177 protein-coding genes, 2 tRNA genes and 12 pseudogenes (1 of these 191 only partly in view) are annotated in these 185,818 nt (G+C 58.0%); 125 read left to right on the top strand and 66 right to left on the bottom strand.

The annotated features are described in order from the left end of the window. From rpsB to ispD, 23 genes are all read left to right on the top strand, one after another. A protein-coding gene (rpsB, locus tag C2846_RS06765; protein ID WP_080048130.1) for a 30S ribosomal protein S2 crosses the window boundary here: on the top strand, positions 1-563 show its 3' portion. The gene continues 181 nt to the left of window position 1, outside the view; only the last 563 of its 744 coding nucleotides appear in the window; the start codon falls outside the window, past its left edge; its stop codon occupies positions 561-563. A 137-nt stretch (positions 564-700) separates the two neighbouring features. Next, a complete protein-coding gene (gene tsf / locus C2846_RS06770; RefSeq protein ID WP_080048129.1) occupies positions 701-1,570 on the top strand; it encodes a translation elongation factor Ts in 870 nt (289 codons plus the stop codon). Between the two features lie 181 nt (positions 1,571-1,751). After that, positions 1,752-2,486: a UMP kinase gene (gene pyrH / locus C2846_RS06775; protein WP_080048128.1), complete on the top strand. Its 735-nt coding sequence runs from the start codon at positions 1,752-1,754 to the stop codon at positions 2,484-2,486. A gap of 2 nt (positions 2,487-2,488) precedes the next feature. Beyond that, positions 2,489-3,046, top strand: a complete 558-nt coding sequence (gene frr / locus C2846_RS06780; protein ID WP_080048127.1) for a ribosome recycling factor — start codon at positions 2,489-2,491, stop codon at positions 3,044-3,046. A 26-nt stretch (positions 3,047-3,072) separates the two neighbouring features. Beyond that, the gene (uppS, locus tag C2846_RS06785; protein ID WP_165443790.1) at positions 3,073-3,816 is read left to right on the top strand and encodes a polyprenyl diphosphate synthase; all 744 of its coding nucleotides are present in this window, start codon (positions 3,073-3,075) and stop codon (positions 3,814-3,816) included. Then, complete coding sequence (locus tag C2846_RS06790) at positions 3,816-4,631, top strand: phosphatidate cytidylyltransferase (RefSeq protein ID WP_119701036.1); 816 nt, start codon at positions 3,816-3,818, stop codon at positions 4,629-4,631. The genes uppS and C2846_RS06790 overlap by 1 nt, the downstream gene beginning before the upstream one ends. After that, positions 4,598-5,812, top strand: coding sequence for a 1-deoxy-D-xylulose-5-phosphate reductoisomerase (gene ispC, locus C2846_RS06795; RefSeq protein WP_240638159.1), 1,215 nt, complete (start codon positions 4,598-4,600; stop codon positions 5,810-5,812). The genes C2846_RS06790 and ispC overlap by 34 nt, the downstream gene beginning before the upstream one ends. A gap of 42 nt (positions 5,813-5,854) precedes the next feature. Further along, positions 5,855-7,216 (top strand): sigma E protease regulator RseP, encoded by a 1,362-nt coding sequence (gene rseP / locus C2846_RS06800; protein WP_080048123.1) that lies wholly within the window; start codon positions 5,855-5,857, stop codon positions 7,214-7,216. Between the two features lie 69 nt (positions 7,217-7,285). After that, positions 7,286-9,658: an outer membrane protein assembly factor BamA gene (gene bamA, locus C2846_RS06805; protein ID WP_080048122.1), complete on the top strand. Its 2,373-nt coding sequence runs from the start codon at positions 7,286-7,288 to the stop codon at positions 9,656-9,658. 65 nt (positions 9,659-9,723) lie between these two features. Further along, complete coding sequence (locus C2846_RS06810) at positions 9,724-10,203, top strand: OmpH/Skp family outer membrane protein (RefSeq protein WP_373279499.1); 480 nt, start codon at positions 9,724-9,726, stop codon at positions 10,201-10,203. Positions 10,204-10,208: 5 nt separating this feature from the next. Continuing rightward, positions 10,209-11,270, top strand: coding sequence for a UDP-3-O-(3-hydroxymyristoyl)glucosamine N-acyltransferase (gene lpxD / locus C2846_RS06815; RefSeq protein WP_119701038.1), 1,062 nt, complete (start codon positions 10,209-10,211; stop codon positions 11,268-11,270). A 51-nt stretch (positions 11,271-11,321) separates the two neighbouring features. Then, positions 11,322-11,759 (top strand): 3-hydroxyacyl-ACP dehydratase FabZ, encoded by a 438-nt coding sequence (gene fabZ / locus C2846_RS06820; protein ID WP_080048119.1) that lies wholly within the window; start codon positions 11,322-11,324, stop codon positions 11,757-11,759. Continuing rightward, positions 11,756-12,532, top strand: a complete 777-nt coding sequence (gene lpxA / locus C2846_RS06825) for an acyl-ACP--UDP-N-acetylglucosamine O-acyltransferase (RefSeq protein ID WP_080048118.1) — start codon at positions 11,756-11,758, stop codon at positions 12,530-12,532. Before fabZ ends, lpxA begins: the two co-directional genes overlap by 4 nt. After that, positions 12,532-13,695 (top strand): lipid-A-disaccharide synthase, encoded by a 1,164-nt coding sequence (lpxB, locus tag C2846_RS06830; protein WP_080048117.1) that lies wholly within the window; start codon positions 12,532-12,534, stop codon positions 13,693-13,695. Before lpxA ends, lpxB begins: the two co-directional genes overlap by 1 nt. An 11-nt stretch (positions 13,696-13,706) precedes the next feature. Next, complete coding sequence (gene rnhB, locus C2846_RS06835) at positions 13,707-14,297, top strand: ribonuclease HII (protein WP_373279498.1); 591 nt, start codon at positions 13,707-13,709, stop codon at positions 14,295-14,297. A gap of 158 nt (positions 14,298-14,455) precedes the next feature. Beyond that, on the top strand, positions 14,456-17,980 hold the full coding sequence (gene dnaE / locus C2846_RS06840) for a DNA polymerase III subunit alpha (protein WP_119701039.1): 3,525 nt from the start codon (positions 14,456-14,458) through the stop codon (positions 17,978-17,980). Between the two features lie 133 nt (positions 17,981-18,113). Then, positions 18,114-19,070 (top strand): acetyl-CoA carboxylase carboxyl transferase subunit alpha, encoded by a 957-nt coding sequence (gene accA, locus C2846_RS06845; RefSeq protein WP_080048114.1) that lies wholly within the window; start codon positions 18,114-18,116, stop codon positions 19,068-19,070. 1 nt (position 19,071) lies between these two features. Further along, positions 19,072-20,415, top strand: coding sequence for a tRNA lysidine(34) synthetase TilS (tilS, locus tag C2846_RS06850; protein ID WP_119701040.1), 1,344 nt, complete (start codon positions 19,072-19,074; stop codon positions 20,413-20,415). 124 nt (positions 20,416-20,539) lie between these two features. After that, positions 20,540-22,171 carry a CTP synthase gene (locus tag C2846_RS06855; protein WP_080048112.1) on the top strand — a complete coding sequence of 544 codons (1,632 nt, stop codon included), beginning with the start codon at positions 20,540-20,542 and terminating at the stop codon, positions 22,169-22,171. 9 nt (positions 22,172-22,180) lie between these two features. Beyond that, the gene (gene kdsA, locus C2846_RS06860; protein ID WP_119701041.1) at positions 22,181-23,026 is read left to right on the top strand and encodes a 3-deoxy-8-phosphooctulonate synthase; all 846 of its coding nucleotides are present in this window, start codon (positions 22,181-22,183) and stop codon (positions 23,024-23,026) included. Positions 23,027-23,071: 45 nt separating this feature from the next. Continuing rightward, positions 23,072-24,361: a phosphopyruvate hydratase gene (gene eno, locus C2846_RS06865; protein WP_080048110.1), complete on the top strand. Its 1,290-nt coding sequence runs from the start codon at positions 23,072-23,074 to the stop codon at positions 24,359-24,361. Positions 24,362-24,439: 78 nt separating this feature from the next. Further along, positions 24,440-24,712 (top strand): cell division protein FtsB, encoded by a 273-nt coding sequence (gene ftsB, locus C2846_RS06870; protein ID WP_080048109.1) that lies wholly within the window; start codon positions 24,440-24,442, stop codon positions 24,710-24,712. Further along, complete coding sequence (ispD, locus tag C2846_RS06875) at positions 24,709-25,386, top strand: 2-C-methyl-D-erythritol 4-phosphate cytidylyltransferase (protein WP_080048108.1); 678 nt, start codon at positions 24,709-24,711, stop codon at positions 25,384-25,386. Before ftsB ends, ispD begins: the two co-directional genes overlap by 4 nt. On the opposite strand, the gene umuC is transcribed toward ispD, so the two are convergent. The 11 genes from umuC to C2846_RS06930 form a co-directional block, all read right to left on the bottom strand. Then, positions 25,346-26,680 carry a translesion error-prone DNA polymerase V subunit UmuC gene (gene umuC / locus C2846_RS06880; protein WP_080048107.1) on the bottom strand — a complete coding sequence of 445 codons (1,335 nt, stop codon included), beginning with the start codon at positions 26,678-26,680 and terminating at the stop codon, positions 25,346-25,348. The genes ispD and umuC overlap by 41 nt on opposite strands. 12 nt (positions 26,681-26,692) lie before the next feature. Next, positions 26,693-27,124 (bottom strand): LexA family protein, encoded by a 432-nt coding sequence (locus tag C2846_RS06885; protein ID WP_119701042.1) that lies wholly within the window; start codon positions 27,122-27,124, stop codon positions 26,693-26,695. Positions 27,125-27,498: 374 nt separating this feature from the next. Continuing rightward, a complete protein-coding gene (locus C2846_RS06890; protein ID WP_119701043.1) occupies positions 27,499-28,650 on the bottom strand; it encodes an acyl-CoA dehydrogenase family protein in 1,152 nt (383 codons plus the stop codon). After that, entirely contained in the window at positions 28,651-29,700 is a 1,050-nt protein-coding gene (locus C2846_RS06895) for an enoyl-CoA hydratase/isomerase family protein (protein ID WP_119701044.1), read from the bottom strand. Further along, positions 29,697-30,590: a 3-hydroxyisobutyrate dehydrogenase gene (gene mmsB / locus C2846_RS06900; protein ID WP_080048103.1), complete on the bottom strand. Its 894-nt coding sequence runs from the start codon at positions 30,588-30,590 to the stop codon at positions 29,697-29,699. Before mmsB ends, C2846_RS06895 begins: the two co-directional genes overlap by 4 nt. Before the next feature lie 26 nt (positions 30,591-30,616). Further along, positions 30,617-32,125 carry a CoA-acylating methylmalonate-semialdehyde dehydrogenase gene (locus C2846_RS06905; protein ID WP_080048102.1) on the bottom strand — a complete coding sequence of 503 codons (1,509 nt, stop codon included), beginning with the start codon at positions 32,123-32,125 and terminating at the stop codon, positions 30,617-30,619. A 113-nt stretch (positions 32,126-32,238) separates the two neighbouring features. Next, the gene (locus C2846_RS06910; RefSeq protein ID WP_080048101.1) at positions 32,239-32,988 is read right to left on the bottom strand and encodes a substrate-binding periplasmic protein; all 750 of its coding nucleotides are present in this window, start codon (positions 32,986-32,988) and stop codon (positions 32,239-32,241) included. A gap of 74 nt (positions 32,989-33,062) precedes the next feature. Next, positions 33,063-33,932 (bottom strand): MBL fold metallo-hydrolase, encoded by an 870-nt coding sequence (locus tag C2846_RS06915; RefSeq protein WP_119701045.1) that lies wholly within the window; start codon positions 33,930-33,932, stop codon positions 33,063-33,065. A 277-nt stretch (positions 33,933-34,209) separates the two neighbouring features. Beyond that, positions 34,210-35,448: an OprD family porin gene (locus C2846_RS06920; protein ID WP_240638160.1), complete on the bottom strand. Its 1,239-nt coding sequence runs from the start codon at positions 35,446-35,448 to the stop codon at positions 34,210-34,212. A gap of 24 nt (positions 35,449-35,472) precedes the next feature. Continuing rightward, a complete protein-coding gene (locus C2846_RS06925; protein WP_080048098.1) occupies positions 35,473-36,849 on the bottom strand; it encodes a solute carrier family 23 protein in 1,377 nt (458 codons plus the stop codon). 81 nt (positions 36,850-36,930) lie between these two features. Beyond that, positions 36,931-38,550 carry an acyl-CoA synthetase gene (locus C2846_RS06930; RefSeq protein WP_119701047.1) on the bottom strand — a complete coding sequence of 540 codons (1,620 nt, stop codon included), beginning with the start codon at positions 38,548-38,550 and terminating at the stop codon, positions 36,931-36,933. Positions 38,551-38,720: 170 nt separating this feature from the next. Between C2846_RS06930 and C2846_RS06935 the strand changes: the two genes are divergently transcribed. The 3 genes from C2846_RS06935 to C2846_RS06945 all read left to right on the top strand — a co-directional run bounded on the left by C2846_RS06935 (position 38,721) and on the right by C2846_RS06945 (position 42,311). Continuing rightward, positions 38,721-40,151 (top strand): PAS domain-containing sensor histidine kinase, encoded by a 1,431-nt coding sequence (locus C2846_RS06935; RefSeq protein ID WP_080051564.1) that lies wholly within the window; start codon positions 38,721-38,723, stop codon positions 40,149-40,151. A gap of 40 nt (positions 40,152-40,191) precedes the next feature. Next, positions 40,192-40,833, top strand: a complete 642-nt coding sequence (locus C2846_RS06940) for a response regulator transcription factor (RefSeq protein ID WP_119701048.1) — start codon at positions 40,192-40,194, stop codon at positions 40,831-40,833. Between the two features lie 851 nt (positions 40,834-41,684). Further along, positions 41,685-42,311, top strand: coding sequence for a hypothetical protein (locus tag C2846_RS06945; RefSeq protein WP_119701049.1), 627 nt, complete (start codon positions 41,685-41,687; stop codon positions 42,309-42,311). Between the two features lie 38 nt (positions 42,312-42,349). Here C2846_RS06945 and C2846_RS06950 read toward each other — a convergent pair whose 3' ends face one another. After that, positions 42,350-43,378, bottom strand: coding sequence for a phage portal protein (locus C2846_RS06950; protein ID WP_119701050.1), 1,029 nt, complete (start codon positions 43,376-43,378; stop codon positions 42,350-42,352). A gap of 14 nt (positions 43,379-43,392) precedes the next feature. Then, on the bottom strand, positions 43,393-45,156 hold the full coding sequence (locus C2846_RS06955; RefSeq protein WP_119701051.1) for a terminase ATPase subunit family protein: 1,764 nt from the start codon (positions 45,154-45,156) through the stop codon (positions 43,393-43,395). A gap of 158 nt (positions 45,157-45,314) precedes the next feature. Here C2846_RS06955 and C2846_RS06960 point away from each other — a divergent pair, with 158 nt between their 5' ends. The 26 genes from C2846_RS06960 to C2846_RS07080 all read left to right on the top strand — a co-directional run bounded on the left by C2846_RS06960 (position 45,315) and on the right by C2846_RS07080 (position 63,392). Next, the gene (locus C2846_RS06960; RefSeq protein ID WP_119701052.1) at positions 45,315-46,163 is read left to right on the top strand and encodes a GPO family capsid scaffolding protein; all 849 of its coding nucleotides are present in this window, start codon (positions 45,315-45,317) and stop codon (positions 46,161-46,163) included. Positions 46,164-46,196: 33 nt separating this feature from the next. Next, positions 46,197-47,216, top strand: coding sequence for a phage major capsid protein, P2 family (locus C2846_RS06965; RefSeq protein ID WP_119701053.1), 1,020 nt, complete (start codon positions 46,197-46,199; stop codon positions 47,214-47,216). Between the two features lie 65 nt (positions 47,217-47,281). Further along, positions 47,282-47,992 carry a phage terminase small subunit gene (gene gpM / locus C2846_RS06970; RefSeq protein ID WP_119701054.1) on the top strand — a complete coding sequence of 237 codons (711 nt, stop codon included), beginning with the start codon at positions 47,282-47,284 and terminating at the stop codon, positions 47,990-47,992. 100 nt (positions 47,993-48,092) lie between these two features. Next, entirely contained in the window at positions 48,093-48,551 is a 459-nt protein-coding gene (locus C2846_RS06975; protein ID WP_119701055.1) for a head completion/stabilization protein, read from the top strand. Further along, positions 48,551-48,757 carry a tail protein X gene (locus C2846_RS06980; protein ID WP_119701056.1) on the top strand — a complete coding sequence of 69 codons (207 nt, stop codon included), beginning with the start codon at positions 48,551-48,553 and terminating at the stop codon, positions 48,755-48,757. The genes C2846_RS06975 and C2846_RS06980 overlap by 1 nt, the downstream gene beginning before the upstream one ends. Positions 48,758-48,766: 9 nt before the next feature. Continuing rightward, positions 48,767-49,132, top strand: coding sequence for a putative holin (locus C2846_RS06985; protein WP_165443782.1), 366 nt, complete (start codon positions 48,767-48,769; stop codon positions 49,130-49,132). A gap of 1 nt (position 49,133) precedes the next feature. After that, on the top strand, positions 49,134-49,412 hold the full coding sequence (locus tag C2846_RS06990) for a phage holin family protein (RefSeq protein WP_119701058.1): 279 nt from the start codon (positions 49,134-49,136) through the stop codon (positions 49,410-49,412). Continuing rightward, entirely contained in the window at positions 49,409-50,242 is an 834-nt protein-coding gene (locus C2846_RS06995; protein ID WP_119701059.1) for an N-acetylmuramidase domain-containing protein, read from the top strand. The genes C2846_RS06990 and C2846_RS06995 overlap by 4 nt, the downstream gene beginning before the upstream one ends. Next, complete coding sequence (gene lysB / locus C2846_RS07000) at positions 50,239-50,688, top strand: Rz-like lysis system protein LysB (RefSeq protein WP_119701060.1); 450 nt, start codon at positions 50,239-50,241, stop codon at positions 50,686-50,688. The genes C2846_RS06995 and lysB overlap by 4 nt, the downstream gene beginning before the upstream one ends. Continuing rightward, positions 50,573-50,842, top strand: coding sequence for an Rz1-like lysis system protein LysC (gene lysC / locus C2846_RS18815; protein WP_240638168.1), 270 nt, complete (start codon positions 50,573-50,575; stop codon positions 50,840-50,842). Before lysB ends, lysC begins: the two co-directional genes overlap by 116 nt. Beyond that, entirely contained in the window at positions 50,775-51,257 is a 483-nt protein-coding gene (locus tag C2846_RS07005; protein WP_119701061.1) for a phage tail protein, read from the top strand. Before lysC ends, C2846_RS07005 begins: the two co-directional genes overlap by 68 nt. Beyond that, the gene (locus C2846_RS07010; protein WP_119701062.1) at positions 51,254-51,712 is read left to right on the top strand and encodes a phage virion morphogenesis protein; all 459 of its coding nucleotides are present in this window, start codon (positions 51,254-51,256) and stop codon (positions 51,710-51,712) included. Before C2846_RS07005 ends, C2846_RS07010 begins: the two co-directional genes overlap by 4 nt. A 60-nt stretch (positions 51,713-51,772) precedes the next feature. Beyond that, positions 51,773-52,309: a phage baseplate assembly protein V gene (locus C2846_RS07015; RefSeq protein WP_119701063.1), complete on the top strand. Its 537-nt coding sequence runs from the start codon at positions 51,773-51,775 to the stop codon at positions 52,307-52,309. Then, entirely contained in the window at positions 52,306-52,653 is a 348-nt protein-coding gene (locus C2846_RS07020; RefSeq protein ID WP_119701064.1) for a GPW/gp25 family protein, read from the top strand. Before C2846_RS07015 ends, C2846_RS07020 begins: the two co-directional genes overlap by 4 nt. Then, entirely contained in the window at positions 52,650-53,561 is a 912-nt protein-coding gene (locus C2846_RS07025; RefSeq protein ID WP_119701065.1) for a baseplate J/gp47 family protein, read from the top strand. Before C2846_RS07020 ends, C2846_RS07025 begins: the two co-directional genes overlap by 4 nt. Beyond that, positions 53,561-54,175, top strand: coding sequence for a phage tail protein I (locus C2846_RS07030; RefSeq protein ID WP_119701066.1), 615 nt, complete (start codon positions 53,561-53,563; stop codon positions 54,173-54,175). Before C2846_RS07025 ends, C2846_RS07030 begins: the two co-directional genes overlap by 1 nt. After that, a complete protein-coding gene (locus C2846_RS07035) occupies positions 54,172-55,650 on the top strand; it encodes a phage tail protein (RefSeq protein ID WP_119701067.1) in 1,479 nt (492 codons plus the stop codon). The genes C2846_RS07030 and C2846_RS07035 overlap by 4 nt, the downstream gene beginning before the upstream one ends. Before the next feature lie 5 nt (positions 55,651-55,655). Further along, positions 55,656-56,210 (top strand): hypothetical protein, encoded by a 555-nt coding sequence (locus C2846_RS07040; protein WP_119701068.1) that lies wholly within the window; start codon positions 55,656-55,658, stop codon positions 56,208-56,210. A gap of 160 nt (positions 56,211-56,370) precedes the next feature. Next, positions 56,371-56,709, top strand: coding sequence for a C40 family peptidase (locus C2846_RS07045; RefSeq protein WP_240638161.1), 339 nt, complete (start codon positions 56,371-56,373; stop codon positions 56,707-56,709). A 92-nt stretch (positions 56,710-56,801) separates the two neighbouring features. After that, the gene (locus C2846_RS07050) at positions 56,802-57,971 is read left to right on the top strand and encodes a phage tail sheath protein (protein ID WP_119701070.1); all 1,170 of its coding nucleotides are present in this window, start codon (positions 56,802-56,804) and stop codon (positions 57,969-57,971) included. A 15-nt stretch (positions 57,972-57,986) separates the two neighbouring features. Beyond that, positions 57,987-58,502 carry a phage major tail tube protein gene (locus tag C2846_RS07055; RefSeq protein WP_119701071.1) on the top strand — a complete coding sequence of 172 codons (516 nt, stop codon included), beginning with the start codon at positions 57,987-57,989 and terminating at the stop codon, positions 58,500-58,502. A 45-nt stretch (positions 58,503-58,547) separates the two neighbouring features. Next, complete coding sequence (locus C2846_RS07060; protein ID WP_119701072.1) at positions 58,548-58,856, top strand: phage tail assembly protein; 309 nt, start codon at positions 58,548-58,550, stop codon at positions 58,854-58,856. Positions 58,857-58,864: 8 nt separating this feature from the next. After that, complete coding sequence (locus C2846_RS07065) at positions 58,865-58,999, top strand: GpE family phage tail protein (RefSeq protein ID WP_119701073.1); 135 nt, start codon at positions 58,865-58,867, stop codon at positions 58,997-58,999. Next, positions 58,983-61,754 carry a phage tail tape measure protein gene (locus tag C2846_RS07070; protein ID WP_119701074.1) on the top strand — a complete coding sequence of 924 codons (2,772 nt, stop codon included), beginning with the start codon at positions 58,983-58,985 and terminating at the stop codon, positions 61,752-61,754. Before C2846_RS07065 ends, C2846_RS07070 begins: the two co-directional genes overlap by 17 nt. Before the next feature lie 10 nt (positions 61,755-61,764). Beyond that, entirely contained in the window at positions 61,765-62,196 is a 432-nt protein-coding gene (locus tag C2846_RS07075; RefSeq protein WP_119701075.1) for a phage tail protein, read from the top strand. After that, entirely contained in the window at positions 62,193-63,392 is a 1,200-nt protein-coding gene (locus tag C2846_RS07080; protein WP_119701076.1) for a phage late control D family protein, read from the top strand. The genes C2846_RS07075 and C2846_RS07080 overlap by 4 nt, the downstream gene beginning before the upstream one ends. A gap of 20 nt (positions 63,393-63,412) precedes the next feature. On the opposite strand, the gene C2846_RS18630 is transcribed toward C2846_RS07080, so the two are convergent. From C2846_RS18630 to C2846_RS07110, 6 genes are all read right to left on the bottom strand, one after another. Continuing rightward, positions 63,413-63,574: a hypothetical protein gene (locus C2846_RS18630; protein WP_165443784.1), complete on the bottom strand. Its 162-nt coding sequence runs from the start codon at positions 63,572-63,574 to the stop codon at positions 63,413-63,415. A gap of 242 nt (positions 63,575-63,816) precedes the next feature. Further along, a complete protein-coding gene (locus C2846_RS07085) occupies positions 63,817-64,650 on the bottom strand; it encodes a hypothetical protein (RefSeq protein WP_119701077.1) in 834 nt (277 codons plus the stop codon). Positions 64,651-64,670: 20 nt separating this feature from the next. Continuing rightward, positions 64,671-65,060 carry a DUF2511 domain-containing protein gene (locus C2846_RS07090; RefSeq protein ID WP_119701078.1) on the bottom strand — a complete coding sequence of 130 codons (390 nt, stop codon included), beginning with the start codon at positions 65,058-65,060 and terminating at the stop codon, positions 64,671-64,673. 46 nt (positions 65,061-65,106) lie between these two features. Then, positions 65,107-65,637, bottom strand: coding sequence for a hypothetical protein (locus C2846_RS07095; RefSeq protein WP_119701079.1), 531 nt, complete (start codon positions 65,635-65,637; stop codon positions 65,107-65,109). Positions 65,638-65,843: 206 nt separating this feature from the next. Beyond that, complete coding sequence (locus C2846_RS18555; RefSeq protein ID WP_131038209.1) at positions 65,844-66,575, bottom strand: WYL domain-containing transcriptional regulator; 732 nt, start codon at positions 66,573-66,575, stop codon at positions 65,844-65,846. A gap of 39 nt (positions 66,576-66,614) precedes the next feature. Next, positions 66,615-67,016 carry a transcriptional regulator gene (locus tag C2846_RS07110; protein WP_240638162.1) on the bottom strand — a complete coding sequence of 134 codons (402 nt, stop codon included), beginning with the start codon at positions 67,014-67,016 and terminating at the stop codon, positions 66,615-66,617. A 17-nt stretch (positions 67,017-67,033) separates the two neighbouring features. On the opposite strand from C2846_RS07110, the gene C2846_RS07115 reads away from it, so the two are divergent. The 11 genes from C2846_RS07115 (at position 67,034) to C2846_RS07165 (ending at position 74,066) form a co-directional block, all read left to right on the top strand. Beyond that, positions 67,034-67,270 carry a DNA-binding protein gene (locus C2846_RS07115; protein WP_119701083.1) on the top strand — a complete coding sequence of 79 codons (237 nt, stop codon included), beginning with the start codon at positions 67,034-67,036 and terminating at the stop codon, positions 67,268-67,270. Between the two features lie 9 nt (positions 67,271-67,279). After that, positions 67,280-67,471: a hypothetical protein gene (locus C2846_RS07120; RefSeq protein ID WP_119701084.1), complete on the top strand. Its 192-nt coding sequence runs from the start codon at positions 67,280-67,282 to the stop codon at positions 67,469-67,471. Positions 67,472-67,510: 39 nt separating this feature from the next. After that, positions 67,511-67,702, top strand: a complete 192-nt coding sequence (locus C2846_RS07125) for a hypothetical protein (protein ID WP_119701085.1) — start codon at positions 67,511-67,513, stop codon at positions 67,700-67,702. Next, entirely contained in the window at positions 67,695-67,988 is a 294-nt protein-coding gene (locus tag C2846_RS07130) for an Ogr/Delta-like zinc finger protein (RefSeq protein WP_119701086.1), read from the top strand. The genes C2846_RS07125 and C2846_RS07130 overlap by 8 nt, the downstream gene beginning before the upstream one ends. Continuing rightward, positions 67,969-68,502, top strand: coding sequence for a hypothetical protein (locus C2846_RS07135; protein WP_165443780.1), 534 nt, complete (start codon positions 67,969-67,971; stop codon positions 68,500-68,502). Before C2846_RS07130 ends, C2846_RS07135 begins: the two co-directional genes overlap by 20 nt. An 8-nt stretch (positions 68,503-68,510) precedes the next feature. Further along, positions 68,511-68,762 (top strand): hypothetical protein, encoded by a 252-nt coding sequence (locus C2846_RS07140; protein ID WP_119701088.1) that lies wholly within the window; start codon positions 68,511-68,513, stop codon positions 68,760-68,762. Next, complete coding sequence (locus tag C2846_RS07145) at positions 68,755-71,448, top strand: toprim domain-containing protein (protein WP_205890123.1); 2,694 nt, start codon at positions 68,755-68,757, stop codon at positions 71,446-71,448. The genes C2846_RS07140 and C2846_RS07145 overlap by 8 nt, the downstream gene beginning before the upstream one ends. Positions 71,449-71,486: 38 nt before the next feature. Beyond that, entirely contained in the window at positions 71,487-71,876 is a 390-nt protein-coding gene (locus C2846_RS07150; RefSeq protein ID WP_240638163.1) for a DUF7673 family protein, read from the top strand. Further along, on the top strand, positions 71,869-72,066 hold the full coding sequence (locus tag C2846_RS07155; protein ID WP_119701089.1) for a hypothetical protein: 198 nt from the start codon (positions 71,869-71,871) through the stop codon (positions 72,064-72,066). Before C2846_RS07150 ends, C2846_RS07155 begins: the two co-directional genes overlap by 8 nt. Positions 72,067-72,125: 59 nt before the next feature. Further along, positions 72,126-72,389: a DUF7696 family protein gene (locus C2846_RS07160; RefSeq protein WP_240638164.1), complete on the top strand. Its 264-nt coding sequence runs from the start codon at positions 72,126-72,128 to the stop codon at positions 72,387-72,389. 117 nt (positions 72,390-72,506) lie between these two features. Next, entirely contained in the window at positions 72,507-74,066 is a 1,560-nt protein-coding gene (locus tag C2846_RS07165) for a recombinase family protein (protein ID WP_119701090.1), read from the top strand. On the opposite strand, the gene C2846_RS07170 is transcribed toward C2846_RS07165, so the two are convergent. After that, a tRNA-Met gene (locus C2846_RS07170) sits at positions 74,045-74,121 on the bottom strand. The genes C2846_RS07165 and C2846_RS07170 overlap by 22 nt on opposite strands. Before the next feature lie 209 nt (positions 74,122-74,330). Here C2846_RS07170 and C2846_RS07175 point away from each other — a divergent pair. Further along, a complete protein-coding gene (locus C2846_RS07175) occupies positions 74,331-75,521 on the top strand; it encodes a GGDEF domain-containing protein (RefSeq protein WP_165443785.1) in 1,191 nt (396 codons plus the stop codon). 47 nt (positions 75,522-75,568) lie between these two features. Then, a complete protein-coding gene (gene dinB, locus C2846_RS07180) occupies positions 75,569-76,621 on the top strand; it encodes a DNA polymerase IV (protein ID WP_119701092.1) in 1,053 nt (350 codons plus the stop codon). A gap of 4 nt (positions 76,622-76,625) precedes the next feature. Here dinB and C2846_RS07185 read toward each other — a convergent pair whose 3' ends face one another. Then, positions 76,626-77,057: a hypothetical protein gene (locus C2846_RS07185; RefSeq protein ID WP_095623933.1), complete on the bottom strand. Its 432-nt coding sequence runs from the start codon at positions 77,055-77,057 to the stop codon at positions 76,626-76,628. Positions 77,058-77,202: 145 nt separating this feature from the next. On the opposite strand from C2846_RS07185, the gene C2846_RS07190 reads away from it, so the two are divergent. After that, complete coding sequence (locus tag C2846_RS07190; protein WP_119701153.1) at positions 77,203-77,985, top strand: SDR family oxidoreductase; 783 nt, start codon at positions 77,203-77,205, stop codon at positions 77,983-77,985. Positions 77,986-78,128: 143 nt separating this feature from the next. On the opposite strand, the gene C2846_RS07195 is transcribed toward C2846_RS07190, so the two are convergent. Further along, the gene (locus C2846_RS07195; RefSeq protein WP_165443786.1) at positions 78,129-78,560 is read right to left on the bottom strand and encodes a DUF2489 domain-containing protein; all 432 of its coding nucleotides are present in this window, start codon (positions 78,558-78,560) and stop codon (positions 78,129-78,131) included. A 10-nt stretch (positions 78,561-78,570) separates the two neighbouring features. Continuing rightward, positions 78,571-79,044: an LEA/WHy family protein gene (locus C2846_RS07200; protein ID WP_165443787.1), complete on the bottom strand. Its 474-nt coding sequence runs from the start codon at positions 79,042-79,044 to the stop codon at positions 78,571-78,573. Between the two features lie 97 nt (positions 79,045-79,141). Between C2846_RS07200 and C2846_RS07205 the strand changes: the two genes are divergently transcribed. Continuing rightward, positions 79,142-79,675 (top strand): hypothetical protein, encoded by a 534-nt coding sequence (locus tag C2846_RS07205; RefSeq protein WP_119701094.1) that lies wholly within the window; start codon positions 79,142-79,144, stop codon positions 79,673-79,675. Positions 79,676-79,772: 97 nt separating this feature from the next. On the opposite strand, the gene C2846_RS07210 is transcribed toward C2846_RS07205, so the two are convergent. Further along, entirely contained in the window at positions 79,773-80,237 is a 465-nt protein-coding gene (locus C2846_RS07210; protein ID WP_338067859.1) for a YchJ family protein, read from the bottom strand. Further along, a complete protein-coding gene (locus tag C2846_RS07215; protein WP_119701096.1) occupies positions 80,237-80,719 on the bottom strand; it encodes a DUF6231 family protein in 483 nt (160 codons plus the stop codon). Before C2846_RS07215 ends, C2846_RS07210 begins: the two co-directional genes overlap by 1 nt. Positions 80,720-80,838: 119 nt before the next feature. Between C2846_RS07215 and dinG the strand changes: the two genes are divergently transcribed. From dinG to C2846_RS07250, 7 genes are all read left to right on the top strand, one after another. Continuing rightward, positions 80,839-82,971: an ATP-dependent DNA helicase DinG gene (gene dinG / locus C2846_RS07220; protein ID WP_119701097.1), complete on the top strand. Its 2,133-nt coding sequence runs from the start codon at positions 80,839-80,841 to the stop codon at positions 82,969-82,971. 99 nt (positions 82,972-83,070) lie between these two features. Then, a complete protein-coding gene (locus C2846_RS07225) occupies positions 83,071-84,243 on the top strand; it encodes a serine hydrolase domain-containing protein (protein ID WP_119701098.1) in 1,173 nt (390 codons plus the stop codon). Positions 84,244-84,322: 79 nt separating this feature from the next. Continuing rightward, positions 84,323-84,964 (top strand): pyridoxamine 5'-phosphate oxidase, encoded by a 642-nt coding sequence (gene pdxH, locus C2846_RS07230; RefSeq protein WP_119701099.1) that lies wholly within the window; start codon positions 84,323-84,325, stop codon positions 84,962-84,964. A 120-nt stretch (positions 84,965-85,084) separates the two neighbouring features. After that, the gene (locus C2846_RS07235) at positions 85,085-87,199 is read left to right on the top strand and encodes a hypothetical protein (RefSeq protein WP_119701100.1); all 2,115 of its coding nucleotides are present in this window, start codon (positions 85,085-85,087) and stop codon (positions 87,197-87,199) included. Positions 87,200-87,338: 139 nt separating this feature from the next. Beyond that, positions 87,339-89,501, top strand: a complete 2,163-nt coding sequence (locus C2846_RS07240) for an ATP-binding protein (RefSeq protein ID WP_119701101.1) — start codon at positions 87,339-87,341, stop codon at positions 89,499-89,501. A 4-nt stretch (positions 89,502-89,505) separates the two neighbouring features. Beyond that, positions 89,506-90,168 (top strand): response regulator transcription factor, encoded by a 663-nt coding sequence (locus tag C2846_RS07245; protein ID WP_119701102.1) that lies wholly within the window; start codon positions 89,506-89,508, stop codon positions 90,166-90,168. Positions 90,169-90,212: 44 nt separating this feature from the next. Beyond that, complete coding sequence (locus tag C2846_RS07250; protein ID WP_080051517.1) at positions 90,213-91,031, top strand: SDR family oxidoreductase; 819 nt, start codon at positions 90,213-90,215, stop codon at positions 91,029-91,031. A gap of 262 nt (positions 91,032-91,293) precedes the next feature. Here C2846_RS07250 and C2846_RS07255 read toward each other — a convergent pair whose 3' ends face one another. Further along, positions 91,294-92,529: a TIGR03862 family flavoprotein gene (locus C2846_RS07255; protein ID WP_080051516.1), complete on the bottom strand. Its 1,236-nt coding sequence runs from the start codon at positions 92,527-92,529 to the stop codon at positions 91,294-91,296. Between the two features lie 75 nt (positions 92,530-92,604). Continuing rightward, a complete protein-coding gene (locus C2846_RS07260; RefSeq protein WP_119701103.1) occupies positions 92,605-93,528 on the bottom strand; it encodes a histone deacetylase family protein in 924 nt (307 codons plus the stop codon). Between the two features lie 142 nt (positions 93,529-93,670). Here C2846_RS07260 and tesB point away from each other — a divergent pair, with 142 nt between their 5' ends. From tesB to C2846_RS07275, 3 genes are read left to right on the top strand one after another with little or no spacing between them, the layout of a single operon-like run. Continuing rightward, a complete protein-coding gene (gene tesB, locus C2846_RS07265) occupies positions 93,671-94,534 on the top strand; it encodes an acyl-CoA thioesterase II (protein ID WP_119701104.1) in 864 nt (287 codons plus the stop codon). Continuing rightward, positions 94,531-95,121, top strand: coding sequence for an HAD family hydrolase (locus C2846_RS07270; protein WP_080051513.1), 591 nt, complete (start codon positions 94,531-94,533; stop codon positions 95,119-95,121). The genes tesB and C2846_RS07270 overlap by 4 nt, the downstream gene beginning before the upstream one ends. A 37-nt stretch (positions 95,122-95,158) precedes the next feature. Beyond that, positions 95,159-96,181 (top strand): HDOD domain-containing protein, encoded by a 1,023-nt coding sequence (locus C2846_RS07275; RefSeq protein WP_165443788.1) that lies wholly within the window; start codon positions 95,159-95,161, stop codon positions 96,179-96,181. A gap of 9 nt (positions 96,182-96,190) precedes the next feature. On the opposite strand, the gene nadC is transcribed toward C2846_RS07275, so the two are convergent. Together nadC and C2846_RS07285 are read right to left on the bottom strand one after the other, a co-directional pair. Beyond that, entirely contained in the window at positions 96,191-97,042 is an 852-nt protein-coding gene (nadC, locus tag C2846_RS07280) for a carboxylating nicotinate-nucleotide diphosphorylase (RefSeq protein ID WP_119701105.1), read from the bottom strand. Positions 97,043-97,124: 82 nt separating this feature from the next. Continuing rightward, entirely contained in the window at positions 97,125-98,495 is a 1,371-nt protein-coding gene (locus C2846_RS07285; protein WP_080051510.1) for an alanine/glycine:cation symporter family protein, read from the bottom strand. Positions 98,496-98,925: 430 nt separating this feature from the next. Between C2846_RS07285 and C2846_RS07290 the strand changes: the two genes are divergently transcribed. From C2846_RS07290 to C2846_RS19080, 5 genes and pseudogenes are all read left to right on the top strand, one after another. Further along, positions 98,926-101,175: a DUF1631 domain-containing protein gene (locus C2846_RS07290; protein ID WP_119701106.1), complete on the top strand. Its 2,250-nt coding sequence runs from the start codon at positions 98,926-98,928 to the stop codon at positions 101,173-101,175. A gap of 108 nt (positions 101,176-101,283) precedes the next feature. Further along, complete coding sequence (gene ampD, locus C2846_RS07295) at positions 101,284-101,835, top strand: 1,6-anhydro-N-acetylmuramyl-L-alanine amidase AmpD (RefSeq protein WP_119701107.1); 552 nt, start codon at positions 101,284-101,286, stop codon at positions 101,833-101,835. A 24-nt stretch (positions 101,836-101,859) separates the two neighbouring features. Then, positions 101,860-102,669 carry a regulatory signaling modulator protein AmpE gene (gene ampE / locus C2846_RS07300; protein ID WP_119701108.1) on the top strand — a complete coding sequence of 270 codons (810 nt, stop codon included), beginning with the start codon at positions 101,860-101,862 and terminating at the stop codon, positions 102,667-102,669. A gap of 1,231 nt (positions 102,670-103,900) precedes the next feature. Further along, positions 103,901-104,038, top strand: a pseudogene (locus C2846_RS19075) (HAMP domain-containing protein); the annotation flags it as partial. Between the two features lie 150 nt (positions 104,039-104,188). Then, the gene (locus C2846_RS19080) at positions 104,189-104,893 is read left to right on the top strand and encodes a methyl-accepting chemotaxis protein (RefSeq protein WP_420849027.1); all 705 of its coding nucleotides are present in this window, start codon (positions 104,189-104,191) and stop codon (positions 104,891-104,893) included. Between the two features lie 58 nt (positions 104,894-104,951). Here the strand turns inward: C2846_RS19080 and C2846_RS07310 are convergent, their stop codons facing one another. From C2846_RS07310 to C2846_RS07320, 3 genes are all read right to left on the bottom strand, one after another. Further along, positions 104,952-105,515: a cob(I)yrinic acid a,c-diamide adenosyltransferase gene (locus C2846_RS07310; protein ID WP_119701110.1), complete on the bottom strand. Its 564-nt coding sequence runs from the start codon at positions 105,513-105,515 to the stop codon at positions 104,952-104,954. Between the two features lie 62 nt (positions 105,516-105,577). Beyond that, positions 105,578-106,495 (bottom strand): 2-dehydropantoate 2-reductase, encoded by a 918-nt coding sequence (locus C2846_RS07315; RefSeq protein WP_119701111.1) that lies wholly within the window; start codon positions 106,493-106,495, stop codon positions 105,578-105,580. 10 nt (positions 106,496-106,505) lie between these two features. Next, positions 106,506-107,456, bottom strand: a complete 951-nt coding sequence (locus C2846_RS07320; protein WP_119701112.1) for a GGDEF domain-containing response regulator — start codon at positions 107,454-107,456, stop codon at positions 106,506-106,508. 108 nt (positions 107,457-107,564) lie between these two features. Here C2846_RS07320 and C2846_RS07325 point away from each other — a divergent pair, with 108 nt between their 5' ends. Then, the gene (locus C2846_RS07325) at positions 107,565-108,050 is read left to right on the top strand and encodes a YajQ family cyclic di-GMP-binding protein (protein ID WP_080051502.1); all 486 of its coding nucleotides are present in this window, start codon (positions 107,565-107,567) and stop codon (positions 108,048-108,050) included. 84 nt (positions 108,051-108,134) lie between these two features. Continuing rightward, complete coding sequence (locus C2846_RS07330) at positions 108,135-108,974, top strand: mechanosensitive ion channel family protein (RefSeq protein ID WP_119701113.1); 840 nt, start codon at positions 108,135-108,137, stop codon at positions 108,972-108,974. Between the two features lie 37 nt (positions 108,975-109,011). On the opposite strand, the gene C2846_RS07335 is transcribed toward C2846_RS07330, so the two are convergent. Both C2846_RS07335 and C2846_RS07340 read right to left on the bottom strand, forming a co-directional pair. Next, on the bottom strand, positions 109,012-110,523 hold the full coding sequence (locus tag C2846_RS07335) for an AmpG family muropeptide MFS transporter (RefSeq protein ID WP_119701114.1): 1,512 nt from the start codon (positions 110,521-110,523) through the stop codon (positions 109,012-109,014). A 24-nt stretch (positions 110,524-110,547) separates the two neighbouring features. Next, positions 110,548-110,895: an MGMT family protein gene (locus C2846_RS07340; protein ID WP_119701115.1), complete on the bottom strand. Its 348-nt coding sequence runs from the start codon at positions 110,893-110,895 to the stop codon at positions 110,548-110,550. A gap of 42 nt (positions 110,896-110,937) precedes the next feature. On the opposite strand from C2846_RS07340, the gene C2846_RS07345 reads away from it, so the two are divergent. Next, on the top strand, positions 110,938-111,948 hold the full coding sequence (locus C2846_RS07345) for a DUF481 domain-containing protein (RefSeq protein ID WP_119701116.1): 1,011 nt from the start codon (positions 110,938-110,940) through the stop codon (positions 111,946-111,948). A 39-nt stretch (positions 111,949-111,987) separates the two neighbouring features. Here the strand turns inward: C2846_RS07345 and C2846_RS07350 are convergent, their stop codons facing one another. Next, entirely contained in the window at positions 111,988-112,746 is a 759-nt protein-coding gene (locus tag C2846_RS07350) for an SDR family oxidoreductase (protein WP_119701117.1), read from the bottom strand. Between the two features lie 216 nt (positions 112,747-112,962). On the opposite strand from C2846_RS07350, the gene C2846_RS07355 reads away from it, so the two are divergent. The 4 genes from C2846_RS07355 to C2846_RS07370 all read left to right on the top strand — a co-directional run bounded on the left by C2846_RS07355 (position 112,963) and on the right by C2846_RS07370 (position 116,833). After that, a complete protein-coding gene (locus C2846_RS07355) occupies positions 112,963-113,412 on the top strand; it encodes an FxsA family protein (RefSeq protein ID WP_080051496.1) in 450 nt (149 codons plus the stop codon). Positions 113,413-113,615: 203 nt separating this feature from the next. Next, positions 113,616-113,909, top strand: a complete 294-nt coding sequence (locus C2846_RS07360) for a co-chaperone GroES (protein WP_095623903.1) — start codon at positions 113,616-113,618, stop codon at positions 113,907-113,909. A 46-nt stretch (positions 113,910-113,955) separates the two neighbouring features. Next, entirely contained in the window at positions 113,956-115,599 is a 1,644-nt protein-coding gene (gene groL, locus C2846_RS07365; RefSeq protein WP_119701118.1) for a chaperonin GroEL, read from the top strand. Positions 115,600-115,789: 190 nt separating this feature from the next. Beyond that, positions 115,790-116,833, top strand: a complete 1,044-nt coding sequence (locus C2846_RS07370; protein WP_080051493.1) for a GGDEF domain-containing protein — start codon at positions 115,790-115,792, stop codon at positions 116,831-116,833. A gap of 412 nt (positions 116,834-117,245) precedes the next feature. Here C2846_RS07370 and fdxA read toward each other — a convergent pair whose 3' ends face one another. Next, complete coding sequence (fdxA, locus tag C2846_RS07375) at positions 117,246-117,569, bottom strand: ferredoxin FdxA (RefSeq protein ID WP_080051492.1); 324 nt, start codon at positions 117,567-117,569, stop codon at positions 117,246-117,248. A 149-nt stretch (positions 117,570-117,718) separates the two neighbouring features. Continuing rightward, positions 117,719-120,295, bottom strand: coding sequence for a DNA mismatch repair protein MutS (gene mutS, locus C2846_RS07380; RefSeq protein ID WP_240638165.1), 2,577 nt, complete (start codon positions 120,293-120,295; stop codon positions 117,719-117,721). A gap of 66 nt (positions 120,296-120,361) precedes the next feature. Here mutS and C2846_RS07385 point away from each other — a divergent pair, with 66 nt between their 5' ends. The 3 genes and pseudogenes from C2846_RS07385 (at position 120,362) to recA (ending at position 122,643) form a co-directional block, all read left to right on the top strand. Continuing rightward, positions 120,362-120,871 carry a CinA family protein gene (locus C2846_RS07385; RefSeq protein WP_095623900.1) on the top strand — a complete coding sequence of 170 codons (510 nt, stop codon included), beginning with the start codon at positions 120,362-120,364 and terminating at the stop codon, positions 120,869-120,871. A 103-nt stretch (positions 120,872-120,974) separates the two neighbouring features. Beyond that, positions 120,975-121,493: pseudogene (locus C2846_RS07390) on the top strand (ATPase domain-containing protein); the annotation flags it as partial. Positions 121,494-121,596: 103 nt separating this feature from the next. After that, the gene (recA, locus tag C2846_RS07395) at positions 121,597-122,643 is read left to right on the top strand and encodes a recombinase RecA (protein ID WP_019395734.1); all 1,047 of its coding nucleotides are present in this window, start codon (positions 121,597-121,599) and stop codon (positions 122,641-122,643) included. 53 nt (positions 122,644-122,696) lie between these two features. On the opposite strand, the pseudogene C2846_RS07400 reads toward recA, so the two are convergent. Next, positions 122,697-122,836 (bottom strand): annotated as a pseudogene (locus tag C2846_RS07400) (IS5/IS1182 family transposase); the annotation flags it as partial. Positions 122,837-123,012: 176 nt separating this feature from the next. Between C2846_RS07400 and C2846_RS07405 the strand changes: the two are divergent. From C2846_RS07405 to C2846_RS07430, 6 genes and pseudogenes are all read left to right on the top strand, one after another. Then, a pseudogene (locus C2846_RS07405) lies at positions 123,013-123,609 on the top strand (IS1182 family transposase); the annotation flags it as partial. A gap of 383 nt (positions 123,610-123,992) precedes the next feature. Further along, positions 123,993-124,451 (top strand): annotated as a pseudogene (locus C2846_RS07410) (transposase); the annotation flags it as partial. A gap of 484 nt (positions 124,452-124,935) precedes the next feature. Next, a complete protein-coding gene (locus C2846_RS07415; protein WP_224429309.1) occupies positions 124,936-127,359 on the top strand; it encodes a helix-turn-helix transcriptional regulator in 2,424 nt (807 codons plus the stop codon). A 49-nt stretch (positions 127,360-127,408) separates the two neighbouring features. Further along, positions 127,409-128,566, top strand: coding sequence for an NAD(P)/FAD-dependent oxidoreductase (locus tag C2846_RS07420; protein WP_033864462.1), 1,158 nt, complete (start codon positions 127,409-127,411; stop codon positions 128,564-128,566). Between the two features lie 348 nt (positions 128,567-128,914). Then, entirely contained in the window at positions 128,915-129,253 is a 339-nt protein-coding gene (gene tnpB / locus C2846_RS07425; protein ID WP_011920682.1) for an IS66 family insertion sequence element accessory protein TnpB, read from the top strand. A gap of 112 nt (positions 129,254-129,365) precedes the next feature. After that, positions 129,366-129,629: pseudogene (locus C2846_RS07430) on the top strand (ATP-binding protein); the annotation flags it as partial. A 241-nt stretch (positions 129,630-129,870) separates the two neighbouring features. Here C2846_RS07430 and C2846_RS19085 read toward each other — a convergent pair. The 10 genes and pseudogenes from C2846_RS19085 to C2846_RS07480 all read right to left on the bottom strand — a co-directional run bounded on the left by C2846_RS19085 (position 129,871) and on the right by C2846_RS07480 (position 140,424). Next, entirely contained in the window at positions 129,871-130,758 is an 888-nt protein-coding gene (locus tag C2846_RS19085) for a methyl-accepting chemotaxis protein (protein ID WP_373558191.1), read from the bottom strand. Beyond that, positions 130,744-131,475: pseudogene (locus tag C2846_RS19090) on the bottom strand (methyl-accepting chemotaxis protein); the annotation flags it as partial. The gene C2846_RS19085 and the pseudogene C2846_RS19090, both read right to left, overlap by 15 nt. Before the next feature lie 586 nt (positions 131,476-132,061). Then, positions 132,062-132,325, bottom strand: a pseudogene (locus C2846_RS18820) (hypothetical protein); the annotation flags it as partial. A gap of 3 nt (positions 132,326-132,328) precedes the next feature. Beyond that, positions 132,329-133,021 (bottom strand): OmpW family protein AlkL, encoded by a 693-nt coding sequence (gene alkL, locus C2846_RS07450; RefSeq protein WP_032489564.1) that lies wholly within the window; start codon positions 133,019-133,021, stop codon positions 132,329-132,331. A 101-nt stretch (positions 133,022-133,122) separates the two neighbouring features. Further along, positions 133,123-134,763 (bottom strand): long-chain fatty acid--CoA ligase, encoded by a 1,641-nt coding sequence (locus tag C2846_RS07455; protein WP_058134802.1) that lies wholly within the window; start codon positions 134,761-134,763, stop codon positions 133,123-133,125. A 76-nt stretch (positions 134,764-134,839) separates the two neighbouring features. Beyond that, positions 134,840-136,498, bottom strand: coding sequence for a GMC family oxidoreductase (locus C2846_RS07460; RefSeq protein WP_058134801.1), 1,659 nt, complete (start codon positions 136,496-136,498; stop codon positions 134,840-134,842). Between the two features lie 38 nt (positions 136,499-136,536). Then, positions 136,537-137,988, bottom strand: coding sequence for an aldehyde dehydrogenase family protein (locus tag C2846_RS07465; RefSeq protein WP_011920685.1), 1,452 nt, complete (start codon positions 137,986-137,988; stop codon positions 136,537-136,539). 46 nt (positions 137,989-138,034) lie between these two features. Next, complete coding sequence (locus tag C2846_RS19095) at positions 138,035-138,556, bottom strand: rubredoxin (RefSeq protein ID WP_032489561.1); 522 nt, start codon at positions 138,554-138,556, stop codon at positions 138,035-138,037. A gap of 47 nt (positions 138,557-138,603) precedes the next feature. Beyond that, positions 138,604-139,002, bottom strand: a complete 399-nt coding sequence (locus C2846_RS19100) for a rubredoxin (RefSeq protein WP_011920687.1) — start codon at positions 139,000-139,002, stop codon at positions 138,604-138,606. A gap of 216 nt (positions 139,003-139,218) precedes the next feature. Then, positions 139,219-140,424, bottom strand: a complete 1,206-nt coding sequence (locus C2846_RS07480; protein WP_011920688.1) for an alkane 1-monooxygenase — start codon at positions 140,422-140,424, stop codon at positions 139,219-139,221. Between the two features lie 159 nt (positions 140,425-140,583). Here C2846_RS07480 and C2846_RS07485 point away from each other — a divergent pair. Next, positions 140,584-140,682, top strand: a pseudogene (locus C2846_RS07485) (IS5/IS1182 family transposase); the annotation flags it as partial. A gap of 162 nt (positions 140,683-140,844) precedes the next feature. Continuing rightward, positions 140,845-141,423 (top strand): annotated as a pseudogene (gene istA / locus C2846_RS07495) (IS21 family transposase); the annotation flags it as partial. Positions 141,424-141,532: 109 nt separating this feature from the next. On the opposite strand, the gene C2846_RS19105 reads toward istA, so the two are convergent. Beyond that, complete coding sequence (locus C2846_RS19105; protein WP_071533810.1) at positions 141,533-141,751, bottom strand: site-specific integrase; 219 nt, start codon at positions 141,749-141,751, stop codon at positions 141,533-141,535. A gap of 52 nt (positions 141,752-141,803) precedes the next feature. Here C2846_RS19105 and C2846_RS07505 point away from each other — a divergent pair, with 52 nt between their 5' ends. The 3 genes and pseudogenes from C2846_RS07505 to C2846_RS07515 all read left to right on the top strand — a co-directional run bounded on the left by C2846_RS07505 (position 141,804) and on the right by C2846_RS07515 (position 142,911). Further along, positions 141,804-142,004 (top strand): site-specific integrase, encoded by a 201-nt coding sequence (locus C2846_RS07505; protein WP_025986894.1) that lies wholly within the window; start codon positions 141,804-141,806, stop codon positions 142,002-142,004. 109 nt (positions 142,005-142,113) lie between these two features. Beyond that, positions 142,114-142,329 (top strand): annotated as a pseudogene (locus C2846_RS07510) (transposase domain-containing protein); the annotation flags it as partial. A 3-nt stretch (positions 142,330-142,332) separates the two neighbouring features. Then, a complete protein-coding gene (locus C2846_RS07515; protein WP_019396669.1) occupies positions 142,333-142,911 on the top strand; it encodes a plasmid pRiA4b ORF-3 family protein in 579 nt (192 codons plus the stop codon). Between the two features lie 84 nt (positions 142,912-142,995). On the opposite strand, the gene C2846_RS07520 is transcribed toward C2846_RS07515, so the two are convergent. From C2846_RS07520 to C2846_RS07545, 6 genes are all read right to left on the bottom strand, one after another. After that, a complete protein-coding gene (locus C2846_RS07520; RefSeq protein ID WP_019396668.1) occupies positions 142,996-143,292 on the bottom strand; it encodes a hypothetical protein in 297 nt (98 codons plus the stop codon). Next, on the bottom strand, positions 143,293-143,652 hold the full coding sequence (locus tag C2846_RS07525; RefSeq protein WP_019396667.1) for a hypothetical protein: 360 nt from the start codon (positions 143,650-143,652) through the stop codon (positions 143,293-143,295). Positions 143,653-143,828: 176 nt separating this feature from the next. Beyond that, a complete protein-coding gene (locus tag C2846_RS07530) occupies positions 143,829-145,115 on the bottom strand; it encodes a site-specific integrase (RefSeq protein WP_108193586.1) in 1,287 nt (428 codons plus the stop codon). Next, on the bottom strand, positions 145,112-145,651 hold the full coding sequence (locus C2846_RS07535) for a hypothetical protein (protein WP_032489556.1): 540 nt from the start codon (positions 145,649-145,651) through the stop codon (positions 145,112-145,114). Before C2846_RS07535 ends, C2846_RS07530 begins: the two co-directional genes overlap by 4 nt. A 1-nt stretch (position 145,652) precedes the next feature. Continuing rightward, the gene (locus C2846_RS07540) at positions 145,653-147,533 is read right to left on the bottom strand and encodes a hypothetical protein (protein ID WP_124082590.1); all 1,881 of its coding nucleotides are present in this window, start codon (positions 147,531-147,533) and stop codon (positions 145,653-145,655) included. After that, on the bottom strand, positions 147,526-149,154 hold the full coding sequence (locus tag C2846_RS07545) for a hypothetical protein (RefSeq protein WP_169715795.1): 1,629 nt from the start codon (positions 149,152-149,154) through the stop codon (positions 147,526-147,528). The genes C2846_RS07540 and C2846_RS07545 overlap by 8 nt, the downstream gene beginning before the upstream one ends. A gap of 266 nt (positions 149,155-149,420) precedes the next feature. On the opposite strand from C2846_RS07545, the pseudogene C2846_RS07550 reads away from it, so the two are divergent. Both C2846_RS07550 and C2846_RS07555 read left to right on the top strand, forming a co-directional pair. Next, a pseudogene (locus C2846_RS07550) lies at positions 149,421-149,966 on the top strand (recombinase RecA family protein); the annotation flags it as partial. 188 nt (positions 149,967-150,154) lie between these two features. Next, positions 150,155-150,592 carry a regulatory protein RecX gene (locus C2846_RS07555; RefSeq protein WP_080051445.1) on the top strand — a complete coding sequence of 146 codons (438 nt, stop codon included), beginning with the start codon at positions 150,155-150,157 and terminating at the stop codon, positions 150,590-150,592. Positions 150,593-150,609: 17 nt separating this feature from the next. Here C2846_RS07555 and C2846_RS07560 read toward each other — a convergent pair whose 3' ends face one another. The 3 genes from C2846_RS07560 to C2846_RS07570 all read right to left on the bottom strand — a co-directional run bounded on the left by C2846_RS07560 (position 150,610) and on the right by C2846_RS07570 (position 153,626). After that, a complete protein-coding gene (locus C2846_RS07560; RefSeq protein WP_119701122.1) occupies positions 150,610-151,686 on the bottom strand; it encodes an LOG family protein in 1,077 nt (358 codons plus the stop codon). Between the two features lie 27 nt (positions 151,687-151,713). Then, positions 151,714-153,117: an MBL fold metallo-hydrolase RNA specificity domain-containing protein gene (locus C2846_RS07565; RefSeq protein WP_119701123.1), complete on the bottom strand. Its 1,404-nt coding sequence runs from the start codon at positions 153,115-153,117 to the stop codon at positions 151,714-151,716. Between the two features lie 110 nt (positions 153,118-153,227). Further along, positions 153,228-153,626 (bottom strand): PA3611 family quorum-sensing-regulated virulence factor, encoded by a 399-nt coding sequence (locus C2846_RS07570; protein WP_080051442.1) that lies wholly within the window; start codon positions 153,624-153,626, stop codon positions 153,228-153,230. A gap of 182 nt (positions 153,627-153,808) precedes the next feature. Between C2846_RS07570 and C2846_RS07575 the strand changes: the two genes are divergently transcribed. After that, positions 153,809-154,525, top strand: coding sequence for a tRNA-uridine aminocarboxypropyltransferase (locus C2846_RS07575; RefSeq protein ID WP_119701154.1), 717 nt, complete (start codon positions 153,809-153,811; stop codon positions 154,523-154,525). Positions 154,526-154,531: 6 nt separating this feature from the next. On the opposite strand, the gene C2846_RS07580 is transcribed toward C2846_RS07575, so the two are convergent. After that, positions 154,532-155,461, bottom strand: a complete 930-nt coding sequence (locus C2846_RS07580; RefSeq protein ID WP_119701125.1) for a DMT family transporter — start codon at positions 155,459-155,461, stop codon at positions 154,532-154,534. A gap of 184 nt (positions 155,462-155,645) precedes the next feature. Here C2846_RS07580 and erdR point away from each other — a divergent pair, with 184 nt between their 5' ends. The 5 genes from erdR (at position 155,646) to C2846_RS07605 (ending at position 161,429) form a co-directional block, all read left to right on the top strand. Beyond that, on the top strand, positions 155,646-156,302 hold the full coding sequence (gene erdR / locus C2846_RS07585; RefSeq protein ID WP_119701126.1) for a response regulator transcription factor ErdR: 657 nt from the start codon (positions 155,646-155,648) through the stop codon (positions 156,300-156,302). A 2-nt stretch (positions 156,303-156,304) separates the two neighbouring features. Continuing rightward, positions 156,305-156,676: a diacylglycerol kinase gene (locus C2846_RS07590; RefSeq protein WP_080051439.1), complete on the top strand. Its 372-nt coding sequence runs from the start codon at positions 156,305-156,307 to the stop codon at positions 156,674-156,676. A gap of 104 nt (positions 156,677-156,780) precedes the next feature. Beyond that, on the top strand, positions 156,781-160,272 hold the full coding sequence (locus tag C2846_RS07595) for a hybrid sensor histidine kinase/response regulator (RefSeq protein ID WP_119701127.1): 3,492 nt from the start codon (positions 156,781-156,783) through the stop codon (positions 160,270-160,272). Between the two features lie 106 nt (positions 160,273-160,378). Next, on the top strand, positions 160,379-161,107 hold the full coding sequence (locus tag C2846_RS07600; RefSeq protein ID WP_119701128.1) for an AzlC family ABC transporter permease: 729 nt from the start codon (positions 160,379-160,381) through the stop codon (positions 161,105-161,107). Further along, complete coding sequence (locus tag C2846_RS07605; RefSeq protein ID WP_119701129.1) at positions 161,094-161,429, top strand: AzlD domain-containing protein; 336 nt, start codon at positions 161,094-161,096, stop codon at positions 161,427-161,429. The genes C2846_RS07600 and C2846_RS07605 overlap by 14 nt, the downstream gene beginning before the upstream one ends. Here the strand turns inward: C2846_RS07605 and C2846_RS07610 are convergent, their stop codons facing one another. The 3 genes from C2846_RS07610 to C2846_RS07620 all read right to left on the bottom strand — a co-directional run bounded on the left by C2846_RS07610 (position 161,430) and on the right by C2846_RS07620 (position 164,557). Then, positions 161,430-162,656: an MFS transporter gene (locus C2846_RS07610; protein ID WP_080051435.1), complete on the bottom strand. Its 1,227-nt coding sequence runs from the start codon at positions 162,654-162,656 to the stop codon at positions 161,430-161,432. It abuts the gene before it with no gap. Between the two features lie 57 nt (positions 162,657-162,713). Continuing rightward, a complete protein-coding gene (locus C2846_RS07615; protein ID WP_080051434.1) occupies positions 162,714-163,778 on the bottom strand; it encodes a metal-dependent hydrolase in 1,065 nt (354 codons plus the stop codon). A gap of 89 nt (positions 163,779-163,867) precedes the next feature. Beyond that, positions 163,868-164,557 carry a crotonase/enoyl-CoA hydratase family protein gene (locus tag C2846_RS07620; protein ID WP_119701130.1) on the bottom strand — a complete coding sequence of 230 codons (690 nt, stop codon included), beginning with the start codon at positions 164,555-164,557 and terminating at the stop codon, positions 163,868-163,870. Positions 164,558-164,744: 187 nt separating this feature from the next. On the opposite strand from C2846_RS07620, the gene C2846_RS07625 reads away from it, so the two are divergent. Continuing rightward, positions 164,745-164,835, top strand: a tRNA-Ser gene (locus C2846_RS07625). Between the two features lie 169 nt (positions 164,836-165,004). Here the strand turns inward: C2846_RS07625 and C2846_RS07630 are convergent. After that, positions 165,005-165,922, bottom strand: coding sequence for a response regulator transcription factor (locus tag C2846_RS07630; protein ID WP_119701131.1), 918 nt, complete (start codon positions 165,920-165,922; stop codon positions 165,005-165,007). Beyond that, positions 165,909-169,283 carry a hybrid sensor histidine kinase/response regulator gene (locus C2846_RS07635; RefSeq protein ID WP_119701132.1) on the bottom strand — a complete coding sequence of 1,125 codons (3,375 nt, stop codon included), beginning with the start codon at positions 169,281-169,283 and terminating at the stop codon, positions 165,909-165,911. The genes C2846_RS07630 and C2846_RS07635 overlap by 14 nt, the downstream gene beginning before the upstream one ends. 1,225 nt (positions 169,284-170,508) lie before the next feature. On the opposite strand from C2846_RS07635, the gene urtA reads away from it, so the two are divergent. The 11 genes from urtA (at position 170,509) to C2846_RS07690 (ending at position 180,894) form a co-directional block, all read left to right on the top strand. Then, entirely contained in the window at positions 170,509-171,711 is a 1,203-nt protein-coding gene (urtA, locus tag C2846_RS07640) for an urea ABC transporter substrate-binding protein (RefSeq protein ID WP_205890129.1), read from the top strand. A 78-nt stretch (positions 171,712-171,789) separates the two neighbouring features. Next, positions 171,790-172,716, top strand: a complete 927-nt coding sequence (gene urtB / locus C2846_RS07645) for an urea ABC transporter permease subunit UrtB (protein ID WP_095623877.1) — start codon at positions 171,790-171,792, stop codon at positions 172,714-172,716. A gap of 12 nt (positions 172,717-172,728) precedes the next feature. Further along, positions 172,729-173,886, top strand: coding sequence for an urea ABC transporter permease subunit UrtC (urtC, locus tag C2846_RS07650; protein ID WP_119701134.1), 1,158 nt, complete (start codon positions 172,729-172,731; stop codon positions 173,884-173,886). Further along, a complete protein-coding gene (gene urtD / locus C2846_RS07655; protein ID WP_095623875.1) occupies positions 173,883-174,635 on the top strand; it encodes an urea ABC transporter ATP-binding protein UrtD in 753 nt (250 codons plus the stop codon). Before urtC ends, urtD begins: the two co-directional genes overlap by 4 nt. Before the next feature lie 13 nt (positions 174,636-174,648). Continuing rightward, the gene (urtE, locus tag C2846_RS07660) at positions 174,649-175,338 is read left to right on the top strand and encodes an urea ABC transporter ATP-binding subunit UrtE (protein WP_119701135.1); all 690 of its coding nucleotides are present in this window, start codon (positions 174,649-174,651) and stop codon (positions 175,336-175,338) included. A gap of 27 nt (positions 175,339-175,365) precedes the next feature. Continuing rightward, the gene (locus C2846_RS07665) at positions 175,366-176,412 is read left to right on the top strand and encodes an aliphatic amidase (RefSeq protein ID WP_119701136.1); all 1,047 of its coding nucleotides are present in this window, start codon (positions 175,366-175,368) and stop codon (positions 176,410-176,412) included. Between the two features lie 159 nt (positions 176,413-176,571). Further along, positions 176,572-177,609: an AAA family ATPase gene (locus C2846_RS07670; protein ID WP_119701137.1), complete on the top strand. Its 1,038-nt coding sequence runs from the start codon at positions 176,572-176,574 to the stop codon at positions 177,607-177,609. Positions 177,610-178,009: 400 nt separating this feature from the next. Next, complete coding sequence (gene fmdA / locus C2846_RS07675; RefSeq protein WP_080051348.1) at positions 178,010-179,242, top strand: formamidase; 1,233 nt, start codon at positions 178,010-178,012, stop codon at positions 179,240-179,242. Between the two features lie 6 nt (positions 179,243-179,248). Beyond that, positions 179,249-179,617: an FmdB family zinc ribbon protein gene (locus tag C2846_RS07680; protein WP_119701138.1), complete on the top strand. Its 369-nt coding sequence runs from the start codon at positions 179,249-179,251 to the stop codon at positions 179,615-179,617. Positions 179,618-179,903: 286 nt separating this feature from the next. Continuing rightward, positions 179,904-180,164: a helix-turn-helix domain-containing protein gene (locus tag C2846_RS07685; protein WP_119701139.1), complete on the top strand. Its 261-nt coding sequence runs from the start codon at positions 179,904-179,906 to the stop codon at positions 180,162-180,164. Positions 180,165-180,243: 79 nt separating this feature from the next. Next, a complete protein-coding gene (locus C2846_RS07690) occupies positions 180,244-180,894 on the top strand; it encodes a HipA domain-containing protein (RefSeq protein WP_276310922.1) in 651 nt (216 codons plus the stop codon). Between the two features lie 30 nt (positions 180,895-180,924). On the opposite strand, the gene C2846_RS07695 is transcribed toward C2846_RS07690, so the two are convergent. Next, on the bottom strand, positions 180,925-181,149 hold the full coding sequence (locus C2846_RS07695; RefSeq protein ID WP_119701140.1) for a hypothetical protein: 225 nt from the start codon (positions 181,147-181,149) through the stop codon (positions 180,925-180,927). A 61-nt stretch (positions 181,150-181,210) separates the two neighbouring features. Beyond that, positions 181,211-182,212: a helix-turn-helix transcriptional regulator gene (locus tag C2846_RS07700; RefSeq protein ID WP_119701141.1), complete on the bottom strand. Its 1,002-nt coding sequence runs from the start codon at positions 182,210-182,212 to the stop codon at positions 181,211-181,213. 223 nt (positions 182,213-182,435) lie between these two features. On the opposite strand from C2846_RS07700, the gene C2846_RS07705 reads away from it, so the two are divergent. After that, positions 182,436-184,919 (top strand): hypothetical protein, encoded by a 2,484-nt coding sequence (locus tag C2846_RS07705; RefSeq protein WP_119701142.1) that lies wholly within the window; start codon positions 182,436-182,438, stop codon positions 184,917-184,919. Positions 184,920-185,194: 275 nt separating this feature from the next. Continuing rightward, positions 185,195-185,818, top strand: a 624-nt coding sequence (locus C2846_RS18560; RefSeq protein WP_165443789.1) for a sensor domain-containing diguanylate cyclase, incomplete at its 3' end; no start/stop codon positions are given.

The following is a 185,818-nucleotide window of genomic DNA, read 5'->3' on the forward strand; positions in this document are numbered from 1 at the left end:
CTTCCGGCAAGAACAAGCTGCTGTTTGTCGGCACCAAGCGCGCCGCCAGCAAGATCATCGCTGAAGAAGCTACCCGCGCCGGCATGCCCTATGTTGATCACCGTTGGCTGGGCGGCATGCTCACCAACTACAAGACCATCCGTCAGTCGATCAAGCGTCTGCGTGACCTGGAAGCTCAGGCTCAGGACGGCACCTTCGCCAAGCTGACCAAGAAAGAAGCGCTGATGCGTTCGCGCGATCTGGAAAAGCTGAATCGCAGCCTGGGTGGTATCAAGGATATGGGCGGTCTGCCGGACGCCATCTTCGTTATCGATGTTGAGCATGAGCGCATCGCCATTACCGAAGCCAACAAGCTGGGTATTCCGGTTATCGGCATCGTCGATACCAACAGCAGCCCTGAGGGTGTTGATTTCGTAATTCCGGGCAACGACGACGCCATTCGCGCCATCAAGCTGTATGCCGCCGCCATGGCTGACGCCGTGCTGCATGGCAAGAGCAATGCTGGTGCTGGCGACGAGTTCGTCGAAGAAGAAGCTCCGGCTGCCGAGGCCTCTGAAGGCTGAGGAGCTGACGGCTTGTAGTCTTGCCGTATCGAAAAGGGGGCTATGCCCCCTTTTTGCAATATCCTGAACGCACCATGAGATGTCTGCCCCGCTTGAACTGGGCAGTACAGAATCAAGCCATCTTAGAGGAATCATTCATGACACAGATCACCGCAGCCCTGGTCAAAGAACTTCGCGAGCGTACCGGCCAAGGCATGATGGAGTGCAAGAAGGCCCTGGTTGCCGCCAACGGCGACATCGAGAAGGCCATCGACGATATGCGCGCTTCCGGCGCCATCAAGGCCGCCAAGAAGGCTGGCAACATTGCTGCCGAAGGCTCCATCGCTGTCAAAGTTGCCGCAGACAACAAGGCCGCTGTTATCGTTGAAGTCAACTCGCAGACCGACTTCCTGGCCCTGCAGGACGATTTCAAGGCGTTCGTTGCCGCCAGTCTGGACAAGGCTTTCGAGGCTGGTTATACCGATGCTGCACCGCTGATCGCTGACCAGGAATCTGCCCGTGAAGCTCTGGTTGCCAAGACCGGCGAGAACGTCAACATCCGTCGCCTGACCCGCGTTGAGGGTGATGTGGTTGGTGCCTATCTGCACGGTCACCGCATCGGTGTGCTGGTTGTGCTCGAGGGTGGCAATGAAGAGCTGGCGCGTGATGTCGCCATGCACGTCGCCGCTAGCAACCCGCAATTCCTTGACCCGACCCAGGTATCTGAAGAAGCCGTGGCCAAGGAAAAGGAAATCTTCCTGGCGCTGAATGCCGACAAGATCGCCGGCAAGCCGGAAAATATTGTTGAGAACATGGTCAAGGGCCGTATCAACAAGTTCCTGGCCGAAGCCAGTCTGGTTGAGCAGCCGTTCATCAAGGATCCGGAAGTCAAGGTTGGCGATCTGGCCAAGAAAGCAGGCGCCAAGATCGTTTCCTTCGTTCGCTTTGAGGTGGGTGAGGGTATCGAGAAGGCCGAGTCTGACTTCGCTGCCGAGGTGGCCGCTCAGGTTGCCGCTGCCAAGCAGTAAGTGTGCGAGCTGACCGCCGCAGGACGCGTCTTCGGAGCGGAGGCGCGTTTCAAGGTTGAACGGAGGCTCCCCGTGTAGACGGGGGGCCTCTTTTTTAAGGAAATATTGAACAAGTGCTCTCCAATTGTTGTCTGGGTGACTTGTTGAGTGTTTCCTCCAATGTCGCGAGAGAGAGTCGAACATGGCACAAGTTCCCAGTAGTCGTCAGCCCAAGTACAAGCGCATTCTTCTCAAGCTCAGCGGTGAGGCTCTGATGGGCACCGAGGATTTCGGTATTGATCCCAAGGTGCTCGATCGCATGGCCCTGGAAATTGGCCAACTGATTGGTATTGGTGTCCAGGTGGGGTTGGTGATAGGTGGTGGCAACCTGTTCCGTGGAGCAGCGTTGAGTGCTGCTGGGATGGATCGGGTGACCGGTGATCACATGGGCATGCTTGCCACGGTGATGAATGCACTGGCCATGCGCGATTCGCTGGAACGTTCGAATATCCAGACCCGGGTGATGTCGGCTATCACCATGGAGGGCGTGACCGAGCATTACGACCGGCGCAAGGCAATGCGCTACCTTGGTAGCGGTGACGTGGTAATATTCTCCGCCGGTACCGGCAACCCCTTCTTTACTACGGACACGGCAGCCTGTTTGCGCGCCATCGAGGTCGATGCTGACCTTGTGCTCAAGGCTACCAAGGTAGACGGGGTGTACAATGCCGACCCGATGAAAGACCCGAATGCCGAGCGTTTCGATAGCCTGAGCTATGACCAGGTGCTCGACCTCAAGCTGGGAGTGATGGATCTGACAGCGATCTGCCTGATCCGCGACCATCACATGCCGCTGCGGGTATTCAATATGAACAAACCTGGCGCGCTGCTCAATGCGGTTGTCGGTAGCGCCGAAGGAACACTGATCGAGGGCTGAGAATGATCAACGAAATCAAGCAGGATGCGCAGGAGCGCATGAAAAAATCGGTCGAATCGCTGGGCCATGCGTTTGCCAAGATCCGTACTGGTCGTGCGCACCCGAGTATCCTCGATAGCGTCATGGTGTCTTACTATGGTTCCGACACTCCGTTGCGTCAGGTCGCCAACGTGATCGTCGAGGACTCGCGTACTTTGGCACTGACGGTTTTCGACAAGGGAATGATTCAGGCGGTTGAAAAGGCCATCATGACCTCTGATCTGGGTCTCAACCCCGCTACCGCTGGAACTACCATCCGGGTGCCGATGCCAGCGCTGACCGAGGAAACCCGCAAGGGCTTTACCAAGCAGGCCAAGGCTGAAGCCGAGAATGCCCGGGTCGCGGTGCGCAATATCCGTCGTGACGCCCTGAGCCAGCTCAAGGATCTGCAGAAGGAAAAGGAAATCAGCGAAGACGAGGAGCGTCGTGCCGCTGATGATGTGCAAAAGCTGACTGACAAGTTCATCGCTGAAATTGACAAGGCCCTGGAAGTCAAGGAAGCGGACCTGATGGCCGTTTAAGGCTGTCGGCTCAAGTCAGCATGAATATGCCTGTCGAGGGGCGCAAGGCGTCCACGCCGCGCCATGTGGCGATCATCATGGACGGCAACAACCGGTGGGCGCGTCGGCGCCTGATGCCGGGCGTGGCTGGCCACAAGGCTGGAGTTGAGGCGGTCAAAGCAGTCATCGAGGTGTGCGCCGAAGCCGAGGTTGAGGTGCTCACGCTGTTTGCCTTCTCCAGCGAGAACTGGCAGCGCCCGGCCGATGAGGTCGGGGCGTTGATGGAGCTGTTTCTGGGTGCCTTGCGCCGTGAAGTTCGCAAGCTGCATGAGAACGGTATTCGTCTACGGATCATTGGTGATCGTAGCCGCTTTGCCCCCGAGTTGCAGCTTGCCATGCGTGATGCCGAGGCGTTGACCGCTGACGGGCAACGCATGACGCTAGTGGTGGCGGCCAACTACGGCGGGCAGTGGGATATTGCCCAGGCCGCCAGGCAGTTGGCCCGCCGGGTAGCCGCCGGCGAGCTCAATCCCGAAATGATTGATGAGCGAGCAGTGGAGCAAGGGTTGAGCACTGCCGATTGGCCACTGCCTGACCTGTGCATCCGCACCGGTGGTGAGCGGCGGATCAGCAACTTTCTACTGTGGCAGTTGGCCTACGCTGAACTGTACTTTTCTGATCTGTACTGGCCCGACTTCAAGCATGAGGCGATGCGTGAGGCGCTGGCCGATTTCGCTTGCCGTCAGCGGCGCTTTGGTAAAACCAGCGAACAGATAGCTGCGGAGGGCTGATGCTCAAGCAACGGGTAATAACCGGGGTAATCCTGGCGCCGATCGCAATTGCCGGCTTCATTTTCCTGCAGGGTGGTCTGTTTGCCCTGTTCATCGGTGCGGTGGTCACCCTTGGTGCCTGGGAGTGGGCTCGTCTGGCTGGTGAAACCGCACAGACCCATCGGGTGGTCTATGCCGCGGTTGTGGCGGTGATTCTCTGGGCCTTGTATCAGTTTGGCTGGACACCTGGCCCGGTGCTGGTGCCGGCGCTGTTGTGGTGGCTGCTGGCCTGTGTCCTGATCGTACGTTATCCCGAAGCCAAGGGGTTGCGCAGTGGTATGCCGCTAGCCTGGTTGTTCGGGCTGCTGATTTTGGTTCCGGCTTGGTATGGCCTGGTCTGGCTCAGAGGTCAGGCGCATGGCCTGTGGCTGATTCTGGCCTTGGTAGTGCTGGTCTGGGCGGCGGATATTGGCGCCTATTTCGCCGGCAAGACCTGGGGCAAACGCAAGCTGTTGCCCAATGTCAGTCCTGGCAAGACCCTGGAAGGTTTGCTGGGTGGTGTGCTGCTGACCCAGGCGCTGGCACTGGCAGCGCTGCTTTATCTGAGCTGGACCTTGCCGGCGCTGCTGCTGGGGCTGCTGGGTGCCTTGCTGGTGGTGTTGTTTTCGGTGGTCGGCGATCTGACTGAAAGTCTGTTCAAGCGCGAACAAGGCCTCAAGGACAGTAGCAAGCTGTTGCCTGGACATGGCGGGGTGCTTGATCGGATTGATAGCCTGACGGCGGCCATTCCGGTGTTTTCGCTGTGCTGGTGGTTGATTGGGAGTCAGCTCGGGTGAGGCGCCAGCAACTTTGTGTGCTGGGCGCCACCGGCTCGATTGGGGTCAGCACCCTGGATGTGGCCGGGCGGCATCCGGAGCGTTATCAGGTTTGGGCGCTGACGGGCTTCAGTCGCGTTGATGTTCTGCTTGAGCAGTGCCTGGCTCACCGCCCGCAGGTGGCGGTTGTCGCTCATGCCGAGCAGGCGGTGGTGCTGCAGCAGCAATTACGTAAGGCAGGTCTGGCAACCGAGGTGCTGCACGGTCCCGAGGCGTTGTGTCAGGTTGCTTCCAGCGGTCAGGTCGATGTGGTGATGGCGGCGATTGTTGGTGCTGCTGGTCTGGAACCGACCCTGGCAGCAGTGCGCGCCGGCAAGCGGGTACTGCTGGCCAACAAGGAAGCGCTGGTGATGTCCGGGGCGCTGTTCATGCAGGCCGTGGCTGAGTCCGGCGCTCAGTTGCTGCCCATCGATAGTGAGCACAATGCGATTTTTCAGTGTATGCCAGCCGATTACACCCGTGGTCTGGCACCGGTCGGGGTGCGTCGGATTCTATTGACGGCCTCCGGTGGTCCGTTCCGGGAGTGGCCGCTGGAGGCGCTGGCAAGCGCGACTCCCGAGCAGGCCTGTGCTCATCCCAACTGGTCAATGGGGCAGAAAATTTCAGTCGACTCGGCCAGCATGATGAACAAGGGGTTGGAGTTGATCGAAGCCTGCTGGCTGTTCGACGCCCGGCCGCAGCAGGTTGAGGTAGTGATTCATCCGCAAAGTGTGGTGCATTCGCTGGTTGATTATGTCGATGGCTCGGTACTGGCTCAGATGGGTAATCCCGATATGCGCACCCCGATTGCCCATGCACTGGCCTGGCCGGAGCGTATCGATTCGGGCGTCAGTGCGCTGGATTTGCTGTTGACTGCCCGGCTGGACTTCCAGGCTCCTGATCCGCAGCGGTTCCCTTGCCTGGGGCTTGCACGTCAGGCTGCTGAAGCCGGTGGGACTGCCTGCGCCATGCTCAATGCTGCCAATGAGGTCGCCGTGGCCGCCTTTCTTGAGCGGCGGATTGGTTTTACCGATATCCCTGTTATCATCGAAGACACACTGAACCGTATCACGGTGGAGTCGGTCAAAGATTTGCAGCACATAATGTGGGCCGATCAGGTTGCGCGTGAGCAGGCCGCGCACTGGGTTGCCCAGCGCAGTTGAGGCTGCCGGCTTGAGTTGAAGCCTTCACCAACGAGGCGTTGAATGGATCTGCTGTTTACAATTGTGGCGACCATTGTGGCTTTGGGCCTACTGGTCACCATCCACGAATACGGGCACTTCTGGGTCGCACGCCGCTGTGGGGTCAAGGTTCTGCGTTTTTCGGTCGGCTTCGGCTCGCCGCTGTATCGCTGGTATGACCGTCAGGGCACCGAATTCGTGATTGCCGCCATTCCCCTGGGTGGCTACGTCAAGATGCTGGATGAGCGTGAGGCACCGGTCGATGAGGCGGAGCTGGAGCGCGCGTTCAATCGCAAGGACGTCAAACAGCGCATCGCTATCGTTGCCGCAGGGCCTTTGGCCAACTTTCTGCTGGCCATTGTCGCTTTCTGGATTATCGCCGTAGTTGGTATTACCACGTTGGCGCCCGTGCTTGGTCCAGTACAGCCGGGCAGTGTGGCGGCGCGTGCAGGTTTGAGCGAAGGGCTGGAAATTCTTGAGGTCGATGGCCGGACAACCCGCAGTTGGCATGAGGTTAATCTGCAATTGATCCGCCGGCTTGGCGAAACCGGACAGATGCAGGTCACGGCCCGGAGCCTGGAAGGCGGCGAGCCGCAAACCTACACCCTGGAGTTGCGCGACTGGTTGCGCGGCGCCGATCAGCCTGATCCGATTGCCGCGTTGGGGTTGACCAGTTGGCAGCCGGTGGTGGCGCCACGGATCGGTCAGCTCAATGCCGACGGTGCGGCGGCAGCGGCGGGATTGCAAGAGGGTGATCTGATTGTCGAGGTCAATGGCGAGCCGGTTGATGACTGGGTACGCCAGGTGGTACCGGCGATTCAGAACAGTGCGGGACAGACGCTGAACCTGGGGGTTGAACGCAATGGTCGGTTCCTGAGTGTGGAACTGGTGCCGGCGGTCCGGGAGCAGGGCGAGCGTCAGGTCGGCTTCATCGGTGCAGGGGTCGAAGCATTCGACTGGCCCGAGCACATGATCCGCTCAATTGACTACAACCCGTTGGTGGCGATCCCGGTGGCGGTCGGCAAAACCTGGGACATGACCGTACTAACCCTGGAATCGCTGAAGAAAATGCTGACCGGGCTGGTCTCGGCAAAAAACTTGAGTGGCCCGATAACCATTGCTAAAGTGGCGGGCGCTTCGGCCAAGTCGGGGCTGGAGAGTTTTCTCACATTTATTGCTTATCTGAGCATAAGTCTGGGGGTACTCAACCTGCTGCCGATTCCGGTGCTTGATGGGGGGCATCTGGTCTATTACACCGCTGAATGGATCCGCGGCAAGCCGCTGTCCGAGCGGATTCAGGCCTGGGGGTTGCAAATTGGCCTGACGCTGATTGTCGGGATCATGCTGTTCGCCATCTATAACGATATCAGCCGGTTGGGTGGCTAATTACTAATTACCAATAAGTGGCTGTCATGCAGATGGCCAAAAATCAACCAGTCAGTCAGAACGGATTTCATGAAACGTTACCTATTGCCTGCGCTATTGCTGACACTCCTGGCGCCTGGGATTGCTCTTGCCGACGCCTTCCGGATCACCGACATTCGCGTCAATGGGTTGCAGCGTGTATCCGCTGGCAGCGTATTCAGCGCGCTGCCACTCAATATTGGTGAGCAGGTCGACAATCAGCAACTGGTTGAGGCTTCTCGGGCGCTGTTTCGCACCGGGTTCTTCCAGGATATTCAACTCGGCCGCGAAGGCGATGTACTGGTGATCACTGTGGTCGAGCGGCCATCGATTGCCTCGATTGAGCTGGAAGGCAACAAGGCGATCAAGAGTGAAGATCTGCTTAATGGTCTGCGTATGGCCGGCCTGGCGGAGGGTGAGATTTTCCAGCAGGCGACCCTTGAAGGGGTGCGCAACGAACTACTACGCCAGTACGTGTCCCAGGGGCGCTACTCGGCCGATATCGAAACCCAGGTAATTGCTGAGCCGCGCAACCGGGTTTCGCTGAAAATCGTCATCGATGAGGGCTCGGTGGCATCGATCAGTCATGTCAATGTGGTCGGCAATACGGTTTTTTCCAACGAAGACCTGACCGACCTGTTCGAGCTCAAGACCAGCCGCTGGTACCGCTTCTTCAGCAGTGCCGACAAGTATTCGCGGGAGAAACTCTCCGGTGACCTGGAGCGTCTGCGTTCCTACTATCTGGACCGTGGCTATATCAATATGGATATTGTCTCAACCCAGGTATCCATTACGCCGGACAAGAAACACGTCTACATCACGGTCAATATCGACGAAGGCGAGCAGTACAGCGTACGTGATGTGCGTTTGTCCGGTGACCTGGTCGTGGCTGAGGACGAAGTACGCAAGTTGCTGTTGATTGAGCCGGGCCAGGTTTTTTCCCGTCAGGTGCTGACGGCGACCTCTGACCTGATCAGCCGGCGCCTGGGCAACGAGGGGTATACCTTCGCTAACGTCAACGGTATTCCCGAGATCCATGAGGAAGATCGCAGCGTCACCGTGACCTTCGTGGTTGACCCGGGGCAGCGGGCCTATGTCAACCGGATCAATTTCCGTGGCAATACCAAGACTGATGACGAAGTACTGCGCCGGGAAATGCGCCAGATGGAAGGCGGCTGGGCTTCGACCCACCTGATCGACCAGTCCAAGGTCCGACTTGAACGGCTGGGCTTCTTCAAGGAAGTCAACGTCGAAACCGTGCCGGTGCCCGGTGCTGACGACCTGATCGATGTCAACTACACGGTGGAAGAGCAGCCGTCCGGCTCTATCACGGCCAGCCTGGGCTTTGCTCAGGGTACCGGTCTGATTCTTGGTGGTTCGATCAGCCAGAACAACTTCTTCGGCACCGGTAACCGGGTCAGTTTCAGTGCTACCCGTTCCGAGTACCAGACGGCGTTGTCGTTTGGCTTTCTCAACCCGTATTTCACGGTTGACGGCGTGAGCATGGGCTACAACGCCTTCTATCGCACCACCGACTATGACCGTTTGAACGTCGATATCTCCAGCTACGCGGTTGACTCCTACGGTGCCGGCTTCAACTTCGGTTACCCGATCAGCGACAACTCGCGATTGAATTTCGGTCTGTCGGTGCAGAATGACGAGGTCAAGACCGGGCGTTATACCGTACTGGAAATCCACGAGTTCCTGCGTCAGGAAGGTGATAAGTTCACCAACTTCAAGTTCAACGCCGGCTGGTCGCAGTCGACCCTCAACCGCGGGGTCTTCCCTGACCGCGGGCACTCGCAGTCGCTAGGCGCTGAGGTTACGGTGCCGGGTAGTGACCTAAGCTTCTATTCGCTCGATTACCGGGCCCAGAAGTTTTTCCCGATGACTGAAGATCTGACTCTGCGTCTGCATACTGACCTGGGCTATGTGGATCGCTTCGGCAGTACCAAATCGGTGCCGTTCTATGAGCACTACTTTGCCGGCGGTATCGGCTCGGTACGAGGTTTCCGTGACAGTACCCTGGGGCCGCGTAGTACGCCGAGCATGAGTAACGAGGATGATCCGCGGTTCCCCGAGGGATCGTTGACCGATCCGGATCAGGATCCGTTGCCCTTCGGTGGTAACGTCAAGGTCACCGGCGGTGCTGAAGTGCTGTTCCCGCTGCCTTTCATCAAGGACCAGCGCTCGCTGCGCACGGTGCTGTTCGTTGATGTCGGCAACGTGTTCGACACCAATTGTCTGAACGAGAACCGCAACTGCGGGGATGTCGATCTTGGGGATTTGCGTTACAGTGCCGGTGTCGGTCTGAACTGGCTGACGGCGCTGGGGCCGTTGGGCTTCAGCCTGGCTGTACCGCTGAACAAGCAGTCGGGCGACAAGACCCAGGTCTTCCAGTTCACCCTGGGTCAGACCTTCTAATTTCGGCTAATAACGAAACGTTATCAGGAGTCCTTTAAGTGGGTAAGTTTATTCGCGTTGCTTTGATGTCGGTGCTGGTCATGGCCAGTTTCCCGGCTGCCGCCCAGATGAAAATTGCTGTGCTGGACTACCAGATGGCGCTGCTTGAGTCGGATGCGGCCAAACGCTACTCCGTAGATGCCGAGAAGAAATTTGGCAGCCAGTTGCAGCGGCTGCGCAACCTCGAGTCAGAAGCCAAACGACTGCAGGAGCGTATGCAGCGCGACGGCGACAAGCTGGCCCAGGCCGAGCTGGAACGCCTGGAGCTGGAGTTCCGTCAGAAAGCCCGCGAATTTCAGAGCGAGTCGCGCGAACTGAACGAAGCCAAGGCCGCTTCGGATCGGGAGATGCTGGAGCAGCTCAAGCCCAAGCTGGATCAGGCGGTCGAAGCCGTTCTGCAAGCCGGCTCCTATGATCTGGTGATCGATCGCAGCGCGGTGGTGGATGTCAAGCCGGAGTTCGATATCACCCGTCAGGTGATTGAACGCCTGAACAGCATGCGCTGAGCATCATGAGTACTACTGTCTCTCTGACCCTGTCCGAGCTGGCCCAGCTTTTGGATGCGCGGCTACTTGGTGAGGGGGGCGGGCGCATTACCGGTCTGGCTACCCTGCAGGAAGCCGGACCGGGTCAACTGAGTTTTCTTGCCAATCCGCAGTATCGTAAGTATCTGGCAACTAGCCAGGCCGAGGCGGTGTTGCTGACCGAGGCCGATGCCGAAGGTTTTACCGGCAATGCGCTGATCGTCGCCAACCCTTATCTGGCTTATGCCCGTCTGTCCCATCAGTTTGATCCGAAACCACGTCCAGCGCCCGGGATTCATCCAACGGCGGTGGTGGCCGAGGATGCCGAGGTCGACGCCAGTGCGGCAATCGGTCCGCACGTGGTCATCGAGTCCGGCGCGGTCATCGGTCCGGGTGTTACGCTGGGCGCGGGCTGCTTTGTCGGGGCTCGAAGCCGGATCGGAGAAGGTGGTTGGTTGTCTGCCCGGGTAACCCTGTATCACGACGTGATTATCGGGGCCCGGGTCGTGATTCAATCCGGTGCGGTCATCGGTGCTGAAGGGTTCGGCTTTGCCAACAACAAGGGTCGCTGGGAGAAGATTGCCCAGATTGGTGGTGTGCGTATTGGTGATGATGTCGAAATTGGCTCCAATACCTGTATCGACCGTGGCGCTCTGGCCGATACCCTGATTGGTGATGGGGTCAAACTCGACAACCAAATTCAGATTGCCCACAACGTGCAGATTGGCGATCACACTGCCATGGCCGCCTGTGTCGGTATCTCCGGCAGCACCCGTATCGGTCGGCACTGTACCATTGCCGGCGGGGTCGGCATGGTTGGGCATATCGAAGTCTGCGACAACGTCTTTGTCAGCGGTATGACCATGGTCACCCGCTCGATCACCGAACCAGGCGCCTATTCTTCGGGAACGGCCATGCAACCTGCGGCGGAATGGAAAAAGAGCGCGGCGCGGATCAGGCAACTGGACTCGCTGGTCAAGCGGGTGCAACAACTGGAAAAACAGTTGTCGGCGGTGACTCCAGGGACGCAGGGTTCATCTGAATCCTGAGCTTGCGCCACGCTGGCGCATCACAATTTTCACTGCAAGGCCTTGCCATACATGGATATCAACGAAATCAAAGAGTATCTGCCACACCGCTATCCTTTCCTGCTGGTAGATCGGGTGTTGGAGCTGGATCTGGAAGGCCGCAAGATTCGCGCCTACAAGAATGTGTCGGTCAACGAACCGTTTTTCAACGGCCACTTCCCTGGCCATCCGATCATGCCGGGTGTGCTGATCATCGAGGCCATGGCTCAAGCCGCTGGTCTGCTGGGCTTCAAGATGATGAACACCAAGGCCGAAGATGGCACTCTGTATTACTTCGTCGGCTCCGACAAACTGCGTTTTCGTCAGCCGGTGGTGCCGGGTGATCAGTTGCAGTTGGAAGCCGAGTACCTGAGCAACAAGCGGGGCATCTGGAAGTTTGCCTGTCGGGCGCTGGTGGATGGCAAGGAGGCTTGTTCCGGCGAAATCATCTGTGCGGAACATAAGGTATGAGTCGGATTCACCCTCAGGCGATCGTCGATCCATCCGCCCGTCTGGCGGATGATGTCGAGGTGGGCCCCTGGACTCTGATTGGGCCAGAGGTCGAGATCGGTGCCGGTAGTGTCATCGGTTCGCATGTGGTGATCAAAGGGCCGACCCGAATCGGTCGCAACAACCGTATCTTTCAGTTTGCCTCGGTCGGTGAGGACTGTCAGGACAAGAAGTACAACGGTGAACCAACCCGGCTGGAAATCGGTGACAACAACGTCATCCGTGAGGGGTGTACTATTCATCGTGGCACCGTGCAGGATCAGGGCGTGACTCGGATCGGAAGCAACAACCTGCTGATGGCCTATGTGCATGTGGCTCACGACTGCGTGGTTGGCGACAACATCATCATGGCCAACAACGCCACCATCGCTGGTCATGTGCAGATCGGCAATGGCGCGATTCTGGGTGGTTACACCACGGTGCACCAGTTCTGTCATATCGGCGCTTTTGCCATGAGCGCGGCCAATAGCGCGGTATTCAAGGACATTCCGGCCTTTGTCATGGTCGGTGGCAATCCGGCTGGTGCACACGGCATGAACTTTGAGGGCATGCGCCGGCGCGGCTACAGTGCAGAACTGGTCAGCGCCCTGCGCCGTGCCTACAAGGTTGTCTATCGTCAGGGCTTGACCCTGCAGGAGGCGCTGGCCCAGCTTGAAGGCAGTGCCGAGCAATATCCCGAAGTTGCGCTCTACCGCGACTCCATTCTGGCCTCGACCCGCGGTATTACCCGGTAGTGGCAACTCAGCAACCTCTATGTATTGCGCTGGTCGCCGGAGAAGCCTCCGGCGATACCTTGGGTGCCGGCCTGATCCGGGAGCTTAGGCAGCGTTTCCCTGATGCGCGTTTTATCGGTATCGGGGGCCCGAAAATGCTTGCCGAGGGCATGCAGACCCGGGTCCCGATGGAGCGTCTGTCGGTAATGGGGTTGGTCGAAGTACTCGGGCGGCTGCGCGAATTGCTGCGGATTCGTCGTGAGCTGGTCGATTATCTCAAGGCCGAGCGGCCCGATGTGTTCATCGGCATCGATGCCCCGGATTTCACCCTGGGGGTCGAGCGGCGGTTGCGCGAGGCCGGTATTGCCACTGTGCATTATGTCAGCCCTTCAGTCTGGGCCTGGCGTGAGAAGCGGGTGCTGGGCATTCGCGAATCCACTGACTTGATGCTGACCCTGTTCCCGTTCGAGGAGGAAGTTTATCAGCGTCATGGGGTGCGCGTGCGTTGCGTCGGCCACACTCTGGCCGATCGTATTGCCCTGGAGCCTGATCGTCTGGCGGCGCGTGAGACGCTGGATCTGGCCGCTGGAGCCCGGGTGGTGGCGCTGATGCCTGGCAGCCGCAATGGCGAACTGCGCAAACTCGGGCGCCTGTTCCTGGATACTGCCAGTTGGTGCCTGGAGCGCGACCCTTCTTTGCAGTTCATCCTGCCGTGCGCCAACCCACAGCGTCGTGAGCAGATGGAAGCAATCATTGCCGAATCCGGGATGGTTTTGCCGCTGACCCTGCTCGATGGTCAGGCCCACGAAGCACTGGCTGCCTGTGATGCTGTACTGATCGCTTCGGGTACTGCGACGTTGGAAGCGATGCTGTTCAAACGGCCTATGGTCGTGGCCTATCGGATGGCCGGTCTGACCTTTAAGATTCTCAAGCGGCTGGTCAAGGTCGGCCATGTTGCTCTTCCCAATCTGCTCGCCGGGCGTGAAGTGGCGCCTGAGTTCCTTCAGGATGCGGCGACCCCTGAAGCGCTGGGAGGAGCACTGCTCGCCCGTCTGCAGCCCAGTCCCGAACGTGACGACGCCCAGGCCACCTTTCTTGAGCTGCACCAGCTCTTGCGCCGTGACGCGGACAATGCCGCTGCCGAGGCGATTCTGGAGTTGCTGCGCGATAAGGGCCGGCTATGACCCAGCTGAGTATGGACTGGGCCTTGCCGGCAGGTGACGAGTTGATAGCAGGGGTGGATGAGGTTGGCCGTGGTCCGCTCTGTGGTGCGGTAGTGACAGCTGCGGTGATTCTTGATCCAACCAGACCTATTGAGGGTCTGAACGACTCGAAGAAGCTTACCGAGGCCCGCCGCGAAGCACTGTTTCCGCTGATTCAGGAGCGGGCGCTGGCCTGGTGCATTGCCCGGGCTGAGGTCGAGGAGATCGATCAGTTGAATATTCTCCATGCCACCATGCTGGCGATGCAGCGGGCGGTGGCTGGTTTGGCTGTGATCCCGGACCGGGTGCTGATTGACGGTAATCGCTGTCCGCCACTACCCATGCCGGCCGAACCTGTGGTCAAGGGTGACAGCCGGGTGCCGGCGATTGCTGCCGCCTCAATTCTGGCCAAGGTGGCTCGGGATCGGGAAATGTGCGAGCTGGACCGTCAGTACCCTGGCTACGGCCTGGCCGGGCATAAGGGCTATCCGACCCCGGTGCATCTGCAGGCTTTGCGCGAGCTGGGGGCTACACCCATCCATCGGCGCTCGTTCGCACCGGTGCGGGCAGTTTTGGAATCTTGATTGGCGCTTTAACCAAATGTTGGGGCAGGTCAGCGCCAACCGGGCTCCTGACTTTAGGTGCGATAGGCTAGCGTTTCCTGAGCGTCAGACTGGCCGCAGTCTACCCCCGCCGCTACAATCCATGCTTTGAACATCCCTCCAGCGTCCACAGGATTCGCATGAACCACAGCTTCATCCATTTGCGCGTACACACCGAATTTTCCCTGGTCGACGGCCTGGTCAAAGTCAAGCCGCTGATCAAGGCGGTGGGCGAGGCGGGCATGCCGGCGGTGGCGGTGACCGACCAGAGCAACATGTGCAGTCTGGTGAAGTTTTACAAGACCGCCATGGGGGCGGGCATCAAGCCGATTTCCGGGGTGGATGTCTGGTTGGTCGGGCGCGATGACGGTGACCAGCTTACTCGCATGACCCTGTTGGCGATGGATGCCAAGGGCTACCGCAACCTGACCGAGCTGGTATCGCGCGGTTTTACCGAAGGTCAGAGCAATGGCCTGTCGACCGTACGCCGGGAGTGGATCGCCGAGGCCAGTGAAGGGGTGATCGCGCTGTCGGGGGCAAAAGAAGGTGAAATCGGCCAGGCCTTGCTATCGAGTAATCCGCAGGTGGCCGACGAGTTGCTGGATTTCTGGATGACGGTGTTCCCTGAGCGCTTTTATCTGGAGCTGCAGCGGACCGACCGGGCCAACGATGAAGAGCACGTACATGCTGCCGTGGCTCTGGCGGTGCGCAGTGGTTGCCCGGTAGTGGCAACCAACGATGTGCGGTTTCTCAAGCGCGAGGATTTCGAAGCCCATGAAACCCGTGTCTGCATTGGTGAGGGCCGGGCGCTGGACGATCCGCGCCGGGTGCGTCAGTACAGCGAAGAGCAGTATCTCAAGACTCCTGCGGAAATGGCCGAGCTGTTTGCCGATATCCCCGAGGCACTGGAAAACTCGGTCGAAATTGCCCGCCGCTGTAATATCGAGGTGCAGTTGGGCACCTACTTCCTGCCGGATTTCCCGATTCCCGAAGGCATGACCATCGAGGAATACTTCAAGCAGGTTTCATTCGAGGGGCTGGAAGAACGACTCAAGGTCATTCTGCCGCCCGATACCCCGGATTATGAGGCTAAGCGTCAGGTCTATATCGACCGGCTTAACTTCGAGCTGGATATCATCAACCAGATGGGTTTCCCGGGCTACTTCCTGATCGTGATGGACTTCATCAAGTGGGCCAAGGGCAACGGGGTGCCGGTAGGTCCTGGTCGGGGCTCGGGTGCCGGTTCGCTGGTGGCCTACTCGCTGTTGATCACTGATCTTGATCCGCTGCAGTATGACCTGCTGTTCGAGCGTTTCCTCAACCCCGAGCGGGTCTCGATGCCCGACTTCGACGTTGACTTTTGCATGGAAGGCCGCGACCGGGTGATCGACTATGTGGCCGACATGTACGGTCGCAACGCGGTGTCGCAGATCATCACCTTCGGAACCATGGCGGCCAAGGCGGTAGTGCGTGATGTGGCGCGGGTGCAGGGCAAGTCCTATGGCCTGGCCGACAAGCTGTCGAAGATGATTCCGTTCGAAGTCGGCATGACCCTGGCCAAGGCCTATGAACAGGAAGAGATGCTCCGCGACTTCCTCGCCAACGACGAGGAAGCCCAGGAAATCTGGGACATGGCGCTCAAGCTCGAAGGCATCACCCGTAACGTCGGCAAGCACGCTGGTGGGGTGGTGATCGCGCCGACCAAACTGACCGATTTTGCTCCACTTTATTGTGATGAGTCCGGTGGTGGCCTGGTAACCCAGTTCGACAAGGATGATGTGGAGTCGGCCGGCCTGGTCAAGTTCGACTTCCTCGGGCTACGAACCCTGACCATCATCAAGTGGGCGATGGAGACCATCAACCGCGAGCAGGCCAAGAAGGGTCTTGAGCCGATCAATATCGATTTCATCCCGCTGGATGACAAGCCGACCTATGCCATGTTGCAGAAGGCCGAGACCACGGCGGTGTTCCAGCTTGAATCGCGTGGTATGAAGGAGCTGATCAAAAAGCTCAAGCCGGACTGTCTGGAAGACCTGATCGCACTGGTGGCACTGTTCCGTCCGGGACCGCTGCAATCGGGCATGGTTGACGACTTCATCAACCGTAAACACGGGCGCGAGGAAATTTCCTACCCGCACCCGAACTACCAGTACCCCGGGCTGGAGCCAGTGCTCAAGCCGACCTACGGTATCATTCTGTATCAGGAACAGGTGATGCAGATTGCCCAGGTAATGGCCGGCTACACCCTCGGTGGCGCCGATATGCTGCGCCGGGCGATGGGTAAGAAAAAACCAGAAGAGATGGCCAAGCAGCGTGCCGTCTTCCTGGAGGGCTGCCAGAACAACGGCATCGATGCCGACCTGGCGGGCAACATCTTCGACCTGGTGGAAAAGTTCGCCGGTTACGGGTTCAACAAGTCGCACTCGGCGGCCTATGGTCTGGTCTCCTACCAGACCGCCTGGCTCAAGGCGCACCATCCGGCGCCGTTCATGGCTGCTGTACTCTCGGCCGATATGCACAACACCGACAAGGTGGTGACCCTGATCGAGGAATGCCGCAGCATGAAGCTGCGGATCAAGGCGCCTGACGTCAATGTTTCCGAGTTCAAGTTCACCGTCGATGAAGCCGGCGATGTGGTTTATGGTCTGGGCGCCATCAAGGGTGTGGGCGAGGGACCGGTGGAAACCATCGTCGAGACCCGCCAGGCCGGCGGGCCGTTCAATGATTTGTTCGATTTCTGTGCCCGGGTCGATCTCAAGCGTATCAACAAGCGGGTCATGGAAGCGCTGATCCGTAGCGGTGCGCTGGACCGGCTGGGACCGTTCTTTGCCGAGGAGCCACAGGCCTACCAGAAGCAGATCGACCGGAACCGCGCAGCTCTGATGGCAGCCATGGAAGAGGCCATTGCCTCGGCCGAGCAGAGCGCCAAGAGCGCTGACAGCGGTCATGATGATCTGTTTGGCGACCTGCTGGGACCGTCAACCGAGCGTGATGTCTACGAACCCTATCGAAGGGTGCGCGAATGGAGTTTCAAGGAACGGCTGCGTGGTGAGAAGGAAACCCTCGGCCTGTATCTGACCGGTCACCCAATCGATGAGTATGAACAGGAAGTACGACGCTTTGCCCGGCAGCGGATTCTCGATCTGAAACCCTCGCGTGATAGCCAAACGGTAGCCGGGTTGGTTTTCGATCTGCGGGTGATGAAGAACAAGCGTGGTGATAAGGTGGCGTTCGTGACCCTGGATGACCGTTCGGCACGGATCGAGGCTTCGCTGTTCTCCGAAGCCTATGCTGCCGCCCAGGCTCTATTGCAGAAAGATGCGCTGTTGGTCATCGAGGGCGAGGTGGCGCTGGATGATTTCTCCGGCGGCATGCGCTTGCGGGCCAAGCGGGTGATGAGTCTGGAAGAGGCGCGTACCGCCTTGCTCGACAGTGTTCGCATTCGCCTGGATACTCAATGTCATGGGCCGGATAGCTTGGGCAAGGTTGCGGCACTGCTGCAGCAGCATCGTGGCGAATGTGCGGTCAGTGTTGAGTTGCAGCGCCCGGACGCCGAGGTACTTTTGCGTCTGGGTGATGACTGGTGCGTTGAACCGGCCGATGATCTGGTGCAGAGCCTGCGTGACCAGTTGGGCAAAGACAGCGTCTCTTTGCACTACAGATAGGCTCTGCGTGTTGCCCGCCAGACTTGTGGCGCAGGTAACGGCAGTGATCCTCGACGAATCTGCGGCAATCCCGTAAGGTATTGCCGAACAATTTCTGACGCCCGACGGGCCGCCACGCGGATAATGGATGCTTATGAGCAAGAGTCAGCAATACCTGGAATTCGAACAGCCCATCGCTGATTTGCAGGCCAAGATTGAGGAGCTACGTCTGGTCGGCAATGACAACTCTCTCAATATCACCGAAGAAATTGCCAAGCTGCAGGACAAGAGCAAGTCGCTCACTGAAAGCATTTTCGGCAACCTCAGCAGTTGGCAAATCGCGCAAATGGCGCGGCATCCGCAGCGTCCCTATACCCTGGATTACATCAGTCATATCTTTACCGACTTTGAAGAGCTGCACGGTGATCGGCACTTTGCTGACGATGCAGCGATTGTTGGCGGGATGGCGCGCCTGGATGGTCGCCCGGTGATGGTTATCGGTCACCAGAAGGGGCGCGATGTTCGGGAGAAGGTCCGGCGCAACTTCGGCATGCCCAAGCCTGAAGGCTACCGCAAGGCCTGCCGGCTGATGCAGATGGCCGAGCGCTTCAAGATGCCGATCCTCACCTTTATCGATACCCCAGGCGCTTATCCGGGTATCGACGCCGAGGAGCGTGGCCAGAGCGAGGCGATTGCCTGGAACCTGCAAGTGATGGCGCGGCTGAAGACCCCGATTATCGCCACCGTGATTGGTGAGGGTGGTTCCGGTGGCGCATTGGCCATCGGTGTCTGCGATCATCTGATGATGTTGCAATACTCCACCTACTCGGTGATTTCGCCGGAAGGCTGTGCCTCTATTCTGTGGCGTAGCGCCGAGAAGGCTGCTGATGCCGCTCAGGCCATGGGCGTGACCGCTGAGCGGCTCAAGGAGCTGGGGCTGGTCGATAACCTGATCCCCGAACCGCTGGGCGGCGCGCACCGCAACCCGGCTGAAACCGCTGCGCGGATCAAGGCCCGCTTGATTGCCGAACTCGACAAGCTCGGCGGCCTGGCTGATGACGCACTACTGGAGCAGCGTTACCAGCGGCTGATGAGTTACGGCCTGCAGTAACATGCTGTCTTCGCAGGCGCTGCTCGAGCAGTTGGCGCCCTGCGCCCATGCCCCGGCCTGGTGGTTGGGGCTGTCCGGCGGCCTGGATTCTCTGCTGTTGCTGGACTTGTTGGCCGAGTTGGCGACAACCCATCAAATTCCCCCTCTGCGCGTTATCCATATCCACCATGGCCTGCATCCCGATGCCGATGCCTGGGCCGAGCATTGCCGCGAGGCTTGTGAACAACGGGGTTTGCCGTTGCACTGCGAACGGGTGACGCTGGCGCCTGGCGGCAGCGTTGAAGAGGCTGCCCGTCAGGCGCGCTATGCTGCCTTCGAACGGCAGATTGGGTCTGGCGAGGTGCTGCTGCTGGCCCATCATCGGGATGATCAGTTGGAAACCTTGTTGTTTCGAGTGCTGCGTGGCACCGGTGTGCGCGGGCTGGCCGGCATGCCGCGTGAGCGTGCTCTGGGGCAGGGGCGGTTGTATCGGCCACTACTGGGGTTTTCCCGGGCCGAGCTGGAGCGCGAGGCGCGCCGGCGTGGGCTGAGCTGGATCGACGACCCGGCCAATACCGACCCGCGCTTTGCCCGCACCGCTCTGCGTCACCAATGGCTGCCGAACCTGCGTCAGGCCTGGCCACATCTGGATGACAACCTGCTGCGCCTGGCTGCCCATGCCGAGGAAGCCAACAATCTGCTTGATGAGCGAGCGGCCGAGGATCTGGAGTACTGTACTGACGCTTTAGCCGATGCCTGGCTGAGTGCCTGGCCCAGCTTGCTGGTGAGGCGTCTGCTGGAGCTGAGTCCAGCCCGGCAGCGCAATCTGCTGCGGTTCTGGCTACACGGTTTGGGCCATGTGGCGCCGGAGCAGCGCCAGTTGCTGCAGTGGCAGCAGCAGTTGACTGCTGCGGCTGATCGTCAGCCGCTGCTGAGTCTGGCTGGCTACCGCTTGTGCCGTTCGTCGGATCGTCTGTGGTGCTTGCCCGCAGCGGGCGTGCCAGCAGGGAAGGGGGAGGCGTTGCACAAGCTGGCCGATATCCGGCTGCGTGCGGGTAATGGCTGGTTGTGCTGGCGTCACCGCCAGGGTGGACTGCTGCCGGGGGCTGGGCCATGGCAGATTGGTTATCGCCAGGGCGGGGAGCGCATTCGTCTGCCGGGCAGACCCAGCCAGTCACTCAAACAGTTGTTCCAGGAGGCTGGCATTCCTATGTGGCTGCGTCCATCAATCCCATTGCTATACTGCCAAGGGCATCTGGTATCGGTGGCCGGTCGTTGGAATGCCGAGGCCTTCATGGCCGCGCCGGACCAGGATGGCTGGGAGTTGAGCTGGTTTCCGTGTGCGGAAAGGCCAGCTACGGATTGAGCAAGACGGGGCGCTCTGGTATCCTGATATCCCATCTTGACGAGACTTTGGGAAAGACCTTTTTCCCGGCTCCCTTTCGATTCCTTGCGGCCCTGCCGCCTAACAGTTCAATCACGGGTTTTTCATGACGCGCTACATTTTCGTCACGGGTGGTGTTGTATCTTCTTTGGGTAAGGGCATCGCCTCGGCATCCCTGGCGGCAATTCTCGAAGCGCGTGGCCTCAAGGTCACCATGCTCAAGCTGGATCCCTATATCAACGTTGATCCCGGCACCATGAGCCCGTTCCAGCATGGCGAAGTATTCGTCACCCATGACGGCGCCGAGACCGACCTTGACCTGGGGCACTACGAGCGCTTCGTGCGCACCACCATGACCCAGAACAACAACTTCACCACTGGCCGGGTATATGCCGACGTGCTGCGCAAGGAGCGACGCGGCGATTATCTGGGCGCCACCATTCAGGTGATTCCGCATATCACCGACGAGATCAAGAGCCGGATCATCAAGGGTGCCGCTGGTGCCGATGTGGCGCTGGTCGAAATCGGTGGCACGGTCGGCGACATCGAGTCGCAGCCGTTCCTTGAAGCGATCCGTCAGTTGCGGGTTGAAGTTGGCGCCAAGCGCGCGATGCTGATGCACCTGACCCTGGTGCCCTATATCGCCACCGCCGGCGAGACCAAGACCAAGCCGACCCAGCACTCGGTCAAGGAACTGCGTTCGATCGGTCTGCAGCCTGATGTGCTGATCTGCCGCTCCGACCACCCGATCGATCTGTCGTCGCGGCGCAAGATCGCTCTGTTTACCAACGTTGAAGAACGCGCAGTCATCGCGCTGGAAGATGTCGATACCATCTACCGGATTCCCTCGGTGTTACATGCACAGGGCCTGGACGATTTCGTGGTCGAGCGCTTCGGTCTGGAGTGTGGTGGCGCGGACCTGTCCGAATGGGAACGGGTGGTTGATGCCAAGCTCAATCCTGAGCACGAAGTCACCATCGCCATGGTCGGCAAGTACATGGAGCTGCTGGATGCCTACAAATCGCTGATCGAGGCGCTCAGCCATGCCGGCATTCAGAGCCGGACCAAGGTCAATGTGCGTTATATCGACTCCGAAGACATCGAAACCAAGGGTACAACCCTGCTGGAAGGGGTCGATGCCATCCTGGTGCCGGGCGGCTTTGGGCTGCGCGGCGTGGAAGGCAAGATCAAGACCGTACAGTATGCCCGCGAGAACAAGATCCCTTACCTGGGGATCTGTCTGGGCATGCAGGTGGCGGTGATCGAATACGCCCGTAACGTACTGGGCTGGCAGGATGCAAACTCTACTGAGTTCGACAAGACTTCTGCCCATCCGGTAGTAGGTCTGATCACCGAGTGGCAGACCGCCAGCGGCGAGAAGCAGCAGCGCAGCGAGGAGTCCGATCTGGGTGGCACCATGCGCCTTGGCGGCCAGGAGTGTGCTTTGGTGCCGGGCTCGCTGGCCTATGACTGCTACGGCAAGGACGTGATTGTCGAGCGTCATCGCCATCGTTACGAGGTCAACAACAACCTGTTGCCTGAACTCGAGGCGGGTGGTTTGAAGATTACCGGTCGTTCGGTCGATGGCGCACTGGTTGAAATGGTTGAAGCTCCGAATCATCCCTGGTTCGTTGCCTGCCAGTTCCACCCTGAATTCACTTCGACGCCGCGTTATGGCCATCCGCTGTTCAGTGGTTTTGTCAATGCAGCGCTGAACCAACATTCGGCCAAGGCCTGAGGAACAAGCATGTCGCAGAAAACCGTGACCGTTGGCGATATCCAGATCGCCAACGACAAGCCCTTCGTGCTGTTTGGTGGCATGAACGTTCTGGAATCCCGCGACCTGGCCATGCAGATCTGCGAAACCTATGTCGAGGTGACCGGCAAGCTGGGGATTCCCTACGTGTTCAAGGCCAGTTTCGATAAGGCCAACCGTTCGTCGATCAACTCCTTCCGTGGTCCGGGCATGGAGGAAGGGCTGAAGATCTTCGAAGAGATCAAGCAGACCTTCAAGGTGCCGGTCATTACCGATGTGCACGAACCCTATCAGGCGGCGCCGGTAGCCGAGGTCTGCGACATCATTCAACTACCGGCCTTCCTGTCACGCCAGACCGACCTGGTAGTGGCGATGGCGAAAACCAATGCGGTGATCAACATCAAGAAGGCCCAGTTCCTCGCGCCGCAGGAAATGAAGCATATCCTCAGCAAGTGCGAGGAAGCCGGCAATGAGCGGTTGATCCTGTGCGAACGCGGCTCCAGCTTTGGCTACAACAATCTGGTCGTCGACATGCTTGGCTTCGGCATCATGAAGCAGTTCGAGTACCCGGTGTTCTTCGATGTCACCCATGCCTTGCAGATGCCGGGCGGGCGTAGCGATTCGGCCGGTGGCCGTCGGGCCCAGGTCACCGATCTGGCCAAGGCCGGCATGAGCCAGGGCTTGGCTGGGCTGTTCCTGGAGGCCCACCCGGATCCGGACAATGCCAAGTGCGACGGTCCCTGTGCTTTGCGTCTGAACAAGCTGGGGCCTTTCCTGTCCCAGCTCAAGGCGCTGGATGAACTGGTCAAGAGTTTCCCCGTGCTGGAAACCGCCTGACAATTTACCGATTGATTTCTGTATACGATGGAGCAAGCAGCAACCATGGCTAAGATCATTGACATCAAGGGTCGTGAAGTTCTCGATTCCCGTGGCAACCCGACCGTTGAAGCCGACGTGATTCTCGAAGGCGGCATTGTGGGCAGCGCCTGTGCGCCGTCTGGAGCCTCCACCGGTTCGCGTGAAGCACTGGAACTGCGTGATGGCGACAAGGGTCGTTATCTGGGCAAGGGGGTGCTCAAGGCTGTGGCCAACGTCAATGGCCCGATCCGTGAGCTGTTGGTGGGGCGTGATGCCAGTGATCAGCGCGGCCTGGATATGGCCATGATCGAGCTGGACGGCACCGAAAACAAGGCCAAGCTGGGTGCCAACGCGATCCTTGCAGTCTCTCTGGCTGCGGCCAAGGCTGCGGCTCAGGCCAAGGGCATGCCGCTGTACGCCCACATTGCCGAGCTGAACGGCACGCCGGGTGTCTACTCCATGCCGGTACCGATGATGAACATCATCAACGGTGGTGAGCATGCCGACAACAACGTCGACATTCAGGAGTTCATGGTCCAGCCAGTAGGCGCCAAGACCTTCGCTGATGCCCTGCGTATGGGCGCCGAGATTTTCCATCACCTCAAGGCCGTACTCAAGGCCCGTGGTCTGAACACTGCGGTTGGCGACGAAGGCGGCTTCGCCCCCAACCTGAGCTCCAACGAGGATGCCCTGGGCGCCATCGCCGAAGCCGTGGCCAACGCCGGTTACAAGCTGGGTGACGATGTGACCCTGGCGCTGGACTGCGCTTCCAGCGAATTCTACAAAGATGGCAAGTACGATCTGGCTGGCGAAGGCAAGGTGTTTGATGCTGCCGGCTTCGCCGACTATCTGGCGGGTCTGAGTCAGCGTTACCCGATCATCTCCATCGAAGATGGTATGGACGAGTCCGACTGGGCCGGCTGGAAGGTGCTGACCGACAAGATCGGTGAGCAAGTCCAACTGGTGGGTGATGACCTGTTCGTAACCAACACCAAGATCCTCAAGCGCGGCATCGACGAGCAGATCGGCAACTCGATCCTGATCAAGTTCAACCAGATCGGCTCGCTGACCGAAACCCTGGAAGCCATCCAGATGGCCAAGGCTGCCGGCTTTACCGCAGTGATCTCGCACCGCTCGGGCGAGACCGAAGACAGCACCATCGCCGACCTGGCCGTAGGCACCGCCGCAGGTCAAATCAAGACCGGCTCGCTGTGCCGCTCGGATCGCGTGTCCAAGTACAACCAGTTGCTGCGCATCGAAGAGCAACTGGGTGCCAAGGCGCCGTACAAGGGCCGTGCCGAGTTCCGTGGCTAATAGTCTGGTTATATCCCCTCTCCGCCCTGTCGGAGAGGGGGTAGACTACCTTCAGTCGCCCTCTCAAGGCCTGCCTCTATGAAATGGCTCTGGCTTATCACTCTGACACTGCTGGCCGGTCTGCAATACCGGTTGTGGGTGGGTGACGGCAGCTTTGCCCATGTCGCCCAGCTCAAGCAGCAGATCGCCGCGCAGCAACGCGAGAACGAGCAGTTGCAGGAGCGTAATCGGGTGCTGACCGCTGAGGTCATTGAGCTCAAACAGGGCCTGGAAACCATCGAGGAACGTGCCCGTCACGAACTCGGCATGGTCAAGGAAGGCGAAATCCTGTTTCAACTGAGCAGCGAATGAGTCAGCACTACTGGGTGGTGATTCCGGCTGCTGGTGTCGGCACCCGCATGCAGGCCGATCGGCCCAAGCAGTATCTGCCTCTCAGGGGCCGTACCCTGATCGAACATACCCTTGACTGTTTTCTTGGCCAGCCTGAGCTTTTGGGGCTGGTGGTCTGCCTGTCGGCTGATGATGACTGGTGGCCGCAACTGGCCTGTGCGCTGGATACCCGCATCAGTCGTGCTGCGGGCGGGCGGGAGCGGGCCGACTCGGTGCTGTCCGGTCTAAAACGGCTCAGTGAACTGGGTGCTGATGAACAGGACTGGGTGCTGGTCCATGATGCGGCCCGTCCCAACCTGGCTGAAACCGATCTGCACAAGCTGGTGCGCGAGCTGGCTGATGACCCGGTTGGTGGGCTGCTGGCAGTGCCAGTGCGCGATACTCTGAAGCTGGCCGGCCCGGACGGGCGGGTACAGTCAACCCCGGATCGTGCGTTGTACTGGCAAGCCTATACGCCGCAGATGTTTCGTCTTGGTGCCTTGCGCAAGGCATTGGCGGCGGCCTTGGCCGCTGGTGTGGCGATTACCGATGAGTCCTCGGCGATGGAATGGGCCGGCCACTCCCCCAGGCTGATCGAGGGGCGGGCCGACAATATCAAGATAACCCGGCCAGAAGATCTGCACTGGCTGGGCTGATGCCTTCCTTGGGCGTGTAGCTATCCAGGCTGTGTGCTCCTACCTTGGGTAGTTCTTCCCAACGAGTGGTATAGCCCGGGCTCTTGTGGTCCCGGCGCATGGCCCATATCGGGTTGGCCGGCAAGCGGCCGAGACGGATGCAGCCACGGCCCTGGCGCTGGTTGATCGCATCCAGGGTCTGCATCAGAGCCTCGCTGCCGCGTCGTGGTGGCGGGCTGAACAGGTCCGGGGTGAATTGCTCACGTTTGACCAGATCCATCAATACCACGCCGGCTTTGGCATAACCCGGCCCTTCCCGGTAATGCTTACGCAACACTTGCTGGGCAGCGGCCTGCAGATCTCGGGTGTCATCACTGGGTGAGAGCAGGGCAAGGGTACCGGCGCAGCGGGCGCTATGCCCGTCGCTGGCGTAGGCGCCCGGTCGGATATAGACATGCACGGCGCCACACAGGCTCCGCTGGGCGCGGAGCTTTTCAGCAGCCTGAGAGACATGCAGGGTGACAGCCTGGGCCAGTGAGTCAAGATCATGAACCCTGTGTCTGAACGAGCGGGTGCTGGCGATCATTTTCTTCGGCTCGGGGCTGTCGTCGAAACCGAAGCAAGGTTCGCCGCAGAGTTCGCGTGCGGTGCGCTCCAGTACCACACTGAAGTTTTTGCGCAGCAGCTTGTGATCGGCCTGGGCCAGGTCGATGGCCTTGCGAATGCCCAGGCTGTTCAAGCGCATGGCCAGACGCCGGCCAACGCCCCAGACTTCGTGTACATCGGTATAGGCCAATAGCTTGTCGCGGCGCTGTGGGTCGCTGAGTTCGACTACGCCCTGGGTCTTGCCGGGCCAGCGCTTGGCTGCCCAGTTGGCCAGCTTGGCCAAGGTCTTGCTCGGTGCGATGCCGACGCCGACCGGCATGCCGATATCACGCTGGATACGCTGGCGAAGGTGCTGACCAAAGGGTTCGAGTTCAAGCCCCTGGCCGGTCAGATCGAGAAAGGCCTCGTCGATCGAGTAGCGTTCCACGCGTGGTGCCAGACATTCCAGGGTACGCATGACCCGTTCGGAGATGTCGCCGTACAGGGCGTAATTGGAGCTGAAGACGGTGATGTCATGCTGGCTGACCAAGTCCTGAATCTGAAAAAACGGCACCGCCATTTTTACCCCGAGCCGCTTGGCTTCAAGGCTGCGGCTGACCACGCAGCCGTCATTGTTGCTCAGTACCAGCACGGGCCGCTTATGCAGATCGGGGCGGAACAGCCGCTCACAACTGACATAAAAGTTGTTGCAGTCAACCAGTGCGTACATTGTCTGTGGGCCTTAGCGGAATCGGTGTCGATGCAGGCTGTGAGTGACCACGCCCCAGACTTCCAGCTCATCGGCGGACTTCAGGCGAATCGGCCGGTAGTTGGCGTTGGCTGGCATCAACACCGGCAGGCCGGCTTCCCAGGTCAGCAGCTTGACCGTGAATTCACCGCTGATGCAGGCAATCACCACGTCTCCAGGCAGTGGCTGCACGGCCCGATCAACGACCAGAATATCGTTTTCGTAGATTCCGGCCTCGATCATGCTGTCACCCTGGACCCGCAACAGGAAGGTATGTGGGGCATGAATACCGGCCAACTCGTCGAGTGACAGGCTGGCTTCACGGTATTCGTCAGCCGGACTGGGAAAACCGGCAGCCACTCGGCTGCCGAACAATGGAAGGCGTTGGCCGCCAGTGGCGGCCGGGCCGATCAGAAGGGCGGGCATGAGGCATACCTTTATGCTGTATTTATATACAGTATATTGGTTGATTCATGTCGAGAAAAGCTGTTCTTGTCTCAGGACTCACTGGAGGTAGCGCCAACTGATCTGTGGTTGAGAACAGGTAGATTGGGCGCAAGAGACCGAATGATCAGGCTTCAGGGCCGAGAAGCTGGCGAAGATGGCCAGGAACAGAATGGCAAGTACTGTGAAAAACTTGAGAGCCATAGGGCGCACCCTTTGTCTTGTTGTTCTTGTAGCGTCATCGAAGGAGACGGGTGTTATGCAATCAAGACTAGATAGCGCAGGTTGATCCGACAAGCCCTTGCGGATGGACGGCCGGGTTTGTAGCGGGCAGGGTGGCTACTGCCCGCTACGTCTTATAGCGGGTAATCGCGCAGCTCCCGGGCAATCAATAGCCGCTGGATTTCGCTGGTACCCTCATAGATCTGGGTAATCCGCGCGTCGCGGTACAGGCGTTCGACCGGGTAGTCTTCCAGATAGCCGTAACCGCCGTGGATTTGAATGGCCTTGGAGCAGACCTGTTCGGCTATTTCACTGGCGAACAGCTTGGCCTGTGAGGCTTCCGACAGGCAGGGCAGCCCTGCACTGCGCAGGCGTGCGGCGTGCAGAATCAAGAGGCGAGCGGCGTTGATGCGGGTATGCATGTCGGACAGCATATTGGCGACGCTCTGGTGTTCGGTCAGCGCCACTCCGAACTGGGTGCGCTCGCGCGCGTAGCCCAGTGCGGCTTCGAAGGCGGCGCGGGCAATGCCCAGTGCCTGGGCGCCAATGCCGATCCGGCCACCTTCCAGGTTCGATAAGGCGATCGCCAGTCCCTTGCCGCGCGCGCCTAACAGGTTGGCTTCTGGAATCCGGCAGTTGTCCAGGCTGACCGCGCAGGTATCCGAGCCACGGATCCCGAGCTTGTGTTCCATGCGCTCGATGCGAAAGCCTGGGTTGTCGGTTGGCACCAGAAACGCCGACAGGCCTTTCTTGCCCAAGTCGGGATCGGTGACGGCAAAGACGATGGCCAGGCCGGCGCGTTTGCCGTTGGTGACAAATTGCTTGGCGCCGTTAATAACCCATTCGCCGTCCTGCAGCTGCGCACGGGTGCGCAGGTTGTGTGCTTCCGAGCCGGCCTGGGGTTCGGTCAGGCAGAAACAACCGATGACCTCACCACGGGCCAGCCGCGTCAGCCACTCGGCCTTCTGCTGATCGCTGCCGAAGTTGAGCACCGGAGCGCAGCCGACCGAGTTGTGAACGCTCATCAGCGCCCCGGTGGCGCTGCAGCCGGCGGAAATTTCTTCCACGGCCAGGGCGTAGGCGACGTAGTCGACATAGCTGCCGCCAAACTCCTCGGGTACCACCATACCGAGCAGGCCAAGCTCACCCATCTGCTGGATCACCGCTGAGTCGATCCAGCCGCTCTTGTCCCATTCGGCGGCCCGCGGGGCCAGCTCACCCTGGGCGAACTGGCGGGCCATGTCGCGGATCATTCGCTGGTCTTCGGTCAGTTCGATGTCGTGCATTCAGACCCCCTCGAAAAAGGCGGACACCCGGGCCGGGTCCAACTGGTCGATGTGGGCCGGGTTCCAGCGTGGTTGCTTGTCCTTGTCGACCAGCAGAGCCCGTACCCCTTCGACGATATCGCCATGCTCGAACCATTGGCGATCCAGATGCAGTTCCAGGGCGAAGCAGTCGACCAGCTCAAGCTGGCGTCCGCGGCGCAGCAGTTCCAGGGTTACGGCCATGGCGATGGGAGAGCGCGCCTGCAGGGTGCTCAGGGTGTTCTGGGCCCAGTCGCGATAGGCCGGACGCTGTTCCTGGCTCAGGGAGTGCTGAATTGCGGGCAGGTCGGGTTGGGCGAAGTGCTGATCGATGGCTGGTTGCAGGCTGGCCAGTTCGGCGGCCGGCAAGTCGCTGACAGCCAAGCTGCGGGCCAGTTGTTCAGGTGTTTGGCTGGCCCAGTTCAACTGGTCCAGACGCTGATCGAGTTGATCCAGACATTCACTCGGCAGGCAGATATCGGCCAGCCCGGCATAGAGTGCGTCGGCGCTGCGGATATGGTTGCCGGTCAGTCCCAGGTAGATACCCAGTGCACCCGGCAGGCGTGGGAGAAAGTAGCTGCCGCCGACATCGGGAAAGTAGCCGATCCCGGTTTCCGGCATACCCAGCCGCGAGCGTTCAGTGACGATGCGCAGGCTGGCGCCCTGGGACAGACCCATGCCGCCGCCGAGTACAAAACCATCCATCAAGGCCAGAAGTGGTTTGGGGTAGGCGTGGATGCATTGATCCAGGGCGTACTCTTCAGTGAAGAAGGTTTCGATCGCCGCACTGTTTCCGGCCAGATATTGGTCATAGAGCCCGCGAATGTCGCCGCCGGCACAGAATGCCCGCTCCCCGGCGCCGCGCAGCACCACGGCCCGGACCTGATCGTCGCGGGCCCAGCGGTCGAGCTGGTGCTGCAACAGACGGACCATCTCAAGGGTCAGTGCGTTGAGGCCGGCCGGGCGGTTCAGGGTCAGATGGCCGATGTGGTTGCGCACTTGGGCCAGTACGGGGAGTTGGGATTCACTCATTCGGACACTCCGGTATACAGCTTGATGATCGCGGAAAAGTCCAGATTACCATGCCCCTGATTGCTGAAGGTCTGATACAGCTGCTGGGCCAGGGCGCCGAGCAGCACCGGCTGGCCGGTCTGCCTGGCTGCTTCGCTGGCCAGTCCCAGATCCTTGAGCATCAGGTCACTGCCGAATCCGCCACTGTAGCCGCGTGCCGACGGAACATTGTCCATGACTCCGGGATAGGGGTTGTAGGTATCCGAGCTCCAGCAGCGGCCACTGGAGGTGTTGATCACCCCGGCCAGCAGCTTCGGGTCCATGCCCAGAGCCACCCCCAGGTTCATGGCTTCGGCAGTAGCGATCATGCTGATCGCCAACAGCAGGTTGTTGGCGACCTTGGCGACCTGGCCATTGCCAGCCGGGCCGCAATGGACAATGTTCTTGCCCATGCATTGCAGCACTGGCAGGGCGTTATCGAAGTCGGACTGTTCTCCTCCGACCATGAAGGTCAGAGTGCCGGCTGCGGCTCCAGTGGTGCCGCCGGAGACCGGGGCGTCGAGCATCGGGTTGCCCTGGGCTCTGGCCAGCGCTTCTACTTCGCGCGCAGTCAAAGGATCGATGGTGGAGCTGTCGATCAACCGTACTCCGGGCTGAACATGGGCCAGCAGACCCTGCTCGCCAAGGTAAACCGTTTTCACGTGGGCCGAGGCGGGCAGCATGGTGATGATCAGCTCAGCCGGACTGCGGGCGATGTCGACAACACTGCCGGGCGCATTGGCGCCAGCCTCGACCAAAGCCTCGACCGCAGGCTGTGACAGGTCGAACACGCTGAGCTGATGTCCGGCCTTGAGCAGGTTGTGGGCCATGGGGCTGCCCATGTTGCCCAAGCCGATGAAGCCGATATGCATGGTGACTACCTCCGTAGTTTGGCCGTTCACTTGAGGGTGATGGTGGTGTTGACGGCTCCGCTTTGATCGTCCTCGTCGAACCAGCGCTCGGTGACCGTCTTGGTCTGGGTATAGAACAGAATGACCTGCTTGCCGTAAGGGCCCAGGTCACCCAGCCTGGAGCCGCGTGAGCCACTGAAGGAGAACATCGCGGCTGGCACCGGAATGGGTACATTGATACCGACCTGGCCAACCTCGATCAGCTCCTTGAACCGCCGGGCGCTGGCGCCGGAGCTGGTGAAAATTGCCGTGCCGTTGCCGTAGGGGTTGGCATTGATGATCGCCATGGCCTGCTCGAGACTGTCGGCCTGCATGACGCACAGTACCGGGCCGAAGATTTCCTCGCGGTAGATGCTCATCTGCGGGGTGACGCCGGCAAAGATGCTGGGGCCGACGAAGTTTCCGCTTTCATAGCCACTAACCGCCGGATTGCGTCCGTCGAGCAGCAACTCGGCTCCTTCGGCCAACCCCTGGGCAATCAGTCGCTCGACCCGGGTCCGGGCGTCACGTGAGACCAGTGGCCCCAGGTCGGTATCGGGTTCGCAGCCGGCATTGACCTTCAGCTTCCTGGCTTTGTCGACCAGCTCTGGCAACCACTGACTGGCCTCGCCGACCAGAATCAGCACCGACAGGGCCATGCAACGCTGCCCGGCGGCGCCGAATACCGCGCCGATCAGGCTGTTGAGCGTCTGCTCGCGGTTGGCATCGGGCATAACCACCGCATGGTTCTTGGCCCCCAGCATGCACTGCGCACGCTTGCCGGCCTGCGTGGCGCGCTGGTAGACATGGGTGCCGACCGCAGTCGAGCCGACAAAGGAAACAGCCTTGATGGCCGGATGGTCACAAAGCGCATTGACCACCTCGGCTCCGCCATGGATGACATTGAGTACTCCGGGAGGAATGCCAGCCTGCATGGCCAGCTCGGCCAGCCGCATGGTTACCAGCGGGTCCTGCTCAGAAGGCTTAAGTACGAAGCTGTTGCCGGTGGCAATGGCCATTGGAAACATCCACAACGGAATCATTGCCGGGAAGTTGAACGGGGTGATGCCGGCGCATACACCCAGAGGCTGGCGCAGGGTATAGGTGTCGACCCCGCCGGCGACCTGATGGGCCAGTTCGCCAAGCTGCAGGTTGCCGATCGAGGCAGCATGCTCGACCACCTCCAGGCCGCGCAGCACATCACCCTCGGCATCGGCCAGGGTTTTGCCCTGATCGGCGCTGAGCAGCGTGGCCAACTCCTTGAGATGCTCGCGGATCAATTGCTGGTAGCGTAGAAATACCCGGGCACGGCTGCTGATCGGGGTGCTTCGCCAGTTTTTGAAAGCTTCTTGGGCGCTGGCTACGGCTGCATCAACCTCGGTAGTCGTGGCGAATGGAACCCGGGCCAGCACCTGCTGGGTGGCCGGGTTGATGACCTCGCGCCACTGATCGGTTTGCGAGTCGACAAATTCGCCGTTGATCAGCAGTTTGACGGTGGGGGGAAGTATTGAGGACATGATGGCGGCCTCCGGTTTGGGGCACTGCATAATCTGAGGGTACTACAGATTAAATAGCACAGGTGTTTACCACCGTGATCGCACCCCAAGACCTGCCTCTGGACAAATGCGGTCTACTCGTTGACCAGTAATGAACGGTCGAACAGCTCACGCAGCTCACCGCTGGCCCGCAACTGCTCCAGTGCGCTCTGCATGGCTTGAGCCTGTTCTGGGTAACTGGGCTGATCGGACATGTACAGATGGCCCGGGTGACCTGGCGCGTGCACGGCGATGCGGAACTGCCCGGTTGTCATGCCCAAGGCTTCCAGAGTGTGATGCAGCACCAGATCGCTGCTGATCAGTGCGTCAATCCGACCCATGAGCAGCATTTCCACTGCCTGATCGAGATTGTGGACCGGTACTTTGATGATGTGCTGATCGGCGGTAAAGCTTTCGCCGTAATAGGTGCCGCGGATATAAGCCACCTTGCGGCCAGACAGACCCTCCAGGTTCAGTTTCAGACTGTTGGATGGGCGGGTAACCAGCAGGATATCGGCCTGAATGACTACGCCAAGACTACTGGCAAAGCTATCCAGGGTCGGGTTCTCGAACAGCACGGCAAAATCCGCCCGATGAAGGCGCAGTTCGTGTACCAGACGCTGGTGTGGCAGCACGCGATTGTCCAGTGGCAGATCACTCAGCTCACTCAGGCGATTGGCCAGGCGGCTGAGCAAGCCTGCCGGTTGCCCGTATTCATCGATATAACCCCAGGGCCAGACATCGGCGGTCATGAACCTGAGCGGCGGTTTTGCTTCATCGGCGCTCAGGACACCTATGGGCAGTAACCAGCACAACAGCAGCAGGCAGTAGCGAATCGGGTACATAGAGCATCATTATAATTGGGCCATACCTGCAGTATAGGGCTCCTGCTCACTACTGTGCTGTGTCTTGTTTCCGCTTATCGGTTGAGCATCTCTACATTGCCGCACGGATTGGTTGCCTGGTAGCGACCGCTGTGTTCGTCACGTTCAACGCCAGCAACCGCGACTTGTGGGTCATGGGTGAATACCAGCCGCCCATGGCGGGCTACCATTGAGTCAAGCAGCTCTTCCTTTTCTTCGATCAATGCTTCAGGGAAGCGGTCATAGCCCATGGTGATCGGCAGGTGAACCCAGGGTGCCCCGGGAATCAGATCGCCGGGGAACACTACCGGACCGTCCGGCATGTCGAACTCGGGAATCATCAGGCCGGGGGTATGGCCATCGCTGAAGCGGAAACGCCAGCCTTTGCCAAGGGTGGCGGACTGCTGGCCGTCGGCGATCAGCTCCAGCCGGCCGCTGGCTTCCAGCAGTCTGAGCAGTTCGGGAATAAATGAGGCCTGGTCGCGCGGGTGCGGACGCTTGGCGCGATGCCAGTGACGCTGGCCGGTGATAAAGGCAGCGTTGGGAAACAGCAGTTGCGCTGGCTGGCCGTCCTGCCAGGCGCTGAGCAGGCCTCCGGCATGGTCGAAGTGCAAATGGGTCAGGACCACGGCATCAATGTCCTCATGGCTGAGACCAATGTCGGCCAGACTGTCGAGCAGTACATGACGGTCTTCGATGACGCCGTAGCGTTCTTTCAGGCGTGGCTCGAAGAAGGCACCAATGCCGGTTTCGACCAGAATGTTGCGGCCATCTTCCTGTACAAGCAGGGCGCGGCAGCTCAGAGTGATGCGGTTGTGCTCGTCGGTTTCGACCCAGCGTGACCACAGGGCCTTGGGCGCATTGCCGAACATGGCGCCGCCATCGAGTCGCTGACTGTTGCCTTCCAGGGTGGTGAATGTGCGCATGGTGGGCTCTCGTTACGTGAGGTTATGAGTTCTGCGCTCTTGTCGAGCGCCGGTTCTGGACACGCTGTGAACCCATCCCTGGGCGCTCGACGATGCCCGTCCAGGGCATCGACGGTCCAGAACCGGCGCCCGACAAGACCGCGTGCCAGTCTTGTGCGGGTGGCTGAGCAAAATCTGGGCCGGCATTCTGGTCATACACAGAAATACCCTGACGCCCTTGGCTGGCCTGTCGAGCGGCATTACACAAAAGCGTCGATCAGAATGTCTGAGGCACGGCCTACCAGGCGAAGGTGTAACCAACAATCAGCCGATTTTCATCCAGGTCATTGGCAAAACTGCTGCGGTAGGTTGCGTTGCGCCAGCGTACGGACAGGTTTTTCAACGGGCCGTTCTGGACCGTATAGGCCAGGTCGGTGTTGCGTTCCCACTCGCTGCCGCGACCGCTGACCAGCTTGATGTTGTCACCATGGGTATAGCGGTTCATCAGACTCAGGCCCGGTAGGCCAAGGTTGGCGAAGCTGTAGTCGTGGCGCAGCTGCCAGCTGCGCTCGTCACGGTTGGCGAAGTCGTTGATCTGTACCAGATGGACCAGAAACGGGTCGGTGCCGTTGAGATAGGCGAAGCCGGTACGGCCGTTCATCTGCTGGTAGCTGGCGCCAAAGCGCTGCATACCGGTTTGCCAGGCCAGTGCCAGACTGGTCATGCGGTTGTTGATGTTGCTGCGCCCGGCGTTGCTGGCGTCGGCGTAGCGCAGATCGGCGCTGAGTCGGCCGGTGCCCAGCGTGCGGCTGTGGTTCAGGGTCAGATAGTGCTGGCGGTAGATGCCGTCAAGCTCGCCGTAGTGGTAGCTGACGCGGGTATCCGGGTTGAACCGATAGCTGGCGCCAGCGAAGTCAAAGGCATTGCTGTCAGGCTTGCCGCGTACGCTGACGTTGCGTGCGCCGCCCTGCACTGGACGCATGCGCTGGTGATCGGAGGAGTCGCGCAGGTTGATGGCGTCGAAGCGGCCCAGGTCGAAGCTCAGGGCGTCGCTGCCCTTGGCTTGCAGCCAACCGCCGCGGAAGGTTTGTGGCAGCAGGCGGCTGTCGTTGTGCATGGCCAGCGGCAGTTGTGGCAGCAGGGTGCCCAGGCGCAGCACATGCTCATCCAGTCGCAGCTTGGCGGTCAGGCCGAGCTGGGCGTATTCGTCCATCGCACGACCTTCGCTGCGGTCGGCCTTGAGCAGGCCGGTACCGGTGCGGTCGGGGCTGGAATCGAGCTTGATGCCGACCAGGCCGATGGCGTCCAGGCCAACGCCGAAGCGGCCAGGCGTGTAGCCGGACTGCCAGTCGAGGCGAATGCCCTGGGCCCACTCGTCAGCCTTGCTTTGCGCGGCACCGGACTGACGGAAGTCGCGGTTGAAATAGAAGTTGCGCAGTTCCAGGCGAGTCTGGCTGTCCTCAAGGAAAGCCGCATTGACCGGCAGGGTCAGCAGGCCGCTGAGGCCGAGCAGGGCAGTGGTTTGCAGTAATTTCATGGTCATCCTCTTTTATTGTTGTGTTCAGTCGCGGGCCGGGGCTTTGGTCTCGGCATGGTCCTTGACGCTGCGAAAGCGCAGGATGTGGGTGCGCTCGACCAGCAGGTACAGCACGGCGCCGGCGGCCAGGCCCCAGCCTGCGCCGTAGACTGCCAGGACCACACCCATGGTGCCGGCTACGCCGCGCTCGGTGTTGTTGTTGAGCTGCTCGAAGCCGACCATCAGACAGATGTAGCCGGTCAGAATCAGGGTCAGTGACAGGGCGATTGGCAGTACCGGCTGGAAGAAGCTAACCAACGGCAACATGAACAGAGCGATGAAGCCGGTAATCCAGAAGGTGCCGGCACCGCTGTAGATTGAGTCCATGGCCTTGCGGCCGTATTTGTAGCGCTCGGCCATGGTCGCGGCGACGGCGGTCCAGATCGGTCCGGCCAGGCCCGGGTAGGGAGCGAAGAAAGCGTGCAGGGCGTTACGGATGGCAGTGACCAGGTGGACGCGGTCGATGTTGTTCTCGATCACTTCGTCCGGGCGCAGTTCATCGGCCCGCTGCATCAGTGACTGGCCGACGATGATGTCGCCGAAGGCGATGATGTAGGCGATCACTGCGGTTGGCACCGCCAGCAGAAATACCTTGAACTCCGGAAAACCGAGCATGAACGGCAGGTAGTTCCACATCTCGCCGAACGCCGGTGTGGTGATGCCCCAGCGCACATCGGGCATTTTGTACTCGCCAACCGCAATGCCGACGATGATGGCGATCAGCATCCCTGGCACCATGCCGTAGTTAACGATCTTGCGCATGAACGGCAGACGCTCGGTCAGGCCCTTGAACGATACCGAGAACATCAGGTACAGGCAGATCAGGCTGCCGAGAACCAGCGAGATCGGCGTGTTGGCCAGACGCCCGCCGCTGGAGATTTCGCCCATCAGTGCGGCGATACCGGCGCCGATGATGATCCCGCCCTTCATCGAGTTGGGCACAATGCGCACCATCACGCTGCCGAGCCGGGTGATGCCGAGAATCAGGAAGATCAGAAAGACCAGAAACTGCAACGCGAACAGCGCCTGGATCGCTTCCGGGCCGGGCTCGAAATCACCGAGAAACAGCAGTACCACCGGGATCGCCGGGGTAATCCAGCCTGGCACCATGGGCACCCCAAGCAGAGCTGGCAGCATGAAACCTATGCCGCACACCACCACATAGGCCAGCGCCACGTCGTAGGGCAGGCCGAGGAATTTTTCCAGCAGCGGAATCATGCCCAGGCTGACCACGAACATGATCAGCGCCTGGAGCATTTCGGCGGTTTCCCAGCGGTAATGAATGAAGGGCAGACGGATCTTGAACGGACCGCAGGGCCAATAGGGTTGCTCGGCGCCGTCGGCGCGCTTGAACATTTGCATGATAAGCCTCCGTCGGCCGGAACGGGTCCGGCCGCTTGTTGTTGTTGTGAAACGGGTTGTGCGCTGTGATTGGCGTCGGGCTCAGAGCTGTTTGGCCCAGTCGCGCAGCACGAATTTCTGGATCTTGCCGGTCGAGGTCTTGGGCAGTTCTGTAAACACTACGGTCTTGGGCACCTTGAAGCCGGCCAGGTGTTCGCGGCAGAACTGCATGATGTCCTCGGCACTGGCCTGCTGACTGCCCTTGAGGGCGATAAAGGCGCAGGGTGTTTCGCCCCATTTCTCGTCCGGGCGAGCGACTACTGCGGCTTCGAGTATTGCCGGGTGCTTGTACAGGGTGTCTTCAACTTCGATGGTGGAGATGTTCTCGCCACCGGAGATGATGATGTCCTTGAGCCGGTCGCGAATTTCCACATAGCCGTTGGGGTGGCAGACCGCCAGATCACCGGTGTGGAACCAGCCGCCTTCAAAGGCTTCGGCGGTGGCTTCGGGGTTTTTCAGATAGCCTTTCATCACGGTATTGCCGCGCATGAAAATCTCGCCGATGGTTTCGCCGTCGCGCGGCACCGGCTGCAGGGTCTGGGGATCGGCCACCATCACCCCTTCCAGGGTCGGGTAGCGCACGCCCTGACGCGACTTGAGTCGGGCCCGCTCGTCCAGTGGCAGCTCGTTCCACTCTTCATGCCAGGCGCAAACGGTGACCGGGCCATAGACCTCAGTCAGGCCGTATACGTGGGTCACTTCGATACCCATGGCCTCGACTGAGCCGATCACCTTGGCCGGCGGCGCGGCGCCGGCGACCATCGCCTTGACCTGATGGTCGATGGCGGCCTTGGCCGATTCCGGCATGTTGGCCAGGGCATTGAGGACGATGGGCGCGCCGCACAGGTGCGTGACCTGATGCTCATCTATCAGGTTGAGAATCTTCTGGGGGTCGACCCGGCGCAGACAGACATGTACGCCGGCCAGGGCGGTGACGGTCCAGGGGTAGCACCAGCCGTTGCAGTGGAACATCGGCAGGGTCCACAGGTATACCGGGTGCTGGCCCATGCCCCAGGTCATCTGGTTGCCCAGCGCATTGAGGTAGGCGCCGCGGTGGTGGTAGACCACGCCCTTGGGGTTGCCGGTGGTGCCGGAGGTGTAGTTCAGCGAGATCGCCTGCCATTCGTCACTGGGCCAGTGCCAGGCGAACTCGGGATCGCCCTCGGCAAGAAAGGCTTCATAATCAAGGTCGCTGACCGCTTCGCCTTCACCGTATTCCGGATCATCGACGTCAATGACCAGAATCGGTCGGTTGATGAGCTGCAGGGCTTCACGGATGACCACATGGAATTCTCGGTCGGTGATCAGTGCCCTGGCTTCGCCATGGTTGAGCATGAAGGCGATGGCTTCGGCATCCAGGCGCACGTTGAGGGTATTGAGGACCGCACCGATCATGGGGATGCCGAAATGGGCTTCAAGCATGGCCGGAATGTTCGGCAGCATGACGGCTACGGTGTCGCCGGCACCAATGCCACGACCCTGTAGCGCCGAAGCCAGCCGTCGGCAGCGCTGATAGGTTTCCTCCCAATCGCGGCGGATTGCGCCATGGATCACGGCAGGGTAATGCGGGTAGACGCTGGCGGTCCGCTCGATGAAACTCAGTGGGCTCAGAGCGATATGGTTGACCGGGGCCTGGGACAGACCTTCCTGAAAAATCGACATGGCAACACCTGGGCTGGTTATTTGTTGGCTCTTGTAGTGACAGGTCCGGATCTGGCTACCAGACTTTCACGATGGGATTTATAGTTTATTTCTGTGATATATGGAAGATAATCTAAAGTATTATAGTATTTTTACTATAAGGAATTTGAGTGAAGACACAGCTCAGCACATTGCGCCGGGCGGCCAGGCAGCTGCTCGACAGTGACCCGCAGCCCAGTCTGCTGATTACCGATGCGTGCACCGACGAGGGCAATCCGGCGTTGCAGCAGTTGTTGGCTAGTGGACCCGGGTTGTCGGACTGGTTACCGGCCAATCATGAGGCCCTGGTCGGAGCCTGTCGCCGCCAGCAGCGCTGCATCGACGAGGTGGAAGCCCATGTTGGGGAGCGTTATCTGCTCTGGAGCTATATCCCCCAGCCGGCGCTGGCGGCCGTGCTGGTACGTGGCCGGGATGCGACCGAGAGCCTGCGCCTGCAGCATGAAGCTACCGTAGCTCATCGGCTATATCGATTGATTGTCGAGAACACCACCGATCTGATTTCCCGCCATACCCCGGATGGAGTGTTTCTCGACGCCTCGCCAGCTGCTCGTACGTTGCTCGGTTACTCGCCCGAGCAACTGCGTGGCAGTTCGATTCAAAACCTCTACCATCCGCAAGACAGTGCCCAATTGGGTGAGCGTTACCGGCGTGCTCTGGAGCAGGACGGCTACCTGACAGTGACTTACCGGATCCGGCATAACGATGGTCACTATCTCTGGTTCGAGACTGCCAGCCGGGCCATCCGTGAAACCTACACCGGCAGCGTGGTCGAGGTCATCAGCGTATCGCGGGATATCACTGCGCGAATCCATAGCGAGGAAAGCAACCGTCGGCTGCAGGATGAGCTGGCCCACGCCGCCCGGCTGGCGACCCTGGGCGAGCTGGCCTCGGGAATTGCCCATGAGCTGAACCAGCCACTGGCAGCGATTCTCAACTATGCCAGTGCCAGTCAGCGTTACCTGAGCGGCGCGCACCAAGGGCAGGTAGGGCTGGAGAAGGTCGAACAGGGGCTGGCCCGGATCAGTGAGCAGGCCGAGCATGCGGCGGCGGTAATTCGCCGGCTGCGCGGCTTTCTGCGCAAGGGCCAGCGCCGATTGCAACGGCTCGCGCCGGCACAGTTGTTGCGTGAGGCGGTCAATCTCTGTGCCTGGGAGGCCGTCCAGCATCAGATCAGCGTGGTCGAGCAGTTCGCTGCTGAGGTGCCACTGGTTCAGGTCGATCCAATCCTGTTGCAGCAGGTGCTGCTGAATCTGCTGCGCAACGCTATCGAGGCCAATCGTGAACGCCATCCGCAAGCGTCCTCACAGATCACCCTGCAACTCGACAGTGCTGCCGGGCTGGTACATATACGGGTGATCGATCAGGGGCCGGGCTTGTCCGAGGACGAGCGCAGCAAGATGTTCACCCCGTTCTATACCAGCAAGCCGGATGGTTTGGGCTTGGGCCTGTCGATGAGTCAGGGTATCGTTGAAGGCTTTGGTGGTGGGCTTGAAGCACTGCCGGTTGACGATGGTGGGTTATGCCTGCATTGCTGGTTGCCGGTTGGCGCCAGTGTCGATTAGGCTGCCAGCCCTGATTTTGCGAACAACAAAAGGAGCGCGCATGCCCGAGATGTCCCAGCAACTGGTTTATGTTGTCGATGATGACCAGGGCATGCTCGACTCCACCGTCTGGCTGTTTGACTCGGTCGGACTTAAGGCGCTGCCGTTCACCAATGGTCAGGCCTTTCTTGATGCCTGTGATCCAATGGCATCGGCCTGTGTTCTGCTGGATATCCGCATGCCGGGCATGGGTGGGCTGGCGGTGCAGGAGGCGATGCGTGAGCGTGGCCTCGAGTTGCCGGTCATTTTCGTTAGCGCTCACGCCGATGTGCCGATTGTGGTCCGGGCCTTTCGCGGTGGTGCGGTCGACTTTATCGAAAAGCCCTACAACGAACAGTTGCTGCTCGACAGCGTCCAGCGAGCGCTCAACCGTCAACCGGTAATCGCCACCAACCAGCGGGCCCGGCATGAGGTCCAGGCCCGGCTCGATAGCCTGACCCCGCGTGAAAGAGACATTTTGCTGCCGTTGGTGCAGGGTTACAGCAATCGGGAAATCGCTGAGCAGCTGCATGTCAGCGTCAAGACCGTGGATCTGTATCGTGCGCGGGTGATGAAGCGCATGCAGGCCGACAGTCTGCCGGCGCTGGTAGGTATGGCGATCGGCGCCGGGCTGGTCGAACCATTCAGTTTGCAGCCGCGCTGAAGGCGCGGTTGAGCCTTTGATAGCGTTCTTCTGAGCATAAAAAAAACCGCTGATTGGCTTGCGCCGATCAGCGGTTTTGTAAACTGGTTGCGGGGGCGTGATTTGTCCGTTGGAGATCCGGATCCTGTAAGTAGCACCACTGAGGGTGAAAAAGGCCGCGAGATGCGGCCTTTTTTGTGTGTGCGAGGGAGTGAAGAAGAACATGGCTTTGTGCATGGAGAGAGCCAAAATCCGCCCGCCGGGGCTGGGTTTCCGTTTTTTCAGGGCGCGATCGGAAAACGGTAATATTGGTGCAAGGTGAAAAAAAACTTCATCTGAAAGGCTCTGGAATGCAGGTTTCAGAGGTATTAATAGATGGTAATTTTTAGGTGCAAAAACGGTAATCTACTTACCCTTGAGCATGGTGATATCTCATAAACATCAATTCCTTTAAAAACAACAACATAACCTCTCGGGATACTTTCTCTAACCTAAAAATACCCTACAAGGGTTAGTGTTTTTATTTTTTAAAATCAATGGGTTACTGTTTTTTGATGCGGAGGGTGAACCAATATAACCCCGTTCCGATGGCGTCCTGAAAATTAGCGGGCGATGCTTCGAGGTTCTGTGAATGCCTGGCTGAGTTTTCAGCGCATGATTCTGCATAAAGCGACACTGTGGCTGGTCTGTAATGGGTGCCAGTGCTGCTGGCGTTTTCGTACAGAGCATGCCTGCATATTTTTCGACACATTTAGACCGGAGGCGGGGAGGGGGGAAGACGGCGCGCGCCTGGGTGTGCTCCGCTTGGATGACTTGGTTGTTGGTTGGCGATAGGCTCTATGGTTCGGGACGGTAAAGAAGGGAGAGGCAGGATGTTGAAACGTTTGATCAGGTGGCTATGGGAGCCGAAGCTTGTTTATCTGACACTGTTATGGGTCATTATCGTTCTTTTCGGGCTTTTCATGATGAATTATCAGGAGCCTATAATTAGGGTTGGAGGCTTGTTGTTCCAGCTGTCTGGGCTGGCAACAGTTATTTGGGGGATCAAAAAAACACGTGATCAGTTTGGTCATCCTGCTGTTCTTGCTGGTATCCGCAGTTGGTTCAAAAGGTGTCCGCTTTGCAACCGACCTAATATGGGTAGGGCTGAAGGGCTCATGTCTTCCGGTTTAGTTGGTAATGGATCAATGTACTCCCCATTCATTCCTACAGATCGCGAAAATTTAGACGAATGGATGGCCAGCGTTGAAAAAGGTCTAGAAAACATTCACAGCAGAATAAGCAGTGTTGAATCTGACTATCACTCGACCACTTCAAAGCTAGAGGCTGGGATTAAGGCGGAAGCTGGTGCGCGTGATAATCTGCGTAGTGAAATGAAGCACATTATCGAGGAGTCTAGTACTGGCGGCCTGCACATTACGTTTATCGGGACTGTTTGGCTTTTCTTCGGTGTCGTTCTTGCTACTCTTGCGCCAGAGATATCGGCTTTATTGGGATAGCTATTTTGAGGGCTGCATTTGCAGCCCTGTGTTAGATGTCAAGGTTTGCTTATCGGTAACGCATAGCTATCGAACCTGACCACCTCTTCCCCCATCCACTCATTGAGCTGCTGGAACATACGCTGCAGCGGGGCCAATTCGTTGATGGCGTAGACCTCGGCGGCCTGGGTGATGGAACCGAAACCGCCAGCGTTGCTGGGGACGATACCCATCAGCTGTGGCGGGATCCGGTGGGCGGCCAACAGGTCGTCGCGGCTGACGTTTTTGATGTTGAAGAAGTCGTCTTTGGCGGCGACCTCGCTGACCGGTATCAACTGCAGGCCATCCTTCTTGCCGCCGGGCGCATAGATGAACAGGTTGCGGAAATTGCCCGGACCCTTGGCGTTCTTCATGGCCTCCTGCAGGGCGTCGATGTCTTCCTCATTCTGACCGGGATCGGTCATATACAGGATGAAACCGGCGTGGCTGCCATTGTTGTAGTACTTGCGCCGGAACAGGGTCGCTGACTCGTTGAGCCAGGCGCTCTGCAAGGCGCCCAGGTACTGGGGCAGACCATAGACTTCCTGGTTGATGTCCGGCTCCAGCAAGTGGAACACAGTGCCGGGGTCAAATGCGTGTTCCTCCTTCCAGTTCAGCACCTGAAAATAACTGTCCAGGTCGGCACCTCGCCGCACGTACTTTGCCAATACCGGTTTGAGCTGGAGCGACCGGCGCAGCATGGAGTCGTGGCGCTCCAGATAGCCGTTGCCGAAGGTGAGAAAGTCCAGGGCCCAACGACCAAAGGCTTCACGTGATAGCAACCGGTGTGGCACAAAGGTGGAGACCAGCAGATTGCGCTTGAAGAAGATGGCCGAGGCATGGTGCGTACCTGCGCGGAAGGACTTGGCCAGCCCAGGGAAGCTGATCGGTGGTTCATACCAGCGGCCATTCATCCAGCATTCCAGATAGTCGAGCAGGTCACGGCCCTGCAGCACAGGTTCAGGTGCACCGAAGGTGAAGTGCAGGCGATCCCCCTGGGTTTGGCTGGCAGTGTGCTGGGTGGACGGTGGTTGGCGGCGTTTCTTCATTGGGTGGGTCTCCGTCAGTCAGGCAGGACGATACGGCCGGTGTTGCGGCCGGTCTGTCCTTCCAGAGGTTCGTTGTGGATCGCGTGGAACAGTGCCCAGGCAAGATCAGCATGGCCGGTTTCATCATTGCGGCCTGCGGTGTAGGTGTACTGGCGCCCGCTAGCCGTTGTGGTCTTGCGAATCGCCATCAATGCCTGGGCGAGATCGGTCCAGCCAGCATCGAACTCGAGCCGGCCCTTGTTGATCACGTCATAGGCTTTCAGCACTAACCGGGTCTTTACTTCCGGTGAGTAGCTGAAGGTGGTGAGGCTGGGGAAGAACTGCTTGACCAACTGTGCCACGCCGCTGCCCATACCGGTCATGTCGATACCGATGTATGTCACCCAGTAGCGTTTGGTGACCGCCCGGATCGCCTCGGCCTGGGCGGCAAAGTCCATGCCGCGGAACTGATGGCGCTCCAGGACTCGGAATTTGCCTCCAGGCAATGCCGGTGGTGCAACGACGATGAGGCCGGCGCTGTCTCCCGTTTCTGCCGGGTCATATCCGACCCATACCTGCTTGTCACCGAAGGGGCGAGCGGCGTGAGGTCGATAGTCCTCGGCCCAGACATCCCAGGTGTCGACCATGCATGGTTGCAGCATGGCCAGCGGGAAGATGCTTGCGCCATCGTCTACGAACTGGCACATGAGCAGGTTCTCGAAGGCCTCGGCGCTGTATTCCATGCGCAGCTCTTCGATATCGAACAGGTTGCAGCCACCGGCCTCGGCATCAAGGATGGTGACGATTTGTCGCCAGATCCGGTCTTCACAGAGCCTGCCACCCTGCAGTGATCCATGGCTGACATCGATCTGCACCCTGTCTTTTTTGGCGCGCCGACGATTGAAGCGTTCACCGGTCCAGAAGGTGTAGGCCTCATGAGCCATTGAGCTGGGTGTCGAAAAATATGTCTTGCGGTATTGCTTCTGCATCGCCATGCCCGAGGCGACTTTGTTCAGCTCTTCAAACCGGAATGTCCAGAAAAATTCATCGAAGTAGAAGTTACCGTGGTAGCCCTGGGCAGTACGGGCGTTGGTGCCCAGGAAATAGATATGCGCCCCGTTGGGCAGCACGATTGGGTCACCACTCAGTTCCAGGCCGCAGGCCTCCCTGGCGAACTGCACGATGTACTGCTTGAACAGATGCGCCTGACTCTTCGAGGCTGACAGGAAGATCTGGTTGCGCCCGGTCTCAATCGCGTCAACAAGGGCCTCACGTGCAAAGTAAAAGGTCGCGCCGATCTGTCTGCTTTTGAGGATTGCCCGGGTTCGCTGGTTGCGAGCCATGAACCAGTCGTGCTGATACTGAAACAGCGAGTCCCGGAAGGCCTCAAGCAACTGCTCGGCTTGCTCGTCGCTGTATTCGTTGCGCGGTTTTCGCTTGCGATCGGCCGTATTGCGATTGGCGATTTTCGGGTTCAGGTCGGTTTCGCTGCCGCCACCCTGGTAACGCTGGATCCGCGCCTGGCGCTCGAGTTGGCGGTGCAGCAAGTCAATCTCTTTGAAGTCGCCCCCGGACTTGCCCTCCTTGAGAATCAGTTGTACAAGTCGGGCCTCGAGGGCGCCGCCGATCCGCTCGATTGTATCGGCGCGGTCCCAGTCATCGCGCTTTTTCCAGCTGTGCACCGTGGGCTCCTTCTCCCCAAGGTATTCAGCAATTTGCGTGATGCGCCAACCCTGCCAATAGAGAAATTTCCCCAGGCGGCGGTTGTCCATGCTCATGTCGGCCAATGCAGTGTTCATGCCGGCAATGTTGCGGTTCGTCGCTGCTCCTGACCTGCCGCTGCCCCTGTATTCGCTTGCCCTACAAATCCCCCGCGTTGCTGCACGCGCGCCCGCTGCCGACCATGGCCCTCATCACGTGCAGAGCTGCACAGCATTGTCATCAAGGGAAGCCGAACATGCCGAAGTTCAAATCGAAGTGGGTCCGCGTAGCGGTTGAAGGGATGACCACCGACGGTCGCCAGATTGAGCGCAGCTGGATCGAGGAGATGGCCGAAACCTACGACCGCAGCAAATACGGCGCGCGGGTCTGGCTTGAGCACTATCGTGGCGTGCTGCCTGACAGCCCGTTCAAAGCCTATGGCGACGTGCTCGCTGCCAAGGCTGAAGAGATCGACATGGACGGCAAGAAGAAGTTGGCGCTGTTCGTCCAGCTGGATCCGACTGACGATCTGGTCTCAATGAACAAGGCCAAGCAGAAAATCTTTACCAGCATCGAAGTGCGCGAGAAGTTTGCTGACAGCGGCAAGGCCTACTTGATGGGGCTGGCAGTCACCGACACCCCCGCCAGTCTGGGTACCGAGGTACTGCAGTTCAGCGCAAAGAATCCCGCGGCCAGTCCCTTCATTGGGCGCAAGGAACATCCGGACAACCTGTTCTCGGAGGCCCTGGAAGCGGAACTTGAATTCGAGGAAGTCGATGACAACCCGGGCAAGCTGCAGAAGCTCTTCACCCGGGTTAACGACTTGCTCAAATCGGGCAAGGACAAGTCAGTCAAGGATGACGCCACCTTCGCGGACATCCATGCCGCCGTTGAAGCCCTGGCAGGTCACTGTGCCGAATCTGCCCAGAGCTTCAGCCAGCTGCAGAACGAGGTCGCTGACCTGAAGGAGCAACTGCAGCCTGCAGCAGACCTGCGTAACGAGTTCAATGAACTCAAGCAGCAGCTTGAGAACACCCCCAACCAGCACCACCGCCAGCGCCCCCCGGCCACCGGTGGCGACGGGCAGATCGTCACCGACTGCTGATCAGGACAGGCCAAACCGACACGGAGTAACACCATGCGCAATGACACCCGAAAACTCTTTGAAGCCTACTGCGCCGCGCTGGCCCAGTTGAATGGCGTGGATCCGGGCACCCGCTCGTTTACCGTCGAACCGAGCGTGCAACAGACCCTGGAAACCCGCATGCAGGAGTCCAGCGCCTTCCTCGGTAGCATCAACATGATTGGCGTATCCCAGCAGGCCGGTGAGAAGATCGGCCTGGGTATTGGCGGGCCGATCGCCGGCACCACCGACACCAACACCGCCGATCGTCAAACCAGCGACCCGACCAACTTCGACAAGCACGGCTACTTCTGCAGCCAGACCAACTTCGACACCCATCTGCGGTACACGAAGCTGGACGCTTGGCGCCACTTCCCGGACTTCCAGACCCGGATCCGCGACCTGATCCTGCGCCGCCAGGCACTTGATCGCATCATGATTGGCTTCAACGGGGTTAGCCGCGCAGCCACCTCCGACAAGGTAGCCAATCCCATGCTGCAGGATGTCAACGTCGGCTGGCTGCAAAAGTACCGCCAGCATGCACCCTCAAGGGTAATGGCCGAGGTAGTCGAAAGCAGTGGCCAGGTTACTTACGGCGAGGGCGGTGATTATGCCAACCTCGATGCACTGGTCTACGACGCCATCAACAACCTGATCGAACCCTGGTACCAGGAAGATACCGAGCTGGTGGCGATCTGCGGCCGCGCGCTGTTGCATGACAAATACTTCCCGCTGGTGAATCAGGAGCAGCCCGCGAGCGAGAAGCTGGCCACCGACATCATCATCAGCCAGAAGCGTATCGGCGGACTACCGGCTGTTCGGGTGCCTTACTTCCCGGCTACCGCCGTGATGGTCACTCGCCTGGATAACCTGTCCATCTACTGGCAGGAAGGCACCCGTCGGCGCACCGTCACCGACAATGCCAAGCGCGATCGGGTTGAGAACTACGAGAGCGACAACGAAGCCTACGTGGTTGAGGACTACGGTTGTGGCTGCATGGTCGAGAACATCACTCCAGCCCCTGTGAACCCCTGATAACGGGTTGAGCCAGAGCTTGCTGCCGGCATCCCCGGCAGCCTTTTTATTCAAGGAGCAGAATCATGAACCGCAATCTGTCACCTGCTGCCCGGCATATGGCCCGCGTAGCGGCCAAGCAGGCCGCCGTCATTGCCCTGGAAGAGCAGGGCAGTATGGCCAACGCTACTGTGTACGAGCAGTTCCTGGCCAAGTTGCAGCAGGATCACCTGCGTCTGAAACAGATCCAGTCCGACCAAGGCAAGGCCGAACTCAAGCGGCAACTGCTGCCCGAGTATGAGGATTACATCAAAGGCGTGTTGGAGAGTGGGGCAGGGGTTCAGGATGACGTCATTGCCACCTTGATGGTATGGGCTATTGATGCCGAACGGTACTCCGACCTTGCCATCCCCATGGCTACCTACGTGTTGGCGGCTGGCCTCAAGTTGCCCGATCGTTTTGCCCGTACCCCAGCGACGTTGATCGCCGAAGAAATAGCCAGCGCAGCCCTGGAGCGTTTGAAAACGGGCAACAGCTTTGATGTTGAAACCCTGATTTCCACCCGGGTAATCACCCTGGAACATGACATGCCTGACCAGGTGCGGGCCAAGCTCGAATTGGCCTTGGGCAAAGCCATCCTGAAGGCCAGCGACGAAGTTGAGTTCAATGTCGAAGCCCTCAAGCTTGCTCGCGAGTATCTGGCCCGCGCCATCGAACTGCACAGCCACTGTGGCGGCAAAAAGGATCTGGGAAAGGTCGACCGCCTGCTGAAAAAACACGCCGATACAGTCGGCTAACCGAGCGTCCCCCCGACGCCCGCCGGCGCGGGGTGCTTGACCAGGGTTTACTCCTTTTCCCAGTCCAGCACCCCGCCCACCGGCGACCTGGGAAAACACCATGAGCGCATTTATCGCCACAGGCAACACCGAACCGTTCCAGCTCAGCAACGATGGCTGGTTTCCGGACATTGATGCCAATGCCGCACGCGACACGCTGCGACTCGATGGCAGCGTCACCGACACCAGACTGGAAGCCGCCCTGGTCAACGCCATGCTCAGCGTTAACGATGACCTGAGCCACTTCAAAGCCCAGCACCTGGAGCAGTACTCCGGCCTTGCCGCGATCCCAGGCCCTGAGATCAATGGTCAGAGCCGGCTGGTGGTGCTCTACACCCGTGCAGTGATCTGCAGTGCTGGAGCCGAACTGGTCGAGCGCTACCGCAGCTACGACACCAGCACCGATGGTGACAAAAACGCCGACAAGCTTACGCCGACTATTGACGAACTGCGCCGTGACGCCCGCTGGGCAGTTCGCGATCTGCTTGGCAAGGTTCGCTCAACCGTGGTGCTGATCTGATGGATCAGGTTCGCGCCCTGCAGAACGACACCGTCGATGCCATTTGCTGGCGGTACTACGGCCGCACAGCCGGAGTGACTGAGGCAGTGCTTGAGGCCAACCCCGGCCTGGCCGACCAGGGAGCGGTATTGCCCATGGGGTACCTGGTCACATTGCCGGATCAGCCCAGGCAAGCAGAGCAGCAAGCAATCAATCTTTGGGACTAGGAGGCCATGATGGCTGAACCAACCAGCAGTACAGCCCTAGCAGTTACCGCAACCGCCGGTGTAGGCATTGCAGCCATGCTGCCCTGGATCGATGCCAATGCCCTGATGGGGGCCGTATTGGGCGCAGCCCTGGTTGCGTACACGAAAAAGGAGCTCAAGCCCTGGCAGCGCTTTGCAGCGCTCATGTTCTCGGCACTAGTTGGGTATCTGATGAGCGGCGAGGTGGTTGCACAGACCCCGCTCACTGAGTCGGGAACCGGGGGATTCCTGGGCGCAATCATTATCGTCCCGTTGGCCCTGAAGCTGATGCTACAGGTAGACCGTCTCGACCTTAATGCCATTCTCGCCGCCATCAAGCGCGGTACCGGAGGCTGACATGCACTGGCTTGTGACAACGCTCCCCGTGATAACCATCCTGGCTTACCTTGCTGCCGCCCTACGGCTGTTGTGCTTCAACCGCCACGGCTATCGCTACCGCCGCGGCGTGTCATTGCTGGCCAGCGCTCTGATCGGCGTCTTGCTCTGTTCTGCACTGGATCTGGTGCTGCACCCCGCGCCCGTAACCATCTGGCAAGCGCTGTTGGCACTGCTGATCAGCGTGCTGGTGTTCCGGTCGCGCGGCAATCTGGCTCACCTTCTGAGGACACAACCATGACCCAAATACTTCGCCTTGGCGACAAAGGCCACCCGGTACGCGACCTGCAGGCAGCACTCAATCGCAGTGGCAGCAATCTGCTGCTGGACGGCGACTTTGGCCCCCTCACTGAAAGAGCCGTTAAAGACTTCCAGCGCAAAGCCAAGCTGGTGGTTGATGGCGTCGCCGGCCCCAAAACAATGGCCGCCTTGGCGGGCGGGGATTGCGCGGTGCTGCTGAAGGAACAAGATCTGGTGCGTGCAGCCGAACAGCTTGGCATCGAGCTGGCGGTGATCAAGGCTGTCAATGAAGTCGAAAGTCGCGGCTCTGGTTTCTTCGCCCCCGGCAAACCCGCCATTCTGTTCGAACGTCACATCATGCACCGTCAGTTGAGCCAGGCGGGGCCGGAGGATGACCGCGAGCTGATCGTCCAGCAAATCAGCGAGTTGGTGGCCGTGCACCCTGATCTGGTCAACTCCAGGCCGGGAGGCTATGTGGGTGGGCTGGGAGAGTACCCCCGGCTGGCCCGCGCCAAGATGATCGATGCCAATGCTGCTGTGGAATCCACCAGTTGGGGGTTGTTCCAAATCATGGGGTTCCACTGGCGGTTGCTGGGTTACACCAGTGCGGATAACTTCGAGCAGGCCATGCGTTCAGGCGAAGCTGCACAACTGGAAGCCTTCGTGCGCTTCATTCAGGCCGATAGCGCCATGCACAAAGCACTGAAAAACCGCAAGTGGGCTGACTTTGCCCGCCGCTACAACGGCCCGGGGTTCGCTCGGAACCTGTACGACATCAAGCTAGCCCGCGCCTACGAGCGCTATGCCGAAACCCAGGAGGCTGCAGCTTGACGACCCTGCGCCAGATCCTCTATGGCCTCTGCCTGTTAACAGCATTGGCCCTGTTGTTCTGGGGCCAGCACCAGCGCCTGCTGTCAGAGCGTGCGACCAAGCTACTGGCCCATGAGCGGGCTGAGCGCGCCCAGGAACGTGTCAGTAGCCAAGAAGCGGTCATTAGTGAGCTGCAGGAGAATATCCAGGCTGAACGCGCTGCCCAGATGCGCCTGCGCAGTCAGCAGGAGAATATCCGTCGAGCCCTTCACCAACGTGAGCAACAGATTGAGGTCCTGAAGAATGAGAACCAGCAACTACAGGCTTGGGCCGGTGTACCTCTGCCTGCTGCTGCTCGCCGGCTGCGCGAGCGCCCCACAATCAGCAGCGCCGCAGATTATCAGGCTTGGCTGTCCGGCAGTCGTGCCTTGCAGCTTGCCAGCGACCAGCCCCCACAACAACAGTGACCTGTTGACTGATATTGATCGCATTGAGGCTGCATGGGCTGAATGCGCTGCCCAGGTCGATACCATCTACCACTACCAGGTGAGCCATGAACAAACCCGAATCGCTTCGCCAACACCTGATGCAGGCCGTTCCGGAACTACGCAAAAACCCTGACCGGCTCCATGTGTTCATTGACGAAGGCACAATGCGCAGCACAGCAGCGCCAGGCCTGTCCTTCGAGTACGCCTACACCCTGAACCTCATTTTCACCGATTATTCCGGCCACCCGGATGCCATTGCTGTGCCCCTGTTCGCCTGGCTCCTGGTCCACCAGCGCGAGTTGATGGAAAACCTGGACAAGGCCAAGGACTCGGTCAAGTTTGAGGCCGACCTACTCGACAACAAAAAAGTGGACCTCTCCATAACCCTGCCGCTGACAGAGCGCGTCATCGTCAAGCGCCTTACCAATGGAACCCTGACGGTTGATCATCCTCCGGAGCCGCAACTGGACGAGTCTTATGATGCCGAGCACTGGCAGCTCTTTGGCAATGATGAACTGCTGGCCGAGTGGGACAACCCCAGCCCATGAGCGGAGATCTGAAAGCCCTGGAAGACTGGGCCGGCGGACTGCTGGCCAGGCTTGAACCCAAGGCCAGAAGACAACTGAATCAGCAAATTGCACGCGACCTGCGCCGCAGCCAGCAACAACGCATAGCAGCACAGCGCAACCCGGATGGCAGCGCTTACACTCCCAGAAAACCTCGGTTGCGCGACAAAAGCGGCCGAGTCAAACGCAAGATGTTCACCCGGCTTAAACAGTCGAAACACCTCAAGCTGCAAACCGACGCTAACAGCATCGGCCTGGCCTTTCTTGCACGCACCGCCCGGTTGGCCCGGGTTCACCAATATGGCTTGCGTGACCGCCCGGGCCGCAATGCACCCCAGGTGCAGTACAGCCGCCGTGAGTTGTTGGGTTTCAGTCCGCAGGATCTGGATCTGATTCGCGATAAATTGCTCGCCCACCTGGCCGGCGCAACCCTGTAAGCGGCTAGCTTACAAAGCCCCAGTCATGCTCCTGCGCGCGTAACGCGCCACCATGCGTGCATGGACCCGATCGCAGACCTTCGCCGCCGCCTCGATAACATGATCCGCCCTGGCACTGTTCAGGCGGTTGATCATGCGCATGCTCGCTGTCGGGTGAAATCCGGCAACTTGTTAAGCCAATGGTTGCCCTGGTTCAGCCGCCGGGCTGGCAACGTGCGCGACTGGGAGCCGCCTACCGAAGGGGAGCAGTGCATCATCATCAGCCCCAGCGGTGAACTCGGTGCCGGGCTCGTCTTGGTCGGGCTCAACTCCGACAGTTTTCCAGCCCCCAGCAGCAACCAGAATCTGGACAGCCGCACCTATGGCGACGGCACCTGGATGGGCTACGACATGGGCAGCAAGGAAATGACCGTCATCATGACTGCTGGCGGCAAACAGATCCTCCATATCCCCGCCGGCATCGAGATCCAGGGCAACGTCAGCATCACCGGTACTGTCACCGTCAGCCAGGACGTCACCGCCAACGGCATCAGCCTGGTCAGCCATCGCCATGGTGGAGTCAGTGGTGGCAACAGCACCACAGGAGAACCGCAATGATCGGCATGCACCGGGATACTGGTCGCAGCATCAGCGGATCTGAGCACTTGCGCCAGAGCCTTTCAGACATTTTGACCACACCCCTTGGCTCGCGCGTCATGCGTCGTGAATACGGATCATTGCTGCCTGAGCTGATTGATCAGCCGCAAAATCCGGCAACCCTGGTGCGCTTGTATGCTGCGACAGCAGTGGCGGTGATGCGTTGGGAGCCACGGTTCAGGCTGTCACGAGTTGAGTACTCCATTACAGGCAGTCAGGGGCTTCTTGACCTTGAGGGCGAAGTGGTTTCAAACGGCAGCGGGCTGAACCTTCGTGTAGCCCTTCAACTTGGGGGTGTTTCATGAACGCTTTCACCCCGATCGACCTGGCCCGGTTACCAGCCCCGAACATTGTCGAGATCCTGGATTACGAATCGATCCTTGCAGAACGTAAGGCCTATGCTGTCAGCCTTTGGCCGGTGGATCAGCAACTTGAGATCGCAGCAACTCTAGAGCTTGAATCCGAGCCTCTGACAAAGCTTCTGCAGGAAAGCGCTTACCGTGAAACCCTTTGGCGACAGCGAGTCAATGAAGCTGCCTTGGCCAATATGCTGGCATTTGCCAAAGGTGCTGACCTGGAGCAGATTGCCGCCCGGTTCAATGTTGGGCGTTTGATTGTAACTCCAGGCCAACCGAATACGGTGCCACCTCAGTCAGCAGTTATGGAGAGTGACGAGAGTCTACGCGAGCGCACCCAAATGGCCCTGGAAGGGCTCAGCACCGCAGGGCCGCGCAACGCCTACATCTTTCATGCCCGCAGTGCTGACGGCCGCGTAGCGGATGCCAGTTGTGACAGCCCAGCCCCAGCCGAGGTAGTCGTCACAGTGCAAAGCGCCCTGGATGACGGCACCGCCGATGCAGAACTGCTCAACGTAGTAGACGCCTACCTGTCAGACGATGACCGGCGCCCAGTGGCAGACCGCCTCACCGTGCAGAGCGCAACGGTCATCCCGTACACAGTCACCGCCGTGCTGTACTTGGAAACCACCGGCCCAGAGGCTGAACCGATCCGCGCTGCTGCAGAACAGCGCCTGGACGCCCTGGTCAACCGTCGCCGCCGGCTGGGCCAGGAGGTTAACCGCTCAGCGCTGGATGCCGCACTGCATATCGAAGGTGTGCGCCGTGTTGAGCTGCCCGGCTGGGCCGATATCATCGCCACCCTGCAGCAAGCCCCGTTCTGTACTGGCTACAGCGTCACCGTAGGGGGCGACTGATGCCCGCCTGCCTGCTGCCCGGTAACGCCACCGAGCTGGAGCGCAACGCCGCCCAGGCACTGGCCCAGATTGAGCGGGTACCCGTACCCCTGCGCGACCTCTGGAACCCGGACACCTGCCCAGTCGAGCTGCTGCCCTATCTGGCCTGGGCCTATTCCGTCGACCGCTGGTCATCGGCCTGGCCAGAACGCGCCAAGCGCGAGGCCATCAAAGCGGCCTACTTCATCCATGCGCACAAGGGCACCATCGGCGCCCTGCGCCGGGTGGTCGAGCCGCTGGGTTATTTGATTGAGGTCCGCGAGTGGTGGGAAGAATCGCCCCCGGCCACCCCCGGCACCTTTCAGTTGCTTATTGGCGTACTTGAAACCGGCATCACCGAAGAAATGTATCAGGAGCTGGTCTGGCTGATCGACGACGCCAAACCGGTAAGCCGCCACATCACAGGCCTGGCCATCGCCCTGGACGTTCACGGCACAGAACACATCGGCATCGCCCTGTCAGATGGCGATGAGCTGGACATCTACCCACCACAACCACGCGACATCGAGGTCAGCGGCACACTGGCCTGGGGGGCGCGTGAGCATGTTATCGACACAATGGATATCTACTCATGACCGACCAGAACTCTCAATTCATGGCCATCCTCACCGCTGTCGGTGAAGCCAAGCAGGCCAATGCCAATGCCCTGGGCATCCCTTGGGTCATCACCCAGATGGGCGTAGGTGACGCCAACGGTACAGACCCCGACCCAAATCGGCTGCAAACCTCTCTCATCAATGAGCGCCGCCGGGCACCGCTCAACCGACTGGACATTGACCCGAACAACGACGCGATCATTATTGCCGAGCAAGTCATCCCCGAGAATGTCGGCGGCTGGTGGATTCGAGAAATTGGCCTCTACGACGAAGACAACGACCTGGTAGCCGTAGCCAACTGTCCGCCGACATTCAAACCTGAACTCAGCCAGGGCAGCGGCCGCACTCAGGTAGTGCGGCTGAACATCCTGGTCAGCAGTACTGAGTACATTCAGCTCAAAATTGACCCCAGCGTAGTGTTGGCGACCCGAGCCTATGCAGACTCGCTAATCGTCAATCACAAAGCAGAAACTGATCCGCACCCGCAATACCAACTGCGCGGAGCTATCACCAGCTTGAGCGCAAACACTCAGCTCAACGCTGATCATGAAGGCCTGATCCTGCTCAGTGCCGCCAGCGGCACCCGCACCTACACACTGCCCGCCGCGACCTCATCCTTGGGCGTCCGCGAGCTGGTTCTCAGGCGCACGGATGCCAGCAGCAACGCTCTGATCATCGCAGCATCAGGTACGGATAAGCTGAGGCTCGATACAACTGCCCAAGCCTCTGGCCAGTCCACCACGGAACTGCTGTTTTCTGGTGACTGGCTGCGTCTGCGTAGTGATGGGGCTGGAAATTGGTGGTGTGTTGGTCAGGCTGAGCTGCCTGGCGGGCTTGCCAATGGACTAATCCAATTCGCTACGGCAGGCAGCCATACGTTTACCGTTCCACCGGTACTACGTAGTGGCCGTCGTATTGCCACCGTCACGGTAACCGGCGGCGGTGCCAGCGGCGGCCATGTTTCCAGTGGCGAAGTCCGCGCGGATGCCGCAGGCGGCTCTGCCGGAGGTACGGCAATCAAACGTCAACCACTCGCCGGCGTCGCATCGGTTGCGGTTACCGTGGGCGCGGGCGGAGCCGGCGTGCTTGATGGTGTCGGAAATCCTGGTGCCTCCAGCAGCTTTGGCAGCTATTTATCGGCCACAGGCGCCCAGGTCGGTGGTGGAACTCCTGGTTTCCCAGGGGTGCCGGGCAACGGTATCGGAGGGGATTTGAACCTATTCGGTTCACCTGGAAATCCGATCACCGTGGTGCTATCGGCTTCGGCACCACTGCAGGTTAGCGGCCATTCCGGCGGTTCTGGTGGCTCTAGTTATTGGGGAGGTGGAGGGCGTGGTGGCTTCAGTATCACCAACAACCCTTACGCGCCTGGCGCAGGCGGGGGCGGTAACGTAAACGGCTCAGGTGTTCCCAGCACACCCGGCCATCCCGGCATTGTTGTAATCCAGTGGTGATAAATATGTGGGCACAAATTCAAGACGGCACCGTGGCCGAAATCACGGCAATCAACCCGACCGGCCGCTTCCATCCGTCTTTAGTGTGGATTGCTTGCAGCAGTGATATCGAACCGGGCTGGACCTATGTAAACGACGAGTTCAGTCCGCCAACGGTAGCGCCTATGAGTGTCGAGGATCTTTGCAACCAGATCGACCACACCGCCGACACCGCCCGCGCCCTTGTCGTAGGCGACCCGCTGCGCGCCGAGGAATACAAAACCGCCCGGGAAGAAGCCCAGGCCTTCGCCGCTGGCGGCTACCAGGGCGACGTACCCCGCGCAGTGGCCGCTTGGGCAATCAACGGTCGCACCGCCCAGCAGGCCGCTGACGAGATCCTGGCCGAGGCCGCAGCGTGGACCGAAGCACTGTATTTCATCCGTGAAACCCGCCTGGCCGCCAAAGAGCAGGTCAGGGAATTGATGGCAGCAGAGCAACCAGAGCAGGCCCAGGCAGCGGCTGAACAAGCCATTGCCGCGATCAATGCCGCCATCGCCGGCGTGGGTAACGCTGCGAACTGACATGAGCTGTGTTCGCCTTCTCTTTACGCGCAATCGCTTACCAGGTAGCTGGGCTATTCGTCTGGCTACGTGGTCCTGCTGGTCGCATGTTGATCTGGTAGACACTGGCCATGATGAGCCCCGACTGGTCGGAGCGGTAGCCCCTAGCGGAGTTGTGACCATGCCTATGGCCGAGCGGTTGAAGAGATCCACTCATGCCGCACTGGTTGAAGTGCCACACCCTGAACCACACAAGGTCCTGCAGGCAGCCTACAGCCAGATCGGCAAGGGCTATGACTGGGCAGGGATTGCCGGCATTGCCCTGCGTCAGCGAGACTGGGAGTCGGGTGACCGCTGGTTCTGTTCCGAGTTGGTCGCTTGGGCCTTCAATGCCAGCGGCAAGCGACTGTTCCGCTGTGAACTGGTTGGCCGGGTGACGCCACAGCATCTGTGGATGCTCGCCAATCCGTACCTCACAAGCTCGCGGCCGCTGGACCTCATGCGGGCCTTATCCCTGTAGCAACGACCGATACAACCCCCGCCGCTCCCAATCCCCGCGCCCACGCGACAGCATGACCCCTGTAGCCATCAACGCATTGCAGGGAGCCAACCATGCCTGACTCATACCATCACGGTGTGCGTGTCATCGAGATTAACGAGGGCACGCGCCCGATTCGCACCATCTCCACGGCCGTGATCGGCATGGTGTGTACCGGCCCCGATGCCGACCCCGAAGTATTCCCGCTCAACCAGCCCGTGCTGCTGACCAACGTCCTGGCAGCCCTTGGTAATGCTGGAACGCTCGGTACCCTAGCGCCGAGTCTGGATGCCATTGCCGATCAAGCCAGCCCGTTCACAGTGGTGGTGCGGGTAGAGCAGGGTGATACCGAGGCAGAAACCACAACCAACATCATCGGCGGCGTTACTGCTGGCCAGTACACCGGCATGAAAGCCCTGCTGGCAGCCAAGTCCAAGCTTGGTGTCACGCCACGTATCCTGGGGGTGCCCGGCCTGGACAACCAGGCGGTTACCGCTGAACTAATCGGTCTGGCCGAGCAACTGCGCGCCTTTGTCTATGCCAGTTGCTGGGAGTGTGAAGACAAGGAAGCCGCCGTCGCCTACCGCGACACGTTCGGTGCCCGCGAACTCATGCTGCTGTGGCCTGACTTTCTCTCCTGGAATACCACCACCAGCCAAGCCGACACTGCATACGCCACCGCCCGGGCGTTGGGCTTGCGCGCCAAGCTCGATCAGCAGGTTGGCTGGCACAAGACCCTTAGCAATATGCCGGTCAACGGCGTCACCGGCATCAACAAGGACGTTTTCTGGGATCTGCAGAACCCCAACACTGATGCCGGATACCTCAATGCAAACGAGGTCACCACACTGGTGCAGCAGGGAGGCTTCCGCTTCTGGGGATCACGCACCTGCAGTGCGGATCCGTTGTTCGCGTTTGAGAATTACACCCGCACGGCGCACGTTATCGCAGACACAATGGCCGAGGCTCATCTGTGGGCAATCGACAAGCCCATGCACCCCTCACTGGTGAAAGACACCATCGAGGGTGTTAACGCCAAGTTCCGCGAGTGGAAGGCCCTGGGCTACCTGATCGACGGCGAATGTTGGTACGACGCCAACCTCAATACCGCCGAAACCCTCAAGGCCGGCAAGCTGCGTCTTGATTACGACTACACCCCGGTACCGCCCCTGGAGGATCTGACCTTCCGCCAGCGCATCACCGATCGCTACCTGCTGGACTTTGCCAGCCGCATCAACGCCTAACCGGAGGGCCACCCCATGGCATTGCCGCGCAAGATCAAGAATATGAACCTGTTCAACGATGGCGAAAGCTACGTTGGCGTTATCAAGACCGTCACCCTCCCGGCGCTGAGCCGCAAAATGGAGGGTTATCGCGGTGGTGGTATGAACGGCCCGGTCAAGGTCGACCACGGCCTGTCAGACGATGGCATCCAGATTGAGTGGGCCACCGGAGGTCTGGTAACCCAAATACTGCGCCAGTACGGCATCACCCGCGCCGATGGTGTGCAGTTGCGCTTCGCCGGCGCCTTCCAGCGTGATGACACCGGCGAGGTCAGCGCCGTAGAAGTTGTGGTGCGTGGCCGACATGAAGAAATCAGCTTCGGGGACTACGAGCCCGGTGAAGATACCGAGCACAGCATCACCACCACCTGCACCTACTACAAGCTCACCATCGACAACGAAGTTCTTGTCGAGATCGACATTCTCAATATGGTCGAGATCGTCGACGGTGTAGACCGCCTGGCCGAGCAGCGCGCGGCTATCGGCCTGTAACCCTGCGCCCGGATTCGGGCGCATAACCCAAAGGAGAAACACCCCATGGCCAAAGCGGCTGAGTACAGCAAACCCATCACGCTCGATGAGCCGATCAAACGCGGGGAAACCAAGATCACTGAGGTCAAACTGCGCAAACCAGCATCAGGCGAGCTGCGTGGGCTCAACCTGGTGAACCTTATGAATGGCGATGTTGATTCACTGATCAAGGTTTTGCCTCGTATCAGCGAGCCCACACTTACCGAACAGGACGTGCAGCAAATGGAGCCCTGCGACTTGGTGCAATTGGGTGACACGGTGGCGGTTTTTTTGCAGCCGAAGGCCGTGCGGGCCCAGGCATCCCAAAGTACATAGAAGACCCCATGGCGGATCTGGCCACGGTGTTTCATTGGCAACCCGAGGCCATGGATGTCCTCAGTATCAGCGAGCTGATGCAATGGCGTGAGCGTGCCAGGGTAAGGAACGGAGCAGATAGTAAACATGGCACGCGATCTTAAACTCCAGGTAGTGCTGCAGGCGTTGGACCGCGCCACCAGGCCCATGCGCTCCGTCATGGGTGGCAGCATTGGCCTGGCCAACTCCCTCAAGCAGACCCGCGACCACCTGCGCGGGTTGCAGAACCAGCAGCGTGACGTCAGCAGCTTTCGCTCCCTCAGCACGGCGACTCAACGTACCGGGGCAGCCCTGCAGGCCAGTCAGGAGCGGGTGCGGCAACTGTCGCGCGAGCTGGGCAACACTCAACACCCCACCAAAGCGCTCAATAGCGAATTCCGTCGTGCAGTGCGTGAGGCTCAGGGCCTCAAGAGCAAACACCAGGAACAGCAACGTGAGCTGCAGGGCTTGCGCAGCCGGCTGAGTGAAGCTGGTATCAGCACCAGAAACCTGGGCGACCATGAACGACGCTTGCGTACTGATATCGCTACCGCGAATCAGGCGTTAGGCAAACAGGAAGCCGCGCTGCGGCGGGTGACGACTCAACAGCAACGATTGGCACGTGCCAGGGAGCAGTATCAGAAAACCCAGCAATTGGCCGGAAGCATGGCCACCACTGGGGCTGCATCTATCGCCGCCGGTAGCGGCATGCTTTATGCGGGTGCCCGCTTCATGGCGCCAGGGCTGGACTTCGACGCCAGCATGTCAAAGGTGCAATCCCTGGCACGGCTTGACCGACACTCCGAAGAATACCGAGCCTTGCGCGCCCAGGCGCGTCAGTTGGGTGCCAGCACCCAATTCACTGCCGGGCAGGCCGCAGATGCCCAGGGTTTTTTGGCCATGGCTGGCTTCAACCCCAACGCGATCATGGCAGCTATGCCAGGCATGCTGGATCTGGCCAAGGCTGGAGATAGCGATCTGGCCCAAACTGCGGATATAGCCTCAAACATCCTCAGTGGGTTTGGCCTGCAAGCCGACAAAATGGGTAACGTCGGCGACGTCCTGGTTGGTACCTTCACCCGCTCCAATACCAATCTGCAGATGCTCGGCGAGACCATGAAGTATGCCGCGCCAGTGGCCGCTGCACTGGGGCAGGATATCGAGACGGTAGCCGCCATGGCCGGCAAACTTGGCGATGCCGGTATCCAGGGCAGCATGGGCGGAACGGCCCTGCGCGCAATCATGAACCGCCTTTCCGCACCGCCCAAAATGGCGGCCAATGCGTTGGATGCGCTAGGCGTGTCGGCCAAAGATGCCATGGGCAATATGCGGCAATTGCCGAATATCCTCGAAGATCTGTATCGCAAGACTGAACACATGGGCAACGCCGAGAGGGCCGGGTATCTCAAGGCAATTGCCGGTGAAGAGGCAGTAAGCGGCCTGACTTACCTGATGAATCAGGCCGGCAGTGGTGAGCTGCAGGGCTTCATCGCTACCCTACGGCAAACCGAAGGCGAGGCCAGCAATACCGCCAAGGTTATGGCCGACAACATGCGCGGGGACTTGGCCGCTCTGGGCAGCGCTTGGCAGGATCTTGGTATCCAGATGATGGAAACTCAGGATGGCCCTTTGCGTGGTTTGGTACAAAGCGTCACTGGCATCATCGGCAAGGTCAAAGCCTGGACTGAAGCCAACCCCGAACTGACCAAAAACTTGGTCATGGCCGCTGGCGCGGTGGCAGGTCTCATGGTTGTATTTGGTGGCCTTACCCTGGTGCTTGCCAGCCTGCTTGGCCCGTTTGCAATGATTCGCTACGGGCTCACTTTCCTTGGTATTAAGGGTGCTGGACTGGTAGGCATCGTCAAGGGGCTGGGCGGAGCGTTCATGTGGCTTGGCAAGGCCGTGCTGTTGCTCGGTCGGGCGCTTATGCTCAACCCCATCGGTCTGGCCATTACCGCTATTGCCGGTGGGGCTTACCTGATTTACCGCAACTGGGACAAGGTTGTGCCGTTCTTCAAGGGCCTCTGGGGCGAGATAAAGGAAGGCTTCAATGGCGGCCTGGTTGGTATCGCCGGACTGATTGTCAACTTCTCGCCGGTCGGATTGTTCTATCGTGCCTTCGCGGCAGTGATGGGCTACTTCGGTATCGAGTTGCCAGCCAAATTCAGCCAGTTCGGCCGGCAGATGTTGGGCGCCTTGCTTAGCCGAAGCTGGGACCGTGTGACACCGTTCTTTTCGGGGGTATGGCGCGAGATCAAAGCTGGGTTCAGCGGTGGTTTGGCCGGCATAGCTGGACTGATAGTGAATTTCTCCCCGCTAGGTTTGTTTTACCGGGCTTTTGCTGGAGTAATGAACTACTTCGGAGTGGACTTGCCTGCTAAGTTCACCGACCTTGGAGGCATGCTCATGTCCGGCCTGGTCAACGGTATTCGTGAAGGGCTGGGCGCAGTCAAGAATGCGATCACTGGCGCCGGTGCCGCTACCATCGGCTGGTTCAAGGACACCCTCGGCATTCGCAGCCCCAGCCGGGTATTCGCCGCCCTGGGCGATGACACCATGGCTGGCCTGCAGGTAGGGCTTGAACGCAGCCAGCGCGGGCCGCTGAGCGCCGTGCTGGATGCTGGTAAAGCCATGGCCCAGGCTGGGGCACTGGCGCTAGGCATTGGTGGGGCAGGGCAAGCGGTCGCTGTTGACAGCCGCCCAGCGCTGGCCGCCACGCAAGCCCCGATCGTTGTCCAGGGCGACACCATTACCATCCAGCTCAGCACCGCACCCGGTACCGACCTCGCGCAGCTGGAACAGATGATCAACCGGGTACTGGATCAGCGCGAACAACAAAAGGCCGTGCGGATCCGCTCGGCACTCTACGACACCAACTGAGGGCAACAGCATGATGATGTCGCTGGGGCTGTTCGTGTTCAGCCTTTCCACCGCCGCCTACCAGGAGTTTCAGCGTCAGACTGCCTGGCGCCACCCCAGCAGCTCCCGGGTTGGTCAGGCACCTGCCCGGCAATTCATTGGCCGTGGAGACGACACTATCAGCTTGTCAGGGCTGATCGTGCCCGAGCTGGCCGGCAGCCGGCTGTCGCTCGACACCCTGCGGCTGATGGCTGACACCGGCAAAGCCTGGCCCCTGGTTGAGGGCAGTGGTCGTATTTACGGCTTGTGGGTGATCGAGAGCCTGAGCGAAACCAGCACCCTGTTTTTTCGCGACGGCACCCCCCGGCGTATCGAGTTCAGCATCACCCTGCAGCGGGTGGATGACAGTCGCATTGAGCTGCTGGGCAATCTGGCGGAAACCTTGGGGAACATCCTGCGATGATAGAGCGCCTGACCCGCCACCCGCGTCCGCTGTATCGCCTGGAAGTCAACGGCGTTGATATCACCCCGCGCCTCAACGGGCGCCTGATCAGCCTGACCCTGACGGATAATCGCGGCCTCGAGTCCGACAGCCTGGATATCACCCTGGCTGACCACGATGGCCTGCTGGCTATACCTCCGCGCCGAGCTGCTGTGCGCCTTTGGCTGGGTTGGCAGGATACCGGGCTGGTGTTCAAGGGCAGCTACACCGTGGATGAAGTTGAACACAGCGGCACACCGGACACGCTGAGTATTCGCGCCCGCAGTGCAGACCTGCGAGCAGGGCTCACCCGCAAGCGTGAACGCAGCTGGCATCAGGTCAGCCTGGCCGACATTGTGCAGACAGTCGCCCAGGCCTACAGCCTTAAGCCCGTGGTGGATCTGCTGCTGGGGAAACTGTCGGTACCGCACCTGGACCAGGCTGATGAATCTGACGCCAACCTGCTCACCCGGCTGGGTGCCGAGCATGACGCGATTGCCAGCGTTAAGGCTGGGCATCTTATTCTGTTGCCGGTTGGCGCGGCCCGCACAGCAAGTGGTTTGGCCTTGCCGCATGTCACACTGACCCGGGCAGATGGCGACAGCCACCGCTGGCTGGAAGCTGACCGTGAGGCCTACACCGGTGTGCGGGCTAACTATCATGACGCTAACAGCGCCCAGCGGCTGGATGCCATCGTCGGCACCGAAGACAACCTCAAGACCCTGCGACACGTCTATGCCGACCAGCACAGTGCCCTGGAGGCGGCGCGCAGCGAATGGCGTCGCCTGCAACGCGGCCAGGCGAGTCTGAACTACAGCCTTGCCCGCGGCCGGCCTGAACTCAGTCCAGAGCAAACCTACAGCCTGGTTGGTCTCAAGCCACAGATAACTGATGTGGTATGGCTCTGTAGCCGAGTCATCCACAGCCTCAGTGACAGCGGCCTGATTACCAGCCTGGAACTGGAAAACCAATTGGCCGATGAGGCGGATCTGGCCTCACTGGTGGAGGGTGGTTATACCGGTGTGCTGGCCTGGTACCGGGATGCAGACGGCAACCAGCGGTCAGTAAGTGCCGGCGAGCCAGACAATCCAAAGCGGCTGACGTATCTGTATGCCAGTAAACGAAGTGCGGAGCGGGCGGTTCAGCGGGAGTGGGAGAGGTTGGCGATCGACGCATGAGCTCGATCGCCTTTCAGGCGTCAGCGTCTGGTGTCAACCAGGGCTTTGGCAAACCGCAATAGTTCGCCTTGCACTTGGTCGCTAAGCCTTCTGAAACGCTCAATCAGCAGCACCTCACGACGATTCAGCGGTAGAGAAATTTCTTCGCCATGTTGATCGGGGCCAGTGTTCTTATGGTCCATTGCAAACTCCTTCTTTAACGGCGCCCGGGGCCACCGTGGCCTCGTCACTTCGCCGGGAGTTGCCTATTGTCTACATCAAAAACCTGTGTCACAGGCCCTTATGTGCGCGATTTTGGCATATAAAAGATTTTTCTTTGTTTGGGGCGCGGCACGCTGCTGCCCGGCGAGTGTGCCAGCTGCGTCGGGAGATGATTAGTCCCTGTACAGATCAAGCGTCCAGTCAGTTTTATCGTGCGTTCTTATTAGTCTTCTTTGTTTTGTGGTAGATGTAGTCTTGAACTGGATATACCGCCTGGAATTTCTCTTGACAGTTGAGCAGATTTGAATCTTTTGGAAAGTTGATTTGTTTTAGAGGCTGTTTCTCTATTTTTTTCTTTGAGTGATTTTTTTAGCTTATCTATTTCGAGTTCTTTTTCTATTACTTGTGTTTTTAGTGTTTTAATTTGCGCTTCGGCCTGCTCGCACGTTTCATGCATGGCGTTAAGGGTAAGGTTAAGTGTCTTATTGGTTTCGATGAGTTCGCGAATATCGTTGTTCTTCGAGTTTATGTCTTTTTCAAGTGAGTCGTTGTTTGATTCTAGGGTGCTAATTTTCTTACCAAGGTCGGTCAGGTGTAAGTTTAGGTCTGCTTGTTCGCTTTTAGCTGCGTTCAACTTTGATTGAAGTCTCTCTATTTCTTCTTCAAGTGACCTTGTTTCAGCTCGGTACTGCGCTTTGAGTTTAGAGACCTGGTCTGGTGTGAGAAGTGTGTTTCGCTCGTGCTTGAGCCTTCTGTTGGTGCTGAGTTTCTTGATCCAGTTTAGGTAGACAATGATCTCCCCGGTAATGCCTGGATACGCGAAAACGTAAAAGAGTGCCGCCAGTAGGGGGTATGTTAGTGACTGGTAGAAAAAGCCATCATCAGTATGCAGGTAGTTTTTTATGAACTCGATTTTGTCTGCTGCCGATGTGTCCGTTAGCAGGTTGAGTGTTATGGGGTAATTGAATATTAGCCAGGAAACCAGAAATGCCGGTATTAGCGGATTGCTGAGCTTTTCGCTTGCATATGACTTGAATGATTCTATTAGGTCGTTCATGTTCCGACGCTTCCTGGGAGTTAGATGCAGAGACTTAAGCCTTGCTCAATGATCGGGCCGACACTGATTTTTGTTCCCTCAATATTTGGGTTTTCAAGCCAAATAGTCTGAAGTGACTCCATTCCCATCTGCTGAGCTTTGCCGTTGGCCACGCCATTCACCGGGTACATGACGCCGCTGTTGACATCCATCACTACCACTGCATTGCCGGGCAGGCAGGTGAGGTGCATTTCGGGTTGAGTGAAAGGCCAACGATCGCCGAAATCCTCTTCGCTGATCAGCACTATGCCGGGCTTGGCTTGGGTCGTTTCAGTGTTGGGTGCTTGATCGGTCGCTGCGTCTGAGCCACAGCCGGCAGCGGCCATGAGTGCGAGCGACAAAAGGGTGGGGCGCAGGTTGTTCAGTTCCATGTGTAAAAACTCCAGTTCACAGGCAGGCTCAGAGAGGCCGGTGTTATCAGTATTTCTCGGTATCCCAGTCAACCAAGTTGGCAGTGGCGCGCTTTAGCCAGCCAATGTTACAGACCGCTTTGCTTGCATCTTCTGCAGGGAAGTCAGCGCGGATAATGTCATTGCGTGCCATAAGGTTTAGCAATTCGCGGCTAGGCGGTTCATCTGCTTCTATGCGGCGAATGCGATGTTTGATATCTGCTACCAGTTCGTTGGAAGTGGGTGTTGAAACAAGAACTCCCTCAAGCTCCAGAAAGCGCTTGCGCAAGTCATTATGCAACCAGGCATGCTGGCCCGTGCCCACAACCAGATCAAATGCAGAGGCAACAGTGATCGCTAGAGCGAATGCGATCGCGACCTCGCTGGGTGACTTGCTGATAAAGGTTGCAACGGCGGCAGAGCCGAAAACGACCCCGATAAACGACGTGAAACGTTGCCACTTCATGAAGAATGCTGCACGGCGCATGTGGTAACGCACAGAGCGCCGCAGATAGAAGTGCAGGTCGTATATCTCGTCGTCAATCGGTGCTGTATTCATCTCTTTGGCCTTGGTATTGGTCTGCTTTCAGCAATGGTCGTATCGCTATTATTGCCTTGTCTGCTGGTATCGTTAAAGTTTTCAGATTTGTCGTTACGCTGTTCCTGAGAGGGTCTTGGGGTGTTGGACTCGCCAGGTTTTCTTTGTTGTGCCATTGGTATCTTTCCTTTTTTCTGTGGTTGAAGTGATTTCTATGATTTGTGTTTTCAGCGTGAGTACTGCATTGCCCAGCCATCAATATCCAGAATCTCGCCAGTATCCAGATCCGTGATGTCGCTCATGACCCGATCAAGCCGAAAAGTACGCTCGGCCTGCTTGCTAAGGCACACGCCTTTGATATAGCTGTCATTGACTGATAGAACATTCACTTGTCGCGCTGACCAATTGCCAGCGGAGTCTTCATAGTCAAACTCCACTGTGCAGAGCTTCCAGGTTGTTGTCAGTGCGCGGGACTTTCTGGTTGCTCTGTGCGTCACATCGGGTTTTTGTTTTGGCAGAGGGGCGGATGTAGGCTTCGGTTCCGGCTTAGGTTTGGGGGGCGGAGTCGATTCGGGCTTTAGTGTAGATGCGGCTTTTGGAATAGTGGGCTGTGCTGGGGCAGGCTCTACTGCTCGGGGGCTTGCTGGATGGTTCGGTTTTGTCGCTGACGTTGGTGTGACGAATGGTACAGAAGGCAGGGCGGCCAGCCGACGGAAGACATAAGCTAACGGGAAAATGAAAAGCAAACTGGCAAAGGCAACTTCAACCGAGGCCTCCCCATCAAATGCGCCTGTGGAGCCAGCCAGCAGCATCGTGGAAAGCAAGGATACGTTCCAAATTAGCATCCCTGCCAAGTGCCGTTTCCACCACGGGCGCCCGGCGCGGCGCAGGAGTGTTGCAGCATACCGCCAGGCCACCATCGGCAAAATCAACGCGGCCAGCACTGCAATATTTTCCATGCGGCTTCCTTTCCTCTTCTGAGTACAGATGGCCTCTGCCTAGCTGTTTGTAGTCCCGGTGGTTTCAGCCAGGGCGGCGGTCAGTCTGAGTACGGCAGCCTTGTCGGCCAGCGTGAGTTTTCTGAAGCTGTTCAGCAGCTCAGTTTCGTCGGTGCCCAAACTTTCTTCAGGCGGCGGTAGCCTTCTGCCGGTAAGCACATACAACAGGTCAACACCCGCAGCAGAAAGCCCGATCAAATAGGCTGAATCAGGGTTGCGTTCTGCTTTCTCGTATTTCGCCTGGGTATTCCTGTTGACCCCACCGAGGTGCCCAAAGGCTTCCTGGTTGAGTGACAGACGCTCCCTTTCTTCTCGCAGGCGCTCGCCTACTGCATTCATTTGTGAGCAATACCCTTTGACATGCACGCTATCGTGTGCATAATTAAACCCGAATGAACTCATTTGAACCCTTTTGAACTATGCCAGACCTCAGAACCCCCGAACAAGCCCGCGAATGGCTGGATCAGCAGGGTAAATCCGTCCAGGACTTTGCCCGTGAAAACGATCTGGATCCGGCTACCACTTATCAGGTGCTTGCCGGGCGCAAGAAGGGCCGGCGCGGTGAAGCGCACCGTGCCGCCGTATTGCTCGGCATCAAGGCAGGCAAGCTGCCGCCTGCCAGATCTTCCAAACCTGCCCAGCCCTCACAGCAGTAAGGACACAGCATGTACGCAGACCCCAAGCGCATCCGTGACAACCGCGTAACCATCCGCCTGGACGACTACGAACACGCCCTGATCAAGGCACTGGCCAACTACCAGGGCGACCAGCCCGCGACCCTGGTGCGCGAGCTGCTGATGCGTGAGGCAGCCAGTGTGCTGGGGGCTGAGCACAGTGTCCTGCAGCAGCAGGCCTGAGCGAAGACACCAAAAAGCGAACAAACGGCAGACGAAAAGATGCCCGACCACACCATCAACCTGTCAGACGCTCAGTTGCAGATGCTTGACGAGGTGCGCTGCCAGCAGGGGCTGGCCAGCATCCAACAAGCGGCCGAGTGGCTGGCCAAGTCGGCTTTGCGTAAAGCGGCCAAGCGCACCAGCGGCCGTGGCCGTGCGCTCTACCCGGTCAAAGGGGGAACCCATGAGTAGCTACAAACTGGTCTGCCCGCACTGCCGCGGCAAGATGCGCATCCGCACATCCGAGGGCCAGCATATCTTCCTGCGGGTGGCTTACCTGCAATGCACTAACGAGGCCTGCAGTTGGAGCTGCCGGGCCCAGTTTGAAATGACCCACGAGCTGTCACCCAGCTCAACCCCCAACCCCCAGGCGGTATTGCCTATGGCGCCGACCAAGATGCGCCACCAGGCCATGCGCCGTGATGACGACCAACTTGACCTGCTCGAGGATGATTGCAATGCACAACAACCAGCCTGAAACCTTTGCCGATACCCTGCAGCAGGCCGCTCTTGGCTTTCTGCGCCGCCACCAGGGCGAGCACCTGCAAGACGACCAGCGTCTGTTCGAGCGTGCCGTGGCGCATCTGGTAGCGAGCTTTAATGCCAGCCAGGCACAGGCAGAAAATGCCGTAGGGCGGGCATTAAGTGACCTGGGCGTGGCAGGCCATGTTGACCAGCAGGCGGTGCTGGATGCAGCTGTGCGATTTATGAGCCAACTGGCCGTGCAGCCCTCTGCCCAACTGCGCTGCACACTGACCGCCGAGTATGTGGCGGGCCTGTACCAACTGCCGCTGGGGCTGGCCCAGGACATCAGTGCCCAGGCTTATGCCCGGCTGCATCCCAGCACCTGCTACCTGGATATCAGCCGCAGCAATGGTGAGCTGGCAATGATCCACGACCCGGTGCGCAACCTCACCTATGCCGTGACAGTAGCCAGCTTGGTGCGCGCCATGATCCGCAACCGCCAGCCGCACCTGCACCTGGTGCACTGAGGCATGCCATGGGGTTGCTGCGGCTGGAACTGGAACTGACCGAGGCAGAGGCTCAGGCCTTTGAACAGGCGCTGCGCCAGATCCACCGCCAGCGCTTCCAAGATGAATTCTGGAAGCCTCGTTACAGCAGCATTCCCCATCCCATGCGCCCGGCCAGCATCCTCGCCCAATGCCCGGATCTGGCCGCCAATACCAAGCTGCTCGGCGCGCTCAAGCGCCTGAAAGACCACACACACTCGCCAGGGGCGTTTGATGGATAACGTGCTGCACAGGGAGATCCTGACCCGGATCGCCCGCGACTATCGCCTGGAAAAGGTGCAAGGCCAGTGGATTCGGGGTGGCGAGTGCCCCACCTGCCACAAAAAGGAGCTGTATACCCATGTCGACCACCCATGGGTGCTGCGTTGCGGCCGGCTGAACAAGTGCGGCGCCGAGCTGCATGTCAAGGACGTGTACGACGACCTCTTCGACGACTGGAGCGAGCGTTACAAGCCAAGCCAGGAGAATCCAACCGCCACTGCGCGGGCCTATCTGGAATACGCTCGCGGGTTTCGTGAAGAGGTGATTCAGGGTTGGTACAGCCAGGAGCACTACTACGACCGGGACCTGCAAATCGGTTCTGCGACTGTACGCTTCGCTCTGCCAGGTGGCGGGTACTGGGAGCGGTTGATCGACCGCCCGCACCGTTTCGGCAAGAAAAAGGCCAACTTCTCCTACGGGGTGAAGTATCACGGCCAATGGTGGTGCCCGCCTTGTGTCGACCTGCTGCAGGCTGATGAACTGTGGATCACCGAGGGCATCTTCGATGCCACCGCTTTGGTGCATAACAGCACCAGCGCTGTCAGCACTCTGACGTGCAATAACTACCCTGAGAAGGCCCTGGCCGAGCTGGCCAAGGCCTGTGATGAGGCGGGTGCCAAGCGTCCGCGTTTGGTGTGGGCGCTGGATAGTGACAAGGCCGGGCGCCGCTTTACCCGCAAGTGGGTAAAGCGGGCTCGTGAGTCTGGCTGGAAATGCGTGGCCGCGCAGATTCCGCAACGCGAGCGCAAGCAAGACTGGAACGACCTGCATCAGCGCGAGCGCATGGGTGAAGCGCATATCCGTGAGTACCGCTATTACGGTGACCTGCTGCTGGCGGAAACGGCCAGTGAGAAGGCCCTATTGATGTACACCTGGCGCGAGCGGCATGAGTTCCACTTTGAGTTCGATAGCCGCTTGTACTGGTTCCGCCTGGATATGGGCAAGTTCAACAAGGCTATGAATGACCTGCAGGAGTCGGATCACGTCGAGATCCGTGCCATGACCGACGCGCAACTGCGCGAGAAAGCTCTGGAGCAGTCCGGCAGTGTGGTGCAAATCGCCAATTGCTACCCAAGGGCGCTGTATTTCCAGCGCAACGAGGTAACCGACGAGAGTTGGTATTACTTCCGGGTCGACTTTCCGCACGATGGCTGCAGCATCAAGAACACCTTCACGGGTGGCCAGGTGTCGGCCGCCAGCGAGTTCAAGAAGCGCTTGTTGTCGATCGCTGCCGGCGCCGTGTTCACCGGCAGCGGCCAGCAGCTCGATCGCATCATGCAGGACCAGCTGTATGGCATCCGTACTGTAGAGACCATCGATTACATCGGCTATAGCAAAGAGCATCAGGCCTATGTGCTGGGTGATCTGGCGGTGAAGAAGGGCCAGTTGTTCAAGGTGAATGATGAGGACTTCTTCGAGTTCGGCAAGCTGCGGCTGAAAAGCCTGCTCAAGACTATACCGCTCGATGTCAGCCTGGACGACAGCCGCTACCGTCAAGAGTGGTTCGACTGGCTCTGGACCTGCTTTGGCGCCAAGGGGGTGATTGCTTTGGCGTTCTGGACCGGGTCGCTGTTTGCCGAGCAGATCCGCGCACTGTACAAGTCCTTCCCTTTCCTTGAGGCCACCGGTGAGGCTGGTGCCGGCAAAACCACCTTGATCCAGTTCCTGTGGAAGCTGTTTGGTCGTGACTATGAGGGCTTTGACCCCAGCAAGTCATCGGTGGCGGGGCGCTCGCGCCTGATGGGGCAGGTGTCAGGTATGCCGGTGGTACTGATCGAGGGTGACCGCAACGAGCCCGATCGGGCCCATGCGCGCAGTTTTGACTGGGATGAGCTCAAGGACTTCTATGGTGGCGGCACGCTGCGCACCCGCGGGGTGAAGACCGCGGGTAACGAGACCTATGAGCCGCCTTTTCGCGCCACTATCGCTATCAGCCAGAACGCTGATGTTTCCGCGTCTGAAGCTATTCAGACCCGTATCGTAAAGCTGCATTTCAAACGTCCGGTGGCCACTGATGCCAGCCGGGCAGCAGCGGACAATCTCAACCTGCTGCAAACCGAGGATGTCAGCCAGTACCTGATCAAAGCGCTGCGTCTGGAGGATCAGATTCTTGGCACCTACCAGGCTAAGGTCGGTGAGTACGAGCGCCGGCTGCGTAGCTTGAAGGAGATCCGTGTCGAGCGCATTGCCAAGAACCACGCGCAGATGATGGCCCTGGTCGATTGTCTGCAACACCTGACCCCGATGACTCAGGCTCAGCGCGATGAGGTGGAGCTCACCTTGCAGCACATGGCAATTGAGCGGCAGCAGGCAATCAATGCGGATCACCCGCTGGTAGCTGAGTTCTGGGAAGTGTACGAGTTCTTGGAGTCCCTGGAAGAGGGGCCGGTGGTGAACCACAGCACGGACCCCAACACCATTGCAATCAACCTCAATGAGTTCGCCAAGCTGGCGGCAAATCACCGTCAGCAGCTAGGTGAGCTCAATCTGCTGCGCAGCCTGCTGAAAGACAGTCGCAGCCACAAGTTTGTCGATTCCAACCGCCCGGTGCACAGCGCAATCCGGGCTGAGCAGAACAAGAGACAGCAGTCACCCTTCGACCGGCCCCGGCCGACCACGGTGAAATGCTGGATCTTCAAAAAGTAGGCGCGGCAACGCCTGCATAACCACCAAAGGAGAGAACCATGCTTAATCAACAGGTAAATGAGGCCCCCCCAGCAGATGCAGGGCCTTGGGGGCGCGACTTCTATCAGCGTGTGCAATTGATCGAGCGTCAACGTGATGCCGTTCGCCGTTCAGGCCTGCCTGCGCTGGCCAGGCTGGTCACTGTAGCTCAGCGAGATACCGGCCAAAGCGCGGTGGTTGGCCGCTTCCTGTTGGGCCTCTATAACGGGCCCGACTTTCCCTTCTGCCTGACAGAGCTGCGCGCCCTGGACCAGGACCTGCACAACGATTGTCTGGCTGTGCTGGCCATGGACTGGTCACCTGAGCGTGAGGTGCATGAACTGATCGAGAACGGTACAGCGATCTGGCAGGGCTTATCAAGCGTTGGGGGAGGGGGTGAGTATGGCTGAGCACGCCAATCCATTCATCACCGGCATGGTCAATGGCCGCCCTTATCAATCAGTCACCGTTGAAGACCGCCTGGCCATGGTTGTGCGCTTCACAGCAGCACAGTGTGAGGCAGCACTGGCGGTGCCGAATCTGCAGAAGACGGTGAAAACAGCTGTAGAGCGTCGCCAGCGCAAGCTGACGAAGGCATGAAAGGTGGCCCCGGGAGCGGCAACTCACCGGGGCCGGCCACCACCAAAGGAGAGAACCCCATGCGGGATGAAGTTCAAAGCAGCGGCGCTGGGAAGGGTAGCAGCACTGAGGCTTCGACGCGACCGCTGTCAGTGCGCCTACTGCTGCTGGAGAGCGAAGCGCGTACCTGGCTGCGCAAGGGTTACAACACGCCAGATCGGGTGGCAGTACTTGCAGCCATGATCACTGAGAAGCGCGGCAGTGTCGCCGCCAACCGGCTGATTGAGGAAATGCGCCGGCAATGGCAACGCCGGGCAGACTGGATGCAGGAGCATTCGGCATGAAAAACCGGGAATATAGACCGGCCCGGTTGTCGGCGGGCCAGGTTCGCATGATTGAGTTGCTGGCGGATCTGGCTGTCGATCGCTGGATGCAGGAACAACAAAGGAGACCCCAACCCCATGAGAGCAGTGATCTACGCTCGCTTCAGCTCGGACAAGCAAAGCGAGACATCCCTTGACGATCAGGTGAACAACTGCCAGTCCCGCGCTCAGCGCGAGGGCTGGCATGTGGTTGCCATTCACACCGACACCGCCATGTCAGGATCCACAAAAGTCAGTAGCCGCCCGGGTGGAAAGGCCTTGTTGGCGGATATGCTCGCTGGCCGGTTTGAAGTACTTCTACTGGAGTCACTCGATCGCTTGGCTCGTGACCAGGTCGAGCAGGAAACCATTGTCCGCAGATTGGAGCATCGTGGTGTCAGGATCATGTGCCTGGCTGACGGCTATGACTCACATTTCCAGGGGCGCAAGGTCATGCGTGGTGTGCGGGGCTTGATCAATGAGCTGTACCTGGATGACCTTCGCCACAAGACTCAGCGGGGTCTGCATGGCCAGATTGATCGTGGCTATATCGCCGGCGGGAAATCTTACGGCTATGACATCGTGCGGGATGACAGCGGTAGCCGTTATGTCATCAATGAGCTTGAGGCCCACTGGGTCCGCTGGATCTTCCAGCAGGTAGCCAAGGGCCGGGCCTACAGGCATATCGTTTATGACCTGAATGAGAAGGGCGTTCCGTCACCGCGTGGGTCCAGTTGGGCCGTATCTGCGATCTACGGTAGCCCGGTCAAGGGCTCCGGTATTATCAACAATACCCTCTATATAGGCCGGTACACCTGGAATCGCTCGCAATGGATCAAGGATCCGGATACTGGCAAGCGCCGCCGAGTCGATCGGCCACGCAATGAGTGGCGCGAGGTTGATATTCCCGAGTTGCGGATTGTTGATCCGATGACATGGCAACGGGTCCGCACCCGTCTGGATCAGGGCCGGAAGCATGACGGGCTTAAACCCAGCCGGCGACCACTTACCGCTTTGCTTAGTGGCACCATTCGATGCCCCCATTGTGATGGGCCACTCACCTTGAGAGGCAGCAAGCGCTATGGTTGTGGCAATGCTCATGACAGGGGGCCAACAGTGTGCCCTGGATTCAACATATCGCGACCGCGCATTGAGCGCCGGCTGCTGTCAGTGATTCGTGATGACCTGCTTAACGACGATGCGGTGGCGCTGTTTGATAGCCTGGTCCAGGAACGCCTGCAGCGCCTTGGTGGCCATGGTGAGGTCTTAGCTTTAGAGCAGCGGCGTCAGGAGTTGCAGGAAGAGCTGCAGCGGCTGGTTGACGCGATTGCTCAGTTGGGGCTTAGCACTGCCATTGGTCAGCGGATCCGTGCGGTGGAGCGCGAGTTGCAAACCATCAAGGATGAGATTCAGGTCGTCCGTGCATCAAGCGGGCCCAGTCTGGATACAGGTAAGGCATTCAAGGAACTGCTGGTGAATTTGGAAAGCGCGCTGCAGGCAAGCCCAACCGAAGCGCGTCACGCTGTCAGCGAGATACTTGGACCAGTGAAAATGCTTATGAGAGGCCCGCAAATTTGGGCCCAGATAGCAACTGGCCCCGCATTGCAGATAGCAATCGGGGCCAGGGGCTGTATGACTGGTTGCGGGGGCAGGATTTGAACCTACGACCTTCGGGTTATGAGCCCGACGAGCTACCAGACTGCTCCACCCCGCGTCAGAGGGCGCCATTCTACGCATTCGCGAATAACTGTCAAGCGTCTGATGAAAAAAGATTTTTTCCTGTGCTAAGGCGGGTGGGTCAGCTGGAAATTATGTGATGCCAAATTGGCATTATCGGCATTGTGCTTTATGCTTGGCATTCATGTAATTTTGTTTAATAGTGATACACATAATAATAATGCTGGCATTGCGGGGCAGGGGTGTATGGCAGAAACAGATGCTGCGCTCTCATATCAGCTCTCTACCTGGCGTGGAGAGTTCGTCGAGCCGGAAGTTGAACAGGCGTTTCGCAGGCATATCGAGCGCTCTGTGGTGCGGCATTTGCGAGTGGCCGTGCTGGTCTGGGCGATTCTGCTGTTGTTGTTTGGCGGGCTTGATTACCTGGACTTGGGCTGGAGTGACGGCTTCCTGGTACTGATGTCCACCCGCATTCTGCAGGCGGCTTTGCTGTTGGCGTTTGCCTGGCGACTCGGCCAGCGGCCGGAGCTGGCCACCACCGGTTATGCGGTAACCGCTCTGGAGGCGTTGGGCTTCGTCCTGTTCTTTCTGATCTACTTTGCTCGTCCGGATATCGTCATCTGGAACATCGGTGTGACCCTGATCATGCTGATCAGCATGTTTATCTTCATTCCCAGCCGGGTATATCCGACCTTGCTGGCGGCGTTGTTCGGTATTGCCGGTACTCTTTATTGCCTGGCGCTCACGGGGCTTTCCACTGGATTGCTGGTCGGGGTGTCGTTCATCCTGATGTTGCCGGTGGTGGTAGGTTTTGTTGCGGCCCTGCGTCTGCAACTGGTGCAGCGCCATGAGTTCGCGTTGTATACCGAAGTGGCCGAGGCCAATCGTGAACTCAAGGCTGAGATCGAGCGGCGCGAGGCGCTGGAGCTTGAACTCAAACGCCAGGCGACCACTGACCCGCTGACTGGGTTGTTCAATCGACGCCAATACGAAATGCTGTTTGTCCGTGAGCGTGAGCGTTGCCGTCGGCAGAACTCGCCGATGTGTCTGTGCATCGCAGACCTTGATCACTTCAAAGCCTTGAATGACAAGCTTGGCCATGACGCCGGAGATGCTGCACTCAGGCATGTGGCGAGTCTGTTTGCCCGGCACATGCGCCAGTCCGATGTCCTGGGGCGTTTTGGCGGCGAGGAGTTCATCATGCTGCTGCCCGATACCGATGAGCAGCAGGCCGGCTGTATGGTTGAGCGGCTACGCCAGGCGCTGGAACAGTCTCCTTTGTTGTTGAGCAGTGACCGCGATTACCCGTTGACCGCTACTTTTGCAGTTACTCGGGTTCAGGATGATGAAAAAACCATTCGGGACACTATTCGCCGGGCCGACAAAGGGCTCTATCAGGGTAAACGTGCCGGGCGAAATCGGGTGGTACTGGCCTGAACGGGGTACACTTGGCGTTCGTGTAACTTTCGGTTCGGACCTGTGCTGTGCGCAAGATCATCCATGTTGATTGTGACTGCTTCTACGCGGCCATCGAAATGCGTGATGACCCGCGCCTGCGCGGCCGGCCACTGGCGGTTGGTGGTGATCCAGGCAAGCGTGGGGTGATCGCTACCTGCAACTACGAAGCCCGGGCCTACGGGGTCCGTTCGGCAATGGCCTCGGCCTATGCCAAAAAACTCTGCCCTGACCTGTTGATCGTACCGCCGCGGATGGCGGTCTACCGCGAGGTGTCGGCGGCGGTCCAGGCGATCTTCGCTGATTACACCACGTTGATTCAGCCCTTGTCGCTGGATGAGGCCTATCTGGATGTGAGCGACAGTCAGGTCTGCAAGGGCAGTGCAACGCTGATGGCGCAAGAAATCCGCCAGCGGGTACGTGACAGCCAGGGCATTACCGTGTCTGCCGGCGTGGCGCCAAACAAGTTCCTGGCCAAGATCGCCAGCGACTGGAACAAGCCCGACGGGCTCAAGGTCGTTTTGCCGGATGAGCTGGAAGCCTTTGTCGCAGCGTTGCCGGTGGAGCGCCTGCATGGGGTGGGGCGCGTCACTGCCCAGCGTCTCAACAATCTGGGCGTGGACACCTGCGCCCAGCTCAAGCTCTGGCGCAAGGCTGATCTGGTGCGTGAATTCGGCAGCTTTGGCGAGCGGTTATGGGAACTGGCGCGCGGTATCGACGAGCGCCCTGTGGTGGTGGAAAGCCGGCGCCAGTCGGTCAGTGTCGAGCATACCTATGATCAGGATCTGCCGGATCTGGCGGCCTGCCTGGACGCCTTGCCGCCCTTGCTGGACAAGCTGGCCCAGCGGTTGGGCCGGTTGGAAGGTCAGTACCGGGTCAGCAAGCCGTTCGTCAAACTCAAGTTTCACGACTTCACCCAAACCACTCTGGAACAGGCCGGTGCACCGGTAACGCCCGAGGGCTACCGCGATCTCTGTATCCAGGCGTTTGCCCGGGGTGCCCGGCCAGTGCGGCTGATTGGGGTCGGGGTGCGGCTGGACAATGCCCATAGCCCGCTGGGTGAGCAGTTACTGTTGTTCTAGGGGATTACTTGCTAACGCACTTGGGGCACAGGTGGTTGTCGCCCCGTGGCCGCCAGCCCAGTTCGGCAATCCGCTGTACCGCTTTGGCGGTGCGCTGTTCCAGGCCATCCTGCTCGGCGGCGAGGAATTCGAAGGCCTGTTCGCGGCCGCAGTCGTCACACTGAATCGACCAGCCCAGCACCACTTGATTGCGCAGATCCGGGCCCTTGGCCGTTGCGGTCCACTGCCCGGGCGGGTTGATCAGATAGCGGATCTTGTCGACCTGCAGCGGCAACGGCAGGTCTCGGCTACCTTTAACCGTACAGATCAGCCGGTCGCCCGGTTGCACGCCACCGCCTTGACCGGTGACCTGATACAGGCCCGGCGCCAGGGTGCGGCACTCGATCAGGGTGTGCGATGGGTTGAGTACGCTGCGGCGAAAATCATGCTCGGCCATGGCTGGTCCAGGGTTGGCGAATCGGGCCGGCATGATAACACCGAACGGGGTTGGCCCATCACCCGGATGACTGATGGTCGGTCTGCTGCCGGGCACTGGCTATGATGCAGGCACAGTCACCATCACCAGACACAAGAGGATAGCCATGAACGTCAAGCAATTGTTCGATCTGACCGGCAAGGTCGCGTTGATCACCGGTGGTACCAAGGGCCTGGGCCTGCAGATGGCCGAAGCATTTGGCGAGCAGGGTGCCAAAGTGTTTATCAGTGCGCGCAATGGTGCCGAGGTCGAGAGTGTGGTTGCCGAGCTCAATGCCAAGGGTATCGAGGCTGCCGGTATCGCCTGTGACCTGGGCAAGCTGGACACTAATCCGGTCCAGACCCTGGTCGATGCGGTGGAGGCCAGGTTTGGTACCATCGATATTCTGGTCAACAATGCCGGTACCACCTGGGGCCAGCCGGCAGCTGAGCACAGCTATGAAGGCTGGCAGAAGGTCATGACCCTGAATGTCGATGTGTGCTTCTTGATGGCACAGGAAGTCGCGCGCCGGTTCATGATCCCGCGTCAGTCGGGCAAAATCATCAATATTGCCTCGATCGCTGGATTCAAGGGTAATCGCCCGAACAGCGGCGTTCATACAGTGGCCTACAACACCAGCAAGGCGGCGGCGATCAATCTGACCCGAGCGCTGGCTGGTGAGTGGGGACCCTACAACATCAATGTCAATGCCATTTGCCCTGGCTATTTCCCGACCAAGCTGGCCAAGGGGCTGGACAAGGTCAGTGAGATGATCAAGCAGGGCACTCCGCTGGGACGTATTGGCGGTGAAGACGACATCAAGGGGCCCGCGGTGTTCCTGGCTTCGGAAGCCTCACGTCACGTCAGTGGTCAGGCGATTGCGGTGGATGGTGGGAACTCGGTCGTCTGATAGCCGGCCACGGTTTGCTGCGCGTCGGCCCTGCGTTGTTAAAAACAGGCTCGGAATGCTCATTTACAACGCGTAAACTCCGCTTCCTCGCCTGTTTTTGCCTAGCAGGGCTCTAGCTCGCTAAACCTTGAAAGGTTGTAGGGCTAGAGGCCTTGGCTCAACTGCTTCACTGCCAGCGCGACGCGAGCGCCATATTGCTGCTCCAGATGGTCCATATGGCGCTGGTGCAGTTGGCGCTCGGCCCGGCTCAGATCTTTCCAGGCCTGATGGGTGGGGATATGGGCGGTGGCGTCGTAGACCAGTTCGAATACTTCCACATCCAGTTCCGGGCGTCGTGGGCCGTGATAGTTGTCCAGCAGGACCTTGATCCGGATGCAGCCTTCGATCATCGGCGCCTGATCGTTGGCCATGCTTTCGGCAATAAAGCGGATGTCTGTAGCCAGACGCTGGTCACGCTCCTGATCCAGTCTGGCGCGCTGTTGCTGCCGTTGCCAGACCTGGCGCCACAGATAGCCGGCGTAGACCGCCAGCGCTACTACGATAACCAGCCCCGCCAGGGCCAGCCAATACCCCATCGACATATCTTCAAAAACTCAGTTGGGCAGGGTCCAGCACCCCGTCTTCGTACAGATTGATGGTTGAGCCAAATAGCAGGCCGGTGCGGATATGCCCTTCGATCCGGTAGCGAATCGGCTGACGTCCATCGACCAGCTTGGTCAGGTCGCCCAGGTGTCGCCACAGGTTCGAACGTACGGTCAGATCGAAATGTTCCGAACCGTAGGCCGGTACGGTGAAGTGATTGTCACTGACACCGGTAGCCAGGCGTACATCGTTGAGGTAGACCTGATAGCGCATGCCGCGTATTGGCAGGCGCCGGCTATTGGGATTATCCACCCGCAATTGTAACCGAAAGGTCTGCTCCCACAGATTGGCTCTGAGCATTTCCACATTGGCCAGACGTACGTCCGGTTTCTCGTAGCTGCTACCCAGGCTGGCGCAACCCTGAAGTACAAGCAGGGCCCATGCGGCCATCATGGGAAGGACAACGCGGCGTTGCATATCATTCTCCCGGTCCATGGCGACTGCTGTAGTGAAAGTTGTAGTGCAGTCGTTGGATGTCCATACTAACCCTAATTGATTGAAACGGAGTGACATCATGTCGCAATTTCAGATCATTTTTCAGGGCCGGCTCAGCCCTGGGGTGTCTCCGGTCGAGGCGCGCCAGCGAATTGGTCAACTGTTTCAGGTGGGTGAGGCGCAACTGGATGTGCTGTTTTCCGGTCGCCGGATTGTCATCAAGCAAGGGCTGGATGCGGCTGCCGCGCAGAAGTATCAGCAGGCAATTGAACGGGCTGGCGCCCTGTGCCAGGTTGAGCCGCCACTGGATGTGGCGCCATCGGCCAGCGAATCCGCGCCACAGCCACAGCCGCAAATTCAGCCTGAGCAGCCGATAAGCCGCGGCCCGGCTCCGCGTGATGAGTTCATGGCCGCTTTTCGTGATGTCGAGGCCCCGGATTTTGGTATTGCCCCACTGGGCGCGGATCTGCAGGACGAATACAGCTCGCACACACCCTTGCCGCTGGACCTGTCGGCCCTGAGTCTGGCGCCGGTGGGCAGTGATATGGGCGAAATGCAGAAGCCCGAGCCGCCACCCGCACCGGATACCAGCCACTTGAAATTGAAGGATTGATGGTTTCTTTGGGAAATACTGATTAATTGCACATAAGCTCAGTAGCCCGGTCAGCGACAATTGGGCCTGCACTGGAATTGATTTAATCAGTATTCCTTTAGACGCAGCAGCACTGTTTGAACTTGCGCCCAGACCCGCAGGGGCAAGGTTCGTTGCGTCCGGCCTTGATCGGGTGATTGGGGTCGATGAAGTACCAGTGTCCGGCCTTGTTGACGAAATCCGAGCATTCACGGTGACTGTGGCGGCTGCCGTCAGGGTCGGCCCAGTACGCGATGAAGGTTACCTGTCCGCGGGCATCGCCAGCTACCACCTGTTCGACCTCCAGCCCCAGCCACTGGCTGTCCCGACTCCATTGACTCATCGCCTCGCGGGCCAGCAAGGCTTGCTGGGCGGGCAGGGTGGTGGCCACCAGGTAATCGATCAGCTCCAGCACATAGGCACAGTAGCGCGAACGCATCAGCTTCTCGGCGCTGGGCGCCGGCAGGCCCTGATGCCAGCTTTGGCAGCACTCGGCATAGCTTTGCTGGCTGCCGCAGGGGCAGAGCGGGTTGTCGGACATCATTACCACCAGTACTTACCAAAGTTCTGCGGGTTAGCCCAGTACTTTGAATTCAGCCAGTCGGGGGCTGGTTTGTATTCGGCCAGATCATAGGTGAACAGTGTCAGGCTGCGCCCGTCTTGTTCGAATCTGGCCTGACGTTGCAGGGCCAGGCCAAAGAAGTCGGTGTCCTGCCAGGCGCTGGCGGCCTGCATGTCGACCAGTACCGCCAAACGGCTGACCGACAGGTTGCGCAGTCCGGCCAGCAGTTCGATGCCCTGGCGTTTCTCCAGGCGTTCGAGTTGGTCGGCAATGATCGCCAGATCGTAGCGGCAGTTAAGCAGTTCGGCCGATAGCGGGACTTCGCTGGTGTCGATGCGCTGGCAGTCGTCATGCTGCTCGCAATAGGCCAGCGCTGCCGGTACCGGCTCGGCGCTGACGCACAGCAGGCGCTCGGGGCGGTAGTGATCGAGGATCGACAGCAGGGTAGTAGTGGGAGTGGTCATTGGTGTTTCGGCGCGAGTATGGAATCGGGAGGTTAGCACAAGCACGCTGGTCGCGCAGGTTCAGAGCCGCGTACCGCTGGCCGGCCATGTTATCATCGGCGCTGCACTTCGGAGCCCGCATGCTGAACGATGATCTCAAAGGCCAGATCCAGACGGCCTATCGCACCTTCCTGGAAAACAAGTCGCTGAAGCCGCGTTACGGCCAGCGGGTGATGATTGCCGAGGTGGCCAAGCTGTTTGGCGGGGTTGAGCTGGACGAAGAGGGTCACCGGGCCGGCGAGGCAGCAGTTGCGGTGGTCGAGGCAGGCACTGGAACCGGCAAGACCGTGGCCTATTGTCTGGCCGGTATTCCGATTGCCAGGCATCTGGGCAAGCCGCTGGTGATTTCTACCGCTACTGTGGCGTTGCAGGAGCAGATCGTGCTCAAGGATCTGCCCGATATTCAGCGCAATGCCGGGCTGGATTTCCGTTTTTCCCTGGCCAAGGGGCGCGGCCGCTATGTCTGTCTGTCCAAGCTCGATCACCTGTTGCAGGACAACCAGGCGCTGGCCAGCCGGCAGCAGGGGTTTGCTGAGGAAGGTTTCAATATCGAGATCGATGAGGCCGGGTTCAAGCTCTACACCCGCATGGTCGAGGCCCTGGCCAGCAACAAATGGGATGGCGAGCGCGACTCCTGGCCAGAGGCCCTGGAGGATCAGGACTGGGCCAGGCTGACCACTGATCATATCCAGTGCACCAACCGCCGCTGCGGGCACTTCAATCAGTGCGTGTTCTACAAGGCCCGCGAGGGCGTGCAGAAGGTCGATGTGATCGTTACCAACCACGATCTGGTGCTCGCCGACCTGGCGCTGGGTGGTGGTGCCATCCTGCCTGATCCGCGTGACTGCCTATATATCTTCGATGAAGGCCACCATCTGCCGGACAAGGCGATCGCTCACTTCGCTCATCATACCCGGCTGGCGGCTACCGCCGACTGGCTCGATCAACTGGACAAGAACCTGACCAAACTGCTGGCCCAGCATCCGCTGCCGGGTGACTTTGGCCGTCTGCTGGAGCAGGTGCCGGCCCAGGCCAAGGATCTGCGCCCGCATCAACAATTCATGCAGCAGGCACTGACCGAGGTGGCGGACTTTGCCAGTGCCGAAGACTTTTCCGGGCAGATTCGTCCGCAGCACCGTTTTGAGCACGGTGAGGTGCCGGAGCATCTGCGCGAACTGGCCGGCGAGCTGAAGGCCGGTTTCGGCCGGCTGACTGATCTGCTGCAACGGCTGGTGGATATTCTCAAAGAAGCCATGGATGGCGAGACAGTCGGGGTGCATCAGACCCAGGCCGAGGAGTGGTATCCGCTGTTTGGTGCGCTGCTGGCGCGGGCCGAGGGCAACTGGACGTTGTGGACCCAGTTCGCGCTGGTCGATCCCGAAGGCAAGCCGCCGACCGCGCGCTGGCTGACCCTGACTGAGACCAATGATATCGAGGTACACGTCAGCCCGATTCTGGCCGCCGACACTCTGCGTCAATACCTGTGGCATAGCGCCTTTGCTGCGCTGGTGACCTCGGCCACGCTTACCGCGCTGGGCAAGTTCGACCGCTTCAGCCACCGTGCCGGGCTGCCGAAAAGTGCGGTCTGCACCCTGGCGCCGAGCCCGTTCCGGCATGCCGACTGCGGGGTGTTGCGGATTCCGGATATCGGCGCTGACCCGCGGGACAATAGCGGGCACTCTGCGGCGATTATTCGTGAGTTGCCGGTCATGCTCGAGGACGCCCGGGGCAGCCTGGTGCTGTTCTCCTCGCGGCGGCAGATGCTCGAGGTATTCGCCGGCTTGCCTGCCGAGTTCCGGCCCCGGGTACTGGTCCAGGGCGATCTGTCCAAGCAGGAACTGATCCGTCAGCATCGGGCCCGGGTCGACAAGGACGAGCCAAGCGTCATCTTCGGCCTGGCCAGTTTTGCCGAAGGGGTCGATCTGCCGGGGCGCTACTGCGAACATGTGGTGATCGCCAAGATTCCCTTTGCGGTGCCGGATGATCCGGTCGAGGCCGCGCTCAGCGAGTGGATCGAGCGCAATGGCGGCAACCCGTTCATGGAGATCGCCGTGCCTGATGCTTGTCTGCGCCTGGTGCAGGCCTGTGGCCGGCTGCTGCGTACCGAGCAGGATCGCGGCGTGATCACCCTGCTGGATAGGCGGCTGGTGACCCAGCGCTATGGCAAGGCGATTCTCAATGCACTGCCGCCGTTTCGCCGCGAGATCGAGTGAGCGGCATACACAGGTATTCAGCTTGTTAAGTGACGTTGCAGAGCTGCTACCTTATGCCGTCTTATCTCTGGTTGGAACACAATCGATAAAGGAAGCTGTATGACCATGCCCCAGGGTTATTTCGATCCGCGTTTTGCCTCCGTTCGAGAGCTGTTCGCCGAGCAGATGGCTGACCCTCAGGCCCGTGGCGCGGCGCTGTGCGTAACGGTTGGCAACGAAACCGTGCTGGACCTGTGGCAGGGGGTGATGGACAAGGACAACAGTCAGGTCTGGGAACAGGACACCCTGGTCAATGTATTTTCCTGCACCAAGCCGCTGGGCGCGGTCGCGCTGTTGCAGCAGGTCGAGGCTGGACGCATCGGGCTGGACAGCCCGCTGGCCGAGGTCTGGCCGGAGTTTGCCGCCGCCGGTAAACAGGCGGTGACGCTGCGTCAGGTGCTGGGCCACCGTTCGGCTCTGTCCGCCGTGGCCAAACCGCTGCCCCCGGAGGCACTGTTCGACTGGCAGGCGATGGTCGCTGCGCTTGAGCAGCAGGAGCCCTGGTGGACGCCCGGCAGTGCCCATGGCTACGCGCCGGTCAGCTATGCCTGGCTGCTGGGTGAACCCTTGCGCCGGGTCAGCGGGCAGCGCCCCGGAGCCTATATCAATCAGCATATCTGCGCCGCATTGGGTATGGATTTCTTCGTTGGGGTGCCAGATGCCGAGCTGGATCGGGTGGCCCATGTCTCGCGACTGCGCAATCAATACGGCGATGAATACGCCCGGGCCCTGTTTGCCGCTATGGGCCAACCCGACAGTCTGGCCGCCAAGGCCTTTGGCAACCCGTCGAGCATGATGACCAGCACCAATACCCGCGAGTGGAAGCAGGCCGAGATCTTCTCTGCTAACGGTACCGGCAATGCCCGCTCGCTGGCGCGCTTCTGGCAGGTACTGGCGCACGGAGGTAATCTGGATGGCGTGCATCTGCTCGACAGTGAACTGGTCGGGTTGATGGCGCAGGAGCATAGTCAGGGGATGGACTGCACGCTGCTGGCGCCGACCCGGTTTGGTTTGGGGGTCATGCTCGAACAGGATTATGAGGGTGGTGGTTTCGGCATGGGGCCGCAGGCCTGGGGCCACCCCGGTGCCGGTGGCGCGCTGGGATTCTGTGATCCGCAGGCGCAGGTCGGGTTCGGTTATGTGACCAACACCATGGGCCCTTACGTGCTGATGGACCCGCGGGCGCTGGCCTTGAGTCGAGAGGTGTATCGCTGTTTGCGTCAGCTTGACTGAGCGAGGCTTGCTTGGGATCAATGCAGCGGCTTGGGTTGTGCTGCTAGCATGAACGCATAATTGTCAGGAGTCTTGTTGCATGAAACCGAGCATTGCCGACCTGCGTCGTGAATATACCCGTGATGGCCTGCTGGAAAGCCAGGCCCCCGACGAGCCTTTCCGCCTGTTTGCCCAGTGGTTTTCCCAGGCTGTCGAGGTCGAGCGTACCGAAGCCAATGCAATGATGCTGGCCAGCGTCGATGAGCAGGGTCAGCCGCATCTGCGCACCCTGTTGCTCAAAGACTTCGATGAGCGCGGCTTCGTGTTCTTCACCAACTACCAGAGTGCCAAGGGCCAGCAACTGGAGTCCCATCCGCAGGCGGCGATGACTTTCTGGTGGCATGATCTGGAGCGTCAGGCGCGGATCGAGGGGCGGGTCGAGCGCATCAGTGCCGAGGAGTCCGATGCCTACTATCAAAGCCGCCCGCTGGGTAGCCGGCTGGGCGCCTGGGCTTCACCGCAAAGCCAGGTAATCGCCAATCGTGAAGTGCTGGAGCAAAAGCTTGCCGGGCTACAGGAGCAGTATGCCGATACTCTCCCGCCGCGCCCGCCCCATTGGGGCGGCTATCGGCTGGTGCCCGAGCTGATCGAGTTCTGGCAGGGCCGGCCAAGCCGGCTGCATGATCGGCTGGTCTATCGCCGCAACGATGGAGGCTGGCTGCGTGAACGGCTGGCGCCTTAATAGTCAGATACCTTGACGCCATAGCGCCTGCAAGGCCGGCTCCCCAATTCTAGGTATGGTTGCACTGTGCCATGTGTCCTATGGTCGTGGTGTTGATCATAACCAGAAAGGGAGTTGTTCATGCGCCATTTCAACAAGTGGCCTCTGGCCGTCGCAGTTTCATCGGCTCTGGTGCTTGCCGGCTGCTTCGGCGGCAGCGGAGGTTCGTCATCGAACCGTTCCAGCAATGAGGGCCCGGCAACGCCGGAGCCTTCTACCAGTTTCACCTATGTGGTTTCCGTTGATGTGCCGGACAGCAACACCGTGGCCGCGCTCCCGCAAGGCCGCCTGGAGCTGGTACTCAGTGGGGTGATCAATAGTCTGATCGGCCAGGCACTGGCTGAACTGGTTGACAGCGTGCAGCCTGGAGACTTCAGTCTCAAGCGCTACAGTGCAGAAGGCGACGATGAAGAGCTGGAAATCAGCGTCGAGCAGGATGGGACAACCTACGAGATATCCAGTGAGCATGGCCCAGCCACGGATACCTATCTGGAAGTCAGTCTGGGTAACGTGCCTGGCGTTTCTCCTGGCGTCAGCCTGCGTGTACCGGCCAATGGTGAAAGTTTGGTCATGGACCCCGTTACCACGCTGGTCACGCAACAGATTGCCAGTCGGCTTGCTGAACTTGATCAGTTGACGCTGGATGAAATTGACGAAGTTATCGAGCAGGTACGGGCTATTGCTGAAGATCCGGAGGTCGCGGCGGCGATCGAGGCGGCGATCTACAGTGCCAGCAGTACCGATGATCTGCTTGATCTGGTCGGGCAACAACTTAGTGCTGCTGTTGAGGAACTGCTGGACAATGCAACCGCCCCGCCAGCGAGCGCGAGCGCTACTGCAGCCTCAGGCAAGTTCAATGTTCATGGTCTTTCCCTGGGCCTCTATGGCGACGAGAAGTTCGGCGGCGGGGGTTATCTGACCGGGGATTTCACTGGCAGTCCGACACTGACCTTCGGCAGTGACACTGTTGAGTTCCAGGTGGTGTCCGAGAGCGAACTGACAACCGAGTTTGTGCATCAAATGGGCGCCAATGCTGAGGTGCTGTTCCGTGGCTGGACGGATGATGAGCCGGATTCCGGCACTCTGTCGCTGGATGGGCGCGGCATCCTTATGCCGGAGTTCGAGGAATTTGGGCCTTATGATCAGGAAGATATGCCTGACGGCCCGGATTTCTACTGTGTAACCCAGTCCAATGACTGTACCGACCGGGAGTTCGAGGCGGCCTCACGGTTGCTGGCTGCCGGGCCGGCAGCGTCGCCCTTGAGCACTCTGATCGGTGCATCCTTCTCAACCCGTGAAGTGCTGGATGGCGACAACAGCGTCGTGGTCAAGGTGCTGAACGCAGGGTTGGAAGTGTTGATCCGCGAGGCTGCGAGCCAGCCGGCTCTGACTGGCCGCTATGGCATGATCGAGCTGGCGGTGGACAGTGAAAACACGGTTGGCAGTGCCTTCCTTGATGTTGGTACTTACCTGCTTGAAGCTGAGTTTGATGGTGCCGGTAACGTCAGCTTCTGTGAGCCGCTGGCTCGCTATACCTTCAGCAATCTGGCCGCTGGTGGTACCAGTATCACAACTGAAACTGAAGATGAGTGTGCAACCGCTGACTATATTCTGGCCAGCAATGGTGCCTTGATCCTGGACAGTGAAGATGAAATACCCAGCGAGGGATGGTTGGCTGAAGATGGCCTGACCTTTGTGACCGGCTCGCGCCATCCGGATATGGAGGCGGTACTGACAGCCGGTGGCTGGCTGGAGCAGAGCTGGGGTAACTCGCAGTTTCTGCTTGGTCTCAAACTGGCTGACAGCAATGTCCTTGCCGGCAAGCGCTACCGGCTGATCGCTGCTGGTCTAAATGCCGACGCGGGTGAGCTGGGCATGCATCGGGTCCAAAGCGGCAGCCTCAGTTTTGATGAACAGGGTCAGCCGAGCCTCAGTGCCAGTTTGCTGACCCAGGTAGTGACGCCTGCTGGTCTGGGGGGCGGTAGCGCTCATGTTCCAGTCAATCCTGGCGGTTTGTCGATGACGCTTGATAGCGGTGCGGTCAGCCTGAGCGGGACTCTGGGTGATGATGAGTTCAGTGCCAGCGGCTTTGTTCGGGCTGATAGCCGGGTTATTGTGCTCAACCATTTGATCAGCGGAACCGACCTTGCTCTCAATGGCTTGATGATCGCTGTCTGCACTAACTGTGAGGACTGATCTGAATCCGTGCGGCAGGGATGCCGTGGATTAATGACGCAGCCCCCGTGCCGGTTGGTACGGGGGTGTTTGCGTGGTAAGGGCTGATGTTGCACTACACTTGGCCCAAAGGGAGCTTTCTACAAAAAGAGAAACGGCCATGTTCAAGGAGTTTGCGCCGGGAAAGGTGTTTTCAGCAGGACTGGCTTTGGCGTTGCTGTTGTTTTTCGCCGCGCTCTATATATCCACGCATTTGCCTTGGTTGGGGTTCCAGGTCCAGCCTGATGAGAACGGAGTTAGGGTGGCGTCAGTGTCGGGGGCAGGGCCGGTTTCGGGCCACCTGTTGCCGGGTGACTTGCTGTTGTCGATCGGTGCGGGTGATCGGATATTTCTGCTCAAGGCAGCGGATGCCATGGTTGAGCCTGATGATGTTGTGGCTTTCAGTGATTACAACCGTTTTTTTGCCCGACATGCTGAGTTATGGCCGTTGTTGCTCCAACCTGAGCTGACGCTGGAAGTGAGTAGAGGTGCGGGGGAGTCGGTGACCAGTTTTCTGGTGACGTTCCAGCCAGGCTCATCTCGACCGCTTGATGATTTGCCCTGGCTTTTTTGGTACCAGATAGCTTGTGGTCTGGCTATCGCTCTCATGGGGACGGCTGCCTGGGCTTTTGTTCAGACCGAGCTGGGGCCGCGATACTATGCTTTGGCGGGCTGGGGGCTGGCACTGTGCATTCTGGCTAGTGCTATTTATACAACGCGTGAACTCAGCTTGCCGTCCGAGCTGTTTCTCAACTTGTCACGACTTAATCAGTTCGGCGCCATGCTATGTGGCGCTGCCGGTACGGCATTACTGTATTTCTATCCGACTCGCTTGGCCCGCTGGCGATTTGATCTGCTGGCGTTGATTGCGCTGGTGGTTATCCTTGCGCTCAATTGGGGGCAGTTGGGGTTCAATCTGGACATCCTGGCGCGCTGGACTTTGCTTGGCTGGTTGCTGCTGGATATAGCGCTGGCCTGCATTCAATGGCGGCGTACCCGCACCGAGCCAGTTGAGCGGGCTCGGTTGAAGTGGTTCATATACGCCTGGTTTATAGGTATCAGTTGCTATCTGGGCCTGGTGATCATTCCGCAGGTATTGGGCAGCGAATCCCTGGTACATCAAACTCACGGCTGGTTTTTTCTGGTACTGACCTACCTTGGAATTGCCTTGGGCGTTGTGCGCTATCGCCTGTTTGATCTTGATCGATGGGTATGGCTGGCCTGGTTTTGGTTTGCCTTTGGTGTTCTGTTCATCGTATTCGACGCCATGCTGGTCATGGTGCTCAAAATCGAAACAACAGTAGGGTTGCTGATCGCTCTGGCAGTAGCGGGCTGGGTGTATCTGCCGTTACGCCAGGGGGTTTTGCTGCGTTTCATGTCCCTTTCCGAGCGTGAACAGCACGAGCAATTGCCTGATCTGCTGCAGCAAGCCTTCTTGCACCACGGTACGCTGGATGAGCAGTGGAGTCAGGCTATGCGTGTGGCTTTCAAACCCTTGGCATTGGACATTGAGCCTCAGCCTCAAGAGGTGCCGTTGATAACCGACAATGGTCTGAGGCTTAGGGTCCCCAGCCTGGATCGTCAGCAGTCTCTGGTGTTGGGTTATGCTCTGGGTGGGCAGCGGCTTTTTACCCGGGAGGATGTACGTTTTTGCGAACAGGTCTCGATGTTGTTTGTCTTGGCCCAGAACTATCACCAGTCCTATGCCAATGGAGTAAAAAGTGAGCGCAGTCGCGTCGCCCGGGACTTGCATGATGACGTAGGCGCAAGGCTGCTGTCGCTGGTCTATCGGTCGCGGCAAGATGATGAACTTCAGCAACTCGCGCGTGACACCCTGCAAGAGCTGCGCGAGGTGATCCAGGGGCTGCAAAAAGAGGCTGCGCCGTTAAGTCAGAGTTTTTCTCGTTGGCAGGCTGAAGCGCGGGAGCGCTGCCGGTTGTTCAATGTGCGTTTGAATATAAGTATGGATGAACGTCTGCAGAGTGTGCGCTTGAGTTCGCGGATGGAGCGCAATCTGTCGCGCGTGCTGCGAGAGGCCTTGTCCAACATCTTTCAACATGCCAGGGCTACAGAGGTGTGGATACGTTTGCTATTGGAAGAGCAGCGCCTGCACTTGTCGATAGAGGATGACGGTAAGGGATTTTCCAGTTCTGGCAGTCATGGTTTGGGGTTGCACGGTATTCGTCAGCGTTGTGAAGAGCTGGGGGGCGAGATGAGTTGGTGGAATCGCCTGGATGGAGGTGCGGCTTTGCGCTGCGAGGTTCCACTCTACGAGGAACGGTAAGTCTATGCATAGAGTCATGCTTTTGGAAGACCTGCCGGATGCCCAGCAATGGCTGACCCAGACAGTTCAACAGGTCTGGCCTGATGCGGTTATCCAGGTTTTTGATCGTCTTGGTGATGCGCTGGCTAAACTGGATGAGTTTCAGCCGGATCTGTGTCTGATCGATCTGCAATTGCCTGATGGCAGTGGCGTGGATCTGATCAAGGTAGCCCATGAGCGGATGCCGCAAGCCACGCTGGTTGTCTCGACCATGTACGATGATGACCTGTACCTGTTTCCGGCTCTGCAAGCCGGAGCTCATGGTTACCTGCTCAAGGATGAAAGTCAGCAGAGTATGGGCGAGGCGTTGCTTGGGATCAGTAGAGGTATTCCACCGCTTTCGCCACAAATTGCCCAGCGCATTTTGAGTTTCTTTCAGCAACCTGTACTGGCCACGGTTATGGCCGGGGTCAATAACCAGCAAGATGATGCCTGTATGCTGAGTGAGCGGGAGCGGGAGTTTCTGATGGTGATTGGCAATGGTTATCGCACGGCCGATGCTGCCGAGATGCTGGGGGTGAGCTATCACACGGCGGCTCGTCATGTTAAGAACATTTATGCCAAGTTGGGTATCACCAACCGTGCGGAGGCCGTGCAGGAGGCTATACGGATGGGGCTGGTGCGATAGACTTGCTGGTGCCAGACTGAAAATTACAAGAACAGGAGGCCGGCATGGGGATTGGCGTTTTTCACAACAAGGTGGTGGTGATCACCGGTGGTTGCGCTGGAATCGGCCGGGCACTGGCATTGCGTTTTGCCCATGCCGGTGCGCGGATCGCGATTCTCGATATTCAGGACGAGACGCTGGTTGCCTTCCGCCAACAGTTGATGGATAAGCTCAACGCCGAAGTGCTGGCGCTGCACTGTGATGTTGCCGACGAAGCCCAGTGCGAGCAAGCCATCTGCCAGGTGATCGAGCATTTCGGCGGTATCGATGTACTGATCAACAACGCCGGCATCACCCATCGCAGCGCCTTTGCCGAAACCGAACTGGCGGTATTTCGCCGGGTCATGGCGGTCAATTACTTCGGCGCTCTGCATTGCACCCGGTATGCTTTGGCCAGTCTGATCGAGCGTCAGGGCCAGGTGATCGTGCTCAGCTCACTGTCCGGCTTTGCGCCTTTGCTCTATCGCAGCGCCTACAATGCCAGCAAGCATGCCCTGCATGGGTTGTTCGAGACATTGCGTATGGAGGTACGTGAGCAGGGGGTCAATGTCATGCTGGTTAGCCCCGGGTTCACCGCCACCGATATCCGCAAGAATGCCCTGGTGGGCGATGGCTCGATCAGCCAGCAGGTGATCAATACGCCGTTCAAGGTCGCCTCGCCAACCGATGTGGCTGACGACATTTACCATGGTGCGCTCAAGCGCAAGCGTCTGCTGGTACTGTCCAATGTCGACTGGCGTGCGCGACTGGTGGCACGGCTGTTCCCGCGGTTGTTCGAGCGCTGGATGCTGCCGAAACTGTCAGGGCTCAATCATTCCCGTTAGGAAAACACTGATTAATTGCACATAAGCTCAGTCTCAGGGGATTGCACGGAGACTGGTGCCTGATCTGGGGAGCGTCGTCGGAATGCCGCCCAGCGCCGCGCGATGCTGGAGCTGCCGGATAGCAAGGTGTTGCAGGATAGCTCTGTGTCGCGCAGGCGCGCGACACTCCCAGGGGATTAGATCGTTCCCGTGCATGGGGCCCTCCAAAGGCGCTCTGCGCCCAGCCCGGCTCCAGCGCGGTTACGATGAAACGTCAACAGCCCTAGGATTTATTGTCCAGCCACTCCAGTACCCCGTTTGCGACCACCTGGCCGCTGGCGAAACAGGCGGTCAGCAGGTAGCCGCCGGTCGGCGCTTCCCAGTCGAGCATTTCTCCGGCACAAAACACTCCAGGCAGGGCTTTGAGCATCAGACCGTGGGTCAGCGCCGTGGCCATCACGCCGCCGGCGCTGCTGATCGCCTCGTCCAGCGGCCGGGTGGCGCTGAAGTTGATGCCGAGCTGTTTGATGCCAGCCGCCAATGCTGCCGGGTTCTGTAGCTGTTCATGGCACAGGTGCTCATGCAGCAGGGCCACTTTGAGCGGGTCGAGGCCGGCTTTTTTGCGCAGCACTGAGGCCAGTGACTGGCCCTTGCGCGGTTGGCTGAGTAGCCGTTCGAGCTGGGCCTGGTCACGGTCGGGCGCCATATCCAGGGTCAATCGGGCTTGCCCCTGTTGTTCCAGTTGTTGGCGCAGTTCGGCAGACAGAGCGTAGATCAGGCTGCCCTCCATGCCATCGTGGGTGACAATGCATTCGCCGCGCCGGCTCAGTATCTCACCGCTGGCGCTGGTGACTTGGGCAATGACCGGTTTCAGCGGCTGACCGGCGAAACGCTGGCTGAGATATTCACTCCAGTGACAGATGAACCCGCAGTTGGCCGGGCGCAGTGGGTTGATTTCCACGCCACAGGGTTCGAGCAGCTCAGTCCAGTGTCCGTCCGAGCCCAGGCGCGCCCAACTGCCGCCGCCCAGAGTCAGTACCGTGGCGTCGGCCTGGGCCAGATAGGGGCCGGCGGGGGTGTCGAAGCGTAGTTGTTGTTGCTCCCAGCCGAGCCAGCGATGCCGGGTATGCAGTTGCACGCCCTGATCACGCAGGCGCCGCAGCCAGGCCCGCAACAGCGGGGCGGCTTTCATGTCGGTGGGGAACACCCGGCCGGAGCTGCCGATGAAAGTGTCGATGCCCAGCCCTTGAATCCAGTTGCGTAACTGCTCGGCGTCGAACTGCGCAAGCCATTGCCCGACCCAATCGCTGGCTTCACGGTAGCGCTGAATGAACTCCGGTTTGGGTTCTGAGTGGGTAATGTTCATGCCGCCGACTCCGGCCAGCAGAAACTTGCGTCCGACCGAGGGCATGGCGTCATACAAGTCAACCTGCAAGCCTGCCGCACTGAGACGTTCGGCGGCCATCAGGCCGGTCGGACCTGCGCCGATAATGGCAATGTTGGGGCGATTGGTGGGCATCGGCGTGTCGTCGTATCAGGCAGAGCGCGCAGTGTAAGTAAAGCCGGGCAGCCCGGCAAATGCTGCAGACTGGGGTCAGCGGCCTAGCCCGCGTTCGTGCCAGATGGTCTGGGCGCAGTGGTGGAGTATGCCGTGACGCCGTGCCAGGGCATCGCGGTCTTTGGAGTAACCACCGCCGATCACGGCGCAGACCGGAATGTCACGGCCCAGGCAATGCTCCAGAACGAGGCGGTCACGGGCTGCCAGGCCCTGGTCGGTCAGGTTCAGATAGCCCAGGGCGTCGTCCCGGTGCACGTCAACCCCAGCGTCATAGAGGACCAGGTCGGGCTGGTAGAGCGGCAGCAGGTAGCCCAGTACATCTTCGACTACCTTGAGATAGCCTGCGTCATCCAACTGTCGGGGCAGGGGAATGTCCCAGTCACTGTGAGCCTTGCGCGCAGGGAAGTTGCTTTCGCAATGCAGTGAGACGGTAATGGCTTCGCTGTCGTGTTCGAGGATACGGGCAGTACCGTCGCCCTGATGCACGTCGCAGTCGAAAATCAGCACCCGCTGGATGCGGCCACTGGTGAGCAGGTAGCGGCTGATGATTGCCAGGTCGTTGTAGACGCAAAACCCTGAGGCGAAGTCGTAGTGGGCGTGGTGGGTGCCGCCGGCCAGATGGCAGGCCAGACCGTGCTGAAGGGCCAGTTCGGCGGTCAGCAGTGAGCCACCAACCGCGCGGGTGGTACGGCGCACCAGCGCCTCGCTCCAGGGCAGCCCCAGGCGTCGCAGTTCCTGCGGGCCGAGGCTGTTGTTACGAAAGCGGGCGACGTAGCCGGGGTCGTGGGCCAGACTCAGGATTTCATCGGGGCAATGCGTGGGTTGATGCAGGTTGTCAGTATGCAGAACGCCGCTGGCACGCAGGTGATCGTGCAGGCGCACGAACTTGTCCATCGGAAAACGATGTTGCTCGGGAAACTCGAAACTGTACTCCGGGTGGTACACCAGAGGAATGTCCATGGGGTGGCCTTTATGTTCCGGAATGAATCGATATAGCGCCATGCTGGCTTGGCAATGTTACCCAAATCCCGGGTTCGTGGTTAGAATGAACGTTGCTGCGGCAGGCTGTCGCAGTACCCCTGTTTGCTGTCGAGGAGCCCATATGAGCCAACTGCTGGATGATCTGGTACGCCTGTTGGCGTTGGAAAAGATCGAAGAAAACCTGTTCCGCGGAATGAGTCAGGATCTGGGCTTCAAGCAGTTGTTCGGCGGCCAGGTATTGGGCCAGTCGCTGTCGGCCGCCAGTCAGACAGTTGCAGCCGAGCGGCATGTGCATTCGGTGCATGGGTACTTCCTGCGTCCGGGCGATGCCAGCCTGCCGATTGTCTATCAGGTCGATCCGTTGCGTGACGGCGGCAGTTTTACTACCCGCCGGGTGCAGGCGATCCAGAAGGGCAAGCCGATCTTCACCATGATCTGCTCGTTCCAGGGGGACGAAGAAGGCTATTCACATCAGGTTGATATGCCTGATGTTCCCGGGCCGGAAGGGTTGGCTAATGAGACCGAGCTGACCCGTCGCTACCAGCACCTGATCCACGAAAAGGTGCGCGACAAGGTGATCATGGACAAGCCGATCGAGATTCGCCCGGTCGGTAATTTCTCGCCGTTCGACCCGAAGCCGGCCGAGCCGCGCCGCTATATGTGGTTCAAGGCCGATGGCAGTCTGCCTAACGACCCACAGGTACACCGCTATCTGCTGGCCTACGCTTCGGACTTCCACCTGTTGGGCACCGCGCTGCAGCCCCATGCGGTATCGTCGTGGTCCCGGGATACCCAGGTAGCCAGCCTGGATCATGCGGTCTGGTATCACCGCCCGTTGCGCATGGATGACTGGCTGCTGTACGCCATGGATAGCCCGTCAGCCAGTGGTTCGCGAGGCCTGTCACGTGGACAGATCTTCAATCGCGACGGGGTGCTGGTAGCATCGGTAACCCAGGAGTCGCTGATGCGCAAGCTGCAGCCCTGATCATGCGCGATCTGCAGGCCTGGATCTTTGATCTGGATGGCACCCTGACCATCGCTCAGCATGATTTTCCGGCCATTCGTCGTGAGCTGGGAGTGCCGGCCGAACAGGACATCCTAGGGTATATGGCGGCCTTGCCGGGGGCAGAGCGGCTGGCCATGCAGGCTGAATTGAACGCCATTGAGCTGCGTCTTGCGCGCGAGGTCGAGCCGGCTCCGGGAGCGGCCGACTTGGTCCGCCAGTTGCATCGTGAGGGTAAGCATCTGGGGATCCTGACTCGTAATCTGCGTCAGGTGGCCGCTTCGTCACTGGAGGTTATCGGGGTGCTCGATTGTTTTGCCGCTGGCAGTATTCTGGGGCGGGATGATGCGCCACCCAAACCGGACCCTGGTGGAATTCGGCTGCTGCTGGACAGTTGGGGGTTGTCAGCCGAACAGGCGGTCATGGTCGGCGATTATCGGTTTGATCTTGAGGCTGGGCGGGCGGCGGGCTGTCGTACCTGCCTGGTGCATGACAGTAACCTGTGGCCGGCGCTGGCTGACTGGCATCTGCCGGATTGTCGCCAGTTACTTTGGGAACTGAAGGCTTGATGGGCCTGGGGGTGGGCGCATGCCGGCAGGTGAGTGCATGCTGCGCCAACTGATGCATCGGCTGCTGGGCCGCCAACCAGCCCCGGCCAGGGTTGAGCCTGTTGTTGCCGGAGAGCCGCCAAAGGTATCGCATCGAGAATCGCCTGTCGCAGCCTCTGCCCCCGCCCAGCTGAACACTGACCTGGAATTGGCGGTTGTGGCTAGCCTGTTTGGTCTCGATACGCCGCTGATACAACCTCCGAACGAATTCGAACAGCAGGCCTTGAAGGCCTTGAAAGGCGTGCTGGCGGGGGACTTGAAGGACTCCAGCCTGGTACCCAGGTTGCCGTCTTTATTGCCGCAACTGATGAGCCATTTCCGTAGCCCTACGGTCAGCAGCAAGGGGTTGGCCGAGATGATCGGGCGTGATCTGGTGGCGGTTGGTGAAGTCCTGCGCGTGGCCAACAGTTCCTACTACCGGCGCAGCAAGGAAGTCACCAGTCTTGAGCAGGCGGTAGTGTTGCTGGGCGAGCGAGGGCTGCGCCAGGTTGTGGCCAATCTGCTGGTACGGCCGATCTTCAATACCCGTGACGGCCATTTCGGTCAGTTGGCCGGCGATCTGCTGTGGCGCCAGTCGGAACGGGTGGCTCAGGTTTGCGCCGCACTGGCGCGGGCCGAGCGTGGTAATGAGTTTCATGCCTATCTAGCCGGCATCTGCAGTCACCTGGGGTTGATGGTGGGTTGTCAGTTGCTGGATAGTCGTTTCCCTCGTGGTGGTTATGTGGCCAGCGAGTTGTTTTTGCGCGACTGGCTGCGTCTGGGCCGGCGTTTGAATGCCGGGGTGGCTCGGGCCTGGAACTTTCCGGCTGGGTGCTATCAGGTACTCGAGGCTATGACCGAGTCTGCACAGGTGCTGGCACCGGCGGCAGATGTAGAGCGTCTGGAGCTGGCCATGCGTGTTTGTCAGCAGCAATTGCTGGCGACTAGAAGTGGGCTTGCTGCGGCGTCGCAGGAGCCGGTCAACGAACTGCAAATGCGGCGCCTGCAGGTGGCCCGGCAGGCGCTGGAGCGCTGTTCGTAAGCGTTTTGCTTACAGCAGATGCAGGCGCATGGACAGGTCCACCGCCTTGATGTCCTTGGTCAGACTGCCGATTGAAATGTAATCGACCCCGGTTTCGGCGACGCTGCGCAGAGTTGTTTCATTGATGCCGCCAGAGGCCTCCAGCTTGGCCCGGCCAGCGGTCAGTTTAACAGCCGTGCGCATGTCTTCCAGGCTGAGCTCGTCGAGCATGATGATGTCGGCGCCAGCCTCAAGTGCCTGACGCAGTTCATCCAGGCTTTCCACTTCAACCTCTACCGGCTTGCCCGGCGCCAGAGCCCGGGCGGCAGTGATCGCCTGGGCGATGCCGCCGCAGGTGGCGATATGATTTTCCTTGATCAGGAAGGCATCGTACAGACCGATGCGGTGGTTGTCGCAGCCGCCGCAGGTCACTGCGTATTTCTGCGCCAGACGTAGGCCCGGCAGGGTTTTTCGGGTATCGAGCAGGCGCACATTGGTGCCTTCAACCAGATTGGCGAAATGGCGGCTGCGTGTTGCCGTAGCTGACAGGGTTTGCAGGAAATTGAGTATGCTGCGCTCGGCGGTCAGCAGCCCGCGGGCCGGGCCTTGCAGCAGGCACAGGGTCTGGTTGGCCTGCAATTGATCGCCATCGGCGGCGTGCCAGTCGGCGTGAATCTTGGGGTCAACCTGACGCAGCACTTCGTTGGCCCAGGCCACACCACAGAATACGGCCGGTTCACGGGTGATGATCCGGGCCTGAGCCTGGCGTTCGGCGGGAATCAGTGCAGCAGTGATATCGCCACTGCCGACATCTTCAGTCAGGGCGCGACGCACATCTTCTTCAATGCTGGTGTGCAGGCTGGCAAGGGTCAGGTTGGGCATGCGGACTCCGGGAGCACATCGATAATGCGCGGGAGTATACCCTAAAGCCCGGGCCGTTGCGGGGCGGCCCGGGCTGAAGTGCTTACTTGGTTTCCTTGAGCAGATTGGCCGGGTTGCTGAAGTAGTCCTTGGTCAGCTTGAAGACCACCGGACTGAGCAGTAGCAGGGCAATCAGGTTGGGGATAGCCATCATCGCATTCAGGGTGTCGGCCACCAGCCAGATGGTGCCCAGGTCGATTGCTGGTAGGGTGCCAAGCGGAATGGCAAGCACCCAGATCAGGCGGAACGGCAGGTTGGATCGTTCGCCGAACAGGAACTGGGTGCACTTTTCACCATAGAAGCTCCAGCCAATGATGGTGGTGAAGGCAAACACAGCTAGACCGATACTGACAATGTACTGACCCCAGCCGCCCGGCAGGCCGGCATTGAACGCCATAGCCGACAGCGAGGCTCCGTTGGCTCCGCTATCCCAGACACCGGTTACTAGAATCACCAGGCCGGTGATCGAGCAGACGATGATGGTGTCGATGAAGGTGCCGAGCATGGCTACGGTGCCCTGACGGATCGGGTTGTTGGTTTGAGCTGCTGCGTGAGCAATCGGCGCGCTGCCCAGACCTGCCTCGTTGGAGAACACCCCACGGGCGATACCGAAGCGCATCGCTGCCCAGACGGCGGCGCCAGCGAAACCGCCGGTAGCAGCGATCGGGTTGAAGGCGTAGTAGAAGATCATGCCGAAGGCTTCCGGCAGCTTGTCGGCATGGATGATCAGGATGATCAGGCCGCCACCTACATAGAACAGCGCCATCAGCGGGACCAGCTTGCCCGCCACTTCACCGATGCGCTTGATGCCGCCGAGCAGTACCAGGGCAACCAGCACGGCAATCACGATCCCGGTCACCAGTGGGTGGATGCCAAATGTGCTCGACAGGGCGTCGGAGACCGAATTGGACTGAATGGTGTTGCCGATGCCGAAACCGGCCAGCATGCCGAAGATGGCGAACAGAACACCAAGCCACTTCCATTTCGGGCCCAGGCCATTTTTGATGTAGTACATCGGGCCGCCGACGTGGTTGCCCAGTGCATCCTTTTCCCGGAAGTGGACCGCCAACACCGCTTCGGTGAATTTGGTGGCCATGCCGACCACTGCGATGGCCCACATCCAGAACAGTGCGCCGGGACCGCCGAAAAACAGGGCGGTGGCCACGCCGGCGATGTTACCGGTACCGATGGTGGCTGACAGTGCGGTCATCAGGGCGTTGAAAGGGCTGATATCGCCCTCTTCACTGCTCTTGCGACCTTTCCACAGCATCTTGAAACCGAAGCCGATACGGCGTTGTGGCGTGAACTTGAGACCGAAGGTCAGGTACAGACCGGTACCTGCCAGCAATATCAGCATTGCTGGCCCCCAAACAACGCCGTTTATGGCGTTGATCACATCAATGAGCGACTCCATCGATTAAAATCTCCCGAAGAGGTTGTTATAGTCATTAGTGCGAATGCGGCAGAAACATTCGCCCCGCCGTGATAGGCGGAGCTGATTGCTGGCCGCCAGCATGGCGCTTTACGCTATTGAGCATAAACCACAATTGCGCGCTCTGCTTCGGCGCTGTGCACAGCATGGCGGGGTTGTCGGGGGCGAGCCTGCCTGTGATCGTCGATTTGTTACAAGAATGCGTCTCGCGGACTATTTGGCTGTTTTGTGCCGAGAATCTGTGATGTCGGTCATAAACTTGAGTTCTGCTGTCTGGACAGTCGGTGAAAGACGGTATAATGCGTCCTTATGTTGACGCCAATTTTATGACTTACGGATAGTTGGTCACATTTTGCAGGGTAAGCTCCGGTGGCGTTGTTCATGACAAGCACGGCTTGTCCGGAGAAAGTGCATGTCCCAGGATTCCAAGGTTGTTCACATAGGTGGTGGCCGACGCTCAAGTGAGCCAGTTCCGCTATCCACCCTTCCGACGCTGCTGTTGCCAGTGCGTGACAAGGCACTCGGATATCTGCGCACGACATTGGCAGCCCTGTTCGACAATGCTGACGACAGTCTGTTTGAAATGGCTGACCGGGCCGGCAGCAATGCCGACCAGACTCTTTTTTTTGAGGCCATGCGACTGGTCCGCCTGCAGCGTCACGCCATCGAAAAGAGTTGTACCGACGGCCTGGTGCGGGAGCTGGAAGAGCTCAATCGGCCTGAAGTTTCGCCGGTTGGCGGGCTGTCCTTTGAACTGGACACCCTGACCTTGGTTCAGCCGGATGAGTTGGAGCAGAGTGTTGCGCTGGACAGCATGGTGGGCCGGGTAACCGCGCGCAACCAATTGCCGTTGGCGCACCTGGCGACCCGGGTCAATAGTCTGGTCAAGCGCAATATCGAGGAGCGCAGCAATCCGCTGGGACCGGCGCTGCTGGCTAAGGTGTTCGCTGACAGTCTGGCCACATTGCAACTCGACATCAAAGTGCGGCTGATCATATTCAAGCTGTTCGAGCGCTATGTATTCAATCCAGTTGACCAGCTCTATGCCGAACTCAATGAACAATTGATCGATGCGGGCATCATGCCTGATCTGCGTCTGGCGCAGGTTGGGCGGGGCGTGGTCCGCTCGGCGCCGGGTACTGGCAGTGTTGAGCGTGGTGGCATTGAGGTTCGAGAGCAGGAAGAACAGCAGATTCTGTCGTTGTTCAGTGATCTGATCGGTAGCTGGCGGCATGCCAGCGGCGATGCCGCCCTATCCGCGCTGGGCACTCCGGGAGCCATACCTCTGCCGAGCCATGAACTGCTCAGTGTGCTGGCACAACTGCCGGCAGGTGATCTGGCTGTTGAAGACATGGGCGGAGCTGGTTTACGGACCAGGGTTCAGCAATTGCTGAACAGTCGACGCCAGGCAACCGGCGAGGCGCGTACTCTCAATCGGATTGACGACGACGTCATCAATCTGGTGTCGATGCTGTTTGACTTCATACTTGATGATAACGAACTGCCGGCAGCGCTCAAGGCCATGATCGGGCGCCTGCAACTGCCGATTCTACGTGTGGCGATTGCCGACAAAAGCTTCTTCAGTCAGTCGGCCCACCCGGCTCGACGTCTGCTCAATGAGCTGGCGCGGGCAACGCTGGGTTGGAGTGATCATGACGACCTGCGCCGCGACCAGTTACATGGCTTGCTGGAATCTATCGTTGAGCGATTGCTGGCTGACAGCCAGCCGGGCCCTGAGTTGTTTGAAGCGTTGTATGGCGAGTTAACCGGGTTTGTGCGTTCCGAGCAGCGTCGTTCGGAGCGTATTGAGCAGCGTACCCGCGACGCGGAGTTGGGGCGTGCGCGTATTGAGGCCGCCCGCAGCGAAGTGGCGCGCAGTCTCAACAGCTTGTTGATGGGGCGTGTGCTGCCGGTGTTCGTGGTCGATCTGCTGCGCGATACCTGGAGCCAGGTTATGCAGATAACCTGGTTGCGCGAGGGTGGCGAGGCGCCGGCCTGGCGTCAGGTGGTGGCAGTGGCGGAGCAGCTGGTGGCTGGTATCGAGCCTTCCGATGAGCCGCTGGAGCGTCGTCAGAGTATGCACCTGGCTGTGCGTCGTGCCCTGCAGAAGGGTTTTGCCCTGATCGGCCAGGATGATGCGCGTAGTAACGAGCTGCTGCAGCGCCTGGAGGGGTTGCAGGCCCGAGTGTTGGATCAGACTGTATCCCGGGTTGAGGCGGTGGTAGCTGAACCAGCATTCGAGGAGCCCGAATCTGTTCAGAGCGTCATTTCTGAGCCAGAGCCTGCGCCGCCGGCGGTCGAAATCTGTGAGCCGGTGATGCCTGAGTCGGAGTCCGAAACCGTACCTGTGCTGGTGGACGACCTGCCCAGTGTCAAGGCCAGTGCCTGGATCGAGAGTCTGCATACTGGCGGCTGGTTCGAGCTGGCGCTGAGCAGTGAGCAGCCGGTCCAGCGTTGCAAGCTGGCGGCGATCATTGCCTTTAGCGGCAAGTATATCTTTGTCAACCGTAACGGCCTTAAAGTCGCCGAGTTCACCACGGCGGCGCTGGCCCAGCACTACGACGCTGGCCTGGTGCGCCTGCTGGACGACAATCAGCTGTTCGACCGGGCGCTGGAATCGGTGATCGGCAACCTGCGCAAGATTCAGGCGGCGCGTCACTGATTCACGGTCGCCTGCCGGCGGCTTCCCGGCTTCTTAGTGGGGTCGGGGTGCGTCTGGCGGGCAGGCCTGCTAGCATAGGGCCTCCTCTGTGAGCGGAGTTCCAGGCCGATGCAGGTCAATGAAGGCTGGCTTAGCGGGGTGATTCATTGCCCCTCGCCACATTTCAATCAACGGCCGACCGGCGAGAGCATCTCCCTGTTGGTAATCCACAACATCAGTCTGCCGCCAGGTGAGTTTGGCGGGGGGCATGTTCAGCGGTTCTTCCAGGGTAAGCTCGATAGTGCGGCTCATCCTTATTTCACCTTTATTGCCGAAATGCAGGTCTCCGCTCACTTTCTGATTGAGCGTACGGGCCAGATCACCCAGTTTGTGTCCTGTCTGGATCGTGCCTGGCATGCCGGGCAATCGCGGTATGCCGGGCGAGATCAGTGCAATGACTTTTCGATCGGCATCGAGCTCGAAGGTGCCGATGATGTGCCCTACAGCGACGCCCAGTACCAGGCTCTGAGTGCATTGACTCAGTGTTTGCGCAAGGCCTACCCGGCGATTACCCTGAGTCGGATTACCGGTCATGAGCACATTGCGCCGGGCCGCAAGACTGACCCGGGGCCAGCCTTCGACTGGGGACGTTATCTGCGCAGTCTGCGTCAATCCCGCTGATCCGGGGCTACAAGGAGAGTCACTATGAGTTTTCTGGTACTGGTACTGGTCGCCTTGATCTTGCGCTTCACACCTTGGCGCAATGGGTTGCCGGTCGATCTGTGTGGTCGCTGGAGTGCCTGGTTGCAGGTGCGTCTGGGTAATCATGCCGAGTGGCAGTGGATACTGCTGCTGATGCTGCCGCTGTTACCCCTGGCAATCCTGTTGTGGTGGGTGCAGGGTATGGCATATGGGCTCTTCAGTCTGGTGCTGCATGCGGCCGTACTGCTGTTGTGCGTCGGGCGCAGTGATCCGCTGGGCGCAATGACCAGCGCATTGGAACAGGCTTGGGCGCGAGGTGATCAGGAAGCTGCCAGTCTGGTAGCTGAGCGGGAGCTGGGTATTGTCTGTGATGAGTCGAATGGGTTGCTCAAGGCGGTGCGTGGCCGGTTGGTTTGGGAGGCTTGCCATGGCTATTTCGTGCCGGCTTTCTGGTATTTGTTGCTGGGTCCGCTCGGAGCTTTGGGGTATCGCCTGCTGGCTAGCGCCAGCGGCGAGAAGGGTGGGCTGGCCAATGTGTTGAGCCACTCTTTGGAGTGGCTGCCAAGCCGCCTGCTAGGGCTTAGTCTGGCGCTAGTTGGGCATTTTGACGCGACCCTGGCGGTTTTGCGCAGGCAGTTTGCACGCTGGGAACTGAGCAATGCCGAACTGCTTGAGCAGTGCACTGATGCAGCCTTGCAAGATAGTGCCCCGACACCGGAGCATGAGGGCATATTGGCCAGTGTCCGGATGCTGGTCAAACGTTCGTTGCTGGTGTGGGCCGTCTTTATTGCGCTCTATGCCGTGCTGGGTTAAAGATGCCGGCGTATTAGCCGATAGTAGCGGTGTAAGACATTTAATCATGGCTCGATTGCCTGGCAGGCGAGCTCATAACCGCACGGAAGACTGACAACGAGCCAGGAGGCCGCTTAATAATCATAACGATAATGGCTATGCCGGCGTTTGGCGCCTGCGGCCAGTCCCGAGAGCGACGGGGCGTTGTATTTGAGGAGAATTCTGCGTGAACAGTCTTCTGGCACCCGCCATAGCACTGATGAACAGGTTGAGCTACGGCATGAAGTTCTGCCTGATCAGTGTCCTGTTTTTCGTCCCCCTGCTTGTGGTCAGCAGTATGCTGGTCAAACAATCCTTTGAGCGCGTCCAACTGTCCCAGCATGCGTTGGATAGGTTGGAACTGGTGCGCCTGACCCTGGAGGTGGTCAAGCGGGCTGAAGTATTGAGAGATCTGGATCTGATTTCCTTCCATCTGGGGCAGGGTGACCAGGCCGCGACGCTGGAACAGTGGACCTTGGAGCAGCGCAACCAGATCATTGAGGCGCTACGTGGTCTGCCATATCGCAATGGTGATGTTGCAGCGGCCGATATGGTCATGCAGCGTGATGAGCTGCTGGCTTTCTATACGCGCATTGGCCAAGAGTCGATCCGCGCCCGGGCCGACATGTCGTCCCAGGCTTATGGTGCTTCGCTGTCGCTGCTGTCTGTCACGGCCAGCTATGCGGGGCTATTGCAGGACTTCGATGCGCTGGTGCGACAGCTCGGTGCGCTGGTGGTGGATGGGATTCCCCAGGTGACGGGAGCCTTGAGTTATGGCCGGGCGGTCGGTGGTTATGCAATGGGGCAGGGGTATCTGAGTTCGGGGGCCAGTCGGGAAATGGATGATCTGGTCGATGGGATGGGGCGCTTGCAGGCCGACTACCAGCAGGCGCTGGGGCTCATCCAGAGTCATCCGGATCTTACCGGGCTGCGTGCGGCCGCTGAAGCCAGTTTGGCCACGGTGGAGCGGACCCGTGAGATTTTCGAGGAAGATATCATCTTAGCCAATAGTCTGGACGGCAACTGGGCTGGGTTCTTCCAGCGCATCAGTAGCGAGATCGACAAATCCTACGCATTGGGGGCGGGCATCCTCAACAGCTTGGAGCCGGTGCTTGAGCATCGTCTGGGAGCCAATACCCGGGCCACCGTGTTGCTGGTGGTCGCGCTGGTACTGGTGATCGTGCTGATCATCTATCTGTATGCCGGCTTCTATATGGCCACCCGCAGAACTCTGAAGAAGTTGTCGGTGCTGATGGGGCAGGTGGCGCGGGGCGATATGACGGTCCAGGTCGAGGTTGACAGTCGCGATGAACTGGGGGCACTGGCTGCCGAGTTCAATGACAGTATCGGCCGGATTCGCGAGCTGATTCGCCAGGTTGGTCAGACCTCCAATCAGGTTCAGCAACAGTCCGAGCAGGTGGAAAGTATCTCGGCCGAAAGCAGTCAGGCGGTGGCAGCCCAGCGCAGCCAGATTGAGCAGGTGGCCACAGCCATGAATGAAATGGCCGCTACCTCGCAGGAGGTGGCGCGCAGCGCGGCCCTGGCCGTGAACAATGCCGAACAGGTCAACAACGAAACCCTCAATGGCCGGCAGCGAGTCGAGGCTTCGGTCGATGGTATTGAGAAGCTGGCGCGGGAAATCGAGAACTCGGTGAATGTGATCAACCGGCTGGCCGATGACAGCGCCTCAATCAGCCGGGTGCTGGATGTGATCAAGGGCGTGGCCGAGCAGACCAACCTGCTGGCGCTGAATGCGGCCATCGAGGCAGCCCGGGCCGGCGAGCAGGGGCGGGGGTTTGCTGTGGTGGCCGATGAGGTGCGTACGCTGGCGCGCCGGACCCAGGAGTCGACTGAGGAAATCGAGCAGATGATCGTGCGTCTGCAGGATGGTGTGGGGGCTGCGGTTAAGGCTATGGGTGCCAGCCACAGCATGACTGGTGAGGCGGTGGATGCGTCCTTGCAGGTGCAGCAAGCGCTGGGCAACATTCTGGCAGCGGTAACCCAGATCGTTGATCAGAGCCAGCAGATCGCCGCTGCGGCTGAGCAGCAGACCGCAGTCAGCCATGATATCGATCAGAACATCGTCGAGATCAACCATGCTGGTGAACGCACTGCCGAGGGGGCTCGCCAGGCCGAGCAATCCAGCAACCGCATGGGGCAACTGGTGCAGGAGCTGCAGCGAATCGTCAGTGCTTTCCGGGTCTGAGCGTTCTGGTTGTTGTGTCAACGCCCCCGGCTGGTCCGGGGCGTTGTCGTTAAAGGGGCTATTGCGGCTTGGGCTTGGGTGCCCACAGCACTTCGGGGGTGCCCTCGGCCTTGGCGATGCAGCGGGCAACGACAAACAGCAGGTCTGACAGCCGGTTCAGATAGATCGGGGCCTGCGGATTGACATCGTCCTGGCGCGCCAGGCTCAGATACCGGCGTTCTGCCCGGCGGCACTGGCTGCGGGCCAGATGAGCCTGGGCTACGCAACGTGAGCCGCCGGGCAAAATGAAGTTCTTCAGCGGTTCCAGTTCAGCGTTGTAGTCATCAATCAGTTGCTCCAGTGTGCTCACATCGCCGGCATCGATGATGTGGTGGCCGGGGATCGCCAATTCTCCGCCAAGATCAAACAGGCGGTGTTGAATTGGTCCGAGCAGCGCGGTGAACTGGTCCATACCCTGCCCGGCCAGTTCGGCCAGCAGCACACCGAGCTGGCTGTTCAGCTCATCGACACTGCCCATGGCTTCGATGCGTGGGTGATCCTTGCCGATGCGCTGGCCGTCGGCCAGACCGGTGTCCCCCTTGTCGCCAGTGCGGGTATAGACTTTGCTCAGGCGGTAGCCCATGGTAGTCGTGCTCCTAACAGCAAAAAACACTAGGTTAGCGTGAAACGGGCCAGGGCAACATATCAGTCGCGCGGCAAACCCAGTGTATCGAGCAGGGCTTTCAGCTCCTCGTGCAGAGACGTCAGTGCCGGGGTAGGTAGCCCTCGGTGTCTGGCCTCGCGGCAAGCGTAGCCAAGAATGTAGTCGATCTCGGTGCGGCGACGGGCATGGACATCCTGACGCATGGAAGAACTGTTGCCGGCGGTGGCCTGGATCACGCTGTGGATGCGCTCCCCCAAGGCTTGGCGACCAGGGCTGCGAGCGGCAATGCTGAGCAGGCTGTGCAGCTCATCAATGACCTGTTCAAGCTGGATTCCGGCCCGTGCCGGCACGTCACCGTTACGGCAGTCGAACAGGGCGGTGAAGGGGTTGATCGCGCAGTTGACCGCCAGTTTCAGCCAGAGTACCTCAAGAATTTGGTTATCCCAATGCCAGACGATCCCGGCTTGGTCTAGCTGATTCAGCCACGCGGGGGCTGCGCCGCCTTGTGGGTCGCCAATCCGGGTTTCGCCGATACCAGCCCAGCAGACGTGGCCGGGGGCCGGGCACCAGGCGCCGTCGGTCACACTGGCAAACAGGACGCGGGCATTGGGGAGCAGGGCCTGGGCCTGTTGCTGGCTACCCAGGCCATTCTGCAATAGCAGACAGTCGCTTTGGTCCAGTAGTGCAGCTGGCAGGCTGCTGAGTGCGCTGTGCACTTCATGGGCCTTGGTGGCCACGATCAGTCGCTCAATGGACTCATGGCAGTCGCTGATCGGCAAGGTTTCAATCGTCAGTAGCTCGCGCTGACTTGCCTGTTCAAAGATCAAAAGGTTGTTTCGGCTTTGCCATTCGGTCTGGCGCCGGGCATCTCGCAGGAGCAGGCGGCAGGGCAGGCCGGCGCGAGTCAGACGTGCCGCCCACAGCAGTCCCAGGCTACCGGCTCCGAGTATATGCAGCATCAGCCGTCCGTTACGGCACTTCAGTGATCAGGTTGGTGGCGTAGGCCTGTTCCAGTTGCTGTTCCACCTGCTCCAGCCAGGCGTTGGCATCGGCTTGTGACTGGCGCTGGCTGGCTGAGCCCAGGGCCATCCCGGCGCGAACCGAGAGATAACCCTCGCTGGTCTTGAACGCCTTGAGATTGAGGCCGTCATGCAAGCGGCGGAAGCTGTTGGGTTTGCATTCCAGTGGGTCGTCGGCCAGGGTAACGATGGCAAAGGCGTTGTTGCTGACCCGGGCGATCACGTCGGTGGGACGGACCAGTTGTTGCAGGCGGCGGGCGATTCCCTTGAGCAGTTCCTGGCGCACATCTTCGCCGAACCGGTTGCTCAGTTCGTCGAGATTCTGCACCCCGAGTACCAGCAGGCAGCAGGCACCTCCACGGGCTTCAACGTTGCGCAGGCTGTCGCTCAGGCGTTGGAGCAGGTAGCGACGGTTGCCGATGGCGGTCGGGCTGTCGACCAAATTGTGGGCTTCGAGTTGCGCATTGTTGACTGCCAGCAGGCGGTTCTCGTCGAGCAGGCGGTTGATCAGTTGCGAGGTGCGGTCTGCAGCGTAGATGCGCGGCAGCAGTTGCTCGTTCATGGCCGATTTGCTGATGAAGTCATCGACCCCGCGATCGAAGGCTTCGCCCAGTACATTGTCGCCTTCGCGGGCAGTCAGCAGCACCACGTAGGTGTAATGGTCGCTCTGCTCGTCGGCCTGGCGGATGCGGGTGGTCAGCTCCAGGCCATCCATTTCCGGCATCAGCCAGTCGGCGACCATGACACTGGCCGGGCGTTGTTCGTGCATGGCCAGGGCGTCCATGGCGGAACTGGCAAACCTGATGTCGGTATAACCCGCTTGAGACAGGGTATGGCCGATAACCGCGCTGCTGAATTTGGTATCGTCCACTACCATGATGCTTAACTGCGGGTTGGGCATGGCAAGGCTTCCGTTCAGGGTCTATGTCGTTTGAGGCTATAATGCCACGAGCTTGTGCTGTTGTTTTGCTATGAATGTCATAAAAATGTGTTTTATCGAGGTTAATGCATGCCATCGTTCGACGTGGTGTCCGAATTGGACAAACATGAAGTCACTAACGCCGTGGACAATGCGGTCAAGGAGCTGGACCGGCGCTATGACCTGCGTGGCAAGGGCAGTTTTGAGTTCAAGGACAAGGATCTTCTGGTGCAGTTGACGGCCGAAGCGGACTTTCAGTTGGGGCAGATGCTGGAGATCCTGCAAATGAGCCTGATCAAGCGCAAGATCGATATTCAGTGCCTGGAGATCAAGGATGCCTATGCTTCTGGCAAACTGGTCAAGCAGGAGGTTGTGCTGCGTGAAGGTATCGACAAGGAACTTGCCAAGAAGATCGTGGCTCTGATCAAGGACTCCAAGCTCAAAGTTCAGGCGGCGATCCAGGGCGATCAGGTCCGGGTAACCGGCAAGAAGCGTGATGATCTGCAGGATGTCATGGCCTTGCTGCGTGGCGCCAAGCTTGAAATGCCGCTGCAGTTCAATAATTTTCGCGATTGAAAAAGCGCTGATTGAATTTAAAGTCGGTGTCAGCCCCAGCAGGGCTGCTGGGTTTTCGTGTAATTAAAAAATCAGGAGAAGGTAATGGAAGATGTTATGACCCAATTGGATGGTCTGCAGGAGGCGTGGTTGCCGCTGGTCATGCAGTACGGCGGTCAGGTGCTGCTGGCGCTGATCACCCTGTTGGTCGGTTGGTGGATCATTGGGCGGATCAGCACCACCGTGCTGCGGCTGATGGAAAAGCGCAACGTCGAGGCGACCTTGCACGGTTTCATCGGCAATTTGGTCAATATTGGTCTCAAGGTTCTGTTGCTGATCAGTGTCGCCGGCATGATCGGTATTCAGACCACTTCGTTCATCGCGCTGATCGGTGCCGCCGGTTTGGCTGTCGGTCTGGCGCTGCAGGGCAGCTTGGCCAACTTCGCCGGTGGTGTACTGATTCTGTTCCTGCGTCCGTTCAAGGTCGGTGAATATATCGAGGCTCAGGGTACGGCCGGTACCGTGGACAGCATCCAGATCTTCCATACCGTACTCAAGACTCCGGACAACAAGACCGTGGTGATCCCCAACGGTAGCCTGTCCAATGGCAATATCATCAACTATTCGCGCCAGCCGACCCGGCGGGTCGACATCAATATCGGTATTGACTACGGCGATGATGTGAAGAAGGCCCGCGAGATTCTGCTGCGTCTGGCTCAGGCAGATGCCCGGGTGTTCAAGGATCCGGCGCCGGTGGTCTGGTTGGTGTCGTTGGGTGACAGCTCGGTCGATCTGTCCCTGCGTATGTGGACCAAGACCGAGGACTACTGGGGCGTTTTCTTTGACACCATCGAGGCGGCCAAGGAAACCTTCGACCAGGAAGGCATCACCATCCCATTCCCGCAGCGTACTGTGCATATGGTCGCGCAAGCCAGCAACGGCTGATCTGTTTGGGGGCGTCTATGGCGCCCCCAATCGTTTCTTACCCCTCATCAATCCCTGGGCGCCTGCTGCGGTCGGGGTGTGCGACCTTTAGCAATATCGCTACCAGAATGATCGCCGGAACCCCGGTCAGGGCGGTGATGATGAAGAACATCTCCCAGCCGACATGCGCGGCCAGAACTCCGGTGAAGCCGGCGGCGAACTGCCCTGGAAGGGTCATCAGTGAGCTGAACAGCGCGTACTGGGTGGCGGTGTAGGCGGTGTTGGTCAGGCTCGACAGGTAGGCGATGAAGACTGAGATCGCCAGGCCGCCGGTGATGTTGTCGGCAATAATCGCCATTATCAGGCCATGCTGCTGGGGACCGATATGGGCCAGCCAGGCAAAGGTCAGGTTGGTCGCCGGGGCCATGAAGGCGGTAAACAGCAGAATTGGCGCAATCCCGAAACGAGCCACCAGCACTCCACCGATGGCGGCGCCGGCCAGGGTCATGGCCAGGCCGAATGCGGCAGCGATATTGGCGATTTCGGCCTTGCTGAAGCCCAGGTCCAGATAGAACGGGTTGGCCATCACGCCCATGAAGATATCGCTGATGCGAAAACAACCGATGAACAGCAGGATGATCAGTGCGGCTTTGCCATAACGCTGGAAAAACTCGGCGAACGGGCAAACCACGGCACCGATGAACCAGGCTGTGATGCTTCTGCGCCAGCCATTGTGTTGGGTGTTGGCCAGGTAACTGTTGACCCGCTGCTCGAACTGGGCAGTCGACTGGGTAACCGCAACCTTGGGTTCGGCGATGATCAGAGTGGTGATGATGCCGACCAGCATCAACAGCGCCATACACAGATAGGCCAGAGTCCAGCCGTTGACTACGGTGATCAGTCCCCAGTCATAGAACAGGGTGCGCAATGAATTGAGCACCAGATTGATGGCCAGGCCAATACGTGACCGGCCACCAGCTTCCTCGGTGTAGACCGGTGGTGGGGCTGTGGGGTCCAGGGCGGCGATGTGCAGGGCTCCGGCCCCGGCGGCCAGGATCGCCACCCGGTAACCGGTGACATAGGTAGCGGCCATGGCCGCCTGGCGATGCTTGGCTTCAGCCTCGACCCGGTAGGCGTCGATGGCGATGTCTTGGGTGGCTGAGCCAAAGGCGGTTAGAATGCCGAACAATGCGATCAGGCCCAGATTTTCGCGTGGATCGGTTAGCGCCATTCCCAGCAGGGAGCCGGCGATAACCACCTGAGCCAGTATCATCCAGGCCCGGCGCCGACCGAGCCAGCGGGTCAGCAGCGGGACTGGCGCACGGTCGATCACGGGGGCCCAGAGTACCTTGATCGAGTGGGCCATGCCGACCCAGCTCAGAAAGCCGATGGCGGCCAGGTCAATGCCCAGGTCGCGCAACCAGGCACTGAAGGTGCCACCAACCAATAACAGCGGCAGGCCGGCGGAAAAGCCGAGGAACAGCATGCCCAGAACCCGGGGATTGAGGTAAACCCGCAGCCCTTCGTGCCGGGAGCTATTGGCCAGGGTTTCGCTGTGTGATGCTTTCATGGAGTTCCTTGGGGTGTATGAGGCTCAATCCGGCCAGCCATAACGTTTCATATTGACTCGTCGAGCGCTAACCATAATGCCTTCGTCCATCAGTCGGCGGTATTGTTCCTGACCGGCCGGGCTATCGGCTGGCAGTGACAACTGCCCCTGGCTGTTGACCACGCGGTGCCAGGGCAGATTACTGCCCTCCGGCAACTGCCCGAGCCAGCGACCGATTTGCCGGGCACCGCGTCCCAGGCCCGCCAGTTGGGCCAGTCGGCCGTAGCTGGTGACCCGACCAGCGGGGATGCTGGCCAGCGCTTGCAGGAAACGTTGCCAGGATTCATTGGTCGAACCCTGGGGAATGCTTGCTGGCACTGGTGGCTGGGGCATGAATAGTAATGCTCGAATCTGACTTGATGTTAAGGATGTTGTATGTGGTGCAGGCCGTACTGTCTTTTGTTGTTGCTGTGTTTCAGCTTGCCGACCCTGGCCGATACCCTGTGGCTCGACAATGGTGATCGACTGACCGGCAAGATCGAACTGCTTGAGGGCAGCAAGCTGGTAATAGTCACTGATTTTGCCGGTCGGGTGACGGTGGATGTCAAGCGAATCCGCACGCTGGAGAGTGATCGGACCCTGCTGGTCAAAACCCTGGGGCAGGCCGAACGGGCCATGGGGCTTATGGCTTCGGATACTCCGGGCACTGTGCTGCTGGTCAATGGCCTGCCAGAGCCCCAGGAGCTGCCGATCAGTGCGATCAGGCAGATGCTTGAGCCGCAGCCAGTGATCGAGGACTGGGTCTGGGAAGGCAAGGCCAATGTCGCGCTGGATATCAAGGATGCCGAGACCGATCAGCGTGACCTGGATATCAGCATCGATACCCAAGCCCGCCACGGCGACTGGCGGCATGGGTTGGCCTATGAGTTCGAGCGTGACTTTCGCAATGATGTGAAGAGCCGGCATGTCTGGGATGCCGAGTACGATCTGAGCTGGTTTTTTGCCGATCAGTGGTTCTGGCAGACCAGCGCCAGTTATCAGCGTGACCTCATAGGCGATATCGAGCGCCGTATACAGTTTGGTATGGGGCCAGGCTATGAGTGGTGGAATAGTGCTTTGGGGCGTTTTGAAACCTCGGCCCGGCTGGACTATCTGCAACTGGACGAGCGCACGGGCGAGACCTGGCATACCAATGCGTTAGCGCTGGAGTGGGACTACCGACGCTTTTTGTTTGGCAAGCGTTTCCAGTTGTTCCACAAGGCTGAAACCCTGATTCCCGACGATGATGCAATCCGCTATGCGGTTGATGCTGAGCTGGGGTTGCGCTATCTGCTCAACAGTTGGATGGCACTCAGCCTGAGTACCGACTGGGACTATCTCAAGACCACTGACGATACCGGGACCAACTACAAGCGCTATCGGTTAGGGCTGGGGGTCAACTGGTGAAACTAAAGGCCCGGGCCACAAGTAGCCCGGGCCGGGCGGCTAGATGCGCAGACCACCATCGAGTTCAAGGATGCGACCGGTGTAGTAGTCGTTCTCGAACAGGTAAGCCGCCGAATGGGCGATTTCGGCTGGCTTGCCCATGCGCTTGAGCGGAATGCCAGAGGTCATCTTTTCCAGTGCCTCGGGTTTCATGCCACCGGTCATCTCGGTTTCGATAAAGCCCGGGGCGATGCCGGCCACGCGAATGCCATAACGCGCCAGTTCCTTGGCCCAGACCACAGTCATGGCAGCGACCCCGGCCTTGGCTGCGGAGTAGTTGGACTGACCGATGTTGCCGGCGCGGGAGATCGAGGAAATGTTGATGATCAGGCCCTGGTTGCCCAGTTCGATCATCTTCGCCCCGACTTCACGGGTGCACAGGAACACGCCGGTGAGATTGACGTCGATCACCGACTGCCATTGCGCCAGGCTCATCTTTTGGATTTCGCCGTCCTTGCTCTTGAGCAGCAGACCGTCACGCAGGATGCCGGCATTGTTGATCAGACCGTTGATAGCGCCGAAGTCACTGGCTACCTGGTTGACCATGTCGGTGACCTGTTCTTCATTGGCGATATTGCACAGATAGGCTCGGGCATCGCCACCGGCAGCCTTACACGCGGCTACCGCTTCGTCCAGTCGCTCCTGGTTCAGATCGACCAGTGCCAGACGGGCACCCTTGGCGGCGAGAAATTCGCCCATTGATCGGCCCAGGCCCTGACCGCCGCCGGTAATGATGATCACGCTATCTCTCAATTGCATGCTTGGCACTCCTCATAGCCAATGAAATCGGATGGGAAAACAGGGCTGCAAGCATGCACCAGATGGGGTGAATAGAGAAGACCCGTTTGGCGTATTTGGTCATCTTTTGACTTTGATGTCGGTGCGGCTACCGATACTGCCATCCGTCGGCCTGTCTTGAAACGGCCGGGCAGCGTACCCATATAAGGATTTTGGTCACTGAGAGCTGAGGCTTGCATGCCGTTTTTCCGATTTCTTCTGTTGCTGGTACCGCTGCTCGAACTGGCCGGCTTGATCCTGCTGGGGCAGGCCATCGGCGTAGGGATGACTCTGCTGTGGGTGCTGGTCAGTGGTTTGCTGGGCATTGCCTTGATTCAGCGCCAGGGTTGGGCAATGGTTCAGCGCCTGCAGGTGCAAATGGCGCATGATCGCTCACCGTTTGCCGTCTTGCGCTCAGGGTTCTGGGGTGTCCTGGCGGGCGTACTGTTGATGTTCCCAGGGGTGATTACCGATGCGCTGGCGATTCCCTGCCTGCTGTTGGCCTGGCGCAGTCGTGGTCAGCCGGCTCCGGGTGAGCCGGGTGGCCCGCAGGTCTGGCAACGCGGTGGTCACACCATCATTGAGGGTGAGTGGGAAGCCAAGTCCGAGGCCGAGCGTCGCACTGACCGGCAGATTGGCGATCAGTGAAAAAATTTGCTGTACGCCCCTTGAAATGGCTTGCCTGGTCCCCATTAAGGATTCACCCGTTTTGACGAGCCCGCCACGGCGGGCAGCAGGACAGTGACGCGACTCTGCAACAGAGGTCCGTCCTTCAGGCCGCAAGGTCTGGTTTTTTAACGTGAAGTGCCGGTCTACCGGCCAATGACATTCAAATTGGGAGACTCACAACGATGAAAATCCGTCCGTTACACGATCGCGTAGTCGTTCGTCGCAGCGAAGAAGAGACCAAAACCGCTGGCGGTATCGTTCTGCCGGGCTCTGCCGCAGAAAAACCGAATACCGGTGTGGTGATAGCTGTGGGTACCGGGCGTCTGCTGGACAACGGTGACGTACGTCCGCTGGCCGTCAAAGAGGGCGACAAAGTGGTTTTCGGCCCCTATTCCGGCAGCAGCACCATCAAGATCGATGGCGAAGAGCTGCTGATGATGAGCGAGTCCGAAATCTACGGCGTGCTGGAAGGCTGAGCACTGGCTGGCAGATCCCCAACGAATTCATTGAAGGAAAGCAAACATGGCTGCTAAAGAAGTTAAATTTGGTATTTCCGCCCGCAACAAGATGCTTGACGGCGTCAACACCCTGGCCAACGCGGTCAAGGCTACCCTGGGCCCGAAAGGTCGCAACGTACTGATCGAGCGCAGCTTCGGCGCGCCGCTGATCACCAAAGACGGTGTTTCAGTCGCCAAGGAAATCGAGCTGAAAGACAAGTTCGAGAACATGGGTGCGCAACTGGTCAAGGACGTTGCCTCTCGCGCCAATGACGACGCCGGTGACGGTACTACCACTGCGACCGTTCTGGCTCAGGCCATCGTGACCGAAGGCTTGAAAGCCGTTGCTGCCGGTATGAACCCGATGGACCTCAAGCGTGGCATCGACAAGGCCACTGCCGCCATCGTCGCCGAACTCAAGAACCTGGCCAAGCCCTGTGAAGACTCCAAGGCCATCGCCCAGGTAGGCACCATTTCCGCCAACTCCGACGATTCGATCGGCAGCATCATCGCCGAAGCTATGGATCGCGTCGGCAAGGAAGGCGTGATCACTGTTGAGGAAGGTTCTGGTCTGGAGAACGAGCTGTCGGTGGTTGAGGGCATGCAGTTCGATCGTGGTTACCTGTCTCCCTACTTCGTCAACAAGCCGGAAACCATGTCCGCCGAGCTGGATAACCCGTACCTGCTGCTGGTTGACAAGAAAATCTCCAACATCCGCGAACTGCTGCCGGTTCTGGAAGCCGTTGCCAAGGCTGGTCGTCCGCTGATGATCGTAGCTGAGGATGTAGAAGGCGAAGCCTTGGCTACTCTGGTAGTCAACAATATGCGCGGTATCGTCAAGGTTGCTGCGGTCAAGGCCCCGGGCTTTGGTGATCGCCGCAAGGCCATGCTGCAGGATATCGCCATCCTCACCGGCGGTACCGTAATCAGCGAAGAAGTTGGCCTGAGCCTGGAGAGCGCTGCTCTGGAGCACCTGGGTCAAGCCAAGCGCGTTCAGATCAACAAGGACAACTCGACCGTGATCGACGGCGCCGGCGCCCAAGTGGATATCGAAGCCCGTGTGGCCCAGATCCGCAAGCAGGTCGAAGAAACCACTTCCGACTACGACCGTGAAAAACTGCAAGAGCGTCTGGCCAAGCTGGCTGGCGGTGTTGCGGTAATCAAGGTTGGCGCAGCCACCGAAGTGGAAATGAAAGAGAAGAAGCATCGCGTTGAAGACGCGCTGCACGCTACTCGCGCCGCTGTTGAAGAAGGCGTAGTACCTGGTGGTGGCGTGGCTCTGGTTCGAACCCTGGCTGCCATTGAAGGCCTGAAGGGTGACAACGAAGACCAGAACGTCGGCATCAAGCTGCTGCGTCGTGCGGTCGAAGCGCCGCTGCGCCAGATCGTCACCAACGCCGGTGAAGAAGCTGCTGTGGTTCTGCAGAAGGTCAAGTCCGGCGAAGGTAACTTCGGTTACAACGCTGCGACTGGTGAGTACGGCGACATGATCGAGATGGGTATTCTCGATCCGGCCAAGGTTACCCGTAGTGCTCTGCAGGCTGCTGCTTCGGTTGCCAGCCTGATGATCACCACCGAGGCCATGGTTGCCGAGCTGCCGGAAGAGAAGCCGGCCATGCCGGACATGGGCGGCATGGGTGGTATGGGTGGCATGGGCGGCATGATGTAAGCAGTCCGTCGCTCAGACGCTCCGAAAACCCGGTACCGTAAGGTACCGGGTTTTTTGTTGCTGGAGATACTGTCCGTGAGTCGGTGCTGGGCTACACTCGGTGGCACAATGATGCCGGGGTAGGCTCTGTAGCCTGATTTGGCTATGCAACGTCTTTCTTAGCGTCCCTGCCTTTACTGGAAACCGATACATGGCTGATGTGACCCCGGTGTTTGAGCGGCAAAGCGCCCCGCGTGGGCAGTTCTGGAAGATGACTCGGCTGTGTTGCATATGGGCTGGCTCGATTGACGCGGCCTTTTTTGTGCTTTTTCTGCTGTTGGGCTCACCGATCCTGGCCTGGATCAATATCATCAGTATTGCGATGTATGCGACCGCCATTTGGGCGCTCAAGGCCAGGCGCAACCGGCTGGCGGTAGCGCTGATCTGGATCGAGGTTACTGTGCATGCGGCCCTGGGCAGCCTACTGATCGGCTGGGACAGTGGTTTCCACTATTTTCTGCTGATGTTCATTCCTGCCCTGTTTGCCGGCATGCGTACCACGCGTCATGCCTGGTATGGCGTGCTCGGGCTCTGGGCCTTCTATGTCGCACTGGATCTTCTGATGCGCTTTGTCGAGCCCTTGCAGCCAATCAGTCCTGCGGCGCTGTTGTGGGTCCATCTGTTCAATCTGAGCGTAGTATTTCTGATGTTCAGCTATCTGTCGGTGTTTTACGTCGGTACGGTTACCCGGGCTGATCGCCATCTGCGCCGGATGGCCGCGACGGACGCTCTGACAGGGCTCTACAATCGCCGTTATGTGATCAACCTTCTGGAGCGGTCCCAGGCTGAGGGTGCGGAATTTGGGACCACAGCCTTGCTGTTGCTGGATGTCGATCATTTCAAGGCGATCAATGATCAACACGGACATGAGGCCGGCGACCTGGTGTTGCAGGCGGTCAGTCGTGCGATCAAGGCCTGTGTGCGTGAGCAGGACACTGTAGCGCGCTGGGGTGGCGAAGAGTTTCTGGCGGTATTGCCCGGTAGTGATCTGGAAAGTGCGCGCACCATAGCCGAGCGGGTCCGGCAGGCGGTGGAGCAGGCGGGCACTGGCCTTGCGTGTCCATTGTCGGTCAGTATCGGGATCAGCACGCATCAGGCCGGAGAACCGCTCAACAACAGCATTGCCCGTGCCGATGAGGCGCTTTATCGCGGCAAGTCCGCCGGGCGTAACCGGGTTGAGCTGGCCACGAACTGAGATCGGTTGAGGCGGTTGTTTTCAGAATGTAAGACATTGCCTACATGCGTTGTAAGTCAACGTTGCTGCGTGTTGTGCGTGCTGAGAGGAAATATCTTTAGTTTTTTTAGTAACATGCTGTTTTTTAAAGGTTTATTGTTTGTTGTGGTTGAGAATATGTCTTATTCATGGGCTTGTGCGGGAGTCGTAACGCGATATTATGTGCCCATGCGTTAGGGACAACGCTGTTCGGCAGGGAGCTGAACTAGGGATGATCAGGATGACGACGTCAGGATGACGGGACACGGATAGCACATAGGGAATAAAGAGTGGGCGGGTTTATCCCGCCCCTTTTTTTTGCCTGAAATTTGCCCTGGGCGGACATAAAAAGACCGACACAGGGTCGGCCTTTTTCGCGGTTTGCTGCTGGCGCTTAGCGCTCCAGATACTGCAGCTTGTCCGGCACACCATCCCACTCTTCAGCGTCGGCCAGCGCATCCTTCTTCTCGGTGATGTTCGGCCAGACGTCCGCCAGCTCAGCGTTCAGTTCGATAAACTCCTGCTGATCTTCTGGCACTTCGTCTTCGGAGAAAATCGCATTGGCCGGGCACTCAGGCTCGCACAGGGCGCAATCGATACACTCGTCCGGGTGGATCACCAGGAAGTTGGGGCCTTCGTAGAAGCAATCGACAGGGCAGACCTCAACGCAATCGGTGTACTTGCACTTGATGCAGTTGTCGGTAACAACAAAGGTCATGGTGGCTCTCCATCAGAATCAGGCGGTCGCAAAACGTGGCGCGTAGTCTAGCAGTTTTTATCGGCTGGTACAGACGCTGGCGGGGTTTTGCTACCGCACAGCGCCATTCATTGGGGCTTCAATGAAAATGACTATCATTTCTCGAAAGATCACGACAGTTCCGCTTTCCATTGGTATAGCAGTTCCAGGGCCTGACGAGGGCTGAGATCGTCAGGCTTGAGCTGTTGCAGGGCCTCCACCAAAGGGTGGGGGGCGCTGGCGAACAGATCGTTTTGCAGTGGCTGCTCGGCTGCCCGGCCTGGCGTACCGGCGTGTTGTGCAAGGCTTTGCTGCTCAAGCTGATGCAGGTGTTGGCGCGCACGTTCAATCACCGGACGTGGCACCCCGGCCAGTTGTGCTACCTGCAGACCGTAACTCTGACTGGCTGGCCCGGGCTGGACGTTGTGCAAAAAGACGATGCGCTCGTTGTGCTCGGTGGCATTGAGGTGCACGTTGGCAACGCCGGGGTCGGTGTCGGCCAGCGCAGTGAGCTCGAAATAGTGAGTGGCAAACAGGGTAAAGGCGCGTACCCGGGCCAGATACTCGGCGGCTGACCAGGCCAGCGACAGGCCGTCGAAGGTGCTGGTGCCGCGACCTACTTCGTCCATCAATACAAGGCTGGCCTCGGTGGCGTTGTTGAGAATGTTGGCGGTCTCGCTCATTTCGACCATGAAGGTAGAACGGCCACCGGCCAGGTCGTCGCTGGAGCCAATCCGGGTGAAGATGCGGTCGACACAGGACAGCTCAACCCGGCTGGCCGGGACATAGGCGCCGATATGGGCGAGCAGAACGATCAGGGCGGTCTGGCGCATGTAGGTCGATTTACCGCCCATGTTCGGGCCGGTAATGATCAGCATGCGGGTTTCAGGGTCCAGGTTCAGGTCATTGGCCACGAACGGGGTGTCCAGTACCTGCTCGACCACCGGATGCCGGCCGCCCTCAATGACAACCTGGTTATCATCGACAAACCGCGGGCGGCAGTAGTCCAGGCTGCTGGCGCGCTCGGCCAGGGTTGCCAGCACGTCGAGTTCGGCCAGGCTGGCGGCGCTGTCCTGCAGGCTGGCCAGATCCTCATTGAGGCGATCGAGCAACTCGTCATAGAGCTGTTTTTCCCGTGCCAGAGCCCGGCTGCGGGCCGACAGTGCCTTGTCTTCAAACTCTTTCAGCTCCGGGGTGATGAAGCGCTCGGCCCCCTTGAGGGTCTGACGACGCTGGTAATCGATCGGCGCCTGATCGGCCTGGCCGCGTGATAGTTCAATAAAATAGCCATGTACGCGGTTGTAGCCGACCTTCAGGGTCGACAAGCCGGTACGTTCGCGTTCGCGGGTTTCCAGATCGATCAGGTACTGGCCGGCGTTTTCGCTGATGTTTTGCAGCTCGTCCAGTTCGGCATCAAAGCCTGGGGCGATGACGCCGCCGTCACGGATTACCGCCGGTGGGTTGTCGATCACCGCACGCGCCAGCAGTTCGGCCAGTTCCGGGTAGGTGCTGACCTGTGCGGCCAATGCCCGCAGGTGCGCAATTTCCAGCGGCGCCAGCGCCTCCTGCAGTTGCGGCAGGGTAGCCAGAGCGTCGCGTAGCCGGGCCAGATCACGTGGCCGGGCTGAGCGCAAAGCGACACGGGCGAGAATACGCTCAATGTCGCCAATACCTTTGAGGATCGGTCGAATATCTTCGTGGTAGTGCTGGTCGAGCAGGCCGGCGATGCTGTCCTGACGCGCCGTGAGTATGCGCATGTCGCGCAGCGGGCGGTTCAGCCAGCGTGCCAGCAGGCGGCTGCCCATAGCGGTGGCGGTGTGGTCGAGCACATCGAGCAGGGTGTTGTCGCGCCCGCCCGAGAGGTTGCTGTCGATCTCCAGATTGCGCCGACTGGCGCTGTCGATCACCACGCTATCCTCGAACCGCTCCTGGCTAAGCGCGCGAATGTGCGGCAGAGCGGTACGCTGGGTTTCCTTGGCATAACCGAGCAGGGCACCGGCTGCACCCAGGCCCAGGGTCAGATCCTGACAGTCAAAGCCGACCAGATCCTTGGTGCCGAATTGCTGGGTCAGGGCCTTGAAGGCGCTGTCGCGGTCGAACTCCCAGGGGGCCCGGCGACGTACCGCCCGGCGGCGCTCGATCGGGGTGTTGGCTTCCCAGTCATCGGGGATTAGCAACTCAGCCGGAGCCAGGCGTTCGAGTTCGCCGAGCAGGGTTTCCCAGCCCTTGAGCTCCATGACGCAGAAGCGCCCGCTGTTGATGTCCAGAGTGGCCAGGCCGAAGCCGCGCTCGCTGCCGAGCAGGGCGGCCAGCAGGTTGTCACGGCGCTCATCGAGCAGGGCTTCATCGCTGACCGTGCCGGGCGTGATGATTCGCGCCACCTGGCGCTCGACCGGGCCCTTGCTGGTGGCTGGGTCGCCAACCTGCTCACAGATCGCGACAGACTCGCCAAGCTTGACCAGTTTGGCCAGATAGCCCTCGGCGGCATGAAACGGAATGCCGGCCATGGGAATCGGCTGGCCACCGGACTGGCCGCGGGCGGTCAGAGTGATGTCGAGCAGGCGCGCGGCCTTTTTCGCATCGTCATAGAACAGTTCGTAGAAATCGCCCATGCGGTAGAACAGCAGCTGATCCGGATGCTGCTGTTTGATGCTGAAATATTGTTGCATCATTGGCGTATGGCTGGCGGATTTCTCGGCGCGGCTCATGAAAGTCCCTGGTCAGTCGAATGAAAACAGCCCGATAGTCTACGCAAACCCGCTCAAGGAGAACACATGTCGCATTACGATCCGTTGATCGATACCGCCGCTGCCCGGCTTGGCAATGCGCTGCGCCGTCATGGGCTGACGGTAACCACCGCCGAGTCCTGTACTGGCGGCGGCATCGCCGAGGCCATTACCCGGGTCAGCGGCAGCTCGGCCTGGTTCGAAACCGGGTTCGTTACTTACGCCAACGCCAGCAAGGCGCGTCTGCTGGGGGTTAGCGAATCCGACCTGGCCGAGCACGGTGCGGTCAGTGAGCCTGTGGTGCGGGCTATGGCTCAGGGCGCCCTGGAGGCCGCCGGTGCCGATCTGGCGGTGGCAGTCAGCGGTATTGCCGGGCCTGATGGTGGTTCGGCACAAAAGCCGGTAGGCACTGTATGGTTTGCCTGGGCGGTGCGCGGCGGTGAGGTGCACAGCGAGTGCCGACGACTGCAGGGCAATCGCCGTGAAGTGCGGGCCCAGACCGTGCTCAAGGCCCTGGAAGGGCTGGAGAAGCGGGTTGCCAAGCCGTTGGCACTCTGAACTGAAAAGAGGGGTAGGCGAGGCCAGTCTTCTATGGAATAATACTGACCAAATATACAGTAGTTGATTCGTCGACCACCCGTCACTCCAGAGAGGATGCACAATGGACGAGAACAAAAAGAAGGCGCTTTCCGCGGCTTTGAGTCAGATTGAACGTCAGTTTGGCAAAGGCGCCGTGATGCGCATGGGCGACCATGAGCGCCAGGCCATTCCGGCCATCTCGACCGGTTCTCTGGGACTGGATATCGCCCTCGGTATTGGTGGGCTGCCCAAGGGCCGGATCGTTGAAATCTATGGTCCGGAATCTTCCGGTAAAACCACCCTGACTCTGTCGGTCATTGCCCAGGCACAGAAGCATGGCGCCACCTGCGCCTTCGTCGATGCCGAGCACGCACTGGACCCCGAGTACGCCGGCAAGCTTGGCGTCAACGTCGACGACCTGCTGGTTTCGCAGCCCGATACCGGTGAGCAGGCGCTGGAAATCACCGACATGCTGGTACGCTCCAATGCGGTCGACGTGATCATCGTCGACTCGGTGGCAGCGCTGGTACCCAAGGCTGAGATCGAGGGCGAGATGGGTGATCATCACGTCGGCGTACAGGATGCAGTATTAGCCACTGCGGCATAGTTTAGGTTCACTTAGGAGGTATCCCTTTCTCATTAGGGAAACGCCCTAAGCTAATCAGTAAGACCCGATTAATTATTAATTTAAATGGTCATCAAGAATGGATCAGGCAAAAAGCAAAGCGTTAGAAGCGGCTCTTTCTCAAATTGAGAAGCAGTTTGGTAAGGGTTCCATCATGCGGCTGGGCTCCGACCGCACTATGGATATAGATGTTATATCGACTGGCTCACTCGGCTTGGACATCGCCTTGGGGGTGGGTGGGTTGCCGCGCGGCCGTATCGTTGAAATCTATGGGCCGGAGTCTTCTGGTAAAACCACGCTTACGCTGTCGGTGATTGCTGAAGCGCAGCGTCAAGGTTTGACTTGTGCATTTGTCGATGCTGAGCACGCGCTTGATCCGATCTACGCAGCCAAGCTCGGCGTTAATATTGACGAACTCCTGTGCTCACAGCCTGACACTGGTGAGCAGGCACTTGAAATCGTAGACATCTTGACGCGTTCTGGGGCAGTCAATCTTATTGTCGTTGACTCTGTTGCTGCTCTTGTTCCGAAGGCTGAGATTGAAGGCGAAATCGGGGATTCCCATGTAGGTCTTGCCGCCCGAATGATGTCGCAGGCGATGAGGAAGATCACTGGTAACCTGAAGAACTCCAATACTATGTGTATCTTCATTAACCAGATTCGTATGAAGATCGGTGTAATGTTTGGCAACCCGGAAACCACCACCGGCGGTAACGCCCTGAAGTTCTACGCCTCGGTGCGCCTGGACATCCGTCGTACCGGCGCGGTCAAGGAAGGCGAGGAAGTGGTGGGCAGCGAAACCCGTGTGAAAGTGGTCAAGAACAAAGTTGCTGCTCCATTCAGGCAAGCAGAGTTCCAGATCGTTTACGGTCAGGGTATTAGCAAGGCGGGTGAGATCGTTGACCTCGCTGTTGCTAACAACTTTGTTGAAAAGTCAGGCGCTTGGTACTCCTTCGAAGGTAACAAGATCGGCCAAGGTAAGGCCAATACCATGAAATGGCTGTTGGAAAACAAACCTACTATGGACAAGCTGGAAGGTATGATTCGCGAAAAGTTGATGTCTAAGCCTCAGGCTGAAACCTCTGCACGTCTCGCAACCCAAGAAGAACTGGCTGACGACTATTGATATCTCGTGGCGGTCTAAGGTCGATGCTGACAATCGATAGTTAAGTTTCTACCCCATATAAAGCCTAGGGATGGTCTGAAGTAGAGCATGCCCTCAACCGTCATCCGTAGATCTGGCTTGTGGTAAACGCTTGTTGAAGCAGAATTTTTTCCATCTTCGACCAAAGCTCGTCACTGAGCATCGATCGGGGCATTGCAAACCCGCAGGGTTACTGGTGTAGGAACCTCGATTCTGCGGGTTTGCTCTTCTTCCTCAATGCCCCCGCCGCAAAACGTCAACAGCCCCTAGGAGCCTGTCGGACTTTCTGACTCTTCCTTGCGTTGAAAGTATTCGTGACAATCGGGGCCCTGCCACTGAGAGTCCTTGCCGATGAGCCGTTTCGTCCCCGCTGACCGAGACACTGCGTACCTGCTGTCGCCCTCGGTGGACGAATGGCTGCCGGCTGATCACCTGGCACGGTTCGTGGTCGAGGTCATCGAGCAACTCGATCTGAGCGAGCTGACCGGCCAGTACGCCGGCCGGGGTTCGGCCGTGCTCCTGGGGCTGCTGATCTACGGCTACGCCAACGGCATGCACTCCAGCCGCAAGATCGAACGCGCGACCTATGACTCGGTGGCGTTTCGCTATGTGGCGGCCAACACGCATCCTGATCACGACACCCTGGCCACGTTCCGCCGGCGCTTCCTGAAAGAGGTCGAGTCGCTGTTCGTCCAGGTGCTGATGCTGGCGCGCGAGATGAAGCTGCTCAAGCTGGGTCATATTGCGCTCGACGGCACAAAGATCCAGGCCAACGCCAGTAAGCACAAAGCCTTGTCCTGGGCGCACGCCAACAAGATCGAGGCGCAGTTACGCCAGGAAGTCCAGCAGTTGCTGGCGCTGACCGAGAGCAGCGACCGTAGCGCCATCCCCGATGGCATGGAGGTGCCGGCGGAGAACATCAAGCGCTTGCATGTGCTGCGCGCGATGTGACACGGCCAAAAAGTACGCCCCGGCGGTTGCCCAAGCAGTCGCTCGGGTGTGCTGACACACCGTCCCAGGGCCGTGCCAACCAACTCGGATGCCTGAACGGAACAGCCTCGCACCCAAAAACTCCCTGATCCCGCCCTGGCGGTCCTTGCCGAGTTAAGTCCTACAGGCTCCTAGGTTCAGTTGCATCATGGCTCTCCTGTTCCGTCTGGCGCAGCAACCCGTTTGATCCGGCATGGACGTTTTACCTTGAGCGCCGAAGAGCGCGTCGTCTGGTAGCCCGGTCGTATTCAGGCTGTTGGAAGGCTCGAGCCGTATGAGGGGAGACTCTCAAGTACGGTTCTCAGGGGAGGCAGGAGTGGTAACACCCCTGCTTTACCCGACTGAAGGTCCACATCGGTGCCGATGCCGAGTCCGTCTTGGTGCATAGCGTGGTGGGTACGGCGGCCAACATGGCCGATGTCACCCACGTCGACCAACTGCTGCACGGCGAGGAGAACGTGGTCTGTGCCGACGCCGGTTATACCGGAGTGGAGTAGCGGCCCGAGCATGATGGACGTGCGGTCATCTGGCAGATCGCGGCGCGGCGTAGCACCTACAAGAAGCTGAGCAAGCGCAGCGCCCTGTACAAGGCCAGGCGCAAGATCGAGAAGGCCAAGGCTCAGGTGCGTGCCAAGGTTGAGCACCCGTTCCGCGTGATCAAGCGGCAGTTTGGCTACACCAAGATGCGTTTCCGGGGGCTGGTGAAGAACACCGCACAACTGGTGACGCTGATCGCCCTGTCCAACCTGTGGATGGCCCGCCGACATTTGCTGACGAATGCAGGAGAGGTGCGGCTGTAATGCAGGAAATGGCTGCCGCGAGCTACTCGCGACGGCTGAAAGCACCGAAATGAGCGAGCTATCTGGTCGATTTTGACCCGGTGCCCGTCTTCAAAATCGGCGAAGGCCGAAGTCGGCCAGAAATAGCGGCCTACTTCAGACCTTCCCTAGTAAATATTTTGCACCACCGATCATGCCGACTACACTTAAGTGTAGTTTTAATATTTAACACCGTAACCTATGGTGAAAATTTCCAGTCAGCTGGCGCGAGAATAGCATAATGAAAATAATAATAAATAATGATTTCCCGGTCGCTAAGGTCGGAGCGGATCAAATTACGACTCTAGTAAGTGCCAAAGTTCATAGTTGCATATATCGGCCAAGATTGAGTATCGCGGATGGAGCCGCTCCCAGAGTATGCCTTTACAGAGCCCCACCTGGATATGGGAAAACCGTTGCTCTTGCGTTCGAGTGGCTACGCCACAGAACAGCCGGACGTCCTGCAGTGTGGCTTTCTTTAAGAGCCAGTTCTTACAGTGAATTTGATATCTGCGCAGAGATTATTGAGCAGCTTGAAACTTTCGAAATGGTAAAATTCAGCCGTGTGAGAGAGGGTGTGAGCAAGCCTGCGCTCTTGCGAGACCTTGCATCTAGTCTTTGGCAGAGCACCTCGAATAACGAGATAGAAACGCTAGTTTGTTTGGATAATATTAATCATGACTTAGACTTGCCGTTGTTGCACGCACTTATGGAGTTTATGTTAAATACACCAAAAAATATCAGGTTTGCAGTTGCAGGCAATACAATAAAAGGGTTCTCGCAGCTTAAACTTGCAGGCGCTATGCGGGAGTACACCGAGAAAGACTTGGCCTTTAGCGCAGAAGAGGCGGTGGCGTTAGCGGAGGCAGAGTCTGTTCTTGGAGTTCCTGAAGAACAGATAGAGACCTTGGTGCAAGAAGTTGAGGGGTGGCCTGCTCTTGTAGTTTTTTTGTTAAAGCGTGAGTTGCCGGCCAAGCATATTTCAGCAGTAGTTGAAGTAGACAATTACTTTAGGGATGAAATATTTGAGGCGATTCCCGAGCGCTATCGTGTTTTTCTTGCAAATTCTTCATTGCTCGATTTCGTGACGCCTGATCAATACAATTATGTATTCAAATGCGTCAATGGGGTCTCATGTATTAAGTATTTAAGCACTAATTACATGTTGCTTCGCCATGTGAGCGGTGAGCCAGCGCAGTTTACACTGCATCCAGTACTGCGTAATTTTCTACGAGAAATTACTTGGACTGAAAATCCTGCTAAAAGATCCTACCTGCTTAAGCGTGCAGCTTTCTGGCATTGGCGTAGAGGTGAATACCAGTATGCAATACGAATATCCCTACGGGCGAATGACTGTCGCTGGGCAGTCAGCATGTCTGAGAGAATAATTTTAGATTTGTCATTTCGTCAGGGCGAAATAGATGCGCTGAGACAGTGGCTGTCAGAGCTGCCGAAGCAGGCCTGGCACAAAAAACCCATAGTGCTTATTAGTTACGCGTGGGTATTGTATTTCAGTCAGCAAGGCGCGCGAGCAGAGAAGTTAATTAAAGACCTATCTTCACAATCCGATAAAAAAAATAAATGGCAAGAAAAGGAATGGCTGCAGCTTGTGCTTGCAATAGGTAAAGCAACGAAAGATGAAATGCTTTCGAGTGAGGAGCTCTGTAATAAGTGGATTAGTTTATTTGGGGATTCAAACGCAGTTGGAAAAGGGGCCGCGCTAACCTGTTTGGCTTTTATTTTTGCCAGTGAGTATAGATTTGCAGAGTTGGAGAAGGTGCTGGCTCAGGCCCAAGCCGTGAATAAATTTGCAAAACAAAATTTTGCTTTTGGTTGGCTGTATGTCGCGAGGTTTCAACAAGCCCTAGCAAGCGGAAAAATGGGCTGGGCGAGGCAGATTATAACTCAAGCACGCACAGACAGTCGCGCGCAGATGATGGAATCCGAGTTTACTTCGAAAATGTTTGACGCTCTAGAGCTTGAGTTACATTATGAATTGCGCTGCTTGGACACCTCAGAAGAAAAGCTCTCCAAAATTTTAGAGTTCATTTCCAATCACGGGGTGACAGACGTGTTTTTTTCCGTATGCCGTGCTGTGTCAGCTTGGCGGCTTGGAAGGAGTGACCTAAATGGCTCCATTGAGATATTGGAGTGGGCGAAGGCGCATGCGGTTGAAAAAAATCTACCAAGATTGGAAGTTATGAGCCAAATTGAGATCTATCAGCGCTTAGTCTGTCAAGGCATAACGGGCATAAATAATTTAAAAACTCTTGAAGATCATAAGATTTTCTCCGGACAGCACTCAGCCCCCCTAAAAGCACGCCTGCTGCTTGTTCAATCACTAGTGCTTTCCCGAGATCGGAACTTTCATAGTGCCGCGCACAGAGCGTTATTGGCTATTCAGCAAGCCCGTAAAATTAACGCGGGCCAGCTGGAAGTCCGTGGATTATTGTGTTTGGCCGGAGCGCAGGCAGGTGCCGGTGATTTAAAAAAGGCTCAGCTTAACATTGTTTATGCAGTGGAGATAGCAAAACAGCTTCAATGCTTTCAAACAGTTCTTGATGAAGTATGTTTAATTGAGCGAATAATACCGGCTTCATGTGAAGCCTTCACAGCAGTTAATTTAGATCAAGCGATTGGGGCTTTTAGTCTTCCGCGAATAGTTGAGATTGGAAAGTCCGCAGAGAATAAAGCTGACGCTTTATTGACACGGAAGCAGATTGCTGTCTTGAGGCTTGTAAAAGAGGGGTGCTCAAACAAACAAATAGCAACAAATATGCATGTCACCGAAGATGCTATAAAGTGGCATATGAGGAAAATATTTGCCACCTTGAATGTAGTGAATCGCACGCAAGCAACAATTGAAGCTGAGCGTCAAGGAATTATCTAAAATAATCGGCATTAAGTGATATAGTGAAAAGTATACCGGAGAGAGAATTATGGCAATCGTTGTTGTTGGCGCTGGTACAGCTGGAGTAAATGCTGCGTTCTGGCTTCGTCAATATGGTTATAAAGGGGAAATTAGGATTTTTAGCAGGGAGTCTGTGGCGCCTTATCAGCGGCCTCCTCTATCCAAGGCTTTTCTGACAAGTGAGATTGCAGAATCCGCAGTGCCATTAAAGCCAGAAGGTTTTTATACGAATAACAATATTACCATTTCGTTAAATACACCGATTGTATCAATCGACGTGGGGCGTAAGATAGTTTCTTCTAAAGATGGAAAAGAATACGCGTATGAAAAATTGATTCTTGCAACAGGTGCTAGCGCACGTAGGTTAACCTGCGAGGGGTCTGAACTGTCTGGGGTCTGCTATTTACGCAGTATGGAAGACGCCAAAAATTTACGTAGGAAACTTGTGGAGAGTGCGTCTGTTGTTGTGTTGGGCGGCGGAGTAATCGGGCTTGAAGTCGCCTCAGCTGCGGTGGGCTTAGGGAAGAGGGTCACAGTGATAGAAGCCGCCCCGCGTGTAATGGCGCGCGTGGTTACGCCGGCAGCAGCAAACTTAGTCAGAGCCCGCCTGGAGGCTGAAGGAATTGAGTTCAAGCTGAATGCGAAATTAACGTCTATAAAGGGCAGGAATGGCCATGTTGAACAATGCGTACTTGAAAGTGGAGAAGAAATTCAGGCGGATCTGATTGTAGTTGGAATCGGTGCTATCCCAGAGCTAGAGCTGGCAACTGAGGCGGCCCTTGAAGTGAGTAATGGTGTTGTGGTCGATGATCAGATGTGTACATCGGATACAAGTATATATGCAATCGGCGACTGCGCAATGGCTAGAAATCCTTTTTGGGGAACGATGGTACGTTTAGAGACAATTCATAATGCGGTTACACACGCTCAAATTGTCGCAAGTAGCATCTGTGGCACATCAACACCAGCACCAACCCCACCACGGTTCTGGTCTGATCTTAAAGGGATGGCGCTGCAAGGACTTGGTGCTCTAAAGGACTACGATAAACTCGTTGTTGCAATTAATAACGAAACTCTTGAACTAGAAGTCCTTGCGTACAAGCAGGAGCGACTGATTGCAACTGAGACAATAAATTTGCCTAAACGTCAAGGTGCGCTTGCAGGGAGTATAAAATTACCTGATTAGCAATGATGCTCAGCCACTCGAACCAACGGTCGCGATAGGGACGGCAGTTACCTGCCGCCCCCCGCACTCCGTACGTGCGGAACTACCGCGTAAAATGTGGCCCAGGCTGTTATGTGGCGCTTGGGCGGGGAAGTATTGCCATATTTGGTGATGACCGTTTTCTACGCCACATAAATCGGTGGTGGCTATGGTGGGATTTCCCTTGCTGAAATGGGAGATCCGATCATGTTCGAGCTCTTATTCAAATACACTGCTGTGTTGGCGGTAAGCGTTCCATAAGCTCCACCTTCAACTGAGCTATCCGTTTCTGGACGCTGGGCGCCCTGTTTTCCCCAGTGGGGCCCCGCCATGATGCGTCCCGACACCAAGGTGCAGAAGGTCTGCCTGTATCCAAAGCCCGTCGACTTCCGCAAATCCATCAACGGCCTGCCGTTGCTGTTCGTGTTCCTCAATCGCACCCGTAGCCAGGACAAGATCCTCTACTGGGAGCGAAAAGGTTTCTGCCTCTGGCTCAAGCGCTTGGAAGCCGAGCGCTTCAAGACCAAGCACAATGCCGGCGATACGCGCGCCGATCTGGACCTGAAGCGCCAGGTGCACGCCCAGGTTTTTCCGGAAGCCTTGTCACCGCTGGCCGCAGGCGGTACCCGGGCTGGTGTCGATGTGGTCGAATGGCTGCGGCGGTTGTGACGAAGTTATGTGGAGTTGCCGAGACTGAAGCTGGCGTCACATCAGAGGTCGAACTGCATTTACTCCACATAACTGGCCGCTACACATAAATCGAGTAATGTTGAGCTCAACATTACTCGATGACTGGGGCCTGGCCCCGTTCAACGCCGAACAACGGCGCGACATGCTTGAACTGTTGGACGACCGCTACGGCCAGCGCTCAACCATCGTGACCAGCCAGATGCCGGTGGACAGTTGGCACGAATTGATCGGCGATCCGACCTTGGCCGATGCCATCCTCGACCGCCTGGTTCACAACGCTTACCGGATCAATCTCAAGGGCGAATCAATGCGCAAGCGGGCGAAGAAATTGATGACGCTGGGCACCTCAGACTAACAATGCCAACTCTGCGTCGCTGCGCTCCGACTGCCTGTCCGAATGATCGTGGAACAGGTGTCCGGATCAGCGTGGGCTGAATGTCCGAATGGCGTGGAATCCACAGGAGAGGTGCGCCTGTAATGGGGGAAATGGGCGCTGCGAGGTTATCGCGGCGGTTAAAAACTCTCTGTTTCACATAAACTAACTTTCCGGACAGCCAACTAGTCACCCCCCAAAACGAGCGCGGACAGAGCCAGAATTAATACAACTTAAATACCTTTGCTGCTCTTCCCAAATCACCAGCCAACTTAACTAAATACTGATTTACCTCCGAAATTCTCCTGCTACCCAACTCAACTCCTGCCGCAATTTCTCTAATAATATTTGCATTATCCAGCATGTCTTTTACAACAGCACTCTGCTCCTCTGAAGCAGTTGCAACTTGTGCAATCTGCAACATAACTTGGGATACTGAATCTACAATCTTCTCAATTGATCTACTAGCTTCGCTTGCTGCATTAACACTATTTTTTGATTCAACGACACAGTCTCCCATGACACCAAGAGCAAAAAATATACCTTTATTTAAAGAAGCAATCATCGCCTGAATTTCATAAGTGGAATTATTTGTACGTTGAGCTAAGCTTCGAACTTCATCAGCAACAACAGCAAAGCCCTTCCCGGCCTCGCCTGCATGTGCAGCCTCAATCGCGGCATTCAAAGCCAGCAGATTTGTTTGATCAGTGATTTGATCAATAATTTCAATGATTTTACCTATTTTTGCAATATCAGCTTCAATGCATTTAATAGCCACATGTGAATCATTAACTCGTTGTGACAAGGCATTTATAGATGATACGGCTGTTTCAATAGCTTTTTGACCATGAACCGCCAACTGCCGCCCCTCAGATGATAGTGCTGAGGACTTATTTGCCGCATTTGAAGTTTCAGTTATAGCGAAAGAAATCTGTGATAGCGCACTGACAAATTCGTCGATCTTACCTGCTTGGTCACATATATCGTTTGACGTGCTTTGTGAAATATTTAAAGCCTCGCCCGCTGAATTAAACAGATCACCTTGTATGTGTTTTATTGATTCAATCAAGGCGCTTACCCCAGCCCCCATCGCAATGATTGAAGACTGCATTTTACCCACTTCGTCATTGCTCGGTATAGTGCGATATGTAAGATCACCTCTTGACATATCATTCATGACATGAACTATTTCATCTATTGAACTGCGAGTCTTTTTCATAAGAAGAAAAATAACAACAAAAAAGAGACAATTAATTGATACAACAAGAAAATACACGTAAGCTTTAACGCGTTTGGAAATATCTGCAATTTCAATCCCGAAGCGATTAGAGTTCGTGTAGGGCCAACTTACAAGTCGTTTCATTTCCTCAATATGCCCAGGGTTTAATCCATCTTTATAAATGCTACTTGCATACCTCTCGAGCAGCCCAAGTTTTATTTCTGAAGCTTCAGACAGCTCAAGAATCAAGCCCTTTCCCAGTAATCTTAAAAGAGCTTTATCACCCTTCCACAAACTGTTTACAGCTGTAGTTTGTCTACGAGCCCTCTGCACCTGCCCTACTATAAAACTTATATTTATTTCTTTTTTATGCAGCTCGTAGTACACCTTGCTCAAGGCAACAACATGCTCCCTTTCAAAATAAGCAAATTCAGCCATCTTATGCATTAATCGCATCCCGAATAGCGCAACAAAAAAAGAAAATCCTGCCATAACAAGAATCAAAAAAAATCGACACCGCAGCGAACAGTTCATATTAACCCCTCTAAGCGCTATGGCAAGTTGAAAGCATTCAAAAATATTTATTTTTATCCACGTATTCTGGAGCATAATACAGAAGGCGGTTTTTGCCAATCATCTTGTTGTTCTCCCACTGTTCAAGAAGTCTCTGCAAAGTATCACGCAACCTAATTTCTCTCCACATAGGAAAATCAGGCCATTTACTCTCACATCTAACATGGTACGGCTGGACTCATCTTTAGTCTGCCTTCAACTACTCCTTGGTGTAGTTATCTAAATAATATTATTGCTGCGGCAATCAACCCGGGCACTTGCTCGTGCACATGGAATTCAAGCGCTTGTGAATCTTGCAGGGTAGTTGCGGATTATGGAGGGCTTAGTGCGCCAGTTAAAGCTGGCGGAGGGTAGTCGATGACAGTTCGATACTGGTAATAAATGGCGAATCAACCAGACCCCGAGTCATGCATGTTGCGCCGTGAGGTTCAGGGTAAAGCGTTGACAGGGGAAACCGATGGGCCAGCCATGGAGCCGCGTAATCACAAATTCGGGATGCCGATGCTGTTAAGCGAAGCAGAAGGCTATACGGAGCATGACGATACCCGAGGCAGGAGCCGTATGCGGTAGTTCCGCACGTACGGATCCGTGCGGGGGGCGGCAGGTAACCGCCGTCCCTACCGCGACCAGTTTTCTGCTGCATCACGATGGCTCGCGGCGACACGTGTTCTCCATGGGCTATGTCGCGCACACGAAGTTTGGTTAAGTCGCAGGCTCGCAGCTTGCTGTCGATGGACGAGTCGAATAGAGCAAGATCCCAGGATCTCTCCGCAATCTGGAGCCTTACACGGATGGCCCATATATCGCTGATCCGGAGCGGGGCTTTCAAGAAAAAAGCACCCTCTCTAATGGATCGAAAGAGTGCTGCGACAGTGACAGACCTGATTACTTAGAAAACATATGACGCACCAAGACTGAGAATGAAAGGATCAACCTCAATTTTAGTAGAAACAGGAACCGGGCCAAGAGTACCTGTGACGTCCGTTTTGAAAGGAATATAACGCACATCTGAATTTAGCATCCATGAGTTACCAAGGTCATATCTAAGGCCAACCTGAAAAGCAGGCGCCCATTTATCCTTAATATCAAACGAACTCAAAGCACCGTCGGTTTTATCAAAAAATAGCACCCGACCAACACCAACCCCAACATATGGATAAAGTCGCTCAAAGCTATCGTAATGATATTGAAGCGAAAGAATTGCAGGGCCGTAATCAACTTCACTGACTCTTCCCAGCGAGGAGATTGATTTCTCACCTTGAAATTTAGCCCTAGCTGGCACCCCAACAAAAAAATCCACCGCTATATTTGAGCTAACAAAATAGGCGATATCAAACGTAAGTGTTGTATCATTACCAATACTTACATCAGCATTTGGCAAAGCCCCCCCTCCAACATTTAGATCGCCAAGCTCCTCACCCACATAGACCTTAGAAAAATTGAAGCTAGCGACCCAGTCACCCTGATTATAGCCAGCAGATTTCGCCGGATAATTTTCATTCGCCCATGCAGTGGCCGCCCCCAAAACAAAATTAGCAACCAACACCGGCATCGCGATTACTTTATAATTAGAAAAACTCATTGTGCTACCCTCGTTTTGTTGTCGACATATTCTTAAATAGAACTGCTAACATGTCACAGAGACTGATATCTAAAAAATCAGTCAAAGCCCATACAGAAAGCTTATTCACAGACAGAAGAACTACTGCGCAATAAAATATCACCATATTTCTCGCGCAAACGATTCTTCAAAATCTTGCCAGTACCATTGCGTGGCAGTTCTTCAACAAAGATAGCGGCATCTGGAATTTGCCATCTAGCCACCTTATCTGCGAAATAATTACATACCTCACCACTTGTTAATTCCGAATTAGGGGATTTAACTGCGATGAGGAGAGGTCGCTCGTCCCATTTTTCGTGCCTTGCAGCTATAACAGCAGCATCAACAATATGAGGGTGCGCAATCGCAATACTCTCCAGCTCTACCGTACTGATCCACTCACCGCCAGACTTTATAATGTCCTTTGCACGATCACAGATTGTCATGAAACCGTCCGAATCTATGGTAGCCACGTCTCCAGTTGAAAACCAACCATCTGAGAGTGTCGAACCAGGATCGCTATGAAAGTAATCTTTAATAACCCAGTGCCCACGCGCCATTAGGTTGCCTTTACTTCGACCATCTTCAGGTAGTCTAATCCCCTCATCATTAACGATTTTTAACTCGACACCGTAAGGCGGGCGCCCTTGGCTTTTGCGCAGTGAAAGCTTTTCATCTGGAGATAAATCTACGTGGTGCGCGAGTGGAGTGTTTGCCGTGCCAAATGGCGAAAGCTCAGTCATACCCCAAGCATGAATAACTTCAACACCATATATATCGTTAAATTCTCTAATCATAGACGCAGGACAGGCCGAACCTCCTACAACAACCCGCGTGAGGCTTTGGCTTTTAGAACCATTACCGGCTTGTGCCGCTAACAACCCCTGCCAAACAACCGGCACCCCAAGAGCAATGCTAACTCCTTCGCTAGCAATCAACTTCGATAAACTAGCGCCATCAAGAGCCGGACCAGGAAGAACTAGCTTCGCACCAACCATTGCAGCGGAATATGGAGTCCCCCATGCATTTACATGAAACATTGGAACTACGGGCAAAATGGTATCTCGCGCAGACAAATTTAGTGTGTCTGGCATTGCGGTGGTCATTGAATGCAAAACTGTCGAGCGGTGTGAATAAAGTACACCCTTCGGGTTGCCCGTAGTACCTGATGTGTAACATAGACTAGACGCCTCATTTTCATCTACATCAGGCCATATATAGTTATCATCACCCTGACCAATTAGATCCTCGTATGCAATCAATCCTGGCATTTGAGCAGATGCATTTGAATTATTATGAGCCATCAAGACAAACGCCTTGACTTTTGGTAACGAACCGCGAATCTCAGCAATGATTGGCAAGAACGTATCATCAAGAAATACTACCTTATCCTCCGCATGGTTTATCACATATGTGATCTGCTCAATGAAAAGCCTCGGATTGATTGTATGGCATACCATTCCTGCGCCAGAGACAGCGTAGTAAACCTCAAGATGACGAATATTGTTCCATGCAATCGTTGCACAACGATCACTAGGCGTAAGACCCATCTTGCCCAATGCAGAAGCGAGCTTACGAGCACGAAGCTCCACTTCTTTCCAACAACTTCTTGTTACTTCTCCAGAGGTTTCGACTGAAACCACCTCTCTCGCACCATGATATCGTGCAGCATGCTCAACAAGCGAACCAATGACCAACTGATTACGCATCATCTGACCTAACATCACGTCGCCTCACATTGATGATTTATGTTCATTAAAAAACCATCTATTGACCATGTTTTTTACATGCAGACAGCTATCATGCCAACTCTAGCTCTGCACCCTCGCGAGCAAACTCAGCGCTAGCCTCTAATGCTTCCACATCAAGATTCCGCATAATTATTTCTGCCGCATTTTCTGCAATCATAATAGTTGGAGCGTTTGTGTTACCCGCGACCAAGTGCGGCATAATTGACGCATCAACGACTCTAATATTTGCCAACCCACGGATCTTCAGGCACGGATCAACAACTGACGCTGGATCTTTACCCATCCTACAAGTACCTACCGGATGGTATATAGTCTCAGCTCGCCTACGAATATCTTCGATTATTTCATCATCAGTTTTAACAGCCTGGCCCGGTACTACTTCATGCTTAAAATGCTTCGCCATCGATGGGGCCTGCAAAATAGCGCGCCCTATCTTAATACCCGCAATCATGGTTTTAATATCTTCATGATCGCTAAGATAGTTCGGGTCAATTAAAGGCGGCTGTAATGGATTGGCGCTTTTTAGGCCAATTCTGCCTCGGCTCTTAGGCAAAAGATCACATATATGTAGCGTATAACCATAACCACCCGCTATTTTTCGACCGTGATCTTTAAGATAAGTTGGAAGGAAATGAAACTGCAAATTGGGCCGATCACGATCAGGAGAACTTTTTACAAAACCACCCGACTCTGCCACGTTACTAGTGAGAAACCCCTCGCGCTTAAACACATATGAAAACAAACCCGAGACACCACGAGGGATGAAAGAAAGAGCAACACCTATCGGCTCTCTCGAATTTGCTGCGCACATCAATGTGATGTCCAAATGATCTTGAAGATTTTTCCCCACCTCAGGAAGATCATGGACTAGAGAAACACCATGTTCCTTAAGCTCGGCTGCAGCCCCAACACCAGAAAGCATTAGAAGGTGAGGCGTGCCGACTGCGCCAAGACTAAGAAGTACTTCACCACCACTCGTTGTCTTGACTTGATGGTGCATATTTTTCTTTATATAAGAAACACCAACCGCCTTACGGTCTTCAAAAAGAATTTTTGATGCATGCGCATCAGTAATGATGTCTAGATTTGGTCTGGAAAGTACACCGTGCAAGAATGCACGCGCCGAGCTCCAGCGTTGTCCATTTTTTTGGGTTACTTGATAGAACCCTACGCCGTCCTGGTACTCGCCGTTGAAATCTCCGTTGAAATTAATATTGGCCTCCATGCCGGCTTGCACGAATGCTTTGCTAAGCGGATTGATATATTTTAAATCACTAACAGCTAATTCTCCGTCAACCCCATGGTGCTCGGACTTATCGAATCGCTGGTTGCATTCAAGCCTTTTGAACAACTCAAGAGCCCGGTACCAACCCCAGTAGCGGCCGGCCGCCTGCTCCCATGCGTGGTAATCGTCTTCATGCCCTCGGATATAGACCATTGCGTTGATTGAGCTTGAACCACCTAACGTTTTTCCTCGTGGCCAGAAAAGGCTCCGGCCGTTGAGATTTTGCTGTGGCGCAGTTTGAAAAGCCCAATTCAACTTTTTACTATTTGAAAGCAAAGCAATACCTAACGGCATATGAATTAGCGGATTCGTATCTCGCGGCCCAGCTTCAAGTAAACAAACTCTTTTAGAGGGGTCGGCCGAAAGACGATTAGCAAGCACACATCCTGCAGATCCAGCACCAACGATTATATAGTCGTACATTTTATCTTCTCGAGGTAATGATTTATCGAAAAAATTACTCAGCTCAAATACTTAACTGTGATACCAATCAACTGCTTCACCTTCTTGGTATAAGGCGGAAACAACCAATGCGTGATTGAGAACTTATCTATAAGAACTGGTTTTTCGTGAGAAAACGCCCTGAACCCGTAAACTCCATGAGCACTGCCGATACCACTATTATTGACACCGCCAAATGGGAGATTAGGGTGCAAAAAGTGCACGACACTCAGATTAACTCCGACCGAACCAGAGCTTGTACGAGCCACGATGTTATTTACAAATTGTTTATCTTCAGAAAAGACATACAGCGCCAGGGGCTTGTCACCGTCATTCACACGCTTAATTACAGAATCTATATCATCGTATTCAATTATAGGAAGTAGCGGCCCGAATATTTCCTCATGGTTAATATCCATAGCAGCAGTGACGTTAGATAAAACCGTTGGCACCACAAGCCTCTCAGTCGCGTCAACTTGACCCCCTTGCAGAATTTTTGCACCTTTAGCTTTCGCGTCAGTCAGGAGTTTATTAATTCGATTGAAATGTTGATCATTGACGATCCTGCAATAGTCTGCCGATCTACGCTGCGCAGCAAAATCCTTCCCATAAACTCGCACAATCTCTTTCACAAGAATTTCATTGAATTTCTGGGCTATACACCGATGAACAAATACGTGATCAGGCGCTATGCACGTCTGGCCGTTGTTTGAAAACTTTCCCCACACTATGTTGCGCGCAGCTTTCGGCAAATTTGCTGTTGGTCCAATAATGGTTGGAGATTTTCCGCCTAACTCCAAAGTAACCGAAGCGAGTGTTTTTGACGCCGCTTCCATCACTAACTTGCCGACCCTAGGACTACCAGTAAAAAAAATATGGTCAAATGGCAGAGCCAACAGCTCCTGGGAAACTGCGGCATCACCCTCCACCACAGCGACTAGGTCGACAGAGAATGCCTCCCTGACTATAGATCCGATCAGTGTTGCAGTGTGTGGTGTCAATTCAGACGGCTTTATAACAACGCTATTTCCTGCCGCTAACGCAGATACAAGAGGACCGAAACTAAGGTTGAATGGATAGTTCCACGGCGCAATTATCAAACAGACACCCTTAGGCTCGTAACGAAGTCCTGCCCGCGTGCCCGCTACACTAAGTGCCGCCCTCACTCGCCGTGGCTTCATCCAATCTTTAAGGTTCCGTTTGGCATGATTAATTTCTTGCAATACCGGAAAGATTTCTGTTAGCTTCACCTCGCTTGCCGGCTTGCGAAAGTCCGCTGCAAGTGCAGCAATAATTTCAGGCTCACGACGCTGAATAGTTTCCTTAAGTAAATTAAGAGCAGCGATGCGCTCTGCTATGCCAAATTTACCACGACGCGCACTACTTGCAACTTTCTGCAAATTAAATACTTCAAGCGCTGAATGGGTATCGGCACTAGAGTTTAACTTGGCTAGGCTAATTGGTATGGTCATTTTTATTTTGTCCTGAATTACCTAGAATGACTTGAAGTTTTAATCTTCACTTTTCCTCGTAGAGCACATAGTCTTCTTTCGTAGCCCCGCAATCCGGACAGCACCAGTCATCAGGAATATCCTCAAAGCGAGTACCTGGAGTAAAACCCTCGGCCTCATCGCCCAACGCCTCATCATATATATGGCCACAAGTAATACATATCCACTTCAAGTATGCTTTCCCGCCTTGGGCATCAGACCTTGGAGGTTGAGTTTTATATAGATCTTGGCCTTTAACGTCGGCACTAGGCAATTTCTCTAAGCTTGTCGGCGCAACCACTGCTTCAGCAGTTAAACTTGTGCCACTAACCTCGGATAAATTTGGCGAAGTATGGGTTGAGGTGACGCCCTTTTCACCTACGCCGCTCTCAATTAACATGAAGTCAAGCTTGTCTCGAACGGCGCAATCGGGGCAGCACCAATCCTCAGGAATAAGGTGCCAAGGCGTACCTGGAGAAAACCCCTCATGCACATTACCCGCACTCTCATCATAAACATAATTACAATCCGGGCATTTATAGCTAGCCATACTCATCACCATGTCAAATTGTTATTTTGCGTTGCGGCAAATTTGCGTTATTTATTTCTCATCTTCTTCCTTGTGGAAGATTTTCTTACAACCTGTGGGGTGCTCGCCTGATCAAGAACTTCAGTCTTAGCCGCACAGCCCTCATTTTTATTTTCTTGATTAAGTGGGATCACTAATTCTGCGGCCAAAACTGCCATTCCAGTTGGAGTAGCATCTGAAATACCACTTTCCGAGTTGGCAAGCTGACTATTCACCCCTAGCTGTGTTTCTTTCGAGGGAGAATCCGCGAGAAAGATAAAGTCCACCTTGTCTCGAACTGCGCAGTCCGGGCATGCCCAATCTTTGGGGATATCATTCCAGCTGGTGTTCGGGTGGAAACCTTCGTGCGGCTCCCCCTTATTTTCATCATAGATATACTGACAATCTGGACACTGGTACCTTGACATTCTCCCACTCTCCTATTAACTCAGCGTTAGTCGCTGCTCCGACAACTTCATCAGAGTGAAACTATCGGAGCAGGTCGCCTTCAAAGCAATTACAGAGAGGCAATCAACCCTCAGCACTTTAGCGAAGTGCACTCTTTGTGAGAGCTTTCAACGCCGCACATAAAATTGAAGCACTTATTGTAAATATCGACCGCCGGGCTCTGCGTGCTCACATAACTACGATGCTACCGCAGAGGTACTCGAACTATGACCAGCACTACTAGTGCCAAATTTTTTCAAATAGGTTTCTCGCATCGAATCATCAATTTGGATCTTATTAAGGTCACCACCAGCCCAATCTACTACCTTGGGATCCATAACTGATCTAAACCACTGAGGAATCATCGCCATCAAAAATGCACCAGGGTAACCCGTCGGAAGAGCCGGCAGGCCGGGAAAATCCCGAAGTGACTGATAAGAACGTGTTGGATGCGCGTGGTGATCCGAGTGCCGCTGAAGGTGGAACAGCACTAGATTAGAGACGATGTGATTACTATTCCAAGAATGGTGCGGCTTTTGATGCTCATATCGACCGTCCTCCATTTTTTGACGGAGCAAGCCGTAATGTTCAATATAGTTCGCACTGGTCAGCTGCCACCAACCGAAAGCCATTTGAATCGGCAGGAACACCAGCATCTTAGGTCCAAACAAGGCAAGGAGAACGGCGTAAAGAATAACTGTGATGATCATTGGTTGGAGGATTTCATTATCGAAACTCCAAACGCTTTGGCCACGGCGCGAAAGGCGTTGTTCCTCAAGCCCCCAAGCACGAATAAATGCTCCTGGGATCTCACGGATTGAAAACTTATAAATGCTTTCTCCCATCCGGGATGTTGCAGGATCCATCGGTGTAGCGACATCACGGTGATGACCCTTATTATGCTCAATAAAGAAGTGACCGTACCCTACGACAGCCAACACAATTTTGGCCATCCAACGATCAAAAGTCTCCTTCTTGTGACCGAGTTCGTGTCCTGTATTGAGCGCTAGTCCGTTCACGATACCCAGTGACAAGGCAAGCGCACCAATTTCAAGCCAAGACATTGGCTGAGTTCCGACCCACCATGCTGACACAATTAATGCAGCGTAATGCATAGGAACTGTTAGATATGTCAAAACTCGATAGTACCGCTCCTTCTCTAGTTTCGGCACCACTTCTTCAGGCGGATTATTAAAGTCCTCACCAAACATCGCATCAAGCAATGGAAGTGCGCCGTACCATACGAGCAATACCAGCCCATAAAAAATCCCCCAACCAGTTTCATTTGCAAGCCAGATTCCGATCATCGGAGTAGCCGGCCACAAAGTTGATAGTATCCAGAGATATTTCTTTTTATCTACGTACTCTGGAGCGGAATCCAGAACTCTGTGTTTCTCAAGCATTTGGTGTTCTCCAATTTTTATTAAATTAGTCGCTACGAGATTTAAGACGTAATTTTATGCCTAACTGAGAAAGTTAAGCCGCCCACTCTCACTCTCGACATCATAAACCTGAGCTAATCGGACGCTTGCGCCAACTACACCTACGGGTAGTTTTTGCTCCGTCGTCTGCTGGAAAAACACGAGCTGGCCGCAAGCATGCTGGCGGTGATCAATGGCTATCTGGGGGACCGAGGGCTGTCGCTGCGCCAAGGCACGATTGGAAACCTCCAAAACCCGGGCTTCCGGGTAACATTGGCGTCCCCTTGTGTTGCCGCTGACCGAAAACTGACCCAGTAGAGGCTGTTCTGCCGACTGAAAACTGACCCAGGTGTTCAACTGCTTCTGCTCAATTTTTGAGCAGGAGAACACAGGGTGATCAGTATGGAAATGATGGGCAAAATTCGCCGGATGTATTTCCGCGACAAGCTGTCGCTGCATGAGATAGCCAAGCGCACCGGGTTGGCGCGCAACACGATTCGCAAGTGGGTCAGAGCACCCGAGGCGAAGCAGCCGGTTTACCAACGCCGCGCGATCTTCAACAAACTCAGCCCTTATCACGCCACGCTGGAGCAGGCGCTGCAGGCCGATTCGCTGCGCCCCAAGCAACAGCGGCGCAGTGCCAAGGCGCTGTTGGCGCAGATCAAGGCCGAGGGGTACGACGGTGGCTACAGCCAGCTCACCGCGTTTATCCGCGTCTGGCGCGGGGAACAGGGTAAGGCGTTGCAGGCCTTTGTGCCGCTGAGCTTTGCGCTGGGTGAGGCGTTTCAGTTTGACTGGAGCGAGGAAGGCCTGCTTATCGGCGGCATTTACCGGCGCATGCAGGTGGCGCACCTGAAGCTCTGCGCCAGCCGTGCGTTCTGGCTGGTGGCGTATCCGAGCCAGGGCCACGAGATGTTGTTCGACGCCCATACGCGCGCGTTCAGCGCCTTGGGCGGGGTGCCGCGTCGAGGCATGCCGGATTATGTGGCGCGCCACATAATCCGGCTTATGTTCCCTTCGCCATTATGTGGCATCGGCTCGGCGGCCCCACGAGTGACGGGGGCGTTCGAGCCGAGGGGGCACATAAGAATCACAGGGAATCGAGCCATTTCAGCAAGTCGACGTCCCGGTGCCAAGCGCCTGATTGGGAGGATGCCGCCGAGGATTGATCGGGTGGAACGCACAGGGCGACGGCAGCCTCCTTGGTTCGGATATTGATCTCGGCATAACGGTGCGTCGTTTCCAGTCCGACGTGACCGAGCCAAGCCCGGATGACGTTGATTTCGACTCCGGCCTCCAGCAGGTGCATCGCCGCGGTATGGCGCCTATCTCTTCAGCGACATAGGCGCCATGCGACTGCCATGCACCTGCTGCAGGCCGGAGTCGACCTCACCGTTATCGCCCTGTGGCTTGGACACGAGAGCCCAGTGACGACCCACGGCTATGTCGAAGCCGATCTGGCCTTGAAGGAACGGGCCCTCGCCGCAATCGCGCCGCCCGAACTTCGGCGCACGCGCTACCGCCCAACGGATGCCCTGCTGAAGTTCCTGCAGGGGCTTTGATTATGCGTAGCTGACAGAGCTGGGTCGCCACAGACAGCGGGGCTGTCGCAGGCGACTCAACATAATCGCGGGCTGAACATAATTGCGGTTATGCCGAGCTCGGCATAACCGCAAAAATTACCTGTTTGCCGGATCCGATGCGGGAGGGGAACGAGCGGCGGCGATCTACAGCCTGGTGGGTACTGCCAAGCTAAACGGGTTAAATCCGCAGGCCTATCTGACCTACGTGCTTGAGCACATCGCCGAACATCCCGTTAACCGGGTGGGCGAACTGCTGCCCTGGAATATTTCCTTGAACCACACTGACCACTGCGAGGCCGCCTGATCCATGGTTAAAACTGTCAGCCTACCCAAACCTGCACCTGATCTCTTGCTGTTGCACATTGAGCTGAAGTGGATCACACCGACGATCTGGCGTCGTTTCGTAGTCCCTGAAAACATTACCTTGGGCAAGCTGCATCACGTGATTCAGGTCGTGATGGGCTGGAGCGACAGTCATCTGCATGAGTTTGAAATAGCAGGTGAAAAATACGGGATTCCCGATTCTGATGGCTGGGGGCCGCCGGTGAATCCAGAAGCTCGCAAGACATTGGTCAAAGCGCTGTTCGGTAAAAAGACGTTTGACTATCTCTACGACTTTGGTGACAGCTGGGATCACCGAATCAAAGTCGAGAAAAGGCTACCTGCCATCACAGCCCCTCAACTGCCGTATTGCATTGAAGGTGCCAATGCTTGCCCACCGGAAGATGTAGGTGGGGTGCCGGGTTACGAGGGTTTTCTAGAGGCCATGGCAGACCCCAAGCATCCAGAACACGACGACATGGTGGGTTGGTACGGTGAAATATTTGAGCCGGCGGCATTTGACTGCGAGCGCGTGAATCAGTGGTTTAAGAGGATCAAGGCTTGAGTTGCAAGACGGTGTAGCTCGGACGCTTACGTTCTATCGCTTTACCCAAGAAAAAGATTGATCAGTTATCAACCCTCGTGTTGCTCAAAAAGCTGCCGCCAGCGTCAGTTGTGCACGGGCCTCGATGATCTCAATCAGCTCGAAGTGCTTGGGGAACTCGCGCTTGAGCCAGCCGCTGGGCACGAAGTGGTGATCGAGGTGAACGACTGTGCTTTGGCCTTCGGCAGCCGCGCAGAGCATGACGTTCAACTCTGAGTCATCGCCAGCCATCGCAGCCGGCACGAAGACGATGCCGTTGTCGCTAATACCAAACGAGCGCCTCCATTCTGGGAAGCGCTTCTGCTCGGGGTTTGAAACGGCAAACCAATGGATTCTGTCCATCTATTCCTTCTCGAATGGGAGCAACGTGGAGTAAGGCAGCAAATCACCTTCGGCTGCGGCTAATACCTGGTCCAGCACAGCCTCGGGGGCATCGAGAGCACCGAGAATCACGTACAACTCGGAGAACACGTTCATCCTAGCGGCACGGTCGAAGCCAGCATCACCGCCTACCGACTCGGCATGGTCGAGCGCATTGGCAACGACATTCTCCCTGAGAAGATAACGTGCGCCGCATTCGCAGAGAAAAGGCTGTTTAGCGTTATAGAAACGATCCTGGGCTTCCCAACCATGCAGCCTCGGCTCCATGGGTTTGCCGCACTGAGGGCAATAGGCAGGCTGGACATCCGAAAGATAGAGCATAGCGTGAGTCCTTTTTCTGGAGCGGCGCTCCATATTTGGAGGGCCGTAGAATGCACGCTATTGTCATAACCCCGATTCACCGTTGTCCAGAAAAGGTACAAAGGTACAAATGTCCCTCTCGCTTGATGCCACTTCCGCTGACCACTCCGGGTTAGAAAAATAGAAGAAGTAGCATTTCAAGAGAGCTTGGCTTGTATCAATGCCGTTATTGCCGTGAGCTTCTCATCAGGGGATCTGTCGTCAGTTGCATCGACAATGCTTTGGATCGCATGGAGGGTCGTGGACGCATTTGGTTCTGCTTTCAGGATGTCTTGTATTTCAGCATCTTGTGTGAGATGGATATAAGTAGAGAGTGTGCTCTTGGATGCGTGGTATGAGTTTTTGCGAGCGATGGCCATCGCTACGTCTAGAATATTGGCTTTCGACATTTTTGAAAGCGTACTGATGTTCTTGGCGACTAATATGGTGAAGTATCGGTGGCGGAAGTTATGATAGGAGATACCTTTGAGGAGTTCTGCGTGTCTTGAAGTCTTGATGACTACGTTGTAATAGGAGTTAAAGGTGGTGCGCGCCAGAGGATATCCAGTATCTTCGCTAACGAATATCCTGTCATGAAGCTCGCTGTGAGGATGGCTGGAACGAGTGAGTAGAACGAATTTGTAGATTTCTTGAAGCTCGGTTCTCGGTATTAGTACCTGGCGTAAGCAACCTTTGTATTTTCCTTTTAAAACGGGGATGTTTGTTACAGGGCCGTTATTTTTATAGGCATTAATAATGGAGCTTGCTGGGATGTTAATGGCTTCTTCTATTCGGCTGCCTGTGTGTTCGAGTAATGTGGCAAGGATGTACCATCTATCAATTATATACTGGTTGGATGTGTAGTCGTGAATTGCTTCATGCCATGCGTTCAGTTCATTGTTTCTTATGAAGCTTGTTGGTTTGGTCGGAGTATCCCTTAGTTCATCTAGGCAGGGATGGGTTAGAAAACGCAGTGGCGTCCGCCTGTTAAGTCTGTAGAAGTCCTCTGTAGCATTAATTTGAAAGTTATGTGCGCGAGGGTCAGTGGTAAGTAGGTTCTGGAATTTGTTTTCTTTTTGCGTGTGCTCTAATAGAGCTAATATGCGTCGGACAATTTTCTTGATTGTGGTCGAGTTTGCCGTTCTAGAGTTTTGTTTGTACTTAACGAAGTCGTAAAGGGTTTCGTCAGTGACATCAAGAATGGTTAACTTGTTGCGTTCTATGTATTTCTGGAAGACGTTTAGAGTATCAGCATGGCTGAACACTGTTTTAATTGCTGGCCGGACCCCATAGCTGTTGGCACCACCGCCGATACTCGTAAGGTAGCTATTGAGCTCCCAGCAAAAGTTTCCTCGGGAGTCAAAAAGCATTGGAAGAGACGGAGGTGTGGTGTGGCCGTGATTAAAAAGGAAGTCAAGACGCGGAGCTTTTGCTACATGTATCATGGTTTCACCAAGGTGAGATGAGCTCTATCAAGTGCCAGGGTGTGGCTTTTCAAAACTTGCTGATATCTGATGTCCTGGCGAGTGTGTTCGTCCACTCTAGCAACCAGTTGCATGTACGCCCTGTAGACTTCGCCTAATGTATTTGTGAGGTAGTCGACTTGATTTTTTAGAGTGGAGATTTCTTCTTGCTGTGAACGCTGGGTTGTTCGCTTTTGAGGTGGGAGGGTTTGTGTGGCGGGCGTGAGGTTGTTGTATGTTTCTAAGGCGGCTGCTAGTTGATCTGAGTATTCAGTGTTGTAGGGTTCTCGCGATGTATTATAAGAGCAAGAAATAACTCCAAGGTCGGCATCTGACCAATTAAGGGCGGACTTGAACGGTATGCCTCTTTTGCTCTTAAGTGCGTCCAGGGAAGGAAGTCTTTGCCGGTCTTCGATTGCTTTTCTAATCAGCAATATTTTGGTAATCAGGCTTTGTGTTTTGGCTTGCTTCTCCTGAAGCTTGGCTGCTGAAGTTTCACCCTTTGAATAACGGCTCATATTATTTACTCGCGTACACAAAGATTTTTTTGTTGTTGATGATTTGGAGTCTTATTTCGCGATGGTTTGCCAGTTCCTGAAGGTGTTCAGATAATAAGGCGTGGTCGCCAAGTTTGATTTCAAGCTCACACTCAGCAAAATTTTCTTGTAGATCTTCGTCGACTAATACGTTTTTGCCTACATGCCCCTCCAAGTAGTCTATTAAGAATTCTAAGGTTTCTCGCTCCCAACCGGGCTGGTTCGCGATATTGGCGTAGTAAAGGGTCACGCTAGGTTCAATGTGCCCCATCATCCAGCGCAATGGTTCAATTTCTGTACTGCCGCTTAGGTAGAAGAAAAAGGCGGCGAAGAAACGCCTGAACTGATGAGGTCGTGCATACCATCTAGTTTCGCCTATCTTAGGTACTTGAATCCAATCGGAGTATTGATCCAGTTTTTTTAGTAGAGTCATTTCACTGCGATCTTTTCCTTTGAATGAGCCGGAGGGCCAGATGGAGGTCATGCCTGGGTGGCGATCCTCCATAAACTCTATGTACTCGTTAATGAAGTCCCAAATGACTTTAGGTATTGGGCGCTTTATAATCTCAAGCTCATGGCTGTTACTGGCTTTCGGGATTTTAAGCTTCAGATCCCACAAGCCATCCAGTTTTGAAATTGTAAGACAGTCAGCGTCGAGCAAGGCGGTACTCAATACTCGGCAAGCTGAAAAAGTATGGATAAGGATGCGTGTTGTGATAGCGTAAAAATCAATTAGTTCATCAGTGGAGATGTGTTCGCGCATAATCGAGTTGCAATAAATACCACCTCTGTTGCTGCCGCACTTACCATATGTTTTAATGTTTAGATGTTGTAGTGCCTTGGGGATTGGTACAGCCTCAAAGGTTTGCTTCTTGAAAATGTGCACATTTGATCTAATTGTGCTTGCGGCATATTTATCTATAATTTCTCTGTTGTAATGGTTGTCCAGTTGCTTTATGTAGGCTCGGATGTGTGGCGCATAGTTGCGATGAAAAACAATAGCATTGCTGATGTAGTGAAATGCAATATTTGTAGGCATCAGTGGGGTTTGGCTTTTATCTACAAATCTGCCGGTCATGCTGTTAATTACATCTGAGATGTCGTGCGTTCCTACCTTAAAGGAATGAATTTGATATTCTTTAGTGGAGTGTAGGTAGGTTAAGTTGGTGCATTTATTTTGGATTGTGGAGATGCTGAGTGTGTCCTCTTCATTCTCTTCATTCTCTTCATTCTCTTCATTTGCTGAGTGCGTACAGGTGAATTCCCGGCAGATGTCAGACCTGTTATTTTTAAGTTTCTGGATTAAGATCTTTTGTGTTATGGGTGGTATGTGCATTCCTGAAATGCAGGATGCAATGTTTTCGCGGCCTCTTGGCGTAGGCCCTAACTGCGTGTCGAGATTGAGTAAATTTATCCCCATGAGCGTGAGGTCGTGAGCTTCTAGGAAGGTCTTTATGTCTTCCAGGGTGATATCGGCTAGGGTGACGATTTTAGGGGGCTGATTTAAGCGGTGCCTGGCTTCATACACATGGTCGGCAATTTCAAAAGCCGTTCTAACAAAGCCGACTAATGCGCACGGTCGTTTTGACTTTGAGCTTTCGATGAGGGCTATCGCTGATGATTGTAAATCTCTGATAAATAAATTCCATATCAGATCTGATGTGGATGACCCATCAAATAGCTGGTAGTCAAAGCTAAGCTTTACATAGCGACTGCTGTTCGGATCTTCCGAAACTGTAACCTTGGTGCCGGTGCGAGGAAGATACCACTTCATATTTGAGGAGTTGGGGTGGATCCAACTAGGAAGGATCGCTTGGGAGGTTGCTGTAGATGGAGAGCTCTTCTTGATTTTTTCATTATTCATTTACGTGTACCTCAAGAAGCTCAAAGTTCATTGGTATCGGAGTAGCGTCCGCCAGTAGCTTGATCATCTTTCGACTGCCTTCGTCTTGGATTTTTGTGATGATTTTCTTGCAAGTCGAGATGAGCTCTTGTTTTGTCCCATATGTCGCGTAAGAGACTATCAACCCAATTGCTTCTGGTGAGCAAAGGAAACAGAATACTTGACCTGGGTTGTGGGTTGTCGTGTGGCGGCTGTTAGTTCTTAAAAATTTCACAGCCTCGATAAACTGCATCTTGGCGCACTCGTAATTATTATTCTTAATGCGGGGGGAGTGGGTTGAGATATCTTCTGCTATTAGTAGTTGAATTTTTTGATGGTCACGTATTCTCTTTCGGTAAACAAATTCTTGAATTGAAGGTGGGATGTAGTTTCTCAGGGCTGTTAGCAGGGAATTTCCTAGGTAAATGGTCGTTTCCAAAGTGTCTCCACCACTCTCAATCCATTTCAGCAGTCCTCGTGAAACCCTAATTTTAGGCATGGTTGGTTCAGCTTCAGCTACCCATGAAGGCAGCGAATCAATGATTGCTTTGAAAGTGTTTTTACGTCTCGTGTCTAAGATACGGTAGAGGTGTTCATCCCCGTGGCGAGTAGGGCTAGAACCATCCATGACGAAAAGATAGTTGGAATTCAAGGCTTTGGAGTGCTGGACTCTCATTTGCAATAGCATCCATAGCGCAGTATGGGCGTCTATACTTTCTGCATCGATTTCAATCTCGTCCGTAGCTTTTGGTGCGTGGCGCTCAATTAATTTGTTAGCCCTAGGTTTAAGGGTGGTGATAGTTATGCCGCCATCTTCTCGGATGGTGACAAATTGACCATCTTTTGTTTTCTTGACTTGGGCATTTGCTAAGTCGAAAACATTTATCCCGAGTTCGTCAATGATGATGCACATGGCCGCCACAGCAAACTCTTCGGTAATTCCCAGGTAGGATTTGATTTTCGTAGTAGACCAGGAATAAATGTGGTGCGCGCCAGGGAAAGATTTGCGTGTAAATAGACCATCTTGTTCTGTGGCTAGGTACGCAACAGAGTTGCTGAAGCCATTTGGATGTGATGGTGAGAAAAAGCTTATATGTTGGCCAGAGCGAGATCCTCTCAGGTTAGGATCTAGGTTGTCTTTTGTGAGTCGGATGGCGGCCACATCGCTTCTGCGAATCATGCCTGGAACTTCCAAAAACCGTGCATAACCCTCTGCTACAATGCGCTTGCATTTGGAGAGAATGACAGTTCTATGTTTTTCGATTTGATGGGCAATCTCGTTAAGAGCGTTTTCCATTGAATTCGCTTGAATGGCATGTTCCAAGGTCAGATAGCCAAGAATGTTGCATTCTTTTTCTGAGAATACGTCTGTCGAGTTTGGGACTGGTAGGATCAGCGCATTGCTAGGTAGCTTTTTGGCTTTTTGAAGCCTGTTCAAGTAATAACGAACGGCGGTGTAGTCAGAGATGACGGTGACTTCTTTGATTGGCTTGCCTGTAATTTCGGATATTGCACTGCGTCGATGAGAGAGAAATTGGCGGCAAGCATTGGTGATTGCCACAGGGTTCCGATACCACTCTGAATCAAGTTCGTGAGCGATCATGAAAAAAACGCGGATGAGGGGCGCCCGGCGCTTCGGAGGATGCTTTTCTACCCAGATTAGGATGTCCTCAGGGCAGCAAGCCCTGATACTATCGACCAAATCTTCCCGCATCCTGCTCATCGCTTTCCTACCTGAAATTGGTTCAGATAGACAGTGTAGTCAGGGATAGGGCTTCCGTAAGGGTAAAGTGTATGAACAGTATGGCTTTGCAACGTGTTGGTTTCTCAGGCGCCAGCCTATATGAACCCAAATCCGTACTGCTTCCCCTGCAGGCCCGTCTGATGTCTCAGGCACTGCGCAAAATCACCGGCAACATCAAGAATGCCAACTGCCTGGTGATCTTCATCAACCAGATCCGTATGAAGATCGGGGTAATGTTCGGCAACCCGGAAACCACCACCGGTGGTAATGCCTTGAAGTTCTATTCCTCGGTACGCCTGGATATTCGCCGTACCGGCGCGGTCAAGGACGGTGACGAAGTGGTCGGCAGCGAGACCCGGGTCAAAGTGGTCAAGAACAAGGTGGCTCCGCCGTTCCGCCAGGCCGAGTTCCAGATCCTCTACGGCACCGGCATCTACCACAATGCCGAGATCATCGATCTGGGTGTGCAGATTGGTCTGGTCGAGAAATCCGGTGCCTGGTACAGCTACCAGGGCAGCAAGATCGGTCAGGGCAAGGCCAATGCCGCCAAGTTCCTGGAAGACAACCCACAGGTGGCCGACGAGATTGAGAAGGCCATTCGCGACCAGTTGCTGGCCAAGCCGGGCAATGCCAAGGCGGCGGTTGAAGACAGCGCCGAACTGGACGCCTGAGTCAGGGAGCTTTGATTGATTACACAGATGCTTGGTCGCTCGGTTGACGCTGACCGGTTCTGGACCGTTAGATGCCAGGGATGGCATCTACGAGCCTACATGGATGTATTTACGGCGTGTCCGGAACCGGTCAGTGGCAATCGAGCAAGCACTGAATTCGACTCAATCAGAGCCCCTTCGTAGGCAACATGTTTCGCCGTTCACAGCTCGACAGCCCGCAGGCGATTCGTCGCAGTGCCATGGATTTGCTGGCGCGGCGTGAGCATAGCTATGCCGAAATGCTGCGCAAGCTCAAGCAGCGCGGTGCGACCAGCGAGCAGGCAGAGATCGAGCTGGATCGTCTGCAGGACGACGGCCTGCTCAGTGACGAGCGCTTCTGCGAAGCCTATGTCCATGCCCGCAGTCAGCGCGGCTATGGGCCGCAGCGTTTGCGGGAGGAGCTGCGCCAGCGCGGTGTGGCTGCAAGTCTGATCGAGCAGGTGCTGGGTGATGCGTGCTGGGACTGGCCAGCACGGGCCCAAGAGACCTTCAACAAGCGCTTCCCTGAAGGCAAGGCCAGCGATCCCAAAGACCGGGCCAAACAGCTGCGCTTTATGCTGTATCGGGGTTTTGGCTCAGAGTTCTAACCTTCAGACGCCAGCCCTCAGTTTTGCAAGTGCTCGGGCTGATTGACAAAGTCGATCAACTCCCGCAGTCGGCCATGATCGCGGCCATTGAAACGAAAGCTCAGGCGGTGCAGATGGCTGAATTCCGGTTCGTCCAGCTCCTGACGGCAATCCTGATCCTGACAGAAACCATCCTCCACGCAGATGTCGGCGAACTGCTGTTCAAGCTGACGCAAGGCGTTGTGTTTGAGTGGATGGTTCAGGCGCAGCAGATAATGCGAGTTGATCCAGCGCGAGGAGTGATAGTTGCGATAAAAATTGAGAACAACTTGTATGGCGTCCTCGGCTGAGTGGACAAGGCTGATCAGGCGGAAGTCGGCCTCGTGAATGTAGCCGTTGGCACAGAGCTGTTCGTTGAGAAATTGCAGCAGGCTTGACCAGTAGTTGCCGTCCGGGGTGTCGAGCAGGATCACCGGAACCACCGGGCTTTTCCCTGTCTGGATCAGCGTTAGTACTTCCAGGGTTTCATCAAGGGTACCAAAGCCGCCGGGACAGAGGATCAAGGCGTCGGCTTCCTTGACGAAGAAAAGCTTGCGTAAAAAGAAGAACTTGAACGGCAAATCATGATCAGTTTCATGAATCACATGGTTTGAGCGCTGCTCGAACGGCAAGGTGATGTTGAAGCCCAGACTATTGTCCAGTCCTGCGCCTTCATGGGTGGCGGCCATGATCCCGCCGCCACCACCGGTGATGGCCATGAAATCATGGCGTGCCAGTTGCCGACCCATATCCTGGGCCAGCTTGTATGCGGGGTGCTCGCGGGGCGTGCGTGCCGAGCCGAACACCGTAACCTTGCGGCTGCGCTTGAACTGATCCAGGCGGGCGAAGGCCTGCTCCAGCTCGCGGATGGTTTGCAGCATGATCTTGGCGTCCCAGCGGTTGCGATCAGCCTGGGCCATGCGCACCACGCCATGTAGCATCTCGCGGTAGAGTTCGGCATTGCCACTGTTGCCGGCAGTCAGCTCGACCAGTTCGTCGAGCTTCTGTTGCACGCCTTCGCCAGTGGTCTGCCAGTGACGGTTGAGGTAGTCAACAGGTCCCAGTTCGTCGCTCATGAGAGGCTCCTTGACAGTCTTTGCTGCTCAGAATGCGATCTGCTCACCCTGCTCGGGAATGCTGGCGGGCCAGCCCAGTTGTTGATGGATGGTGTCGGCCAATATCTGGCTCTTTTCCAGCTCCCCATGCACCAGGTACAACTCAGGGCAATGCTTGAAGTGCTTGAGCCAGTCGATCAGCTGACTTTGCCCGGCATGGGCGGAAAATCCCCCGAGGGTGTGGATCTGGGCTTTGACGGCCAGGTTCTGGTGAATGACCCGGATTTGCTTCTCGCCATCGACCAGGCGCCGGCCCAGCGTGCCTTTGGCCTGGAAGCCTGGAATGACGAGATGACATTCCTCGCGCCAGATATTGTGCTTGAAGTGGTGGACTATCCGGCCGCCAGTACACATGCCGCTACCGGCAATAATGATCGCTCCACTCTTGATCCGGTTCAGGGCCATGGACTCTTCCGGCGAGGGTGTGCATTTGAGAATTGGCAACCAGTTGTAGAGCCGGCCTCGGCGCTGGCCATCGCCGGCCAGCTTGCGCTCCTGCTTGGAGGCAGGCAGGTAACGGCTGTAGATATCGGTAGCGGCGATCGCCATGGGACTGTCGAGAAACACCGCTTGCTGCTTGAGGGTGCCGTTCTGGTAGAACTTGCCCAGGTAGTAGAGCAGGTCCTGGGTGCGGCCGACGGCAAAACTGGGAATCAGCACGTTGCCTCCCTCTCGCCAGGCCTGGTCGAGTATCTGCTGTAATTCGGCCAGGGTTTCTTCCTGGTTGCGATGGTCGCGGTCGCCATAGGTCGATTCCATCAGCACCAGGTCGGCTTCATCCAGGGTGGCCGGCGGCTGCAGCAAGGGTGAGCACTGATTGCCAAGGTCGCCGGAGAACACCAGTTTACGCGTCAGGTTGTGGGCTTCATGTATGGTTACCGCGACGATGGCCGAGCCGAGGATATGTCCGGCGTCATGGAAGCAGACTTCGATACCCTTGGCGACCATGGTCGGCTGGTGGTATTCCAGCGGTTGCAGTAACTCGAGCGCCAGTTCGGTATCACGCTGGGTGTAGAGTGGTTTGATCGGGGGCTTGCCTGAGCGGGTGCGCCAGCGGTTTTCCCACTCGGCATCACGTTCCTGCAGGCCCGCCGAGTCCTTGAGCATCAGGTCCAGCAGTTCGGCGCTGGGCGGGGTGACATAAATAGGCCCGCTGTAGCCTTCGGCAACCAGTTTGGGCAATAACCCCGAGTGATCCAGGTGGGCGTGAGACACCACCACTGCGTGCAGGCTTTTGGGGTCAAAGGGAAAGCGGTTGCGGTTGCTCTCCTCGTCGCGGCGAAAGCCCTGGGTCATGCCGCATTCAAGCAGCACCCGCTGGTCGTTGGCCTCCAACAGATAGCAGGAGCCGGTTACCTGGCGGGTGGCGCCATGGAAGGTCAGTAAAGCCATGATGTCCTCATCGGTTGCCGTATCTATAGCTGACAGTATGGCTGCTTTGGGACGTGTTGGCCTTGATATGGGTCAGCCTTGGCTGACCCGGAGCGGGATAGGGGCGACTGTCACAGGGCCTGACAGTGATCTGCGACGAAGCTTTGGGTGAGGACTGGCTGGCCCGAGTCGGCGATGACGAAGTGATAGGTGAGGGTGGCGCCCATGTCCAGCAGACGGCGAAAGCGCTGATCGGCACAGACGCTCGCCTGCAACTGGCTGCGAACCAGCAGGGGGTCTGATTGCAGGCGTTCGGCATATTCGGCATTGACCGACAGGTGGTTGACCAGCTCGCTGCCGTTGGCGACGAAACCTTCGTCGGTAATGTCGGCATTGACGGCTCTGGGGGTACCTTCGCTGCTTTGTTCGGCAACTTGCTTGAGGGTTTCCTGCAAACGCATTTCACGCAATGAAATCGCGTGGCTGGGTAGCGCGATGAGCAGGGCGATCAGAACGGTAAACCAACGCATGATGGGGCAATCTCCAATGGCAGGAAGCAAATCCATGTATCCCTCTGACCATGGCGATCTGAACTGGTTCGCCGCCACTGCAAAGTTAGCCCGTCTGGCGTATCCTTGCTGGTCACTGGCTGCATGCTGTCATGCGGCCATGATGCTGTCCAGTCCGTGGGATTATCCTGGTGAATACGACTCTGCCGCATGCGGTCAATCAGTTGCGTCATGAACTCAAGGCGCGCTCCACCCGTGAGTTCAAGGCTCGGGGCTCGCGCATGCAGCGCTGCGCCGGCTGCCATCTGGCCGTGCATACCTGCATTTGCGCACTGCGCCCGAACCTGCAGGCCGAGCCCTGTTTTTGCCTGCTGATGCATGCGCTGGAGCCATTGAAGCCAACCAATACCGGGCGGCTGATCGCCGATTGTCTGGCTGATACCCAGGCGTTCGTCTGGTCGCGTACCGAGGTCGATCCGGCCTTGCTGGCACTGCTCGCCGATCCGTGTTGGCAGCCGTACGTGGTGTTTCCAGCTGAGTACGCCAGTGCCGGGCAGACGGTGGTCAGCGCTCCCCAGGCTGCGCCGGGCAAGCGTCCGCTATTGATCATTCTTGATGCGACCTGGACCCAGGCGCGCAAGATGTTTCGCAAAAGTCCTTATCTGGCCGGCTTGCCGCTACTCAGTCTGCAGCCTGAGCAGGCTTCGCGTTACCGTCTACGCCGCTCCTGCCGCGAGGAGCATCTATGTACAGTGGAAGTGGCGGCGGCCTGCCTGGCGGTGGCCGGCGAGCCGCAGGCCGGTCAGTGCCTGGATGACTACTTTCAGGTGTTCAGCGAGAGTTACCTGGCCTCACGGTTGAGGGTGCCGGCGCCGCACAGTCCAGCGCGCGAGCGTTTGCACGCGAGGCTTGAGGGCTGATAGCGCTCAATGATGCCCGGCCGGCTCATGCTGAACTGCCAGCAGTGTGCGGCGTCGCTCCAGATATAACGGTACCAGTTGAGCGATCAGCATACCGGCGAGCATCAGGCAGCAGCCGATAAAACCGCGCAGACTCAAGGTTTCATTCAGGACCAGCCAGCCAGCGATGGCGGCGAACACGGCTTCCAGACTGAGAATGATTGCGGCATGGGAGGCAAGCGCATCCTTTTGCGCCACCACTTGCAAGGTGAAGGCAATGCCCACGGCCAGCAAGCCTCCATACAGGATCGCCGGTCCGGCCAACAGCACTGCATCCCAGTCGATTGGCTCTAGGGCGAAGGCCAGAGTCAGACTGATCAGGGCGCAGACTACGAACTGGAGAAAGGCTACCCGGATTGGATCGTAGCGACTGGCCAGTGCGCCGACCAGCAAAACATGCACGGCCCAGCAGGCAGCGCCAGCCAGTTGCAACCAGTCACCAGAGACGATCCGGTAATCCTCGTTGATGCTCAGCAGCAGCATGCCGACCAGTGCCAACAGAGCGCCACCCCAGGTTCCCAGGCCGGTACGCATGCCAATGAACAGGCCAAACAATGGGACTAGAATTACATACAGACCGGTGATGAAGCCGGAGTTGGTGACTGTGGTGAACATCAGGCCGATCTGCTGCAGGTTAATCCCCAGAGTCAGTACCAACCCCAGTACCAGGCTGCCCAGCAGCATTGGTCGGCTGAAGCGCCGATGAGCCTGGTCGGCCTGCGGGCGAGCCAGTAGTACCAGTGGCAGCACCACCAGTGCGCCAAGGGTGAAGCGCAGACCGGTGTAGAGGAGGGGGCCGATATGTTCCATGCCCAGACTCTGCGCGACAAAGGTCGTGCCCCAGATCAGGGCGGTGATCAGCATCAGGGCGTCGGCTTTGTAAGTGCGCAGGTTCATGACTGCTTCCACATGGCTGGCAAAAGAGCGGAATTATGCCGCCCACCTGCCGTGGCAGACAGATACAGTTGCATGAGTGATGGCCATAGCAGTCTTTGTGCTGAAGTTAAAATTGACGCGGAGCGCTCTGGATGGCAGGCTTGACGCCCAGCCAACGACAACAAAAAAACTTGGGAATCCCTGCATGGGCCTGACCTATGACATCCTGATCGCCGATGATCACCCGCTGTTTCGCAGCGCCTTGAAGCAAGCCTTGAGCAGTGGCCTGGGGGCTGATCTCCGCCTTACCGAAGCCGGCAGCATCGCCGAATTGCAGAACTGTCTGGATCAGCGCAGTGACTGGGATCTGGTCCTGCTGGATCTGAACATGCCCGGCGCCTACGGTTTTTCCGGCCTGGTCCTGCTGCGTGGCCAGTATCCGCAGATTCCGGTAGTGGTTATTTCGGCTCAGGAAGAGGCCGCTGTGGTGACAAGAGCCCGGGACTTCGGCGCCAGTGGCTTCATTCCCAAGTCATCGACTCTGGAAGGTATTCAGGCGGCCGTGACCGAAGTGCTCGAAGGTGGGGTATGCTGGCCTGCCCAGAGTGAGGATAGCGGTCCGTTGTCGGATCAGGAGCAGGCGATCAGTGCTCAGTTGGCCAGCCTCACGCCGCAGCAGTTCCGGGTTCTGACCATGGTGTGTGACGGCCTGCTGAACAAGCAGATCGCCTATGAACTGAACGTATCGGAGGCGACGGTCAAGGCCCACGTCACTGCAATCTTCCGCAAGCTTGGGGTGCGTACCCGTACCCAGGCTGCCCTGGCGCTACAGCACATGGAGCTGACCCAGACCGGTCACTGACGATGAGCGACAATCCTTATAAGGGTATTACCGGTTGGCGCCGAATCTGGCGTGCGGCGGGCTATTCGCTCGATGGCCTGAGTGCCGCCTACCGCGGCGAAGCCGCATTCCGCCAATTGGTATGGCTGGCGCTGGTGCTGATTCCCCTGGCCATCTGGCTACCAGTCGACAATATTGGCCGTGCCTTGATGATCGGCAGTGTGCTGTTGTCGTTGATTATCGAGTTGCTCAACTCGGCCATCGAGGCTGCGATCGATCGAATCTCGCTGGAACGTCATCCATTGTCCAAGGCCTCCAAGGACATGGGCAGCGCTGCGCAGATGCTTGGGTTGCTGTTGATCATCGTGGTCTGGAGTCTGGTGCTGCTGGGTTGATCAGCAGTTGGTCGACTTAGGTCGTAGGGTCCATGACTGGGCAAATGCCGTCAGCACTGCCAGACTAACTTCTGTTTCCCCGATATGATGCGCGACGGTTGACGATGCTTTCAGGTGGCCTGGTAGCCTTTATTTTCCTGCTTTATATGGCGTTGCTGTTCGCCATCGCCTTCTGGGGTGACCGTCGCCCCGGGGAGTTCAATCCGCGCCTGCGTGTCTGGGTCTACAGTCTGTCACTGGCGGTCTGGTGTACCAGTTGGACCTTCTTTGGCGCCGTTGGCATGGCCTCGGAGCAACTCTGGGGCTTTTTGCCCATTTACATCGGTCCGGTACTGCTGTTCCTGTTTGGCTGGCGTCTGTATGCCCGCATGATCGCCATCAGCAAGCAGGAAAACATCACCTCGATTGCTGACTTCATCGCCTCGCGCTATGGCAAGTCCCAGGCGCTGGCGGTGGCGGTCAGCCTGTTGTGCCTGGTCAGTGTGTTGCCCTATATCGCCCTGCAGCTCAAGGGTATCGTGCTGGGTTACAACCTGCTGAGCGTGCCGGCGATGCTCCAGGGCCAGGCCGAAGAGTCGACGGGGGCGGCCGATACCGCATTGGTAGTGACGCTGGTGCTGGCGTTGTTCACCATTTTGTTCGGTACCCGCAGCCTGGATGCCACCGAGCACCACCGTGGCATGATGCTGGCGATCGCCTTCGAGTCGCTGGTCAAGCTACTGGCCTTCCTGGCGGTTGGTGCCTTCGTGACTTTCAGTCTGTTCGGCGGGGTGCAGGACCTGCTCGAGCGTGCCAGCAGCAGTCCTGAGTTGTCCGACTACTGGCAGCGTGAAACGCTGGTAACCAGTCTGATCTTCCAGACCTTTATCGCTATCCTGGCCTTTCTCTGCCTGCCGCGGCAATTCCAGGTTGCGGTGGTGGAGAATATCGAACCGGGTGATCTGCGTCTGGCGCGCTGGGTGTTCCCAGCTTATCTGGTACTGGCTGCGCTGTTCGTGGTGCCGATCAGCCTGGCTGGGCAGATGACCCTGGGGCCGGCGGTCTCGGCCGACTCCTATGTGATCAGCGTGCCGCTGCTCGAAGGCCGGCCAGTGCTGGCGTTGCTGGCGTTTCTTGGCGGAGCGTCGGCAGCGACCGGAATGGTGATCGTGGCCGCCATTGCCCTGAGTACCATGGTCTCCAATGACGTGGTGCTGCCGTTGATGCTGCGCAACAAGAGTCAGCAGGAACGCTCCTATGAAGAGTTTCGCGGCCTGCTGCTGAATGTTCGGCGCACCAGTATTCTGGTTATTCTGTTACTGGCCTATGTGGTCTACCGGCTGATCGGTTCGGCCGGGACTCTGGCCAGTATCGGCCAGATCGCCTTTGGCGCGATTGCCCAGTTGGCACCGGCTATGTTTGGCGCGCTGTTCTGGAAGCAGGCCAATCGCAGCGGGGTGTTCGCCGGACTACTCATTGGCCTGGTGCTGTGGCTGTATCTGCTGATCCTGCCGTTGGTGGGCTCTGGTATGGGCTGGCAATTGAACGGTTGGCCGCTGCTTGAGGTGCTGCACGAGCGTTCGCTGGGGCTACCGGTCAATAGCATCACCCTGGGTAGCCTGATTGCGCTGACCTGCAACTTCATGGCCTTTGTTATGGTCTCGGTGTTCAGCCGAACCCGGGTGCTGGAGCATTGGCAGGCTGGCCGTTTCGTCAGCCAGGACTCGCAGGCCTGGGTCGATGGCCCGAGTCGGGCCTTGCTGCGGGTCACGGTGGAAGACCTGCTGGCCCTGGCGGCGCGCTTCGTTGGTGAGGAGCGGGCGTTGGCCAGCTTCCAGCGTTACGCGCAGGTTCAGGCCCTGAACTTCGCGCCGGGCCAGGTTGCCAGCAGCGGCTGGATTACCCACAGCGAGCGTTTGCTGGCCGGGGTGTTGGGAGCTTCTTCGGCACGGGTGGTGGTCAAGGCGGCGATTGAAGGGCGTGACATGCAGTTCGACGATGTGGTGCGTATCGTCGATGAAGCCTCGGAGGTCTTGCAGTTCAACCGGGGGCTGCTGCAGGGCGCGATCGAGAACATCACCCAGGGCATCAGCGTGGCCGACAAGGAACTGCGGCTGGTAGCCTGGAATCGTCGCTATCTGGAAATGTTCGAGTATCCCGATGGTCTGATCACCATTGGCCGGCCGATCGCCGACATTATTCTGAACAATGCCCAGCGTGGGCTGTGTGGCCCGGGCGATCCGCAGGAGCATGTCGACAAGCGCATTAACTGGATGAAACAGGGCACTGCTCACCGTTCCGAGCGGCGCTTCCCCAACGGCCGGGTGATCGAGATCATCGGCAACCCGATGCCTGGCGGCGGCTTTGTTATGAGCTTTACCGATATCACCGCGTTCCGTGAGGCCGAGCAGGCACTCAAGGAAGCCAATGAACGATTGGAGCAGCGGGTGGCCGAGCGGACCCGCGAACTGTCCGAACTCAACGAGGCGCTGCTGCTGGCCAAGGCCCAGACCGAGCGCGCCAGTCAGTCCAAGAGCAGGTTTTTGACCGCCGTCAGCCATGACCTGATGCAGCCGCTCAATGCCGCCCGGCTGTTCTCGGCTTCGCTCAGTCACCAGGAGGGCTTGCCGGCGGAAAGCGAGGAACTGATTCGCCATCTGGATACCTCGTTGCGCTCGGCCGAGGATCTGATTTCCGATCTGCTGGATATCTCGCGGCTGGAGGCCGGGCGGGTCAACCCGGAGTGGAGCGATTTCGATCTGGCCGAGTTGCTGGAGCCGCTGAAAATCGAGTTCGGGGCGATTGCTGCCGAGCAGGGTGTAGACCTGCGGGTGCTGTCCAGTCATTTACGGGTGCGCAGTGACATGCGCCTGCTGCGTCGGGTGCTGCAGAACTTCCTGACCAATGCCTTCCGCTATGCCGGGCGCTCGCGGGTACTGCTCGGGGTGCGGCGTCAGGGCGAGCAGGTGCGGATCGAGGTGTGGGACCAGGGGCCTGGCATTCCGCGCGACAAGTTGCAGGTGATTTTCGAGGAATTTCAGCGTCTGGATAGCCATCGCACCCAGGCGGAAAAAGGGCTGGGGCTGGGCCTGGCGATTGCCGACGGGCTGTGTCGGGTGCTTGGTCATGAGCTGGGCGTGCGCTCCTGGCCGGGGCGTGGCAGTGTGTTCAGCGTGACCCTGCCGGTGGCCAAGCACACGCCAGTCCGGGTGGCCGTGCCCAGTACTCAGCCAGCACCAGTGCTTAGTGGTGCGCAGGTGCTGTGCATCGACAACGAGCCGAATATCCTGACCGGGATGCAAAGCCTGCTCAGTCGCTGGCAATGCCATGTGGCTATCGCTCGCGACCGGCTGGAGGTCGAGCAGGTTCTGGAGTCCGGCTTCCAGCCGCAGTTGGTGTTGGTCGACTATCACCTGGATGCCGGGGATACCGGGCTTGAGCTGATGAGCTGGCTGCGCGAGCGGCTGTCCGACGATCTGCCAGGTGTGGTGATCAGCGCCGACGGGCGTAGCGAACTGATTGCCCACATCCGTCTGGCGGGTCTGGATTACCTGCCCAAGCCGGTCAAGCCGGCGGCTTTGCGGGCCTTGATCAGTCGCTACATCGACCTAAAGTAGAGGTGCTGGCAAACAGGGGCTAGCGACTGTTACTGCCCAACTGTACCTTGTCGGGGTAGGGTAGGGCTGTTAGCTTGCTCTGCCATCCCAGATCAATGTTGCACTCATGTCTGCCCGTTTTCAGATGGCCCTGCACGGGGCCCGCGATACCATTCCCATGCTGGTCGGCGCGCTGCCGTTCGGCATCATATTCGGCACCTTGGCGGTGGCCTCGGGGTTGTCGCTGGGCGCAACCCTGGCCATGTCTCTACTGGTGTTCGCCGGCTCAGCCCAGTTCATCGCTGTCAGTCTGGTGGCCTCCGGGGCTGGTCTGGCGGTGATTCTGCTGACGACCTTCATCGTCAACCTGCGGCACATGCTCTACAGTGCCAGCCTGTTGCCCTTTGTGCGTCATTTGCCGCAACGCTGGCGGGTGCCGCTGGCATTCTGGCTGACCGATGAAAGCTATGCAGTGGTTCAGCATCACTACCACGATGCTCAGACCCCAATGACCCACAAGCACTGGTATTTTCTTGGTTCCTGCCTGGCCATGTACAGCAACTGGTTCGCCTGCACCCTGATCGGCGCGTTGCTGGGCCATGCCTTACCGGGCATGGCTGGCTGGGGCCTGGATTTCGCCATGGTCGCAACCTTTATCGGTATTGTTGTGCCTATGCTGCGTACCCGGCCGATGCTGGTGGCCGCACTGGTTGCGGCAGTGGTAGCGCTGGTTGCGCATCCGCTGCCCTACAAGCTGGGGCTGATGCTGGCGGCGTTGCTGGGGGTGGCTGCCGGGGTAATGGCTGAGCGGCTGAATGCCCGCGAGCGTCTGGAGGTGGCTGATGAGCAGCTTTGAGGTTGCGCTGATCGCCGGTATGGCGCTGATTACCTTCGGTATTCGCTATGTATTGTTTGCCGCCGGCCATCGGGTGCGCTTCAGTCCGCTGGTCAGTCAGGCACTGGGCTATGTACCCGTGGCGGTACTGACTGCGATCATCGTTCCGGCAATGGTCATACCCGACGGCCAGCACTGGCAACTGAGCCTGGACAATGCCTACCTGATCGGTGGCCTCATCGCTATCCTGATCGCCGCACGCTGGCGTAACCTGCTGGCCACCATCGGTGGCGGTATGCTGGCCTTCTTCCTCTGGCGCTGGCTGGCCCAAGGGCTGTTCTGATTACCACAGCGAGGTGCGCCCGGTCCTGATGGCTACGGCCATCAGGCTGATGGCCGCCAGCGAAATGCACAGGGTGAAACCGATTACGGTTGTGCCGAAACCGATCAGATCACTGACGAAGCCGACCCCAAGTACTACCGAAGCCATGGTCAGATAGGCTAACAGGTAGAACGTTGAGTTGATGCTGGCGCGCTCGCTGGGCGGGGCATCCTGGCTGATCGAAGCCATGGCCACCACCCCGGTGGAGCCGGCACCACTGGCGGTGGCCAGGGTTGCCAGAGTAAACAGCCAGGGCGAGGCCAGGAGCACCGCGCCGGCCATCACCAGCAGGCCGCTGATCAGCAGGGTCGGGCCGACCAGTAGCAGACGATCACGTGGTTGGTGTTGGCAGAAAAACTGGCTGAGTCCGGCAATCAACTGCCAACCGGCGGCGAACATCCCGGCCAGTGCTCGGTCACTGATACCTACCAGCTCGCGGGCCAGCGACGGACCCAGCGAAGCGTACAGACTGCCGGTTGACCAGGCCAGGCAGATGGCCGCCCCAGCAAAGGCAAATGGCCCCAGCAACTCGCGTGGCACCCGAATAGTGGTAGGTCTCCAGCGCCGCAGGCTGAAACCGGCCTGGCGTTGTCCGATCCCGCTTGGCCAGGGTGCCAGCACCAGCAGGGCGATAGTCGTCAGGCTCATGACCACGACCAGTACGAAGGGCCAGGTATCCGCCCCTGGCCCAAGTTTCAGTGCCAATGAACTGAGCATAGGCCCGGCAAAGGCGCCCAGGGTGAAGGCCAGGGCCGACAGTGTGGCGGCACGGGTCCAGTTTTCGTTTGGCTCCAGTTCCACAACCGCTGCTGATGCAGCCCCCGTCACCAGCCCGGTACCCAAACCGGTCAAAACCCGCGCCACCCCCAGCCCGACAATATCCTGAGCCAGCAGGAACATCACTGCGCCGGCGGCGATGAACAGCATGCCGGGTACCAGCAATTGGCGGCGGCCGAGCTTGTCCGACAATGAGCCCAGGGTCAGCAGCATACTGATCACCCCGAGCACGTATACCGAAAAGATCGCCGTCAGGGCCGTGGATGAAAAGCCCATGCGTACCTGCCAGACCGCATACAGTGGGGTTGGCAGGTTGCTGGCGAAGATAGTGGTGAAGATTGCCAGCAAAGCCGCCGCCATGGCCAGGCGGCGGCTTTCTGGTGGGAGCGTCGTTGGCGCAGGGCCCGGCATAGCGTCATTTCCTGGGCAAAATAACGGCCATTATTGCAGAGTGCCGGCCCGCCTGCGCTAAGGATTGCTGATCACGCTTGGTGATGTACCCAGCCCATGGGCGAGTTCCGCTAATGACAATGGGTAGTCCGGGTCCAGAGCGCGCCGGCGCAGCGCTGTCAATTGAGAAAAGTCGCGTGGCGGTAGAGGCCAGTGCTCCGGGGCTTCGATCAGCTTTACACCGCTGTCGGTAATCTCGGCCAGGGCAAAACGGAAGGGGTGATAACCAGTCATGCCCAAACGCAGATCGGTAACCACCCAGTGATTGTCGATCAGGTCATAGCGCAGCACATCATCTGTGAACCAACGCAGCCGCTGGTGAGCGCTGCTGCCGGCCAGGGCCGTCTTGGCTGCCCGGTAGTGGCGCGGCAGGCGCTCCAGTGGCGGCGGCTGACGGTCCAGCCAACTCACCACGCCTTCGTAATAGTCATCACCATCAATTGCCACCACCCGCCAGAGCAGGGTGTTGAACGGGGTAGGCGAGGTGAAGGTCTGCTCGGTCTGAATGCCGCGCTCGGCCAGCGCCAGTTGCAATTGCTGCTCGGCCATCTGCTTGCCGGCCAGAGTACTGGCCAGATACAGACTGCTCAGACCCAGTGCCCAGTACTGCCAGCGCAGGCCGCGGTGGCGCAGGCCAAACAGCAGGCCGACGATAACGGCCAACAGCAGCGGCAGGGTGTATAGGGGGTCGATGATAAAAATGCTCGACCAGGCCGTAGGCGTAGGGGTGAACGGCCAGAACAGTTGTGTGCCGTAGGCGGTGAAGGCATCGAGTAGCACATGGGTCACCAGCACCAGCCAGATCGTCAACCATAAACGCATGCCGGTATAGCCGGGATTGGGACGATAACGGCGGATCAGCCAGGTCATCAGCAGGCTCAGACCGGTGAGTACGAACAGGGAATGGCTGAAACCGCGATGCTGGGTCATGTTGGCTACGGCATCGCCATAGTCAAGCACCACATCCAGGTCTGGCAGGGTACCAAGCATGGCACCGTAGAGCAGGGCTTTGCGTCCCTGCCAGCGACCGAGCATGGCACCATGAATCGAGGCGCCGAGAACTGCCTGGGTAATTGAATCCACTGCCACCGTCCCGTTTGGTTCAAGGGCGTCAGCTTAACCCGGTTGGCCAATACAGGCCCAGCGGCAAATGGATTCGAGTTTTTTCCGGCTCAGAGGGCGTGTTGCTTATCCAGCTCAATGGACGCATCGAGCAGTTCCAGCAGCGCCTTGCGACTCTTGAGCTTGGTATTGCGGTGCGCGGTCATGTTCAGGGTGGTGAGGAACTTGGCCATCGCCAGGGTTTGCTCTTCCAGTTGATCGGCGGGCACCACCTTGTCCAGAAAGCCAGCTTCTACTGCCTGCTCCGGTGAGAACATCTCGGCATTGATGACCGAGCGGTTGAATGCTGCGTTGGTCAGCCGGGCGCGGGCCAGCTCAATGCCGACATGGTGCATGGTCATGCCGATCGCCACTTCGTTCAGGCCAATCTTGAACGGACCCTCTACGCCAATCCGGTAGTCGGCAGAGAGCAGGATGAACGCGCCCTTGGCCACGGCATGGCCGGTGCAGCAGACCACCACCGGGAATGGGTGCGAGAGCATGCGCCGGGCCAGAGTCGAGCCCTTGGCTACCAACGCCTTGGCCGCCTCGGCGCTGGAGGTCATCACCTTGAGGTCATAACCACCCGAGAGCATACCCGGCTGACCGCTGATCACTACCACCGCCCGATCCTTCTCAGCCTGGTCCAGCGCCGCATTGAAGGCATCGATCACCTCCGGTGAAATCGCATTGACCTTGCCATTGCTCAGACTCAGGTGGGCAATGCCGTCGGCAAAACGGTAGGAAACCAGCTCGCTCATGATCAAATCCTCGATGCAAAGACCACAGGCCGACACGGCCTGGTATCGAGGCAGTTTAACAACTTAATCATGACCGGCCAGTTCTGGCTATCCTGTTGCCGTGGCTGCGAAAAAGGGTTTGCCAAGGCAGCCTGCATCCGGTAAATTAGCGCGCCTTGGTAGCCGGGTGACCGGTCATCAAGCCTCCGGAGAGGTGTCCGAGTGGTTGAAGGAGCACGCCTGGAAAGTGTGTATACGTTAATAGCGTATCGAGGGTTCGAATCCCTCTCTCTCCGCCAGATACTCAAGCTAAACCCCTGATTACATTATGTTTTCAGGGGTTTTTGCTTTTTAGTGGCTGGAACTGTCGAAGAACCATCGAAAGGGTTCAGTCCGCTCAGGAGTTAACCAGCATGGATGGTTTGCAACAGGGCATGAGGCTGTGTTCTGCCTGAGCGTTGACTCGCCTCAAAACCGCGCCAAACACCGAATCGCCGCCGCAGCCGCGGCCGTGCGATTCTCCACCCCCAGTTTGCGGAACACCTGTTCCAGATGTTTGTTCACCGTGCGTGGGCTCATGTCGAGGATCTGGCCGATTTCGCGGTTGGTCTTGCCGTTGGCGATCCACAGCATCACGTCGGCTTCGCGCCCGGTCAGGCCGAAGTGGTCGCGCAGGCGCTCGCAGGCATCGTCGCTGCGCGGGTTGTCGACCAGCCGCAGCAGGTGTTCCTGAGCTGATACGCTGGCGAGAAATTCGATTACCGGGCCGTCCTTGCTGGCCCGCGCCGGCGTCAGGTGGTGGCCGGGTTGGGGGGCGTGGCTGAGCCAGGTAGCGAGTTCTCCGGCCAGTTGCCGGAGGTCGTCGGTATGCGCATAGCCGCACTGGTGCAAGCGCTGGCTGACCTGTGGGGTGGCCCAGAGTTGTTCGCCTCTGGCATCCACGGCGAACAGGTAATGGCCGGTGTGATCCAGTGCCATGCGGGCGCTTTGGGCCATGCGCGCGTTGGCCAGATGGACCTGCATGCGGGCCAGCAGTTCGTCGGCCTTGATCGGTTTGTTGACGTAGTCCACGCCGCCGCTGTTCAGGCCCATGACCACATGTTCGGTGTCGCTCAGGCCGGTCATGAAAATAATTGGTACATCGGTCAGCGCCGGGTTGGTCTTGAGCTGGCGGCAGGTTTCAAAGCCGTCCATGTTCGGCATCAGCGCATCGAGCAGGATCAGGTCAGGGGTGATGTTGCGGGTGATGTTCAGAGCCTGGGCACCTTCTAGTGCAACCAGCACGGTCATGCCGGCATTTTCCAGCACATCGTTGAGCATGCGGACACTGTCCAGAGCGTCGTCGACGATCAGGATGGTGTCGCGTGGGCTTTCAAGAGCATTCATGGTCGGTTACCTGAAGCCGTTGCTGCAGGGCTTCGAATTGGAAGGCCTCAGCAAGGCCGATCAGTTGGTTGTAGTAGTCATGGCGGGCGCTGTCTTGCTCGCGCAACTGGTACAGCGCCTCGAGCAGGCCCTTGCGATGGCCGATGGACGCCAGTGCCTGCAAGGTCGGCAGGCCGGGCAGGGGGGTGGCCGGGGCTGGCGCAGGTTGTGTGTGAGCGGCCGGCATCGCCGGTTCATGGCGCCACTGCAATTGCAGCAGCAGGCCGATCTGTTCGAGCAACTGGGCCAGTTGCACCGGCTTGATAAAGTAGCCCTGATGCAGTGCCGGTACCTGAGACTGGCCGCCGTCGGCGGCATCGGCGGACAGCACGATGACCGGTGTGGTGCAGCCGCTGGCGCGCAGTTCGGCCAGCAGGCTCCAGCCGTCCTGGCCGGGCATATTCAGATCGAGCAGCAGCAGGTCGGCTGGTTGCTGGCGCAGCAGTTCCACTGCCAGCAAGGGGTTGGCCAGGGTCTGTACCTCAAAGCCCAGAGGCGTGAGCAGGTTGGTCATCAACTGGCGGTGCGAGTCTTCGTCGTCGATCACCACAATGCGCCGGGTCGGGCCGGCATAGCCGTGCGGTGGACGCAGTGCCGGGGGCGGATCGTCTGGCCTGTCGCGCCGGGCGCTGGCCAGCAGTAGTGTGACCTTGAAGATGCTGCCCTGGCCCGGGTGGCTCTGCACACTGATGTCGCCACCCATGATTTCGCACAGCAGCTTGGTAATGGTCAGTCCCAGCCCGGTGCCGAAGGCGGTCGAGCCGGGATTGCGCACCCGCTCGAAGGGCTGGAAGATGCGTTCGAGATCCTCGCGGCGAATACCTTCGCCACTGTCTTCGACCTTGAACTCGGCGACCTCGCTGCGGTAGCGCAGGGTCAGGCGCACATGCCCGGATTCGGTGTATTTGATGGCGTTGGACAGCAGGTTGATCAGAATCTGACGCAGGCGCTTTTCGTCGGTACGTACCCAGCGCGGCAGGCGGTCCTGGCAGTGGAATTCGAACGCCAGGCCCTTGGCCTCGGCCTGCAGGCGGAACATGTGGACCAGTTGATCGAGCAACAGGTCGATGCGCACTTCGCTCAGGTGCAGCTCCAAGCGTCCGGCCTCGATCTTGGAAATATCCAGCAGCCCTTCGATCAGATCGGCCAGGTACTCGCCGCTGCGGCGAATCACCCCCAGTGCCGGGCGGCGAATTTCTGGAATTTGCGGGTCCTGTTCCAGCAGTTGAGCGTAACCGAGTACCGCATTGAGCGGTGAGCGCAGCTCATGGCTGATGCCGGTCAGGTAACGACTCTTGGCCTGGTTGGCGGCTTCGGCCTGCTCCTTGGCCTGTTGCAGTGCTCGGTCGGTCAGTTCGTGGGCTTCGATCTCTTCCAGCAGCAGGCGGTTCTGCCGGTTGGATTCCTCCTGGGCGACCCGGCGGCTGTCATTGGCCAGTACAAACAGCCAACTGATCACTCCGGTAATGATCAGCAGAATGAAAAACACCTTCCACAGGGTGCTGGCCAGCAGGGCCTGGGTGGCGCTGTCGCTGAACGGTGTCTGGTAGTAAATCAGTGCCAGCAGCAGACCGGTAACGCCATTGATCAGCGCCAGCAGGCCAAGAAAATGACCGATCCGTGAGCCGACCCGTGGCATCAGACGCTCGGGCAGCAGCAGCCGGAGCAAACCGCGCATCTGTTCGGCATAGCCGGCGCCGGGTTTGCAGTAGTCGCCGCAGCGGGCATCCAGCGAGCAGCACAGCGAGCAGATCTGTCCACCATAGGCCGGGCAATTGGTGATGTCTTCGGGCTCGAAACGGTTTTCGCACACGCAGCAGGCCAGTCGTTCGTCAGCCTCGGGTTGCAGGCGGATCACCTCGCGCGCCAGGTAATAACGTCCGCCGGTCAGCCAGGCGATCAGCGGGGCGCAGAGCAGGGCAGTGCCCAGGGCAATGAAGTGTGCCAGAGCCTGCGCCACTTCACCGAGTAGCCCGGCAAAGCCAAGCATACCGACCAGTGTGGCCAGCAGCATGGCGCCGACACCCACCGGATTGATGTCATACAGATGCGCGCGCTTGAACTCGATATGCTTGGGCGACAGTCCGAGCGGCTTGTTGATCACCAGATCGGCGACCAGTGCGCCGGCCCAGGCGGTGGCGATGATGCCGTAATAGCCCAGGGTTTCTTCCAGCGCCCGGTATACCCCCAGCTCCATCACCAGCAGCGCAATGCTGACATTGAATACCAGCCAGACCACCCGGCCGGGGTGGCTGTGGGTCAGCCGGGAAAAGAAGTTCGACCAGGCAATCGAGCCGGCATAGGCGTTGGTGACGTTGATCTTGACCTGGCACAGGATCACGAAGATACCGGCTGCAGCCAGCGCCACCTGTGGCGAGTTGGTCAGGTAGCCGAAGGCGATCATGTACATGCGGGTCGGATCGGCGGCTTCCTCGTAGGGCACCCCGTGGTTTAGCGCCAGCACGGCCAGGAACGAGCCGGCCAGAATTTTCAGCGCGCCGATGATGATCCAGCCCGGCCCGCCGGCCATCACCGCCGCCCACCAGCGCAGACTTTTACCGGGCTCGGCCTTGGGCACAAAGCGCAGAAAATCGACCTGCTCGCCAATCTGGGCGATCAGCGAGAACATCACCGCAGCGGCGGCGCCGAACATCAGCAGGTTCAGCCCGCTGGCCGGATCACTGCCCGGCTCGCGGCCGGCGAACTGGGTCCAGTCCTGCACCGCGCTGGCGTCGGCATAGATGATGAAGACGAACGGAACCAGTTGCAGGATGATCCAGAATGGCTGGCTCCACAGCTGGAAGCGGCTGATCAGGGTGATGCCATGGGTCACCAGCGGAATGATCACCAGCGCGCAAATGATGTAGCCCAGCGCCAGCGGCACGCCGAACAGCAGTTCCAGCGCCATGGCCATGATCACCGCTTCCAGAGCGAAGAAGATGAAGGTGAAGCTGGCGTAGATCAGCGAGGTGATGGTCGAGCCGATGTAACCAAAGCCGGCACCGCGGGTCAGCAGATCGCTGTCGACCCCGTAGCGGGCAGCGTAATAGCTGATCGGGATGGCGGTCAGCAGAATCACCAGACTGACCGCCAGAATCGCCGCCACTGCATTGGTAAAGCCGTAATGCAGGGTAATGGCGCCGCCAATCGCTTCCAGGGCCAGAAACGAGATAGCCCCCAGCGCAGTACCGGCCACCCGTGACGCCGGCCAGCGTCGGGCGCTTTTGGCGGTGAAGCGCAGGGCGTAGTCCTCCAGCGTTTCGTTGGCGACCCACTGGTTGTAGTTGCGGCGCACGCGGAAGATGTGTTGCCTGGCAGTCATGGACTCCCCTCGGTGCCAGTTTTGGTGACACTGGCGGCTCGATCTGCACCGGCATGGTGCGATATCTGGGTGGCCGGTCCGCTGTAACGCTGCATCAGCCGCCCCCTGGCAGGCTCTCTCAATATACATGCCAGCTTGTCTATTTAAGCGAGCCTTCCATCTGCTCCTTTCCCGTCAGACCCCCCCTTCCCACCATCGCCTTCACTCACCGTCATTGCGAGGGCCGCAGGCCCGTGGCAATCCATGCGTGGTTCGCGCCGGGCAGGCCGTTTGGATTGCCACGTCACTACGTTCCTCGCAATGACGCGTTGTGGCGTCTTTGCACTGATGGGGGCTAGCGTCCCCGCAATGACGAGGCTAGCCCCCCTCCCTTCATTGCGAGGGCCGCAGGCCCGTGGCAATCCATGTGTGGTTCGCGTCGGGCAGGCCGTCTGGATTGCCACGTCACTACGTTCCTCGCAATGACGCGTTGTGGCGTCTTTGCACTGATGGGGGCTAGCGTCCCCGCAATGACGAGGCTAGCCCCCCTCCCTTCATTGCGAGGGCCGCAGGCCCGTGGCAATCCATGTGTGGTTCGCGTCGGGCAGGCCGTCTGGATTGCCACGTCACTACGTTCCTCGCAATGACGCGTTGTGGCGTCTTTGCACTGATGGGGGCTAGCGTCCCCGCAATGACGAGGCTAGCCCCCCTCCCTTCATTGCGAGGGCCGCAGGCCCGTGGCAATCCATGTGTGGTTCGCGTCGGGCAGGCCGTCTGGATTGCCACGTCACTACGTTCCTCGCAATGACGCGTTGTGGCGTCTTTGCACTGATGGGGGCTAGCGTCCCCGCAATGACGAGGCTAGCCCCCCTCCCTTCATTGCGAGGGCCGCAGGCCCGTGGCAATCCATGTGTGGTTAGCGCTGGGCAGGCCGTCTGGATTGCCACGTCGCTCTGCTCCTCGCAATGACGAGGTTAGTCCCATCGGGGAAGACATATAACCGCGCTCATTTCTATACCGCAGCGAACCTGCCGGCCATGCGTCAAATGACGTAGGCGGCTGGGGTATTTGTCGAATGGGCAGCTTGATGGGTGCTTAGCAGAATGCGAGTCGTGCGCTTAAGGCATCACCGGATCTGCCCCGGTGGTGCCGTTTTTTCCCAGTTTCACCGACACGAGGAATCACCATGGAGCACTCCAAACCCAAGCTGTCCCGCCGCAGTTTTCTGGCGCGTTCGATCGCGGCCATGTCCGCCGCCGTGCTGCTGTCCGGCATCAGCCTGACCGCCACGGCCAACCCGAGCACCGCTGAGGTCAACACCACTGGCCTGGCGGTAACCGATGACACCGTCAAGGTCGGCATCCTGCATTCGATCACCGGCACCATGGCGATCAGTGAAGAGGGCTCGGTGCAGGCCGAGATTCTCGCCATCGAGCAGATCAACGCCATGGGCGGGGTACTCGGACGGCAGATCGAATACGTTCAGGAAGACGGCGCCAGTGACTGGCCGACCTTCGCCGACCGCGCCAACAAGCTGCTGCGCCAGGACAAGGTGGCGGCGGTATTTGGCTGCTGGACTTCGGCCTCGCGCAAGGCGGTACTGCCGATCTTTGAGCGCAACAACGGCATGCTCTATTACCCGACCTTCTACGAGGGGCTGGAGCAGTCGCCCAACGTGATCTACACCGGCCAGGAAGCCACCCAGCAGATTCTTGCCGGGCTTGACTGGGTGTCAGAAGACAAGGGTGCCAAGACCTTTTACCTGATCGGCTCGGACTACATCTGGCCGCGCACCTCGAACAAGATCGCCCGTACCCACATCGAGCAGCACCTGGGTGGCCAGGTGGTCGGTGAGGACTACTTCCCGCTCGGCCACACCAGCTTCAACTCGGTGATCAACCGCATCCGCCTGCGCAAGCCGGACGTGATCTTCGCCTCGGTGGTTGGCGGCTCCAACGTGGCCTTCTACCGCCAGCTCAAGGCCGCGGGTCTGGACATGACCAAGGAAGACTTCACCCTGCTGACCATCTCGGTCACCGAGGATGAAATTCTCGGTATCGGCGGTGACAACATCGAGGGTGCCTATGCCTCGATGAAGTACTTCCAGAGCCTGCCGAATGAAAACAACCAGGCCTTCGTCGAAGCCTTCAAGGCCCGCTGGGGTGCTGATGCGGTGATCGGTGACGTCACCCAGGCCGCCTACCTCGGGCCCTGGTTGTGGAAGGCCGCCGTGGAGAAGGCCGGCTCGTTCGATGTTGACCGTGTGCGCGAAGCCTCGCCGGGCATCGAGCTGACCACCGCGCCGGAAGGTTATGTACGCATCCACGAAAACCACCACCTGTGGTCCAAGACCCGCATCGGCCACGCCCAGCGTGACGGCCAGTTCAAGGTGGTCTACGAGACCGAAGAGCTGATGGAACCCGATCCGTTCCCGGCCGGTTACCAGTAAGCCTGTAGCACCCGCCGGCCAGTCGGCCGGCGGGACCGTTTTGCCTGGTTTGCCTGTCCATCTGCCGGAGGAAGGACCATGTTCTCTGACTTCTCTGCCGCCGAGCTGACCGCGATCTTTGCCATGCAGGGTTTTGCCGGTCTGATCCTGTTCGCGGTGTTCGTTCTTATGGCCCTGGGCCTGGCCATCATTTTCGGCCAGATGGGGGTCATCAATATGGCGCATGGTGAGTTCATGATCCTCGGTGCCTATGTCACCTACATGACCTCGAACCTGTTCGCCAACCACTTTCCCGAACTGTTCGGTTCCTACTTCCTGTTCGCCATCGTCTTCGCCTTCTTCGCCGCGGCGTTGCTCGGGGTGATCGTCGAATGGGGACTGATCCGCTTTCTCTACCATCGCCCGCTGGACACCCTGCTGGCCACCTGGGGCCTGAGCCTGATTCTGCAGCAGGCCTACCGCTCGATCTTCGGCGCCCGTGAGGTCGGGGTGGTGATCCCCGACTGGCTGATGGGTTCCTACCAGCTCACCGACATGATCGAGGTGCCGATCAACGGTCTGTTCGTCATGGCCCTGGCGGTGCTGGCCACAGTCACCGTGGCGGTGCTGATGTACCGCTCGCGCTGGGGCAAGCAGGTGCGCGCCGTAGTGCAGAACCGCGACATGGCTGGCGCCGTGGGCATCAACACGGCCCGGGTGGACCGCCTGACCTTCGCCCTGGGCTGCGGCATTGCTGGGGTCGCCGGCAGCGCCTTCACCATGATCGGCTCCACCGGCCCCAGCTCCGGCCAGCTGTACATCGTCGACACCTTCCTGGTGGTGGTGTTTGGCGGTGCCGGCAGCCTGTTCGGCACGGTCGCCTCGGCATTCAGCATCTCGCAGTCGCAATCGATCATGGAATTCTTCATGGGCGGTTCGATGGCCAAGGTACTGACCCTGCTGGTGGTGGTGATCATCCTGATGTTCCGCCCCCAGGGGTTGTTCAGTCTCAAAGTGCGCCGCTAGGAGGAGCCCGTCATGCCATTCTCATCCTTCAAGGAGTTCATGCCGCGCCAGGATCTGCTGTCGTTCCTGGTGCTGGCGCTGGTGTTGCTGGTGGCGCTGCCGCTGGCGCTGGACGTGATGCGTCTGAATCAGGTCGGCAAGTTCCTCAGCTTTGCCTTTGTCGCCGTCGGCCTGGTGCTGTGCTGGGGCTACGGCGGCATCCTCAGCCTGGGGCAGGGGGTGTTCTACGGTCTGGGCGGCTACGCCCTGGCCATGTACCTCAAGCTTGAGGCCTCGACCCCGGAAAACACCGCGATCCAGACCACTCCGGGTATCCCGGATTTCATGGACTGGAACCGCATCACCGAACTGCCGTGGTTCTGGGAACCCTTCTACAGCCTGACCTTCGCCATCATCGCGGTGGTCGTGGTGCCGAGCATCGTCGCCTACCTGATCGGCGTAGCGATGTTCAAGCGCCGGGTCGGCGGGGTGTATTTCGCCATCATCACCCAGTCGATCGCCGCGATCCTGACCATCCTGATTATCGGCCAGCAGGGGCTGACCGGCGGGGTCAACGGCATCACCGACCTGCGCACGCTCAAGGGCTGGAACATCCACACCGACGAGGCCAGCTACATCCTCTACTTCGTCTGCGTGGCGCTGCTGTTCATCTGTCTGCTGGTAGCCCAGTACATCCGCCGCAGCAAGACCGGACGGATTCTGGTGGCGATGCGCGGGCAGGAGGACCGGGTGCGCTTTTCCGGCTACGACATCGCCAACTTCAAGGTCTTCGTGTTCTGCGTCGGCGCTGCCTTTGCCGGCATCGGCGGGGCCATGTTCACCCTCCAGGAAGGCTTCATGTCACCGAGCTTCGTCGGGGTAGTGCCATCGATCGAGATGGTGATCTTCTGCGCCGTCGGTGGCCGGTTGTCGATCATCGGTGCGGTCTACGGCGTGCTGCTGGTCAGCGTGGCCAAGACCCTGTTCGGCGAGAGCTTCCCGGATCTCTGGCTGTTCGCCATGGGCCTGATCTTCATCGGCGTGGTGCTGGCGCTGCCCAACGGCATTGCCGGCCTGTACGCCAACTGGGTGGCGCCGCATGTCGACCGGCTGCTTAATCGCCTGTTCGGCAAGCCGGGCGAGCCGCGCATTGACGTCCTTCAACCCAGCAGCCAGGGAGCCAGCTCATGAGCCAGGGATCCAATACCGATTTCATCCTCGCCGTGGAAGGGCTCACGGTCTCGTTCGACGGCTTCAAGGCAGTCAACGACCTCAGCTTTTACGTCGACCAGAACGAGATCCGCGTGATCATCGGTCCCAATGGCGCCGGCAAGACCACGGTGCTGGATCTGATCTGCGGCCGTACCAAGGCCACCGACGGTTCGATCCGCTTTCGCAACCGCGAGCTGACCCGGCTCAAGGAGCACCAGATCGTCAAGGCCGGGGTCGGGCGCAAGTTCCAGAACCCCTCGATCTACCCGGACTTGACCGTGTTCGAGAACCTGGAAATTTCCTATCCCAGCGGGCGTGGGGTGTTCGGCAGCCTGGCCTTCAAGCGCACCGCCGAGGTGGTGGCGCGCATCGAGGAAATCGCCGGGCGGATTTTTCTCTCCGAGCATCTGCACACCCAGGCCGACCTGCTCAGCCATGGCCAGAAACAGTGGCTGGAGATCGGCATGCTGCTGATCCAGAAACCCGAACTGCTGATGCTCGATGAGCCGGTGGCCGGCATGTCGGTCAACGAACGCCGGCAGACCGCCGTGCTGCTGCGCGAGATCGCCAAGGAACACACCATGATCGTGATCGAGCACGACATGCAGTTCGTGGCGGAAATCGCCGACAAGGTCACGGTGCTGCACCAGGGCCGCATTCTCGCCGAGGGCTCGCCGGAGAAGGTCAAGGCCGACCCCAAGGTCATCGAAGTTTATCTGGGTCATTGAGTGGGGGCAGAGCATGTTTAACGTATCCGATTACAGCGTGGCCTACGGGCAGAGCCAGATTCTGCGCAATCTCAACTTCAACGTCGGCAAGAACGAAATCGTCGCCATCATGGGCCGCAACGGCATGGGCAAGACCACGCTGATGAAGTCGCTGATGGGGGTAATTCCCAGCCAGAGCGGCAAGGTCACGCTGGATGACTGCGAGGTCGCCGGGCTGAAAAGCCACCAGCGGGTCAAGGCCGGCATGGCCTATGTGCCGCAGGGGCGGATGATTTTCTCGACCATGACAGTGCGCGAGAACATCGAAACCGGCCTGACCGTCACCGGCCGGCGCAGCGTACCCGATGACCTCTATGACCTGTTCCCGGTGCTGCTGGAGATGCGCTCGCGGCGTGGCGGCAACCTGTCCGGTGGCCAGCAGCAACAGCTGGCGATTGCCCGGGCGCTGGCCAGCAATCCGAAAATGCTGCTGCTCGACGAGCCCACCGAGGGTATCCAGCCATCGATCATCAGCGATATGGCGCGCACCCTGAAAATGATTCGCGACCAGCGCGGCCTGTCGATCATCGTTTCGGAACAGGTACTCAAGTTCGCCCTCGACATCGCCGACCGCATCCTGGTGATCGAAAAGGGCGAGATCGTCCACGAAGAACTCAGGGCCAGCGTCGACGAAGCCAAGATCGCTTCCTACCTGGCCGTCTGACCATCAATCAACGATAAGGAGTCCGCCATGCGTCATGGTGACATTTCCAGCAGCAAGGACACCGTCGGCGTAGCCGTGGTCAACTACAAGATGCCGCGCCTGCATACCCGCGAGCAGGTGCTTGAGAATGCGCACAGGATCGCCGACATGATTCGCGGCATGAAGCTCGGCCTGCCCGGCATGGATCTGGTGATCTTCCCCGAATACAGCACCATGGGGATCATGTATGACAACGACGAGATGATGGCCACCGCCGCCAGCATTCCCGGCGATGAAACTGCGATCTTCAGCCAGGCCTGCCGTGACGCCAACACCTGGGGCGTGTTCTCGCTGACCGGCGAACGCCACGAACAGCACCCGCACAAGGCGCCGTACAACACGCTGGTGCTGATCAACAGCGACGGCGAGATCGTGCAGAAGTACCGCAAGTGCATCCCCTGGTGTCCGATCGAAGGCTGGTATCCCGGCGACACTACCCATGTCAGCGAAGGCCCCAAGGGCCTGAAGATCAGCCTGATCATCTGCGATGACGGCAACTACCCGGAAATCTGGCGCGACTGCGCGATGAAGGGCGCCGAACTGATTGTGCGCTGCCAGGGCTACATGTACCCGGCCAAGGAACAGCAGATCATGATGGCCAAGAGCATGGCCTGGGCCAACAACTGCTATGTCGCAGTGGCCAACGCCACCGGCTTTGATGGCGTGTATTCCTACTTCGGCCACTCGGCAATCATCGGCTTTGACGGCCGTACCCTGGGTGAATGCGGTGAGGAAGACATGGGCGTGCAGTATGCCCAGCTGTCGGTCAGCCAGATCCGCGATGCGCGCGCCAACGACCAGTCGCAGAACCACCTGTTCAAGCTGCTGCACCGGGGCTACACCGGCGTGTTCAACTCCGGCGATGGCGACCGCGGCGTGGCCGACTGCCCGTTCGACTTCTACCGCACCTGGGTCATGGATGCAGAAAAGGCCCGCGACCAGGTCGAGGCCATGACCCGCAGCACCATAGGCGTGGCCGACTGCCCGGTAGGTGAACTGCCAGTGGCCGGCAAGGAGAAGGGTGCCTGGGGCTGAGTTGCCGGCATGGATCGCCACGGCCTACGGCCTCGCGATGACGGGGAGGGGAGCCAAGTACCGGTGTAACACCCCCACCCCCGTCATTGCGAGGCACGCAGTGCCGTGGCAATCCACCGACACGGCAATCCATTCACTACCACAGACAAGGACAGGTCCATGCCCTTCGCCAACGAACGCCTTGCCGCCAACCGCGACCTGCTGGCCCAGCGCCCGAGCAAAACCGGCCTACGCCAGACCCGCTTTACCTTCGACCCGCAGCAGGTCAGCCAACTCCTGCACCAGCGCATCATCGGCCAGGACGCCGCCCTCGCCACCCTCAGCGACCTGTTGCAGGTCATCCGCGCCGACCTGGCCCCGGAACAGCGACCGCTTGGCGTCTGCCTGCTGATGGGCCCGACAGGCGTCGGCAAGACCGAAACCGTGCGTGTACTGGCCGAAGCCCTGCACGGCAGCCCGGACGCCATGTGCCGCATCGACATGAACACCCTCAGCCAGGAACACTACGCCTCGGCACTGACGGGCGCGCCGCCCGGCTACGTCGGCAGCAAGGAAGGCCACACCCTGTTCGATGCCGACAAAATCCGTGGCAGCTACAGCAAGCCCGGCATTGTCCTGTTCGACGAACTGGAAAAGGCCAGCAGTGAGGTCATCCGCACCCTGCTCAACGTCCTCGACGCCGGCCAGCTGACCCTGCCGGCCGGCAACCGCACGTTGGATTTTCGCAACAGCCTGATCTTTCTCACCAGCAACCTCGGTGCCGCTGAACTGGCGCGCTACCACGGCCGCTTTCGCTCCGGCTGGCGGCGCTGGCTTGGCCCAAGCACCGGCCAGGAGCGGCAGATACTTGACCAGGCCCTGAGTCAGCGCTTCGACCCCGAGTTCATCAACCGCATCGACCATATCGTTCAGTACCAGCGTCTGGACGAAGACCTCAGCGAACCATTGCTGGATATTGAACTGCAACGCCTGACCCGCCGCCTGGCTAGACAGCAGGCCGAACTGCGCCTCACCGCCAACGCCCGCCACTTCCTGTGCCAGGGCTATGACCGCCGCTACGGCGCCCGCGACCTGGCGCGCCAGGTACGCCAAATACTCACCCCAAGACTCGCCCACGCCCTGTTGCAAACCCCCAGTGCCAGCCTGTTCATCGCCGACTACCAGAACGGACAGTTAAAAGTCTTCCCCACCGACTAACCCTGGATCGCCACAGGCCTACGGCCCTCGCGATGACGGAGACGAAGAGCCAGGCACCGGCGCAACGTCCCCCTCACCACGTCATTGCGAGGCGCAGGGGGCAGTCATCCGCCGCCGCGGCCCCCACCTCGTCATTGCGAGGCACGCAGTGCCGCGGCAATCCACCGCCCCCCACCCCGTCATTGCNCGGCAATCCACCGCCCCCCACCCCGTCATTGCGAGGCGCGTCAGCGCCGTGGCAATCCACAAAGGCATCCCCACCCCTGAATCAACCTCCCCATACCACCTACGTCAAATGACGTAGACAGGGGTGTCATTTCACGAATGGTCGCCAGGCCAGCGCTTGGCGATAGTGACCCGGTAGTTCATTTCGACCCCCATCTGCCCTCAGGAGCTGACAATGGCTGACACCATCATCAAGATCGATCTGAAAAAGTCGCCCTACGAAAACGACATGGTCCACAACCGCTGGCACCCGGACATTCCCATGGTCGCCACGGTCAAGCCCGGCGACGACTTCATCCTTGAATGCTACGACTGGACCGGCGGCCAGATCGCCAACAACGACAGCGCCGACGACGTGCGTGACGTCGACCTGAGCCAGGTGCACTTCCTGTCCGGCCCGATTGGCGTGGAAGGCTGCGAACCGGGTGACCTGCTGGAAGTCGACATCCTCGACATCGGCACCTTCGACGAAAGTCAGTGGGGCTTCAACGGCTTCTTCTCCAAGCAGAACGGCGGCGGCTTCCTGACCGAACACTTCCCCGAAGCGCAAAAATCCATCTGGGACTTCAACGGCATGTTCACCAAGTCCCGGCACATTCCGAATGTCGAATTCGCCGGCCTGATCCACCCCGGCCTGATCGGCTGCCTGCCGTCCAAGGAAATGCTCGAAGAGTGGAACAAGCGCGAAACCGAACTGTTTGAAACCGACCCCGAGCGCGTCCCCGGCCTGGCCAACTTGCCCTATGCCGAAACCGCGCACATGGGCCGCCTGAGCGGCGAGGCCAAAGCCAAGGCCGCTGCCGAAGGCGCGCGCACCGTACCGCCGCGTGAGCATGGCGGCAACTGCGACATCAAGGACCTGTCGCGCGGCTCCAAGGTCTACTTCCCGGTCTACGTCAAGGGCGGCGGGCTGTCGGTGGGCGATCTGCACTTCAGCCAGGGTGACGGCGAAATCACCTTCTGCGGCGCCATTGAAATGGCTGGCTGGATTCACCTGCGGGTCAACCTGATCAAGGACGGTGTAGCCAAGTACGGCATCAAGAACCCGATCTTCAAACCCAGCCCGATCAAGCCGCGCTACGACGACTACGTAATCTTCGAAGGCATCTCGGTCGACGAGCAGGGCAAGCAGCACTACCTGGACGTGCATATCGCCTACCGCCAGGCCTGCCTCAATGCCATCGAATACCTGACCAAGTTTGGCTACAGCCGCGCCCAGGCCTACGCACTGCTGGGCTGCGCCCCGGTGGAAGGGCATATCAGCGGCGTGGTCGACGTACCCAACGCCTGCGCCACCCTGTGGCTGCCGACCGGCATCTTCGACTTCGACATCAACCCCAGCGCCAGCGGCCCGCAAACCAAAGTGTCCGGCGGCATGGACGTACCGCTGTCGAAGGACAAGGAGTAAGCCGCCATGCCCTTGTATGACTACAAGTGCCAGGAGCATGGGATTTTCCATGCCCTGGCGACCATGGACGAGTTCGACAAACCGCAGCCCTGCCCGCAGTGCGGCGTGATGTCAGCCAAGGTGATCCTGCTGCCGGCCCACCTGTTCAAGGTTGACGACAGCGAACGCAAGGCCAGGGACCGCAACGAAAAGGCCATGCACAGCCCGATCCTGTCCACACCTGAGTACCGCGCCGAAGAACAGGCCCGGCACGAGCACAAACACGGCAAGGGCTGCGGCTGCGCGCACCAGAAACTCGGCAAATCAAAACTGTTCTGGACCGCCAGCGGCGAAAAGATGTTCCCCTCCGCCCGGCCCTGGATGATCAGCCACTAACCTGTCCCCCTGGGAAGCGCGAGCATCCGCTCGCGCCTGGGAAGCCTGCGCCAGCGCCAGGTCTGACCGCTCCACCCATCCCCCCCAAAAAAATGGATCTCTGTCATAGCGACACCAGGTACGCATAGCACAGCTGATATTTGTGGCTTGTAGGCTACAAAATATACCAGGTTGGGCAGATGTGTGGCTTAAGGGCTACAAGGCTTTATAGGCAGAGCTTGTATAAATGTAGCTTACAGGCTACATTTTCGGTGAATTTTCTATTTTTGATGCTCAGGAGCTACAAATGTCCTCACTGTACGACGTTGCCGAAATGCTCAAGCAAGCACGCCGTGACGCGAACCTGAGCCAGGAAGCCATTGCCAAGCGTGCCGGTGTATCACGCTCCACTGTGGCCCGCATGGAAACCTTGGCCAAGGGGGATATGAGCGTTTCGGCGCTGGTTCGCCTGCTGGAGGCCGCAGGGTATGACTTGAAGCTGGTCAAGGCCGGCCATACGCGTACCGTTGAGGATATCCTTGCCGAACAGCGTTCCGAGAGAGGATAACCATGATTCTCGACGTACACGTCAATGCAAAACATGTGGCCAAGCTCTACCGGGAGCGTAGGGCGTTCCCCGGTTTGGTATGGAAGACGCGTGTGGGCTGTTGGGCCTGCCGCCACACGAGAAATACCGTCCCTCCATTGAGCAGGTGTGGAACGCCACCCGGCCCTACATAAGCGCAGATCGCCTGCGTGAACAGCGCGAGCACCTGGGCTGGCAACTGCTGACCAATTACGTGGTGCGCAATGCAGATTGTCACGCAAAAAACATCGCACTGTATTACACCTCCCTGGCCGACGTGGGCTTTACCCCGGTCTATGACCTGGTGACCACGCAGGCCTATCCACGCTTCGCAGCCAGTCCCCCTGGGCTCTCCATTGCCGGCCGGCAAACCTGGACGCCGGGCCGTTCGCTGGAAACATTCTTCAAAGCTGTCTTGAGCATTCCCCCGGCTCAGTACGCTGCTATGGTCGATCAGCTCTGTCAGTCAGCGGTAGAGGTAGGCAAAGAAGTCATTGAAGCCGCCAAGAACGAACCGGCCTGGCGCGATGTGGCCAAGCACATGGTGCATGCCTGGAATGAGGGAATGGAGACATTACGCAGCGCCAAAGCCGCACCCCAGTTTCGTGGCCTGGATACTGCCATCGCAGATGCAGGCTTCTCAGGACCGCGTAAACCGGAGCGTACCAACGCGATAATTGGGCGTTCCGAATTGCTGGCAAAAAAACGTTAAGGGCCAGAAAGTTGTCGTGGGAAGAGCCCCTCACCACACCAACACCGCCACATACGCCAGCAACACGCTGGCAAACGCCAGTGCCGCCGCGCTCCAGCCCAGCCAGCCCCGCAGGGTGTCGAGTTTGGATACCCAACCCTGCGACAGCCAGCGGCCCAGCTGTGCTGCCAGTGCCAGTTTGAGCCACAACAACAGATTCAGCCCGCAGAGCAGGGCGGTCAGCAACAGCAGATCATGCAGGGGAACAAAGGCCATTTCGTATCCTCGTGACGCGATACGAGGATGATGCTGTCCCGCTACGACAAGTTGTGTCGCATCAGGCTCCGCGCGCGACGATCTCGCGAGCCTGCTGCAAAATCTGTTCGCGCCAGGTGCGTGGTTCGAGCACCTCGATACTGGCGCCGAAGCCCATGATCCACCACTGGGTCTGCTGATCGTTGGGTACCGTGGCTTCCAGCTGTACCCAACCCTCGGCGTCCGGCTCGGACAGTGACTGGTCGCGGCTCAGGGGTGTTTCCGCCAGCAGCCAGGCCATTGAATTGGTAATGCGCGCCACCAGTTTCACCGGCTCCTGCGCCAGCGGAAAGCCGAATGCCCCCTGATCGATATACTGCTGCAGGTTAAAGTCCGGCTGGGCGCGGTACAGGCTGGCGCTGGGTTTGACCTTGCGAAAGCGGTGCAGGGCAAACTGGCGCACATCTTCATGCTCGTTCACCGTGGCCAGCAGATAGGAGCTGCTGTCGCGGGTGACCAGCCCTAGCGGGTGCAGGGTGTACTGCTTGAGTTCCCCCTTGAACCGGCTCAGATAGCTCACGTCCACGGCGTAATGGTTGAGCAGGGCATCGGTCAGCCCTTCCCAGATGGCCGGCTTGATCTCGGCGGGGATCAGCGACTTGCCGTTGGGGATCGCCCGCACACGCTGGCTCCACTGCGAGAAACCATTACCCTGCAGCCCTTCCAGATGCTTGCGGGCACTCTGGAACTTGTAGCTGATCTTGTCCATCGCCACCTTCGGCAACAGCCCGCGCACCGACTCCTCGGCCAGCACCAGCGTCAGCGCGGTGACGGTATCCAGAGCCGGCAGATCGCTGTTGTAGTTGGCCACATAGTTCCAGCGATAGGGCTTGGACTCCTTGTGGCACTGCAGCGGAAAGTGTTCAGCGAGCTTTTCCAGATCACGCTGGATCGAGCGTGGCGTCATGCCGTAGCCCTGTTCCTCCAAACGCAGACCAATGGTGGTGGTACTCAAACTGTGCGGCGCCCGCGGCAGCATCTGCAGAATCGCGAGGTGACGAAACAGGGTATCGCGCTGGCTCATGGTTGGTCCTTGGGCTGAATGTGCTGAGACATTTTGCTGCGACATAAATGGTCGCATGATCATGCCATGCTTGCTGTCGAACTGTCCGCCGATTTTCTTTCCTGCTCCGGCAATGCGCGTTTTAAGGCGAAACGGCGGCACAGTTTGTTGCGTTTATCGGCGGAATGTTAGTGAGTAGCGCATGGCATGATGGCACCGCGCTATTTCGCTCTTTGGAGGGAGCATGCTGTATCTCTTGCTAGGGTTGGTCGGTCTGGTTGTTGGCATTGTCTTGCTGAAAAAACTGTTCAAATTCATCGTGGTAGTGGCCGGTGGCGTACTAGGCATGGTCGCTGCGGTGTTCATGGGGCCTGCCGCCTTGCTGGCGATTCTGCTGGAAAAATGCGCCAACGCCCTGCGACTCAAGCTGGTTATGCCTTACCTGATGCTGAGTGGTTTCAGCCTGCTGGTTGGCTGGGTCTACCTGGAAGGGCGTTACTACGGGCTGCAGGATTCGGGCTTTGGCTACTACCGCAACCTGATCACGCTGCTGCTGGCGCTGGCGGTCATCGGCGCCGTGTTCAAGACCCGCGGGCTCAATGCAATCAACGCCAATCACACCCTGCTGCTCAAGAAAGAGCGGCAAGGCTGGGCCCTGTTCCATGCCGCCCTGTTGCTGACCCTGTGCGCCATCATCTCACCCTGGATCGCCGCTGCGATCGAGCCACTGAACGGCCTGCAAGCCTGGCTGGGCGGCGCTTACTGGGTGGCTGCCCTGCTGGTGCAACTGTACGCCCTGATGGACAGCCACGAGCGCCGGACCTTCTGCACCCAGGCGTTTGCCGAACTGTCCGAGACCGAGCAACTCAACGCCCGGGAACACTGTGAAACGCTGGCCGATGAGCATCACCTGGATCAGGCCGATGCCGAGGCGCTGTATCAGGGCTGCATAGTCCTGCTGGTCGAGCGGGGCGTGCTGCACGAGTACGAGATTCTGTCTGACCCCTGGGTCTTCAAGGCCGAGTGGGACGCGCACAACCGCCGGCGCATCGAACATATGATCAACCCATCGGCCCGCCTGGATCTGGATGCCGTGGTACAACTGATCAGCCAGACCTACCGCCTGAATGAAGAGCAGGCCCGGGACTTTCTCGAATTCAGCGCCGGGCTGGGCGTGATCTACGGCATCGGTACCGACGCCTTCTTCGTACCGCTGAAACAGATCGACAACATCCGGGTATGCACCTCCTGCGGGCACGCCGAAGAGGGCCACGTGCCTGAGCAGGGTGAATGGTTCTGCTCGAGCACCTGCCGCGAAACCGAAAACCTGTGTCTGGAAATCAAAGACAAGCCCTATAAGGACTTTCTCGATAGCGCCGCCACCAGTGGTTTTGTGCTGATGGCCGGTGGCGCGGCGCTGGATGCCAACCACAAGCTGTTCGCCACCGGCGGCCAGGGCCACGGCTTTGCCGCTGAAAACGCCAACCATCGGATCGACAAGCTGATGATGAAAAAGGCGGAACTTGTTGGCGGCGACAATGCCAAGAACGGCGCAGACCGCCTGGTCGATGGCGCCAGCCTGCAAACCAAATACTGCCAAACCGCCGCACGCAGCGTTGGGGCCGGGTTCGACGGGCAGAATGGTAGCTACAAATACCTGGATGCCCAGGGCAAGCCCATGCAGATCGAGGTGCCCAAGGACCAGTACGAACTGGCCGTGGAAACCATGAAAAACAAGATCAAGGACGGCAAGGTCCCGGGCGTCAGCGACCCCGAACAGGCCAAAGACCTGGTGGTCAAAGGGCACCTGACCTACGACCAGGCCAAGAACATCACCAAGTTCGGTACCCTTGAATCGGTCACCTATGACATCGCCGAAGGGGCGATTGTTGGCGCCGTAGCCGGCGGCATCAGCTTCGCCCTGAGCGCCTGCGTCTACTACGCCTCCACCAGTGACAAGAAGCAGGCACTCAAGGTCGCCGCCATCCAGGGCGGCAAAACCTTCGGCAAAAGCCTGACCGTGTACGTTGGCGCACAGCAGCTCAACCGGGTCGCCGTGGTGCAGAAGGTGCTGAGCAAGATCGACGTCTCAGCACTGTCGCACAGCAAACGCAGCCTGCTGCAAAAAGGCTTTGGCGTCAGCTCCAAGAACAGCCTCAACAAAGCCCTGCGCGGCACCGTGATCACCTCCATCGTGCTGATCGCCGTCACCACCGGCCCGGATATGGTCAAGATGGTCCGCGGCCGCATCTCCAAAGCCCAGTTCGTCAAAAACCTTGCCGTGGTGTCTTCCGGCATTGCCGGTGGCACCATCGGCTCGATTGCCGGCGGCATCGTATTCAGCCCGCTCGGCCCGGTCTCCGCCATGCTTGGCCGCGCCGCAGGCGGCATCATCGGCGGGGTGATTTCCTCGGTCATCACCAACAAGATCGCCGGCAAACTCATGGAAGAAGACCGCGTGCGTATGCTCAAGCTGGTACAGCAGCAGCTCGAATACCTGGCCGTAAGCTTTATGCTGACCAAGGACGAACTGCAAAACCTGAACCGCAACCTGGACCAGATCCTCCAACCCAAAACCCTGGAAATCATCCACGCCGCCAAATCCGAACAACGGGCCATGGCCAACTTCATCCTAAAACCGGTGGTGGTCAGCGTGGTCAAGCAACGCCCGGCATTGCAGTATGAGGGGAATGATATTTTCCTGGCTTGTGAGGATATGGCGGCGTAGGGGGGATTGTTGAGGTATAAGTTGTATGTCATTTCTCTTTATACGACGAGTGCTGGGCTGCGTATATTTTTGAGCCATATTCAAGCCCACAAAATGCATTATCAGCCACCTGACGGGTATGCTCAGAAGGGGCGTAATATGTGAAGTCTTATCAAGATCATATTTCTAAAATTTTGGAGGTTTGTCATTTGTCAACCCTTGCTTGCAAGCTGTTATTCTGCGTCATTTAAGTGCTTACGCAGGTGTGCATGGTCGACAATGTTTTCGGAGACGCTATGGACGTTGAATTGTTTGAAGGTGTTGCACCCGAGGCGCACTTGGACAAGAAATTTTATCGTGCCGTACTCGATTCTTTGGAAGATCAGCTTGCGCTTATTAATGTTGAGGGGCAGATTTTTTTCGTTAATCGTAGCTGGATAAATTTTGCCCAGTGTAACGGGTTGACCTACGATTTCGATTGGGTTGGGAAAAATTATCTGAGTGTCTGCAAGGCTGCGACCAGCTGCGGCGATGATGATGCTGTTCAGGTTGTTGCAGGCCTGGAGGCGGTGCTCTCTGGCCGGCTTAAGCACTTTCGTCATGAGTACCCCTGTCATAGTCCCGGTGAGCAGCGTTGGTTTATTTTGCGAGTGCTGCCAGTGCAGTATCCGGGTATTCGCTGTTTTGCCGTAAGCCATCAAGATATTACCCAGCGTAAGCTAGTCGAGCAGGCAGTCGAACACTCGGCACAACATGATCCATTGACTGGGCTCGCTAATAGACGTCGGTTTGAGGGTTTTCTGGCCAGAAGTTGGCGTCGTGGTCAGCGTGCGGTGAGTCCGTTGAGTCTGCTGATGATCGATTTGGACAATTTCAAACCCTTCAATGATAGTTACGGGTGTCACCTCCCCGTAAAATCG

Origin of the sequence: Pseudomonas jilinensis (assembly GCF_003586265.1) — a bacterium.
GTDB lineage: Bacteria > Pseudomonadota > Gammaproteobacteria > Pseudomonadales > Pseudomonadaceae > Halopseudomonas > Halopseudomonas phragmitis.

Coding starts and splice junctions, on each gene's coding strand:
- C2846_RS07325 (WP_080051502.1), top strand. CDS start 107,565: ATGCCATCGTTCGACGTGGTGTCCGAATTGGACAAACATGAAGTCACT.
- C2846_RS07015 (WP_119701063.1), top strand. CDS start 51,773: ATGGACCCGATCGCAGACCTTCGCCGCCGCCTCGATAACATGATCCGC.
- C2846_RS07070 (WP_119701074.1), top strand. CDS start 58,983: ATGGCACGCGATCTTAAACTCCAGGTAGTGCTGCAGGCGTTGGACCGC.
- C2846_RS07260 (WP_119701103.1), bottom strand. CDS start 93,528: ATGGACATTCCTCTGGTGTACCACCCGGAGTACAGTTTCGAGTTTCCC.
- C2846_RS07695 (WP_119701140.1), bottom strand. CDS start 181,149: ATGGCCTTTGTTCCCCTGCATGATCTGCTGTTGCTGACCGCCCTGCTC.
- C2846_RS07630 (WP_119701131.1), bottom strand. CDS start 165,922: ATGAATGCTCTTGAAAGCCCACGCGACACCATCCTGATCGTCGACGAC.
- bamA (WP_080048122.1), top strand. CDS start 7,286: ATGAAACGTTACCTATTGCCTGCGCTATTGCTGACACTCCTGGCGCCT.
- C2846_RS07330 (WP_119701113.1), top strand. CDS start 108,135: ATGGAAGATGTTATGACCCAATTGGATGGTCTGCAGGAGGCGTGGTTG.
- C2846_RS07360 (WP_095623903.1), top strand. CDS start 113,616: ATGAAAATCCGTCCGTTACACGATCGCGTAGTCGTTCGTCGCAGCGAA.
- C2846_RS07320 (WP_119701112.1), bottom strand. CDS start 107,456: ATGCCCAACCCGCAGTTAAGCATCATGGTAGTGGACGATACCAAATTC.
- C2846_RS07420 (WP_033864462.1), top strand. CDS start 127,409: ATGGCAATCGTTGTTGTTGGCGCTGGTACAGCTGGAGTAAATGCTGCG.
- C2846_RS06790 (WP_119701036.1), top strand. CDS start 3,816: ATGCTCAAGCAACGGGTAATAACCGGGGTAATCCTGGCGCCGATCGCA.
- C2846_RS07175 (WP_165443785.1), top strand. CDS start 74,331: ATGGCAGAAACAGATGCTGCGCTCTCATATCAGCTCTCTACCTGGCGT.
- nadC (WP_119701105.1), bottom strand. CDS start 97,042: ATGCCCAACCTGACCCTTGCCAGCCTGCACACCAGCATTGAAGAAGAT.
- C2846_RS07200 (WP_165443787.1), bottom strand. CDS start 79,044: ATGCAACGCCGCGTTGTCCTTCCCATGATGGCCGCATGGGCCCTGCTT.
- C2846_RS19105 (WP_071533810.1), bottom strand. CDS start 141,751: ATGCACCTGCTGGAGGCCGGAGTCGAAATCAACGTCATCCGGGCTTGG.
- C2846_RS07620 (WP_119701130.1), bottom strand. CDS start 164,557: ATGAGCGAGCTGGTTTCCTACCGTTTTGCCGACGGCATTGCCCACCTG.
- urtD (WP_095623875.1), top strand. CDS start 173,883: ATGAGCCAGGGATCCAATACCGATTTCATCCTCGCCGTGGAAGGGCTC.
- C2846_RS07155 (WP_119701089.1), top strand. CDS start 71,869: ATGGCTGAGCACGCCAATCCATTCATCACCGGCATGGTCAATGGCCGC.
- mmsB (WP_080048103.1), bottom strand. CDS start 30,590: ATGCATATCGGCTTCATCGGCTTGGGCAACATGGGCAGCCCCATGGCC.
- pdxH (WP_119701099.1), top strand. CDS start 84,323: ATGAAACCGAGCATTGCCGACCTGCGTCGTGAATATACCCGTGATGGC.
- accA (WP_080048114.1), top strand. CDS start 18,114: ATGAGCAAGAGTCAGCAATACCTGGAATTCGAACAGCCCATCGCTGAT.
- ampD (WP_119701107.1), top strand. CDS start 101,284: ATGCAGGTCAATGAAGGCTGGCTTAGCGGGGTGATTCATTGCCCCTCG.
- C2846_RS07665 (WP_119701136.1), top strand. CDS start 175,366: ATGCGTCATGGTGACATTTCCAGCAGCAAGGACACCGTCGGCGTAGCC.
- C2846_RS06965 (WP_119701053.1), top strand. CDS start 46,197: ATGCGCAATGACACCCGAAAACTCTTTGAAGCCTACTGCGCCGCGCTG.
- C2846_RS07160 (WP_240638164.1), top strand. CDS start 72,126: ATGCGGGATGAAGTTCAAAGCAGCGGCGCTGGGAAGGGTAGCAGCACT.
- C2846_RS07465 (WP_011920685.1), bottom strand. CDS start 137,988: ATGACCATACCAATTAGCCTAGCCAAGTTAAACTCTAGTGCCGATACC.
- C2846_RS06950 (WP_119701050.1), bottom strand. CDS start 43,378: ATGAAGAAACGCCGCCAACCACCGTCCACCCAGCACACTGCCAGCCAA.
- C2846_RS06905 (WP_080048102.1), bottom strand. CDS start 32,125: ATGTCCTCAATACTTCCCCCCACCGTCAAACTGCTGATCAACGGCGAA.
- C2846_RS07535 (WP_032489556.1), bottom strand. CDS start 145,651: ATGAGCCGTTATTCAAAGGGTGAAACTTCAGCAGCCAAGCTTCAGGAG.
- C2846_RS07135 (WP_165443780.1), top strand. CDS start 67,969: ATGCACAACAACCAGCCTGAAACCTTTGCCGATACCCTGCAGCAGGCC.
- tnpB (WP_011920682.1), top strand. CDS start 128,915: ATGATGCGTCCCGACACCAAGGTGCAGAAGGTCTGCCTGTATCCAAAG.
- C2846_RS07090 (WP_119701078.1), bottom strand. CDS start 65,060: ATGGAACTGAACAACCTGCGCCCCACCCTTTTGTCGCTCGCACTCATG.
- C2846_RS07345 (WP_119701116.1), top strand. CDS start 110,938: ATGTGGTGCAGGCCGTACTGTCTTTTGTTGTTGCTGTGTTTCAGCTTG.
- C2846_RS06810 (WP_373279499.1), top strand. CDS start 9,724: ATGTCGGTGCTGGTCATGGCCAGTTTCCCGGCTGCCGCCCAGATGAAA.
- C2846_RS07130 (WP_119701086.1), top strand. CDS start 67,695: ATGAGTAGCTACAAACTGGTCTGCCCGCACTGCCGCGGCAAGATGCGC.
- C2846_RS07340 (WP_119701115.1), bottom strand. CDS start 110,895: ATGCCCCAGCCACCAGTGCCAGCAAGCATTCCCCAGGGTTCGACCAAT.
- C2846_RS07370 (WP_080051493.1), top strand. CDS start 115,790: ATGGCTGATGTGACCCCGGTGTTTGAGCGGCAAAGCGCCCCGCGTGGG.
- kdsA (WP_119701041.1), top strand. CDS start 22,181: ATGTCGCAGAAAACCGTGACCGTTGGCGATATCCAGATCGCCAACGAC.
- C2846_RS07570 (WP_080051442.1), bottom strand. CDS start 153,626: ATGCGTTGGTTTACCGTTCTGATCGCCCTGCTCATCGCGCTACCCAGC.
- C2846_RS06895 (WP_119701044.1), bottom strand. CDS start 29,700: ATGAGTGAATCCCAACTCCCCGTACTGGCCCAAGTGCGCAACCACATC.
- C2846_RS07520 (WP_019396668.1), bottom strand. CDS start 143,292: ATGGACAGAATCCATTGGTTTGCCGTTTCAAACCCCGAGCAGAAGCGC.
- lpxA (WP_080048118.1), top strand. CDS start 11,756: ATGAGTCGGATTCACCCTCAGGCGATCGTCGATCCATCCGCCCGTCTG.
- C2846_RS07165 (WP_119701090.1), top strand. CDS start 72,507: ATGAGAGCAGTGATCTACGCTCGCTTCAGCTCGGACAAGCAAAGCGAG.
- C2846_RS06945 (WP_119701049.1), top strand. CDS start 41,685: ATGTTGAAACGTTTGATCAGGTGGCTATGGGAGCCGAAGCTTGTTTAT.
- C2846_RS07050 (WP_119701070.1), top strand. CDS start 56,802: ATGCCTGACTCATACCATCACGGTGTGCGTGTCATCGAGATTAACGAG.
- C2846_RS19080 (WP_420849027.1), top strand. CDS start 104,189: ATGGCCGCTACCTCGCAGGAGGTGGCGCGCAGCGCGGCCCTGGCCGTG.
- C2846_RS07460 (WP_058134801.1), bottom strand. CDS start 136,498: ATGTACGACTATATAATCGTTGGTGCTGGATCTGCAGGATGTGTGCTT.
- C2846_RS07635 (WP_119701132.1), bottom strand. CDS start 169,283: ATGACTGCCAGGCAACACATCTTCCGCGTGCGCCGCAACTACAACCAG.
- erdR (WP_119701126.1), top strand. CDS start 155,646: ATGGGCCTGACCTATGACATCCTGATCGCCGATGATCACCCGCTGTTT.
- C2846_RS07705 (WP_119701142.1), top strand. CDS start 182,436: ATGCTGTATCTCTTGCTAGGGTTGGTCGGTCTGGTTGTTGGCATTGTC.
- tilS (WP_119701040.1), top strand. CDS start 19,072: ATGCTGTCTTCGCAGGCGCTGCTCGAGCAGTTGGCGCCCTGCGCCCAT.
- C2846_RS07145 (WP_205890123.1), top strand. CDS start 68,755: ATGGATAACGTGCTGCACAGGGAGATCCTGACCCGGATCGCCCGCGAC.
- C2846_RS07190 (WP_119701153.1), top strand. CDS start 77,203: ATGAACGTCAAGCAATTGTTCGATCTGACCGGCAAGGTCGCGTTGATC.
- C2846_RS06955 (WP_119701051.1), bottom strand. CDS start 45,156: ATGAACACTGCATTGGCCGACATGAGCATGGACAACCGCCGCCTGGGG.
- dnaE (WP_119701039.1), top strand. CDS start 14,456: ATGAACCACAGCTTCATCCATTTGCGCGTACACACCGAATTTTCCCTG.
- C2846_RS07515 (WP_019396669.1), top strand. CDS start 142,333: ATGGTTAAAACTGTCAGCCTACCCAAACCTGCACCTGATCTCTTGCTG.
- C2846_RS18555 (WP_131038209.1), bottom strand. CDS start 66,575: ATGGAAAATATTGCAGTGCTGGCCGCGTTGATTTTGCCGATGGTGGCC.
- C2846_RS07670 (WP_119701137.1), top strand. CDS start 176,572: ATGCCCTTCGCCAACGAACGCCTTGCCGCCAACCGCGACCTGCTGGCC.
- C2846_RS07010 (WP_119701062.1), top strand. CDS start 51,254: ATGAGCGGAGATCTGAAAGCCCTGGAAGACTGGGCCGGCGGACTGCTG.
- C2846_RS07035 (WP_119701067.1), top strand. CDS start 54,172: ATGACCGACCAGAACTCTCAATTCATGGCCATCCTCACCGCTGTCGGT.
- uppS (WP_165443790.1), top strand. CDS start 3,073: ATGCCTGTCGAGGGGCGCAAGGCGTCCACGCCGCGCCATGTGGCGATC.
- C2846_RS06885 (WP_119701042.1), bottom strand. CDS start 27,124: ATGCCCGCCCTTCTGATCGGCCCGGCCGCCACTGGCGGCCAACGCCTT.
- C2846_RS07595 (WP_119701127.1), top strand. CDS start 156,781: ATGCTTTCAGGTGGCCTGGTAGCCTTTATTTTCCTGCTTTATATGGCG.
- C2846_RS07525 (WP_019396667.1), bottom strand. CDS start 143,652: ATGCTCTATCTTTCGGATGTCCAGCCTGCCTATTGCCCTCAGTGCGGC.
- urtA (WP_205890129.1), top strand. CDS start 170,509: ATGTCCGCCGCCGTGCTGCTGTCCGGCATCAGCCTGACCGCCACGGCC.
- C2846_RS06960 (WP_119701052.1), top strand. CDS start 45,315: ATGCCGAAGTTCAAATCGAAGTGGGTCCGCGTAGCGGTTGAAGGGATG.
- C2846_RS07350 (WP_119701117.1), bottom strand. CDS start 112,746: ATGCAATTGAGAGATAGCGTGATCATCATTACCGGCGGCGGTCAGGGC.
- C2846_RS07140 (WP_119701088.1), top strand. CDS start 68,511: ATGGGGTTGCTGCGGCTGGAACTGGAACTGACCGAGGCAGAGGCTCAG.
- C2846_RS07045 (WP_240638161.1), top strand. CDS start 56,371: ATGCCTATGGCCGAGCGGTTGAAGAGATCCACTCATGCCGCACTGGTT.
- fmdA (WP_080051348.1), top strand. CDS start 178,010: ATGGCTGACACCATCATCAAGATCGATCTGAAAAAGTCGCCCTACGAA.
- C2846_RS07530 (WP_108193586.1), bottom strand. CDS start 145,115: ATGATACATGTAGCAAAAGCTCCGCGTCTTGACTTCCTTTTTAATCAC.
- C2846_RS19085 (WP_373558191.1), bottom strand. CDS start 130,758: ATGCAGTCTTCAATCATTGCGATGGGGGCTGGGGTAAGCGCCTTGATT.
- C2846_RS07590 (WP_080051439.1), top strand. CDS start 156,305: ATGAGCGACAATCCTTATAAGGGTATTACCGGTTGGCGCCGAATCTGG.
- C2846_RS07240 (WP_119701101.1), top strand. CDS start 87,339: ATGTTCAAGGAGTTTGCGCCGGGAAAGGTGTTTTCAGCAGGACTGGCT.
- mutS (WP_240638165.1), bottom strand. CDS start 120,295: ATGAGCCGCGCCGAGAAATCCGCCAGCCATACGCCAATGATGCAACAA.
- C2846_RS07055 (WP_119701071.1), top strand. CDS start 57,987: ATGGCATTGCCGCGCAAGATCAAGAATATGAACCTGTTCAACGATGGC.
- C2846_RS07060 (WP_119701072.1), top strand. CDS start 58,548: ATGGCCAAAGCGGCTGAGTACAGCAAACCCATCACGCTCGATGAGCCG.
- urtE (WP_119701135.1), top strand. CDS start 174,649: ATGTTTAACGTATCCGATTACAGCGTGGCCTACGGGCAGAGCCAGATT.
- C2846_RS07700 (WP_119701141.1), bottom strand. CDS start 182,212: ATGAGCCAGCGCGATACCCTGTTTCGTCACCTCGCGATTCTGCAGATG.
- C2846_RS06940 (WP_119701048.1), top strand. CDS start 40,192: ATGCCCGAGATGTCCCAGCAACTGGTTTATGTTGTCGATGATGACCAG.
- ampE (WP_119701108.1), top strand. CDS start 101,860: ATGAGTTTTCTGGTACTGGTACTGGTCGCCTTGATCTTGCGCTTCACA.
- C2846_RS07540 (WP_124082590.1), bottom strand. CDS start 147,533: ATGAATAATGAAAAAATCAAGAAGAGCTCTCCATCTACAGCAACCTCC.
- C2846_RS07005 (WP_119701061.1), top strand. CDS start 50,775: ATGAACAAACCCGAATCGCTTCGCCAACACCTGATGCAGGCCGTTCCG.
- ispD (WP_080048108.1), top strand. CDS start 24,709: ATGAGTCAGCACTACTGGGTGGTGATTCCGGCTGCTGGTGTCGGCACC.
- C2846_RS07065 (WP_119701073.1), top strand. CDS start 58,865: ATGGCGGATCTGGCCACGGTGTTTCATTGGCAACCCGAGGCCATGGAT.
- C2846_RS07225 (WP_119701098.1), top strand. CDS start 83,071: ATGACCATGCCCCAGGGTTATTTCGATCCGCGTTTTGCCTCCGTTCGA.
- C2846_RS07560 (WP_119701122.1), bottom strand. CDS start 151,686: ATGAGCGACGAACTGGGACCTGTTGACTACCTCAACCGTCACTGGCAG.
- C2846_RS19095 (WP_032489561.1), bottom strand. CDS start 138,556: ATGGCTAGCTATAAATGCCCGGATTGTAATTATGTTTATGATGAGAGT.
- C2846_RS07385 (WP_095623900.1), top strand. CDS start 120,362: ATGTCGCATTACGATCCGTTGATCGATACCGCCGCTGCCCGGCTTGGC.
- C2846_RS07310 (WP_119701110.1), bottom strand. CDS start 105,515: ATGGGCTACCGCCTGAGCAAAGTCTATACCCGCACTGGCGACAAGGGG.
- rseP (WP_080048123.1), top strand. CDS start 5,855: ATGGATCTGCTGTTTACAATTGTGGCGACCATTGTGGCTTTGGGCCTA.
- C2846_RS07600 (WP_119701128.1), top strand. CDS start 160,379: ATGTCTGCCCGTTTTCAGATGGCCCTGCACGGGGCCCGCGATACCATT.
- C2846_RS07480 (WP_011920688.1), bottom strand. CDS start 140,424: ATGCTTGAGAAACACAGAGTTCTGGATTCCGCTCCAGAGTACGTAGAT.
- C2846_RS07150 (WP_240638163.1), top strand. CDS start 71,487: ATGCTTAATCAACAGGTAAATGAGGCCCCCCCAGCAGATGCAGGGCCT.
- C2846_RS07210 (WP_338067859.1), bottom strand. CDS start 80,237: ATGATGTCCGACAACCCGCTCTGCCCCTGCGGCAGCCAGCAAAGCTAT.
- C2846_RS07195 (WP_165443786.1), bottom strand. CDS start 78,560: ATGGGGTATTGGCTGGCCCTGGCGGGGCTGGTTATCGTAGTAGCGCTG.
- C2846_RS07605 (WP_119701129.1), top strand. CDS start 161,094: ATGAGCAGCTTTGAGGTTGCGCTGATCGCCGGTATGGCGCTGATTACC.
- C2846_RS06990 (WP_119701058.1), top strand. CDS start 49,134: ATGCACTGGCTTGTGACAACGCTCCCCGTGATAACCATCCTGGCTTAC.
- ftsB (WP_080048109.1), top strand. CDS start 24,440: ATGAAATGGCTCTGGCTTATCACTCTGACACTGCTGGCCGGTCTGCAA.
- C2846_RS07255 (WP_080051516.1), bottom strand. CDS start 92,529: ATGCCCACCAATCGCCCCAACATTGCCATTATCGGCGCAGGTCCGACC.
- C2846_RS07025 (WP_119701065.1), top strand. CDS start 52,650: ATGAACGCTTTCACCCCGATCGACCTGGCCCGGTTACCAGCCCCGAAC.
- tesB (WP_119701104.1), top strand. CDS start 93,671: ATGAGCCAACTGCTGGATGATCTGGTACGCCTGTTGGCGTTGGAAAAG.
- pyrH (WP_080048128.1), top strand. CDS start 1,752: ATGGCACAAGTTCCCAGTAGTCGTCAGCCCAAGTACAAGCGCATTCTT.
- C2846_RS07215 (WP_119701096.1), bottom strand. CDS start 80,719: ATGACCACTCCCACTACTACCCTGCTGTCGATCCTCGATCACTACCGC.
- alkL (WP_032489564.1), bottom strand. CDS start 133,021: ATGAGTTTTTCTAATTATAAAGTAATCGCGATGCCGGTGTTGGTTGCT.
- groL (WP_119701118.1), top strand. CDS start 113,956: ATGGCTGCTAAAGAAGTTAAATTTGGTATTTCCGCCCGCAACAAGATG.
- C2846_RS07115 (WP_119701083.1), top strand. CDS start 67,034: ATGCCAGACCTCAGAACCCCCGAACAAGCCCGCGAATGGCTGGATCAG.
- lpxD (WP_119701038.1), top strand. CDS start 10,209: ATGAGTACTACTGTCTCTCTGACCCTGTCCGAGCTGGCCCAGCTTTTG.
- C2846_RS07455 (WP_058134802.1), bottom strand. CDS start 134,763: ATGTTAGGTCAGATGATGCGTAATCAGTTGGTCATTGGTTCGCTTGTT.
- frr (WP_080048127.1), top strand. CDS start 2,489: ATGATCAACGAAATCAAGCAGGATGCGCAGGAGCGCATGAAAAAATCG.
- C2846_RS07555 (WP_080051445.1), top strand. CDS start 150,155: ATGTTTCGCCGTTCACAGCTCGACAGCCCGCAGGCGATTCGTCGCAGT.
- C2846_RS07580 (WP_119701125.1), bottom strand. CDS start 155,461: ATGAACCTGCGCACTTACAAAGCCGACGCCCTGATGCTGATCACCGCC.
- C2846_RS06985 (WP_165443782.1), top strand. CDS start 48,767: ATGGCTGAACCAACCAGCAGTACAGCCCTAGCAGTTACCGCAACCGCC.
- C2846_RS07020 (WP_119701064.1), top strand. CDS start 52,306: ATGATCGGCATGCACCGGGATACTGGTCGCAGCATCAGCGGATCTGAG.
- C2846_RS06855 (WP_080048112.1), top strand. CDS start 20,540: ATGACGCGCTACATTTTCGTCACGGGTGGTGTTGTATCTTCTTTGGGT.
- fdxA (WP_080051492.1), bottom strand. CDS start 117,569: ATGACCTTTGTTGTTACCGACAACTGCATCAAGTGCAAGTACACCGAT.
- C2846_RS07235 (WP_119701100.1), top strand. CDS start 85,085: ATGCGCCATTTCAACAAGTGGCCTCTGGCCGTCGCAGTTTCATCGGCT.
- C2846_RS06890 (WP_119701043.1), bottom strand. CDS start 28,650: ATGCACGACATCGAACTGACCGAAGACCAGCGAATGATCCGCGACATG.
- C2846_RS07245 (WP_119701102.1), top strand. CDS start 89,506: ATGCATAGAGTCATGCTTTTGGAAGACCTGCCGGATGCCCAGCAATGG.
- dinG (WP_119701097.1), top strand. CDS start 80,839: ATGCTGAACGATGATCTCAAAGGCCAGATCCAGACGGCCTATCGCACC.
- C2846_RS07545 (WP_169715795.1), bottom strand. CDS start 149,154: ATGATCGCTCACGAACTTGATTCAGAGTGGTATCGGAACCCTGTGGCA.
- C2846_RS07335 (WP_119701114.1), bottom strand. CDS start 110,523: ATGAAAGCATCACACAGCGAAACCCTGGCCAATAGCTCCCGGCACGAA.
- C2846_RS19100 (WP_011920687.1), bottom strand. CDS start 139,002: ATGTCAAGGTACCAGTGTCCAGATTGTCAGTATATCTATGATGAAAAT.
- C2846_RS07120 (WP_119701084.1), top strand. CDS start 67,280: ATGTACGCAGACCCCAAGCGCATCCGTGACAACCGCGTAACCATCCGC.
- C2846_RS07110 (WP_240638162.1), bottom strand. CDS start 67,016: ATGAGTTCATTCGGGTTTAATTATGCACACGATAGCGTGCATGTCAAA.
- C2846_RS07610 (WP_080051435.1), bottom strand. CDS start 162,656: ATGCCGGGCCCTGCGCCAACGACGCTCCCACCAGAAAGCCGCCGCCTG.
- recA (WP_019395734.1), top strand. CDS start 121,597: ATGGATCAGGCAAAAAGCAAAGCGTTAGAAGCGGCTCTTTCTCAAATT.
- C2846_RS07315 (WP_119701111.1), bottom strand. CDS start 106,495: ATGCTGCATATACTCGGAGCCGGTAGCCTGGGACTGCTGTGGGCGGCA.
- C2846_RS07565 (WP_119701123.1), bottom strand. CDS start 153,117: ATGGCTTTACTGACCTTCCATGGCGCCACCCGCCAGGTAACCGGCTCC.
- C2846_RS07290 (WP_119701106.1), top strand. CDS start 98,926: ATGTCCCAGGATTCCAAGGTTGTTCACATAGGTGGTGGCCGACGCTCA.
- umuC (WP_080048107.1), bottom strand. CDS start 26,680: ATGTACGCACTGGTTGACTGCAACAACTTTTATGTCAGTTGTGAGCGG.
- rnhB (WP_373279498.1), top strand. CDS start 13,707: ATGGACTGGGCCTTGCCGGCAGGTGACGAGTTGATAGCAGGGGTGGAT.
- C2846_RS07285 (WP_080051510.1), bottom strand. CDS start 98,495: ATGGAGTCGCTCATTGATGTGATCAACGCCATAAACGGCGTTGTTTGG.
- C2846_RS07080 (WP_119701076.1), top strand. CDS start 62,193: ATGATAGAGCGCCTGACCCGCCACCCGCGTCCGCTGTATCGCCTGGAA.
- C2846_RS07085 (WP_119701077.1), bottom strand. CDS start 64,650: ATGAACGACCTAATAGAATCATTCAAGTCATATGCAAGCGAAAAGCTC.
- urtB (WP_095623877.1), top strand. CDS start 171,790: ATGTTCTCTGACTTCTCTGCCGCCGAGCTGACCGCGATCTTTGCCATG.
- tsf (WP_080048129.1), top strand. CDS start 701: ATGACACAGATCACCGCAGCCCTGGTCAAAGAACTTCGCGAGCGTACC.
- gpM (WP_119701054.1), top strand. CDS start 47,282: ATGAACCGCAATCTGTCACCTGCTGCCCGGCATATGGCCCGCGTAGCG.
- C2846_RS07685 (WP_119701139.1), top strand. CDS start 179,904: ATGTCCTCACTGTACGACGTTGCCGAAATGCTCAAGCAAGCACGCCGT.
- C2846_RS06910 (WP_080048101.1), bottom strand. CDS start 32,988: ATGTACCCGATTCGCTACTGCCTGCTGCTGTTGTGCTGGTTACTGCCC.
- C2846_RS07185 (WP_095623933.1), bottom strand. CDS start 77,057: ATGGCCGAGCATGATTTTCGCCGCAGCGTACTCAACCCATCGCACACC.
- C2846_RS07030 (WP_119701066.1), top strand. CDS start 53,561: ATGCCCGCCTGCCTGCTGCCCGGTAACGCCACCGAGCTGGAGCGCAAC.
- C2846_RS07355 (WP_080051496.1), top strand. CDS start 112,963: ATGCCGTTTTTCCGATTTCTTCTGTTGCTGGTACCGCTGCTCGAACTG.
- C2846_RS06995 (WP_119701059.1), top strand. CDS start 49,409: ATGACCCAAATACTTCGCCTTGGCGACAAAGGCCACCCGGTACGCGAC.
- C2846_RS06915 (WP_119701045.1), bottom strand. CDS start 33,932: ATGCGCACATTCACCACCCTGGAAGGCAACAGTCAGCGACTCGATGGC.
- fabZ (WP_080048119.1), top strand. CDS start 11,322: ATGGATATCAACGAAATCAAAGAGTATCTGCCACACCGCTATCCTTTC.
- urtC (WP_119701134.1), top strand. CDS start 172,729: ATGCCATTCTCATCCTTCAAGGAGTTCATGCCGCGCCAGGATCTGCTG.
- C2846_RS07250 (WP_080051517.1), top strand. CDS start 90,213: ATGGGGATTGGCGTTTTTCACAACAAGGTGGTGGTGATCACCGGTGGT.
- C2846_RS07125 (WP_119701085.1), top strand. CDS start 67,511: ATGCCCGACCACACCATCAACCTGTCAGACGCTCAGTTGCAGATGCTT.
- C2846_RS06980 (WP_119701056.1), top strand. CDS start 48,551: ATGGATCAGGTTCGCGCCCTGCAGAACGACACCGTCGATGCCATTTGC.
- C2846_RS06975 (WP_119701055.1), top strand. CDS start 48,093: ATGAGCGCATTTATCGCCACAGGCAACACCGAACCGTTCCAGCTCAGC.
- C2846_RS07095 (WP_119701079.1), bottom strand. CDS start 65,637: ATGAATACAGCACCGATTGACGACGAGATATACGACCTGCACTTCTAT.
- C2846_RS06920 (WP_240638160.1), bottom strand. CDS start 35,448: ATGAAATTACTGCAAACCACTGCCCTGCTCGGCCTCAGCGGCCTGCTG.
- C2846_RS18630 (WP_165443784.1), bottom strand. CDS start 63,574: ATGGACCATAAGAACACTGGCCCCGATCAACATGGCGAAGAAATTTCT.
- C2846_RS07205 (WP_119701094.1), top strand. CDS start 79,142: ATGTCGCAATTTCAGATCATTTTTCAGGGCCGGCTCAGCCCTGGGGTG.
- C2846_RS06925 (WP_080048098.1), bottom strand. CDS start 36,849: ATGCAAATGTTCAAGCGCGCCGACGGCGCCGAGCAACCCTATTGGCCC.
- C2846_RS07505 (WP_025986894.1), top strand. CDS start 141,804: ATGCACCTGCTGCAGGCCGGAGTCGACCTCACCGTTATCGCCCTGTGG.
- C2846_RS07040 (WP_119701068.1), top strand. CDS start 55,656: ATGTGGGCACAAATTCAAGACGGCACCGTGGCCGAAATCACGGCAATC.
- C2846_RS07275 (WP_165443788.1), top strand. CDS start 95,159: ATGCTGCGCCAACTGATGCATCGGCTGCTGGGCCGCCAACCAGCCCCG.
- C2846_RS07680 (WP_119701138.1), top strand. CDS start 179,249: ATGCCCTTGTATGACTACAAGTGCCAGGAGCATGGGATTTTCCATGCC.
- C2846_RS07075 (WP_119701075.1), top strand. CDS start 61,765: ATGATGATGTCGCTGGGGCTGTTCGTGTTCAGCCTTTCCACCGCCGCC.
- eno (WP_080048110.1), top strand. CDS start 23,072: ATGGCTAAGATCATTGACATCAAGGGTCGTGAAGTTCTCGATTCCCGT.
- C2846_RS07690 (WP_276310922.1), top strand. CDS start 180,244: ATGGAAGACGCGTGTGGGCTGTTGGGCCTGCCGCCACACGAGAAATAC.
- C2846_RS06930 (WP_119701047.1), bottom strand. CDS start 38,550: ATGTCGATTTTTCAGGAAGGTCTGTCCCAGGCCCCGGTCAACCATATC.